At 50.5% G+C, this 230,686-nt stretch carries 192 protein-coding genes, 4 tRNA genes, 11 pseudogenes and 1 other annotated feature (2 of these 208 cut by a window edge); of the genes and pseudogenes, 90 read left to right on the top strand and 117 right to left on the bottom strand.

Annotation, left to right across the window (positions count from 1 at the left end; translation table 11 throughout):
* From thrC to yjjY, 6 genes are all read right to left on the bottom strand, one after another.
* Nucleotides 1-849 carry the 5' portion of a threonine synthase gene (gene thrC / locus D9738_RS03905; protein WP_130259599.1) on the bottom strand. It extends 438 nt beyond the left edge of the window, so the window shows 849 of its 1,287 coding nt (coding positions 1-849); its start codon is at nucleotides 847-849; the stop codon falls past the left edge of the window.
* On the bottom strand, nucleotides 850-1,782 hold the full coding sequence (gene thrB / locus D9738_RS03900; RefSeq protein ID WP_130259598.1) for a homoserine kinase: 933 nt from the start codon (nucleotides 1,780-1,782) through the stop codon (nucleotides 850-852).
* A 1-nt stretch (nucleotide 1,783) separates the two neighbouring features.
* Nucleotides 1,784-4,246 (bottom strand): bifunctional aspartate kinase/homoserine dehydrogenase I, encoded by a 2,463-nt coding sequence (gene thrA, locus D9738_RS03895; RefSeq protein WP_130204809.1) that lies wholly within the window; start codon nucleotides 4,244-4,246, stop codon nucleotides 1,784-1,786.
* 25 nt (nucleotides 4,247-4,271) lie between these two features.
* Nucleotides 4,272-4,391 (bottom strand) — a sequence feature (Thr leader region).
* A complete protein-coding gene (gene thrL / locus D9738_RS03890; protein WP_001386572.1) occupies nucleotides 4,327-4,392 on the bottom strand; it encodes a thr operon leader peptide in 66 nt (21 codons plus the stop codon). (Overlaps the previous feature by 65 nt.)
* Nucleotides 4,393-4,605: 213 nt before the next feature.
* Complete coding sequence (locus D9738_RS03885) at nucleotides 4,606-5,292, bottom strand: tRNA/rRNA methyltransferase (protein WP_130204806.1); 687 nt, start codon at nucleotides 5,290-5,292, stop codon at nucleotides 4,606-4,608.
* A gap of 399 nt (nucleotides 5,293-5,691) precedes the next feature.
* Entirely contained in the window at nucleotides 5,692-5,832 is a 141-nt protein-coding gene (gene yjjY / locus D9738_RS03880) for a protein YjjY (RefSeq protein WP_057696375.1), read from the bottom strand.
* A 95-nt stretch (nucleotides 5,833-5,927) separates the two neighbouring features.
* On the opposite strand from yjjY, the gene arcA reads away from it, so the two are divergent.
* Nucleotides 5,928-6,644: a two-component system response regulator ArcA gene (gene arcA, locus D9738_RS03875; RefSeq protein ID WP_001194358.1), complete on the top strand. Its 717-nt coding sequence runs from the start codon at nucleotides 5,928-5,930 to the stop codon at nucleotides 6,642-6,644.
* Nucleotides 6,645-6,692: 48 nt separating this feature from the next.
* Here the strand turns inward: arcA and creD are convergent, their stop codons facing one another.
* The 4 genes from creD to creA are packed head-to-tail and all read right to left on the bottom strand — an operon-like array spanning nucleotide 6,693 to nucleotide 10,702.
* Nucleotides 6,693-8,045, bottom strand: coding sequence for a cell envelope integrity protein CreD (creD, locus tag D9738_RS03870; RefSeq protein ID WP_130259597.1), 1,353 nt, complete (start codon nucleotides 8,043-8,045; stop codon nucleotides 6,693-6,695).
* A 57-nt stretch (nucleotides 8,046-8,102) separates the two neighbouring features.
* Nucleotides 8,103-9,527: a two-component system sensor histidine kinase CreC gene (creC, locus tag D9738_RS03865; protein ID WP_130259596.1), complete on the bottom strand. Its 1,425-nt coding sequence runs from the start codon at nucleotides 9,525-9,527 to the stop codon at nucleotides 8,103-8,105.
* Entirely contained in the window at nucleotides 9,527-10,216 is a 690-nt protein-coding gene (gene creB, locus D9738_RS03860; RefSeq protein ID WP_130259595.1) for a two-component system response regulator CreB, read from the bottom strand. Before creB ends, creC begins: the two co-directional genes overlap by 1 nt.
* 12 nt (nucleotides 10,217-10,228) lie before the next feature.
* On the bottom strand, nucleotides 10,229-10,702 hold the full coding sequence (gene creA, locus D9738_RS03855; RefSeq protein ID WP_000875488.1) for a protein CreA: 474 nt from the start codon (nucleotides 10,700-10,702) through the stop codon (nucleotides 10,229-10,231).
* 210 nt (nucleotides 10,703-10,912) lie between these two features.
* Between creA and robA the strand changes: the two genes are divergently transcribed.
* Complete coding sequence (gene robA, locus D9738_RS03850; RefSeq protein WP_130204798.1) at nucleotides 10,913-11,782, top strand: MDR efflux pump AcrAB transcriptional activator RobA; 870 nt, start codon at nucleotides 10,913-10,915, stop codon at nucleotides 11,780-11,782.
* Here robA and gpmB read toward each other — a convergent pair.
* The gene (gene gpmB / locus D9738_RS03845) at nucleotides 11,779-12,426 is read right to left on the bottom strand and encodes a 2,3-diphosphoglycerate-dependent phosphoglycerate mutase GpmB (protein WP_130259594.1); all 648 of its coding nucleotides are present in this window, start codon (nucleotides 12,424-12,426) and stop codon (nucleotides 11,779-11,781) included. The genes robA and gpmB overlap by 4 nt on opposite strands.
* Before the next feature lie 50 nt (nucleotides 12,427-12,476).
* On the opposite strand from gpmB, the gene yjjX reads away from it, so the two are divergent.
* Nucleotides 12,477-12,998 (top strand): inosine/xanthosine triphosphatase, encoded by a 522-nt coding sequence (gene yjjX, locus D9738_RS03840; RefSeq protein ID WP_130204796.1) that lies wholly within the window; start codon nucleotides 12,477-12,479, stop codon nucleotides 12,996-12,998.
* A 194-nt stretch (nucleotides 12,999-13,192) separates the two neighbouring features.
* Here the strand turns inward: yjjX and trpR are convergent, their stop codons facing one another.
* Nucleotides 13,193-13,519, bottom strand: coding sequence for a trp operon repressor (gene trpR, locus D9738_RS03835; RefSeq protein WP_064530383.1), 327 nt, complete (start codon nucleotides 13,517-13,519; stop codon nucleotides 13,193-13,195).
* A gap of 89 nt (nucleotides 13,520-13,608) precedes the next feature.
* Entirely contained in the window at nucleotides 13,609-15,546 is a 1,938-nt protein-coding gene (sltY, locus tag D9738_RS03830) for a murein transglycosylase (protein WP_130259593.1), read from the bottom strand.
* Nucleotides 15,547-15,881: 335 nt separating this feature from the next.
* Here sltY and ettA point away from each other — a divergent pair, with 335 nt between their 5' ends.
* Nucleotides 15,882-17,549 carry an energy-dependent translational throttle protein EttA gene (ettA, locus tag D9738_RS03825; protein WP_130259592.1) on the top strand — a complete coding sequence of 556 codons (1,668 nt, stop codon included), beginning with the start codon at nucleotides 15,882-15,884 and terminating at the stop codon, nucleotides 17,547-17,549.
* A 56-nt stretch (nucleotides 17,550-17,605) separates the two neighbouring features.
* Here the strand turns inward: ettA and nadS are convergent, their stop codons facing one another.
* From nadS to serB, 5 genes are all read right to left on the bottom strand, one after another.
* Entirely contained in the window at nucleotides 17,606-17,890 is a 285-nt protein-coding gene (nadS, locus tag D9738_RS03820) for a NadS family protein (RefSeq protein WP_000007436.1), read from the bottom strand.
* Between the two features lies 1 nt (nucleotide 17,891).
* Nucleotides 17,892-18,224 carry a type II toxin-antitoxin system RelE/ParE family toxin gene (locus tag D9738_RS03815; RefSeq protein ID WP_130259591.1) on the bottom strand — a complete coding sequence of 111 codons (333 nt, stop codon included), beginning with the start codon at nucleotides 18,222-18,224 and terminating at the stop codon, nucleotides 17,892-17,894.
* A gap of 91 nt (nucleotides 18,225-18,315) precedes the next feature.
* A complete protein-coding gene (gene nadR, locus D9738_RS03810) occupies nucleotides 18,316-19,548 on the bottom strand; it encodes a multifunctional transcriptional regulator/nicotinamide-nucleotide adenylyltransferase/ribosylnicotinamide kinase NadR (RefSeq protein ID WP_130221683.1) in 1,233 nt (410 codons plus the stop codon).
* A gap of 20 nt (nucleotides 19,549-19,568) precedes the next feature.
* Entirely contained in the window at nucleotides 19,569-20,951 is a 1,383-nt protein-coding gene (gene radA / locus D9738_RS03805; RefSeq protein ID WP_001029698.1) for a DNA repair protein RadA, read from the bottom strand.
* 48 nt (nucleotides 20,952-20,999) lie between these two features.
* Complete coding sequence (gene serB, locus D9738_RS03800) at nucleotides 21,000-21,968, bottom strand: phosphoserine phosphatase (RefSeq protein ID WP_101981664.1); 969 nt, start codon at nucleotides 21,966-21,968, stop codon at nucleotides 21,000-21,002.
* Between the two features lie 105 nt (nucleotides 21,969-22,073).
* Here serB and D9738_RS03795 point away from each other — a divergent pair, with 105 nt between their 5' ends.
* Genes D9738_RS03795 through D9738_RS03785 form a run of 3 tightly spaced genes read left to right on the top strand, consistent with a single transcriptional unit; the run spans nucleotide 22,074 to nucleotide 24,057 of the window.
* On the top strand, nucleotides 22,074-22,718 hold the full coding sequence (locus D9738_RS03795) for a YtjB family periplasmic protein (RefSeq protein ID WP_130204786.1): 645 nt from the start codon (nucleotides 22,074-22,076) through the stop codon (nucleotides 22,716-22,718).
* A 27-nt stretch (nucleotides 22,719-22,745) separates the two neighbouring features.
* Nucleotides 22,746-23,762 (top strand): lipoate--protein ligase LplA, encoded by a 1,017-nt coding sequence (gene lplA, locus D9738_RS03790; protein WP_130259590.1) that lies wholly within the window; start codon nucleotides 22,746-22,748, stop codon nucleotides 23,760-23,762.
* A gap of 31 nt (nucleotides 23,763-23,793) precedes the next feature.
* The gene (locus D9738_RS03785; protein ID WP_130259589.1) at nucleotides 23,794-24,057 is read left to right on the top strand and encodes a helix-turn-helix transcriptional regulator; all 264 of its coding nucleotides are present in this window, start codon (nucleotides 23,794-23,796) and stop codon (nucleotides 24,055-24,057) included.
* 160 nt (nucleotides 24,058-24,217) lie between these two features.
* On the opposite strand, the gene deoD is transcribed toward D9738_RS03785, so the two are convergent.
* The 4 genes from deoD to deoC form a co-directional block, all read right to left on the bottom strand.
* On the bottom strand, nucleotides 24,218-24,937 hold the full coding sequence (deoD, locus tag D9738_RS03780) for a purine-nucleoside phosphorylase (protein WP_000224878.1): 720 nt from the start codon (nucleotides 24,935-24,937) through the stop codon (nucleotides 24,218-24,220).
* A gap of 56 nt (nucleotides 24,938-24,993) precedes the next feature.
* Nucleotides 24,994-26,217 (bottom strand): phosphopentomutase, encoded by a 1,224-nt coding sequence (gene deoB, locus D9738_RS03775; protein ID WP_000816471.1) that lies wholly within the window; start codon nucleotides 26,215-26,217, stop codon nucleotides 24,994-24,996.
* 51 nt (nucleotides 26,218-26,268) lie between these two features.
* Entirely contained in the window at nucleotides 26,269-27,591 is a 1,323-nt protein-coding gene (gene deoA / locus D9738_RS03770) for a thymidine phosphorylase (RefSeq protein ID WP_000477811.1), read from the bottom strand.
* A 125-nt stretch (nucleotides 27,592-27,716) separates the two neighbouring features.
* Nucleotides 27,717-28,496, bottom strand: a complete 780-nt coding sequence (gene deoC, locus D9738_RS03765; RefSeq protein WP_088544469.1) for a deoxyribose-phosphate aldolase — start codon at nucleotides 28,494-28,496, stop codon at nucleotides 27,717-27,719.
* Between the two features lie 257 nt (nucleotides 28,497-28,753).
* Here deoC and D9738_RS03760 point away from each other — a divergent pair, with 257 nt between their 5' ends.
* Nucleotides 28,754-30,304, top strand: coding sequence for a YjjI family glycine radical enzyme (locus D9738_RS03760; protein ID WP_130259588.1), 1,551 nt, complete (start codon nucleotides 28,754-28,756; stop codon nucleotides 30,302-30,304).
* Nucleotides 30,276-31,139, top strand: coding sequence for a YjjW family glycine radical enzyme activase (locus D9738_RS03755; protein WP_130259587.1), 864 nt, complete (start codon nucleotides 30,276-30,278; stop codon nucleotides 31,137-31,139). Before D9738_RS03760 ends, D9738_RS03755 begins: the two co-directional genes overlap by 29 nt.
* A gap of 45 nt (nucleotides 31,140-31,184) precedes the next feature.
* Here D9738_RS03755 and D9738_RS03750 read toward each other — a convergent pair whose 3' ends face one another.
* From D9738_RS03750 to holD, 8 genes are all read right to left on the bottom strand, one after another.
* Nucleotides 31,185-31,967 carry a metal-dependent hydrolase gene (locus D9738_RS03750; RefSeq protein WP_130259586.1) on the bottom strand — a complete coding sequence of 261 codons (783 nt, stop codon included), beginning with the start codon at nucleotides 31,965-31,967 and terminating at the stop codon, nucleotides 31,185-31,187.
* Nucleotides 31,964-33,037, bottom strand: a complete 1,074-nt coding sequence (locus D9738_RS03745; RefSeq protein ID WP_130204772.1) for a patatin family protein — start codon at nucleotides 33,035-33,037, stop codon at nucleotides 31,964-31,966. The genes D9738_RS03750 and D9738_RS03745 overlap by 4 nt, the downstream gene beginning before the upstream one ends.
* A gap of 121 nt (nucleotides 33,038-33,158) precedes the next feature.
* Entirely contained in the window at nucleotides 33,159-33,320 is a 162-nt protein-coding gene (locus D9738_RS03740; protein WP_000490275.1) for a DUF1328 family protein, read from the bottom strand.
* A 126-nt stretch (nucleotides 33,321-33,446) separates the two neighbouring features.
* Nucleotides 33,447-34,052, bottom strand: coding sequence for a molecular chaperone OsmY (gene osmY / locus D9738_RS03735; protein WP_112035949.1), 606 nt, complete (start codon nucleotides 34,050-34,052; stop codon nucleotides 33,447-33,449).
* Between the two features lie 401 nt (nucleotides 34,053-34,453).
* Nucleotides 34,454-36,043, bottom strand: coding sequence for a peptide chain release factor 3 (gene prfC, locus D9738_RS03730; RefSeq protein WP_130204770.1), 1,590 nt, complete (start codon nucleotides 36,041-36,043; stop codon nucleotides 34,454-34,456).
* A gap of 90 nt (nucleotides 36,044-36,133) precedes the next feature.
* Nucleotides 36,134-36,811 (bottom strand): pyrimidine 5'-nucleotidase, encoded by a 678-nt coding sequence (gene yjjG / locus D9738_RS03725; RefSeq protein ID WP_000870705.1) that lies wholly within the window; start codon nucleotides 36,809-36,811, stop codon nucleotides 36,134-36,136.
* 14 nt (nucleotides 36,812-36,825) lie between these two features.
* On the bottom strand, nucleotides 36,826-37,272 hold the full coding sequence (rimI, locus tag D9738_RS03720; protein ID WP_001092450.1) for a ribosomal protein S18-alanine N-acetyltransferase: 447 nt from the start codon (nucleotides 37,270-37,272) through the stop codon (nucleotides 36,826-36,828).
* Complete coding sequence (holD, locus tag D9738_RS03715) at nucleotides 37,241-37,654, bottom strand: DNA polymerase III subunit psi (RefSeq protein ID WP_130204768.1); 414 nt, start codon at nucleotides 37,652-37,654, stop codon at nucleotides 37,241-37,243. Before holD ends, rimI begins: the two co-directional genes overlap by 32 nt.
* A 102-nt stretch (nucleotides 37,655-37,756) precedes the next feature.
* Between holD and rsmC the strand changes: the two genes are divergently transcribed.
* The 4 genes from rsmC to D9738_RS03695 all read left to right on the top strand — a co-directional run bounded on the left by rsmC (nucleotide 37,757) and on the right by D9738_RS03695 (nucleotide 39,417).
* Nucleotides 37,757-38,788, top strand: coding sequence for a 16S rRNA (guanine(1207)-N(2))-methyltransferase RsmC (rsmC, locus tag D9738_RS03710; RefSeq protein WP_001272323.1), 1,032 nt, complete (start codon nucleotides 37,757-37,759; stop codon nucleotides 38,786-38,788).
* A 307-nt stretch (nucleotides 38,789-39,095) separates the two neighbouring features.
* Nucleotides 39,096-39,182: transfer RNA gene (locus D9738_RS03705), tRNA-Leu, on the top strand.
* A gap of 28 nt (nucleotides 39,183-39,210) precedes the next feature.
* Nucleotides 39,211-39,297: transfer RNA gene (locus D9738_RS03700), tRNA-Leu, on the top strand.
* Nucleotides 39,298-39,330: 33 nt separating this feature from the next.
* Nucleotides 39,331-39,417, top strand: a tRNA-Leu gene (locus D9738_RS03695).
* Between the two features lie 27 nt (nucleotides 39,418-39,444).
* Here the strand turns inward: D9738_RS03695 and D9738_RS03690 are convergent.
* On the bottom strand, nucleotides 39,445-39,681 hold the full coding sequence (locus D9738_RS03690; protein ID WP_130259585.1) for a DUF1435 domain-containing protein: 237 nt from the start codon (nucleotides 39,679-39,681) through the stop codon (nucleotides 39,445-39,447).
* Nucleotides 39,682-39,821: 140 nt separating this feature from the next.
* Here D9738_RS03690 and fhuF point away from each other — a divergent pair, with 140 nt between their 5' ends.
* On the top strand, nucleotides 39,822-40,610 hold the full coding sequence (fhuF, locus tag D9738_RS03685; RefSeq protein WP_130259584.1) for a siderophore-iron reductase FhuF: 789 nt from the start codon (nucleotides 39,822-39,824) through the stop codon (nucleotides 40,608-40,610).
* 37 nt (nucleotides 40,611-40,647) lie between these two features.
* Here fhuF and bglJ read toward each other — a convergent pair.
* A pseudogene (gene bglJ / locus D9738_RS03680) lies at nucleotides 40,648-41,325 on the bottom strand (DNA-binding transcriptional activator BglJ).
* Nucleotides 41,283-42,008 carry a response regulator transcription factor gene (locus D9738_RS03675; protein WP_130259583.1) on the bottom strand — a complete coding sequence of 242 codons (726 nt, stop codon included), beginning with the start codon at nucleotides 42,006-42,008 and terminating at the stop codon, nucleotides 41,283-41,285. The pseudogene bglJ and the gene D9738_RS03675 overlap by 43 nt, the downstream one beginning before the upstream one ends.
* Before the next feature lie 628 nt (nucleotides 42,009-42,636).
* Between D9738_RS03675 and D9738_RS03670 the strand changes: the two genes are divergently transcribed.
* From D9738_RS03670 to opgB, 6 genes are all read left to right on the top strand, one after another.
* Nucleotides 42,637-43,407 carry a threonine/serine exporter ThrE family protein gene (locus D9738_RS03670; RefSeq protein WP_130204758.1) on the top strand — a complete coding sequence of 257 codons (771 nt, stop codon included), beginning with the start codon at nucleotides 42,637-42,639 and terminating at the stop codon, nucleotides 43,405-43,407.
* Complete coding sequence (locus tag D9738_RS03665; protein ID WP_130204757.1) at nucleotides 43,398-43,871, top strand: threonine/serine exporter; 474 nt, start codon at nucleotides 43,398-43,400, stop codon at nucleotides 43,869-43,871. Before D9738_RS03670 ends, D9738_RS03665 begins: the two co-directional genes overlap by 10 nt.
* A gap of 106 nt (nucleotides 43,872-43,977) precedes the next feature.
* Entirely contained in the window at nucleotides 43,978-44,517 is a 540-nt protein-coding gene (dnaT, locus tag D9738_RS03660; RefSeq protein ID WP_130259582.1) for a primosomal protein DnaT, read from the top strand.
* 2 nt (nucleotides 44,518-44,519) lie between these two features.
* The gene (gene dnaC, locus D9738_RS03655) at nucleotides 44,520-45,257 is read left to right on the top strand and encodes a DNA replication protein DnaC (protein ID WP_130204755.1); all 738 of its coding nucleotides are present in this window, start codon (nucleotides 44,520-44,522) and stop codon (nucleotides 45,255-45,257) included.
* Between the two features lie 48 nt (nucleotides 45,258-45,305).
* Nucleotides 45,306-45,800, top strand: coding sequence for a DUF2501 domain-containing protein YjjA (yjjA, locus tag D9738_RS03650; protein WP_130259581.1), 495 nt, complete (start codon nucleotides 45,306-45,308; stop codon nucleotides 45,798-45,800).
* Nucleotides 45,801-46,054: 254 nt separating this feature from the next.
* Entirely contained in the window at nucleotides 46,055-48,346 is a 2,292-nt protein-coding gene (gene opgB, locus D9738_RS03645; protein WP_130259580.1) for a phosphatidylglycerol--membrane-oligosaccharide glycerophosphotransferase, read from the top strand.
* 136 nt (nucleotides 48,347-48,482) lie between these two features.
* Here opgB and lgoD read toward each other — a convergent pair whose 3' ends face one another.
* Nucleotides 48,483-49,505 (bottom strand): L-galactonate oxidoreductase, encoded by a 1,023-nt coding sequence (lgoD, locus tag D9738_RS03640; protein ID WP_130259579.1) that lies wholly within the window; start codon nucleotides 49,503-49,505, stop codon nucleotides 48,483-48,485.
* Nucleotides 49,506-49,643: 138 nt separating this feature from the next.
* Here lgoD and D9738_RS03635 point away from each other — a divergent pair, with 138 nt between their 5' ends.
* Nucleotides 49,644-50,558: a GntR family transcriptional regulator gene (locus D9738_RS03635; RefSeq protein ID WP_130259578.1), complete on the top strand. Its 915-nt coding sequence runs from the start codon at nucleotides 49,644-49,646 to the stop codon at nucleotides 50,556-50,558.
* Between the two features lie 214 nt (nucleotides 50,559-50,772).
* Nucleotides 50,773-52,134 (top strand): MFS transporter, encoded by a 1,362-nt coding sequence (locus D9738_RS03630; protein ID WP_130259577.1) that lies wholly within the window; start codon nucleotides 50,773-50,775, stop codon nucleotides 52,132-52,134.
* 49 nt (nucleotides 52,135-52,183) lie between these two features.
* Here D9738_RS03630 and tsr read toward each other — a convergent pair whose 3' ends face one another.
* Nucleotides 52,184-53,848, bottom strand: a complete 1,665-nt coding sequence (gene tsr / locus D9738_RS03625) for a methyl-accepting chemotaxis protein (RefSeq protein WP_130259576.1) — start codon at nucleotides 53,846-53,848, stop codon at nucleotides 52,184-52,186.
* A 181-nt stretch (nucleotides 53,849-54,029) separates the two neighbouring features.
* On the opposite strand from tsr, the gene D9738_RS03620 reads away from it, so the two are divergent.
* The gene (locus D9738_RS03620) at nucleotides 54,030-54,893 is read left to right on the top strand and encodes a MurR/RpiR family transcriptional regulator (RefSeq protein WP_064530245.1); all 864 of its coding nucleotides are present in this window, start codon (nucleotides 54,030-54,032) and stop codon (nucleotides 54,891-54,893) included.
* Nucleotides 54,894-54,902: 9 nt separating this feature from the next.
* Here D9738_RS03620 and D9738_RS03615 read toward each other — a convergent pair whose 3' ends face one another.
* The 3 genes from D9738_RS03615 to D9738_RS03605 all read right to left on the bottom strand — a co-directional run bounded on the left by D9738_RS03615 (nucleotide 54,903) and on the right by D9738_RS03605 (nucleotide 58,316).
* Nucleotides 54,903-56,372 carry a sodium:solute symporter family protein gene (locus D9738_RS03615; protein ID WP_130259575.1) on the bottom strand — a complete coding sequence of 490 codons (1,470 nt, stop codon included), beginning with the start codon at nucleotides 56,370-56,372 and terminating at the stop codon, nucleotides 54,903-54,905.
* Nucleotides 56,373-56,474: 102 nt separating this feature from the next.
* A complete protein-coding gene (locus tag D9738_RS03610; RefSeq protein ID WP_000023754.1) occupies nucleotides 56,475-56,864 on the bottom strand; it encodes a RidA family protein in 390 nt (129 codons plus the stop codon).
* 9 nt (nucleotides 56,865-56,873) lie between these two features.
* On the bottom strand, nucleotides 56,874-58,316 hold the full coding sequence (locus tag D9738_RS03605; protein WP_130204746.1) for a D-aminoacylase: 1,443 nt from the start codon (nucleotides 58,314-58,316) through the stop codon (nucleotides 56,874-56,876).
* Nucleotides 58,317-58,516: 200 nt separating this feature from the next.
* Here D9738_RS03605 and D9738_RS03595 point away from each other — a divergent pair, with 200 nt between their 5' ends.
* On the top strand, nucleotides 58,517-59,737 hold the full coding sequence (locus tag D9738_RS03595; protein ID WP_130259574.1) for an amino acid deaminase: 1,221 nt from the start codon (nucleotides 58,517-58,519) through the stop codon (nucleotides 59,735-59,737).
* 58 nt (nucleotides 59,738-59,795) lie between these two features.
* Here D9738_RS03595 and D9738_RS03590 read toward each other — a convergent pair whose 3' ends face one another.
* From D9738_RS03590 to D9738_RS03570, 5 genes are all read right to left on the bottom strand, one after another.
* Complete coding sequence (locus tag D9738_RS03590; RefSeq protein ID WP_130259573.1) at nucleotides 59,796-60,806, bottom strand: Ldh family oxidoreductase; 1,011 nt, start codon at nucleotides 60,804-60,806, stop codon at nucleotides 59,796-59,798.
* Nucleotides 60,807-60,817: 11 nt separating this feature from the next.
* Nucleotides 60,818-62,419, bottom strand: a complete 1,602-nt coding sequence (locus D9738_RS03585) for an APC family permease (RefSeq protein WP_130259572.1) — start codon at nucleotides 62,417-62,419, stop codon at nucleotides 60,818-60,820.
* An 11-nt stretch (nucleotides 62,420-62,430) separates the two neighbouring features.
* The gene (locus D9738_RS03580) at nucleotides 62,431-64,041 is read right to left on the bottom strand and encodes an aldehyde dehydrogenase (NADP(+)) (RefSeq protein ID WP_130259571.1); all 1,611 of its coding nucleotides are present in this window, start codon (nucleotides 64,039-64,041) and stop codon (nucleotides 62,431-62,433) included.
* A gap of 14 nt (nucleotides 64,042-64,055) precedes the next feature.
* Complete coding sequence (locus D9738_RS03575; protein WP_130204736.1) at nucleotides 64,056-64,976, bottom strand: dihydrodipicolinate synthase family protein; 921 nt, start codon at nucleotides 64,974-64,976, stop codon at nucleotides 64,056-64,058.
* Between the two features lie 151 nt (nucleotides 64,977-65,127).
* The gene (locus D9738_RS03570) at nucleotides 65,128-65,955 is read right to left on the bottom strand and encodes an AraC family transcriptional regulator (protein WP_130221703.1); all 828 of its coding nucleotides are present in this window, start codon (nucleotides 65,953-65,955) and stop codon (nucleotides 65,128-65,130) included.
* A gap of 311 nt (nucleotides 65,956-66,266) precedes the next feature.
* On the opposite strand from D9738_RS03570, the gene D9738_RS03565 reads away from it, so the two are divergent.
* The 7 genes from D9738_RS03565 to yjiA all read left to right on the top strand — a co-directional run bounded on the left by D9738_RS03565 (nucleotide 66,267) and on the right by yjiA (nucleotide 73,780).
* On the top strand, nucleotides 66,267-67,214 hold the full coding sequence (locus tag D9738_RS03565) for a 4-hydroxyproline epimerase (protein ID WP_130259570.1): 948 nt from the start codon (nucleotides 66,267-66,269) through the stop codon (nucleotides 67,212-67,214).
* Nucleotides 67,211-68,320, top strand: coding sequence for an FAD-dependent oxidoreductase (locus D9738_RS03560; protein ID WP_130259569.1), 1,110 nt, complete (start codon nucleotides 67,211-67,213; stop codon nucleotides 68,318-68,320). The genes D9738_RS03565 and D9738_RS03560 overlap by 4 nt, the downstream gene beginning before the upstream one ends.
* Nucleotides 68,317-68,580, top strand: coding sequence for a (2Fe-2S)-binding protein (locus D9738_RS03555; protein WP_000017085.1), 264 nt, complete (start codon nucleotides 68,317-68,319; stop codon nucleotides 68,578-68,580). The genes D9738_RS03560 and D9738_RS03555 overlap by 4 nt, the downstream gene beginning before the upstream one ends.
* Nucleotides 68,561-69,826: an FAD/NAD(P)-binding oxidoreductase gene (locus tag D9738_RS03550; RefSeq protein WP_130259568.1), complete on the top strand. Its 1,266-nt coding sequence runs from the start codon at nucleotides 68,561-68,563 to the stop codon at nucleotides 69,824-69,826. The genes D9738_RS03555 and D9738_RS03550 overlap by 20 nt, the downstream gene beginning before the upstream one ends.
* 502 nt (nucleotides 69,827-70,328) lie before the next feature.
* Nucleotides 70,329-72,479, top strand: a complete 2,151-nt coding sequence (btsT, locus tag D9738_RS03545; RefSeq protein ID WP_001309197.1) for a pyruvate/proton symporter BtsT — start codon at nucleotides 70,329-70,331, stop codon at nucleotides 72,477-72,479.
* A gap of 130 nt (nucleotides 72,480-72,609) precedes the next feature.
* Nucleotides 72,610-72,813 (top strand): YbdD/YjiX family protein, encoded by a 204-nt coding sequence (locus tag D9738_RS03540; RefSeq protein WP_000467859.1) that lies wholly within the window; start codon nucleotides 72,610-72,612, stop codon nucleotides 72,811-72,813.
* Between the two features lie 10 nt (nucleotides 72,814-72,823).
* Nucleotides 72,824-73,780, top strand: coding sequence for a GTPase (yjiA, locus tag D9738_RS03535; RefSeq protein ID WP_001314406.1), 957 nt, complete (start codon nucleotides 72,824-72,826; stop codon nucleotides 73,778-73,780).
* Nucleotides 73,781-73,863: 83 nt separating this feature from the next.
* On the opposite strand, the gene D9738_RS03530 is transcribed toward yjiA, so the two are convergent.
* Together D9738_RS03530 and D9738_RS03525 are read right to left on the bottom strand one after the other, a co-directional pair.
* Complete coding sequence (locus tag D9738_RS03530) at nucleotides 73,864-74,055, bottom strand: antitoxin (RefSeq protein ID WP_000063145.1); 192 nt, start codon at nucleotides 74,053-74,055, stop codon at nucleotides 73,864-73,866.
* Between the two features lie 39 nt (nucleotides 74,056-74,094).
* On the bottom strand, nucleotides 74,095-75,063 hold the full coding sequence (locus D9738_RS03525) for a hypothetical protein (protein WP_130259567.1): 969 nt from the start codon (nucleotides 75,061-75,063) through the stop codon (nucleotides 74,095-74,097).
* Nucleotides 75,064-75,204: 141 nt separating this feature from the next.
* Here D9738_RS03525 and D9738_RS03520 point away from each other — a divergent pair, with 141 nt between their 5' ends.
* The 4 genes from D9738_RS03520 to symE all read left to right on the top strand — a co-directional run bounded on the left by D9738_RS03520 (nucleotide 75,205) and on the right by symE (nucleotide 81,483).
* Nucleotides 75,205-77,637, top strand: coding sequence for a DEAD/DEAH box helicase family protein (locus D9738_RS03520; RefSeq protein WP_130259566.1), 2,433 nt, complete (start codon nucleotides 75,205-75,207; stop codon nucleotides 77,635-77,637).
* Between the two features lie 66 nt (nucleotides 77,638-77,703).
* Nucleotides 77,704-79,173: a type I restriction-modification system subunit M gene (locus D9738_RS03515; protein ID WP_001499274.1), complete on the top strand. Its 1,470-nt coding sequence runs from the start codon at nucleotides 77,704-77,706 to the stop codon at nucleotides 79,171-79,173.
* Complete coding sequence (locus tag D9738_RS24710; RefSeq protein ID WP_165383315.1) at nucleotides 79,173-80,921, top strand: restriction endonuclease subunit S; 1,749 nt, start codon at nucleotides 79,173-79,175, stop codon at nucleotides 80,919-80,921. Before D9738_RS03515 ends, D9738_RS24710 begins: the two co-directional genes overlap by 1 nt.
* Before the next feature lie 220 nt (nucleotides 80,922-81,141).
* Nucleotides 81,142-81,483, top strand: a complete 342-nt coding sequence (symE, locus tag D9738_RS03500) for an endoribonuclease SymE (protein WP_130259565.1) — start codon at nucleotides 81,142-81,144, stop codon at nucleotides 81,481-81,483.
* 46 nt (nucleotides 81,484-81,529) lie between these two features.
* On the opposite strand, the gene D9738_RS25015 is transcribed toward symE, so the two are convergent.
* The 3 genes and pseudogenes from D9738_RS25015 to D9738_RS03490 form a co-directional block, all read right to left on the bottom strand.
* Nucleotides 81,530-82,693, bottom strand: coding sequence for a DUF1524 domain-containing protein (locus D9738_RS25015; RefSeq protein WP_135386886.1), 1,164 nt, complete (start codon nucleotides 82,691-82,693; stop codon nucleotides 81,530-81,532).
* A 47-nt stretch (nucleotides 82,694-82,740) separates the two neighbouring features.
* Nucleotides 82,741-83,623, bottom strand: a pseudogene (locus D9738_RS25010) (DUF262 domain-containing protein).
* Between the two features lie 96 nt (nucleotides 83,624-83,719).
* Nucleotides 83,720-83,884 (bottom strand): DUF1127 domain-containing protein, encoded by a 165-nt coding sequence (locus tag D9738_RS03490; RefSeq protein WP_105287040.1) that lies wholly within the window; start codon nucleotides 83,882-83,884, stop codon nucleotides 83,720-83,722.
* Between the two features lie 176 nt (nucleotides 83,885-84,060).
* Here D9738_RS03490 and D9738_RS03485 point away from each other — a divergent pair, with 176 nt between their 5' ends.
* Nucleotides 84,061-85,473 carry a PLP-dependent aminotransferase family protein gene (locus D9738_RS03485; RefSeq protein WP_130259563.1) on the top strand — a complete coding sequence of 471 codons (1,413 nt, stop codon included), beginning with the start codon at nucleotides 84,061-84,063 and terminating at the stop codon, nucleotides 85,471-85,473.
* A 242-nt stretch (nucleotides 85,474-85,715) separates the two neighbouring features.
* Here the strand turns inward: D9738_RS03485 and D9738_RS03480 are convergent, their stop codons facing one another.
* The gene (locus tag D9738_RS03480; protein WP_130259562.1) at nucleotides 85,716-86,672 is read right to left on the bottom strand and encodes an Rpn family recombination-promoting nuclease/putative transposase; all 957 of its coding nucleotides are present in this window, start codon (nucleotides 86,670-86,672) and stop codon (nucleotides 85,716-85,718) included.
* Nucleotides 86,673-86,856: 184 nt separating this feature from the next.
* Here D9738_RS03480 and D9738_RS03475 point away from each other — a divergent pair, with 184 nt between their 5' ends.
* From D9738_RS03475 to D9738_RS03465, 4 genes and pseudogenes are all read left to right on the top strand, one after another.
* Nucleotides 86,857-88,137, top strand: coding sequence for a DUF445 domain-containing protein (locus D9738_RS03475; protein ID WP_130259561.1), 1,281 nt, complete (start codon nucleotides 86,857-86,859; stop codon nucleotides 88,135-88,137).
* A 34-nt stretch (nucleotides 88,138-88,171) separates the two neighbouring features.
* Nucleotides 88,172-88,332, top strand: a pseudogene (locus D9738_RS25005) (2-hydroxyacyl-CoA dehydratase); the annotation flags it as partial.
* A 60-nt stretch (nucleotides 88,333-88,392) separates the two neighbouring features.
* Nucleotides 88,393-89,244, top strand: a complete 852-nt coding sequence (locus tag D9738_RS03470) for a YjiK family protein (RefSeq protein WP_130259560.1) — start codon at nucleotides 88,393-88,395, stop codon at nucleotides 89,242-89,244.
* Between the two features lie 76 nt (nucleotides 89,245-89,320).
* Nucleotides 89,321-90,499: an MFS transporter gene (locus tag D9738_RS03465; protein ID WP_130259559.1), complete on the top strand. Its 1,179-nt coding sequence runs from the start codon at nucleotides 89,321-89,323 to the stop codon at nucleotides 90,497-90,499.
* A gap of 12 nt (nucleotides 90,500-90,511) precedes the next feature.
* Here D9738_RS03465 and kptA read toward each other — a convergent pair whose 3' ends face one another.
* Nucleotides 90,512-91,066, bottom strand: a complete 555-nt coding sequence (kptA, locus tag D9738_RS03460; RefSeq protein WP_130204700.1) for an RNA 2'-phosphotransferase — start codon at nucleotides 91,064-91,066, stop codon at nucleotides 90,512-90,514.
* 177 nt (nucleotides 91,067-91,243) lie between these two features.
* Between kptA and D9738_RS03455 the strand changes: the two are divergent.
* The 3 genes and pseudogenes from D9738_RS03455 to D9738_RS25000 form a co-directional block, all read left to right on the top strand.
* A pseudogene (locus D9738_RS03455) lies at nucleotides 91,244-91,432 on the top strand (hypothetical protein); the annotation flags it as partial.
* A gap of 12 nt (nucleotides 91,433-91,444) precedes the next feature.
* Nucleotides 91,445-92,617: a beta-aspartyl-peptidase gene (gene iadA, locus D9738_RS03450; RefSeq protein ID WP_130204694.1), complete on the top strand. Its 1,173-nt coding sequence runs from the start codon at nucleotides 91,445-91,447 to the stop codon at nucleotides 92,615-92,617.
* A 64-nt stretch (nucleotides 92,618-92,681) separates the two neighbouring features.
* Nucleotides 92,682-92,958 (top strand): annotated as a pseudogene (locus D9738_RS25000) (LysR family transcriptional regulator); the annotation flags it as partial.
* On the opposite strand, the gene iraD reads toward D9738_RS25000, so the two are convergent.
* The 4 genes from iraD to uxuA all read right to left on the bottom strand — a co-directional run bounded on the left by iraD (nucleotide 92,938) and on the right by uxuA (nucleotide 97,523).
* Nucleotides 92,938-93,342: an anti-adapter protein IraD gene (gene iraD / locus D9738_RS03440; protein WP_130259557.1), complete on the bottom strand. Its 405-nt coding sequence runs from the start codon at nucleotides 93,340-93,342 to the stop codon at nucleotides 92,938-92,940. The pseudogene D9738_RS25000 and the gene iraD overlap by 21 nt on opposite strands.
* A gap of 413 nt (nucleotides 93,343-93,755) precedes the next feature.
* Nucleotides 93,756-94,529 (bottom strand): Uxu operon transcriptional regulator, encoded by a 774-nt coding sequence (uxuR, locus tag D9738_RS03435; protein ID WP_130259556.1) that lies wholly within the window; start codon nucleotides 94,527-94,529, stop codon nucleotides 93,756-93,758.
* Between the two features lie 268 nt (nucleotides 94,530-94,797).
* Nucleotides 94,798-96,258, bottom strand: coding sequence for a fructuronate reductase (locus tag D9738_RS03430; protein ID WP_130204660.1), 1,461 nt, complete (start codon nucleotides 96,256-96,258; stop codon nucleotides 94,798-94,800).
* Between the two features lie 80 nt (nucleotides 96,259-96,338).
* On the bottom strand, nucleotides 96,339-97,523 hold the full coding sequence (gene uxuA, locus D9738_RS03425) for a mannonate dehydratase (RefSeq protein WP_000438582.1): 1,185 nt from the start codon (nucleotides 97,521-97,523) through the stop codon (nucleotides 96,339-96,341).
* 871 nt (nucleotides 97,524-98,394) lie between these two features.
* Between uxuA and D9738_RS03420 the strand changes: the two genes are divergently transcribed.
* Nucleotides 98,395-99,660 (top strand): hypothetical protein, encoded by a 1,266-nt coding sequence (locus D9738_RS03420; RefSeq protein WP_130259555.1) that lies wholly within the window; start codon nucleotides 98,395-98,397, stop codon nucleotides 99,658-99,660.
* 109 nt (nucleotides 99,661-99,769) lie between these two features.
* Here D9738_RS03420 and D9738_RS03415 read toward each other — a convergent pair whose 3' ends face one another.
* The 6 genes from D9738_RS03415 to D9738_RS03390 form a co-directional block, all read right to left on the bottom strand.
* Complete coding sequence (locus tag D9738_RS03415; protein ID WP_061352235.1) at nucleotides 99,770-101,884, bottom strand: ATP-dependent helicase; 2,115 nt, start codon at nucleotides 101,882-101,884, stop codon at nucleotides 99,770-99,772.
* Nucleotides 101,881-108,222, bottom strand: coding sequence for a DEAD/DEAH box helicase (locus D9738_RS03410; RefSeq protein WP_130259554.1), 6,342 nt, complete (start codon nucleotides 108,220-108,222; stop codon nucleotides 101,881-101,883). The genes D9738_RS03415 and D9738_RS03410 overlap by 4 nt, the downstream gene beginning before the upstream one ends.
* Nucleotides 108,222-113,132: a class I SAM-dependent DNA methyltransferase gene (locus D9738_RS03405; protein WP_130259553.1), complete on the bottom strand. Its 4,911-nt coding sequence runs from the start codon at nucleotides 113,130-113,132 to the stop codon at nucleotides 108,222-108,224. The genes D9738_RS03410 and D9738_RS03405 overlap by 1 nt, the downstream gene beginning before the upstream one ends.
* Nucleotides 113,133-113,134: 2 nt before the next feature.
* The gene (locus D9738_RS03400) at nucleotides 113,135-115,993 is read right to left on the bottom strand and encodes a DEAD/DEAH box helicase (protein WP_130259552.1); all 2,859 of its coding nucleotides are present in this window, start codon (nucleotides 115,991-115,993) and stop codon (nucleotides 113,135-113,137) included.
* Nucleotides 115,994-116,216: 223 nt separating this feature from the next.
* Nucleotides 116,217-122,531, bottom strand: coding sequence for a DEAD/DEAH box helicase (locus D9738_RS03395; protein ID WP_130259551.1), 6,315 nt, complete (start codon nucleotides 122,529-122,531; stop codon nucleotides 116,217-116,219).
* The gene (locus D9738_RS03390; RefSeq protein WP_130259550.1) at nucleotides 122,531-125,890 is read right to left on the bottom strand and encodes an STY4851/ECs_5259 family protein; all 3,360 of its coding nucleotides are present in this window, start codon (nucleotides 125,888-125,890) and stop codon (nucleotides 122,531-122,533) included. The genes D9738_RS03395 and D9738_RS03390 overlap by 1 nt, the downstream gene beginning before the upstream one ends.
* A gap of 210 nt (nucleotides 125,891-126,100) precedes the next feature.
* On the opposite strand from D9738_RS03390, the gene zorA2 reads away from it, so the two are divergent.
* The 5 genes and pseudogenes from zorA2 to D9738_RS03365 form a co-directional block, all read left to right on the top strand.
* Nucleotides 126,101-127,753, top strand: coding sequence for a type II Zorya anti-phage system protein ZorA2 (gene zorA2, locus D9738_RS03385; protein ID WP_130259549.1), 1,653 nt, complete (start codon nucleotides 126,101-126,103; stop codon nucleotides 127,751-127,753).
* A gap of 6 nt (nucleotides 127,754-127,759) precedes the next feature.
* Nucleotides 127,760-128,467: a type II Zorya anti-phage system protein ZorB2 gene (gene zorB2 / locus D9738_RS03380; protein ID WP_130259548.1), complete on the top strand. Its 708-nt coding sequence runs from the start codon at nucleotides 127,760-127,762 to the stop codon at nucleotides 128,465-128,467.
* 3 nt (nucleotides 128,468-128,470) lie between these two features.
* Entirely contained in the window at nucleotides 128,471-129,574 is a 1,104-nt protein-coding gene (gene zorE, locus D9738_RS03375; RefSeq protein WP_130259547.1) for a type II Zorya anti-phage system protein ZorE, read from the top strand.
* Nucleotides 129,575-129,784: 210 nt separating this feature from the next.
* A complete protein-coding gene (locus D9738_RS03370; RefSeq protein ID WP_130259546.1) occupies nucleotides 129,785-130,891 on the top strand; it encodes an N-acetylneuraminate epimerase in 1,107 nt (368 codons plus the stop codon).
* Nucleotides 130,892-130,995: 104 nt separating this feature from the next.
* Nucleotides 130,996-131,174, top strand: a pseudogene (locus D9738_RS03365) (sialate O-acetylesterase); the annotation flags it as partial.
* A gap of 7 nt (nucleotides 131,175-131,181) precedes the next feature.
* On the opposite strand, the pseudogene D9738_RS24890 reads toward D9738_RS03365, so the two are convergent.
* Nucleotides 131,182-131,286: pseudogene (locus D9738_RS24890) on the bottom strand (HNH endonuclease); the annotation flags it as partial.
* A 99-nt stretch (nucleotides 131,287-131,385) separates the two neighbouring features.
* On the opposite strand from D9738_RS24890, the gene D9738_RS03355 reads away from it, so the two are divergent.
* Nucleotides 131,386-132,258, top strand: a complete 873-nt coding sequence (locus tag D9738_RS03355) for a phosphorothioated DNA-binding restriction endonuclease (protein ID WP_130259545.1) — start codon at nucleotides 131,386-131,388, stop codon at nucleotides 132,256-132,258.
* 310 nt (nucleotides 132,259-132,568) lie between these two features.
* Here D9738_RS03355 and yjhR read toward each other — a convergent pair whose 3' ends face one another.
* On the bottom strand, nucleotides 132,569-136,084 hold the full coding sequence (yjhR, locus tag D9738_RS03350) for a helicase YjhR (protein WP_130259544.1): 3,516 nt from the start codon (nucleotides 136,082-136,084) through the stop codon (nucleotides 132,569-132,571).
* 304 nt (nucleotides 136,085-136,388) lie between these two features.
* Nucleotides 136,389-136,473, bottom strand: a tRNA-Leu gene (locus D9738_RS03345).
* Between the two features lie 193 nt (nucleotides 136,474-136,666).
* Between D9738_RS03345 and D9738_RS24995 the strand changes: the two are divergent.
* Nucleotides 136,667-136,853: pseudogene (locus D9738_RS24995) on the top strand (alcohol dehydrogenase); the annotation flags it as partial.
* 109 nt (nucleotides 136,854-136,962) lie between these two features.
* The gene (locus D9738_RS03335) at nucleotides 136,963-138,465 is read left to right on the top strand and encodes a helicase HerA-like C-terminal domain-containing protein (RefSeq protein WP_130237501.1); all 1,503 of its coding nucleotides are present in this window, start codon (nucleotides 136,963-136,965) and stop codon (nucleotides 138,463-138,465) included.
* A 125-nt stretch (nucleotides 138,466-138,590) separates the two neighbouring features.
* Here D9738_RS03335 and lptG read toward each other — a convergent pair whose 3' ends face one another.
* The 3 genes from lptG to ytgA form a co-directional block, all read right to left on the bottom strand.
* Nucleotides 138,591-139,673 (bottom strand): LPS export ABC transporter permease LptG, encoded by a 1,083-nt coding sequence (lptG, locus tag D9738_RS03330; protein ID WP_105290080.1) that lies wholly within the window; start codon nucleotides 139,671-139,673, stop codon nucleotides 138,591-138,593.
* Nucleotides 139,673-140,773, bottom strand: a complete 1,101-nt coding sequence (lptF, locus tag D9738_RS03325) for an LPS export ABC transporter permease LptF (protein WP_105290081.1) — start codon at nucleotides 140,771-140,773, stop codon at nucleotides 139,673-139,675. The genes lptG and lptF overlap by 1 nt, the downstream gene beginning before the upstream one ends.
* 62 nt (nucleotides 140,774-140,835) lie before the next feature.
* On the bottom strand, nucleotides 140,836-140,886 hold the full coding sequence (ytgA, locus tag D9738_RS24990) for a protein YtgA (protein WP_211180521.1): 51 nt from the start codon (nucleotides 140,884-140,886) through the stop codon (nucleotides 140,836-140,838).
* A gap of 153 nt (nucleotides 140,887-141,039) precedes the next feature.
* On the opposite strand from ytgA, the gene pepA reads away from it, so the two are divergent.
* From pepA to valS, 3 genes are all read left to right on the top strand, one after another.
* A complete protein-coding gene (gene pepA, locus D9738_RS03320; protein WP_000397144.1) occupies nucleotides 141,040-142,551 on the top strand; it encodes a leucyl aminopeptidase in 1,512 nt (503 codons plus the stop codon).
* Nucleotides 142,552-143,005: 454 nt separating this feature from the next.
* Entirely contained in the window at nucleotides 143,006-143,449 is a 444-nt protein-coding gene (gene holC, locus D9738_RS03315) for a DNA polymerase III subunit chi (RefSeq protein WP_130259543.1), read from the top strand.
* Nucleotides 143,449-146,304: a valine--tRNA ligase gene (gene valS, locus D9738_RS03310; protein ID WP_130259542.1), complete on the top strand. Its 2,856-nt coding sequence runs from the start codon at nucleotides 143,449-143,451 to the stop codon at nucleotides 146,302-146,304. The genes holC and valS overlap by 1 nt, the downstream gene beginning before the upstream one ends.
* 49 nt (nucleotides 146,305-146,353) lie before the next feature.
* Here the strand turns inward: valS and D9738_RS03305 are convergent, their stop codons facing one another.
* On the bottom strand, nucleotides 146,354-147,541 hold the full coding sequence (locus tag D9738_RS03305; protein WP_130259541.1) for a DUF898 family protein: 1,188 nt from the start codon (nucleotides 147,539-147,541) through the stop codon (nucleotides 146,354-146,356).
* Between the two features lie 192 nt (nucleotides 147,542-147,733).
* On the opposite strand from D9738_RS03305, the gene D9738_RS03300 reads away from it, so the two are divergent.
* Nucleotides 147,734-148,237: a GNAT family N-acetyltransferase gene (locus tag D9738_RS03300; RefSeq protein ID WP_130206082.1), complete on the top strand. Its 504-nt coding sequence runs from the start codon at nucleotides 147,734-147,736 to the stop codon at nucleotides 148,235-148,237.
* A 45-nt stretch (nucleotides 148,238-148,282) separates the two neighbouring features.
* On the opposite strand, the gene rraB is transcribed toward D9738_RS03300, so the two are convergent.
* Nucleotides 148,283-148,699 carry a ribonuclease E inhibitor RraB gene (gene rraB, locus D9738_RS03295; RefSeq protein WP_130206080.1) on the bottom strand — a complete coding sequence of 139 codons (417 nt, stop codon included), beginning with the start codon at nucleotides 148,697-148,699 and terminating at the stop codon, nucleotides 148,283-148,285.
* 161 nt (nucleotides 148,700-148,860) lie between these two features.
* Between rraB and argF the strand changes: the two genes are divergently transcribed.
* The gene (gene argF / locus D9738_RS03290; protein WP_130257925.1) at nucleotides 148,861-149,865 is read left to right on the top strand and encodes an ornithine carbamoyltransferase; all 1,005 of its coding nucleotides are present in this window, start codon (nucleotides 148,861-148,863) and stop codon (nucleotides 149,863-149,865) included.
* A 46-nt stretch (nucleotides 149,866-149,911) separates the two neighbouring features.
* Here argF and tabA read toward each other — a convergent pair whose 3' ends face one another.
* The gene (gene tabA, locus D9738_RS03285) at nucleotides 149,912-150,364 is read right to left on the bottom strand and encodes a toxin-antitoxin biofilm protein TabA (RefSeq protein WP_130216649.1); all 453 of its coding nucleotides are present in this window, start codon (nucleotides 150,362-150,364) and stop codon (nucleotides 149,912-149,914) included.
* Nucleotides 150,365-150,623: 259 nt separating this feature from the next.
* Between tabA and pyrL the strand changes: the two genes are divergently transcribed.
* The 4 genes from pyrL to D9738_RS03260 all read left to right on the top strand — a co-directional run bounded on the left by pyrL (nucleotide 150,624) and on the right by D9738_RS03260 (nucleotide 152,630).
* A complete protein-coding gene (gene pyrL, locus D9738_RS03275; RefSeq protein ID WP_032341226.1) occupies nucleotides 150,624-150,758 on the top strand; it encodes a pyr operon leader peptide in 135 nt (44 codons plus the stop codon).
* 3 nt (nucleotides 150,759-150,761) lie between these two features.
* Nucleotides 150,762-151,697 (top strand): aspartate carbamoyltransferase, encoded by a 936-nt coding sequence (gene pyrB / locus D9738_RS03270; RefSeq protein ID WP_130259539.1) that lies wholly within the window; start codon nucleotides 150,762-150,764, stop codon nucleotides 151,695-151,697.
* Nucleotides 151,698-151,709: 12 nt separating this feature from the next.
* A complete protein-coding gene (gene pyrI, locus D9738_RS03265) occupies nucleotides 151,710-152,171 on the top strand; it encodes an aspartate carbamoyltransferase regulatory subunit (protein ID WP_000148581.1) in 462 nt (153 codons plus the stop codon).
* Between the two features lie 72 nt (nucleotides 152,172-152,243).
* The gene (locus D9738_RS03260; protein WP_000047542.1) at nucleotides 152,244-152,630 is read left to right on the top strand and encodes an enamine/imine deaminase; all 387 of its coding nucleotides are present in this window, start codon (nucleotides 152,244-152,246) and stop codon (nucleotides 152,628-152,630) included.
* 205 nt (nucleotides 152,631-152,835) lie between these two features.
* Here the strand turns inward: D9738_RS03260 and mgtA are convergent, their stop codons facing one another.
* Both mgtA and mgtL read right to left on the bottom strand, forming a co-directional pair.
* A complete protein-coding gene (mgtA, locus tag D9738_RS03255) occupies nucleotides 152,836-155,532 on the bottom strand; it encodes a magnesium-translocating P-type ATPase (protein ID WP_130259538.1) in 2,697 nt (898 codons plus the stop codon).
* Nucleotides 155,533-155,674: 142 nt separating this feature from the next.
* On the bottom strand, nucleotides 155,675-155,728 hold the full coding sequence (gene mgtL / locus D9738_RS03250; RefSeq protein ID WP_001387276.1) for a mgtA regulatory leader peptide MgtL: 54 nt from the start codon (nucleotides 155,726-155,728) through the stop codon (nucleotides 155,675-155,677).
* Between the two features lie 156 nt (nucleotides 155,729-155,884).
* Between mgtL and treR the strand changes: the two genes are divergently transcribed.
* From treR to nrdG, 4 genes and pseudogenes are all read left to right on the top strand, one after another.
* Complete coding sequence (gene treR, locus D9738_RS03245) at nucleotides 155,885-156,859, top strand: trehalose operon repressor TreR (protein WP_276320292.1); 975 nt, start codon at nucleotides 155,885-155,887, stop codon at nucleotides 156,857-156,859.
* A gap of 46 nt (nucleotides 156,860-156,905) precedes the next feature.
* Nucleotides 156,906-157,001: pseudogene (locus tag D9738_RS24985) on the top strand (hypothetical protein); the annotation flags it as partial.
* 393 nt (nucleotides 157,002-157,394) lie between these two features.
* Nucleotides 157,395-159,533, top strand: coding sequence for an anaerobic ribonucleoside-triphosphate reductase (gene nrdD / locus D9738_RS03240; protein ID WP_130206068.1), 2,139 nt, complete (start codon nucleotides 157,395-157,397; stop codon nucleotides 159,531-159,533).
* Nucleotides 159,534-159,656: 123 nt separating this feature from the next.
* Complete coding sequence (nrdG, locus tag D9738_RS03235; protein ID WP_064530204.1) at nucleotides 159,657-160,121, top strand: anaerobic ribonucleoside-triphosphate reductase-activating protein; 465 nt, start codon at nucleotides 159,657-159,659, stop codon at nucleotides 160,119-160,121.
* A gap of 44 nt (nucleotides 160,122-160,165) precedes the next feature.
* Here the strand turns inward: nrdG and cybC are convergent, their stop codons facing one another.
* Nucleotides 160,166-160,552, bottom strand: coding sequence for a cytochrome b562 (gene cybC / locus D9738_RS03230; protein WP_130206066.1), 387 nt, complete (start codon nucleotides 160,550-160,552; stop codon nucleotides 160,166-160,168).
* Nucleotides 160,553-160,735: 183 nt separating this feature from the next.
* Nucleotides 160,736-162,088, bottom strand: a complete 1,353-nt coding sequence (pmbA, locus tag D9738_RS03225; RefSeq protein ID WP_032230414.1) for a metalloprotease PmbA — start codon at nucleotides 162,086-162,088, stop codon at nucleotides 160,736-160,738.
* Between the two features lie 93 nt (nucleotides 162,089-162,181).
* Here pmbA and yjgA point away from each other — a divergent pair, with 93 nt between their 5' ends.
* Nucleotides 162,182-162,733 (top strand): ribosome biogenesis factor YjgA, encoded by a 552-nt coding sequence (gene yjgA / locus D9738_RS03220; RefSeq protein WP_130259537.1) that lies wholly within the window; start codon nucleotides 162,182-162,184, stop codon nucleotides 162,731-162,733.
* Nucleotides 162,734-162,912: 179 nt separating this feature from the next.
* Here the strand turns inward: yjgA and mpl are convergent, their stop codons facing one another.
* Nucleotides 162,913-164,286: a UDP-N-acetylmuramate:L-alanyl-gamma-D-glutamyl-meso-diaminopimelate ligase gene (gene mpl / locus D9738_RS03215; protein ID WP_130259536.1), complete on the bottom strand. Its 1,374-nt coding sequence runs from the start codon at nucleotides 164,284-164,286 to the stop codon at nucleotides 162,913-162,915.
* A 175-nt stretch (nucleotides 164,287-164,461) separates the two neighbouring features.
* Between mpl and fbp the strand changes: the two genes are divergently transcribed.
* Complete coding sequence (gene fbp / locus D9738_RS03210; RefSeq protein WP_000853753.1) at nucleotides 164,462-165,460, top strand: class 1 fructose-bisphosphatase; 999 nt, start codon at nucleotides 164,462-164,464, stop codon at nucleotides 165,458-165,460.
* Between the two features lie 32 nt (nucleotides 165,461-165,492).
* Here the strand turns inward: fbp and yjfF are convergent, their stop codons facing one another.
* The 4 genes from yjfF to ytfQ all read right to left on the bottom strand — a co-directional run bounded on the left by yjfF (nucleotide 165,493) and on the right by ytfQ (nucleotide 170,115).
* Entirely contained in the window at nucleotides 165,493-166,488 is a 996-nt protein-coding gene (yjfF, locus tag D9738_RS03205) for a galactofuranose ABC transporter, permease protein YjfF (protein ID WP_000596021.1), read from the bottom strand.
* The gene (ytfT, locus tag D9738_RS03200) at nucleotides 166,475-167,497 is read right to left on the bottom strand and encodes a galactofuranose ABC transporter, ATP-binding protein YtfT (protein ID WP_130206106.1); all 1,023 of its coding nucleotides are present in this window, start codon (nucleotides 167,495-167,497) and stop codon (nucleotides 166,475-166,477) included. The genes yjfF and ytfT overlap by 14 nt, the downstream gene beginning before the upstream one ends.
* Before the next feature lie 13 nt (nucleotides 167,498-167,510).
* Nucleotides 167,511-169,013: a galactofuranose ABC transporter, ATP-binding protein YtfR gene (ytfR, locus tag D9738_RS03195; RefSeq protein ID WP_130206059.1), complete on the bottom strand. Its 1,503-nt coding sequence runs from the start codon at nucleotides 169,011-169,013 to the stop codon at nucleotides 167,511-167,513.
* Nucleotides 169,014-169,158: 145 nt separating this feature from the next.
* Entirely contained in the window at nucleotides 169,159-170,115 is a 957-nt protein-coding gene (ytfQ, locus tag D9738_RS03190; RefSeq protein WP_130206057.1) for a galactofuranose ABC transporter substrate-binding protein YtfQ, read from the bottom strand.
* 308 nt (nucleotides 170,116-170,423) lie between these two features.
* Here ytfQ and ppa point away from each other — a divergent pair, with 308 nt between their 5' ends.
* Entirely contained in the window at nucleotides 170,424-170,954 is a 531-nt protein-coding gene (gene ppa / locus D9738_RS03185) for an inorganic diphosphatase (protein WP_000055075.1), read from the top strand.
* 568 nt (nucleotides 170,955-171,522) lie between these two features.
* On the opposite strand, the gene D9738_RS03180 is transcribed toward ppa, so the two are convergent.
* Genes D9738_RS03180 through tamA form a run of 3 tightly spaced genes read right to left on the bottom strand, consistent with a single transcriptional unit; the run spans nucleotide 171,523 to nucleotide 177,379 of the window.
* Nucleotides 171,523-171,867: a gamma-glutamylcyclotransferase gene (locus D9738_RS03180; protein WP_130206055.1), complete on the bottom strand. Its 345-nt coding sequence runs from the start codon at nucleotides 171,865-171,867 to the stop codon at nucleotides 171,523-171,525.
* Nucleotides 171,868-171,869: 2 nt separating this feature from the next.
* On the bottom strand, nucleotides 171,870-175,649 hold the full coding sequence (gene tamB, locus D9738_RS03175) for an autotransporter assembly complex protein TamB (RefSeq protein ID WP_130259535.1): 3,780 nt from the start codon (nucleotides 175,647-175,649) through the stop codon (nucleotides 171,870-171,872).
* The gene (gene tamA / locus D9738_RS03170) at nucleotides 175,646-177,379 is read right to left on the bottom strand and encodes an autotransporter assembly complex protein TamA (RefSeq protein ID WP_130259534.1); all 1,734 of its coding nucleotides are present in this window, start codon (nucleotides 177,377-177,379) and stop codon (nucleotides 175,646-175,648) included. The genes tamB and tamA overlap by 4 nt, the downstream gene beginning before the upstream one ends.
* Before the next feature lie 205 nt (nucleotides 177,380-177,584).
* On the opposite strand from tamA, the gene msrA reads away from it, so the two are divergent.
* Nucleotides 177,585-178,223: a peptide-methionine (S)-S-oxide reductase MsrA gene (gene msrA / locus D9738_RS03165; protein WP_130259533.1), complete on the top strand. Its 639-nt coding sequence runs from the start codon at nucleotides 177,585-177,587 to the stop codon at nucleotides 178,221-178,223.
* A 187-nt stretch (nucleotides 178,224-178,410) separates the two neighbouring features.
* Nucleotides 178,411-179,766, top strand: coding sequence for a hemolysin family protein (locus D9738_RS03160; protein ID WP_130206047.1), 1,356 nt, complete (start codon nucleotides 178,411-178,413; stop codon nucleotides 179,764-179,766).
* Between the two features lie 60 nt (nucleotides 179,767-179,826).
* Here D9738_RS03160 and D9738_RS03155 read toward each other — a convergent pair whose 3' ends face one another.
* Nucleotides 179,827-180,033, bottom strand: coding sequence for a DUF1107 domain-containing protein (locus D9738_RS03155; protein WP_000689228.1), 207 nt, complete (start codon nucleotides 180,031-180,033; stop codon nucleotides 179,827-179,829).
* Between the two features lie 325 nt (nucleotides 180,034-180,358).
* On the opposite strand from D9738_RS03155, the gene D9738_RS03150 reads away from it, so the two are divergent.
* A complete protein-coding gene (locus tag D9738_RS03150) occupies nucleotides 180,359-180,916 on the top strand; it encodes a YtfJ family protein (protein WP_064525852.1) in 558 nt (185 codons plus the stop codon).
* On the opposite strand, the gene cysQ is transcribed toward D9738_RS03150, so the two are convergent.
* Nucleotides 180,906-181,646: a 3'(2'),5'-bisphosphate nucleotidase CysQ gene (gene cysQ, locus D9738_RS03145; protein ID WP_130206045.1), complete on the bottom strand. Its 741-nt coding sequence runs from the start codon at nucleotides 181,644-181,646 to the stop codon at nucleotides 180,906-180,908. The genes D9738_RS03150 and cysQ overlap by 11 nt on opposite strands.
* Nucleotides 181,647-181,817: 171 nt before the next feature.
* Here cysQ and cpdB point away from each other — a divergent pair, with 171 nt between their 5' ends.
* The gene (gene cpdB, locus D9738_RS03140) at nucleotides 181,818-183,761 is read left to right on the top strand and encodes a 2',3'-cyclic-nucleotide 2'-phosphodiesterase (RefSeq protein ID WP_130259532.1); all 1,944 of its coding nucleotides are present in this window, start codon (nucleotides 181,818-181,820) and stop codon (nucleotides 183,759-183,761) included.
* Nucleotides 183,762-183,973: 212 nt separating this feature from the next.
* Here cpdB and D9738_RS03135 read toward each other — a convergent pair whose 3' ends face one another.
* On the bottom strand, nucleotides 183,974-184,354 hold the full coding sequence (locus tag D9738_RS03135) for a helix-turn-helix domain-containing protein (protein ID WP_000084622.1): 381 nt from the start codon (nucleotides 184,352-184,354) through the stop codon (nucleotides 183,974-183,976).
* An 88-nt stretch (nucleotides 184,355-184,442) separates the two neighbouring features.
* Between D9738_RS03135 and D9738_RS03130 the strand changes: the two are divergent.
* The 3 genes and pseudogenes from D9738_RS03130 to ytfE all read left to right on the top strand — a co-directional run bounded on the left by D9738_RS03130 (nucleotide 184,443) and on the right by ytfE (nucleotide 187,154).
* Nucleotides 184,443-185,311 (top strand): annotated as a pseudogene (locus tag D9738_RS03130) (SDR family oxidoreductase).
* 107 nt (nucleotides 185,312-185,418) lie between these two features.
* On the top strand, nucleotides 185,419-186,384 hold the full coding sequence (locus D9738_RS03125; protein ID WP_130259642.1) for a DMT family transporter: 966 nt from the start codon (nucleotides 185,419-185,421) through the stop codon (nucleotides 186,382-186,384).
* Nucleotides 186,385-186,491: 107 nt separating this feature from the next.
* Nucleotides 186,492-187,154, top strand: a complete 663-nt coding sequence (gene ytfE, locus D9738_RS03120; RefSeq protein ID WP_000331451.1) for an iron-sulfur cluster repair protein YtfE — start codon at nucleotides 186,492-186,494, stop codon at nucleotides 187,152-187,154.
* 52 nt (nucleotides 187,155-187,206) lie between these two features.
* Here the strand turns inward: ytfE and D9738_RS03115 are convergent, their stop codons facing one another.
* Together D9738_RS03115 and D9738_RS03110 are read right to left on the bottom strand one after the other, a co-directional pair.
* Nucleotides 187,207-188,700 (bottom strand): hypothetical protein, encoded by a 1,494-nt coding sequence (locus D9738_RS03115; RefSeq protein WP_130259531.1) that lies wholly within the window; start codon nucleotides 188,698-188,700, stop codon nucleotides 187,207-187,209.
* A 32-nt stretch (nucleotides 188,701-188,732) separates the two neighbouring features.
* Entirely contained in the window at nucleotides 188,733-189,890 is a 1,158-nt protein-coding gene (locus D9738_RS03110) for a hypothetical protein (RefSeq protein WP_130259641.1), read from the bottom strand.
* A 126-nt stretch (nucleotides 189,891-190,016) separates the two neighbouring features.
* Here D9738_RS03110 and D9738_RS25380 point away from each other — a divergent pair.
* Nucleotides 190,017-190,115: pseudogene (locus tag D9738_RS25380) on the top strand (hypothetical protein); the annotation flags it as partial.
* A 41-nt stretch (nucleotides 190,116-190,156) separates the two neighbouring features.
* Here D9738_RS25380 and cycA read toward each other — a convergent pair.
* Together cycA and fklB are read right to left on the bottom strand one after the other, a co-directional pair.
* The gene (gene cycA, locus D9738_RS03105) at nucleotides 190,157-191,560 is read right to left on the bottom strand and encodes a D-serine/D-alanine/glycine transporter (protein WP_130259530.1); all 1,404 of its coding nucleotides are present in this window, start codon (nucleotides 191,558-191,560) and stop codon (nucleotides 190,157-190,159) included.
* A 301-nt stretch (nucleotides 191,561-191,861) separates the two neighbouring features.
* The gene (fklB, locus tag D9738_RS03100; RefSeq protein WP_064525832.1) at nucleotides 191,862-192,482 is read right to left on the bottom strand and encodes an FKBP-type peptidyl-prolyl cis-trans isomerase; all 621 of its coding nucleotides are present in this window, start codon (nucleotides 192,480-192,482) and stop codon (nucleotides 191,862-191,864) included.
* A gap of 217 nt (nucleotides 192,483-192,699) precedes the next feature.
* On the opposite strand from fklB, the gene ytfB reads away from it, so the two are divergent.
* A complete protein-coding gene (gene ytfB, locus D9738_RS03095; protein ID WP_130259529.1) occupies nucleotides 192,700-193,335 on the top strand; it encodes a cell division protein YtfB in 636 nt (211 codons plus the stop codon).
* Here the strand turns inward: ytfB and D9738_RS03090 are convergent.
* Nucleotides 193,319-193,966: a TetR/AcrR family transcriptional regulator gene (locus tag D9738_RS03090; protein WP_130206029.1), complete on the bottom strand. Its 648-nt coding sequence runs from the start codon at nucleotides 193,964-193,966 to the stop codon at nucleotides 193,319-193,321. The genes ytfB and D9738_RS03090 overlap by 17 nt on opposite strands.
* A 211-nt stretch (nucleotides 193,967-194,177) precedes the next feature.
* Between D9738_RS03090 and D9738_RS03085 the strand changes: the two genes are divergently transcribed.
* The 8 genes from D9738_RS03085 to D9738_RS03050 are packed head-to-tail and all read left to right on the top strand — an operon-like array spanning nucleotide 194,178 to nucleotide 203,101.
* On the top strand, nucleotides 194,178-194,969 hold the full coding sequence (locus D9738_RS03085) for a 3-ketoacyl-ACP reductase (protein WP_130216695.1): 792 nt from the start codon (nucleotides 194,178-194,180) through the stop codon (nucleotides 194,967-194,969).
* A 9-nt stretch (nucleotides 194,970-194,978) separates the two neighbouring features.
* Nucleotides 194,979-195,821 (top strand): sugar phosphate isomerase/epimerase family protein, encoded by an 843-nt coding sequence (locus D9738_RS03080; protein WP_130206027.1) that lies wholly within the window; start codon nucleotides 194,979-194,981, stop codon nucleotides 195,819-195,821.
* 9 nt (nucleotides 195,822-195,830) lie between these two features.
* Nucleotides 195,831-196,607 carry an enoyl-CoA hydratase/isomerase family protein gene (locus D9738_RS03075; RefSeq protein ID WP_130259528.1) on the top strand — a complete coding sequence of 259 codons (777 nt, stop codon included), beginning with the start codon at nucleotides 195,831-195,833 and terminating at the stop codon, nucleotides 196,605-196,607.
* Nucleotides 196,608-196,616: 9 nt separating this feature from the next.
* Nucleotides 196,617-198,158 (top strand): CoA-transferase, encoded by a 1,542-nt coding sequence (locus tag D9738_RS03070; RefSeq protein WP_130259527.1) that lies wholly within the window; start codon nucleotides 196,617-196,619, stop codon nucleotides 198,156-198,158.
* Nucleotides 198,155-200,236 carry an FAD-binding protein gene (locus tag D9738_RS03065; protein WP_130259526.1) on the top strand — a complete coding sequence of 694 codons (2,082 nt, stop codon included), beginning with the start codon at nucleotides 198,155-198,157 and terminating at the stop codon, nucleotides 200,234-200,236. The genes D9738_RS03070 and D9738_RS03065 overlap by 4 nt, the downstream gene beginning before the upstream one ends.
* A 20-nt stretch (nucleotides 200,237-200,256) precedes the next feature.
* Nucleotides 200,257-200,733 carry a TRAP transporter small permease gene (locus D9738_RS03060; RefSeq protein ID WP_130259525.1) on the top strand — a complete coding sequence of 159 codons (477 nt, stop codon included), beginning with the start codon at nucleotides 200,257-200,259 and terminating at the stop codon, nucleotides 200,731-200,733.
* A gap of 42 nt (nucleotides 200,734-200,775) precedes the next feature.
* Nucleotides 200,776-202,077 (top strand): TRAP transporter large permease, encoded by a 1,302-nt coding sequence (locus tag D9738_RS03055; RefSeq protein ID WP_130206017.1) that lies wholly within the window; start codon nucleotides 200,776-200,778, stop codon nucleotides 202,075-202,077.
* 52 nt (nucleotides 202,078-202,129) lie between these two features.
* A complete protein-coding gene (locus D9738_RS03050; protein WP_130259524.1) occupies nucleotides 202,130-203,101 on the top strand; it encodes a TRAP transporter substrate-binding protein in 972 nt (323 codons plus the stop codon).
* A 56-nt stretch (nucleotides 203,102-203,157) separates the two neighbouring features.
* Here D9738_RS03050 and D9738_RS03045 read toward each other — a convergent pair whose 3' ends face one another.
* From D9738_RS03045 to rpsF, 6 genes are all read right to left on the bottom strand, one after another.
* Complete coding sequence (locus D9738_RS03045; RefSeq protein ID WP_130259523.1) at nucleotides 203,158-204,009, bottom strand: hypothetical protein; 852 nt, start codon at nucleotides 204,007-204,009, stop codon at nucleotides 203,158-203,160.
* A 2-nt stretch (nucleotides 204,010-204,011) separates the two neighbouring features.
* Entirely contained in the window at nucleotides 204,012-204,503 is a 492-nt protein-coding gene (locus tag D9738_RS03040; RefSeq protein ID WP_130259522.1) for a helix-turn-helix transcriptional regulator, read from the bottom strand.
* Between the two features lie 410 nt (nucleotides 204,504-204,913).
* Nucleotides 204,914-205,363, bottom strand: coding sequence for a 50S ribosomal protein L9 (rplI, locus tag D9738_RS03030; protein WP_001196062.1), 450 nt, complete (start codon nucleotides 205,361-205,363; stop codon nucleotides 204,914-204,916).
* A gap of 41 nt (nucleotides 205,364-205,404) precedes the next feature.
* Nucleotides 205,405-205,632 (bottom strand): 30S ribosomal protein S18, encoded by a 228-nt coding sequence (gene rpsR, locus D9738_RS03025; protein WP_000135199.1) that lies wholly within the window; start codon nucleotides 205,630-205,632, stop codon nucleotides 205,405-205,407.
* 4 nt (nucleotides 205,633-205,636) lie between these two features.
* Complete coding sequence (gene priB, locus D9738_RS03020) at nucleotides 205,637-205,951, bottom strand: primosomal replication protein N (RefSeq protein ID WP_001296681.1); 315 nt, start codon at nucleotides 205,949-205,951, stop codon at nucleotides 205,637-205,639.
* A 6-nt stretch (nucleotides 205,952-205,957) separates the two neighbouring features.
* Nucleotides 205,958-206,353 carry a 30S ribosomal protein S6 gene (gene rpsF, locus D9738_RS03015; protein WP_001216676.1) on the bottom strand — a complete coding sequence of 132 codons (396 nt, stop codon included), beginning with the start codon at nucleotides 206,351-206,353 and terminating at the stop codon, nucleotides 205,958-205,960.
* A gap of 326 nt (nucleotides 206,354-206,679) precedes the next feature.
* On the opposite strand from rpsF, the gene yjfY reads away from it, so the two are divergent.
* On the top strand, nucleotides 206,680-206,955 hold the full coding sequence (gene yjfY, locus D9738_RS03010) for a DUF1471 family protein YjfY (RefSeq protein WP_000492914.1): 276 nt from the start codon (nucleotides 206,680-206,682) through the stop codon (nucleotides 206,953-206,955).
* 129 nt (nucleotides 206,956-207,084) lie between these two features.
* Here yjfY and ulaF read toward each other — a convergent pair whose 3' ends face one another.
* From ulaF to ulaA, 6 genes are read right to left on the bottom strand one after another with little or no spacing between them, the layout of a single operon-like run.
* Nucleotides 207,085-207,771: an L-ribulose-5-phosphate 4-epimerase UlaF gene (ulaF, locus tag D9738_RS03005; RefSeq protein ID WP_130259521.1), complete on the bottom strand. Its 687-nt coding sequence runs from the start codon at nucleotides 207,769-207,771 to the stop codon at nucleotides 207,085-207,087.
* A complete protein-coding gene (gene ulaE, locus D9738_RS03000) occupies nucleotides 207,771-208,625 on the bottom strand; it encodes an L-ribulose-5-phosphate 3-epimerase UlaE (protein WP_044697638.1) in 855 nt (284 codons plus the stop codon). Before ulaE ends, ulaF begins: the two co-directional genes overlap by 1 nt.
* A gap of 9 nt (nucleotides 208,626-208,634) precedes the next feature.
* Nucleotides 208,635-209,285: a 3-keto-L-gulonate-6-phosphate decarboxylase UlaD gene (gene ulaD / locus D9738_RS02995; RefSeq protein WP_023216462.1), complete on the bottom strand. Its 651-nt coding sequence runs from the start codon at nucleotides 209,283-209,285 to the stop codon at nucleotides 208,635-208,637.
* Nucleotides 209,286-209,298: 13 nt separating this feature from the next.
* Nucleotides 209,299-209,763: a PTS ascorbate transporter subunit IIA gene (gene ulaC / locus D9738_RS02990; protein WP_000776505.1), complete on the bottom strand. Its 465-nt coding sequence runs from the start codon at nucleotides 209,761-209,763 to the stop codon at nucleotides 209,299-209,301.
* A 9-nt stretch (nucleotides 209,764-209,772) separates the two neighbouring features.
* Nucleotides 209,773-210,078 (bottom strand): PTS ascorbate transporter subunit IIB, encoded by a 306-nt coding sequence (gene ulaB, locus D9738_RS02985; RefSeq protein ID WP_000218362.1) that lies wholly within the window; start codon nucleotides 210,076-210,078, stop codon nucleotides 209,773-209,775.
* A 15-nt stretch (nucleotides 210,079-210,093) separates the two neighbouring features.
* The gene (gene ulaA / locus D9738_RS02980) at nucleotides 210,094-211,491 is read right to left on the bottom strand and encodes a PTS ascorbate transporter subunit IIC (protein ID WP_001355100.1); all 1,398 of its coding nucleotides are present in this window, start codon (nucleotides 211,489-211,491) and stop codon (nucleotides 210,094-210,096) included.
* Nucleotides 211,492-211,844: 353 nt separating this feature from the next.
* On the opposite strand from ulaA, the gene ulaG reads away from it, so the two are divergent.
* Together ulaG and ulaR are read left to right on the top strand one after the other, a co-directional pair.
* Nucleotides 211,845-212,909 (top strand): L-ascorbate 6-phosphate lactonase, encoded by a 1,065-nt coding sequence (ulaG, locus tag D9738_RS02975; RefSeq protein ID WP_001295191.1) that lies wholly within the window; start codon nucleotides 211,845-211,847, stop codon nucleotides 212,907-212,909.
* A 107-nt stretch (nucleotides 212,910-213,016) separates the two neighbouring features.
* Nucleotides 213,017-213,772: an HTH-type transcriptional regulator UlaR gene (gene ulaR / locus D9738_RS02970; RefSeq protein WP_000133631.1), complete on the top strand. Its 756-nt coding sequence runs from the start codon at nucleotides 213,017-213,019 to the stop codon at nucleotides 213,770-213,772.
* Here ulaR and yjfP read toward each other — a convergent pair.
* The gene (gene yjfP / locus D9738_RS02965; RefSeq protein WP_130259520.1) at nucleotides 213,769-214,518 is read right to left on the bottom strand and encodes an esterase; all 750 of its coding nucleotides are present in this window, start codon (nucleotides 214,516-214,518) and stop codon (nucleotides 213,769-213,771) included. The genes ulaR and yjfP overlap by 4 nt on opposite strands.
* A gap of 181 nt (nucleotides 214,519-214,699) precedes the next feature.
* Between yjfP and bsmA the strand changes: the two genes are divergently transcribed.
* Together bsmA and yjfN are read left to right on the top strand one after the other, a co-directional pair.
* On the top strand, nucleotides 214,700-215,029 hold the full coding sequence (gene bsmA, locus D9738_RS02960; protein ID WP_000254636.1) for a biofilm peroxide resistance protein BsmA: 330 nt from the start codon (nucleotides 214,700-214,702) through the stop codon (nucleotides 215,027-215,029).
* Between the two features lie 148 nt (nucleotides 215,030-215,177).
* On the top strand, nucleotides 215,178-215,453 hold the full coding sequence (yjfN, locus tag D9738_RS02955; protein WP_001517630.1) for a DUF1471 family protease activator YjfN: 276 nt from the start codon (nucleotides 215,178-215,180) through the stop codon (nucleotides 215,451-215,453).
* A 116-nt stretch (nucleotides 215,454-215,569) separates the two neighbouring features.
* Here the strand turns inward: yjfN and D9738_RS02950 are convergent, their stop codons facing one another.
* The 15 genes from D9738_RS02950 to hflX form a co-directional block, all read right to left on the bottom strand.
* A complete protein-coding gene (locus D9738_RS02950; RefSeq protein ID WP_130259519.1) occupies nucleotides 215,570-217,195 on the bottom strand; it encodes an isovaleryl-CoA dehydrogenase in 1,626 nt (541 codons plus the stop codon).
* Nucleotides 217,196-217,278: 83 nt separating this feature from the next.
* The gene (locus tag D9738_RS02945; protein ID WP_130206001.1) at nucleotides 217,279-218,442 is read right to left on the bottom strand and encodes a glutathionylspermidine synthase family protein; all 1,164 of its coding nucleotides are present in this window, start codon (nucleotides 218,440-218,442) and stop codon (nucleotides 217,279-217,281) included.
* 2 nt (nucleotides 218,443-218,444) lie between these two features.
* Nucleotides 218,445-219,083, bottom strand: a complete 639-nt coding sequence (locus D9738_RS02940) for a DUF1190 domain-containing protein (RefSeq protein WP_130205999.1) — start codon at nucleotides 219,081-219,083, stop codon at nucleotides 218,445-218,447.
* A gap of 9 nt (nucleotides 219,084-219,092) precedes the next feature.
* Nucleotides 219,093-219,491 carry a DUF350 domain-containing protein gene (locus D9738_RS02935; protein ID WP_000547760.1) on the bottom strand — a complete coding sequence of 133 codons (399 nt, stop codon included), beginning with the start codon at nucleotides 219,489-219,491 and terminating at the stop codon, nucleotides 219,093-219,095.
* 17 nt (nucleotides 219,492-219,508) lie between these two features.
* Nucleotides 219,509-220,168, bottom strand: a complete 660-nt coding sequence (locus D9738_RS02930; RefSeq protein ID WP_130259518.1) for a YjfK family protein — start codon at nucleotides 220,166-220,168, stop codon at nucleotides 219,509-219,511.
* A 49-nt stretch (nucleotides 220,169-220,217) separates the two neighbouring features.
* A complete protein-coding gene (locus tag D9738_RS02925) occupies nucleotides 220,218-220,916 on the bottom strand; it encodes a PspA/IM30 family protein (RefSeq protein ID WP_130259517.1) in 699 nt (232 codons plus the stop codon).
* An 18-nt stretch (nucleotides 220,917-220,934) separates the two neighbouring features.
* A complete protein-coding gene (locus D9738_RS02920; protein ID WP_130205993.1) occupies nucleotides 220,935-221,336 on the bottom strand; it encodes a DUF2170 family protein in 402 nt (133 codons plus the stop codon).
* 126 nt (nucleotides 221,337-221,462) lie between these two features.
* Nucleotides 221,463-222,194 (bottom strand): 23S rRNA (guanosine(2251)-2'-O)-methyltransferase RlmB, encoded by a 732-nt coding sequence (gene rlmB / locus D9738_RS02915; protein WP_001293284.1) that lies wholly within the window; start codon nucleotides 222,192-222,194, stop codon nucleotides 221,463-221,465.
* Nucleotides 222,195-222,374: 180 nt separating this feature from the next.
* Nucleotides 222,375-224,816, bottom strand: coding sequence for a ribonuclease R (rnr, locus tag D9738_RS02910; protein WP_130216725.1), 2,442 nt, complete (start codon nucleotides 224,814-224,816; stop codon nucleotides 222,375-222,377).
* 38 nt (nucleotides 224,817-224,854) lie between these two features.
* Nucleotides 224,855-225,280, bottom strand: a complete 426-nt coding sequence (gene nsrR / locus D9738_RS02905; RefSeq protein WP_001177639.1) for a nitric oxide-sensing transcriptional repressor NsrR — start codon at nucleotides 225,278-225,280, stop codon at nucleotides 224,855-224,857.
* A 206-nt stretch (nucleotides 225,281-225,486) separates the two neighbouring features.
* Nucleotides 225,487-226,785, bottom strand: coding sequence for an adenylosuccinate synthase (gene purA / locus D9738_RS02900; RefSeq protein WP_000527955.1), 1,299 nt, complete (start codon nucleotides 226,783-226,785; stop codon nucleotides 225,487-225,489).
* A gap of 103 nt (nucleotides 226,786-226,888) precedes the next feature.
* Nucleotides 226,889-227,086 (bottom strand): DUF2065 domain-containing protein, encoded by a 198-nt coding sequence (locus D9738_RS02895; protein WP_001089295.1) that lies wholly within the window; start codon nucleotides 227,084-227,086, stop codon nucleotides 226,889-226,891.
* 81 nt (nucleotides 227,087-227,167) lie between these two features.
* The gene (gene hflC / locus D9738_RS02890) at nucleotides 227,168-228,172 is read right to left on the bottom strand and encodes a protease modulator HflC (RefSeq protein WP_001232411.1); all 1,005 of its coding nucleotides are present in this window, start codon (nucleotides 228,170-228,172) and stop codon (nucleotides 227,168-227,170) included.
* A 2-nt stretch (nucleotides 228,173-228,174) separates the two neighbouring features.
* The gene (hflK, locus tag D9738_RS02885; protein ID WP_130205989.1) at nucleotides 228,175-229,434 is read right to left on the bottom strand and encodes an FtsH protease activity modulator HflK; all 1,260 of its coding nucleotides are present in this window, start codon (nucleotides 229,432-229,434) and stop codon (nucleotides 228,175-228,177) included.
* A gap of 85 nt (nucleotides 229,435-229,519) precedes the next feature.
* On the bottom strand, nucleotides 229,520-230,686 hold the 3' portion of the coding sequence (hflX, locus tag D9738_RS02880) for a ribosome rescue GTPase HflX (protein WP_000460360.1). The gene runs 114 nt beyond the window's last position; 1,167 of the gene's 1,281 nt are visible here — the last part of the coding sequence; its start codon lies beyond the right edge, outside the window — the gene reads right to left on this strand; it ends in the stop codon at nucleotides 229,520-229,522.

Raw genomic sequence — 230,686 nt, 5'->3', positions numbered from 1 at the left:
CAGGAAACGCGGCACCGTATCGTTAACGTTAGTGGCAGCAATAAAACGTTTCACCGGCAGACCGAGTGATTTCGCCAGCAATCCTGCCGTCAAATCGCCGAAGTTTCCGCTCGGCACTGAAACAACTAGCTGGTTACGCGCTTCCTGCGGCAACTGCGCCACGGCTTCAAAGTAATAGCAAATCTGCGCCAGCAAACGACTGATGTTAATAGAGTTAGCAGAGTTCAGTCCCAACGCCACTTTTAGTTCTTCATCATCGAATGCCTGTTTAACAAGAGCCTGGCAGGCATCAAAATCGCCGTCGATGGCGACGGTTTCAATATTGCCACCCAGCGTACAGAACAGTTTTTCTTGCAGTGGACTGATTTTGCCGTGCGGGTAAAGGATGACCACTTTAACGTTCGGTAAACCGTAGAAAGCGTGAGCCACTGCCGCTCCGGTGTCGCCGGAAGTCGCCGTCAGAATAGTCACTGGCTTATCACCCGCAATATGGGTCAGCATTTGCGCCATAAAGCGACCGCCGAAATCTTTAAATGCCAGCGTTGGCCCGTGGAACAACTCCAGACAACCGACGTCATTTTCAACTTTGGCAACCGGAGCCGGGAAAGCGAATGCCGCGCGCACGCGCTCTTCCAGAACTTCCTGTGGGATCTCATCACCAATAAACGCCGAGAGGATCTTCGCGCTGCGAGTGACGAAATCCAGTTTCAGCATCTCATCAATTTCGGTCAGGCTGAATTCCGGTAGCTCATGAGGGAAAAACAACCCCTGATTTTTGCCCAATCCCTGCGTTACGGCTTGCGCAAAACTGACCTGCTCGTTGTGATCTTTCAGATTGTAGAGTTTCATTTAGTTTTCCAGTACTCGTGCGCCCGCCGTATCCAGCCGGCAAATATGAACAAAACCTTCCTGATTTTGCAGGTAATTCTTACCTAACCAGTCGGCAACTCGCTGTGCGGTATCCAGTTTATCGCACAAGGCGAACAAGGTCGGCCCGGAGCCGGAGATACCGCTCGCTAGCGCACCGATTTCCGCGACCGCCTGTCGTGCCTGTCTGAAACCTGGCAGTAAACGCTCACGATACGGCTCGGCGATAACATCTTTCATCAGCTTTGCGGCCAGATCAGGCTGGCGGGAATAGCAGGCATGAATGAAGCCCGCCAGGTGTCGCCCGTGAGCAATGCAATCCTGGCGGCGATACTGCGCCGGTAAAATAGCCCGTGCTTCTGCCGTCGAGACTTTAATCCCCGGATACGCTAACACCCATAACCACTCATCAAATCCTGGTACCTGCTGGCTGATGATGCCGTTTTCTTCGATCATCAACTGCATGCCGCCAAGAAAACACGGTGCTACGTTGTCGTAATGAATGCTGCCGGAGATACGCCCTTCCAGTTCGCCCATCAAGGCCAGCAGGCGGGTATCATTGAGCGGCTTACCACAGTGTTCATTCATCGCCACCAGCGCCGCGACCACCGAACAGGCGCTGGAACCTAAGCCAGAACCGATCGGCATATTCTTTTCCAGGGTCATCGCCACCGGAATTTGCTTACCCACTTCCTGGCAAAAACGCTCCCAGCACTGATAAACGATATTTTCCTGCGGTTCTGACGGCAGCTTGCCTGCAAACCGTCCAAGATTGTTGAGACTGAAGCGCTCTGCTGACTCAACCGTCACTACATCTCCCAGCAAGGAACCATCAACAGGCACCACCGCCGCCCCGAGCACATCAAACCCGACGCTCATATTGGCACTGGAAGCCGGAGCATAAACCTTAACCATTTTAGACTCCTAACTTCCATGAGAGGGTGCGCAGCAGATCGGCAAAGACACCGGCAGCTGTAACGTCATTACCCGCACCGTATCCGCGCAGGACCAGCGGCAGTGGCTGATAATAGTGGCTATAGAAGGCCAATGCGTTTTCGCCGTTTTTCACTTTGAACAGCGGATCGTTGCCATCCACTTCAGCAATCTTCACGCGGCAGACGCCATCTTCATCAATATTGCCAACATAGCGCAAAACTTTTCCTTCATCACGGGCCTTCGCTACGCGCGCGGCAAAGAGATCGTCGAGCTGTGACAGATTCGCCATAAAAGTCGCAACATCGCCTTCCGCGTTAAACTCTGCAGGCAGCACAGATTCGATTTCGATATCCGCCAGTTCCAGTGATCGTCCTGTTTCACGAGCGAGAATCAACAGCTTGCGCGCCACATCCATACCAGAAAGATCATCACGCGGGTCCGGTTCGGTATAGCCCATTTCTCTTGCCAGCGTGGTGGCCTCGGAGAAGCTCATCCCTTCGTCTAACTTACCGAAGATGAAAGAAAGCGAACCAGAAAGAATGCCAGAGAACTTCATCAATTCATCACCCGCGTTGAGCAGGTTTTGCAAGTTCTCAATGACCGGCAACCCCGCACCGACGTTGGTGTCATAAAGGAATTTACGCCGTGATTTTTCCGCCGCGTAACGCAGCTGATGGTAGTAATCCATCGACGAGGTGTTGGCCTTTTTGTTCGGGGTCACCACATGGAAACCTTCGCGCAGGAAGTCGGCATATTGATCCGCCACCGCCTGGCTGGAAGTGCAATCGACAATCACCGGATTCAGCAAATGATATTCTTTCACCAGGCGAATTAAGCGCCCAAGGTTGAACGGCTCTTTGGCCTGCGCCAGTTCTTCCTGCCAGTTATCCAGGTTAAGGCCATGCACATTAGTCAGCAGCGCCTTCGAGTTAGCAACGCCGCAAACGCGTAAATCGATGTGTTTGTTCTTCAGCCAGCTTTGCTGACGCTTCAGTTGCTCCAGCAGCGCACCGCCAACGCCACCGACGCCAATCACAAACACTTCGATAACCTGATCGGTATTGAACAGCATCTGGTGGGTAACGCGTACGCCAGTGGTCGCATCATCGTTATTTACCACGACAGAGATTGAGCGTTCAGAAGACCCTTGAGCAATGGCGACAATGTTGATATTGGCGCGGGCCAGCGCAGCAAAGAATTTCGCCGAGATCCCACGTAAGGTGCGCATACCATCGCCCACCACCGAGATAATGGCCAGCCGTTCAGTGACCGCCAGCGGCTCCAGCAAACCTTCTTTCAGTTCCAGGTAGAACTCTTCCTGCATCGCGCGTTCAGCACGCGCACAGTCGCTTTGTGGTACGCAGAAACTGATACTGTATTCGGAAGATGATTGCGTAATCAGCACCACTGAAATGCGGGCGCGTGACATTGCCGCAAAGACGCGCGCCGCCATGCCGACCATTCCTTTCATCCCCGGACCGGAAACGCTGAACATTGCCATGTTATTCAGATTGGAAATGCCCTTGACCGGTAATTCGTCCTCATCACGGCTGGCGCCAATGAGCGTACCTGGTGCTTGAGGATTTCCGGTATTTTTAATCAGGCAAGGGATCTGGAACTGAGCGATAGGGGTAATGGTGCGAGGGTGAAGAACTTTAGCGCCGAAGTAGGAAAGCTCCATCGCTTCCTGGTACGACATCGACTTCAACAGCCTCGCATCGGGCACCTGACGCGGGTCGCAGGTATAGACACCGTCGACATCCGTCCAGATCTCGCAACAATCGGCGCGTAAACAGGCGGCCAGTACCGCGGCGGAGTAGTCAGAACCGTTACGTCCCAGCACCACCAGCTCACCTTTTTCGTTACCCGCAGTGAAACCAGCCATCAGCACCATATGGTCAGCCGGAATGCGGCTTGCCGCAATACGTCGGGTGGACTCAGCAATATCGACCGTAGATTCGAGGTAATGACCGATTGCCAGCAGCTTTTCGACCGGGTCGATAACGGTAACGTTGTGACCACGCGCTTCCAGTACCCCGGCCATAATGGCGATCGACATTTTTTCACCACGGCAAATCAGCGCGGCGTTGATGCTGTCCGGGCATTGCCCCAACAAGCTAATGCCATGCAGGACATGTTTGATTTGGGCAAATTCTTGATCAACGAACGCTTTCAATTGCGCCAGTGGAAATCCCGGTTGGGCGGCGGCGAGTCCCGTCAGAAGTTCGGCAAAAATACGTTCGGCATCGCTGATATTGGGTAAAGCATCCTGACCGCTAATGGTTTTTTCTATCATTGCGACCAGATGGTTGGTAATTTTGGCGGGGGCAGAGAGGACGGTGGCCACCTGCCCCTGCCTGGCATTGCTCTCCAGAATATCGGCAACCCGCAGAAAACGTTCTGCATTTGCCACTGATGTACCGCCGAACTTCAACACTCGCATGGTTGTTACCTCGTTACCTTTGGTCGAAAAAAAAGCCCGCACTGTCAGGTGCGGGCTTTTTTCTGTGTTTCCTGTACGCGTCAGCCCGCACCGTTACCTGTGGTAATGGTGATGGTGGTGGTAATGGTGGTGCTGATGCGTTTCATGGATGTTGTGTACTCTGTAATTTTTATCTGTCTGTGCGCTATGCCTATATTGGTTAAAGTATTTAGTGACCTAAGTCAATAAAATTTTAATTTGCTCACGGCAGGTTACCAGTTCATAGAGTGCTGGTAGATGCTCTTTTTTTAATCCACACAGAGACATATTGCCCATTGCAGTCAGAATAAAAATCTGAAAACACCCTTCCTTGTCGTTTTTTATTTGGTGATATTTTTTTCAATATCATGCAATAAACGATGCAACATGGCCGTATCTCGTTGCTCCAACAGCCCGATGCGTTGTTGTAACCAGTCGACCAGTTTGGTGTCATCTGCCACCGCCAGAGTCGTTAACAATGACATGGCACGTTCACGTAAAGCCTGCAGTTGAAATGGGTCCGCCGTTGCGGCAGATTCCACCGGTTGTTGTATTAATGTTGCTAATTGATAGCAATAGACCATCACCGCCTGTCCCAAATTCAGTGATGGATAATCCGCCACCATTGGCACGCCGGTGAGGACATCAGCAAGCGCCAACTCTTCGTTAGTCAAGCCAGAATCTTCGCGACCAAAGACCAGCGCCGCGTGGTTCATCCATGTCGATTTTTCCTCCAGTAGCGGCACCAGTTCTATCGGCGTGGCGTAGTAATGGTATTTCGCCCGACTGCGCGCAGTGGTGGCAACGGTAAAATCAACGTCGTGTAGCGATTCAGCCAGCGTTGGAAAAACTTTAATATTATCAATAATATCACCAGAACCATGTGCCACCCAGCGGGTAGCTGGTTCCAGGTGTGCCAGGCTATCGACAATGCGCAGCTCGCTAAATCCCATTGTTTTCATCGCCCGGGCCGCTGCACCAATATTTTCAGCTCTGGCAGGTGCTACCAGAATGATCGTTATACGCATGTTGCCACTCTTCTTGATCAAATAACCGCGCACAGGGTGATGAATGTCAACTTATTACGCGGAGAGAATTTACAAATTCGTAACGTAAGTCGCAGAAAAAGCCCTTCACTTAACTTAAAAAAAGCTAAACTATTTCTTGACTATACTAACGGTGCAATTGTTAAAAATTGCTACATATCTTTCTGTTTACTTAGGATAATTTTATAAAAAATAAATCTCGACAATTGGATTCACCACGTTTATTAGTTGTATAAGGCAACTAGTTGTATTATTAAAATAATGTGACGAAAGCTAGCATTTAGATACGATGATTTCATCAAACTGTTAACGTGCTACAATTGAACTTGATATATGTCAACGAAGCGTAGTTTTATTGGGTGTCCGGCACGTCTTAGCCTGTTATGTTGCTGTTAAAATGGTTAGGATGGCAGCCGTTTTTGACACTGTCGGGTCCTGAGGGAAAGTACCCACGACCAAGCTAATGATGTTGTTGACGTTGATGGAAAGTGCATCAAGAACGCAATTACGTACTTTAGTCATGTTACGCCGATCATGTTAATTTGCAGCATGCATCAGGCAGGTCAGGGACTTTTGTACTTCCTGTTTCGATTTAGTTGGCAATTTAGGTAGCAAACATGCAGACCCCGCACATTCTTATCGTTGAAGACGAGTTGGTAACACGCAACACGTTGAAAAGTATTTTCGAAGCGGAAGGCTATGATGTTTTCGAAGCGACAGATGGCGCGGAAATGCATCAGATCCTCTCTGAATATGACATCAACCTGGTGATCATGGATATCAATCTGCCGGGTAAGAACGGTCTTCTGTTAGCGCGTGAACTGCGTGAGCAGGCAAATGTTGCGTTGATGTTCCTGACTGGCCGTGACAACGAAGTCGATAAAATTCTCGGCCTCGAAATTGGCGCAGATGACTACATCACCAAACCGTTCAACCCGCGTGAACTGACTATCCGTGCGCGCAACCTGCTGTCTCGTACCATGAATCTGGGTACTGTCAGCGAAGAACGTCGTAGCGTTGAAAGCTACAAGTTCAATGGTTGGGAACTGGACATCAACAGCCGTTCATTGATCGGCCCTGATGGCGAGCAGTACAAACTGCCGCGTAGCGAGTTCCGCGCCATGCTTCACTTCTGTGAAAACCCAGGCAAAATTCAGTCTCGTGCTGAACTGCTGAAGAAAATGACCGGCCGTGAGCTGAAACCGCACGACCGTACTGTAGACGTGACGATCCGTCGTATTCGTAAACACTTCGAATCTACGCCGGATACGCCGGAAATCATCGCCACCATTCACGGTGAAGGTTATCGCTTCTGCGGTGATCTGGAAGATTAATCGGCTTTACCTCCGTCAAAAAAAACGGCGCTTTTTAGCGCCGTTTTTTTATTTCCAGATACGTAACTCATCGTCCGTTGTGACTTCTTTACTGGTTTTCATTTTTGGCAGTGAAAATGCATACCAGTCGATATTCCGCGTCACAAACATCATGCCTGCCAGCGCCACCACCAGCACACTGGTTCCCAACAACAGTGCGCTATCGGCAGAGTTGAGCAGTCCCCACATCACACCATCCAGCAACAACAGCGCGAGGGTAAACAACATGCTATTGCGCCAACCTTTTAATACCGCCTGCAAGTAAATACCGTTCATTAATGCCCCTATCAAGCTGGCAATTACCCATGCCACGGTAAAACCGGTGTGTTCAGAAAGCGCCAGCAAGAGCAAATAAAACATCACCAATGACAGCCCCACCAGCAAATATTGCATCGGGTGCAAACGTTGCGCGGTGAGCGTTTCAAAAACAAAGAAGGCCATAAAAGTCAGGGCAATCAGCAAAATAGCGTACTTAGTCGCCCGGTCGGTTAATTGATACTGATCGGCAGGCGTAGTGACTGCGACGCTAAACGCCGGGAAGTTTTCCCAGCCGGTATCATTGCCTGAAGCAAAACGCTCACCGAGATTATTGGCAAACCAACTGCTTTGCCATTGCGCCTGAAAACCGGATGCACTTATTTCTCGTTTCGCTGGCAAAAAATCACCTAAAAAACTGGGATGCGGCCAGTTGCTGGTTAAGGTCATTTCGCTATTACGCCCGGCAGGCACCACAGAAAGATCGCCAGTACCGCTTAAATTCAGTGCCATATTCAGCTTCAGGTTCTGCTTCCGCCAGTCCCCTTCAGGTAAAGGGATATGCACGCCCTGCCCGCCTTGCTCCAACCCGGTACCGGGTTCAATGGTCAGCGCTGTTCCGTTAACTTCAGGCGCTTTCACCACGCCAATACCACGCGCATCCCCGACGCTAATCACAATAAATGGCTTGCCTAAGGTGATATTTGGCGCGTCGAGTTCGTTAAGACGCGAAACATCGAAATCGGCTTTTAGCGTTAAATCACTGTGCCAGACCTGACCGGTATAAATACCAATCTTGCGTTCTTCCACATTCTGATTACCATCAACCATCAACGACTCAGGTAACCAGAAATGGATAAAACTTCGTTTCCGCTCCACGGTTTTATCCTCTTCCTGCACCGTATAAAGCTCGGTCACAGGAATAGCGATGAGCGGCCCAACGAGTTTTTGCGGCCCGCTGGTACTTTGGCGAATCGCATCTTCCACATCGCTACGGTAATCGGCACGTTCGACAATCACCTGCCGAATCAGCATTATCGGAATCAACAACAGCAATACTGCACCAAACAGGGTGGTCATTTTCCAGAACAGGGGGGATTTCAACATAGTCTTCTCCTTTGCAATGGCGACAGGATATGAAGGCTATGTGGGAAGAATTTGAAGTTATGTGAAGTGACGGTGAAGTCGAAGCGAGGCCAATACGCCGCCTTCCGGCACGTTGCGCAACGTGACTTCGCCATTAAGCAAACGGGCAACTTCACTGACAAACGCCAGCCCCAGACCACTGCTTTTTTGCCCATTCGCACGCGGCAAAGAGTAGAAACGTTCAAAAATACGTGATAGCGCGTAGTCAGGAATACCGCTACCGGTATCCTGCACGTTAAGCGTAACGTGTTCCTGCTCCACCCCAGCACTAAGCGTTATGCAGCCATTCTCGGGAGTAAAATCGATAGCATTATCCAGTAAATTCCCCAGCGCCTGTTCCAGCAACGCAGGTTCAGCAGCAACGTTAACCTCGGTGGACATAACATGCAGAGTGATATTTTTTTCTGCCAACTGCACGGTGCGCGCTTCGCTGACGCGGCGAAATAAAGCCGCCACAGCAACCGCAGAAAGAACGACCTCCTGGCGATTCTCCAGTCTTGCCTGGCGTAATAGCGTTTCCACCAGCGCCTGCATTCGCGCATTTTGCGTCAGAATGTTGTCAGTAAAACGAGCCACCACTTCCGGCGGCGGACCTTCGCGTAAAATTTCCGCCGCGCCACGAATTGCCGCCAGCGGACTTTTCAACTCATGAGTTAACGCGTAGACATACTGCTCAATATAGTTTTTCCCTTCCAGCTTCACGCGCATACTTTCCAGCGCCTGCGCTAACTTACGCAGCTCGCTACTGCCGAGTTCAGGAAGCGGAACGGGCTTATTGTCGGTAACGGAATCAGCATAACGAGTGAGTCGGGCAATGGAGTGGTTGATCCACCAAACCATTCCTGCGCCGATTACCAGCGCAATTCCCAGCAAAATGGCGCTCGCCCATAAAATTCGCCGCTCGCTGCGTTTAATCACCGGCGCCATCGCCGCGTTCGGTTTGCCTACGCTCAAAACGCCAACCAGCCGCGTGCCGTCCATAATAGGTGCGGCAACATACATCACAGAACTTTCGGGATCGGCAGGATTTTGCAACGTACTGCGCGCACCATACTGACCACGCAACGTTAGCCATACGTCATTCCAGCGCGAATAATCCTGCCCGACGGCTTTATTGGCCGAATCAAACAATACTTTGCCCTGCGCATCAGTCATATAGACATGATATTCATTGCGCACTTTGTTGATGCCGCTGATATTGGCGCGAAACGGGCGATTTTGTAGCTGGTTAAATGCCTGCGCCAACTGCCCATGCGTTGGGTCACCAGAGAGCAAATCGGCACGCGCCAGCTCCGCCAGCAACGTTGCCGTATCGATCAACGTCCCTTCCGTCGCCCTTCGCACGCCCGGTTTAACTTCTTTGACAAAAATAGCCAGTACGAACCAGGCGGCTACCGCCACCAGTAAAAAATACCCCAGCAACAGCCGCATGCCGATACGCATTACAGGCTCCTCAGGCTGTATCCCATGCCGCGATGGGTATTGATCGGCGAAAGCTCGGGATTAATAGCGCGCAGTTTGGCACGCAGCGTTTTAATGTGAGTATCGACAGTGCGATCGTAGGTGTCCTGCGCATCTTCCCAGACGCTATCCATCAGTTGCTGACGGGACCAGACGCGGCCCGGCGACTTGAGTAACGTTTTCAGCAACAAAAACTCATACCGTGTTAGCGTTAACGGCGTGTCAAACCAGCTGATCTGCGCCGCGGGTTCATTCAATTCAAAATGACCAATACGGATGACGGGAGACGGCGTTGAGAACTTCTTCACCCGACGCAGTAAAGTGCGCACTCTGGCGCACACTTCGCGGGGTGAAAACGGTTTAGCCACGTAGTCGTCAGCGCCAATTTCCAGTCCAAGCAGGCGATCCACCTCTTCACTACGGGCTGTCAGGAACAGTACAGGTAGCGCCGGATGGATCACCAGCAACTGACGGCACAATTCAAAGCCGCTGATATCCGGCAGACCTACATCGAGAATAATGACGTCGGGAATCTGCTGGCGTGCTTTATCCAGCACCGGCAAGCCTCGCTCAAAGACCTCGACGGCAAAACCTTCCTGCTGCAACATGTAGACCAGCGTGTCGGCTATCCCTTGCTCGTCTTCCACTAACCAGACCGTTTCCCGTTGCATATATCGCCTCTGTTATTGCCGCCACGGCATGACAGGCACCGCGCTAATCGCGTTTTTCGGTGACCCATCAACAACTTTGTCGGAGTAGGCCAGGTAAGCGAGCGCGTTGCGTTTGGCGTCATAGAAGCGTACGACCTGTAACGACTTAAAGACCAGCGACGTACGTTTTTTGAATACCACTTCGCCCTGAGCTTTGCCGTTTTTAATGCGCTCTGACAGTTCAATTGGCCCGACTTGCTGGCAGGAAATAGCCGCATCGGAAGTATCTTCCGCCAGGCCCAATCCCCCTTTAATACCGCCGGTTTTTGCCCGACTCACATAACAGGTGACATTTTTCACATCGGGATCGTCAAAGGCTTCTACGACAATTTTGTGATCCGGGCCGATCATTTTAAATACGGTATCGACCGAACCAATTTCTTCCGCATGTGCCAATGGCCCCAGCATTATCAGGCTTAAAGACAGGATCAAATGCTTGTATTTCATATTGTTACCATTTTTATAAGTTACACAGAGCAATTAGTTCGTCACGGTAAATAACATATTGATTAAGAACAAAATCTCAACACTTTTATTTCCGTCAAGACCTAAAACATACTCTGCTAAGAAAAAAACACTGAATGCTAAAACAGCAAAAAATGCTATTATCCAATTACCTGATGTCAGGTGCTCGTTGTGAAAGGATGAGGATATTTTATGGATCAGGCCGGCATTATTCGCGACCTTTTAATCTGGTTGGAAGGTCATCTGGATCAGCCACTGTCGCTCGACAATGTAGCGGCGAAAGCAGGTTATTCCAAGTGGCACTTACAGAGAATGTTTAAAGATGTCACTGGCCATGCTATTGGCGCGTATATTCGTGCTCGTCGTTTGTCGAAATCGGCGGTTGCACTACGCCTGACCGCGCGCCCAATTCTGGATATTGCGCTGCAATACCGCTTCGACTCTCAACAGACATTTACTCGTGCATTCAAGAAGCAGTTTGCCCAGACTCCCGCACTTTACCGCCGTTCTCCTGAATGGAGCGCCTTTGGTATTCGCCCACCGCTGCGTCTGGGTGAATTCACCATGCCAGAGCACAAATTTGTCACGCTGGAAGACACGCCGCTGATTGGCGTAACTCAGAGTTACTCCTGTTCACTGGAGCAAATCTCTGATTTCCGCCATGAAATGCGTTATCAGTTCTGGCACGATTTTCTCGGTAATGCGCCGACTATTCCGCCAGTACTTTACGGCCTGAATGAAACGCGTCCAAGCCAGGATAAAGACGACGAGCAAGAGGTGTTCTACACGACTGCGTTGGCTCAGGAGCAAGCAGACGGCTATGTACTGACGGGGCATCCGGTGCTGTTGCAGGGCGGCGAATATGTGATGTTTACCTATGAAGGGCTGGGGACAGGCGTGCAGGAATTTATCCTGACGGTGTACGGAACCTGTATGCCGATGCTGAACCTGACGCGCCGTAAAGGTCAGGATATTGAGCGATACTATCCGGCAGAAGATGCCAAAGCGGGAGATCGCCCAATTAATCTGCGCTGCGAACTGCTGATTCCAGTACGTCGTTAACGCTGCAGCTCGTCTAATGCAGGGGCGTCCAGATGCGAGATATCCCCTGCGGTTTCAACGACCCAACCAGACGCCAGCCACAGGCTTTCCTGATAATCCACGCGCGAAATAGAACAGTTACGCAGACGTAAGCGGCGTTCTGCCCATGCAGGTAGGCCCAGAATAGTACTCACCAGGCATCCCAGCGCGATACCGTGGCTCACCAGTAGCGGTCGACTTCCCTGTGGCAAATCCCGACAAGATTCCAGTGCAGCATGGACGCGCTCGCTCAGTTCCTGCATTGACTCGCCTTCAGGAATACGCCCGTCAACAGTGCCATTTACCAGTTGGCGACGCCAGTTCTCTTCTTCTTCGGTCAGAGAGTCGATATGTCTTTTTTCCAGCACGCCCATATTTAATTCACGCAGGCGGGAATCAAAGATTATGTCACAGCCGCAAGCCTGAGCGATGATTTCCGCCGTGCGCCGGGTGCGACCTAAATCGCTACTGATGATATGTGTGATTCCAAGCTCTTTGGCACGTGCCGCCACCTGCATTGCTTGTTGCTCACCTTTGGCAGTCAGTGGGCTATCAGACTGACCCTGAATACGTCGCTCGGCGTTCCACTGCGTTTCACCGTGGCGGACTAGGTATACCTGTAACATGCTTTTTTTCCGTATACTGCTGTAACGTTAATTTTTGAGTAATCCTGATTATGCACCATGTTGTCTGTGCGACCACCAATCCCGCTAAAATTCAGGCCATTCTGCAGGCATTTCACGAGATCTTCGGCGAAGGATCCTGCCACATTGAGTCCGTTGCCGTCGAGAGCGGCGTACCGGAACAACCCTTTGGCAGTGAGGAAACGCGCGCTGGCGCACGAAATCGGGTAGAAAATGCCCGCCGTTTACATCCAGAGGCCGATTTTTGGGTGGCGATTGAAGCGGGCATTGATGGTGACAGCACCTTCAGTTGGGTGGTCATTGAAAACGCCAGCCAACGTGGCGAGGCGCGTTCGGCTACTTTGCCGTTGCCTGCGGTGATTCTGCAGAAAGTGCGTGAAGGCGAGGCGCTCGGCCCCGTGATGTCGCGTTATACCGGTATTGATGAGATTGGTCGTAAGGAAGGAGCCATCGGCGTGTTTACCGCCGGGAAACTCACTCGCGCCAGCGTTTATCATCAGGCGGTGATTCTGGCGCTAAGTCCGTTTCATAATGCCGTGTATCAGCCATTATAAACCGGATAAGGCGTTCACGCCGCATCCGGCATTCGGTACACAATGCCTGATGCGACGCTGACGCGTCTTATCAGACCTACCAAACATATTGAAATTGCTGGTATTTGTAGGACGGATAAGGCGTTCACGCCGCATCCGGCATTCGGTGCACAATGCCTGATGCGACGCTGCCGCGTCTTATCAGGCCTACAAAATCAATCGCTTTTCAGCAACACGTCTTCCAGCCACTGGCGCAGCTCAACGGGGGCGGCTTTCAGACTGTTAGATCCACGCGTAATGGTCGCGATGCCCGCGCCGAGTTCATTTTTTAACTCGCGCTGGCTCATTTCACCACGCAGCAACTCTTCGACGATACGCACGCGAGTCCCCAATGCTTCGCGCTCATCTGGCGTCAGCATCAGATTTAACAACGGTAAATGGAGATCGTTTTCGTAGGCATTCTTAAGCAGGTCGACAAAACGTAACCACTCCTGGTGACGCTGTTCTGCCATCGCTGCTGAATAGGGTGATTGTTGGGCCATAATATGTCGCCATTGTTAGCGGGGGAAGCAAAATGCCTCCCCCGGTTGTACTCGCTAAAGAGTACGATAGCATATCATAAAGGTTCAAATCAGTAACGGCGTCCCCATTCCGTAGCGCTCAAAAGCGTGGGCTTATCGCCCATGAAATAGCGATAGTACGCGTCATAAGCCAGCACATTTTTCACATAACCGCGCGTCTCGGAGAACGGAATACTCTCGACAAACGCCACTGCGTCGATACGCCCGGCGCTGTTACCAAGCCACGTGCGCACCCGCCCTGGACCGGCGTTATAAGCTGCCGAGGAGAAAATGCGGTTATTGCCAAATTGCTGATAAACATATTGCAGGTAACTGGTGCCAATGTTGATGTTCGTTTCCGGATCCAGCAATTGCCCAGGGCTGCTATAACCAGGAATAGAGAACATCTTCACCGTCTGAGTCGCCGTACCGGGCATAATCTGCATCAGGCCGCTGGCTCCTACCGGTGATTTCACTTTCGGATTCCAGGCGCTCTCCTGACGGGCAATCGCCATTGCATAGCTTTGTGGGATATCTTTGCCGTTGGTGTAACGTTCGAAGAGATCGTTGTAGGCCAGGGGGAATCGTTCTTCCAGATGATCCCACAATTTCCCGGCGATCGTCGCCTGAACACTGAGATCCCACCAGTGATTATTAAAGGCATAGCGTGCCAATTGCGCCTGCTCTGTTTTTGACTTGCTCTTCACCAGATTGGCCCACTCGCTACGTGCGGTGTTATCCATATTCCAGTACATTAACTCGCGCACGCGAGCCATCTCCGGCCCGAGGATCAGGGCGCTGTCAACGTTCTGCGGCGCTTTATCAATCTTTAGTTGATACTCTTCGCCAATACGTTGCGCAGCGACCATCGGGTAAAATCCACGCTGTTGCATGAGTTGATGCAAAATCTCTTTTGCTTCAGCTTCACGCCCGCGTTCCAGCAGTATATCCGCCTGCCAGTAGCGCCATTCATCTTTATCTTTCGCCTCTATTGGCAGACGCGCCAGCCAGGTATTCAGACCACGGCGATCGCCAGTGCCAAGCGCCATCCGCACGCGGCGTTCAATTAACGACGTGGATTGCGAACGCATAATCGCGTCATCACGCCATTTCGCCTGTTCGTCGGTAACATCGTTGCCCATCAGACGCCAGGCGACGATATCACGCAGCTCCTGAATCTGATCTTCATTAAGCTGCTGTGCCTGGGCAAGTGAAGGGATCATCAGTCGTGCGTTTTCAGCATCCTGACGCGCCACGCTGGCAAATGCCACCGCCGCCATCTGACGGGTAAAATCGGTCGCGCCGGTGGATCGCGCGAAGGTCAGCACAGTATTAGGATCATTCGCCAGCGAAATGATTGCCGAAGCAATAGTCTGGTAATCGGCAGGCATTTGCCCTGCCAGCACCGTCACCAGCCCGGTATTGCCTGCTTTCATCGCAAGGCGGATACGCTCTAAATAAGCCAGGGGTTCTTGTTTGCCGGACGCTCGCCAGACGCTAAATAACTTGTCACAAGCGTTAGGCTGGCTCTTTCCGGTTAGCCACAGCTCTTTCGCCCCCTGCCAGGCTTCTTCACTCTGCCCGGTGTTCCATTTTGCATAGTAGTAATTACACTGGGCTTCGGTTGTGCCTGGCTTTTCCGGGCTAAAGGCTAACAAGCCACGCCAGTCTTCACGCCGCGCCAGTTCATTGACGAAACGAGATTGCAGCGTGCGAGCGGGAGGAAGCGTAGGGTTAGCGCGAACAAAATTAGTGACCGTCACCGCCGGTTGATTCATCAGGTCATCGGTGATCTGGCGATATTCCAGGTAGGGGTATAACGGGTAATCCTTCAGGGATGGCATCATTTGTTCGACCACATCCATTTGTCGGTTATCCCAGGCCTGCTTGATTTGCGCGTAACGGCTACGCTGCTCATCCAGTGAGTCGGCTCGCGCCACGCTGCTGACCGTCAGCAGACAGACACCGGCAGCCAACAGCCGCCAGGTAACTTGTTTGGCTTTTTCCACAAGCGCACCCTCTAAGTGTAAATACATCAATGCAGCATCATGCCGCGTAATAGATTTATGCTAACCAGTCATTGCCGTTTACGCCACGTTACGGACACTTTTTTACTTTTATACTCTAAATAATTCGAGTTGCAGGAAGGCGATAAGTGAGTGAGTCCCCAGGAGCTTACAGAAGTAAGTGACTGGGGTGAGCGAGCGTAAGCGCAGCACATGCAACTTGAAGTATGACGAGTATACTGCGAAGGTGATCGACCAACTGGGATTAGGCGGGGAAAAAGGCTACACTTCGCCTTTGAAAACTCATCATCACGATAAACATAGAGGCGAAGTCCAACGTGGCTCAATTCGTTTATACCATGCATCGTGTCGGCAAAGTTGTTCCGCCGAAACGTCATATTTTGAAAAACATCTCTCTGAGTTTCTTCCCTGGGGCAAAAATTGGTGTCCTGGGCCTGAACGGCGCCGGTAAGTCCACCCTGCTGCGCATTATGGCGGGCATTGATAAAGACATCGAAGGTGAAGCGCGTCCGCAGCCAGACATCAAGATTGGTTACCTGCCGCAGGAACCGCAGCTCAACCCGGAACACACCGTACGTGAGTCCATTGAAGAAGCCGTTTCTGAAGTGGTTAACGCCCTGAAACGTCTGGATGAAGTGTATGCGCTGTATGCCGATCCGGATGCCGATTTTGACAAGCTGGCCGCTGAACAGGGCCGTCTGGAAGAGATCATTCAGGCTCACGACGGTCATAACCTGAACGTACAGCTGGAGCGTGCGGTGGATGCGCTGCGTCTGCCGGACTGGGACGCGAAAATCGCTAACCTCTCCGGTGGTGAGCGTCGTCGCGTGGCGTTGTGCCGTCTGCTGCTGGAAAAACCAGACATGCTGCTGCTCGACGAACCGACCAACCACCTGGATGCCGAATCCGTGGCCTGGCTGGAACGCTTCCTGCACGACTTCGAAGGCACCGTTGTGGCGATTACCCACGACCGTTACTTCCTCGATAACGTTGCGGGCTGGATCCTCGAACTTGACCGCGGTGAAGGTATTCCGTGGGAAGGCAACTACTCCTCCTGGCTGGAGCAAAAAGATCAGCGTCTGGCGCAGGAAGCTTCTCAAGAAGCGGCGCGTCGTAAGTCGATCGAGAAAGAGCTGGAGTGGGTACGTCAGGGTACTAAAGGCCGTCAGTCGAAAGGTAAAGCACGTCTGGCACGCTTTGAAGAGCTGAACAGCACCGAATATCAGAAACGTAACGAAACCAACGAACTGTTTATTCCACCTGGACCGCGTCTGGGCGACAAAGTGCTGGAAGTCAGCAACCTGCGTAAATCCTACGGCGATCGCCTGCTGATTGACTCCCTGAGTTTCTCGATCCCGAAAGGGGCAATCGTCGGGATCATCGGTCCGAACGGCGCGGGTAAATCGACCCTGTTCCGTATGATCTCCGGTCAGGAACAGCCGGACAGCGGCACCATCACTTTAGGTGAAACGGTGAAACTGGCGTCTGTTGATCAGTTCCGTGACTCAATGGATAACAGCAAAACCGTTTGGGAAGAAGTTTCCGGCGGGCTGGATATCATGAAGATCGGCAACACCGAGATGCCAAGCCGCGCCTACGTTGGCCGCTTTAACTTTAAAGGGGTTGATCAGGGTAAACGCGTTGGTGAACTTTCCGGTGGTGAGCGCGGTCGTCTGCATCTGGCGAAGCTGCTGCAGGTTGGCGGCAACATGCTGCTGCTCGACGAACCGACCAACGACCTGGATATCGAAACCCTGCGCGCGCTGGAAAACGCCCTGCTGGAGTTCCCGGGCTGCGCGATGGTTATCTCGCACGACCGTTGGTTCCTCGACCGTATCGCAACGCACATTCTGGATTACCAGGATGAAGGTAAAGTTGAGTTCTTCGAAGGTAACTTTACCGAGTACGAAGAGTACAAGAAACGCACGCTGGGCGCAGACGCGCTGGAGCCGAAGCGTATCAAGTACAAGCGTATTGCGAAGTAATGCGTAAAATGCCGGATGCGGGCGCACCAGCATTGCATCCGGTATTAGTTAAATGATTAATGGGAGGCAAGTTCCCGGAAAAAGGCAGGATTTTCTTTAATTGTGGCAAGTACTTTGGCTGCCAATCCCGTTGGATTTCTTCGCTTCGATTCCCAGCTTTTAATGGTGTCCACACTGGTTCCCAGAGCTTTTGCCATCTCACTTTGCGAAACGTTGAGTTGCTCACGAATAGCTTTAACATCCGCAATTTCGTAGCGGGTCACCCGTGCAGGTTCTTTTAAACCTTGTTTAATCTCGACAGCCTCTTCCAGAGAGGTTTTCAACTCATCAAAAAAACTCATTTTATACCTCGCCTTTGAGCAGTTTCGTCAACTTCTTTAGTTGAGCTTTTTCCGTATCTGTCAGACTGTCTTTGGCATTTTTTGGATAGGCCATAATCAAATAAATAATCTCTTCCGTCGCCAGAAAGTAAATTATTCTGACACTGCTACTTTTTCCCTGTGAACCCGCAGCCATTCGGACTTTACGCAATCCACCAGTCTGCTGAATGAGATCACCTTTATCGGGAGTTCCGATGAGTTCTTTTTGTAATTCCTTTAATTCATCATCGGTTGCAATCTGCTTGATCTGACGCGTAAACATTGGCGTCTCTATAAATATTATCGCCTTGCCCATTACCCCTCCCTGGCAGGTACATTGTACACCAAAATGGAGTACTAAGTACACTTTTGAATCAGTAATCACACTCAACATCTTATAAAGATGATTATCCCTGCTCCCCCATCATCTCCCGCACCAGCTCCACGCAGCGCAGGAAACGGCTGTCGTAATCGTCCTCTTCAACCCGCACGAATTCGATATTGTTCTCTTCCAGCATCTCCACCAGCAAGTTCTGGAACTCTTTGCGATCCACCGAACTGCCGAGGCTGCGTAAACCATCCGCCACCCACGGAGTGTTGTTCTCCAGCAGGATCACCAGATCAAAACGGTATTCATCGATCAGCGCCTGCACGAACGGATGCTCGCGTCCTTCGTACTTTTTGCAGAACGCCTGAGTAGTCACAAAATCAGTGTCGATAAACGCCACTTTATTGGCATATTTTACTGCAAAATCAATATATTGTGCGTGTCCCAGCGCGATTTTATCGTAGTCGGAATACTGTAATGCAATCTCATCGCCGCCAAGATGCGAAAAGACATAATCACGACCAAATTCCCACGCACTGGTGGTGTTGAAGATATTGGCGAGTTTGTTTACCAGGGTGGATTTACCGCTCGACTCGCCGCCGAGGATCGCCACGGTGCGCACAAAAAACGGCTTCACTTCGGTAGGAATATATTCCCAGTAGCGGAACGGGTTTTCGCGGATCTGCGCACCGCTGATACTCATAAAGGTGCGTTTCGGGTCGATCAGCACCGTCTCGATCCCCAGATGTTCCATATACTGCGGCGCGTCGGCTTCTTCCGAGGTGTAGATCAGATCCGGCTGGATCCCCTTTTCAGCCATAAACTTTTTGATGCCGTTGCTCCACACATCCCAGCCGTGCGGATACGGCTCCATGCCCTCTTCGTTAAAGGCATGAATACGAATGTTTTTTTGATACTTAAAGGTTTGCAATAACCAGCGCAGACGATCCGGCACGGTCGGCTGCTGCGACATGGCACTGTCTTCGAACAACGCGCGGTCACGGGTATCGTCAAAGCCCATAATGATATGCAGCTCGTCAACCTGGCTACAGGCGCGCTGGATAAGGTAGATATGTCCGGTATGCAGTGGGTAGAACTTACCGAATACAACGCCGATCGTTTTCTTCTGCCGTGGAAACTCAAGCCCCAAAAAACGGTGCAACGCCTCCAGCTTTTGCGCGCTGGGGCTTTTGATTTTGGCATTCAGTAACTGGCTTAAATACCCTTTGGTCATACCGCTGGCATCAGCTACCTGCTGTAGCGTGCAGCCCTGTTGCTTGATGGCAGTTTTCAGGTAATCAAATGACGACATATCTCCCTCCGTATCTCTCATTATAAGTCGTCGAACACGCTAAGCGCGTCGGAGAGTTTTTTAACGCCAAAAATCTGCATCCCTTCCGGCGCTTTTTTCGGTACGTTAGCCGCCGGAACAATCGCCCGCCGAAAACCGTGTTTCGCCGCTTCCGAGATTCGTTCCTGGCCGCTGGGCACCGGGCGGATCTCCCCTGCCAGCCCGACTTCACCAAATACCACCAGATCCTGCGGTAGCGGTCTGTCACGCAGACTGGAAACCATCGCCAGCAGTAACGCTAAGTCGGCACTGGTTTCGGTTACCTTCACGCCGCCGACCACGTTCACAAACACATCCTGATCGGCCATTTGCAGGCCGCCGTGACGGTGCAGCACCGCCAACAGGATCGCCAGACGGTTTTGTTCCAGCCCTACTGCCACGCGGCGTGGATTCGCCATCATCGAGTGATCGACCAGCGCCTGAATCTCCACCAGCAGTGGACGCGTTCCTTCCCATACCACCATCACTGAACTACCAGAGGTCACTTCATCGCCACGGCTTAAAAAGATGGCTGAAGGGTTGCTGACTTCACGCAGCCCCTGTTCGGTCATCGCAAATACGCCCAGCTCATTCACCGCGCCGAAGCGGTTTTTATGGCTGCGCAAGGTGCGAAAACGGGAGTCGGCATCGCCGTCCAGAAGCACCGAACAGTCGATACAGTGTTCCAGCACTTTAGGGCCAGCCAGCGAACCATCTTTGGTTACGTGCCCCACCATGACAATCGCCACACCGCGCGTTTTGGCGAAGCGCGTCAGATAAGCCGCTGTTTCACGCACCTGCGCCACGCTGCCTGGCGATGACTGAACATCCGCCATATGCATCACCTGGATCGAGTCAATTACCATCAGCTTCGGTTGCTCTTCTTCGGCAATCAGGCAGATCTGCTCGATGCTGGTTTCCGACAACATATTGAGATTGTCAGTCGGCAGGCCAAGGCGATGAGCGCGCATTGCCACCTGTTGCAGCGACTCTTCGCCAGTGACATACAGCGTTTTCATCTGCTGCGCCAGTTTGCACAGCGTTTGCAGTAGCAGCGTGGATTTCCCGGCACCTGGGTTACCGCCAATCAGAATGGCGCTTCCCGGCACAACGCCGCCGCCTAATACGCGGTCGAACTCTTTAAATCCGGTGGAAAAACGCGGCAGCTCTTCAAGGCTGATATCGGAGAGTTTCTGGACTTTAGCCACTCCGGCGCTACCGGCATAGCCACTCAGACGCTCGTTACGCGCCACCGTTGGCGACGCAGCAAGACGCACCTCGGTGATGGTGTTCCAGGCATGACAGGCGCTGCACTGCCCCTGCCAGCGCGGATAATCGGCCCCGCATTCATTACAAACAAAGGCGCGTTTTGGAGCTTTTGCCACGGTGTACCTCGTTAATGCTGTGCCGCCCGCAGGATGACGGGCGGGCAATTACTTCTGATTCAGGCTGCCAGAGAGGATGCAGAATACCCCCATCAAGTCAGCGTGACGGATGGTGACTTCCGTCTTTTCATTCACTTTTGGCTTGGCATGGTAGGCAATCCCCAGCCCTGCCGCTTTGATCATCGGCAGGTCATTGGCTCCATCGCCAATCGCCACGGTCTGCGCCAGCGGGATTTCATACTCCTGCGCGAGGCGAGTCAGAGTTTTCGCTTTGTACTGCGCGTCTACGATGTCGCCGATCACATTGCCGGTAAATTTACCGTCCATGATCTCCAGTTCATTGGCTACCACGGCTGTCAGGCGCAGCTTGTCGCGCAGGTATTCAGCAAAGAAAGTAAAGCCGCCGGAGGCAATCGCCACTTTCCAGCCCAGCGTTTCTAGCTTCAGCACCAGTTGCGTTAAGCCTGGCATCAGCGGCAGATTTTCACGCACCTGTTGCAGAATATTGGCGTCAGCGCCTTTCAGCGTCGCCACGCGGCTGCGCAGGCTGGCGGTAAAATCGAGTTCGCCGCGCATCGCCCGTTCGGTTACTTCCGCCACCATCTCGCCCGTTCCAGCCAGTTTGGCAATTTCATCAATACATTCTATCTGGATGGCGGTGGAGTCCATGTCCATCACCAGCAAACCCGGCGCGCGCAGGTGCGGGATTTTCCCCAACGGCGCGACATCCAGTTGAGCTTCATGGGCCAGACGCGTAGCCCGGGCGGTGAGTGAACCTGCCAGACGAATCACCTGATAATCTTCCACGCACCAGGCGGCAACAATCACCATTGCCGCGCCCAGTTTGCTCTGGTATTGGGTCAGACGTTGTTTATCCAGCCCACGACCATACAGCAGCCAGCCGCTACGACCTGCGTGGTAATCCAGTGGCATCACTTCATCACCACTTAATGAAAGAGGCAGACCCGGCCATAAAGAGACATCTTCAGGCAGGTCGCACCAGGTAATGTTAGGCATTAAGGCTCCTGTAAAATCGTTCGAAGCAGGGAAAATAACGCATGAGGCTACCTTGTATCCATTGCTTCTGGCAACATTAAGTCTCAAATTTTCAACGGGTGGAATATGGCTCGCACAAAACTAAAATTCCGGCTGCATCGGGCAGTGATTGTCCTGTTCTGTCTCGCGTTGTTAGTCGCACTAATGCAGGGAGCATCATGGTTTAGTCAAAACCACCAGCGACAGCGTAATCCACAGCTGGAAGAACTGGCCCGTACCCTGGCGCATCAGGTAACCCTGAACGTTGCGCCGCTGATGCGTACCAACTCACCTGATGAAAAACGCATTCGGGCGATCCTCGATCAGTTGACGGACGAAAGTCGCATCCTCGACGCGGGTGTGTATGACGAACAAGGCGATCTTATCGCCCGCGCAGGCGAAAGCGTCGAGGTGCGCGACCGACTGGCGCTCGACGGTAAAAAAGCAGGTGGCTATTTTAACCAGCAGATTGTCGAACCGATTAAGGGGAAAAATGGACCGCTCGGCTATCTGCGCCTCACGCTCGATACCCATACGCTCGCCACCGAAGCCAAACAGGTGGATAACACCACCAATATTCTACGCCTGATGCTGCTGCTCTCGCTGGCAATCGGCGTGGTGCTGACTCGCACACTGTTGCAGGGTAAACGTACCCGCTGGCAGCAATCGCCCTTCCTGTTAACCGCCAGCAAACCGGTACCGGAAGAGGAAGAAAGCGAGAAAAAAGAGTGACCCATTATTACAAGAAAGGAAATCGTTATGTCCACATTACGCCTGCTCATCTCTGACTCTTACGATCCGTGGTTTAACCTGGCGGTGGAAGAGTGTATTTTTCGCCAGATGCCCGCCACGCAGCGCGTTCTGTTTCTCTGGCGCAATGCCGACACGGTAGTGATTGGTCGTGCGCAAAACCCGTGGAAAGAGTGTAATACCCGACGGATGGAAGAAGATAACGTCCGCCTGGCACGGCGCAGCAGCGGTGGCGGCGCGGTGTTCCACGATCTCGGCAATACCTGTTTTACGTTTATGGCTGGCAAGCCGGAGTACGATAAAACCATCTCCACGGAGATTGTGCTTAATGCGCTAAACGCGCTCGGCGTCACCGCCGAAGCTTCTGGGCGCAACGATCTGGTGGTGAAAACCGCCGAAGGCGACCGCAAAGTCTCTGGCTCGGCCTATCGCGAAACCAAGGATCGCGGTTTCCACCACGGCACCTTGCTGCTCAATGCCGACCTCAGCCGCCTGGCAAACTATCTCAATCCGGATAAAAAGAAACTGGCGGCGAAAGGCATTACTTCAGTACGTTCCCGCGTGACCAATCTGACCGAGCTGCTACCGGGAATTACCCATGAGCAGGTTTGCGAGGCCATAACCGAGGCCTTTTTCGCCCATTATGGCGAGCGCATGGAAGCGGAAATCATCTCCCCGGACAAAACGCCAGACTTGCCGAACTTTGTTGAAACCTTTGCCCGCCAGAGTAGCTGGGAATGGAACTTCGGTCAGGCTCCGGCGTTCTCGCATCTGCTGGACGAACGCTTTACCTGGGGCGGCGTAGAACTGCATTTCGACGTTGAAAAAGGCCATATCACCCGCGCCCTGGTGTTTACCGACAGCCTTAACCCCGCGCCGCTGGAAGCTCTCGCCGGACGGCTGCAAGGCTGTCTTTACCGCGCGGATATGCTGCAACAGGAGTGCGAAGCGCTGCTGGTCGACTTCCCTGAACAGGAAAAAGAGCTACGGGAGTTGTCGGCGTGGATAGCGGGGGCGGTACGGTAACTCGCTCATTAAAATATCCAGGGAAGGAAATATGATCGATCTGGAGAACCAGGTACGGGAGATTATCAATTTAATGTTCAGCCAGGGTATATCCTGGCTAGCCGCCGTGCGTATCAGGCATAAATTATCGCTTGCTGAAGTAAGTAAAATGTTAGGTATCTCGATTAATTCTCTAAAACGGATCGAAAAGACGGAACGGCTTAGCTCAAATATCAAAAGCAAAATGGCAGGAATTTATGGTTGTCCGCCAGAGTTGCTGATATGCCCTTACTGGATGACGGTTGAACATAAATGAATAGATTCGTGAATAGATACTTGAATGGATTTTATTTCCTATCCATATGAAAAATAATAGTAAATCTATAAATCAGTTGCTATTGATGAATAGATACTAAAAAGCCGGAGCAGTCTCCCGCTCCGGCTTCACAAGGCAATCGCCTTTCAGCGAAACACAATTACTCTTTATCGCCCAGCAGAACGGATTCCAGTGCGATTTTGATCATGTCGTTGAAGGTGGTCTGACGCTCTTCAGCAGTGGTCTGCTCGTGAGTACGGATGTGGTCAGACACGGTGCAGATAGCCAGTGCTTTGGCACCAAACTCTGCAGCCACGCCGTAGATACCAGCCGCTTCCATTTCCACGCCGAGGATGCCGTATTTTTCCATCACGTCGAACATTTCGCCGTCCGGAGAGTAGAACAGGTCAGCGGAGAACAGGTTACCAACGCGAGCATCAACGCCCAGGGCTTTAGCTGCATCTACTGCGTTACGCACCATGTCGAAGTCAGCGATAGCCGCGAAGTCATGATCTTTAAAACGGATGCGGTTAACTTTGGAATCGGTGCAGGCACCCATACCGATAACGACGTCACGCAGTTTTACGTGCGGCAGAACAGCGCCACAGGAACCTACGCGGATAATTTTCTTCACGCCGAAATCGGTGATCAGTTCTTTGGTGTAGATGGAGCAGGACGGGATACCCATACCGTGACCCATTACGGAAATTTTGCGACCTTTGTAGGTGCCAGTGAAGCCCAGCATACCGCGAACGTTGTTCACTTCACGAGCATCTTCAAGGAAAGTTTCAGCAATATACTTCGCACGCAGCGGGTCGCCTGGCATCAAAACTACGTCAGCGAAATCGCCCATTTCTGCATTAATGTGTGGGGTAGCCATTATTTTATCCTTTTTGTGACATAACAAAGGCGGAGTCAACGCTCCGCCCAAATCCATCAGAACATGGCTTTGCCATATTCCATATCAGAAGTACCAAAATATTTTGCCAGAGTCTGGCCGATATCCGCGAAGGTTTCGCGGTGACCCAGCGAACCCGGTTTTACTTTCGGGCCGTAAACCAGTACCGGAATGTGTTCACGCGTGTGGTCAGTACCGGTCCAGGTCGGATCACAACCGTGATCAGCGGTGAGGATCAGGATGTCGTCATCGCGCAGCAGAGACATCAGTTCCGGCAGACGGCGGTCGAACAGTTCCAGACCCGCAGCATAGCCTGCGACATCGCGACGGTGGCCCCAGGAAGAGTCGAAGTCAACGAAGTTGGTGAAGACGATGGTGTTATCACCCGCTTCCTTCATCTCTTTAATGGTGGCGTCAAACAGCGCGTCCAGGCCGGTCGCTTTCACTTTCTTGGTGATACCGCAGTTAGCGTAGATGTCCGCAATCTTACCGACAGAAACCACCTGACCATGTTTTTCATCAACCAGTTTCTGCAGCACGGTCGGTGCTGGCGGTTCAACGGCCAGGTCGTGACGGTTACCGGTACGCTGGAAGTTACCGGCTTTGTCGCCGATAAACGGACGAGCGATAACACGACCGATGTTGTAGCCGCCGTTGGTCAGCTCTTCACGGGCGATTTCACACAGTTCGTAGAGTTTATCCAGACCGAAAGTTTCTTCATGGCAGGCAATCTGGAACACGGAGTCAGCGGAGGTATAGAAAATCGGCTTGCCGGTTTTCATGTGCTCTTCGCCCAGTTGATCCAGGATGACCGTACCGGAAGAGTGGCAGTTACCGAGGTAACCTGGCAGGTTAGCGCGTTCAACCAGTTTATCCAGCAGCTCTTGCGGGAAGCTGTTTTCGTGATCGGAGAAGTATCCCCACTCAAACAGAACCGGGACACCGGCGATTTCCCAGTGACCGGACGGGGTATCTTTACCGGATGACATTTCGTGCGCCCATGCGTACGCGCCGATAACTTCAGCGTTGCCGTCCATTCCTGCCGGAATGAAACCGGTAGAACCTTCATGTGCTTTCGCCAGCCCCAGACGGGTCAGATTTGGCAGATTCAACGGGCCTTTACGACCGTTATCAGCTTCGCCTTTGGCACAGGCTTCTGCGATATGACCCAGGGTGTCAGCCCCGACGTCACCAAAGCGTTCTGCATCTTCTGTAGCGCCGATGCCGAATGAGTCCAGCACCATAATAAATGCACGTTTCATATGTTCTCCGTACTCAGTGCTTCAAATTTAAATGATCAGATCAGTATACCGTTATTCGCTGATACGACGATAGACAGTTGGTGTGCTTTCCGGTGCTTTATCGGCAAGTTTAATTGCCGCTTTCACCGCTTTCGCCGCTTCCTGCCAGCTGTTTTCGTCTTTCGCGTGGATAACCGCCAGCGGACGCTGACCGTCTACCTGGTCGCCCAGACGCGCCATATCAGTAAAGCCGACGCTGTAATCGATGGTGTCAGATGCCTGACGGCGACCGCCGCCCATCGCAACCACTGCCATTCCCAGCGCACGGGTATCCATTTCACTGACAAAACCTTCGGTATCAGCATAGACTGCTTTCGTCAGCATCGCTGTCGGCAGATACTTCGCGTAGTTCTCAACGAAGTCGGTCGGGCCTTTTTGTGCTGCCACCATACGACCAAAGACTTCTGCCGCTTTACCGTTGTCCAGCACCGCCTGCAATTTTGCGCGCGCTTCGGCGTCATCTTTCGCCAGTTTACCGGAGATAAGCATCTCCACGCACAGCGCCATCGTGACATCAAACAGACGCGGGTTACGATACTCACCCGTCAGGAACTGCACCGCTTCACGTACTTCAACCGCATTACCTGCACTGGAGGCCAGCACCTGATTCATATCGGTGAGCAGCGCGGTGGTGCGCACACCAGCGCCGTTAGCCACGCCAACAATCGCTTCGGCAAGGGCTTCAGAGAGTTCGTAGGTCGGCATAAACGCGCCGCTACCCACTTTCACGTCCATCACCAGCGCGTCCAGACCTTCCGCCAGTTTCTTCGCCAGGATCGAGGCGGTGATCAGCGGGATGGAGTCCACGGTTGCGGTAATATCGCGGGTCGCGTAGAAACGTTTATCTGCCGGAGCCAGTGAGCTGGTCTGACCGATAATCGCCACACCGACGTCTTTAATGATTTCGCGGAAACGGTTGTCATCCGGGAAGATGTCGAAGCCAGGGATGGATTCCAGTTTGTCGAGCGTGCCGCCAGTATGACCGAGGCCGCGACCGGAGATCATCGGAATGTAACCGCCGCAGGCTGCGACCATTGGCCCTAACATCAACGAAGTGACATCGCCGACGCCACCGGTGGAATGTTTATCAACAATCGGGCCATTCAGATGCAGGCTTTTCCAGTCGAGAACGGTTCCTGAATCTCGCATCGCCATGGTCAGCGAGACACGCTCCGGCATCGTCATATCGTGGAAGAAAATGGTCATCGCGAGAGCGGCAATCTGCCCTTCGGAGATAGTGTTGTCGCGAATGCCGTTGATAAAGAAACGAATTTCTTCATCACTCAGCGCATGACCATCACGTTTTTTACGAATAATTTCTTGTGCGAGAAACAAGGTAACCTCCCGTGGAAAAGAGTATGAGGCGGCTTTTGCCGGATGCGTCTACGCCTTATCCGGCCTACGGGTGATACGTCTCGTAGGCCGGATAAGCGCAGCGCATCAGGCGCAAAGCATCTTACTTAGTAGCTGCTGGCGCTCTTACCGTCGCCGTGGCCCAGCGCTTTCAGCAGGCTTGCCAGCAGGCTGGAAGCGCCAAAGCGGTAGTGACGCGCATCTGCCCAGTCAGCACCGAACAGCTCATCTGCGATGGCGAGATATTTCTGCGCATCTTCCGCAGTACGCACGCCACCCGCCGGTTTGAAACCAACGGTTTTCTCTACGCCCATATCACGGATCACTTCCATCATGATGCGCGCGCTTTCCGGCGTCGCATTCACTGCCACTTTACCGGTAGAGGTTTTGATGAAGTCGGCACCCGCTTTGATGGAGATTTCAGACGCTTTGCGGATCAGCGCTTCGTCTTTCAGTTCGCCAGTTTCGATGATCACTTTCAGCAGTACGTTCGCCGCCGCGCAAGCCTCTTTACAGGCTTTCACCAGATCAAAACCAACTTGCTCGTTGCCCGCCATCAGCGCACGGTACGGGAACACCACGTCAACTTCATCAGCACCGTAGGCGATTGCCGCACGGGTTTCTGCCAGCGCAATTTCAATGTCATCATTACCGTGTGGGAAGTTGGTTACCGTAGCAATACGGATTTCCGGGGTGCCCTGCTCTTTCAGCGTTTTGCGAGCAATCGGGATAAAGCGAGGATAGATACAGATAGCAGCGGTATTGCCGACCGGAGTTTTGGCCTGATGACACAGGGCGATCACTTTCTCGTCGGTGTCGTCGTCATTCAGGGTGGTCAGGTCCATCAATTTCAGTGCACGCAGGCTGCTTGTTTTCAGATCAGTCATTTCATTCTCCTGGCTTGTCGCCAATAAAATTCACCTTGCGAGTTTGTTAGTATTCTAACATCGACTCCGCAACACACTTCGATATACATCACAATTAAGAAAATCTACTTACAAATTTGCATTACGGTAATGCGATCTGGTTCAAATAATTCACTTTCAAATGAATGCACCGATGGTGACAAACGCATCAGGATCAAAGTGAACATCACGAAACTTCTTACAATGGCGCATCACCTTTGGCATAAAAGGAAAAGAAGATGCCCACTTCTCACGAGATTGCACTGCAACAACGTTGCCAGCAAATTGTCACAAGCCCGGTGCTTAGTCCGGAGCAGAAACGCCATTTTCTGGCGCTGGAAGCAGAAAACAATCAGCCTTATCCGCAGCTGCCTGCCGAAGCCCGCCGCGCGCTGGATGAAGGCGTAATCTGCGATATGTTTGAAGGTCATGCGCCGTACAAACCGCGCTATGTCTTACCCGATTACGCCCGTTTTCTGGCGAACGGTTCCGAATGGCTGGAGCTGGAAGGCGCGAAAGATCTTGATGACGCGCTCTCTCTGTTGACCATTCTTTATCATCATGTCCCTTCGGTCACATCGATGCCGGTCTACCTGGGGCAGCTGGATGCGTTGTTGCAACCGTATGTTAGAATTCTAACACAAGACGAGATCGACATTCGAATAAAACGTTTCTGGCGTTACCTCGACAGAACCCTGCCAGACGCCTTTATGCACGCCAATATCGGCCCGTCTGACTCGCCTATTACCCGAGCGATTTTACGCGCAGACGCAGAGCTGAAGCAGGTTTCACCGAACCTGACCTTTATCTACGATCCTGAAATTACCCCTGATGACCTGCTGCTGGAAGTGGCGAAAAACATCTGTGAATGTAGCAAACCGCACATCGCCAACGGTCCGGTGCATGATAAAATTTTCACAAAAGGGGGCTACGGGATTGTGAGCTGTTACAACTCACTGCCGCTGGCGGGGGGTGGCAGCACGCTGGTGCGCCTTAACCTGAAAGCCATTGCCGAGCGCAGTGAATCGCTGGAAGACTTCTTTACGCGCACTCTACCGCACTACTGCCAACAGCAGATCGCCATCATCGATGCGCGGTGTGAATTCCTCTATCAACAATCACACTTCTTTGAGAATAGCTTCCTGGTGAAAGAAGGGCTGATTAACCCTGAACGTTTTGTGCCAATGTTTGGCATGTATGGGCTGGCGGAAGCGGTTAACTTGCTGTGCGAGAAAGAAGGGATTGCCGCGCGCTACGGTAAAGAAGCCGCTGCAAATGAAGTGGGTTATCGCATCAGCGCGCAACTGGCGGAGTTTGTCGCCAATACCTCCGTGAAATATGGCTGGCAAAAACGCGCCATGTTGCACGCACAGTCGGGGATCAGTTCTGATATCGGCACCACGCCGGGCGCACGCTTGCCGTATGGCGATGAGCCAGATCCGATCACCCATCTGCAAACTGTCGCCCCGCATCATGCTTATTATTATTCCGGCATCAGCGACATTCTGACGCTCGATGAAACCATCAAACGTAATCCGCAGGCGCTGGTACAGCTTTGCCTCGGTGCCTTTAAAGCCGGAATGCGTGAGTTTACCGCCAATATCAGCGGTAACGATCTGGTTCGCGTTACCGGTTATATGGTGCGTTTGTCGGATTTAGAAAAATATCGCGCCGAAGGTTCACGCACCAACACCACCTGGCTGGGCGAAGAGGCCGCACGTAACACTCGTATTCTGGAACGCCAGCCGCGCGTGATAAGCCATGAACAGCAGATGCGCTTTAGTCAGTAAGATTATCCCCTTCTCCTGCGTTGACGGGCCAGGCAGTCGTCTGGCTCTGTTTTTGCAGGGCTGCAATCTGCGCTGCAAAAATTGTCACAATCCGTGGACGATGGGGCGCTGTAATGATTGCGGAGAGTGCGTGCCACAGTGTCCGCATCAGGCGTTGCAGATTGTTGACGGCAAAGTGCTGTGGAACGCTGTGGTCTGCGAGCAATGTGATACCTGCCTGAAGATGTGTCCGCAACATGCCACGCCAATGGCGCAATCCATGAGCGTGGATGAGGTGCTTAGCCATGTCCGCAAAGCGGTGCTGTTTATTGAAGGGATAACGGTGAGCGGCGGCGAAGCCACGACCCAGCTGCCGTTTGTAGTGGCGCTGTTTACTGCTATCAAAAATGATCCGCAACTGCGCCACCTCACCTGTCTGGTGGACAGTAACGGTATGTTGAGCGAAACCGGCTGGGAAAAATTACTCCCGGTTTGCGACGGCGCGATGCTCGATCTCAAAGCGTGGAGGAGCGCGTGCCATCAACAGCTAACCGGACGCGATAATCAGCAGATTAAGCGCAGCATCTGTTTGCTGGCAGAGCGCGGCAAGCTGGCGGAACTGCGTTTGCTGGTAATCCCTGGCCAGGTGGATTATTTGCAACACATCGATGAGCTGGCGGCGTTTATCAAGGGACTTGGCGATGTTCCGGTTCGCCTGAACGCGTTTCATGCCCACGGCGTCTATGGCGAGGCGCAAAGCTGGGCGAGCGCCACGCCGGAAGACGTTGAGCCGTTGGCTGATGCGTTACGGGAGCGCGGGGTGAGCCGGTTGATATTTCCGGCGCTGTATTTGTGACATGCCGGATGCGGCGTGAACGCCTTATCCGACACGAAAGACAAACTACCCACATACGTTAAACACCGCATACGTGTTATTAAGCAACACTTCGGCAATCTCATCCGCAGGTTCCGGGCGTAACTCGCAAAGCACAGCAAACACACGGGCAGCCTGCTCCGGGCGGTTAGGCTGCCCCTGAAAACCGTTGAGCGGCATATCCGGCGCGTCGGTTTCCAGCAACAACGATGCCAGCGGTAATTTTGCGATGACATCGCGGGTTTTACTGGCGCGTGGATAGGTGATAGTACCGCCTACGCCAATTTTGTAGCCCAGCTGTACAAACCGTTCGGCCTGCTGCAAGCTGCCGGAAAAACCGTGAACCACGCCAGTGCACGGCAAATCGTGACGCTTAAGATGCATCGCCAGTTTGTCGTGCGTGCGCCGTGAATGAAGGATCACCGGCAGAGCGTAGCGTTTCGCCAGTTTCAGTTGTTCGTCGAGCAACCACTGCTGCCTCTCAAATTGCGGATCGTCGCCAAAGAGATCCAGGCCGATCTCCCCCACCGCCACCACCTTCGCCGGACGCCTTTCCAGCGCCTGCTGTAACTGATCCAGCGATGCATCGTTATGTTTTTCCAACATACCCGGATGCAAGCCCAATGCGGCATACAGTGGCTGATAATTTTCCGCCAGTGCCAACACGCGGGCAAAATTTGCCGCCTCGGTTGCCGGAACAATGATCTTGCCTACGCCCGCTTGTGCCGCGCGTTGCAGGCTGGCCTCTTCATCGCCGCTAAACGGCGGGAAATCAAAATGGCAGTGGGTGTCGATAAAACGGCAAATCAAGCCAGATCCTCATTGTTAAATGTCGGGTCGTTCGCCTGCGGAGCGTCGCTCACTTCGGCAACCAGCGTATCGTTGGCGACTGGCGCAGGCGGAATGACTATCGATTCCGGCGTCACCACTGGCACCAGATGGCGGGTAAGCGGCGCTTTTTCAGTTAATAGCTTGCCAACCGTGGCGAGGAAATAACGACCGCATAAACGCCCAAGTTTATAGTCTTCGCGCAGTGCCGGAAGCCGACTACCGAGCGCAATACTATGCAATGGCTTCGGCGGATAAATTTCGAATATCCGCAGCTTGCCCGGTGGTTTCTCAATAAACTGCTGAATGTCACGATAGCTGGTTTCATGATGCTGCACCAGATTGACCAGCGGCTGCAGGCTACTGTCACCCAGCCAGCGTTCCATGCGCTTGAACCACTGCGGCGTGTAGTACATTTGTGACGGCACGGTGCGGATGACGACCAACGTTTTTGCTCCCTGCCTTGCCGCCTCTTTAACCGGAATCGCATCACTGATCCCACCATCCAGGTAGTTAATGCCTTCCAGCGACACTCCGCTACGATAAAAACCAGGTATCGCACTGGAGGCGCGAATCACATCCAGCCAGTTTTGTTTGGTTGGTAAAAAGTAATTCGGCGCGTAGTCATCCTGACGACAGGCACACATATAAAAGGATTTACCGCTGTCAAACAGCCGCGCGGCGGTGTCCATTTGCAACGGCATCTGGCTTGCGGTGGCCTCCACCAGCCAGTCGAGATCGATAAGATTTCCTCCACGTACAAAGCGCACTGGATCGAAAAATTCGCGTTTTGTGGTATAGCGCATGATGACTTTGCGCGCGTAACCGGGCTGATTGCAGATATATGCCGAAAGGTTCTGCGCCCCGGCAGATGTGCCGAGATAAAGATCGAAAGGATTAAACTGCGCGCGCATAAACTCATCCAGCACACCAGCCGTGAAAATTCCACGCTGCCCGCCGCCTTCGCACACCAGAGCAATTCGTCCAGGCTGGAACGGCCTTAGCGACAACGGCGCAATATTACCAAGCGTTACAGGTATTCGCTGCCCCACCTCTGCCTTCCTGTTTTTGTTGTGAAAGACTGACAAAGTAACGCAATTTATTATTCGCTAAAACCGCAAAAGCCAGTCCGCTGGACTGGCCTTGTATAAAATTTTCTTAATAGTTTGAAATCTAGGGTCGTTTTCGGCCCATAAACAAACTCACCAGGAACAGAATAATCCCGACGACAAAGACAATTTTAGCTGCGCCTGCAGCGGTACCGGCCAGACCACCAAACCCAAGTGCGGCGGCGATTAACGCGATAACCAGAAATATGATGCCCCAACGAAACATAAGCGTCTCCTTTACCATAGTTAATGTCACCGCTTGATATGAGCGTGAAAATCACTCAATGCGATATTTTTAGTGTGGTGCACATCGCGCCTCCCGACAAAGTTCGGGAGAACGAATTACGACGAATTACTTAGTTTTCAGATCATTTTTAACGCTTTTCACACCATCTACCGCTTTGGCGATACTTTCAGCACGGTCGCTTTGTGCCTGGGAATCGACGGTACCGGAGAGCTGAACCACACCGTCGGTGGTTTCAACTTTCACATGACGGGAAGGGACGATGTCATCCGCCAGTAGTTTGGCTTTGATTTCACTGGTGGTGGCGGTGTCACCCGCATAGCCCTTCACAGAACCTTCTTTAGCGTCGCGAACGTGCAGTTTGTCGCTGACAGAGGTCACGCCTTCAACGCCTTTCGCCACTTTCACAGCCTCTTCGGCCTGGGCCTGGCTTTCAACGAAACCACTCAGGGTCACCACTTTTTGATCGGTTTTGACAGAGATATCAGTGCTCTTGATGTTGTCATGATCCACCAAGGCCGCCTTCACTTTCGCGGTGATGGCGCTGTCATCCATGAAATTACCGACTTTATTCATAGAGCTATCGACTTTTTGCCCTGCGCTTTCATTGGTTGTCTGCGCGCTGTTTTCTGCGTAGGCAGAGCCGGTCGCGACGGCAGAGGTCAACATTACAGCCAGCAGAGTTTTCGAAATCTTCAGTCTTGTCATAGTCATCGATTTATTCCTGTATGTTTGCTCGTAATTTGAGCCAGGCAACACGAGGTTGCATTGCTGAAAGGGAGAGACTTCACCCTGTACAGAAGTCAATGGTCGCCATCACAAAAGCGATGAGTGATGAATAACGACCATTACAGCCTCTGAATCAGTTATTAATATCAATCGGATGACAGTTAACGGTTTTAAATACTGATATCTACGTATTGATCGGTATTTAAAGCCGTCAAAAATGTCATCACTTTGTTAAATATAGATCACAATTTTGAAACCGCTCGCCGTATCGACTAAAAAACGCGCAAACATAAGCAAAAGCGAATGTTTTAAGAACATTCCGCAAGCGGCTAATAAGGAAGGGAAATTGACAGGGCGCGGCGGTTACCGCGCCCTGGAGGCAAGAATTAATGCTCGCGGGTCTGGTGGAACTGAACGTCCGGGTAACGCTCCTGCGCCAAGCGCAGGTTGACCATGCTGGTAGCGATGTAAGCGAGGTTGTCGCCGCCATCCAGCGCCAGTTGGCTTTCGTTCTTACGCTTGAACTCTTCGAATTTCTTCGCGTCCGCGCATTCTACCCAGCGAGCGGTGGCGACGTTGACTGACTCATACACCGCTTCGACGTTGTATTCGCTCTTCAGGCGCGATACCACCACATCAAACTGCAGCACACCAACCGCACCAACGATCAGATCGTTGTTGGAGATCGGACGGAACACCTGCACCGCGCCCTCTTCGGAAAGCTGTACCAGCCCTTTGAGCAGCTGTTTTTGCTTCAGCGGATCTTTCAGCCGGATACGACGGAACAGTTCTGGCGCGAAGTTCGGAATACCGGTGAACTTCATCATCTCGCCCTGGGTAAAGGTGTCGCCGATCTGAATAGTGCCATGGTTGTGCAGACCAAGGATGTCGCCCGGATACGCTTCTTCAACATGCGAACGGTCGCCCGCCATAAAGGTCAGCGCGTCGGAGATCACCACATCTTTCGCGGTGCGCACCTGGCGCAGTTTCATGCCTTTTTCATATTTACCGGACACCACACGCATAAACGCCACGCGATCGCGGTGTTTCGGGTCCATGTTGGCCTGAATTTTAAATACGAAGCCGGTAAATTTATCTTCGCTCGCTTCTACGGTACGGGTATCGGTCTGACGCGGCATCGGCGCAGGCGCCCACTCCACCAGGCCATCCAGCATATGATCGACACCGAAGTTACCCAGCGCAGTACCGAAGAATACCGGGGTGATTTCGCCCGCAAGGAACAGCTCTTTGTCGAACTCGTTAGACGCGCCTTTAACCAGTTCCAGTTCGTCACGCAGTTGTTGTGCCAGATCTTCACCGACTGCTGCGTCGAGATCCGGGTTATTCAGCCCTTTAACAATGCGGACTTCCTGAATGGTGTGACCTTTACCGCTCTGATAGAGATAGGTTTCATCTTTATAAAGGTGGTACACGCCTTTAAACAGCTTGCCACAGCCGATCGGCCAGGTGATCGGCGCACAGCCGATTTTCAGCTCGTTCTCAACTTCATCGAGCAGTTCCATCGGGTCGCGGATATCACGGTCAAGTTTGTTCATGAAGGTGAGGATCGGTGTATCGCGCAGACGGGTAACTTCCATCAGCTTACGGGTACGATCTTCAACACCTTTTGCGGCGTCGATAACCATCAGGCAGCAGTCCACCGCGGTCAGAGTACGATAGGTATCTTCCGAGAAGTCTTCGTGCCCCGGGGTGTCGAGCAGGTTAACCAGGCAATCCTTATAAGGGAACTGCATCACAGAAGTGGTAATAGAGATACCACGCTGCTTTTCCATTTCCATCCAGTCCGACTTGGCGTGCTGGTTAGAACCACGGCCTTTTACCGTACCGGCGGTCTGAATGGCCTGTCCGAACAGCAGCACCTTCTCGGTGATGGTAGTCTTACCGGCGTCCGGGTGAGAAATAATGGCAAAAGTGCGGCGCTTCGCCACCTCTTGCAAATAAGGAGACAACGTCATAATTCTTTCTTCTTGAGTAAGCGGCATCGCGCCGCGCTTGTTGAAAACGAAAAATTGCGGCTATTTTACCCATCAACGGGGGGGAGGCAATCAGTGTTTACACAGGAGCTGCTCCAGTTCGTGCAACGAAGAGACGGTCCAGGTGGGCGCGATGCCTTCTGGTTGCTCGCGATTGTGCGCATTCAGCCAGCAGGTCGCAAGCCCGGCGTTGATGCCACCGAGAATATCGGACTCGGCAGTGTCGCCAACCATCAGCACGCGTGAACGGTCAGGATTGCCCGCCTGTTCCAGCGCATAATCGAAAATTTTCTTATTCGGTTTGGCAACGCCAACTTCTTCGGAAATCACCAGCAAATCGAAGTAATCACGCAGGCCCGTGCGTTCCAGACGCACTTGCTGCAAGGCGCTAAAACCGTTGGTGATGATGCCGATTTTGGCGTTGCCACGAATGGCGTTAAGCAGGGAAACCGCGCCCGGCAGCGGCGTGCAGATTTCTGCCATCGCATTAATAAAGGCATCGTTGAGTTTACCCGGCTCGACGTTCAGCCGTTCGGCCCAACTTTCAAAACGCCCGTGCTGAAGCTGTAATGAAGTGATCGCGCCGTTTTGATAATCCACCCACAGTGGCTTGTTAACGGCCTGATAGTCCTGAAAATCTTCAGCGGTAAAGGTGACGCTGTAGTCAAGAAACATCCGCTGCAAGCCGGTGAATGAGTCAAAGGTAAACAGCGTTTCATCGGCATCAAAGAAAATCCAGTCCCACTTCATTATTCCACCTTGTCTTACATACTGATTGGCAACGCCATGATGATGGCGTCTTCGCGACCGTCCGTGGTGGGGTAGTAATTGCGGCGAATCGTCGCCTCGTTAAAGCCTAAACTTTCGTACAGGGCAATGGCGGCAGCGTTTGAAGCACGGACTTCCAGCCATAGCGTCGCCACGCCGCGTTTTTCCAGTTCGTCGATCAGATGTTCCAGCAGCGCCCTTCCCAGCCCCTGACGCTGATAGTCGGGATCGACCGCAATATTGAACAATGTAGCTTCATCCAGCACCACTTGCGTAATCGCAAACGCCGCCATTTTGCCGTTTTGCGTTAACTGAAAGTTGAGATAACGCTCGCCCTGATTGCTGGCAAACGTTTTTTCACTCCACGGAAAGGCGTGGGCGCGTTGTTCAATGTGGAAAGCCGCTGGTAAATCAGTCGTTTCGAGGGAAGAAATCGTGTTCATATGTGCAAATTTGTTGCCATAATGCGGCGCGTGCCGTTGGGTTTGCCCGTAATTCGGTGAGCGCCGGTGATGCCACCTGAGCGCCTTCCAGTGATAGCGGTTCGTCAGTACCCAACCGCCAGCTGTTGCAGCGACTGCCTTGCGGCAGCATCGCGATCCTATCTGGCGTCAGTTGCAGCACTTGATCGGGGCTGACGGTTAATGCACGCAGAACGTCGCTCACCAGGGGATCGGTCAGGGCGGGAAGATCGTTTGCCACCATCACCAGACGGACGTGTGCCGGGATCGCAATGGCAATCTCCCCCTGCAACGCGCCAGGGCGACGCAGCGACCACTGGGTAATGCCCAGTTGCTGTAACTGCCAGTCTCGTCGGGATGTCATAGCGAATCGCTCCTGTTGTCAGGGGCGCAAATATAGCAAATTCGTCGATACCGCGCCAACATATGGCTATAATCGCCGCCAGTATCAATTGAGGAGCATTCCATGTCTGCATTTACCCCGGCAAGTGAAGTCTTGCTGCGTCACAGTGATGATTTCGAACAAAGCCGTATTCTGTTTGCCGGAGACTTACAGGATGACCTGCCCGCGCGTTTAGATACCGCGGCCAGCCGTGCTCATACCCAGCAATTCCACCACTGGCAGGTGTTAAGCCGCCAGATGGGGGATAACGCCCGTTTTAGTCTGGTCGCCACAGCGGATGATGTCGCAGATTGCGATACGCTGATTTACTACTGGCCGAAGAATAAACCAGAAGCCCAGTTCCAGTTGATGAATTTACTTTCTCTGCTGCCGGTGGGGACGGATATTTTTGTCGTTGGCGAGAACCGCAGCGGCGTACGCAGCGCCGAGCAGATGCTGGCAGATTATGCGCCGTTGAATAAAGTCGACAGCGCCCGTCGCTGTGGCCTCTATTTTGGTCGTCTGGAAAAACAGCCGGTGTTTGATGCCGATAAATTCTGGGGCGAATACAGCGTCGATGGCCTGACGGTCAAAACGCTGCCTGGCGTGTTTAGCCGCGACGGTCTGGATGTCGGTAGCCAGTTGCTGCTCTCGACGTTAACTCCGCACACCAAAGGTAAAGTGCTGGATGTCGGCTGTGGCGCGGGCGTGCTTTCGGTTGCCTTTGCGCGCCACTCACCGAAGATTCGTCTCACTCTGTGCGATGTCTCTGCGCCAGCGGTAGAAGCCAGCCGTGCGACGCTTGCTGCCAACGGTGTTGAAGGTGAAGTCTTTGCCAGCAACGTCTTTTCCGAAGTGAAAGGTCGTTTTGATATGATCATCTCCAACCCGCCGTTCCACGATGGGATGCAAACCAGCCTGGATGCGGCGCAAACGCTGATTCGCGGCGCGGTGCGTCATCTTAACAGCGGCGGCGAGTTACGAATTGTAGCGAACGCCTTCCTGCCTTATCCGGATGTGCTGGATGAGACATTTGGCTTCCATGAAGTTATCGCGCAAACCGGGCGCTTCAAGGTGTATCGCGCTATTATGACCCGCCAGGCGAAGAAAGGTTAAGTATCTGATATCTGTCGCCGCATACCGTGTCGGATGCGGCGTGAACGCCTTATCCAACCAATGTACGTTACCCGTAGGCCAGATAAGACGCGTCAGCGTCGCATCTGGCATCTGGCATCTGCGCCCGTATGCCGTGCTGGATGCGGCGTGAACGCTTTATCCGACCGACAAACGAATTATCCACAATCCGCTGATGGCCATTTTTCCAGCAATTACACATCAGGCGATAATTAACTATTGACGAAAAGCTGAAAACCACTAGAATGCGCCTCCGTGGTAGCAATTCTTTTTTAAGAATTGATGGTATGCGAAGGTGGCGGAATTGGTAGACGCGCTAGCTTCAGGTGTTAGTGTCCTTTCGGACGTGGGGGTTCAAGTCCCCCCCCTCGCACCAAAAACCACGTTGATATTGCTCGCACTGGGCGAAGGTGGCGGAATTGGTAGACGCGCTAGCTTCAGGTGTTAGTGTCCTTACGGACGTGGGGGTTCAAGTCCCCCCCCTCGCACCAAACGAGGCGATATCAAAAAAGTAAGATGACTGTGCGAAGGTGGCGGAATTGGTAGACGCGCTAGCTTCAGGTGTTAGTGTCCTTACGGACGTGGGGGTTCAAGTCCCCCCCCTCGCACCAATTATCTTTACTTCCTTCCCTGTTTTATCATCCCTGATTCCCGTTCATTATCATCAGCATGACGCCAGAAATAAGCGCCAGGCACGATGGTAACAAAACGTAGTGCCGTAATTGTTTGTGATACAGCATCACCGGCGTCAATACTAATCCCATCAGAATCACAATCCGCCACTGATCCGGCGATAAATCAGCATACATCAGCCCTGCAATCAGCAATCCTGGCAGCAACACTCCCCAGCCACTGCCCAGCATACGTTGCAACATGGTTTGATCTCTTTTATTGATAATGATAACCAATATCATATGATAATTTTTATCATTTGCAAGCCAGAGAAATCCCTTGCTATCGGGTAAACCTATCGCTAGGATTAGCAATCATTATCATTTAGATTACTATCACGATTATGGCCTATCGTTCCGCACCGCTCTATGAAGATGTTATCTGGCGAACGCATCTCAAGCCGCAAGATCCCACGCTTGCACAAGCGGTTCGCGCGACGATCGCCGAACATCGTGAACATTTGCTGGAGTTTATCCGTCTGGATGAACCCGCCCCGCTTAGTGCCATGACGCTGGCGCAATGGTCCTCTCCCAATGCGCTAAGTTCTCTACTGGCGGTCTACTCCGATCATATTTACCGCAATCAACCAATGATGATCCGCGAGAACAAACCGCTAATCTCACTGTGGGCGCAATGGTATATCGGCCTGATGGTGCCGCCATTAATGCTGGCGCTGCTGACGCAGGATAAAGCGTTAGATGTGTCGGCGGAACATTTCCACGTTGAGTTTCACGAAACCGGTCGTGCTGCCTGTTTCTGGGTCGATGTGTGTGAAGATAAAAACGCAACATCACATTCGCCACAGCAGCGAATGGAAACGTTAATCAGCCAGGCGCTGGTTCCGGTTGTGCAGGCATTAGAAGCGACAGGTGAAATTAACGGCAAACTTATCTGGAGTAATACCGGTTATTTGATTAACTGGTATCTGACCGAGATGAAGCAGTTGCTTGGCGAGGCGTTAGTTGAATCGCTCCGCCATGCCCTGTTCTTTGAGAAAACGCTCTCCAGCGGCGAAGATAATCCATTGTGGCGCACAGTCGTGCTGCGCGACGGCCTGCTGGTACGCCGCACCTGTTGCCAGCGTTATCGCTTACCGGATGTGCAACAGTGTGGGGATTGCACGCTGAAATAAGCACACTGCCGGGAGGATAAACCCGGCATTAAGTAGATTAATATGGATGCAACACATTACTTGTTTCTGAAATCCGCATACATAACAGAATATCTGCCGCCTCAAGCAATCCGGCATCAGAACTGACACCCAGTTTCGACATCACATTAAATTTATGCGCGCGGATCGTTTTTATATTGCGTTTAAGCTGTTCAGCAATTTGCGTCATTGAGTAGCCACGCGACATAAACCGTAATATTTCCCTCTCCGTCGGGCTCAGCGTCCGGCTTTGATTAATATACCACTGGTTGTTCAGTCGATCGGTCGCCTGACGTACGCCATTTAATGACAGAAACAGCTCCTGGTGAAAAACATCCAGCGTTGATGCTTTACTTAACACACCATCCAAAGGAGAAGGCTATAATGAGCCAATCAACCGCGCTTCAATATCATCATCCGCAATAACCAAACGCCGGGTACGTGGAAATTTGATTGCCAGCTCAGTCAGACAAGATAATCCCTCCCTGCGCTCAGTTCTCATGGCAGAAAAAGAAAAAATGACCGCCGCAAATGAAACCCGCGACATAGCATCCTGAAAAGCCTCCTGGCTGGTGTACGTATAGAGTTTATAAGGATTACCCGCAAACTTTCTGAATAAACTCTCAATACCGATACTGCTCATGACGCACTTTTCTATGAGTGCGACATTTCTCTTCTTAATTCGATTGTGTTCCATTCCGCGGCATCTCCATAAACAGAAGGCAAGTTAAGTTCCCTTGCCCCCTGTGCGCTATTAATCCATGCATACATCTCAGCGTTACTGTGAATTGCCAGCCGACGCATCGCACTGTTTTTTTGTGCGCTGATGGTTTTATTGCTTTTCTTAAGCAATGAAGCTATTTGGTTGATGCCCCATCCTTTACCTAACAGCCGCAGTACCTTGCGTTCAGAAAGGGTAAGAATCACGGTGCGATAACCAACTTCCTGAATTTCCGGCATTGCAGGCGAAGTCAGCATGGCGCTGATGCGATCTGCATGGACATTGCCGGAACGAACGGTCTTGACCAGATTCTCAATAGGCTCGATATCGGACAGTAACGTCGCAGTTGGACACATAAGCAGCTCCACCGCCTGAGAGTACCAGGCTCGCGAAACCATGAAAACCCAATGAATTTCCCGGTATTGTGAGATCAATGAATAGTAATGTTCACAAACAGAACGCGGATCTTCTGTTTGTCCGGCTAAATCGGCAATAACTAACCCAGCACGACGTAATTGTAATATGGTCAGCTCCTCCGCAGAGGTGCTACTCGTTATATCGTATTCAGGGAGATGGGTCCTCATGACCTCTTTTAACCCTGCCTGCATAACGGGTATTTTACTGATAACAATTCCATTTTTGCAGCATCCTGGCAACATATATCCTCCATATCCACTGTCTATAAATTATGATGGTTTATTCAGGACATTCACCCTTCAAATGACTCCAACAAATTAATAGATTGAGCGAATAATTTATCCTTAGCATTCACTTCATATCAGTTTACCCCAGCCACACAAAAAATCCTTTGTATGTTTCAGGAGACTAGCATCAAATAATAACCTGGAAAAATACCTCTGACACATTTAAAATATCTAAATTATGTTGTTAGAAATACTTAATCAAACCAGTCAAAACCAATCAGTTTAAGATATCATTTAAAATAACGAATAAAAGTTAAATGAAAATCCTTTAGCCAGAATATCAAGAAAAAAACCAATAAAAACTGAAGGATATTTCTTACCCGGTTCCGAAAAAAATGATTTCATCAGTCATTACTCAAACGCGTAAAAATAAAACGATAAATTCATTTTAATGATAATATTCATGAAATTATTTATTCCACTCAAAACTTGCATCGATTCCCTTCAGCGAACTCATCACCGCAACCAGGATTAATCAGCGCAATTTTGATCTTAACCAACGTCAAAACAGCCATGCTTCGTGATACAAAAGGGTTCTCATTTTTTGAAAAATACGCAACGCGTCTATGACAAAGGGCGAGTTATGCAAACAGAGCAACAGCGAGCCGTTACACGGCTATGTATCCAGTGCGGATTATTTCTTTTACAACATGGTGCGGAAAGTGCGTTGGTTGATGAGCTTTCCTCACGACTGGGTCGGGCGTTAGGGATGGACTGCGTCGAAAGTTCTATCTCTTCGAACGCCATAGTGCTGACCACCATTAAAGATGGTCAATGTCTGACATCTACGCGCAAAAACCACGATCGCGGCATTAATATGCATGTGGTTACTGAGGTACAACACATTGTGATTCTGGCGGAACATAAGCTGCTGGATTACAAAGGTGTTGAGAAACGTTTTAGCCAAATACATCCCCTGCGCTATCCGCGTTGGCTGGTCGCTTTGATGGTGGGACTCTCTTGCGCCTGTTTCTGTAAACTGAATAACGGTGGTTGGGATGGTGCGTTGATTACATTCTTCGCCAGTATGATCGCCATGTATATCCGCCAGCTACTGGCACAACGCCACCTCCATCCACAAATAAACTTTTGCATCACTGCCTTCGCCGCCACCACAATTTCTGGCCTTCTTCTACAACTTCCGACATTCAGTCATACGCCTACTGTGGCAATGGCGGCCAGTGTTCTTTTACTGGTGCCGGGTTTTCCGTTGATAAATGCTGTAGCCGATATGTTTAAAGGTCATATAAATACCGGACTGGCACGCTGGGCGATTGCCAGCCTGCTGACACTGGCAACCTGCGTTGGCGTGGTGATGGCACTCACAATTTGGGGGCTACGCGGATGGGTGTAATCGAATTTCTATTAGCATTAGCGCAGGATATGATTCTCGCGGCAATCCCAGCAGTCGGCTTTGCGATGGTGTTCAACGTGCCAATCCGGGCATTACGCTGGTGTGCGCTGCTTGGCGCGATGGGTCATGGTTCGCGAATGATTTTAATGACTACTGGACTCAATATTGAGTGGTCGACGTTTATGGCTTCGCTACTGGTCGGCACCATTGGTATTCAGTGGTCGCGCTGGTATCTGGCGCACCCGAAAGTCTTTACCGTGGCGGCCGTCATTCCGATGTTCCCGGGCATCCCGGCGTACACTGCAATGATTTCAGCGGTAAAAATCAGTCAGTTAGGTTACAGCGAGCCGTTAATGATTACCCTGTTAACTAACTTTCTTACCGCTTCATCAATTGTTGGCGCGTTATCCATCGGTCTTTCCGTTCCTGGATTGTGGTTGTACCGCAAGCGCCCCCGCGTATAAAATTGCCTCGCTTAAAGCACATGGATGAGAGGCTGCCTGGCCTCATCCGTGTGTTACTATAAAAGTAATCTCCCTTCTCGTTCATCGTTCCATATTGAGAAACAGTATGTCCTCCAGAGTTTTGACCCCGGACGTCGTTGGTATTGACGCCCTGGTACACGATCACCAAACCGTTCTGGCAAAAGCAGAAGGCGGCATGGTTGCCGTATTTGCCAACAATGCCCCGGCGTTTTATGCCGTTACGCCCGCGCGTCTTGCTGAACTGCTGGCGTTGGAAGAAAAACTGACGCGTCCGGGAAGTGACGTGGCCCTGGACGATCAACTCTATCAGGAACCGCAAGCCGCCCCCGTTGCCGTACCCATGGGTAAATTCGCCATGTACCCAGACTGGCAACCCGATACCGACTTTATCCGTCAGGCGGCATTATGGGGCGTGGCGCTAAAAGAGCCGGTAACCGCCGAAGAACTGGCGTCATTTATTTCTTATTGGCAGGCGGAAGGCAAAGTCTTCCATCATGTGCAGTGGCAACAAAAACTGGCGCGCAGCCTGCAAATAGGTCGTGCCAGCAATGGCGGATTAACGAAACGAGATGTGAACACAGTCAGTGAACCTGACAGCCAAATTCCACCGGGATTCAGAGGGTAACGATGAAAAACGTTGGCGACCTGATGCAACGTCTGCAAAAAATGATGCCAGCCCATATCAAACCCGCCTTCAAAACGGGTGAAGAACTTCTGGCGTGGCAGAAAGAACAAGGGGCACTCCGCGCCGCCGCTCTTGAGCGCGAGAATCGGGCGATGAAAATGCAGCGTACCTTTAACCGCTCTGGCATTCGTCCACTGCATCAAAACTGCTCCTTTGAGAACTATCGTGTTGAGTGCGAAGGGCAGATGAATGCGTTGAGCAAAGCGCGCCAGTATGTCGAAGAGTTCGACGGCAACATCGCCAGCTTTATCTTTTCTGGCAAGCCTGGAACTGGCAAAAACCATCTGGCGGCGGCAATCTGCAACGAACTGCTGCTACGCGGTAAATCCGTATTGATCATCACCGTGGCCGATATTATGTCGGCGATGAAAGATACCTTCAGAAATAGCGGTACCAGCGAAGAACAACTGCTTAATGATCTGAGCAACGTTGATCTGCTGGTGATCGATGAGATCGGCGTGCAGACCGAATCGAAATACGAAAAAGTGATCATCAACCAGATCGTCGATCGCCGCTCTTCTTCCAAACGCCCGACCGGGATGCTGACCAACAGCAATATGGACGAGATGACCAAGTTACTGGGCGAACGCGTTATGGATCGTATGCGCCTGGGTAACAGTCTGTGGGTTATTTTTAACTGGGAAAGCTATCGTAGCCGGGTAACGGGTAAAGAGTATTAATCCTCCTTTCCGACGCTATACTGCGACACAATTCCACCTTGAGTAATGATGATGAAAACTATTAAACACCTTCTGTGCTGTGCAATTGCCACCAGCGCATTAATTTCCACCGGGGTGCATGCCGCGTCCTGGAAAGATGCGCTTTCCAGCGCCGCCAGCGAGTTAAGCAACCAAAACAGCACCACACAGGAAGGCGGTTGGTCGCTCGCCTCATTAACTAACCTGCTTGGTAGTGGCAACCAGGCGTTAAGCGCAGACAACATGAACAATGCCGCAGGCATTTTGCAATACTGCGCGAAGCAAAAGCTGGCTTCAGTTACCGATGCGGAAAACATCAAAAATCAGGTCCTGGAGAAGCTGGGCCTGAACAGCGAAGAACAGAAAGAAGATACCAACTATCTGGATGGCATTCAGGGTTTGCTAAAAACCAAAGATGGTCAGCAGCTTAATCTGGACAACATCGGTACGACGCCTCTGGCTGAAAAGGTAAAAACCAAAGCCTGCGATCTGGTGTTAAAGCAAGGTCTGAACTTTATTTCCTGATCCGCATAACGCCGCGTTTTAGCTATTAACAAACTAACGCGGCCCTTCCCCGCTCTTTTCCCTGTTTCTGGACGTCTTTTCCTCTGTTACACGGGAAGCTTTCTTGCGCAAAAAAGTCTGTTTATAAACTAATTCCTAACAACATCGCATTTTTTTGACACTAGAATTGCAGCTATATGGCAGCACCATTACATTGTGTTTCTCAAAAAATCTTAAACATCGGCTAACCGGCCTGTTTTAGTGAGGATCGCCCGTTGTCAGAACTATTCTCTTTCGCCCTATTTCTCGCCTCTGTGCTGATCTACGCATGGAAAGCGGGACGTAACACCTGGTGGTTTGCCGCCACGTTAACGGTACTGGGGTTATTTGTCGTTTTAAACATTACCCTGTTTGCCAGTGACTATTTTACTGGCGACGGCATTAACGACGCGGTGCTCTATACCTTAACTAACAGCCTGACCGGTGCTGGCGTCAGCAAGTATATCCTGCCGGGAGTGGGTATCGTGCTGGCACTGGCGGTAGTTTTCGGCGCGCTGGGCTGGATCCTACGCCGACGCCGTCATCATCCTCACCATTTTGGCTACAGCCTGCTGGCACTCTTACTGGCGCTGGGTTCTGTGGACGCCAGCCCGGCGTTTCGCCAGATAACGGAGCTGGTAAAATCCCAGTCACGCGACGGCGATCCTGACTTTGCTGCTTATTATAAAGAACCGTCGAAAACCATCCCTGCCCCCAAACTTAACCTGGTTTATATCTATGGTGAGAGTCTGGAGCGGACCTATTTTGATAACGACGCTTTTCCGGACCTCACTCCCGAACTGGGCGCACTGAAAAATGAAGGGCTGGATTTCAGCCATACTCAGCAACTGCCAGGAACGGATTACACTATCGCGGGCATGGTGGCGTCTCAGTGCGGGATTCCACTGTTTGCCCCGTTTGAAGGTAACGCCTCTGCCTCGGTTTCCAGCTTCTTCCCGCAGAACATCTGTCTTGGCGATATCCTGAAAAACTCAGGTTATCAGAACTATTTTGTGCAAGGGGCTAACCTGCGTTTTGCGGGTAAAGATGTGTTCCTGAAATCACACGGCTTCGACCATTTGTATGGTGCAGAAGAGCTGAAAAGTGTGGTGGCGGATCCGCATTATCGCAACGACTGGGGATTCTACGACGATACCGTACTGGATGAAGCGTGGAAAAAGTTTGAAGAGCTTTCCCGCTCTGGTCAGCGATTCTCACTGTTTACTCTGACGGTCGATACCCATCACCCGGATGGTTTTATCTCTCGCACCTGCAACCGCAAAAAATATGATTTTGACGGTAAGCCGAATCAGTCATTCAGCGCGGTAAGTTGCAGCCAGGAGAACATCGCGACGTTTATCAATAAAATCAAAGCGTCACCGTGGTTTAAAGATACCGTCATCGTCGTCTCATCTGACCATTTAGCGATGAACAACACGGCGTGGAAATACCTTAATAAACAGGATCGTAACAACCTGTTTTTCGTCATTCGTGGCGACAAGCCACAGCAAGAGACGCTGGCGGTGAAGCGCAACACCATGGACAACGGCGCTACAGTGCTGGATATTCTTGGTGGCGATAACTTTATCGGCCTTGGGCGTAGTAGCCTCTCTGGTCAATCCATGTCGGAAGTGTTCCTCAACATTAAAGAGAAAGTGCTGGCGTGGAAGCCCGATATCATTCGTCTGTGGAAATTCCCCACCGAGATGAAAGAGTTCACCATCGATCAGAATAAAAACATGATCGCCTTCTCGGGTACCCATTTCCGTCTGCCGCTGCTGTTACGCGTGTCGGATAAACGTGTGGAACCACTGCCAGAAAGTGAATATTCTGCACCACTTCGTTTCCAGTTGGCCGATTTCGCTCCGCGCGACAATTTCGTCTGGGTTGATCGCTGCTACAAGATGGCGCAGCTATGGGCGCCAGAGTTGGCTCTCTCCACTGACTGGTGTGTTTCCCAGGGGCAGCTTGGTGGTCAGCAAATTGTTCAACATGTTGATAAAACGACGTGGAAGGGCAAAACCGCATTTAAAGATACCGTCATCGATATGGAACGCTACAAAGGCAATGTCGATACGCTGAAGATTGTCGATAACGATATTCGCTACAAAGCCGACAGTTTCATTTTTAACGTCGCAGGTGCACCGGAAGAAGTGAAACAGTTTAGCGGGATTTCCCGTCCGGAGTCGTGGGGACGCTGGTCCAACGCGCAGCTGGGCGATGAAGTGAAAATCGAGTACAAACATCCTCTGCCGAAGAAATTTGACCTGGTGATCACCGCCAAAGCATACGGTAATAACGCCAGCCGTCCCATTCCGGTACGCGTAGGCAACGAAGAACAAACCATCGTGCTGGACAATGAAGTGACCACCACCACGCTGCATTTCGAGAACCCAACCGATGCCGACACGCTGGTAATTATTCCGCCAGAACCTGTCTCAACCAACGAAGGGAATATCCTCGGACACTCGCCGCGTAAGCTCGGGATCGGCATGGTAGAAATTAAAGTGGTAGAACGTGAAGGATAATTCCTGACTGATGTGTAGGTCGCATAAGGTGCGACCTACACGCCTTCTACGGCTTACAACACATTATTAAGAAACAAAAAAACAGCGCCCAACACTTCCCCGGACGCTGCATAGCAACTTTAATAATCTCGCCTTATCAGAAAGTAATTACACCCTTAATCAACTCACGATTGTTAATCACATCGCGCTCGTAGGTTTCTGCCAGCGTGGCGAACGGATAGCGATGGGTTAACATCATGTCGGCAGTGATTTTCCCTTCCGCCATCAGTCGACCGACTTTAGCGAAATCTTCCGGCGTGGCGTTGCGGCTGCCCATCATCGTCGTTTCTTTTTTATGGAATTCCGGATCGGAGAACTGCAACTCACCTTTAAACAGACCGACAAAGACCACCGTGCCGCCGTGACGAATCAGATTCACGGTGTTATTCATCGCATGTTGATTACCTGTCGCGTCGATCACTTTCTGCGCCAGCGAACCACCAAACTGCGCCCGCAGCTGCGCGTCAAAATCTTCGGCTGATGGGTCCAGCACGGGCAACTCCAGACGCCTTGCCACATGTTCACGGCGCGCCGGACTGGTATCCGCCACCACCACCTGTGCGCCATCGGCTTTAGCGATTGCCGCCGCGCCCAGACCGATTGGCCCCGCCCCGACCACCAGCACCTGCTCGCCGGGAGCAATGGCTGCGCGACGCACCGCATGAGCGCTAATAGCGAAAGGTTCAATCAATGCTGCCGCCTGCGGGTCAATACCGTCTGCGGGCAAAATGTTCGCCACCGGCACGCTCAAATACTCACTAAAACCGCCATCCTGATGCACGCCAATGACTGAAATTTTTTCACAGCAATTGGTACGACCGCTTTTACACGCCGGGCATTGCTGACAGGCAACATAAGGGATCACAGCAACTTGCTGACCATTTTTAAGATCAGCAATATTTTTACCCAGCCCAACAATCTCCCCACATATTTCATGGCCTAAAACGCGTGGATAACTAAAAAATGGTTGATTTCCACCCCAGGCATGAATATCGGTACCACAAATCCCGACAGACTTAATTTTTATTAATGCTTCATTGTCACCTGGAATAGGTATCTCGCGTTGTTTCCAGACTAATTCTTTCGGCTGCTGGCAAATTAAAACATTCATCGTAGACATGATTCGGCTCTCCATCTTTTGTTGCCTTAGATATCAATGAAAATGAAAAATGGCAGCGGAACGGAAAATCTGTTTTGTGAAAACACACGCATAAAAATGTTTTAAATCGGGTTTTAATGGACTCACAAAGAGGAAAATATGAGTCGTTCACAAAATTTACGCCACAATGTGATTAACCAGGTCATTGATGATATGGCGCGGGGTCATATCCCTTCCCCACTTCCATCGCAAAGTGCGCTGGCGGAAATGTACAACATCAGCCGCACTACAGTGCGTCATATTCTCAGCCACTTACGCGAATGCGGCGTCTTAACGCAGGTTGGAAACGACTATGTTATTGCGCGTAAACCTGACCATGATGACGGTTTCGCCTGTGCTACCGCTTCAATGAGTGAACAAAACAAAGTGTTTGAGCAGGCTTTTTTCACGATGATAAACCAGCGTCAGTTACGCCCTGGGGAAACTTTTTCTGAACTGCAACTGGCACGGGCCGCGGGTGTCAGCCCGGTGGTTGTAAGAGAATATCTTTTAAAATTCGGCCGTTATAATCTTATTCAAAGCGAAAAGCGCGGCCAGTGGAGCATGAAGCAATTCGATCAATCCTACGCCGAGCAGCTGTTTGAGCTACGCGAAATGCTCGAAACACATTCACTTGAGCACTTTCTCAACCTGCCTGATCACGATCCCCGCTGGCTGCAGGCGAAAACCATGCTCGAACGTCATCGGCTACTGCGTGACAACATCGGCAATAGCTTTCGCATGTTCTCGCAACTTGACAGAGATTTTCACTCCTTACTGCTTTCAGCTGCCGACAATATCTTTTTTGATCAATCGCTTGAGATCATCTCAGTCATCTTTCATTTTCACTATCAATGGGACGAAAGCGATCTTAAACAGCGCAATATCATTGCCGTCGATGAGCATATGACCATTCTCAGCGCTCTGATTTGCCACAGTGACCTGGATGCCACCCTTGCGCTCCGTAACCATTTGAATTCAGCTAAACAATCAATGATTCGATCCATTAATGAGAACACGCGTTATGCTCATTAAGTACGGATTAAAAACAGCAAACTATTAGCGGGTGCACGGTTTTATCAAAAGATAAATACTGGGAAATTCCCGCTTACCTATGCTCACAATCAGTCGACTAAAAATGTTTTTGTGAGCGGTAGTAAAGTCCTAAAACTTTAACCTGCCGTTAATGTCAACCTTGCGTAATGCACAATTACGTAAACAATTAAAATTATAAATACAGGAGTCCGGCGTGGAAAAAGAAAATATCACCCTCGATCCGCGTTCTTCATTTACTCCATCTTCGTCGGCAGATATTCCCGTGCCACCAGATGGATTAGTTCAACGCAGTACCCGAATTAAACGCATTCAAACCACCGCCATGTTGTTATTATTTTTTGCGGCGGTAATCAATTATCTCGACCGCAGTTCGCTGTCGGTAGCAAATTTAACGATTCGTGAAGAATTGGGATTAAGTGCCACCGAAATTGGCGCTTTGCTCTCCGTGTTTTCACTCGCTTACGGGATTGCGCAACTTCCTTGCGGCCCACTATTGGATCGTAAAGGCCCGCGCCTGATGCTGGGACTGGGGATGTTCTTCTGGTCACTGTTCCAGGCAATGTCTGGCATGGTGCACAGCTTTACGCAGTTCGTGTTGGTGCGTATCGGTATGGGGATTGGTGAAGCGCCGATGAACCCATGCGGTGTAAAAGTCATTAACGACTGGTTCAACATCAAAGAGCGCGGACGCCCGATGGGCTTCTTCAACGCAGCTTCTACCATTGGCGTTGCCGTAAGCCCACCGATTCTGGCGGCGATGATGCTGGTGATGGGCTGGCGTGGGATGTTTATTACCATTGGTGTGCTGGGGATTTTTCTCGCCATTGGCTGGTATATGCTCTATCGCAACCGCGAGCACGTAGAACTGACTGCCGTTGAACAAGCTTACCTCAATGCTGGTAGCGTCAATGCCCGCCGAGATCCGCTCAGTTTTGCCGAATGGCGCAGCCTGTTCCGTAACCGCACAATGTGGGGAATGATGATCGGATTCAGTGGCATCAACTACACTGCGTGGCTGTATCTGGCCTGGCTTCCTGGTTACCTGCAAACAGCCTATAACCTGGATTTAAAAAGCACAGGGTTGATGGCGGCTATCCCTTTCCTGTTTGGGGCTGCCGGGATGCTGGTCAACGGTTACGTTACTGACTGGCTGGTCAAAGGGGGAATGGCTCCGATTAAAAGCCGTAAGATCTGCATTATTGCCGGGATGTTCTGTTCTGCCGCCTTTACGCTGGTCGTACCGCAAGCGACAACAGCCATGACGGCGGTTCTGCTGATTGGTATGGCACTGTTTTGTATTCACTTTGCCGGAACATCCTGCTGGGGATTGATCCACGTCGCAGTAGCTTCTCGCATGACTGCGTCGGTGGGCAGTATCCAGAACTTTGCCAGCTTCATCTGCGCCTCTTTTGCGCCGATCATTACTGGTTTTATTGTTGATACCACCCACTCATTCCGTCTGGCGTTAATCATCTGCGGTTGCGTTACCGCAGCGGGGGCACTGGCGTACATCTTCCTGGTTCGTCAGCCGATCAACGACCCACGTAAAGATTAATCTCCCTATGCCCGATAACATTTTGCTTATCGGGCATTTTTCATGGCGATTAAAACGTTTCCCAGTTATCCCCGCTATCAGCGACGGCAATTTTGCGCGACACAACCGGCAACGCTGCGTTTACCACTGGCAAAGCTTCATACTGATGCTGTTGCGTTTGCTGTATACGGAACACCGCTACGGCTTCGGTCAGACGGCTGGCCTGCTCTTCCAGCGCGGCGGCAGCGGCAGCAGACTCTTCCACTAACGCGGCGTTCTGTTGCGTTACCCTATCCATTTCGACAACCGCTAAACCAACCTGATCAATGCCACGGCTTTGCTCATCAGAGGCTGAAGCGATTTCTCCCATAATGTCAGTAACGCGTGTTACGGCGCTGACAATCTCTGTCATGGTTTCCCCGGCACTTTCGACCTGCGTAGATCCGACATCCACTTTACTTACGGAGTCTTCAATCAAGCTTTTAATTTCACGGGCCGCCTGGGCGCTACGCTGCGCCAGGTTACGCACTTCCCCCGCAACTACCGCAAAACCACGCCCTTGCTCGCCCGCGCGCGCCGCTTCAACCGCCGCGTTCAAAGCCAGAATATTGGTCTGGAAGGCAATACCATCGATAACGCTGATAATATCGGCAATCTTCTGCGAACTGGTGGAGATATCGCGCATCGTCTGTACCACGTTATCCACTACCTTGCCACCACGTTGCGCGGTTTCAGAAGCACTTAACGCCAGATGACTGGCCTGACGCGCGTTCTCGGCGTTCTGTTTCACCGTTGCAGTCAGTTGCTCCATGCTGGCCGCCGTCTCTTCCAGTGAAGCCGCTTGCTGCTCAGTACGTGATGAGAGATCGTTATTACCCGTGGCAATTTCGCTGACACCGCTATAAATGGCATTAGCACCGTTACGTACATCTCCGACAGTACGCATCAGTTCACTTTGCATATGGCGCAAACTCTGAGCCAGTTGTCCTACTTCGTTAGAACCATCCACCTCAATGGGTTTTACCAAATCCCCGCCAGCAATATGACAAATGCTTTCGATCAGGCGATTCATTGGCGCTACCAGCGAGGCTTTAATACCAAACCAGACGGCCACAATGACGGCTAACACGACGATCAACACGCCCACCAGCACCCACATCGCCTGGTTGTAAGAAGCATTATTATCGCTGACGGCAATATCGTAGAGACGATCGTTTTGCTCCATATAAGCCATATACAGCTTTTCGAAACCGTCCTGATATCCCTGAGTTGGCTGATCAAAGAACTCATTGATTTTGCCTGCGCCTAACAGCTGGATCAGCTCCGCCAGCGCATTGTGGTAAATATCGTAATTACGTTTGATTTCCGCCGCTGCGGCTGTGCTCTGACGCGGGTCACGCGGCAACGCTTCGTAGTCCGCCCAGTTTTTTTCCGCTTGCTTCAGCGAAATACTGGCACTCTGCATCAGCTCGGCGACGGTTGAACCGCTGCCAATATTGTTCTGATCCATCATGTAGCGGATACCCGCGCGGTTGAGAGTGTTACGTGTCTGCAACAACGCGACCCAGCTGCCATTCAGCGTGGATTGCTGCTGACGAATGGTTTGTAAAACGGAGAAATTTTCTTTGTCATTTTTTAAGGCATTAAAGAACAAACCGCCTGATGTCAGTTGTAAAAGGCCAAAAACGGCCAAAACCAGCAATAAGCTGGTCACGATCTTAATACGTTTAAACATGGTTTCTCTTCCCTCCAGACCTGATACTCAGGTTGTCGGCCTGGTGGTAGAAAACTTTATGATCTGGAGCGGTGTTGAGCGTTTTTTTGTCGCTGCGTACTTACATTTTTTATGAGGGTCACACTCTGGAGCAATTTTTATGGTACAAAGTACCAGTTTTTACTGAATCAGTGATACTCCCATGGCTTATAGCATCGATATCATCTCCTGCATTACCGAACGGTTTATGGCGTTAACCGCCACTGAAAAGCGTATCGCACAATTTATTCTTGATGACGTCTCCGCAGCCGTGGAACTGCCAATTGCCGAGCTGGCGCGGTTAACACAAACCAGCCAGGCGTCGGTTACGCGTTTTGCCCGTGCATTGGGTTGCAAAGATGTCCGCGAACTGAAAGTCAAACTGGCGCAGTCACTGGCTATCGGGCAGCGGTTTATTCTCGATGTACCGGATCTTGACGGTGTTCAGGGGATCTACGAATCAATTATCAGCGTGCTGGAAACGCATCGTCGCTCACTGGATATGAACGCCATCAGCCAGGCGGTCAGTTGGTTAAGCCAGGCGCGGCAAATTCTTGCATTGGGAACGGGCGGCGGTTCTACCATCTGCTCGCAGGAGATCCAGTACCGTCTGTTCCGCCTGGGATTGCCAGTGGTCAGTCAGAACGACTCACTCATGATGAGAATGATGTGCTCGGCAGTGATGCCGCAGGATGTGGTGATTGTACTGTCGCTGGGCGGTTATACACCGGAAATCATCGAAAGTGCCGCAATCGCCCGTCAGTATGGCGCGCGTGTTATTGCCATTACGCCAGCACAAACACCGCTGGCAGAACAGGTGGATCTGGTATTGCCGTTGCTGGTTCAGGAAAGTGATTACATTTTTAAGCCCACCCCTTCCCGTTACGCCATGCTCGCGATGATCGATGTGCTGGCAACAGAACTGGCTATGGCAAATAAAGCGCAGGCGAAAGATCGCCTGCGGCGGATAAAACTGGCACTAGACAGCCACCGGGGTGGCGCTAACCGCCAGCCACTTGGCGATTAGCACTATTGGTTATGCCTCTTCAGGTTTGGTGATCACGACACTCTGGTTTTCACGCTCATTGGTGATAATAGCCAGAGCTTCTTCCCGGCTGATCTCGCTTGCTGGCGTTACCAGCGTCACCAGTACGCCAGCGACCAGGCTTCCCAGCACTGACGGAATACACGGGTTACCCCAGTAAGCCAGCCAGTCGGCATTCATCAGCACCACAATGGACATCACCATACCGCTCACTAACGCCGCCAGCGCGCCCTGCCAGTTAAAACGTAGCCAGAAGCGACCGAGAATCGAGCAGATAAACAGCCCGGACATCAGCATCGAAATCATTTTGGTAATGTAGCTGATGATGTCATTAGAGGTCAGAGCAAAGACCAGCGCCAGGCCAATAACAAAGGTCAGCATCCAGCGTGAGTAAGTGATTGCCTTGTTCTCCGGCGGCATTCTGCCGGTAACCATGGTGTAGACGTCGCGCATCATAATCGCCACCGCAGCGATGGCATCAGAGCTGGCGGAAGACATGGTGGCTGAAAGCCCGGCAATCAGTACCACCAGGCCAAGCAATGGCGGCAGAAAACTGGTGGCGAACAAGAAGGCATAGTTACTGTTTTCCAGATTCGGGTTCATGGTGAACGCCGCCATGCCGATAATGGCAGGCAGAATCGAGAAGAACAGATACAACACGCCAGTAATAACAAACGAACGGCGTACAGAGGGAACATCTTTACCCGAGTAAATACGCTGGCGATAAGACGGTGTTGCCAGCACACCTACGCCAATAACCAGCGCCAGCGAAAGCGCAGGTAACACGCCCATTTTATCAATCGCAAACAGGCTCATCGCTTTTGGGTCCATCGCCTGTTCAATCGCACTCCAGCCGCCAACGTGAACAACGGCGAGAATAGCCATCAAAATAAAACCAAAGAACAAAATTAAGGCCTGAATGGTGTCTGTCCACACTACCGCCGAATAACCGCCGATAATAACGTAAATCGCAAAAGCTAAGGCGATAATTAATTTTGCTACAGTAAGATCAATACCTGTTGCCCAGGCAAGATACATACTGCCACCTAAAATATGCGCGCCCAGCCAGCCAATAGAGGCAATAAATATCATTAGACCGACAATGTTTTTAATTAAATGACTCCCGCCAGTATAATAAGAGAGTTCTTCACTCATGGTCATAAAACGTAATTTACGTACAGGAGCAAACAGCCACGCCACCAGCAATATACCTACGGCTCCACCGACGCCATAAAGCATTCCGGCCCAGCCATTACTGTAGCCAAAGCCCACTGCGCCCATACTGGAACCCGTGCCAACCATCGTGGCAACGGTTGAACCCAGCGTCAGAAACAGCGGCAGCGAACGCCCGCCCAGCAGAAAATCTTCTCCGCTTTTCTGATTACGAGAAACAAACCAACCAAGCCAAATCATGGCGATGGCATAAATAATAAAGCCGACTAAAAAGATATGACTGTTCATAATTCACATCCTGCCAGTAGAGAGAAAATAATGTAAGAGTTCCCGGAGTGCTGAATGTATTCAGCACTCAATTGCGGTCTGTTTTTTTAATTCTTAAATTTATTAGCGGGTCGCGTTATAACAGGTCACATCGACTTCGACTTTACAATCGACAACCAGATCAGCCACACAACAAATACGTGCAGGCGGATTCTCGCCAAAAAATTCTCTGAATACTTTATTAAAGGACTGGAAATAGCGGGCGTCAGTCAGGATCACTTTCACGTGAACCACATCCGCCAGGCTATAACCGGCTTCAGTCATGATGTCGACACAGTTTTGGATCGCCAGTCGTGACTGTTCAACGATACCGCCTTCTACCACTTCACCGTTTTTCATGGGTGTTTGCCCGGAGACGTACAGCCAGCCGCCCGCCTCAACCGCCCTGGCAAACGGCAAATGCTGCCCACCAGTGCCTGTTCCACCTTCCGTACCGTAACGTTTAATGCTCATATTCACTCCTTAATGTGAGGTCTGGCGGCGCAGGAAACGTCCCGCACGGCCTGTAATGTGTTTATCGCGACCATAGCTCATAACGCCATTTACCATCACCGCTTCAATGCCCTCTGCCGGGCGTTTGGGATCAGAAAAACTGGCAACATCACGAATGGTTTGCGGATCGAACAACACCAGGTCCGCAAAATAGCCGACTTTCACCAGTCCACGCTGGGGCAGACAAAAACGGCTGGCAGAAAGCCCGGTCATTTTGTGGATAGCCGTGGTCAGCGGGAATAAGCCTTCATCACGACAATAGTGACCCAGCACACGAGGGAAAGCGCCCCATAAACGCGGATGCGGCATGGGATCATTAGGCAGGCCGTCAGAGCCAATCATACTGACCGGATAACTCAACACTCGGCGGACGTCGCGCTCGTCCATGTTGTAGTAGATAGCCCCGGCAGGCATTAGCAGCTTCGCGGCCTCCAGCATACTCATCTGCCAGTCGGTGGCGATTTGCGCCAGTGTTTTCCCGGCCTGCTGCGGATGTGTTTGTGACCAGGTGATCACAATATCGAATTCGTCGGTGACTTGTTTGAGATCCAGCGTTGAAGAGCTGGCTGAGTAAGGGTAGACATCGCAGCCAATTTCCTGGTGTTGACGCATTTGGTCAAAAAAAGCCAACGTTTCTTTTGTCCGCCCCCAGTTTTTCGCCCCGGCGCATTTATGGTGGGAAACCACAACAGGCACTTTGCCATGACGCCCAATACGAAACGCCTCATCCAGCGCATCCAGAATCGGTTCGAATTCAGAACGCAGATGAGTGGTATAAACCCCCTTCTCACCGGCTAATTCTTCCGCCAGCGCCATTACCTCTTCGGTAGTCGCCTGAAATGCCGTGGCATAAGCCAGTCCGGAACTTAACCCCAGCGCTCCCTGACTCAACGCCAGACGTAAGTCGGCACGCATAGCGGCAATTTCATCCGCCGTCGCCGGGCGAAACAGGTCGTCCATATGATTATTACGCAGCGCCGTATGACCAATCAGCGTGCCTACGTTCAGTGACGGTCTGGCTGCTTCCACTGCCTGGGCATAGCTTTCAACGGTGGGATAAATAAAGTGCTCCGCTTCCCCCAACAGATTCATCGGGTCAGGGACTTCGCCTTTCATTTTCGCCGACGCTGCACTGATCCCGCAGTTGCCGACAATCACGGTGGTGATCCCCTGGCTGATTTTTGGCAGATATTCCGGGATGCGAATAACGTTGATATCGTCATGGGTATGAACGTCGATAAACCCTGGTGCCAGCACCCGTCCTTCACCGTCAATGACCTGCTGCGCCGTAACGTTAAGCGCAGGGGCTATATCGACAATCCGATCACCTGTTATTGCCACGTCACCGCGAAATTCAGGGCCGCCGCTGCCGTCGATAACCGTCACATTTTTGAATAACCAGTCAACCTGCATGTTCGTCACTCCATTTCTGCAATGGTGATAAGTTAACCATTTACAAGGATGAAAAACAGTGGAAAACTACGCAAAACCCAGATGATTTTCTGATACTTTTATTCACAAATCATAAGATAAATAAACTAAATACCTATATTTCATTTAGTTACAAATGATACTCGCATCCGATACGGTGAAAAACTCAAAAGGTAAATGTTATGAAATACCACTCAGAACCTCTGGTTCCCCATAAATCTGCTCTGATGCAAATGCCCGCAAATATCCTTGCCGAAGATGTTTGTTTACCTGCCGCGATCATTAAAAAGCAGGCCCTGGAGAACAACATTATGTGGATGCAACGCTATGCTGACGCGCGCGGCGTTTCGCTGGCACCGCACGGTAAAACCACCATGACGCCGTGGATTTTTCAGGCGCAGCAGGCGGCTGGCGCCTGGGCAATTGGTGTCGGTAGCGCGTGGCAGGCTGGTGCGGCAATGGCGAGCGGTATTCAGCGTGTGCTGATGGTTAACCAGTTGGTCGGCAAGGCGAATATGCAGTTGATTGCCCAGTTGCAACGGCATTACCCGAAAGTCGATTTTATCTGCTGTATCGACAGCATTGAGAACGCCCGCGCTTTGTCTGTCTTTTTTGCCAGCCAGCAACAGACGCTGAACGTGATGATTGAGCTGGGGGTTCCCGGCGGGCGCTGTGGTTGCCGCTCAACGGATGCCGCACTGGCACTGGCTAAACAAGCGGCCCAATTACCAGGATTACGTCTGCGAGGGCTTGAGTTATATGAAGGTGTTTTACACGGTGACGATCCACAGCCGCAGGTAGAAGCGCTGCTGCGGGATGCCGCACAACTGGCTTGTGATATGGCAAGTCTGGTTGATGGCGAGTTTATTCTCACCGGAGCAGGCACGGTCTGGTATGACGTGGTGTGCAATATCTGGCTGGCGGCAGAAAAACCGACTAACTGCCGAATCGTCATTCGCCCAGGCTGCTACATCACCCATGACGCAGGGATCTACGACATCGCGCAACAGCAATTGATCGCCCGTGATCCCGTGGCTTGCGATCTGGCAGGCGATCTCACATCTGCGCTGGAGCTGGTCGCCATGGTGCAATCGGTGCCAGAGGCCGATCGTGCGGTGGTTAATTTTGGTAAGCGTGATTGCGCCTTCGACGCCGGACTGCCGCAACCAGTCGCCCACTATCGCAACGGCAAATCACTGGCATTTGATCCACAGGCGATTCGCAGTACAGGCATTATGGATCAGCACTGCATGTTACAACTGGCTGCCAACAGCGACGTGCAAGTGGGGGACATTCTGGTGTTTGGCACATCGCATCCGTGCCTGACCTTCGACAAATGGAAAACGTTGTTATTGACTGATGACGACTACAACGTACTGGCAGAGCTGGATACGTTGTTTTGATAGCGCAGATGGCGGGATCCTTCCCGCCATTAATTGTATGTATATCCTTTAGTATCTATCAGCTACTTAAGGATCGAATATCGTCATAGAGTGATTGGCTGATCTCTACACCCTGTTGCTCACTGCGCAATCGTGCCAGGTAGCGACGTTCTCCCGGCAGGCGCGCGCCCTGTGCCTGCATCTGACTAAACAGTGTTTCCGCCCTTGCCAGATGCCTCCCGGCATCCTCACCAAGAAAACGCTGCGGATCGAGTGCCAGGATCAACTCTCCACCATATGGCAAACCACCTGCACCATTATCCCACGCAAGAGACTCAGCACTGGTCATATCGCCAATCAGTGGCCCCGCAATCAACTCCACCATCGCTGCCAGTGCCGAACCTTTATGACCGCCGAAGGTTAACATTGCTCCGTCCAGCACAGCTTGTGGATCGGTGGTGGCATTGCCATTGCTGTCGATCCCCCAACCTTCAGGAAGTGATTTCCCGGCTCGCTGATGTAACTGAATCTCCCCGCGTGCCGCCGCACTGGTCGCCATATCAAAAATAAATGGCGGCTGCTTGTCGCGCGGCCAACCAAACGCGATTGGGTTAGTACCAAAAAGAGGTTTGCGCCCCCCTTTCGGCGCAACCCAGGCATGGCTTGGCGTGGTCGCCAGCGCCACCAGTCCGGCTTCAGTCAGCGGTTCAACATCCGCAAATAAGGCGGAGTAGTGAACACAATGATTAATCGCCAGTGCTGCAATCCCGCACTGACGCGTTTTCTCGATCAGTAACGGTAGTGCCTGCTGATAAGCCAACAGCGAATAGCCACCTTTGGCATCGGCCTTAACGATTGCCGGAGCCTGAGATTCCACTGTCGGCAGAGCATCGGCAGAGACTTTCCCTTTTCGCAGCGTGTCAACAATCCCCAGCAGTCGCCATAAACCGTGCGAGGCACAACCGTCGCGCTCCCCGGCGGTAACGTTTTTCGCAATCACCACCGCATGTTGCTCACTAAATCCGTTACTGATGAGCGCATGATAGGCTAGTGCGTAAGCCTCTGATAATGAGAGGATTACTCTATCCATTTTCTACTCCTTTATTCTTCTTCATCCCCGTTAAAGTTCGCCCGAGGAAGACAGGTGTATGCGCCCCAGTAATAAATTCCCAACGACATCAGCGCGACAACGATAGTATCCCACGGGTGACCTATAATGCCGCTACCGCCAAAACTACCCAACCAGGAAAACAGCATAATCAGGGCATAGAAGGCAATAAGCCACAATGAAGATTTAATCTGCTGCGCCAGGCTGACATGCTGAACAGGCACTTTCGACTTACAAACCACGTAAACCACAAACATTACGATTTGTAGCCCCAGCAGCCAGGAAAGCGTTCCCCAACCAGACCAAAAAACAATCAGCGCGGAAATCATAAAAGAGAGTGGGCCGAGCACCGCAAAACCACGAACGCGGAACGGGCGCGGCATATCTGGTGCATTACGACGCAGCCCGGCAGCTGTAACTGGCGCGATGGCGTAGCTCAGTACCAGAGCCGCAGAAACCACGCTAATCAATTGCTCCCACGACGGGAACGGCAGCGTCCAGAAGATAGATAAACCAAACGTCAGCCACAGTGCCGGACGTGGAATACCTGACTCCTTATCGATATGAGTAAAGGTTTTAAAGAATGTCCCCGCCTTCGCCCAGCCATAGATCACGCGCGGTGTCGCATTCATGTAAATATTGCCAGTGCCGCTGGGAGACACAATAGCATCACATACCACCATAAATGCCAGCCAGCCCATCCCAAGGGTAATGGCGATATCACGATACGGCAGCGAATAGTTCTTACTGATCTCCGCCCAACCCCCACTTAGCGATTCAGTTGGAATGCTGCCCAAAAAGGCGACCTGCAACAGAACGTAGATAATGGTCGAGAGAATTACCGAGAGGATCAGCGCAAATGGGATGGTACGTTGCGGATTTTGCGCCTCGCTGGCAACGGAAATAATCGGTGTCAGCCCAAGGTAAGCGAAGATAATCCCACCCGCGCTAATTGCCGCTTCCACTCCTGACATACCAAATGGAGCCATACCCTGTATATGCAGATTCTCCGGTTTGAAGAAGGCAAATAACGTTATTACCACCAGCAACGGCACCAGAAACTTCAGCACACTAATAAAATTGTTCGAGCGGGCGAACGTTTTGACACTGTAGTAGTTCAGGGCAAAAAAGAAGCACAACAGTAAGAACTGCACCACCCAGCCTAACAGCGTCGGGTCACTGCTCCCCGTCTGCGTCAGCGCTGGAAACCAGGCGGCAGCATATTGCCGTGCGGCTACAATCTCAATGGAGATCAGGCTGGAGAAGGCAATCAGGGTAATAAAGCCCAGCAGATAGCCCATCAATTCGCCGTGCGAAAATACCGGGTAACGAATAATACCGCCCGCGCGGGGAAGCGCCGCCCCCAGTTCGCAGTAAATAATCCCCAGTAGCAACACCGCAAAACCGCCAATAACCCAGGAAGCAATCCCGGCTGGGCCAGCGATCGAAGCGACATGGCTGGCAGCAAACAGCCAGCCAGAACCAAAAATCGCCCCCAGACCAATAAAGGTCAAGTCGGTGAGCGTTAACTGCTTTTTAAACTTCCCCGACTCAACAACGACGGTTTGCGTGCTTTGGGTAGAAGGAATTGTCATAGTGATGCCCTTCAATGAGTCAACAAGGAGGAAATGGCTTCCCGGGTCCACTGGCCGTTAACCAGGCGCAGCAGGTTTAATGGATTACTGTCCTGCAACGCAGGCGGTAATAGCGCAGCGGGTGCATTTTGCAGGCATACCGGGCGCAGAAAACGAGTAATGGACAGCGTGCCTACGGACGTGCCGCGCGCGTCGGTGGTTGCCGGGAACGGACCACCGTGTACCATGGCATCGCAAACCTCGACGCCGGTGGGATAGCCGTTGAACAATACGCGTCCGGCTTTATCAGCCAACAACGGCAATAAACGACCAGCCAGTTGCCGGTCATCCTCATCCGCCTGAAGTGTGGCAGTAAGTTGCCCTTGCAGAGCGTTAATCACCTGCAACAACTCCGCTTCATCAGCGGCTTCAACCACAATCGCGAGCGGCCCGAACACTTCCTCCTGCAACAGAGGATCTTTTTCAAGTACGCTTGCCACCTGAGCCTGATAGAGACGAGCCTCTGCACGTCCGGTCTGATGATTATCGTCCCCCGCCAAACACTGAATTGTCGGATGTCCTGCCAGTTTCTCTACGCTGTGGCGATAGTGCTCAAGCGTGGAGGCGTTAAGCATGAGTTGCGGTGAGGCGGCATTCACTTTCTCAACCAGTTGCTGCAAAAAGCCTGCGTTTTTCTCCCCCTTCAGCAACACAATCAGACCTGGTTTAGTGCAGAACTGTCCACATCCCAGCGTGAACGACGCGACTAAATCGCGGGCCAGCGTATCGGCACGTACTGATAGCGCCTGCGGCAGAATGAAAAAGGGATTGAGAGCCGACATTTCGGCAAAAACTGGTATTGGCTGTGGACGCTGTTGGGCCAAACGAAAGAGCGCCATGCCACCACGTAATGAGCCGGTAAAACCCACCGCCTGAATTGCGGGATGTTTCACCAGTTCAGCACCGATATCAGTACCGAAAATCATATTGAATACGCCTGCGGGCATGGCGCATTTAGTCACGGCACGAGCGATCGCTGACGCGATAATTTCTGCCGTTGCCATATGCCCAGGATGCGCTTTCACAACTACCGGGCATCCTGCAGCCAGTGCCGCTGCTGTATCACCACCGGCGGTAGAAAAAGCGAGTGGAAAGTTGCTGGCACCAAATACCGCCACCGGCCCGAGAGCCGTTTTATACTGGCGCAAATCCGGTCGAGGCAGAGGCTGACGCTCCAGCAACGCAGTATCAATTCTTACCTCAAACAGATCGCCCCGACGTAATAACCCGGCAAACATGCGCATCTGCCCGCTGGTTCTTGCCCGCTCTCCCTGTAAACGCGCCAGGGGTAACGCTGTCTCCTGATGTGCCGTAGCGAACAGTTCGTCGCCTGCCGCATCAAGTTCATCGGCGATGGTTTCTAAAAAATCGGCACGTTGCCCGACGCTGGTCTGTGAATAGCGCACAAAAGCCTGCTGCGCCGCAATAGCCGCCTGCGCGGCCTCCTCCGCGGAGGCCGGGTAAAAACGTTGCCCGGTAGGTTCGCCATCCTGCGCTCGCAGGCTGACCAGCGACGGTTCACCGCTGGCAACACGTTGCCCGGCGATGAACTGTTGCCCGGTGAAAGGGAAAGTTTCAGTCATAGTCTCTCCCCACCTCAAAGGCCCACGTCCGGCAGCGCAGGGCGAGTCGCCAGCGCTTTCTCAACTATCGCCACAACCTGGGCACGCGTTTCACCTTCCAGCGCCAGACGCGGCGGGCGAGTAACCTCACTGCCACGCCCCAACAGGGCTTCGCACAGCTTGATACACTGCACCAGGTCAGGGCGCGCATCGAGATGCAGCAGCGGCATAAACCAGCGATACAGCGCCATAGCCTCGTCAAAACGCTGTTGTTTTGCCAAACGGAACAACGTCTCACCTTCGCGTGGGAAGGCGTTTGACATCCCGGAAATCCAGCCTTCAGCGCCCACCGCAATGCTCTCAACCACGACATCATCCAGCCCTGCAAACAGCACAAAGCGATCTCCTACCGCATTGCGAAGATCGATAAAGCGACGAGTATCACCAGAGGAATCTTTAAAGCAGACAATATTTTCGCAATCAGCGAGTGTTTCCAGGATATCAGGGGTGACATCGTTTTTATAAATCGGTGGGTTGTTATAGACCATGATCGGCAGGTCGGTCGCCATTGCCACACTGCGGAAGTGCGCTGCAGTTTCATGAGGCTTAGACGAGTAAACCAAAGCAGGCATCACCATAACGCCATCAACACCGACCTTCTCGGCCTCTTTTGCCATCGTCCGGGCAAAGGCGGTGGTGAACTCAGCAACCCCGGCAATCACCGGAATTTTTCCGCCAGCAGCATCTTTCGCGACTTCGATGATTTGCAGTTTTTCCTGAGTGGTAAGTGACGTGTTTTCTCCTACGCTACCGCACACTACCAGGCCAGAAACCCCGTCTTTAACCAGGTTTTTCATCACCGCATGGGTGGCATCCAAATCAAGTGAGTAATCACTACGGAACTGAGTGCTAACCGCCGGAAAAACGCCACTCCAGTTAATCGCTTTATTGCTCATCTTTGGTTTCCTTATTGTCAACCTGTTGTGTTAATGTGAATTAAAAGTGAATTCCCATTAACAGATTGACCTCTCCTTGCGCTGGCGGCTTGTCGATTTTCTTTCCCCAGGATGACGAAATTAGCACAATGCCCGGTTGCGATTTGTCGTGCTACCCGACCAACGTCATCCGAAAATCACGCGGTGTTGAGCCAGTCATCGCCTTAAATTGACGGCTGAACGCACTGTGGTCGGTATAACCGCACTGCAAAGCGATATCGGTAATCGGCGTAGTTCCGGCAAGCAACTCCGTGGCCTTTTCCAGTCGAACTTTGTGGATCATCTGGCGAGGAGTCAGGTGAAAAATCCGCTTACAGTAGCGTTCAATTTGCGCCACAGACATTCCGCTCATTTCAGTCAACTCTTCCATAGAGATCGCGCGGTGGTAGTGATTGCGAATGTGCTCATCGATGATCGCCAGACGTTGCCAGGCAGGATGACGTGCATGTGCTTCCTGGAGATCATGTGAGATCCCCGCCATTCCAATCACACGCCCCTGCATATCGCGCAGTGCCAGTTTCTGCGTCAGGCACCAGCCGCGTTCGCGCCCGTTATAGAGATGCATCTCCAGTTGATCACGTAACGCAACCCCTTCGCGTAGCACACGCAGATCCTGTTCGGTATATCCTCGTCCCAGTGCAGAAGGGAAAACATCTGCCGATGTCTTCCCCAGTAGCGATGTCACGTTTTTAAACCCGCAGCGTCGCGCCAACGTCATATTGACTAACAGATAACGGGCCTGCACATCCTTAATAAAAAACACCACATTAGGAATGGCGTTAAGAAGTGGCGCAATCAGTGCCAGTGCATTTAACAATGCCTGAATATTTTGTGGACGCTGCCGCGCCAGCCCCTCGCAAATTTGACTAAGTTCATCAACGGCCAGCGCAGTTTCTTCACAAGGGGAAAACTCAATAGTCTGATGACATATGCTGGACATAGCTGTTCCTCATAGCGATTGAGGATGAATGTTTATTAACCTTTAGTTAACATGACAAGTACTGAAAGCGCATTTTGCGATCCTTCCGTGTATTTCCACTTTCCGTTGCTCTCACTACTGACGAACGCTTGTTCTTGGTCTAACACATCACTAACAAGATGATTAATATTAAAAAAGTATGACCGCTCCTGGTGTCGCGAAATAATTCACTGTGCTGATTTCGTCATTTCCCTTGCAGAAACCCTTCAAGCGATAAAGTTGCAATTACGCCAGCATTTAGAAACATTTCGTTAACCACATGGAGCCAAAGCATGCATGTTCCTCACCAAATCACTGAACTCAGGGCTATCGACTCCCATACCGGAGGCGAGCCGACCCGGTTGATTATTGATGGCTTTCCCGATCTCGGTAGCGGCAGCATGGCCGAACGGCGCGAACGTTTTGCCCGGGAATTTGACAGTTGGCGCAAAGCCATAATTCTTGAGCCACGCGGTAACGACGTGCTGGTCGGCGCGCTACTGTGTGAGCCGGTTTCCCCTCATGCCACGGCGGGTGTCATCTTTTTCAATAATGCTGGATACCTGAATATGTGTGGGCACGGCACTATCGGGCTTGTTGCTTCACTGGCCTGGTTAGATCGTATTAAACCAGGCGTTCATCGCATTGAAACCCCTGTTGGAGATGTAAACGCCACATTGCATGACGATGGCAGTGTGTCAGTTGAAAACGTTCCGGCCTGGCGCTGGCAAAAACAGGTAAGTGTGGAAACGGCGGTGGGTACAGTTACAGGTGATATCGCCTGGGGTGGCAACTGGTTTTTTCTTATTAATGATCATCCATTTGATATTGTGCCGGAACAAATCCCGCAGTTAACTGAATACGCCTGGGCGGTACGGGAAGGACTCGATAATGCGGGTATCGTCGGTGAAAATGGTGGCATTATCGATCATATCGAACTTTTTGCCGATGACGATCAGGCGGATAGCCGTAGCTTCGTCCTTTGCCCTGGCAAAGCGTGGGATCGTTCTCCCTGTGGCACAGGTACCAGCGCCAAGTTGGCCTGTCTGGCAGAGGACGGAAAACTCGCCCCCGGCGATATCTGGCGCCAGGCCAGTATTATTGGTAGCCAGTTTACGGCTCACTATACCCGCCATGGCGAGAAGATTATCCCCACCATTCGTGGAGAAGCCTGGGTATGCGGCGACAATCGCCTGCTCCTTAATCCGGACGATCCCTTCTGCTGGGGGATTAGCCTGTGAACAGCACGGAGGTCATTGTCATCGGCGCAGGCATCATCGGGGCCGCCTGCGCATGGCAACTGGCAAAACGAGGGGTGAGAGTCACGTTAATTGACGACGGCCGAGCCGGAGCTACAGCTGCAGGAATGGGGCATCTGGTCTGTATGGATGATGATCCCGCAGAACTGACGCTCTCTGCCTGGTCGCTGGAACTGTGGCGCACGTTGACGCCTCAGTTACCACAAAGCTGTGCCTGGCGCGGCTGTGGCACATTGTGGCTGGCGGAAACACCAGAAGAACTGGAAATTGCCCGAGAGAAGCAGCGACGTCTGGCATCGCAGAAAGTAAACAGCGAAATGCAAAGCACCGCACAATTGGCCGAGCGAGAAGTTATGCTACGCCCGGGGCTATCCGGCGGGTTATGGGTGCCGGGCGATGGCATCGTCTATGCCCCAAACGTTGCCCGTTGGTTTATTGCCAATGCGGGCGATAAGCTGACACATCTGGTTGATCCCGCCATTCGTCTGGAAGAACCAACAGTGACATTACAGAGCGGTCGCCAATTACGCGCCGACGCGATCGTCATCGCCAGTGGTCTGGGGGCCAATACGTTACTGGGGGAGCCATGGCTGCGCGCGAAGAAAGGCCAACTGGCGATTACTGATCGCTATGGCCCACTGGTCAATCACCAACTGGTTGAACTTGGCTACGGCGCCAGTGCTCACGGCGGCGGCACGTCAGTGGCCTTTAATGTGCAGCCTCGTCCCACCGGCCAACTGCTGGTTGGCTCTTCACGTCAGTTCGATAACCTGGATCGAGAACTGGACCTTCCACTCCTGGCCGCGATGCTGTCCAGAGCGCAACACTTTCTGCCGTCTCTGGCAACGCTCAATATTATTCGTTGCTGGAGCGGTTTTCGCGCCGCCTCGCAGGATGGTAATCCCCTTCTCGGCCCGCATCCTTCCCGTGCTGGCGTCTGGCTGGCTCTTGGTCATGAAGGGCTTGGCGTGACCACTGCCCCCGCCAGCGCATCGCTGTTAGCCGCACAGTTGCTGGGTGAACGCAGCCTCGTATCTCCTGCCCCCTGGCTACCCGCCAGACTTATCTCCCTGGAGGCCAGCGCATGAGTGGCACCATTCGAATTTTTATTGCCGGACAGCCCTGGTTTGTCCCGACGGGTATTAGCGTAGCGGCGGCACTGGCCTTAACTGATAACCCCATTACGCGCCTTTCGGTGAGCGGGCAACCACGTACGCCCTTCTGCGGCATGGGCGTTTGCCAGGAGTGTCGGGTGAGCGTTAATGGTCGTCGGGTACCAGGTTGTCAGACCCTTTGCCAGCCAGACATGCAGATTGAAAGGAGCGGATATGCAGACCTTACAGTGTGACATTTTAATTCTCGGTGCAGGCCCGGCGGGGCTATCAGCTGCTCTGGCCGCAGCAAAGTGCGATAAGCAGGTCATCATTCTTGATGATAATCCGCGTCCTGGCGGTCAAATCTGGCGCGATGGCCCACAAAGTCAGCTTCCTCCACTGGCCCGCCATTACCGCGATGCCGTTGCCAACGAATCGCGGATTCGTGTGCTCAACGGAGCGAGGTTAATCGCCCGCCGCAGCGAAAATTGTGTACTGTTCGAAACTGCAGAAGACTACGGCACAGTAAGCTGGAATAAGCTGATTCTCTGCTGCGGTGCTCGTGAACTTGCATTACCGTTTCCAGGCTGGACGCTGCCCGGTGTCAGTGGCGCGGGTGGGTTACAGGCACAAGTGAAACAGGGGCTGCACATGGCGAATCAAAAAGTGGTTATTGCCGGAAGCGGGCCACTATTACTGGCCGTTGCTGACAACGTTCGCCGTGCCGGAGGCGAAGTGGTGGCGATTGTGGAACAAGCCCCACGCGCAGCGCTATTGCGCTTTGGCCTCGGGCTATGGCGTTGGCCGGGTAAGCTGCGCCAACTGGCGACACTATTTCCTCGTCGTTATCTCAGTGCAAGCCAGGTTATCGCTGCTCACGGCGACGCCACATTGCGTGCTGTCACCCTCCGACACAATGGTAGGGAAATCACACTGCCATGCGACAAATTGGCTATTGGCTATGGTCTGGTGCCTAATCTTGAACCAGGGTTGTTCTTCAATTGTGTCATCAGCAATGATGCCGTGCAGGTGGATGAACTTCAGCGAACCTCGGTTAAAAACATCTATGCAGCCGGTGAATGTACTGGATTTGGTGGCAGTGAACTGGCGCTGATAGAAGGTGAGATAGCCGGACTTTGTGCGGCCGATCGCGCCCATGAAACCAGGTTTCTGCAACAAAAACGTGCCGGGTGGCAGCGCTTCGCCCTTGCACTTCATAAAACCTTTGCCCTGCCCGAAAGTCTCAAGCGCGTTGCGACACCAGAAACGCTGCTTTGCCGCTGCGAAGACATTCGCTGTAGCGATGTAGAGCAAGCACAAAGCTGGCTGCAGGCCAAATTAACGACCCGCTGCGGCATGGGAGCCTGCCAGGGGAGAACCTGCGCCGCTACCGCTCGATGGTTGTACGGCTGGCCATTACCGCAACCGCGAGAACCCCTTTCCCCCTCTCGCAGCGAAACGTTAATTGCCCTGGCGCACCAGCCACCTTCACCACATTAAATCCCTGATAAGGATTTGACGTTAATGGCTTATCCGGTCTGGTAAATCTTACAAATTCAATACATTGCAGAATCTATCCAGGCCAGATAAGCGTGGCGCATCTGGCAATTATTGAGGCGCAAACGAGAAATCTATCCAGGCAAAAAAAATTCGTGATCTCAATCACATATTCACCTAATGAATAATTCTTGCCCAACCGCTCACCGCCATTCCTGACCGCTTACGTCCCTAATATAACCACTCAGTTATTTACCTTACTTTACGCGCGCGTAACTCTGGCAACATCACTGCAGGATAGCGGTCAATTTACCTCCTCAAACGCAACGCAAACCTAGAACGGCTTCGGCCTATGATTAACAAATTACTCTATGGATTTTGGTTTGCAGGAAGGCAGCAAGTGAGTGAATCCCCTGTCACTTACAAAAGTAAGTGACAGGGGTGAACGAACGCAGCTGCCGCACCCGTAAGCCAAAAGACGACGAGTAAAATGCCAGGTTTTACTATGGATACGAAAAAACTATTCAAGCACATACCCTGGGTGATTCTCGGAATCATCGGTGCATTCTGCCTCGCGGTAGTTGCATTACGTCGGGGGGAGCACGTCAGCGCCCTTTGGATCGTGGTCGCCTCTGTGTCGGTGTATCTGGTGGCGTATCGCTACTACAGTCTGTACATCGCCCAGAAGGTGATGAAACTCGACCCCACGCGCGCGACGCCTGCGGTTATTAACAACGACGGTCTGAACTACGTTCCGACCAACCGTTACGTGTTGTTTGGTCACCACTTCGCCGCTATCGCCGGTGCTGGTCCGCTGGTCGGTCCGGTTCTCGCCGCGCAGATGGGCTACCTTCCTGGCACGCTGTGGCTGCTGGCGGGGGTAGTGCTGGCCGGTGCGGTACAGGACTTTATGGTGCTGTTTATCTCCTCTCGCCGTAACGGCGCATCTCTTGGTGAGATGATCAAAGAAGAGATGGGGCCAGTACCGGGAACTATCGCGCTGTTTGGCTGTTTCTTAATCATGATCATCATCCTTGCCGTCCTGGCGCTGATTGTGGTTAAAGCCCTGGCCGAAAGTCCGTGGGGTGTCTTCACCGTTTGCTCAACCGTACCGATTGCGCTGTTTATGGGTATCTACATGCGCTTTATTCGTCCGGGGCGTGTGGGTGAAGTCTCTGTCATTGGTATCGTGCTGCTGGTTGCCTCTATCTACTTCGGTGGCGTGATTGCTCACGATCCGTACTGGGGTCCGGCACTGACCTTTAAAGACACCACCATTACCTTCGCGCTGATTGGCTATGCGTTTGTTTCCGCACTGCTGCCGGTGTGGCTGATCCTCGCACCGCGCGACTATCTGGCAACCTTCCTGAAAATCGGCGTTATCGTCGGCCTGGCGCTGGGTATCGTGGTGCTGAACCCGGAACTGAAAATGCCTGCGATGACCCAGTATATTGACGGTACTGGCCCGCTGTGGAAAGGCGCTCTGTTCCCGTTCCTGTTCATCACCATCGCCTGTGGTGCGGTATCTGGCTTCCACGCGCTGATCTCTTCCGGCACGACGCCGAAACTGCTGGCTAACGAAACCGACGCGCGTTTTATTGGCTACGGCGCAATGCTGATGGAGTCCTTCGTGGCGATTATGGCGCTGGTTGCTGCGTCCATCATCGAACCGGGTCTTTACTTCGCGATGAACACACCGCCTGCAGGCCTTGGCATCACCATGCCTAACCTGCATGAAATGGGTGGCGAGAACGCGCCGATCATCATGGCGCAGCTGAAAGACGTTACCGCACACGCGGCAGCGACTGTCAGCTCCTGGGGCTTCGTGATTTCGCCAGAGCAGATCCTGCAAACCGCGAAAGACATTGGTGAGCCTTCTGTCCTGAACCGTGCAGGTGGTGCGCCGACGCTGGCGGTAGGTATCGCTCACGTGTTCCACAAAGTGCTGCCGATGGCTGACATGGGCTTCTGGTATCACTTCGGTATTCTGTTCGAAGCCCTGTTCATCCTGACCGCGCTGGATGCGGGTACCCGTTCTGGCCGCTTTATGCTGCAAGACCTGCTGGGTAACTTCATCCCGTTCCTGAAAAAAACCGACTCTCTGGTTGCCGGTATCATCGGTACTGCGGGCTGTGTGGGTCTGTGGGGCTACCTGCTGTATCAGGGCGTGGTCGATCCGCTGGGCGGCGTTAAGAGCCTGTGGCCGCTGTTCGGTATCTCCAACCAGATGCTGGCAGCCGTGGCGCTGGTACTGGGCACCGTTGTGCTGATTAAGATGAAGCGCACCCAATACATCTGGGTAACTGTTGTTCCGGCTGTATGGCTGCTTATCTGCACCACCTGGGCGCTGGGTCTGAAACTGTTCAGCACCAACCCGCAGATGGAAGGCTTCTTCTACATGGCGAGCCAGTACAAAGAGAAGATTGCTAACGGTACTGACCTGACGGCGCAGCAGATTGCCAACATGAACCACATCGTTGTGAACAACTACACCAACGCAGGCCTGAGTATTCTGTTCCTGATTGTGGTGTACAGCATCATCTTCTACGGTTTCAAAACCTGGCTGAAGGTGCGTAACAGCGACAAACGTACTGACAAAGAAACACCGTACGTTCCAATCCCGGAAGGCGGCGTGAAGATCTCTTCGCACCACTAATCGGTTGCCGGATGCGCTGCGCGTATCCGGCCTACAAAGTGTCTATCGTAGGCCGGATAAGGCGTTTACGCCGCATCCGGCAAATCCCCAGCCCGGACCTTCCGGGCTTTACGCATATCTGGAAGGCAAAATGTTTGGTAACTTAGGACAGGCAAAAAAATATCTCGGCCAGGCGGCGAAGATGTTGATTGGCATTCCAGACTACGACAACTACGTCGAGCATATGAAGACCAACCATCCCGACAAGCCGTACATGAGCTATGAAGAATTCTTCCGCGAACGCCAGAACGCGCGCTACGGCGGCGATGGTAAAGGCGGTATGCGCTGTTGTTAATGGAGAGAGAATGAACCCGATTGCAGTTACCCTACTCACCGGTTTTTTAGGCGCAGGAAAAACCACCCTGCTGCGCCATATTCTTAACGAACAACACGGCTACAAGATTGCCGTGATTGAAAACGAATTCGGCGAAGTCTCCGTTGATGATCAACTGATTGGCGACCGCGCCACGCAAATAAAAACGCTGACCAACGGCTGCATCTGCTGTTCGCGCTCCAACGAGCTGGAAGACGCCCTACTCGACCTGCTGGATAATCTCGACAAGGGCAATATTCAGTTCGACCGTCTGGTCATTGAATGCACCGGCATGGCCGATCCCGGCCCGATTATTCAGACCTTTTTCTCCCATGAAGTTTTATGCCAGCGTTACCTGCTGGACGGAGTGATTGCGCTGGTGGATGCGGTACATGCCGATGAGCAGATGAACCAGTTCACCATCGCCCAGTCACAGGTTGGCTACGCCGACCGTATTCTGCTGACTAAAACCGACGTCGCAGGCGAAGCAGAAAAACTGCGTGAACGCCTGGCGCGCATCAACGCCCGTGCACCGGTCTACACCGTCACCCACGGCGACATCGACCTGGGCCTGCTGTTCAACACCAACGGTTTTATGCTGGAAGAAAACGTCGTCAGCACCAAGCCACGTTTTCACTTTATCGCGGACAAACAAAACGATATTTCGTCGATTGTGGTGGAACTGGATTACCCGGTAGATATCAGCGAAGTTTCCCGGGTGATGGAAAACCTGCTGCTGGAATCGGCAGATAAACTGCTGCGTTACAAAGGGATGCTGTGGATTGACGGCGAACCTAACCGCCTGCTGTTCCAGGGCGTCCAACGCCTCTACAGCGCCGACTGGGACCGCCCGTGGGGCGATGAAAAACCGCATAGCACGATGGTGTTTATCGGGATTCAGCTGCCGGAGGATGAGATTCGGGCGGCGTTTGCGGGGTTGAGGAAGTAATCGTGAAAGGTTGAGTGTAAAGCAACCCAATGCCCTATTTAGCGGCGGGGGAAACAGAACGACGTGCTCCCCTCCGCTAAGTTTTATTGCGCGTGAATACCTGGATCTGGCAAAAAATTGCCGCGTTTGGCGTCAGACCATGCTTCGCTACCAGAAGCAGGAATGTCGCTGTAATCAATGTCTTCATCGGATTTATTAACCAAAGCCATGAGTTCAGCTTCTTGCTGCACATCAAGTGTGTAGAGTGTGCCCCGTTTATGTTTAACCATGCTCATTTATGACCAGAACCTTTACGATTTAATTATAAAGATGACTTATTTCAGCCATCCAGGCACGTTATATTCTGAGACATTCTCAATGGAATATGCATCTCTCCTGTCAGAACCTTTCTTACATTTCAACTCATCAAAACCCCATTTACCCTCTCTATTGGAATAAAATACAGTATATTTATCGGTATTAAACCCGAAATATCTTTCATCCGGACGTGAAATATTCAACTCTCCACATTTAACCTGACTGCGCCATTCAAAATCTATGGTGCTTTTTAAAACGTAGTACGAAATACCTTCTACATTTTTTGAAGCAAAAACTACTAAAATAGTAGATACTATAAATGCTCCGGCAAGTATAAATAACCTATACACGCTTAATTTAGTCCCCAGAGTTAAAAAAGCAAAATAGATAATAAGTTGCATTAACATGAAGAAGAGCAACATAAAAACCATCCCTTTCCAGAAATACTCAACCCATGGAGTTAGCGTAATGTTTAGATTACTCAAACTTAAAAATAAACTGGAAGCATAACTACTTGTGAATAAATATATAATTGGCATGACTGCTATAGTCACAGACCTAATAATCATTAATTTTTTATTTTCTTTAAACTCTAACTCTAATATAATAAAAATACCTCCCAGAAAAACAAATAATGAAAAAGCACTAAAAATATATACAGAGGCACTGACTGGAAAAATATTAATTGAAAGCACAAAAAACAAAAATATAAACCATGCAATAAGTGAACACCAGGCAGCACAACTATTCAACCTGTTTTTATTACTGAACTTAACAAAATACCCCATATATTCTGTAATGCGATTTTCTTCCACTAATGCATAAAGAAGAATACCAACAAAGTACAGAGATAAAATAATATCTTTCCACAGATATTTATAAGGGAGAAGTATAAAACCAAGGAGTAGATAAATTAGCAGAATGACATCTAATGCCTTAGTACAAAAATATTGTTTCACTCCTTGCAAGAACCGAACATTCCCCATATGAATCCTTATCCTACTATTGATGAAACTCAAGAATACCTTTAAAACAGTGACTTAACGCTGATAATACTCTTTGAACAGATGAATTCATCTATTTTTCTGTGTAGAATTTGCGCATCGCATTTAGATGAGAACACCCCCATGGCGGAACTGAACCTAAGTAACCTGACGGAAGCAGACATCATTACCAAATGCGTTATGCCAGCCATTCTCAATGCAGGCTGGGACAACACAGCGCAAATCAGACAGGAGGTCAAACTCCGGGACGGTAAAGTCATCGTACGTGGTAAAGTTGCGGCACGCAGAACGGTAAAATCTGCTGACATCGTGCTGTACCACAAGCCAGGCATTCCCTTAGCCGTGATTGAAGCAAAAGCCAACAAACATGAAATTGGCAAAGGGATGCAACAGGGCATTGAATATGCGCGCCTGCTGGACGTTCCTTTTGTTTTTGCCACCAACGGTGATGGCTTTATCTTCCGCGATGCCACCGCAGCCGAAGGTGAATGCCTTGAAAAGCAAATAACGCTGGATGACTTCCCCTCCCCCGCTGAACTCTGGCAAAAATTCTGCCTCTGGAAAGGATACACACAAGCTCAGCTTCCGGTGATTACTCAGGACTATTACGACGATGGCAGCGGTAAATCGCCACGTTATTACCAGCTTCAGGCAATCAACAAAACCATTGAAGCCGTCTCCAACGGGCAAAACCGCGTTCTGCTGGTCATGGCGACCGGAACAGGGAAAACCTATACCGCATTCCAGATCATCTGGCGCCTGTGGAAATCAAAAAATAAAAAACGCATTCTGTTCCTTGCCGATCGCAACATTCTGGTCGACCAAACCAAAAATAATGATTTCCAGCCATTTGGTACGGCAATGACCAAAGTCAGCGGACGCACCATTGATCCCGCTTATGAAATTCACCTCGCGCTCTATCAGGCTATAACTGGCCCGGAGGAAGACCAAAAAGCGTTTAAACAAGTCGCACCAGATTTCTTCGATCTGATCGTGATCGACGAATGCCATCGCGGCAGCGCATCCGAAGACAGCGCCTGGCGAGAGATCCTTGATTATTTCAGTTCCGCCACCCAAATTGGCTTAACCGCCACGCCAAAAGAGACGCATGAAGTCTCCAGCACGGATTACTTCGGCGATCCGGTTTACGTCTACTCGCTAAAAGAAGGGATCGAAGACGGCTTCCTCGCCCCTTATAAAGTTGTCCGTGTTGATATTGATGTCGACCTGCAAGGCTGGCGCCCAACCAAAGGGCAAACTGACTTAAACGGCGAAGTGATCGACGATCGTATCTATAACCAGAAAGATTTCGATCGCACGATGGTAATCGACGAACGCACAGAACTGGTTGCCAGAACCATTACCGACTACCTCAAGCGCACCAATCCGATGGATAAAACCATCGTCTTCTGTAACGACATCGATCATGCAGAACGTATGCGCCGCGCCCTGGTTAATCTCAACCCGGAGCAGGTGAAAAAGAATGACAAATACGTCATGAAAATCACCGGCGATGATGAGATTGGCAAAGCTCAGTTGGATAACTTCATCAACCCGAAAAAACCGTACCCGGTTATCGCGACCACTTCAGAGCTGATGACCACCGGTGTGGATGCTAAAACCTGCAAACTGGTAGTACTGGACCAGAACATCCAGTCGATGACCAAATTCAAGCAGATTATCGGTCGTGGTACACGCATCGACGAACGTTACGGCAAACTCTGGTTTACCATCCTCGACTTTAAAAAAGCCACCGAACTGTTTGCCGATGAGCGTTTCGATGGCATTCCCGAAAAAGTCATGGATACCACACCAGAGGATATCGCCGATCCAGAATCTGATTTTGAAGAGAAACTCGAAGAAATCAGCGAACATGACGACGAACAGGTAACAGGCGTTGATGAACCGCCTGCGCCACCATACCAGGTTACCGATACCGATGATGTCGGCCCACTTCCGGAAGAAGACGAGAAGAAAATCCGCAAGTTTCACGTCAACGGTGTCGCGGTGGGCGTTATTGCGCAGCGTGTTCAGTATTACGATGCCGACGGTAAACTGGTTACCGAATCTTTTAAAGATTACACCCGCAAAACACTGCTCAAAGAATATGCCTCGCTGGATCACTTTACCCGCAAGTGGCAGGACGCCGATCGCAAAGAAGCGATCATTCACGAGCTGGAGCAACAGGGGATCATCTGGGAAGTACTGGCAGAAGAAGTCGGTAAAGATCTCGACCCATTCGACATGCTTTGCCACGTAGTGTATGGTCAGCCGCCGTTAACCCGCAAAGAGCGCGCCGAGAACGTGCGCAAGCGGAACTACTTCACAAAATACTCTGAAGCAGCGCAAGCCGTGCTCGATAATCTGCTGGATAAATACGCCGATGCGGGCGTACAGGAGATCGAAAGTATTCAGGTGCTGAAACTTAAACCATTCGACAGCATGGGCACCTTACCGGAGATTATTAAAACCGGATTTGGCGACCGTAACGGGTATAATCAGGCGCTCAGCGAGCTGGAAAACGAAATCTACCAATTACCGCCCCGCTCTGCTTAACAACTCTCTTTTGCGCCTTCTGCAACCATCATGTTGCAGAAGGCCTTGTTTTTCATGGAATACAACATGTCTATCAGTTCAGTAATCAAATCATTACAAGATATTATGCGCAAAGATGCCGGTGTGGACGGCGATGCGCAGCGTCTCGGTCAGCTCTCCTGGCTGCTGTTTTTGAAAATCTTCGATGCCCAGGAAGAGGCGCTGGAACTGGAGCAGGATAACTATCAATATCCGATCCCACAGCGTTATTTGTGGCGCAGTTGGGCCGCAAACGCGCAGGGCATTACCGGTGATTCCCTGCTGGAATTCGTTAATGATGATCTGTTCCCGGCGTTGAAAAACCTCACTGCGCCTATCGATAAAAACCCACGCGGCTACGTGGTAAAGCAGGCGTTCAGCGATGCCTATAACTATATGAAAAACGGTACGCTACTGCGTCAGGTGATCAACAAGCTGAACGAAATTGACTTTACCAGCGCCAGCGAACGCCATCTGTTTGGTGATATTTACGAACAGATCCTTAAAGATCTGCAATCTGCGGGCAATGCTGGCGAATTCTATACTCCACGCGCCGTCACTCGCTTTATGGTGGATCGCGTTGATCCGAAACTCGGCGAATCCATTATGGACCCGGCTTGCGGTACGGGGGGTTTTCTTGCCTGCGCGTTCGATCATGTAAAGAACAAATACGTGAAGAGCGTCGCCGATCATCAGACGCTGCAACAACAGATCCACGGTGTTGAGAAAAAACAGCTTCCACACCTGCTGGCGACCACCAATATGCTGCTGCACGGCATTGAAGTACCGGTACAAATTCGTCACGACAACACCCTGAATAAACCGCTTTCCTCCTGGGATGAGCAACTGGATGTCATTGTTACCAACCCGCCATTTGGTGGCACGGAAGAAGACGGTATTGAGAAGAACTTTCCGGCAGAGATGCAAACCCGCGAAACGGCGGATCTGTTCCTGCAACTGATTGTGGAAGTGCTGGCGAAAAACGGTCGTGCGGCGGTGGTATTGCCGGATGGCACGCTATTTGGTGAAGGCGTTAAAACCAAAATCAAAAAGCTGCTTACCGAAGAGTGCAACCTGCATACCATCGTGCGTTTACCGAATGGTGTGTTTAACCCTTATACCGGCATTAAAACCAACCTGTTGTTCTTTACCAAAGGTCAGCCAACCAAAGAGATTTGGTTCTATGAGCATCCGTATCCGGCGGGCGTGAAAAATTACAGTAAAACCAAGCCGATGAAGTTTGAAGAGTTTCAGGCGGAAATCGACTGGTGGGGGAACGAGGCCGATGGTTTTGCCAGCCGCGTCGAGAATGAGCAGGCGTGGAAAGTCAGCATTGATGACGTGATTGCGCGTAACTTCAATCTGGATATTAAAAACCCACATCAGGCGGAAACCGTCAGCCATGATCCAGACGAACTGTTAGTGCAGTATGCAAAACAGCAGGCGGAGATCCAGACGCTGCGTAATCAACTGCGCGATATTCTTGGCGCTGCGCTGTCTGGCAAGGAGGTTAACTAATGAGTGTGGAAAAGCTGATCGTTGATCATATGGAAACCTGGACCTCGGCGTTGCAAACCCGTTCCACCGCCGGGCGCGGCAGTTCCGGAAAAATTGATTTATATGGCATTAAGAAATTACGTGAGCTGATTCTGGAACTGGCTGTGCGCGGTAAACTGGTGCCGCAGGATCCGAATGATGAACCAGCGTCGGAGCTGCTTAGAGGAATGAAAAAGCAGCAAGAAGACTTAATTAAAGAAAGAAAGATTAAAAAACCGAAAAAGCTTCCGTCAATAGATGGAACTTTAGAATCAATTTCCGTGCCGCAAGGATGGGAGTTGTGTTATCTGAATGATATTGGCGATTGGGGGGCTGGAGCCACACCAAATCGTACAAATTCTGGATACTACGGTGGAGATATTCCATGGTTTAAATCTGGTGAATTATCTGAAGATTACATAACCGATTCAGAAGAACATATTACAGCATTGGCATTAAAAGAATGTTCCTTACGCGACAACCAGCCTGGGGATGTATTGATTGCAATGTATGGGGCTACAATAGGCAAAACATCAATACTCAACTCTCGTTCAACAACTAATCAAGCCGTCTGCGCTTGTACCCCTTTCGATGGTTTATCAAATCAGTATCTGTTGATCTTCCTTAAGGCTAGTAAGAAAGTATTTACAGCCATGGGAGCAGGTGGAGCGCAACCTAATATTTCTAAGGAAAAAATCGTTGCCACCCTGTTTGCATTACCACCTCTCAATGAACAATTGAGAATTGTAAAAAAGGTCGAGCAACTCATGTCCCTATGCGACCAACTGGAACAGCAATCCCTGACCAGTCTGGACGCACATCAGCAACTGGTTGAAACCCTGTTGGGAACGCTGACTGACAGCCAAAACGCCGAGGAACTGGCTGAAAACTGGACGCGTATTAGCGAGCATTTCGACACCCTATTTACCACCGAAGCCAGCGTGGATGCGTTAAAACAGACCATTCTGCAACTGGCCGTAATGGGTAAACTTGTGCCGCAGGATCCGAATGACGAACCAGCCTCTGAACTGCTCAAACGAATTGCGCAGGAAAAAGCTCAACTGGTGAAAGAAGGAAAAATAAAAAAACAAAAACCGTTGCCGCCAATTAGCGATGAGGAAAAACCGTTTGAACTGCCGGAAGGGTGGGAGTGGTGCAGAATATCTGATGTTGCAATGTTTGCGACCTCAGGTTCACGTGACTGGGCAAAATATTACGCCCAAAGTGGAGCTCTATTCATTACGATGGGCAATTTATCGAAAGACACATATAATTTGAGAATGGATAATCTACGTTATGTAAATCCTCCTGAAGATGGAGAGGGAGTAAGAACAAAACTTGAAGCATTTGATTTACTTATTTCTATAACAGGTGATGTTGGTAACCTTGGGCTAATTCCAGATAATTTTGGATTAGCCTATATTAATCAACATACTTGTCTCTTAAGATTTTTGCCCTCATGTAGAAATTTTTACTTCCCAGAGCTAATGCGTTCACATCTTGCAAGATATCAATTCAATGCACCTCAGAGAGGAATAAAAAACAGCTTCCGCTTAAGTGATGTGGAGAAAATGATCATTTCTCTGCCACCATATAATCAACAATTTATTATTGCTGAAAAAATAAAAGAACTGATGAATATTTGCGATGATTTGACATCTCAAATAAAAACCGCCAAACAAACCCAACTGCACCTTGCAGATGCACTCACTGACGCGGCGATAAACTAATTTTCTCGCCCTCATAAAACCAATAAAGCGGCTAAATAGCCGCTTTATTCACATCACCAAAAATTATATTTTACGCTAATTTTCATCTTATTTTCATTAATTTTTAGCTGGACTTTCCCCATATTTACTGATGATATATCCAGGTATTTAGCGCGGTACGGATGTGCGCCAACACACCCGCACCGCTAATCACAATCACTATTTTCAAGGAATAGCAGTTATGACTGACACGCATTCTATTGCACAACCGTTCGAAGCAGAAGTCTCCCCGGCAAATAACCGTCAATTAACCGTGAGTTATGCGAGCCGCTACCCGGATTACAGCCGTATTCCCGCCATCACCCTGAAAGGTCAGTGGCTGGAAGCCGCCGGTTTTACCACCGGTACGGCGGTAGATGTCAAAGTGATGGAAGGCTGTATTGTCCTCACCGCCCAACCACCCGCCGCCGAAGAGAGCGAACTGATGCAGTCGCTGCGCCAGGTGTGCAAACTGTCGGCGCGTAAACAAAAGCAGGTGCGGGAATTTATTGGGGTGATTGCGGGTAAACAGAAAGTCGCCTGATACATTGACCCGGTAGCGCCAGTGCTACCGGGTATTATTCGCCGCGTTAGACCAACGCGCTCTCCATTTGTTTTTCAAATGCCTGACGAATTAATCCCATAATGTAAGGAAGTTGTGCGAGGTCGCTGAAACCAATTTCCACATCGCCATTACCCCAGCGCCCAACATTTGTCACATCTTTGGCAATACCTTTCGGATCGACCAGTTCATGAAACTGCATATTAAGCGACAATCGAAGTCGGCTTTTTTGCGGCACAACATCAACAAAATTCGTTTCAGCTTTAAACGCAATATACAGTTTTAAAACTTCCTGCGTGATCCCTGCGTCCAGGCGCATAACTTCATCGCGAAGATGATCGAATAACACCCGGCTATGCGAACCATCAGCAAGAAAAGGAAAATCATTCAGGCTGTAATTGGTTTTGTTCTCCGGCTGACCTCGATAAACAGCTAAAACCTCTTCAGGAAGAGAAGGCGCTTGCCAGACCTGAACCGCGAGATTGGCCAGACGATCGGCACGGGCGCGAATGGCGGCTTCATCCCATTTTTCGCACTGTCCAAGACCGATATTCAAATAGAGCGGGCTATGTTTAAAGCCGTCTTCAATATCGCGTTTTTCCGCGAAAGGTCTGTCACTGTAGCGGGAGTTATAGCGCGTTAAAGTGAGATTCCCCAACGTATGTAACAGTTCTTTATGCACACGCTGCCAGTCGCTTCCCAGCTCTTCACGCCATTTAGCCGACAAATTTTCGTTCTGCGGCATAATATGTTCAATCGTAAACTCTTCCACGCGCTCTCTGCGTTTATCGTTTTCCAGTCGTCGTAACCAGTAGCTGCGACTGCGGAAGTTATAGAGATCGCGAACTTTTAATTCCCGTTTAAATTCATCATCGTTGGGGAAACGACGATATGAAGGCAGATTCAGAAAATGTACCTGAATACTTTCCAGATATTTTTCTTTATTAATGACCTTATAAAAAGTAGCAAACGTCTTGTTAAGAGAATTTGTCGGAATCGCACATACTGCACGGCGGAAAACATAAGATTCAATTAAACGAATTATGCTCAGGAAATCTTCGTGAAACAAAACGCCATTTTTATAGTCATGATAAAGCGCCAGTAAGAAAGGATACGCCACATCGACCTTTAACTCGCGCAAATCCTGAAAAGCCGTAGCAAGCGATTTGTCACTTTCTTTTCCCAATGCCATTGCACAGTAATACTCCGCGTAGATGTGAATATCTTCAACCAGCCGATCTACGCCTTTTTCGGCAATACGCTGGCTGCGGGCATGGAGTTTAAATGCCTCATAGACTTCATCTGTCCGAGGGATCTCCCCCGTTTTTACCGTCAGATAATGACGCATAAAACTGTCAAAATATTCGCTGTAACCTTGCTGACCAAAGGCGACTTCCATGGGTCGCCAGTGATCTTCATACAACTGGGTTTGATGCTCTGGTTCGAGGCCCATCAGAATAAAATTGCGCACCAGATCGGCCTGACTTAACGCCTTACCGGTGGAGTTCATACTTTCAAAAATCAGTTGCGGATTATCCTGATCACGATTAAGCGCCACATCGACAATTAATAACTTTGCTAACCCTCGACATAAGGGGATCAAGTCATCACCGAGTTTGGCAATTTGCTCATCAAAGAAAGTAAAATTTTCCATTATTCGATGGGAATAGTTTTCTGGCATTGGTCTTTGTTTTATTAACGCCAGCAAACTGTCTTTATCAGTCTCGGTCAGCAGTAATTTAAATCCTTTCTCGCCGGACTCATAAGGATTGAGCAAATAATAATTACGCAATTTCATTGCTGAAAAGCCATCAAAAACTTCGTCTTCGCCAAGATGGCGCGATAAAGCCTCAATCAGCAACATTGCGGTCGTCAGCCGTTGTTGACCATCAATGACCAGTAACGGAGAAATACCAGAAACCTGATACAACCCCTGCTCAATATAAACAACCGAACCGATAAAATGCGCTGATATATCGTCACGCTTTCCAGCACGAATAATGTCGTCCCAAAGTTGCCGACATTGTTGCCCGGTCCATGAATAGGTGCGTTGATAAATGGGAATAACAAACTGCTGCGAACGTTTTAAAAAATCGAGTAAGCGGGCTTCTGTTGCTTTCATTCTGACGTCTTTCCGTGAAGCGATGATTTCGCAATAATAACCACTTCCTTGTGGAGGTTATAGAGAAATCCAGTTTATCCGCGACGAATTGCCCCCTCACTCCACATCCTCCCTGCGTAGCCCAATATCCCTCAACCGTTCATCACTCATCTGCTGTAACACCCGCCGAGTCTGCTTTTTCAGCCACCAACTCCTCACCGCCTGCCAGAGTTGCACAAGTCCGATAAACGGCGCTTTAGCTTTGTTTTCGTGAAATTCCATCAGCTGCCTCCTCATCTTTCAGAGGCTTCATCATCCGCCTTCTGGCAGCTCACAATACAGATGCAAATATTACTTTTATTTAACATACAGACAGGTTAAAACAGCATCTGCATCCGGTTTTTTAGCCTCATCTGTACCGGTTTTTCTCTCTGTATGGTCCAAAGAAGGAATACAGCATGACGCGTTACCAACATCTGGCGACTCTGCTTGCCGGGCGGATTGAGCAAGGGCTGTATCGTCACGGGGAGAAATTGCCGTCGGTGCGCAGCTTAAGTCAGGAGCACGGCGTCAGCATCAGCACCGTGCAGCAGGCGTATCAGACGCTGGAGACGATGAAGCTTATCACTCCGCAACCACGTTCGGGTTATTTTGTCACGCAACATAAAGCCCAGCCGCCAGTGCCGCCAATGACACGTCCGGTGCAGCGCCCGGTGGAAATTACCCAGTGGGATCAGGTGCTGGATATGTTGAAAGCGCATAGCGACAGTTCTATTGTTCCGTTCAGTAAAAGCACGCCGGATGTCGAAGCGCCCAGCCTGAAACCGCTCTGGCGGGAGCTAAGTCGGGTGGTGCAGCATAATCTACAAACCGTTCTCAGCTATGATTCATTAACCGGTCAACGGGTATTGCGCGAGCAGATTGCCCGACTGATGCTCGACAGCGGCTCGGTGGTCACCGCTGATGACATTGTCATCACCAGCGGCTGCCATAACTCGATGGCGCTGGCGTTAATGGCAGTGTGTAAACCAGGCGATATCGTCGCGGTCGAATCGCCCTGTTATTACGGTTCGATGCAGATGCTGCGTGGCATTGGCGTGAACGTGATTGAAATCCCGACCGATCCAGAAACTGGCATCAGCGTTGAAGCGCTGGAACTGGCGCTGGAACAGTGGCCGATTAAAGGCATCATTCTTGTGCCAAACTGTAATAATCCGCTGGGATTTATTATGCCGGACGCGCGCAAACGGGCCGTTCTCTCTCTCGCTCAGCGTCATGATATTGTGATTTTTGAAGATGATGTCTACGGCGAGCTGGCAACGGAGTATCCGCGCCCGCGGACCATTCACTCATGGGATATCGACGGTCGGGTGCTGCTGTGCAGCTCGTTCAGTAAAAGCATTGCGCCCGGCCTGCGCGTGGGCTGGGTCGCGCCGGGACGTTATCACGATAAACTGCTACATATGAAATACGCCACCAGCAGCTTTAACGTACCGTCCACGCAAATGGCGGCAGCAACGTTTGTACTGGAAGGTCACTATCATCGCCATATCCGGCGTATGCGGCAGAACTATCAGCGCAATATGGCGCTTTATACCTGCTGGATACGGGAATATTTTCCCTGCAAAATCTGTATTACGCGCCCGAAAGGCGGATTTTTACTGTGGATAGAATTGCCTGAACAGGTCGATATGGTCTGCGTCGCGCGGCAGCTGTATCGCATGAAAATCCAGGTGGCGGCAGGCTCGATTTTCTCAGCTTCCGGCAAATACCGTAATTGTCTGCGCATCAACTGCGCTTTGCCGCTCAGAGAAACCTATCGCGAAGCACTGAAGCAAATTGGCGAGGCCGTGTATCGGGCAATGGAATAATTTCGAAATAGTGGCGAAACACCTGATTTACTCTCACGAATCACCTGTAACTCGTTTTATCTCTGCTGGGCCATCGCCACGTTCCAGCATGGCTTAGGCAAATTGCGCTTCGTTCATGCCGGATGCCATGTGAACGCCTTACCAGGTCTACAAAATCTTTAAAGTTCAATATATTGAATGGGTTATGTAGACCTGATAAGCGTAGCACATCAGGCAGCTTTGCGTTTGTCATCGGCCTCTGATTAGTACTCGATCCATGGATCGCGCTTGCTTTCAGGCAAGGGCTGATCTAATGCCTGCATTTGCTCTGCCGAAAGTCCGGTAATCTTTTGTATCCATTCAGGATCCGCCCCATTCTGCAACAACAATCGGAGGAGGCTCTGTTCCCCTTCTTCTTTCCCTTCTTTCCTCCCCCTCTCCCTTCCCAACAGCCATCCATCATTATGAATTCGCTCTGCAATGGTCATTATTCGCTCCCTGTGTTGTGGCATTCGACTGGTTAGTTCGCTGATAAACTCTTTAAAACTCGCTTCATCGCCAGCCAGTAAAATGTAATTTAACAGCGCGGTTATCTGGCTGTCATTAGCGCACTCTGTAACCAGTAATACTACCAGTTGGTCGATAAGCCCCATTAGATCGCGCTGGCGAATATGCTTTTGGATCAACTCCAACAGGGCGACTCTGCGATGCTGCACAATCTCGTCGTCTGGCACGACAGTGATATCCACCAGCGGGAACGCGGCGTTATAAAGCTTCCGTGCGGTAGTTGGGTCGGCAAATTCGTCCAGCCAGCACAGGGACCAGGGATAAGGACTACGGCTACCGTGATAAAACAGCATCGGGATGACCAGCGGTAGCGACCGGCGTTTATCATGCTCGATATGGCGCTGCATCACCGCCATGGAATAGCGCATCAGGCGAAACGCCATATGAATGTCCTCGCGGCTCTGATGTTCAATCACCACATAGATATAGCCATCGCCTTCGCGGGTCTTTACCGACCATAAAATATCGGAGTGTAGCGCCCGCAATTTTTCATCGACAAAGCTGGCAGATTCCAGTTTTAAGGTGTCGAGATCGCACAGTTCACGTAAATCTTTGGGTAAGTGGATCTCCATAAAATCCCGTGCGGTATCAGGATGTGTGAGAAAAGATTTAAATAATGCGTCATGCGGCGTGCTGGTCGTGAAGTTTGTCATGGCGATCCGTCACCTGTTGATAAGATGGCCCGACTTTAGCGACTAACAAAACCATTCTCACCTGGCAATTTCCCATTCCCCGAGGCACTTTCCAGGCTATTTTTGTTCTCCTGCAAGCGATACATTTTTATGGAAGATATCTCGCTTTTTGCGTTTTCTTACCGTCAGGCTCTATTCTTACGATATGAATAAAATCATTGAACTCCGACGCGCCAAAATGCTGGCGCTCTCTTTGCTGCTCGTTGCTGCCGCGACTTTTATCGTTACGCTGTTTTTGCCGCCCAACTTTTGGGTGAGCGGCGTGAAGGCGATTGCCGAAGCGGCGATGGTCGGCGCGCTGGCGGACTGGTTTGCGGTGGTGGCGCTGTTTCGCCGCGTGCCGATTCCGATTATTTCTCGCCATACGGCGATTATTCCGCGTAATAAAGACCGGATTGGCGAAAATCTCGGCCAGTTCGTGCAGGAAAAATTTCTCGATACTCAATCGCTGGTAGCGCTAATCCGGCGTCATGAACCGGCGTTGTTAATCGGCAACTGGTTTAGTCAGCCGGAAAATGCCCGTCGCGTTGGACAGCATCTGTTGCAGATCATGAGTGGTTTTCTCGAACTGACCGATGATGCGCGTATTCAACGTCTGCTTAAGCGCGCGGTGCACAAGGCGATCGATAAAGTGGATCTTTCCGGCACCAGTGCATTGATGCTGGAGAGCATGACCAAAAACGATCGTCATCAGGTACTGCTGGATACGTTGATCGCACAACTGATCGCCCTGCTTCAGCGCGATAAATCGCGCAAGTTTATTGCCCAGCAAATTGTTCGCTGGCTGGAGAGCGAGCATCCGCTGAAAGCCAAAATTTTGCCCACTGAATGGCTGGGCGAACACAGTGCGGAGTTGGTTTCTGACGCCGTGAATTCTTTGCTTGATGATATCAGCCGCGATCGCGCACATCAGATCCGCCATGCGTTTGATCGCGCTACCTTCGCGCTGATCGAGAAACTGAAAAACGATCCGGAAATGGCGGCGCGGGCCGATGCCGTGAAAAGTTATCTGAAAGAAGATGAAGCATTTAACCGCTATATTGGTGAATTGTGGGGAGATTTGCGGGAGTGGTTGAAAGCGGATATCAACAGCGAAGATTCTCGCGTGAAAGAACGCATCGCGCGAGCGGGGCAGTGGTTTGGCGAGACGTTAATTGCCGATGATGCCCTGCGCGCCTCGTTAAATGGTCATCTGGAACAGGCCGCGCACCGCGTCGCGCCAGAGTTTTCAGCATTCCTGACTCGCCACATTAGCGATACGGTAAAAAGTTGGGATGCGCGGGATATGTCCCGGCAAATCGAGTTAAATATCGGCAAAGATCTCCAGTTTATCCGCGTTAACGGCACGCTGGTCGGCGGTTGTATTGGGCTGATATTGTATTTGTTGTCGCAGATCCCGGCCTTGCTACCCTTCAGCAATTTTTAGGAAGCGATAAAAATTATGCCAGGGGCGAACTGAGAAAAGCAGCTACAGTTTCAGCAAAACCGATAATGCCCCTACTTCTATTTTTCTGATCTGGTGGTCAGTGAAGCTATCTGCGACAGCAAAAAGAAAATGTACGAATACATGGCGGCGTTTAAACCTGTTCATGTAATGCAACAGCCGAACGGCGTTAAGGATTCATTAAGATCGCTACGTATACTTCTCGATATCTTATTGATTTGCCTTAAAGGGATTACCGTGACAAAAAGTATTTCGTTAAGTAAACGCATCTCCGTTATTGTGATTCTTTTTGCCATTGTGGCAGTGTGTACTTTCTTCGTGCAATCTTGCGCCCGTAAAAGCAATCATGCAGCATCATTTCAGAATTACCACGCCACCATTGACGGCAAAGAAATTGCAGGCGTAACGAATAATATCTCCTCGCTGACCTGGTCGGCACAGAGCAATACCCTGTTTAGCACTATCAACAAACCTGCCGCCATTGTTGAAATGACCACCAATGGCGATTTGATCCGCACTATTCCTCTGGATTTTGTTAAGGATCTCGAGACGATCGAATACATTGGCGATAATCAGTTTGTCATTAGCGATGAGCGCGATTATGCCATTTATGTGATTTCACTTGATGCCAACTCGGAAGTAAAAATCCTCAAAAAAATAAAAATCCCGCTGCAGGAAACCCCGACCAATTGTGGTTTTGAAGGGCTGGCCTATTCTCCTGCCGATCAAACTTTCTGGTTTTTTAAAGAGAAAAATCCGATCGAGGTCTACAAAGTGAGCGGGCTGTTGCGTAACGATGAATTACACATCAGCAAAGACCAGACATTACAGCAGCAGTTTAATTTAGATGATGTTTCTGGCGCAGATTTTAACCCACAAAAAAATAGCTTGTTGGTGTTGTCTCATGAATCACGCGCACTCCAGGAAGTAACCGTAACAGGAGACGTGATCGGCGAAATGTCGTTAACCAAAGGCAAGTATGGCCTTTCACATAACATCAAACAGGCCGAAGGGGTTGCGATGGATGCCTCTGGTAATATTTATATCGTTAGCGAACCAAATCATTTTTATCGCTTTACCCCTAAATAATCACATTAACAGGCTGGCATGTTTCACTTTTTTGTTATTAACTTGTTAATTGAAAAAAATACAAACAAGGTTAAACATGCCCCCGTCCTCGCATCCCGTAGAACGCTTTTCTTTCAGCACCGCGCTTTTCGGGATGCTGGTTCTGACCTTAGGTATGGGATTAGGTCGCTTCCTTTATACACCTATGTTGCCCGTCATGATGGCGGAAGGGGCGTTTTCATTTAGCCAGCTCTCGTGGATTGCCAGCGGCAACTATGCGGGGTATCTGGCTGGCAGTCTGCTATTTTCGTTTGGCGCATTTCACCAGCCGTCGCGTCTGCACCCATTTCTGTTGGCTTCTGCCCTGGCGAGCGGATTGTTGATCCTCGCAATGGCATGGTTGCCGTCATTTATCCTGGTGTTATTGATTCGCTTCCTGGCGGGTGTCGCCAGCGCTGGAATGCTGATTTTTGGTTCGACGCTGATTATGCAGCACACGCGCCATCCTTTTGTGCTGGCAGCTTTGTTTTCTGGCGTTGGCATTGGCATCGCGCTGGGCAATGAATATGTTCTGGCAGGCCTGCATTTTGCCCTCTCCTCGCAAACGTTATGGCAAGGCGCCGGGGCGCTTTCTGGCATGATGCTGATTGCACTTACGCTTTTAATGCCCTCGAAAAAACACACCGTCGCGCCAACGCCATTGGCAAAAACGGAGCAACAGATAATGAGCTGGTGGTTACTGGCTATTCTGTACGGCCTGGCGGGATTTGGTTATATCATCGTCGCGACTTACCTGCCGCTCATGGCGAAAGATGCAGGCTCACCATTGTTAACCGCCCATCTCTGGACGTTAGTCGGCTTATCAATTGTGCCTGGTTGCTTTGGCTGGCTATGGGCAGCAAAACGTTGGGGAGCATTACCCTGCCTGACGGCGAATTTACTGGTGCAGGCTGTCTGTGTGCTGCTTACTCTCGCCAGCGACTCGCCTCTCTTGCTTATCATCAGTAGTATCGGTTTTGGCGGTACCTTTATGGGCACGACATCTCTGGTGATGACTATCGCCCGCCAACTGAGCGTACCGGGAAATCTCAATCTTTTAGGCTTTGTGACGCTCATTTACGGCATTGGGCAAATCCTCGGCCCGGCGCTGACCAGTATGCTCGGCAATGGAACATCGGCGCTTGCCAGCGCCACTCTCTGCGGCGCGGCGGCGTTGTTTATTGCTGCGCTTATCAGCACAGTGCAATTATTTAAGCTACAAGTGGTCGCTTCATAAGGGCTGTTTCCCTTACCACTCAAGAAACTCAACCTCAACCATTGATGTCAGCCAGACCCCGTTTTCCGCTTGCCAGAAAGGGATCCCTCGTTTCGCCATTTCCTGTGCTTTGACGGTTAAGATAACCGGCGAACCGTGTCTTGCCCCAACTTTGCGGGCCGTTGCTTCATCAGCAGAGAGATGCACATGATGACGCTCCCCTGCAATCAGCCCCTGTTTTTTTATCGCCTCAAGAAAACGGCTTGCCGTACCGTGGTAGAGAAATTGTGGCGGTGTTTTTTCGATGAAGGCAATGGCGACCTGCGAAGTCGAATGCCCCTGAACGGCGCGAATACACGTACCATCACTGGAATAACTAAAGCGCTTCTTATCGCTGGTGGCGACCACAGTATCCAGTAATGCGCGGGTTAACCGCTTGCCAGCTTTTTGTGCACAGAGTATGAGCTTATCGATATCCGCCCATCCTTCACGGTCCAGCACGATGCCAATCGCCTCCGGTTTATGTCGGAGGACAAAACTTAAAAACTTGCTCGTCTCTGCCAGCTCTTTGTCGTTGTATTTTGCCATTTTGCATTCGTCCTTGTATTCGCCGCCTTTACTCACCAGCCGTTATTGTCACCGTGTTTATGAATTTTCTGCAACTCAATCCTTACAGGAAGGTTCTCCGCGCAGCGTAATTTTTCCACGTAGCCGCCACAAGCATACATAATGGGGATTGTTATGGCACAACAAGGGGATGCTGTAGCTGGCGTGTTAACCGACCATGATGTCACCGTTTTACTGCCCGCGATGTATTTAATGGGCAACCCGGTGCAAAATGTCGGTCTCTGCCTGGGGACAGCCGAAGTAAATGCCAAATATTACCCGCATATCATTACGGTCTGCGTGATTAACGCGTTGCTGTCAAACCTGGTTATGCAGCTTATTATTTAACAAGGAGTTACCATGATTGATTATTCCGCAGCCGGTTTTACCCTGCTGCAAGGAGCGCATTTATATGCGCCGGAAGATCGAGGAATTTGCGATGTCCTCGTCGCTAACGGCAAGATTATCGCCGTTGCCAGCAACATCCCTTCTGACATCGTACCGGACTGCACGGTTGTCGATCTCAGCGGGCAGATCCTCTGCCCCGGTTTTATTGATCAACACGTCCATTTGATTGGCGGCGGCGGCGAAGCAGGCCCCACTACACGCACGCCGGAAGTCGCGCTTAGTCGTCTGACAGAAGCGGGCGTCACGTCAGTGGTTGGTCTGCTCGGCACCGACTCTATCTCTCGCCACCCGGAATCCTTACTCGCCAAGACTCGTGCGCTCAATGAAGAAGGCATTAGCGCCTGGATGCTGACCGGTGCTTATCATGTTCCTTCCCGTACCATTACAGGCTCGGTGGAAAAAGATGTGGCGATTATCGATCGCGTGATTGGCGTGAAATGTGCCATCTCAGACCACCGCTCGGCCGCGCCGGATGTTTATCATCTGGCCAATATGGCGGCGGAATCCCGCGTTGGAGGTTTGCTCGGCGGTAAACCTGGCGTCACCGTGTTCCACATGGGCGACAGCAAAAAGGCGTTACAGCCCATCTATGACCTTCTTGAGAACTGCGACGTCCCCATCAGCAAGTTGCTGCCGACCCACGTTAACCGCAACGTTCCGTTGTTTGAGCAGGCGCTGGAGTTCGCGCGCAAAGGCGGCACCATCGATATCACCAGCAGCATTGACGAACCGGTCGCCCCTGCCGAAGGTATTGCCCGCGCCGTTCAGGCGGGTATTCCGCTGGCTCGCGTTACCCTTAGCTCCGACGGCAACGGCAGTCAGCCGTTCTTTGACGATGAAGGGAATTTAACGCATATCGGTGTTGCGGGTTTTGAGACGTTGCTGGAAACCGTGCAAGTGTTGGTTAAAGACTATGGCTTTAGTATCAGCGATGCTCTGCGTCCACTCACCAGTAGCGTCGCTGGTTTCCTCAACCTGACCGGTAAAGGCGAAATTCTGCCGGGCAATGACGCGGATCTGTTAGTGATGACACCGCAGTTGCGTATTGAGCAGGTATACGCTCGCGGCAAACTGATGGTCAAAGACGGCAAAGCGTGTGTGAAAGGGACGTTTGAAACTGCATAAGCAGTTCCGAACGCTTGAACAGGCGACTGGCGTTGAGCTGTTTAATCGCCAAAGGCAACGCTACAACTCCTGTGTGGGGCGATTTATTAACCGCCCCCTGACATGCCACTGCGAGTTACGTTTCAGCACTTTTTGGCTCTTCATGGGCCAATTATTCAAGCAAGTTGCCTTCGGCAGCTGTGGAATATCTGGCTACCGGAGTACGCCATACAACAAGAAATTCGCAGCGGGCAGCTCATTGTCCTGAATCGGGACGAATTAGTTATCCCGCATTCAGGATGAATCCCGTTGCAGAGCGTTTCTGGCGTGAACTGCGTGGGCTAAAGATTGAACCTGGCTGAAAGTCCCGGTATTGAACTATGCCAGCTCCCCTTCTGCCAGACCAGGTCAAACGTTAGCGGCTCATCATCGTGGTACAGCATCATCTCCAGACTAATGACCAACTCGTGGCAATAGACTGCTTTCAGATTGACCTGCAATGCCGCAATCCGTGGCTCATGAAATAAAAGCGCGGAACGTAACTGGCGGCAATACCAACTCTGGAGAAGCTTGTCGCTCTGATTATGCCCTTGCCACTCAGGCATGCCTGAAACAAGTAATATTGGTAGCGGTGAATGGGGAGAACTAAAAAGTTGAAAGAGATCCCGACATACGGAATCACGCAGCGATAACGTATTGTTCCCTGTACTTTCAGGTAATACCGTCTGAACCGATTGGCGCATCATTTTGCGCACTCCTGACGTTTAGTGGCATCTGTATCCTGCCCTGGCTGCTGGACACCACTGGGTTGATGCTCATATTCCATAATCATTCCTTTATGCTCATTGCGTCCCTGGCACTTTCATAAGGGATTTATAAGATCCGCCAAAGATAAAACACTGTACAGAAAAGAATATCCACTGACTTTTTATTTAAAAAGGTATCATTTGACAAAAGTCATTAAACATAACGGAAATACGTTAACATATTCTGATTATTCCGAATAATTTCTCAGCGTTAAACTGATATATAATTATTCCAAAACAATATATCGGACGTAATGATTAAATTACGCATAATATATTCTGCAGAACATAATTAATTATTCAGGGAACATACATAGTGCAAAGCGGTTCAACTTTGCACCAGAAATGAGGGATCAGGCGTCCACTTTATCCAACGGCCACGAATCAAACAGATAACCATCGAAATAGATGTCATCAACATTAGAGAACTCCAGCAAGCGCTGCTTCACATTCTCCAGATGCTGCCACATCGCCAGTTTTGCCGCGCGGGCATCTTTTTTGATTAACGCAGCCAGGATCTGTTTGTGATCGTCTAACCACTCTTTGCGGTATAAGCTGTCATCGAGATGGCTATGTAACTGGATCCACATCGGGTTGTTTTCACGCCACTCCCAGGACTGACGGAACAGTTCCACCAGCATGCTGTTATGCGTGGCTTCAGCAATAGCAAGGTGGAACTGCATGTCGCCGCTTTCGCTACTGCCCGGCGCACTGGAGGCCAGTTCACGCTCTTCCAGTTGCAATGCCTGACGCATTTTAACGATGTCTTCGCGGGTAGCCTGCAAAGCGGCAAACTCGGCGATGTTACTTTCCAGCAACTGGCGCGCCTGTAACAGTTCAAAAGGACCGGCGTCATTGCAGACGTTGGCCTCTGTGCTCTCTGCATTGTGGCTGGGTAAACTGTCGAGCACATAAATACCGGCACCACGTCGTACTTCTACCAGCCCTTTGATCTCCAGCATGATCAGTGCCTCACGCACCACCGTGCGGGTGACATCCAGCATTTCTGCGATTTCACGCTCCGGCGGTAGCCGTTCGCCAGGATTGTACGGCGTCTTAAGGATCAGATCGCGGATCATCGCCCCAACTTCCTGGTAAGGTCTTTGCGCAGAGGTGGCAGATTTCATGATGTTGTGTCCGTTAGATGCGATTAATCAAATTATTGCCGGATGCGGCGTGAACGCCTTATTCGGCCTACAAAGAGTGCGTATTCAATAAATTGCGATTGATCCGTAGGCCCGCCAGGCTTACTTACCGGGCAATTTTACGTTGACCGTTAATTTCAAACTATACCATTAGCACTGGAAGTTGGCACGTACAGGTGGGCAAAAAACGAAAACTGGTCAACCAAATATGTTTTTGATTGACCAGTGAGTCTGTAGGGTAATCAGTCAGTTACAGTGCAGCCACACACTCACGCGCGCCGCGCTCGCACAGCTGCTGATATGCCGCAGTCACCGCGCCAACAAAGTCTGCATTTTGCGGCAGATCATCGGCAAAGATACCGCTCAGGCCCAGCAACGCTTTCACGCGGTCTGCGCCCTGATACTGCGCATTGATCTTCTGGAACTCGGCCAGCATCGGGTCTACCACGTCGATAGCATTACCCTGCTCATCCACGCCCTGGGTGTAACGCATCCAGCCCGCTACGCCAAGCGCCAGGTGACGCCAGCTACCGCCGTTTTGCAGGTGTAAACGCACCGGGTCCAGCAAACGCTGCGGTAACTTCTGGCTGCCGTCCATCGCAATCTGCCAGGTACGGTGACGCAGAGACGGGTTGCTGAAACGCTCGATCAGCAGCGTCGCATAGGCGTTCAGATCAGTCCCTTCCGGCATCGACAGCGTTGGTGCTTGTTCCTGCATCATCAGGGCAAAGGCCGCTTTGCGGTAATCCGGGTTAGTCATGGTGTCGGCAATGGTTTCATAACCGCCGAGGTAACCGAGGTATGCCAGGAAAGAGTGGCTGCCGTTAAGCATACGCAGTTTCATCATTTCGAACGGTACAACATCCGCAACAAACTGCGCGCCGACTTTATCCCAGTCCGGACGACCATTAACGAAGTTATCTTCAATGACCCACTGACGGAATGGTTCGCAGGCAATGGCGCACGGATCATAAACGCCCAGCTGGTCAGCAATTTCCTGCAACGTTTCAGGGGTAGCTGCCGGAACGATACGGTCAACCATGGTGCACGGGAAGGTGACGTTCTCTTCAATCCATTCTGCCAGTTGCGGGTCACGCGCCTGAGCCAGCCCCAGAACGGCAACTTTCGCCACATGACCATTTTCACGCACGTTGTCACAGGACATCACCGTAAACGCTTTCAGCCCTTTTTCACGACGCAGACGCAGGGCTTCTACGATGTAACCAATTGCGGACTTCGGCGCAGTCGGGTTTTCCAGATCGTGCTTGATCAGCGGGTTATTGAGATCCAGCTGACCGCTCGCCGCATCGGCACAGTAGCCTTTTTCCGTGACCGTCAGGGAGACAATCGCCGTCTGCGGACGCGCCATCGCGTTGAGAATACCTTCGCAACCGTCGATTTCCGGATGCAGGGCTTCTTTCATCGAACCGATAATTTTCAGTTCGGTGCTTTCCGCGCCTTTTTCCGCCACGGTGTACAGCAGCTGCTGTTTTTTCAGGTTTTCGATCAGCACGCGGTCGTTGCCTGGCATCAGGTTAACTTCGCAGATACCCCAGTCGCTATCGGTGCTTTCCAGCAGGTGATGGGTATACAGCGCCTGGTGCGCGCGGTGAAACGCCCCGCAACCGAGATGCACAATGCGTGATTCCAGACGAGAATGATCCCATGACGGGCGGGCAACCGGCAGATTGCTGTCAACAATAGTAGTCATCGTAAACTCCAGAATCCGTCTTCAGAGAGTGACGGCAAGGAAGAAGGAACCGGCACGGCGCGCAGCCATGCCGGTGGGTATTAACGGCTAAAGAAAGCGCGCTGGATCGCCAGTTCGACACCGCGAACTTCGGCCAGGCCTTTCAGACGACCAATCGCGGAGTAACCTGGGTTGGTTTTCTTCTTCAGGTCGTCCAGCATCTGGTGACCGTGGTCCGGACGCATCGGGATCAGGTCTTCTTTGCCTTCCGCTTTACGACGGTGTTCTTCTTCAACAATCGCTTTCACCACTTCGTACATATCAACGTCACCGTTCAGGTGCGCCGCTTCGTGGAAGGTTTTCGGGTTATCTTCACGCATGGTGGAGCGCAGATGGGTGAAGTAAATACGCGGACCGAACTGCTTGATCATATCAACCAGATCGTTGTCAGCACGCACGCCGTAGGAACCGGTGCACATGGTGAAACCGTTCGCCATGCTGTTTACGGTATCAACCATCCACTGCATATCTTCAATGGTGGAAACAATGCGCGGCAGGCCGAGGATCGGGCGCGGCGGATCGTCAGGGTGAACAGCCATACGCACGCCAACTTCTTCGGCAACTGGAATAATCGCTTTCAGGAAGACGGCAAAGTTTTCGCGCAGCTTCGCTTTATCGATATCTTTGTACAGCTCCAGGTGCTTACGGAACTGGTCGAGGGTATACCCTTCTTCCGCGCCCGGCAGACCGGCGATGATGTTACGGGTCAGACGCGCTTTGTCTTCGTCGCTCATGGTAGCGAAGCGTTCAGCTGCCTGAGCAATTTCTTCTTCGGTGTAATCCGCTTCCGCGCCTGGACGTTTCAGGATATGCATTTCGAATGCAGCGAATTCGATCTGGTCGAAGCGCAGAGCTTTGGAGCCGTCTGGCAGCACGTATTCAAGGTCAGTACGGGTCCAGTCGAGCACCGGCATGAAGTTATAGCACACGGTGCGGATACCGCACTGCGCTAGGTTGCGCAGGGTCTGCTGATAGTTAGCGATCCACTGCTCATAGTTGCCAGTGTGGGTTTTGATATCTTCGTGAATTGGCACGCTTTCTACGACAGACCACACCAGGCCTGCGTCTTCAACGATCGCCTTGCGTTTGAGGATCTCTTCAACGGACCATACTTCGCCGTTCGGGATATGGTGCAGCGCGGTAACCACGCCAGTTGCGCCCGCCTGACGGACATCAGCTAAAGAAACCGGATCGTTAGGGCCGTACCAGCGCCAGGTCTGTTCCATGTTTATTCCTCTTTCACGTAGTGGGTTCAACAGCGAAGAGACGCGGAACCCCGGAGTTGTTTAGGTATCCGAATGAACGACCAGACCGCAGCCGTGGCGTTGCATCGGATGAGATGGCGTATAAGTTCTACCTTTTGGTAATACATGTCAACCTGAAATCTAAAATTGGTTAACCACATCACAAGAAATCTACTCTCCTGCCGGTTGACGCAAATGACAACAAAGGAAGAACGGCAGTCAGTGAGCGGGGGATGTGACATTCATCGCAATAATGGTTGACCAATTTACATAACGTGTCGTCCAACATAACAATGGATTAACCTGGAGAGGTAAAATGTTATTGGTTTCTCGGCAATTGTAGTGGTGGGGCGCTCGTGCTGTTCTACACCGCGCGGTCTCGATTGGTTAGATCGTGACCGAAACACCGCAAGAAGATTTTTACATACCAGAGTCTGATTATTTAACGATAGCCGCCCAGCGGGTTAACCCAGGCGGGGTTATACGCAAGTAGTGGTGACGCCCTACTCCACCACGCTGCCTAACTGACCAGCGCCCTGAAGCAGCCCAAAACACAATCCCCCTGCGGAGATCATCCTCTGGTCGCCTATTTATAAATAAATGTTGAACAATTACGAAAAAGAAATGTGATTTATTACCATAACAACGGTGACTACTCTAATAATATGGCTTGTGAATGGAACTGAATAATTAATGGCAATTTACTACAGATAAAATGTCTGACGAGATTCAATCATTACATGTTTAACTTGCCAGACATTTATTTTATCATAAAGAATATTGCAGATTCGTCGATTAATATTCAACGCGTAGACGTCATATCAGATATGTTATTTCAAAGGGATTAACTCTAATGGCACACAGTATAAAGCAATGTTTCCATGCGGTAGGTAAAGGTACTCTTTATACCGGACAGATAAAAAATATGTCTGGTAACAGCACATTTAATATAGTGTATGATTGTGGTTCCACCAGCAGAACGACAATCATAAATAAGATCCATAGCTTACCAAAATGGTTTAAAAACACTCACGGCTCAAGGGTGATTGATATGTTAGTCATTTCTCATTTTGATGATGACCACGTAAATGGGCTAGAGGAGCTTTTAAGGCTTTATCGGGTTAAAAAACTCGTTCTCCCTTATACGGAATGGACACAAAGTGTACGTGAAATCGCAGTATCAGGAAAAAAAGGCGTTTCTCCCAGTGTTGCACTTTTTCAGTTGAACCCACTCAGGTGGCTACAGATGAATAATCTAAATGGCAGTGTGGAGCAATTAACTCTGGTGCAAGGAAATTACCCTCCAGATGATAATAATGAGAAGCCAAACAGCCCTCCGCGTTATCCACTCAATGTAGATTCTAACAATCTTAACTTGCAAAATAACGAAAGAGAGGCAATACGGCAGGTTGATCTCTTTGGGGAGGAAGGACCTTTTTTGAAATTTAAAAGTTCAGGAAATCAAACTGGTCCTGTTATCAGAACAATAGACCACGCAGTTACATTATACAGTACAGACAGCGTTTACGAATTTATGTTCTATAACGTTGTGAAACCTTTTAAAGGATTAGGGCTGGTCCGTGTTCAATCAGGTGAAATTTGCGCAGTAAAATCAGGAGTCCCGTTAAAAGATGTAAAAGCGGAGATTGAGCTTCTTATTGATTCCTTAGGGCTTACAAATGACATTAGTTCTCTTCCACCTGATTGGAGAAAAAAACTCAAAGTCTGTTATCAAAAGCATTTCGGTCACACTGCTAAAGCAAAAAATAATATTTCGTTATGTATGTATGTTGGACGAAGAATTAACTCTATCATTGATTTGATGGCTCAACACGCTACTCTTCTTACCGGTGATATTAATCTGACCAGGGATGTTGCTTGCGATATGCTTGACCATTTTGGCACCAGACGCAAGAAATCAATAAGCGTCGTACAAGTTCCTCATCATGGTTCCAGAGACTATTGGTCAGCTGGAAATGCCAGCCTTTTTGTGCCAGCTATATTTGTCCAGTGTGTCACCCCATCCAAAAATCATCCACATCCTGATGTTACGTTAGATATAGATAAAACAGGTTGTACTGTGCAATATGCAAACCGCATAAGCGAATATAATTTCTAAGTTGATATTGTCTGGCTGTTGGGAGCTAAGCAATATAAATATCGCCAGTTGCCAGAACGGTTATATAGACCAGGAGCGTTTCGGCTCCTGGTCTGTTTTGGACATATTATCAGTCAGCCACTAATAGCGGGCTAGGGATACCAGATGATGAAACAAACAGCCCTTTTACGGCACGGGTTGCAGCCACATGCAGTAACGCGCGCTCATTAAATAATGCATCACGCTGTTCAACGGGATCATCGGATGCTAATGCTTTTATTTCCGGCACAACGCCTTCGTTAATCCCCACCAGGAACACATACTGGAACTCAAGCCCTTTAATACGGTGCATCGTTGCAACCCGCACGCCAGGGCGTGCATCGCTGTCACCGCTATCATTGCCTAAATTAAATGTCTCAATTCCGGCGTCATTCAGTGCTGATGCGTAGCGGTCACAAGCATGTTTAGTACGCGCAGTAATGCAGATATCCTGAGAACGAACCTGATTCGCCAGCAATGCCTGAATTTGCTTGACGAGCGTTGCAGCCTCTTCTTTGAAATCTGCCGCATGCGTAATCATGGGCTTTTCCCCGTGCAGTAATGACAAATAATCATTACTGGTATCCGCTTCGCCATCGAGGTTATCAACCTTCACACCAGTTAACAGCCCAACAGCAAATTGACGCGTCTCTTCTGTGGTCCGATAGTTAATCTTCAATTTTTTACTGCGACGACCACGGACGTTAATACCACACTGACCAAGAACAACCTTATTGCGATAAATACGCTGATGCCCATCCCCGACAATAAACAGATCGTTGGGCGACTCGGGAACCAGGCTGCGAATAAGAGTAAATGCCGGGGCACCGATATCTTGAGCTTCATCGACCACAATACTGCTATAAGGTAGTTGAACCTGTTTTTCTTTAAACAGAACAATAGCCTCATGCATGGCATCGCCCATTTCGCGCAGTTTGGCACGCGCCATTTGTGCTCTGAATTCTTCAAAGACTGGCCAGATTTTCGCCCGTTGAATACGGGATAACGCTGTACCACGTCCAACCCGGCTGACTTTGAGGTATTCCTCCCGGGTGTAAACCGCATTTGGCTGGACAACGCGTTGCCACTCTTCAGCATAGAAATTGTCAGGTAGCCCCAGTTCGGCAGGTGCCTGCTGCAAGGCATAGTTCCAGCATTTGCGTCGCCCTTCATCGCTGTCGTATACCACGCGGAAATCATAACCGTGGCGTTTTAGTTGGTCGCTCATCCAGGCATCAATGTTAACGACGTCAATACGCGCCATCTCTTCTCGCGTACACAACCGCTGGAGATTAGCGCGAATATCTGCCGCCAGGTTACGCGTAAAGGTCGTGAAAAGTACCTTCTTACCGGGTTTATCTGCCAGACGCTGAGATAACCACCGCGCACGGTGCATCGCAACAACCGTTTTCCCTGTACCTGCACCGCCCAGTACTCGTACCGGACCATTAGCGGGCGACTCCACCAGTTTTCGCTGGCTCGGATGCAGAAATACACGCCATTTTTCTAAAGGCGCATTAAGCATCTGCAACAGCTCCTGTTCATTTTCAACGACATGGAAGCGACGTTTACTTCGTTCAATCGCCTCCATAAAGTCGTTGGTATCAACAGGCTCATCACGATGATCGTTAAACTCTTCCAGCACTTCCTGGTAATCCAGCCCTTCTGCCAGCCAGTGCAGAGGTTCCCAGGCTTCTGCTGGCATTATGCTTTCAAGTTGATTAAGCCCGGCTTCATCGGTAAGCGCCATCACCTGATCAATAAAGACAGGCGGCACGCCCAGGGCCAGAATCTGTTCCGCGCTGTAAGCCGCGAAGAGTTTCGGTTTATCAACCACCGCTTCCGGTGCCGGTTTGATATAGCTAATATCAATGACCTGAATCGCGCCGGTAACCGGGTGAATCGAACAATCATGCCGCCGCGCCCAGTCGTATGCTTCGTCGTGTTTATCCACCCACATCAGCATATACAGGGCACCCTGTTCAGGTTTCAGAACAATGCCGCGATAAGTTTGATCGATTCGCACCGAATGGACATTTTTACTGCGCGCATCGTGGATCTTTTCATAGTTAAGTCCATTACTGGTCGGGTCCTGACGGAATTTTGAAATGAATTCCTGCACCTTTTTTTGCTGTGCTTTTGGGATCCGCGCGAATGCGCCCAGAAAACCATCAGAAAGTGCCACCTTGGGCGTTTGCACCGTCATTTGTCACCTCCGGACAGATGTTGCAATGTATTTTCGTCAATTGGCCCGAATGCAACGTGCCAACCCCTGGTTGTGAATAATGGAATAAATTCTTGATTATCAATAATCAATGCCCATTTTTGTGATGGCCAGGCGAGATCGGCTTCCGCAATAATTTCACCCTCATCATTTTGCAATTCGTAGCCGAGAGTCGGCGCAGAGAGAGAATGAGACTGAAGCAACGCGATCTCTTCTGCGCTTAATAAGCCAAACTCAATAATCTCAGCCCAACTCTCATCAGTCTCTGGTACTGCCTCTGGCGTTGCCGAAACTTTAGTGTCAACGCTTTCCTGCGGTAAATGCACGGCTTTACGGCTGGTAAAGGTCATATCCGGCAGGAACTGTAACAGGTTTACCAGTCGCCAGAAGCCATTGAGTCCCGCTTCATAACCGTCATCCTGCGTATAGCGATCGTCAAAACAGATATGCAAACGCAGCCAGCTGCGCATTTGTGCGACGCTGGTCGTCGGTTTAATGGCTTGTTGTGGTAACACCGAAGCCAGCTCAATAAATTGCTGCGATGAGTTACAGCTATCGAGTAAACCACCAAAGACAAACGGTTCGTCTGGCAAAAGCTCTGCTAGCCGCCAGGCTGGCGCGTTTTCCTGCATTTCATAGGCATACTTTTGTTTCGTTCCCGCGTCCTGTGACTTCTTCACATCCAACCACACCCAGGCATGTGCAGCAGCCATTCTCTGCCATAACTGCGTTCTTCCGCCCGGATCGGCGAAATAATCCAGCAGCAGTGCAAAACTGTTGCGTTCCCGGAACGACGCTTCAAGGGCCGCAAAGTTGGTATCGTGAAACAGGTTATAAAACTTAGGCTGTTTCATATCCGGGTTATGCCCAAGTCCCAGGACATCCTGGACATGTTTAAGCCCAGGCTCTTTGAGATCGGCCCACGTGACTGTCCACACCCAGAAATTACCGCTATCCCGAATCGCCTGGCGTTTTTGCACATCCTCTGCGACGCTATTTTTGTGGAACGCAAAGCCATCAAGGAAAATAGCCACAGGTTTAATGGCATCAGACTGCATAAGCGGATATAGCACGTAATCCGGGCGACAAGGGATCCCCACCGCCTCTTTAGCGCCTAAATCCACCTGCGCTTTAAGATGCCAGCTCATCATCGGTTCGCTGCGGGTGTTAATAATCCACCCAGCGCCCTGATGCGCGTAACTGCGACTGACAATCAGGTTTTTATTTTCTTGCAGGCAGCTAATAAACCGTTTTTCCAGCTCACTGCCCATCATGGCTTCGAGGGAAATGTTTTTGATGGAATCAATTACCCGTATCGAATCTCTTGCCTGCAAAATTTTCGCCAGCAAGAGACGCGCCTGATCGCGGGAGACATACTTCATGCGCCCACGGTCACGGTAAGCGTAAACGCAACGATAACAACCATCTTTATGCGTATCATTGTTGCAACTGCATTCCACTATTGCCTGATAGGCCAGTTCAAGTAATTTCAGCAAATTGTCGGGAGTGCGCATCAGCTCTTTAAGAGAACCAGTTCCCCCCGGGACGGTATCGTAAATCACCAGATACTGCCGCCAGGATTCGCCTTCATTTTCCGGCTCGCGGTACACAACGCCTTTCAGGTGATCGACATTCCCCTTGAAGTAATGTTTAAGGCCGAGCTGGATCGCCGCCCCAAGAGAAGCCTCCACGACACGGTCATTACTGTAACTGCTTACCGGGAGCAGAATACGCAACGCTTCTGACTCCAGCTGGCGATAGAGATAGAGATAATCTTCGAACTTCGCCTTTTCCGGTTCCGTGCGATATTTGCAGCTCAAATCATGACGTGGTTCATGATCGCGAGGACGCTGCACCATGCCGCACCCGAGGCAAACTTTAAACCCGGTTCGCTTCTTCGCTTCTCCGGCAATCATCAACTCATTGGCATCATCCGCCATTTTGCCGAAGTTGATATCCCGCAGGGTGACTTTGCTTAAAAATTCAAAACCAAACGGAACTTCGCCTTCCTCAATCGCGTATGCCGCCGATACATCTTCTTTTTCGAAACTAACCAATAGCTGACGCTGGAAGAAAGCAGGTTCACGGCTGTCGCTCTCGTCGCTGATCTGGCTATCACGTGCGCTGGCGCGGGCATAAACCTGGCGAAGTTTCAGCAGCGTGGTTTTTTGTCCGGCGTCGGCCCACCCCGGTGTGCCACATTTCGGGCAATATTTATGCTGGTCGCCCGTCTGGTCGATATTTTCGCTGTAGTTACAGTGGCTACAGATACGCCAGTTCTCCGGCTCAGAGACCTTCAGGTCTATCTGCTCAATTTCAACTTTATGCCCACCAGCATAGAAATTATTCAGCGGAGCCAGCTCAGCCAGCGCCGTTGATGCCGGACGTTCATATTCGAAAGTGGTGTTTTGATATTCACGTGCTTCTCCGCCTTCTTTACGCCGCCAGAGCACAGAACGTAACGTAATACCGGCTTCCGGGAAGGCGTAGTTAGGCAGCAGACCTTCATCCGTAAGGAAATTCAGCGTTTGCTTATTGTTGATTTGATTGACCAGCGCCATCAGCGCCTGCCGTTCCGAAGTCAGCTCGCGCATATCGCTGTCAAAGTTTTGATCGCGCGGTGCGTTCTCCAGCTTATCGATACTGCGCTTGAGTTTATCGATGCGTGAACGCAGAGATTTGCGATCTTCCACCAGCAGTTTTAACGCCTCTTCGATACGCTGCACCAGAGAGCGTTGTCCTGGCGCGCCCTGAAGATAAGACAACAGCTGTTGGCGAGTTTCTGCGGCAAGATCGGGGAAGATCGCCGTAAATTGTGCAGCAATCTCCGCATGATGCTGTTCGATATATCGCAGTAAGTTATACGGAAAACCCGATTTACGCCCGAACTCCAGCTCATCCAGCATCTGTTTGACGTTTTTACAGATAGCGGATTCTGGTACACCGGTTTTCACCCAGTTATCCATACAAAAAGCCGCCAGCTGGCGTTCGAGAATAGCCGTTGCATTGAGGAAGACGCCAGGAGCCTGCACTTGGCCCTGCATCATCTCCAGTGGTTCTTCAAAGAAAAACTGATCGTGCGGGTTCCCTTCTGCCACGGTAATGTTTAACGCGTTACCATCTTTACGACCGGCGCGACCAATACGCTGCAAGTAGTTGGCCTGAGCAGGAGGGACAGAACAGAGTAAAACGGTGGAAAGATCCCCAACGTCAATACCCATCTCCAGCGTCGGTGTTGCCGACAACAGGTTGATATTCCACGGTTGGTTGCCCCGGTAGAACGATTTTTCGGTGGCTTCGCGATCTTCACGGCTAAGCAGCCCCGTGTGTTCTGCGCCCTGCACGCGCGCGATGTCCATGTTCTCCCAACGCCAGGTCGCCGTATTGTCCACTTCCTGGTAACGACCTTCACAACGTAAAGAGAGACAAGGCGCATTACGCCACTGCCAGCCTTGATCGGCCGGAGCCCGGACAACCTCACGGCAACATGAGCAATTAAGCTGAACGACGTCACGGCTCACCACCAGCGCCGAAGGCACCAGTCCCCAGGCTTCACGCCCTTTGGTGTCAAAATCTTTTACTACTCCGGCTATTTTCAACGCCGTAAACAGGCGTCGTAACACTGTTTCCGCAACGCTACTGATAAACAGATTATTGCCGTTACTCAGCGTGCGATTGATCCAATGCTGATACCAACTGGGGTTATACTTCGCGCCAATCAGGCGATGGAAACCATTAATTTTTTCAAACGACGCATAAGCCGGTTTACGCGTTTTCGGACCGATAGAAGGCATATAGCGCGAGGTACGCTCTTTTTGCGTCATCATAAAGGTCGTGCCATCACGGCGATAACTTTCGAACGCCGGATGCATAACGGCCCCGGCCTGGCGTTGATACCAGATAACCCCCAGCGCCAGGTGCGCTACCTGCTCGACGCTCACACCGGACATCTCATCACCCAGCTCTTCACAAAGCTGTTGATGCAGGGCGGTAATTGCCGGATTAAAGCGTTCTTTATCCACTCCGGCAACGGCATAACCGGTGGCTTCCAGCGTACGTCCGATACGCGCGCGCAGGGTAAATTCGCTGTACACCTCCCAGTCGAGGCGCAGGGAAACCAGCTCCGGCAGATCGGAGTTCTCCGCCAGTTTGCCTTCATTTTTCAGCGTCTGATAATCATTCAGCCACTGCATATTTGGTGCGATGAAGTTCGCTGCAAAATGAGCATCGTCCGGTGAACGTTCACGCGTTTGTTGGCAAACACGCGCCGCGAACGCATCCAGCGGTAATGTCTCTTTTTCGCCAAGAACCCTGGCGATTTGCCCACGAATCATCAGCGGCCAGGTTCGGGCAGTAAAGAAGCTGGCACGATGCGCGGCGTCTTGTACCGAGTCAGAAAACGTAATCAGCTTTTTATGTTCGTTGAACTGGCTGCCATAAAGCTGGTGAATCATCACCGCCGACAGACTGGCAGCCCGTGACCCCAGGATCGAAATCCCCTGTTTGCTGTTGCAGTACGGGCATTCATTAGCAAACTCCAGCTCGTCCTTACGCTCTTTGAGCATATCCGGGATCAGTACCTGCAACAGTTCCGTATGACCGCAATGTCCACACTGGGCGCTGGACTGTCGGTTCAGTTTCAGACAGGTAGGACACAGTTTCTGGTGTGCGCCACTGACCGCTTTTTCGTTGTTATCCGGGAAAGCAAGGACGATGGAGCGTCCTTTTTCAAAGAACTGGCGATAAATGCCGTCGAGGTCTGTTTCCAACTGAACGCTTTGCCCATGACGCAGGCTGGCCCAGCCAGTTGCGTGGCAGTCACGGCAGTGGATAACCGGCAAATAGTGTTCGCGATCTTCCACCGCCACATCATCGGCAAACACCAGTCGGGGCGTTTTCGCCACGCTGGCGACCAGACGACGCATCTCACGAAGCCACAACTGGGAGCGCAGTTGCACAAACGGCAGCACCGGACGCGCTTTCTTCGCCTGGAGACGTTTTTGCCGATCGTGTTCCGTTTCCGGTACTTCGAGACGTGCCTGCGCGATCAGTGCCAGAATGCTTTGCAGCACGCGTCGGGCATGGTCGGCGCTTTCTGCCAGCATGACCTGGAGATTTTCCAGACACTCTCGTTCAGAGAGGATCCCGCCTTGCAGATCATGGAGTAAGACATGCATCACGCTGTGGCGGCGTAACAGTGACCCCAGCGCAATACGCTTTTCACGCCCGTCGTCGCTCTCCAGATCGTCCGGGAGTTGCAAGTCGCTGTCGGGGAACCACAAAGGGATTTGCCCGTTAAGATACGCCACCGGGGTGGCGTAACTCTGCGGGTCCAGGGCCGAAGCGACCTCCGGCCCCGGATACTGACTGTACGCAATGGCGTAATCCTGCAAGTACTCCGCTGCCGTGTAGCGATCTTCGCGAATAACGGCGTCATCGGTAAACGGCTGGTCAAAGATTGTTTTTGCGTAATCGAGCAGTTGCCCCAGTTCGTCGCCGACGGTAGCTGATGTCCCGACGCAGGCGAATCGTTGGTTATCTACACCTATGTGATGCTTCAGACGTCGCACCAGACAGGCCAGATCCGACCCTTGCGCGCCATCAAACGTATGCAATTCATCCACGACCAGGTAGCGCAATGAACCGGGCTGGTTGTAACGCCAGAGCGGCTGATCGCCAGGGCGCATCAGCAGGTAGTCGAGCATTTTGTAGTTGGTCAACAGGATGTCCGGCGGGCTTTCGCGCAGCGTGTGCTTGCAGGTAATGACCTTTTCTGCCGACATTTTTTTGCTGGGTTCGATTTCGCTGTCGCCGACAAACAGGCCGACGGTCACCTTGCCATGCAGTTGTGGATCGCTGGCGATGGTTTTGGCGAAACGGCTGGCCTGATCGGTTGCCAGGGCGTTCATCGGGTAGATGATAATCGCTTTAACCCCGGCTTGTGACGCGCCCGCGCAGTGGTTGAGCAGCGGGAACATAAAACATTCTGTTTTACCGGAGCCGGTACCGGTTGCGACCAGCGTCGGCTGTGGCGCGTCGCTTCCCAGACGCTGAAATGCCCGGGCCTGATGCGCGTGCGGCGGGAACGGCAGCGTCAGATTAGGGAAGAAATTCAGCGGTAAGTCACTTTTACGAAACGGCAACTGGGCGGAAAGGTATGGTCCTTTCAGCAGCGTTTCGGGCTGGGCCAGAAATTGCTCCAGCATTGAGACATTATCGTTATTCTCACCGTTAAACAGCGGGCTGTTTAACGGGAACGCCGCCCGTAAAAAGGCGGCAACGCTGTCGGCGACCTGCCGACTGACAACGGATGGCAGCATCAGGCGCTCTCCTTATCTTGTGCAAAGAACGCCCAGGCCACTTTGTAGTCGTCTTCGCGATCTGGCTTGATAAACGGAGCCTGCCAGGTGACGGTACGGCGCTCGCCTTCGTCGCTGCGGGTATAGTCATCAAAGGTGACGCTGACGGTACCGGTTTGCAAATGTTTGACATCATCCCAACCGATGGCTTGATCGGTGCAGTCACCGCCGGTCCACTCCGGGCTGTCGACGTTAAAGACAAAGCCGTTTTTCAGGTCAGCTTTACGCGCGGTACGAGGCAAGCCAACGCCCACCAACCCTTTGCTTGGGGTAAAGATGATGCGGCCGTTTTGGTCGTACCAGGTGTCCGCTTCGTACTGACGCATCACTGGGAACTGAACGCGATAAATGGTAAGCAGTTCTTCGAGGGTTAACCCCAGCGCCTGCGCCACCAGTACGTCGATTTCCACCAGCGCCTGACGACGACTGTAGTCGGAGCGTAAGGCACAGTTACGCTGCCACTCTGGGGTCAGATTGGCGAAGAAATCCTGGGAGAGCTGCGGGAGATCGCGGCTCCAACGCTGGGTGTTGAAGTCTGGGGTGTAGCAGGATTGCCATAGCTCGGAGTAAACAGTACCAATCCCCATCAATACCAAACCACGTGTAGCTAATTTCGTCTCACCTTCGCAGACCATTGGCATAAGCTTTAGTAATTCCTCTCTAAAGTTTGATTTGCCAGTACTCTTAACCCAAAAATCATATGCAATGGATAGTGATGCTGTTGTAAATGATATTAGACGATGGGTATTCCTGAAAACCGCAGAGAAACAACCATCTATGTGTCCTACCGTAGGTGGCAGAAGCGATGGAATTAAAGTTCTTTCTCCTGACTGGTTTATCATTTTTCGGGCAACAAAACGATAATAATCCGTCACCTTCCTCGGCTCGTCTTCATCCTGTTCTTTCCACGAAACCCGTGGGGTGCGCTTTGCATACTCCTGTGCATCACATGCCGGAATATAGTTAGTGCGCGGCAGATAGTCGTCGGGCAGAGTTAGCAAGTCCAGGCAGTCATAATGTCCTTTCTCTGTGCAAATTTCTCTCGGCGTTTTATAAAGCGGTGTTCCGACATAGAAGTGCGGACCAGACAAAATCCATTGAGATGCGTCTTCCGGGAATTGGGTATGCCGTTTAGTTGTTCCGTCAGCTTGAGCATATGTTTCATCAAACATGACGGTGGAGAAATATTCCCCCTGCATGTCCCCCAGCCGTTTAGGTTGCTTAGCGAATTTTTCAAGTACAGAAACAAGAGGTTCAGCATGAAGCGCTGGGAGTCGAGCTTCAAGAGCCGGCGTTCCCTCTTCATCATAAAGAGTGGCAAATAGTGCAAGCCGTTCCATTCCAACGGTCAAAATACGGCTTTGATGCCCCGCTTCATTCCAGGAACCTGTTTCGTCATCTTTAATGCCGCCAACTTCACCGGAACCATCATGCGCAAGACAAAGCTCGATCGTTTTGGCTGAGAAAAGGTTTGCAATATTGATAAAGCCGACAGATTGATTCGGTGAAGCCGTATAAATATTAATGCTGAATTTAACCCTGTGACCAATTGGGAAAAGCATATGCTGATTCTGAAACTGAAAATGCGCCCTCAGTCTCGGATACACTGCCGCACGCAGCTGCCCACCTTTTGGATCGTCATAAATCCCTTCCGGGTGCAGGAACCCTGCCACGCCTTTCTCTGCCCCTAAGCGCCAGGCCTGCGGCAGGAAGCATTTATACAAGTTGGTCTGCACCCCGCGCAGTACCGGGTAGTTCTGCTGCGCATTCAGGAAGTTTTGCATCCCTTCACAGCCTTCATACTCGCTGCGCCAGGCCGCTTCCAGTGCCGGGATCTGGTTAAAGGTATCAACACGCAACGTTGCCAGCTTCGAGGCGCTCAGCTTACGCAGCACAAATTCCGGCTCGTAATCACCCAGCACGCCCGCTTCCTGCCATTCCACTTTCAGCCACGGCGGGTTTCCGAGCATCAGGTCAAAACCGCCGCGCTCGGCAAACAGGTCGCAGAACTCCAGATCCCAGTGGAAGAAACGGTGCTGCTTTCTCAGGGCATCGACAATCGCCAGACGCGGCAAATGACGGAACAACACCTCGGTTTTCAGACGACCAGCAACGGAAAACAGCGAAGACTCTTCTCGCAGCAGGCCTTCTTCGGCAAACAGATCGCCGGTGGTGTGCTCCGCAACTTCAGTGACTTTTTCCGTGATTACAATCCCGTCGAGCAGGGTTTCAATCTCAAACAACCAGGTGCCGCGATCCGGTAGCTCATCGGCTTTGTCGATCGGCCAGAACCACAGCGCGCACCAGTAGTCCATTACCCAACGCAGCTTCTGGTAGGCGCTGTTATCTTCAAGACGACCGCTAAAGGTTTCATCTTTACTGCTCAGCGAAGAACGCGTCTGCTCGCTGTTTTCTGCCGGCCACACCGGGTAGCTGTCGGCGGTTTTCAGACGTTCTGCTTTAAGTTGCTGGCGATAAGTGTTCCACAGAGCTTCCACCTTTTCGCTGATACGCTGCACATCAGCAATCTCATGCCCGGCAAAGCTTTTAATAAACTCTTTGCGCCAGCTGTCCAGGGCTTTGAAGTCATCCGGATAACGCTGCTTAACAGTTTTATCGCTGTAGTTAGCCATACCGCCGTCGGGCAGCAGGAAGTGGAAAATCTGCGTCTCTTCACGCGGCGTGTTCATCGCCAGTTCGACCGGCTCGCTGTTAAGCCAGCTCGGATCTTTGGCTTTTTTGTAGGTCAGTTCGCTCTTGTTGAACACCTGACGGCGCGCGCCCACCAGCGAGTTACCGCAGTGCAGCTGGTAACCAAACCACGGTACAAAGGCATCGCCACTGATGGCGTTCAGCCACAGCGACACTTCCGCCAGTTCCACCGCCACCGGGTTTAAGTCCACGCCGAAAACGTTGTTGTCGGCAATGTACATTTTCACCCGCTGTAGCTCCTGGGTGTAACGATCCTGCGGAATACGGCGACCTTCCGCCTGCTGCTTGTGGAACAGATACGCTTCCGCCAGCTGGTTGATGGCTTCGTTAAGGAACGCCGCGCTGCCCATCGCCGGTTCGCACACGGTGAGGTTTAAGATGGCATCGGCTTTGGCGTGCGGATCGCTAATGGGATCAATCTGCTCCTTAAACAGTTCTTTCAGGGCATATTTAACCAGTGAGCGGGTCAGCACTTCCGGGGTGTAATAAGAGGCAGATTTCTCACGGTCGCGCCCGGCCATACGGTAGATAAAGCTGCCTTTGCGGTGAATGCGCAGACTGCCGTCTTTCTCGTAGACCTTCTCGTCTTCGTGGTATTTGCCAATCTCATCCTTACTGACGAAGTAACCCGTCTCCAGCTCGTTAAACTCTTCCCCGGCTTTCTTCACCTCGTAGAGATCTTCGCTGGCGAAGAATCCGCGATAGGAGAGCAGCGCCTCATACACCGCACCCAACTGGTTGATACCCAACTGGCGATAAGAAATACGTCCGCGGCGGTTAAAGCGCCCTTTGGCCGGGCGGCTTAACGACATCGCCTGGATAATCTGTTGCAGGGTTTCGTTACGGAATACCACGCGGTTAAGAATGCGCGTGTTGTTGGCATCAAACAGATGACTTTCCAGACGCGGGACGCTGAACTGATGACTATGGATGGTGATCCGGTCGCCGCTCTCCAGGTCACTCTGCATTTTCACGCCGCCGTTGTAGCCTTCGCGCACCAGTTTAAACAGCATATTCAGGCTGTCGTGGAAGTAGCGCCCGTTGCGATCTTCTTCGCTGGTCAGCGGGATCATCTCCAGATCGCGCAACGTTTCCAGGCTGTAACCTTGCAGATAGGTTTTGGCGGTCATTGGCGCATAACCCAGCTCCGGGCGCGCTTCAATGTAGAACAGGAACAGCAGGCGGTACATGTAACGCAGACATTCGCGGCTCAGTTCATCCGGGTCCACCGCACGGTTACCGGTATAGTTTGCCAGGCCACGGTCGATCAGATAATGCATCGCTTCGTTGCCCAGCAACTCAATGCTTTCGCGCAGGGCATATTTCAGATCTTCCGAAACACCAAACGCATGTTTGTGCGACTTATCATCCAGCGAGTCAAGATAAGGTGCCCCGCTACCCGGCAGCAGCGAATCTTTATGTAGCAACACCGCCGTCGCTTTCAGCGTATCCGTTTCACGACGACTTAAAATCTCTTCAAAATCAAAACGCAGCAGACGGTTTTGCGCCCACTTAGTACGGTCCAGCAGCAATAGCTGACGGTTACCGAGCAACAGCACAAAACGCGGCGGTTCATTCTGGGTGAAGACCGCCGTAGAGAGCAGATCCTGCCAGCTGCGATATTCACCGTTGGCTTTTTTGCGCAGGCTGTCGCGCTTATGTTTGTCGGTATCCGCCGGGAATTGCGCGGTCAGTAAAGAGAGCGCCAGCGGATCCAGCGTTCCTTCTTCCTGATCGTGTGCTTCAACAATCCACAGCCACGGGCTACCGTCAGTGCTGTTGTAACGCGCCAGTACCGGCAGTGGTGTATCGTCATCCAGCATTTGGATCTGCGGCGTAATTTCGTAGCCCAGCGCCTTTAGCAATGGCTGCCAGCGATTACGTTGATCGGCCAGACGCTGCGGGATCTGACGCTGTTTTTCGTGCTCGGCAAGTTTGCGGAAAAACTCAGTCGCCAGACTGTTAAACTGGTTCCACGGAGCGCGGTATCCCGGCTCCACGTCTTTGCCCTGTTCACGAGCGGCACGCTCCGCTTCACGCGCTGCATTTTCCTGGGCTATCCAGGGTTCCAGCACATCGCGGATATCACTGGTGAAAACCTCACCCAAATAATGGTTAGAGTAAAATTCGTTTTCGTTATTAATACCGACCAGCGCCATGATTAACCCTCCGCTCCGGTGATAACAGCAATTACCTGAATGTAGGGTTCTTTTTCAGTCGTCATGGTGTCCTCAATCCATTCGATATAGCTGTCAAAATTGTGTTCGATTTCGCGTTGTCTCTGCTCTTTACGGCTCTGCTTGACTGACAATTGCTGTTTGTTATCGGCAAAATCCAGCTCAAGTTGGCTCAACTGACGCCCACGCAAAACGTCCAGCTTTTGCAGATGCTCATTCAGTTGCTGGTTAATGTGCGTTTCAAACGCATTCCGATCATGGATGAATACCTCCCGGGCATGAGCAATAGCCGCTTCCAGTAAATCCTGCTGGCGTTGGTGATTACGATCTTTACCGCCGCTGTTAGTCAGCTTGTTACTCAACTGCGGATGACGTTGTAAAAACTCAGCAAATGGCTGACTACCGATTAGCGATTCACGGTTAAAGCTCACCACTATCCACGGGTTCACCATCGGATGTGATTTACGGTTCGGGAATAACCCGGAAAGAATGAAGTGATCTTCATCGGGTTCAAGCAGGTATGGCAGCCGGATAACCGGAGCCTGATGACGACCAAAAGCCGAAGAGATTTTATCGTCCAGCCACTGCACTACCGGGTTGATTTGCCAGAGATACTGCACATCGGGCCAGGCATGTTGCTCACCGCGAGCGCGCGCAATCGCATCGGTGATGACGGCTTTATCCTGACTTAAATAGAGCTGCCAGTTCTCCGGGGCGATTTCAGGCGGTAGCTGATTGAAGCGGCGGCGTAACTCCTCCGGTGCCACCAGCGACAAGGTATTATCAGGCAAGGTTTCATACTGGATAGTTTGACCACTGGCTTTCAGGTAACCCAATGCTCTTTCACAGTACGCCTGTTCGCTGGCAAACAAGCTGGTGTCTGTTTCGGTGACCATTGAGGCATCGCTGGAAACCGCACTGCATATTTCGCCAAACAGATCGTGTTCGGCGCTTTCCGAGACGTTGCTGTTCAGCAGTTGATCAAACAGGCTGGCACCATCATCCTGCATCATGAACTCTGCAACCTGCTCTTCTTCCTCTTCCTGGGTAAATTTGCCGGTAAACTCCGAACTGTCCCCAATGTTCTTCTGCGCCTGTTCGTCTTTGTTGATCAACACTTCCAGTACGCGCATATCGCCATTGATCTGCGGTTCGCTGGCCTCGGTAAGCAGATAGCGGATTTGGGGCTGATGTTTTTGCCCATAGCGGTCAATACGCCCGTTACGTTGCTGGAATACCATCAACGACCACGGAATATCAAAGTGAATCATTTTGTGGCTAAGGTGATGCAGGTTGATCCCTTCAGATGCCACATCCGAACAAACCAGAAGACGCAACGGCGACTGCGTTTTACCAAAGGCTTCTACGGTTTCCATCAACACCGTATCGCCCTGATCGCCGCGCAGCGTGGCGATCTGGTCATCTTTCAATTTCAGATCCGCTCGCAGTTGCTGTTCGAGGAACTCCAGCGTTTTAATGCTTTCAGTGAAGATCACCAGGCGATCTTCCGTGTTATTGGCTTTCCAGGCGAGGTCTTTACGGATGGTGTCGAGCAGCAACTGGTATTTGCTGAACTGGCTGGCATCAATGTTATTCAGCGCCAACAGCAATGACTCCAGTTCGTTGATCTGGCTCTGACTATTATGATCTTTACGGCTCTCAAGACGCTTCAGACGATTAGCCACTACGCTGGCACACGCCATCGGGCTGGAAAATAGCGCTTTTTCGAGGGTTATCTTGAACAGACGACCTTTGTTAGACTGGGCTTGTTCATCGTCATCATCACGGAACTGACTCTCAACCAGGCGACGGTATGCTTCTTCTTCGGCACCGGATGCCAGGCGAGTCAGTTTAACGATATTGCGCTCGGGGAACTCGCCGGACATCTGATCTTTCACGTCTTTTTTGAAGCGACGGACAACCAGATTTTTATCGGCAAAGTCGGCGTATTCATACTCTTTCGGGTTGGCGATCGCCGTCGGGTCAAGCATGTTCATCAGGCTGGCAAAACTTTCAGCTTTACCATCATGGGGCGTTGCTGAAAGCATAATCAGCGTATCGCTGCGCCCGGCGAGCAGTTTTGCCAGTTTACTGCGTAACGAACTGGTTCCACGTTCTGCGACGTTATGGGCCTCATCAATGACAATAATATCCCACCAGGCATTTTCCAGATGGTGACGATATTCAATGTCTTGTTTCAGCGTATCGATGGAGATAATGGTCTTGTCAAAATAGTGGAAAGGGTTGTGGTTGGTTGGGATGCGGTTACGCACCTTTTGTAAACCAGCAGAATCCAGGCGGGTCAATGGGATCGCAAAACGGCTCCAGAACTCCTTCTGGAATTGTGTCAGCATCGATTTAACCGCCAGAACCAGAATACGTTTTCCGCGCCCACGACGGATCAGCTCCGAAACCAGAATACCTGCTTCCAGCGTTTTACCCAGACCGACAGCGTCGGCAATGAGTATCCGCTGGCGCGGCTGTGCCAGCGCCATCCGCGTAGGATCGAGCTGAAACGGCATGGAATCCATCGCCGCCAGATGACCAAAATGGACTTTACTGTCTGTCGGTACGCGTTGGCGTAACTGACTTTCGATATACAACTGCGCCGCCTGATAATTGGCGGATTCATCTTCCACCAAATGCGTTTTTGCGGGATCCAGGATCTCTACTTTTTGTTCCAGTTTGGTCAGAAATAACCCTTCTTTACCGCGCACCAGCTCTGAAATACCATCGCAGGTCAGCAAATACCCACCATCACCACTGTCATCCGCCCGGCGAATACGCCATTCGGCATCACGAATAACCACCCGCATACCAGGTGCATAATTTTGCTTATTCATCGGTTTTTCTGTCTATTTGGGGCAGTGGCGGTAACGTCATCCTGAAAAATGTGGCGCGGCACACTGCGATAAAAAAGAGGGCCTTAAAGATATCATGAAGGCCCCCGGCAAAGTGACAAAATGGGAGGGAATGCGCATAAATTGCGCATGATTTTCAAACAAAAATTATTAAAAAGTGAGCTGGGTCAACTCCCCTGGAGGATATCCCCAGGGGAGCAATTATTTATCCAGCGATAATATAACTCCTAAGGTCATTACCCGGAGCAACAGCTCGCGCTCGCGTGTTTGCCAGTCGTTCAACTTGCTGCTGTACTCGCAGGGCAAAATCAAAGAAGGTATCTTCAGTACAGCGCCAGTAGCTAAGCCCCATGTCAAGCAGGACATAATGCTGACTGCCATCGCTGAAGGTGACTGTCAGTTCTCGTCCATGCTCCGTACTCTGGTTATCCCCCGTTAACCAGCTAATTGCTCCCGGCCACGCAGGCCCCAGATATCCTTCTTCAAGTAAAGTGGTCACAACCTGCTGACGATCTTCCTCATTAAGCCACGCGTTATAGAGAGCGTCGTGTTGGCGAGAGTTGTAATCCAATTTTTTGACGCAAACAGTGAGGCTGGCGCATTCCGCCATTCCCTGTTCAACCAGCTCGGTTAAGATTTCACCTAACAAACGCGCCGTGAATGGGCTATTAAGATAACGATCGCTATACTCAACATGTGTTATCTCTTTGTGGCGGGTAAATGCCTGCTTCCAGCCAGCGTGCTGTTGCGTGACTAACGACCAGAAACGCGAACCAAAACCTTCCAGCGGCCCGTCCAGTTGTTCGCAGAGATTGATGCGCACCGCCCCGGTGGGTAAGGCGGGCAGTAAATCTTCTGCACTTAAGGTCTGACCCGAGAAGGTTTTTCCGGACGTTCCTTTAAGTGTCACTACTGGTGAGGACGCACTTTGTCCCCATAATTCACCAGGTGCAACGGTAGCGCTGTCGTCTGCGGCCCACTGTTGGCTTTGCCCTTCGCGAGTCACCTGTGCAAGCCAGCGCCCCTTTCCTTGCATGAGTTGCGCAGTGGCAATGGATTTCACTTGTAAGCGCCCTCCCGGCATCGCCGCCAACGCGGAAAGCTGATGTCTGGAGCTATCAGTTAAGTTTGCCAACGGCGTGGCCACCAGCAACTCAACATGCCCACCGGAGGAAGCAAACTGGAGCAACTCTTTCAATAATGGCCATTGGGCAAAGTCCCACTGTTCCTGCGGCCCCGCAAGAACCAGCGAGCAGGAGTCATAAATCTCGCTGTTCAGGCATTGCGCAATACGTAAACTCAGAGGGTTAGTTTCAACCCGGCTACCATCGCCGAAGTACTGATATTCTGGCGCGAGGTTAAGTCGCTGCAACCGTACATTGGTAAGCAGGGTTAATGCATGGTGACGATCTAATCTGTTGACATAATGCTGACTGTCATAGCTGAGCAAGCAGTGGTGACAGAATTTATCGCAACTGCAATCGAGCAATTTTCTGGCGTAATTAAAGACATCAGCCCAATGGTCGATCAATTGCACTGCATAACCTGCACCACCCGCATTATTGTCGTAAATGAAGATGGAATATCCGGTATAGCCATTGATATCGCGCGCTTGCTGCGTCGTCACGCCCAGCTCAGTATTTTCGATACCCAATTTATGCGCTAACCCTTCACGCAAAGCGACCGCAAGGGATCGCGCAGCAACCTCATCACGGATCAACAGGCCATTATCATCATTGAGTTGCAGCTCAACCATATCTGTACGACTGCTATACCCCAACCACAGATCTTTATGCACATGACCGTGGCACAATTTATTGCTCCCCTGACGATCGTTACTGCCCCCTCGCAACAGGTAATGCGTATTTTCCCTCTCTGGGTTCTTTAGATTTTCAGGGGTACGCTGGGGTTGAGTTTGAGATTCCGCCCGACCACATGAGAGGCAAATTGCGTAGCCGTGCCCAAATTCCCCTTCACTGAAGTGGAACAATTCCCCACTATGGCTAAAACGGTAACGTCCGAGCACAGCATCGGGTAAAGAAACCCACACCGAAGACGGTACAAGAACACGTGGATCTTTCCAGGGAAGTTGTGCAGGCATGGATACATCATTATGTGCCTGATAACGGATATCTGTCGCAAAACCAACAGGCTGTAAATAACGCTTCACATCGAGTTGCTGTATATCCGCTTTGCAGTGACTACATTCGACAGGACGGGTAGTACTGGTTGCCCCCGCACCACATTTACGACAATGCCAGAACCACGGAATATGATGATCGCCTGACAGCTCCTGCCCGCTGGCAAGCACCTTGCCAAGCATAATGCCCGAGGAACGATATACTTTTCCGCCCAATACCACATCTGCACCAGGCGCATACTCGCGTAATGCTGTAGGCAAATCACGGCTGGGCAATTTTTCAATACGACGAGAAAAGCTTTCTCCCCCTTCATTAGGGTCAGCCTGAGTGGCTTTTATTGCGCGACGTTTTTCCAGCTCATCTGCCGTCAGATAATTGAAATTGACTACGCCAACCGGGAAACCATGCCCCGGCAGGAACGCTTCACTAATGAGTTTAGAAAACAGATATGCACCGCGATAATCACGAAGCTGATAAGCGATGGCTTTACCTGCTGGTGTTTCTTCCCACGCGCTGTTATCCGCCTTCAACGCTTCGATATTTTCCAACAGTATCGCAAGTTGGCTTCTCCAGCGGATATCAACCTGCTGCATCATTGCTTGTGTGCGGGTCAAGAGCTGGGTTGCCGTCAATGACATCAGGACGGTTCCCTGAGTAAGGCGTTTAAGTTTATCCGCCAGCTCATCGGCCTGGTGATTTAACCAATGGAGAAAACGAAGACACTGGCTCTCATCACCTTCAAAGAACCATTTGCAACTCAGTTTTGTCGCATCAGGAACTTCAGCTCGTAAAAACAGACCTAAAACCAGGGCATTAACATGTCGTTGAACAATACTACTGCTCCCAAAACGAACCCGTGGCGCACTGGCAGTAGTGTTGAACGCCCAGAGGGGGTCTTTGAATACCTCCATTCCATGCGCCGTGTTTTTACATAACGTAATGGCAGCAGATGCACTCTCTCCACGACGCCCCGCGCGACCTGCACGCTGCAAATAATTTGCCGGAGCTGGAGGAACGTTGTTCATTGCCACCAAACTCATACCACCAATATCCACCCCCATCTCCATGGTCGTGGAACAGTTCAGCACATTAACTTTGCCTGACTTAAATTGTTTTTCATTAAACTGGTTCTGCTCAGGCGTTCTCTGCGCAGAGTGTTCCTCCAGACGATACCAGCTATCTTTCAGGGCCAGTCGGTCGCTGCGAGTAGACCATAATCCTTCCTCGCGGGCATGTTGAATCAGCGCATTACTTTCCAGCCACTCCAGACGTTCTTCTCGGGCGATTTCTCCACCACCAGACAAACGCCAGTGACGAACAGGAAGCTCAGGCATTTCAATCAACACTGCTTTTTCAGGTGCAATTTCTTTGCTACCCGGCAAATACGGAGAGTATCCCAGCAACGTGACGTCTAACGCACGTCGAGTATAGGGGCAACGCCACACTTGCTTTGGACTGTAAAATTCAGCCTGTTGTTTAATATCCAGCTGATAGCCCGACTCAAACTGACGTAAGCAAGGTCGAATTGCATCCCAGACCTCAATCATTAAGTGGTTAACTAACGATTTCCAGTGAGCCTGCTCAGGTTGTATTGCCGGAAAGACTGCGATTAATAGCTTAATGACCCGGTTATAATGGCGATCGCGTATTTGTGGCCAAAGTTGATCACGTTTCTGCCCTTTGTTTTTTTTATCTGGCCCCTGGAGCATTTTTACCGGGAAACGTGCCCCCATCCAGCGAGGGTATTGCTCGTTTTCGTAAAAAACGGCACTGTTTTCACGGATAAAGAAATCAAGAGTAATCTTCAATAAATTACGCCATTCCGCTAATTGCTTATCGGGATCGGGTAATAATGTCTTCCAGTCCTGCGGGCAGGTTGTAACTTTATCAATGAATGGATAGTGAATAGCTACCAGACCCAGACTTTCGAGGGTCCAGGCATTTTTAGGGCGGCGACCAAACTCGCTGTATAAACAAAAATCTGCAAACTGTTGTTTAGTAAGATCAAGCCCAGACAATTCTTTAAAACTGCCTCTCATTCTATCGGCAAGGTCCACACTGCCAACCAGCTGTTCAGACAGCGTTTGCCATGACATGGTTTTCTTCTGCTGATTGCCAGAGTTAGCCTGAAGTATTTGCATCGCTTCAGCATGCTCCGGGCTTAAGGAACTCACCATCGGCTCAATAATTTTAAGTGCCTGAATGTCCGCCGGGTTAAGCTCCTCATTCGCAGCCATCGCTTTTTTCAGCGCGTCGATGGAATTTTTTAAAGGAAGGATAGAAAACTGGCTAATAAAACTCTCTAACAATGCACAGTGTGCCGGGCTGAGTTTTGCTGAAGGCTCTGTAATATTTGCCAGCTCCTGGTAACAAAGAGCTCGCAACGTCGCTTTATCGGCATCCTGCTGTAAGCGGGCTGAAATGCGAGCGGTACCCTGACGCGAATCCGTAAAGGTGAGCAAGCGTCGACCATTAAACGGTCCTAACTGCTCTTCTCTTGTTTGCGGTAATGGTGAAAACTCCAACAGAGTAGGAATAATTTCATTTAAAAAAAAGGGTGCGCCAAGTCGAAGCGGACGGAATAAAGGATTGTTTTTCCGTTGAGTGTCACCGCAGCAAACACAAGCAAAGGAATTATTGCGTCCCTCACCTCGAGATTCCGGTCTTAACAGGTTTATTTCATAGTGCTTTTGCGCTTCACTATCAATTTTCCCCGCCGTCGTTTCTTCCAGTGAAATGATATATTTTTCACCATCGCTCGCAATCAGACGATCAAATTGAGAGTTATTGTCTAATTCGTCGTTGTCTTCATCTTCAGAATAAACATCTACATCAAGAGCAAATTCATCCACTTCGGCAGCGGCTGGTTGCGCTACCAACCAGTTCGTTCCATCACCGCGCATCTCCTCTTTGGCAGACAAATAAGCTGAACCACACCCGGAGCAACGTAAAACTTCAAATACCGGCGCACCACAGTCACAATATTGGCGCTGCTCAAACCATACCTGACCAAATGGCCAGTCACTCTGATTTAATTCATGCGCTTTATGTGAGCATTGTTTGTTTGAACATGCCCATAGACCCGCCAGTGTTCTGATAAACCCATGCATACGTAATGGCGTAAAAGCCAGTTCACCTTCTCGCGATCTTGCCATTAGATCGAGGAGTTGCAGTAGCTCACGGTGATTAATATCTGGCCAGGTTCTTCTGGCAACATTGAGCAACTCACTCAAACGTACTGCCTGCCGTCCTGGATGAGTTAACGCCTGACGCAATTGCTGGGCCACACGGTACTGACAAAGCTGTTGGTAAAGATCCTGAGGGCTCAGAGATTTAAGAGACGTTAAATATGTGGGGTATTCATGACGAATCAGCGACTCCGATACCCGCGGTATTTGTCGATAGCCGCGAACCACTTCGACATCACGTTCTGTAACGCCCGCGAGATCAGCGACAAATTTAGCAAGCTCCTTATTACCTTCAGGAGAGTCTTCACCAATAGTGGCAGAGGTCGCGATAATCTGCACAGGTTTATCTGTGCCGGGTCCAACATTGAAAGCCTGCATAACACGACGTAAAAGCAGCGCTAACTCAGCAGCCTGAGAACCAATATAACTATGGGCTTCATCCAGGACGATATACTTTAACATCCCCTGAGACTTTTCGATGATTGGGGCATCTTTACGACGAATCAGCATATATTCCAGCATGGTGGTATTCGTCACCATGATGGAAGGTGGTGCTTCGTAAATGGCTTCCCGACTCAAAGCTTGTTCAGGTACTTTCAACTGATCTTCCTGAACTTCGTATTTGGTATGCCGGGTTTCGCCATTATATAGCGCGAAGCGTATTTTCCCCTTAAATCCGCGCGTCCATTCGCGAAGCCGCTCCTGCTGACTGTTAATTAATGCATTTAACGGATACAAGAAAATAGCTTGTGTCCCTGTTAGTGACTGGCGGGTCGATTTTTGCTGACGAATAAGATCTTCCAGAACCGGTACCATAAAGCATTCTGTTTTCCCGGATCCCGTACCGCTGCTCACTAACAAGGATTTTTTGTCTTCCAGAATCGTTCGCCACGCAGTAAGTTGATGACGAAATGGCACTGGCGCTTTGCTCAATGCATCAACCAGCGGGCTGGAGATCAGCTTGTCCCGCAAATCCTCCATTGTTTCATCCGCAGGCATCCAGCCGAATGTACTTTCGAATACCGGGTCTGCAAGCAGTGACCCCTCCTGACCGGGAGGCTGAAAATATTGTGATTCCAGATAATGAGTCAACGACTTGCTCCGCAATGCCAACTGACTTACCACCGACCTCACCGCACGCTGATGAAGCTGATTTAGAAGTGGCGCATAATGCAGTTGCTGAACGTCCATCAATGACATACTCCTGCTTGTTCAAAATAATATTGATAGATTACCCCCAATTGCTGCGGGGCTTGCTGATAGTGGAATTCAAAAAGCGCAGACAGTTGATGTATCAGGTTATTATCTTTTTGGGTTAACAGCGCTGCGACTAACATCAAATTAAAACGTTTTTCAAGCCGTGAGTGATATTTATCTTCAATCCAAAGCTTATTAAAAACAGATTTTAACTCTGGCGTTATAGCACTAGCCCAAAGTTCTTTAGGGAAGATACTGATACGCCCAAAGCTGTCGGGGTTCCTTAATAGCATCTGTTTAGCTTCATTAAACTGCTCACGACTAATAGTTGGCAATACATCACAACCGATTGGTAGGCCCTCACTATATGTAAGTAAAATATTAGCAATGGGAGCCAGCCGACGATCGATATGTGCACGATGGTTCATAAAAGTAATAAAGGGTTGCAATATATGTAATGCTAATTTTTTATCGTTAATCTGTTTTTCCAGATAAGTCCAACACTTTTGAAAAACATCTTTCCAGATTGAAACGGGAATCCATCCCCATGAAAAGGGTAATTCTTCCTGTATATCATAAATCGTATCGCTATCACCAGAAAGACATGATGATATTAACAATTGAACAACCACGCGGTAATTACTCGAAATACCTCTGAACAAGTCCAGATCCAGCAAGAATAAGCCATTATTCATTTTGTATTTCTTAATATACTCTGTTAATAAACAGCAATAATTTTGCAATGGGTTGTTATCTATTTCAAAAATTAGCTCATTAAAATTTTTTTTGCGCTGTTCTGGGTCTGCTTCGCATAGAGCATTTAGTAATAAATCATTTGTCTGCAATACAGGTAGCATCCATTTAATTACTGGTGCAATGCGAGCTGTACCATCAAGTTTTCCCACAATTAACCATGGACTATCCTGAACATTCAGAGCTGAAAGATCATAAGCAAACTCATCTTTTTTTAACAATGATATGTGTAAGCCAGGATTCTTAAGAGAAATAGCATCAACAACCAGTTCGTCTATTCTATTTGCAGGAAAAACAACAGAATTTTTTATATCAACCAGTAACCCTTGATCGTGTTCAATAAAACTACCATCGTAGCGTTTAATATTGAGTGTTGCTTTATCCTTTCCAAATCTGTCAGAGTAAAAATCAACACATAATGTACTATTGCTGTTCCATGCACATGCCAGCATAGCATTTAGCAAATTATAGTTCTCATAAAGTGAAATTTGTTGTAATTTGTCATTGCATCCTGATAAAAGAGGAAGGTCGGCATGTAAATAACGGAATTTTTCAGCTACTGGATTTTCATCCAATAACTCGATATTAAGATATCCTCTTCCAGCACATGATATGGTTAATAACTCAGCATCTATTCCATGCAAATGTGCTATAGATGCCACACCATCAAAATGAACAGAACCATCATTAGTTACAAATCGGCCACCGCTAACCGGCTTAGGTAATAATAGTTTAAGATTAGAACCATCTTTCCAGGAGACCCGTAAATCAACGGTATTTTCCAGCATCTGCGATGAATTATAATAAATAGCACACTCGTTTTGTGAATAATCGGACTTGAGTGTTACTTTTTCATTGTTTGAATATTTATCAATTCTAGTATCCGTTATACCAGAAAGCATAATGATGCCTTGCTGAGCACTCTCAGGTATAATATTAATATCGAAGTCTGCTGGTAAAACTACAACTTTACCACTAAATAAAACCTCATCATTAACTATTCGTCTGACTTCTATCTGTCCTTTTGGCATTTCTGATGCGACAGAATACCAGGCATTGTTACCTGAACGAATGGAACGCCAAAAAAGTTCTTTCTCCGGTACAATGCCATATTGCAGATCCTTTTTCCAACCGATCTTCGGCCAGGCTCGATGGACAGGATAATCCGATTTAACCAGTTCAACTTCTGTCGATTTAATATAATATTCAATCGCAGAATCATAAAGTTGCTGGGTGCGAATTGTACAAACTGCACCATCATGTAAAACAACGCTAAATACTCCACTTATTTTAGTTAAGCTGCGTTCACTGTTTTTCAGCAACCTTGGAATATCAAACTCACCTTCTCCACTAATATCTAAATGGCTATTTTTCGGTAGCGAAATAAACAGAGCATTTAGCCTGGAACTCACAGACCCCATACCAACAAGTTTTAGCTGCGATTCACTCTCATTCATCGCTTCAAAAACCCAGGGAAGTTCTTCAGTAAGTTCATAACCGCCTTTTGGAATTGTGTGGCCTAACAGAATTGGACCTTCATGAAGCGACAATGAGATTTCGGCCATTGCATCTGCACCAGAGAGTTTTTGCATCGCAATAGGTAATAACTCGACTCGCCAATCTTGCTGCTCATAACGGCTTAGCATTGCCAACCTTGCCCCACCATTTTTCCATTTTCCTGAAATGATGAGTCGGGTCTGCTCCGGCTGAATATTGCATTCAAACAAAGAGGTTAACTGTTCTGTACGCATTGTGGCCGGGAATCGGAACCGGGCATCGCAATACCAACTGTCATCAACATCGACCCAGATTCTTTCAACCTGAAGACTACTTGCACTGCGTATTTCAGAAGATTGAGAAAGCAATCGCCTTACAATCTCTGCAGCATTCGCTTCGGGGAGAACGAGCGGAAGTTGAAGATGCCAGTCTGGAGAGAGCTGACGTAATGCAGAAACGGGATCACTGCTTTGAGGAGGATGCTCACTAAGTAATCGACAGAGAGTCTCGCAGAATTCACCGGCTATTTCATAGACCAGTTCGTTTTGCATTGTGACAGGGATTGTATCGCCTAATTCTTGTGCAATTTTAGCGGCAGGATATCGAGATGATTGCCCACGAAGCGCCTGATATATCCTTCTGAAATAGGTAATCAAATAACCGCTCTCATTTTCAATCATGCGGATAGGTAAACCACCTTCACAAGCCAGTGTATGCAGATAACCCGAAGCTTGCCCCAGGTTTCTTATCTTTCTTTTCCAGTAGCGAATGCCATCATTAACCAGCTTCTGTCGATGAACATACGGAACTTTCCAGTCAATAGAATCTAAAATTGTGTCCCATTTAGGGTGTCCGACCGTATGAGTCCGGCGGATAAATTCTGCAGCATATATGCTAAATAGAACATCGCTATAGGAAATGAATATCGTTCTGGGATAACTCCGGGGGGCATAAGTACGCAGTAGTTCTGCCAAACTTTCGTACTCTGTATCAGTACAACGGTAAGCATATAACGCCCTTCCATCAGCTCCGGATAATGAACGGCGACTAAAAAACATGTTAAGCCATTGCAAAAGTGGGTTAACTGGAGTTTTCACAAGCAACCTGCCTTCCTTTGATACAATTCGTAACAGGTTACTATCATCATAAAAAAGCTCAACCCGATGAACTCGCTAAAAATGAGACAAATCATTTATATCTCGAAAAAACTTGTTACAATCATGAGCACTACACCGGACTTAACCATATAAATTATGCGTGTTTTGTTTGTTTTTTAAACAATTACACTATCCATTATTTACACAGGTATCAAAATGTTAGCGCAGCTTTTTGAGCAGTTGTTTCAATCGATAGACTCTACACTGATCACCAATATTTTTATCTGGGCTGTTATATGCGTATTTTTATCAGCGTGGTGGTGTGACAAAAAAAATATACATAGTAAGTTTAGAGAATATGCTCCAACCTTAATGGGGGCATTAGGTATTCTGGGTACTTTCATTGGTATTATTATTGGGTTACTCAATTTTAATACCGAAAGTATTGATACCAGCATCCCCGTATTATTAGGTGGCCTAAAAACAGCATTCATTACAAGCATTGTAGGTATGTTTTTTGCCATTTTATTTAATGGAATGGATGCTTTCTTTTTTGCCAATAAACGAAGCGCGTTAGCAGAAAATAACCCTGAATCTGTTACACCTGAACATATCTATCATGAATTAAAAGAGCAGAACCAGACTCTGACTAAATTAGTCTCGGGTATTAACGGTGATAGTGAAGGTTCTCTTATTGCTCAAATAAAATTACTACGTACTGAGATTAGCGATTCCTCGCAAGTACAATTAGCTAATCATACTCATTTCAGTAATAAGCTTTGGGAACAACTTGAACAATTTGCAGAGCTGATGGCAAAAGGTGCTACAGAACAAATTATTGATGCTTTGCGGCAAGTCATTATTGATTTTAATGAAAATTTAACTGAACAGTTTGGTGAAAACTTTAAAGCACTTGATGCCTCTGTAAAAAAACTTGTTGAGTGGCAGGAAAATTATAAAACGCAAGTTGAGCAGATGTCAGAACAATATCAACAAAGTGTCGAGTCCCTGGTTGAAACAAAAACTGCGGTTGCCGGGATTTGGGAAGAATGTAAAGAAATTCCACTGGCTATGTCTGAACTGCGTGAAGTGCTTCAGGTGAACCAACATCAAATCAGCGAACTCTCCCGCCATTTAGAAACCTTTGTCGCCATCCGCGATAAAGCTACAACCGTATTACCTGAAATACAAAACAAAATGGCTGAAGTGGGTGAACTGCTGAAATCCGGAGCTGCAAATGTTAGTGCATCTCTTGAGCAAACCAGCCAGCAAATACTTCTTAATGCAGATTCAATGCGCGTGGCCCTGGATGAAGGTACCGAAGGATTCAGACAATCGGTTACCCAAACACAACAAGCATTTGCTTCGATGGCACATGATGTCAGCAATTCCTCCGAAACCCTAACCAGCACGTTAGGTGAAACAATTACTGAAATGAAACAAAGTGGTGAAGAATTCCTGAAATCACTAGAGTCGCACTCGAAAGAATTGCATAGAAATATGGAACAAAATACGACTAATGTGATTGATATGTTCAGTAAGACTGGTGAAAAGATTAACCATCAACTATCCAGTAATGCCGATAATATGTTTGATTCAATCCAGACATCATTTGATAAGGCAAGTGCAGGGCTGACTTCTCAAGTCAGAGAATCAATTGAAAAATTTGCTCTATCCATCAACGAGCAGTTACATGCTTTTGAGCAAGCAACTGAACGTGAAATGAACCGTGAAATGCAATCATTAGGTAATGCTCTGCTTTCAATCAGCAAAGGTTTTGTCGGTAACTATGAAAAACTTATTAAAGATTACCAAATAGTTATGGGGCAGTTACAAGCATTAATTTCTGCTAATAAACATCGCGGGTAATCGATCATGGATAAGATTATAGGGAAACAATTACCTAAAAAAGATCAAGATAATGAACACTGGGTATCCATGTCAGACTTAATGGCAGGGCTGATGATGGTTTTCATGTTCATATCTATTGCGTATATGCACTACGTACGTATTGAAAAAGAAAAAATTAAAGAAGTTGCCGTAGCCTACGAGAATGCTCAGTTACAGCTTTATAATGCTCTGGATATTGAGTTTGCAAAGGATTTACAAGACTGGGATGCAGAGATCGATAAACAGACTCTGGAGGTTCGATTTAAATCACCGGATGTTTTATTTGGCTTAGGAAGCACAGAGCTTAAACCAAAGTTTAAACTCATTCTTGACGACTTCTTTCCTCGCTACCTAAAAGTTCTTGATAATTATCAGGAACATATTACTGAAGTCCGCATTGAAGGTCACACAAGTACTGACTGGACAGGAACAACGAATCCTGATATTGCTTATTTTAATAATATGGCACTATCACAAGGTCGTACACGTGCAGTACTACAATACGTTTATGATATAAAAAATATTGCGACACACCAACAATGGGTTAAAAATAAATTTGCCGCAGTAGGTTATTCATCTGCACATCCAATTCTTGATAAGAGCGGCAAGGAGGATCCTAATCGCTCTCGTCGTGTCACCTTCAAAGTTGTGACAAATGCCGAGTTGCAGATTAGAAAGATTATTCAGGAGTAAGAGATGAAATTATCTATCGACATTTCAGAACTTATTCAATTAGGGAAGAAAATGTTACCAGAAGGAGTCGATTTTTTTCTGGATGAATCCCCTATTGACTTTGATCCTATAGATATTGAGTTATCCACGGGTAAAGAAGTTAGTATCGAAGATCTTGACCCTAGTAGCGGGCTTATCTCTTATCATGGCCGCCAGGTTCTTTTATATATTCGAGACCATTCAGGGCGTTATGATGCGGCTATCATCGATGGCGAAAAAGGAAAACGTTTTCATATTGCCTGGTGCAGAACTCTTGATGAAATGCGGCATAAAAATCGATTTGAAAGGTATCATGCAACTAACCGCATAGATGGTTTATTCGAAATTGATGATGGCTCAGGTCGGAGCCAGGATGTTGATTTACGGGTATGTATGAATTGCCTCGAACGACTTAATTATAAAGGAAGTATTGATAAACAACGAAAAAGAGAGATTTTTAAATCATTCTCATTAAATGAGTTTTTTTCAGATTATAGTACCTGTTTTCGTCATATGCCTAAGGGTATCTATGACAAAACAAATAGTGGGTATGTCGAAAACTGGAAAGATATATCTAAATCAATACGAGAAAAAGCCAAGTATACCTGTATTGATTGTGGCGTGAATTTATCAACCGCCAAAAACTTGTGCCATGTCCATCATAAAAATGGCATCAAATATGATAATCGCCATGAAAATCTGCTTGTCCTGTGTAAGGATTGCCATCGTAAACAGCCCCTCCACGAAGGTATATTCGTTACCCAAGCTGAGATGGCTATCATTCAACGTTTACGTTCCCAACAAGGGTTATTAAAAGCAGAATCCTGGAATGAAATATATGACCTGACTGATCCGTCAGTGCATGGTGATATTAATATGATGCAACATAAAGGCTTTCAACCTCCTGTTCCTGGGTTAGATCTTCAAAACTCAGAACATGAAATTATTGCAACCGTAGAAGCAGCATGGCCAGGCCTTAAAATTGCAGTTAACCTTACTCCCGCCGAAGTCGAAGGATGGAGAATATATACCGTGGGTGAGCTGGTTAAAGAAATACAAACCGGAGCCTTTACGCCAGCAACTTTGTAAATTCTAACACTCCGTGAAAGTTAGGGCTTTCGCGGAGGATAAATAAAATTTTCCTGATTTGTGACTCAAATTACAAAAGTAGTTTATGGCATAACTTGTCTGGTTTTTATGGTGTAATAGGTATAAAGGTTTATGCTATGGTTAGCTTCATACTTAAAACTTCCCTCATATGGGTGAAGATTAAATCTTGGTAGGCAGGAGACAGTCACAATGAATAAAACAATAACGGCGCTTGCTATCATGATGGCATCATTTGCCGCGAACGCGTCTGTATTACCGGAAATTCCAGTACCATTTAAAAGTGGTACTGGTGCAATTGATAACAACACTGTCTACATCGGTTTAGGTAGTGCAGGAACAGCATGGTATAAGCTGGACACACAGGCCAAAGATAAAAAATGGACAGCTCTGGCTGAATTCCCCGGCGGCGCGAGAGATCAAGCAACGTCCGCATTTATTGATGGTGATTTGTATGTATTTGGCGGTATTGGCAAAAACCAACAAGGTTTAACCAGGGTGTTCAGCGATGTGTACAAATATAGCCCAGCAACTAATACCTGGATTAAATTGATGTCACACGCGCCAATGGGCATGGCGGGCCATGTGACTTTTGTACACAACGGCAAGGCTTATGTTACTGGCGGTGTTAACCAAAATATCTTCAATGGCTATTTTGAAGATCTCAACGAGGCCGGAAAAGATTCAAAAACTATAGATAAAATCAACGCCCGCTATTTCGATAAAAAAGCAGAAGATTATTTCTTCAATAAGTTTCTTTTGTCTTTTGATCCCTTTACACAGCAATGGAGTTACGCTGGCGAATCGCCCTGGCACGGTACGGCTGGTGCGACGGTTGTGAATAAAGGTGATAAAACCTGGCTTATTAATGGTGAAGTAAAGCCTGGACTGCGAACGGATGCCGTATTTGAACTTGATTTCACCGGCAATAACATAAAATGGAATAAGCTTCCTCCCGTCTCATCACCAGATGGCGTCGCTGGCGGTTTTGCGGGGATAAGCAATGCTTCTCTGATATTTGCCGGAGGGGCCGGATTTAAAGGCTCGCGCGAAAATTACCAGAACGGTAAGAACTATGCGCATGAAGGCCTGAATAAATCGTATAGTGCTGATATTTATCTGTGGCATAACGGGAAATGGGAGAAATCTGGCGAACTGACGCAAGGTCGGGCCTACGGAGTATCATTGCCCTGGAATAATAGTCTATTGATTATTGGCGGTGAAATTGCGGGTGGTAAAGCTGTTGCGGATTCAGTGTTGCTCTCAGTGAGAGATAATAAAGTTACTGTGCAAAACTAACTTTTCTGGGTTTCCATTGCCTGAAAATAAAGATGTTGTTCATCCCGGAATAAAATAACTGGCGCGGTTTGCGCAGATACATCCTGCGCCCGCCATATCACTTTAAAAGAGAACTGACAAACGCGCCTGATGAAAATCCAAATAATTTGAGCAAGGGATATAACGGTTCAGCGTACCGAATGCCTGAGAACAAGACGACGGCGCTACGAAGCCGTCATTTCAGTCGGGGGATGATTGTAGACAAATTTGTTGACGCTATTTGCGGTTTTGGCGTGAAAGGTGAGCGTTCATTAATTTGATTTATTTGCATCCATCAACGCTTTTAACTCCTCCGGTGTAAATGGTGGTTTGCGTCAGTGCAGCATCGCATGGCAATTAGGGCAAACAGGCAGCAAAAAAACAAATGAGATCAAGGTAATATATCTTCGCTTGCAGGCTTGAACAGCAGAAAATTTGCGAGCATGATCGCAATTATTTCACTGCCAGGGATATCAATGGCTTCCAGTAAATCGCTACAGCAGGCAATTGCCAACATAAAAATCTGGCACAAGGGTGAACAGCGCGCGCCTCATAAGCCATTGTTACTGCTATACGTATTAGCGGGATACCTGAATGGACATCCGCGCCTTTTCGATTATGGCTCGGAAATCTACGAACCTCTGCACAGTTTACTGGAACGTTTTGGGCCACAGCGTTCACAGTACCGACCTGATATGCCGTTCTGGCGATTACAAGGCGACGGATTCTGGCAATTACACAATGCCGGGCTTTGCTCAACAGCAGGGAGCAGCCGACAACCGCCAGTGAAGGAACTGACTGAATACCACGTTGCAGGCGGTTTCGATGAACAGCACTACGCCCTGGTAACCGGCAATAAAAAACTCATCAACACTCTGGCGCAACAGATACTCGAAGCGCACTTCACCGAGAGTATTCAGGAAGAAATCGCTGACGAGCTGGGTTTTGATCTCCAGCAAATCCGTAAACAGCGCGACCCGTTATTTCGCAAACTTGTATTGCGCGCTTATAACTACCAGTGCGCGATATGTGGCTTTAATATGCGCCACGATGACACCACCGTCGCGCTGGAAGCAGCGCATATAAAATGGAAACAGCACGGCGGCCCTTGTGAAATCCCTAATGGCCTGGCGCTTTGCGCTATTCACCATAAAGCCTTTGATAAAGGATCGATTGGCCTGGATGAAAATATGCGAGTGCTGGTATCGGATGCGGTAAATGGCGGAGGGATCGTTGAGAAACTATTCTGGGATTTTGACGGGAAAACTATTGCGTTGCCGCAGGTACGTAAAAATTACCCTTATGAGGGGTTTGTGGAGTGGCATCGGAAAGAGGTTTTTAGGGGGTGAGGTAATACTTATTTTGCTGATTTAACGTCTCTATCTGATTCAATTCGGCATCATGAACAGCCATGATATGCTTAATACGGGGCGAAGAAATTAGACCGTTATGATCGGTTTAGATTTCCGTTATTACTTGCATTCGCTTTCATTCCTAATAGCCCCTGCCGTTAATGCCAGGCGCATTACGCAAAGGAGAATGATTAGTAAACAATAAGAGTGAAAATCAGGAAGGCGACTCGCAATAAATCTGAAAGTCGCTTTCACATTGTTAAAATATATCCTTTACCACGCCTTTGTTGTGAACTGTTCATCACACTTATAGCTGACGTTGATCCAGACTGCTATATATCGCCTTTATTTCATTTTTTACGCCTTCGCCACGGTACACCAAAGACGTATCGTATCGTTGATATTTATCTTCTCGCGCAGCACTGAACCAGTTAAAAGATCCAACGCACAGCAACTCCTCATCTCTAATCACAATTTTGCTGTGAACGCGATTCACCAATTTTGTAGCAATGCCCATATTATTGAGCTTTTCGACTGCACCATTTAGAAGATGCAGTTTCTCCTGGCGCTTATCATCATCGATATGCGCAATATTGCAGTTTTTATCCGTTACCACGGTAATATCAATACCTCGGGAGCGGGCCAGAGCCATTGACGTCAGAAACCCCGTTTGCTCCACTTTTTGCCAGGATAACCAGGGGGAAATAATCGTGATCTTCTGTTGAGCTGCGGCCAGAGCATTATTCAAGAATTCATCATGCTGCTCCACACCATGCAACGTTGAAATTTGTGTCTGTGCGGAAATTAAATCCTGTCGTTTCTGAAACTCAAATTGCAACGCATTATTATCTGAAGCAAACAGAAATTTTGCCAATAACCCTCGCGGCGAAGATGCGGGCTGCATCTCAATAAGGTCCATATCGCCAAAGACCAGAAAACTATCCTTAGCGCGTGAGACAGCAACATTGAGGATACTGCTGTTGCTATCAAGAAACCTGCCATCTTCATGTTTTGAGTAGACTGGGGAAAAGAGAACAATCGCCCTTTCTGCACCCTGCAAGGAGTGCACAGTCCCCACTGTTAGTGAGCCCTCTTCGTCTTTGTCATTAATCTCCAGCTTACGCAATGACGTTTTGATGGCATTAACCTGCGCCGAAAATGGCGTCACAACACCAACAACTTTGTACAGAGGTTCCCCGTAATGGCGCTCTATATCATCCTTATGTGTCGCCAGCCATGCTGCTATTGTTTCAGCTTCAAGAGGGTTATAACGGCTCCCCCCATTTGGCTTCATGCCTCGGCCATCAATATGCAGATATCCCATTGCGGGAAAAATCGTCCCTTTTTCCATCCCTCTTGTAGGCTGCAACTTACCGTTATAGCAAAGTGAGTTACAGTAGCCGATGATGTTATTGAAACAGCGACGATGCTCATACAGATACATTCCGCGCTCGAACTTGGGATCATACTGGTAGCGGGAGTTGAACTGGGCAACCTGCATTACGCTGCCAGATGCTGCACTTTTTCCAGACCCACACACATGGGAATATGTATTTATTAACTCTTCCTGAGTGCCACCAGAAAGAATATTCTCCTCAAGCATATTGCCCATATCAGTAACGGGTAGACAATTCCAGATTGGAGCTATTTGCTCCGTATCGCCAATCACCAGTGCTTTCTTCGCCAATGCAAAAGAGGCCGCAGCAACCTCCGGGAGTACCTGCCCTGCTTCATCGACAATCAGTAAATCGGCAAAGTTATATAAATAATTATTATCCGATGTTCTGTCCCCACCAAAAGATTTTCTCCTGTTCATATGGTAAGGCAACATGTAGCAGGTCATTACCACACAAGGAGTAAGTTTCATTCTTCTTAGCCAACGAGCCTCGGCGATAGTTGTCCCGGTAATTCCTTTTTCTTTTTGCAGGTTATCGATTGCCGCCATATCCATCAGCCAGCGACCTTCCCAATAATGAGTCGCTAACAAGAACGCTGGAAAACGAATCTGAGTATCGGCAAGCTCGTCCGCTCCGGCGAGGTTCAGCTCATCGTCTCCCCTGTAGCCCAGAGCATAAGTCAACCCGCGCCATTGTTTTGCTGCTTCCATTTCGCTTCGGGCTATGTCCTGCGCAAAGTTGATATTCTGTTGGCACACCGCCTGCTCTTGTTGTGCTTTAGCGATCAAACTATCGATAAATTTATCAATATCTTCGGGACAATTTCCCTGGAACGCTGTCATTCTTGTGCCGAACGTAGAGTCCAGGAAGAGGTTAATCTGGTAATGGCGTTTAGCACGAACAGCAGGGAGCCATGACAAAAATGCATACATAAGCGACTCATCGGCACGGTATTGCTGCCACTGCTTTTTACCTCTGGCCAAAAGTGAAATTTCATTACCAATATTGAGAAGAAGTGTGTTTTTGTCCTGAAGATACTGGTCGAGATTCTCACTGATGACTCGCTGTTCATGGCGGATATCATTGAGTCTGCGCCATGCGGGTTCGATTTGCTGAAGTTGCATAAACTGTGAAGTTAAACGTTCATGCAAAAGCGTCACTACATGCTCTGGCGAATTGCACTCTCCAGCTCCAAACGCCGCCTCCGCTTTTTCAAGGTAAAAGGCCCGGGCTTTTTCCAGATATTCCTGGGATTCAACGCGGTTAAAAAAATCTTCAGTCTGGTATTTCTTCGCTGCCTCAACCTGACGGCTTTTAGACGGAAAATAAGCGCCATAGCTTATTACCTCCGGCAACCAACGCCCAGACATTACGCCAAAACCAGTAGAGAAATCTTTTCCAAAGGCTTCAATAATATTGGTGACGGCCTGATTGTTAGTCGATGTGGCAATAATTACAGGAGGTTCAGTTTGATTAAGTGCGGCTCTTGTCCATTCGGTGGCAATAATAGAAAGCACCAGCGTAGTTTTACCCGTTCCCGGAGGACCGTTGACAGCGAGCATATCACCCTGCTGTTGAGTCAGATAATGGCTCAGGGCATCGCGCTGCGCCACTGCCAGCGGAAACTTATCGCCGGAATGCCCCAGACGTTCGCAGAACATCGCATTCTTAGCGAGAAGTGGCTCCACTGGAGCCATTTCGTTTGAGGCAAAACGCGTTAATAGCGGAACCTTAACCTGACTCATCAGAAGATGGTCATACATAGGCAGGATATGAACGCTGGCCCCTACATGCTGGCTAGCTTTAACAATATAACCGTATCCAGCCCGTTCGTATGGCTCAGATGTAGCGACCCAATTTCCAGCGACGTTGCTTAAAAGGTTATCTGACTGTTGAAGATAATTTTGCCAATGCTGACGATACCTGGCATGGCGTTCCGCTTTCTCTTCGTCAGTTTCTTCGTAATGTTCTGGTTCATCTTCATTAATGGTGGCTGTGCTATGCGTGGTTTTGTATTTGTCATATTGCGCCAACTCACCAATAGAAAAATGACCGGAAGGGAGAGGTTCAAGCAGATCGCGGGGAATAGTGGCTGAAGCAGCAGGAAACAAAAAACCTTCCCTATTCAGAAGAGCGGAGGTAACCAGTGGCGTGATAATTGCGGGGGCACCTGCCATTTGCTCTTTGCCATGCTTTACTATGCGGTTCCACACCTGGGGCCGTAACACGACTTCAACGGTTTTTACCGACTCCCCTTCACCGTCAAAAAATGCCCGAATAGTCTCGTCATCCAACTGCCCTGCAGTGATATTTATCCATCGAATGAATGAATCTATATCTTTACGTGAAAACGTTCCTTTACCAGATTCGGCGTCAGCTAAGGAGTTGCGCCAGTATGAAGTGAATCCCAATGTATTGCTGTCCATTTTCCATTCCGTGACATAATAGAAATCATTGATTTCATTGATGTAAATATTACTTATGATTAAACATTGTCCACGATGCGAGCACGATCGCAATAAATATTGTGCCTGGAGGATGGATTAGATTTTCTGAAAGAGCCGAATCCTTAATAGATAAGCGCAAACATACTTGGTTCGGTATTCTTAAGGGATTTAATATGGATTGAACCAGGTTGACGTTAGTTGGAAAAAAACAGCGGAAAAGATTTGTGTGGCGTGAATTTCAGGTATAAAAAAAGACCTCAGTTGAGGTCTATTTACATACTTTTGGTGCCGAAGGCCGGACTCGAACCGGCACGTATTTCTACGGTTGATTTTGAATCAACTGCGTCTACCGATTTCGCCACTTCGGCACTGAAGAGGTATGCGGAAAACGTTGTGGATTATACCTGTCACGCGCCACCATGCAAGCGCCAGCTTGTGCCTGCCTCGCTAAGTGCTGAAATTTTCAGCATTACACTCAGCGATATGTAACCTTTGTCACACTCCGGGCCCCGCTCAGCCATTCTCTACACTTCCCGGGCAACACCAGAGGACGACAAAAGCATGTCGATAATCAATAACGAATAGGGATTTTCGCAATATCCGCTACTTGCCGAACATAAGGTGATTCGCCGCGTGGTTGCCCAGGGTAGCGCCACGTAGCAGTAGTCACTGCGGCGCCTGTATTCGCGATAATCAGACCAACTTCTGGCAAGGTGCGGTGCCTACAATTATGAATTGCGGAGACTTTGTTGGGTCGCTTCTGCCAGGCCTTTAAGATATCTCGCAATCGGCTGAATTTAGTGGTGAAAACTTTTTAACCGTGCCTATACTCCAGACAGGGAACTGGAGGAAATCTCATGAGCGAACCACGTTTAATTGCCCGCACGCCGGACACAGAACTGTTTTTATTACCCGCTATGGCTAACCGTCACGGACTGATTACTGGCGCAACGGGGACAGGTAAAACTGTCACGCTGCAAAAACTGGCGGAATCTCTGTCAGAAATCGGCGTTCCGGTGTTTATGGCCGATGTAAAAGGTGATTTGACCGGGGTTGCGGCTGAAGGTACCACCTCGGAAAAACTGCTCGCTCGGTTGAAAAATATCGGCGTCAACGACTGGCAACCACATGCGAATCCAGTGGTGGTATGGGATATTTTTGGTGAGAAAGGTCATCCAGTGCGGGCAACGGTATCGGATCTCGGGCCGTTGTTGCTGGCGCGTTTGTTGAATCTCAACGATGTGCAATCTGGCGTCCTGAATATCATTTTCCGTATTGCTGACGATCAGGGATTGTTGCTTCTCGACTTTAAAGATTTGCGGGCGATTACCCAATACATCGGTGATAACGCCAAATCATTCCAGAATCAGTACGGTAATATCAGTAGCGCATCGGTTGGTGCCATCCAGCGCGGATTACTGACGCTGGAACAGCAAGGGGCGACGCATTTCTTTGGCGAGCCGATGCTGGATATCAAAGACTGGATGCGTACCGATGCCAACGGGAAGGGTGTTATCAATATCCTTAGCGCCGAAAAACTCTACCAGATGCCAAAACTGTACGCCGCCAGCCTGTTGTGGATGCTTTCAGAGTTGTATGAACAATTACCGGAAGCGGGCGATTTGGAAAAACCGAAACTGGTGTTTTTCTTCGACGAAGCGCATCTGTTGTTTAACGATGCGCCGCAGGTGCTGCTGGATAAGATTGAACAGGTAATAAGGCTTATCCGTTCAAAAGGCGTGGGCGTCTGGTTTGTTTCGCAAAACCCTTCTGATATTCCGGACAACGTGCTTGGGCAGTTGGGTAATCGCGTTCAGCACGCTCTGCGCGCCTTTACACCGAAAGACCAGAAAGCGGTGAAGACGGCAGCGCAAACCATGCGACCTAATCCTGCATTTGATACGGAAAAGGCGATTCAGGAACTAGGAACTGGCGAAGCGTTGATCTCTTTTCTGGATGCGAAAGGAAGCCCTTCTGTGGTAGAGCGTGCGATGGTGATCGCGCCTTGTTCACGGATGGGGCCGGTGACAGAAGATGAGCGTAATGGCTTGATTAATCACTCCCCGGTGTACGGCAAGTATGAAGATGACGTGGACCGGGAATCCGCCTATGAGATGTTGCAAAAAGGCGTACAGGCAAGTACCGAGCAGCAAAATACCCCTCCGGCCAAAGGGAAAGAGATAAGTGAAGATGACGGTATTCTGGGTGGGTTGAAGGATATTTTGTTTGGCACTACCGGACCACGCGGCGGGAAGAAAGATGGCGTGGTGCAAACAATGGCGAAAAGCGCCGCCCGCCAGGTGACGAATCAGATTGTACGCGGTGTGCTGGGGAGTTTGCTTGGGGGGAGAAAAAGGTAAGTCAGGCGCTGTTTGTGTTCTCTCACACCAGCTTGCCTTTGCCTGATGCACTACACTTATCAGGCCTACGCCACTTTGCTAACAATAATAAAGGGAGCTTTAGCTCCCTTTATTCATTCATCAAGTTACGATTTTCTCATTAACAGCCACAGACTGATTAAGAAGAAGCTGGCGCTTGGCAACAGTGCGCCGATAATCGGCGGGATGCCGTAAACCAACGTCAGCGGGCCGAAGATCTGGTCCAGTACGTAGAACACAAAACCGAAGCTAATACCGGTGACCACGCGAACGCCCATCGGTACGCTACGCAGTGGGCCAAAGATGAACGACAGCGCCATCAGCATCATTACCGCCACGGATAGCGGCTGGAAGATTTTGCTCCACATATTAAGCTGGTAGCGCCCGGCGTCCTGACCGCTCGACTTTAGATACTTCACGTAGTTGTGCAAACCACTGATGGAGAGCGCATCCGGATCCAGCGCTACCACGCCCAGTTTGTCCGGCGTGAGGTTGGTTTTCCAGGTGCCGCTCACCGTCTGCGAACCGGTTATCTGTTTTGGATTGGTCAGGTCAGATTCATCAACCTGCGACAGACGCCAGACTTTATGTTCAGGGTCAAACTTCGCGGAAGCGGCATAGCGAACGGATTGCAGACGACGATTCTCGTTAAAGGCATAAATACTGATACCACCTAACTCTTCATCACCTTTTACTCGCTCAATATAGACAAAGTTGTCACCATCTTTAGCCCATAAACCTTGCTGAGTAGAGAGCAACGAACCACCGTACATCGCCTGCGCGCGGTAATTACGCGCCATCTGTTCGCCCTGCGGCGCGACCCATTCGCCAATCGCCATCGTCAGCAAAACCAGTGGAATGGCGGTTTTCATTACTGACAACGCGACTTGCATGCGGGTAAAACCAGAAGCCTGCATCACCACCAGTTCGCTGCGCTGCGCCAGCATCCCTAGCCCGAGCAACGCGCCCAGCAGGGCCGCCATCGGGAAGAAGATTTGCACATCTTTCGGCACGCTCAACAGGGTATACATTCCCGCGCCTACCGCGTCGTAACTCCCCTGCCCGGCTTTTTTCAGCTGATCGACAAACTTGATAATGCCGGAAAGCGACACCAGCATGAACAGCGTCATCATGATGGTGGTGAAAATGGTTTTACCGATATAGCGGTCAAGAACACCAAAAGGTTGCATCACACCGCTCCTTTACGCGAAAAACTGGCGCGCAGGCGGCGGACCGGCACTGTGTCCCAAAGGTTGAGAACAATCGCCAAAGCCAGATAAATCAGGTTAACGGTCCACATCCACAGCGTCGGGTCCAGCTTACCTTTACCGCCGTTAGATTTAAGGGAGGTCTGGATCAGGAAGAAAAGCAGATATAGCAGCATGGCTGGCAGCATCGACAGGACACGTCCCTGACGCGGGTTAACCACACTCAGAGGTACGACCATAAGCGCCATCATAAATACAGTGAATACCAGCGTGATACGCCAGTTCAGTTCTGCGCGGGCACGATCGGTGTCGGTGTTCCACAATGTGCGCATATCCATCTGGTCGGTATCGTTCGGGTCGAGCGCCACCGCCTGGTGACCAATGATCGCCTGATAATCCTGGAAGTCCGTAATGCGGAAATCACGTAACAGTGCGGTGCCTTCGAAGCGCGTTCCCTGGTTGAGGCTGACGACCTGGGATCCGTCGCGAAGTTGCGTTAAATGTCCGGAATCGGCCACCACCACGGAAGGACGCGCGTTACCTTTTGGTCGAATTTGCGCGAGGAACACATCTTTGAAATCGCTGCCGTCAACGCTTTCGATGAACAGCACTGAGCTGCCATTAGTCGCTTGCTGGAATTGCCCTTGCGCCAGCGCCGCCATGCCTGGGTTAGCTTTCGCTTCTGCCAGCACTTCATCCTGATGGCGCGATGACCACGGCCCCGCCCACATAACGTTAACCGCCGCGACAATCGCCGTGAACACCGCGAGAACCATCGCCGCTTTCACCAGCACCGCTTTGCTCAGGCCGCAGGCATGCATTACCGTAATTTCACTTTCGGTATACAGTTTGCCCAGCGTCATCAGCAGCCCGAGGAACAGGCTTAATGGCAGGATAAGCTGCGCCATTTCCGGCACGCCCAGCCCCAACAGGGAGAGCACCAGATTCGCCGGAATATCGCCGTCAACCGCTGCGCCGAGGATCCTCACTAACTTTTGACAGAAGAAGATCAAAAGCAAGATGAAGAGTATCGCCAGCTGGCTTTTGAGCGTCTCCCGCACCAGATATCTTATGATTATCACTTTAAATACGCCCGTAAAAACTCGTCTTTTGCAGGATTTTAGCTTGTTTCATGGCTTAAACGTCATTTATTCTCTTGAGTCGTCGAAATCGTCGCTAAGATAATTATACTCAACGGATTCACCTCTCAGATTTTGTTCTGACGTGCCAATGCCGTAATAACGTTAAGATTAACACGAAGTCATCGCAACAGCGGACATGAGTTACGAAAGCTTGCAATTCTATCTGTAGCCACCGCCGTTGTCTTTAAGATTCAGGAGCGTAGTGCATGGAGTTTAGTGTAAAAAGCGGTAGCCCGGAGAAACAGCGGAGTGCCTGCATCGTCGTGGGCGTCTTCGAACCACGTCGCCTTTCTCCGATTGCAGAACAGCTCGATAAAATCAGCGATGGGTATATCAGTGCCCTGCTGCGCCGAGGCGAACTGGAAGGAAAACCGGGGCAGACGCTGTTGCTGCACCATGTGCCGAACGTGCTTTCTGAGCGCATTCTCCTTATTGGTTGCGGTAAAGAACGTGAGCTGGATGAGCGCCAGTACAAGCAGGTGATTCAGAAAACCATTAATACGCTGAATGATACTGGCTCGATGGAAGCGGTCTGCTTCCTGACTGAACTGCACGTTAAAGGCCGTAACAACTACTGGAAAGTGCGCCAGGCTGTCGAGACGGCAAAAGAGACACTCTACAGTTTTGATCAGCTGAAAACGAACAAGAGCGAACCGCGTCGTCCGCTGCGTAAAATGGTGTTCAACGTGCCGACCCGCCGTGAACTGACCAGCGGGGAGCGCGCGATCCAGCACGGTCTGGCGATTGCCGCCGGGATTAAAGCTGCGAAAGATCTCGGCAATATGCCGCCGAATATCTGTAACGCCGCTTACCTCGCCTCTCAGGCGCGCCAGCTGGCTGACAGCTACAGCAAGAATGTTATTACCCGCGTTATCGGCGAACAGCAGATGAAAGAGCTGGGGATGCATTCCTATCTGGCAGTCGGTCAGGGTTCGCAAAACGAATCGCTGATGTCGGTGATTGAGTACAAAGGCAACGCGTCGGAAGATGCACGCCCTATCGTGCTGGTCGGTAAAGGTTTAACCTTCGACTCCGGCGGTATCTCCATCAAGCCTTCAGAAGGCATGGATGAGATGAAGTACGATATGTGCGGTGCGGCGGCGGTTTATGGCGTGATGAGGATGGTCGCGGAACTGCAACTGCCGATTAACGTTATCGGCGTGCTGGCAGGCTGCGAAAACATGCCTGGCGGGCGTGCCTATCGTCCGGGCGATGTGTTAACCACCATGTCCGGTCAAACCGTAGAAGTGCTGAATACCGACGCCGAAGGCCGCCTGGTACTGTGCGACGTGTTAACTTACGTTGAGCGTTTTGAGCCGGAAGCGGTGATTGACGTGGCGACGCTGACCGGTGCTTGCGTTATCGCGCTGGGTCATCACATTACCGGTCTGATGGCGAACCATAACCCGCTGGCCCATGAGCTGATTGCTGCATCTGAACAATCCGGTGACCGCGCATGGCGTTTACCGCTAGGTGACGAGTACCAGGAACAACTGGAGTCCAATTTTGCCGATATGGCGAACATTGGCGGTCGTCCTGGCGGGGCAATTACCGCAGGTTGCTTCCTGTCGCGCTTTACCCGCAAGTACAACTGGGCGCACCTGGATATTGCAGGAACAGCCTGGCGTTCTGGTAAAGCAAAAGGCGCAACCGGTCGTCCGGTGGCGTTGCTGGCACAGTTCCTGTTGAATCGCGCCGGGTTTAACGGCGAAGAGTAATTGCATCAGGCAAAGTTGTTATTGTCGGATGCGGCGTGAACGCCTTATCCGACCGACCCACAGCACTGAACTTGTAGGCCTGATAAGACGTGGCAGCGTCGCATCAGGCAAAGTTGTTATTGTCGGATGCGGTGTGAACGCCTTATCCGACCGACACACAGCACTGAACTCGTAGGCCTGATAAGACGCGGCAGCGTCGCATCAGGCAATGCTGTTATTGTAGGATGCGGCGTGAACGCTTTATCCGACCTACACAGCACTGAACTCGCAGGCCTGATAAGACGCGGCTGCGTCGCATCAGGCAACGCTGTTATTGTCGGATGCGGCGTGAACGCCTTATCCGACCGACACACAGCACTGAACTTGTAGGCCTGATAAGACGTGGCAGCGTCGCATCAGGCAATGCTGTGTATTACCAGATGCATATTTAAATCCACCACAAGAAGCCCCATATATGAAAAACGCGACGTTCTACCTTCTGGACAATGACTCCACCGTCGATGGCTTAAGCGCCGTTGAGCAGTTGGTGTGTGAAATTGCCGCAGAACGTTGGCGCAGTGGTAAGCGCGTGCTCATCGCCTGTGAAGATGAAAAGCAGGCTTACCGGCTGGATGAAGCCCTGTGGGCACGTCCGGCAGAAAGCTTTGTTCCGCATAATTTAGCGGGAGAAGGACCGCGCGGCGGTGCGCCGGTGGAGATCGCCTGGCCGCAAAAACGCAGCAGCAGCCCGCGCGATATATTGATTAGTCTGCGAACAAGCTTTGCAGATTTTGCCACCGCTTTCACAGAAGTGGTAGACTTCGTCCCTTATGAAGATTCTCTGAAACAACTGGCGCGCGAACGCTATAAAGCCTACCGCGTGGCTGGTTTCAACCTGAATACGGCAACCTGGAAATAATGGAAAAGACATATAACCCACAAGATATCGAACAGCCGCTTTACGAGCACTGGGAAAAGCAGGGCTACTTTAAGCCTAATGGCGATGAAAGCCAGGAAAGTTTCTGCATCATGATCCCGCCGCCGAACGTCACCGGCAGTTTGCATATGGGTCACGCCTTCCAGCAAACCATCATGGATACCATGATCCGCTATCAGCGCATGCAGGGCAAAAACACCCTGTGGCAGGTCGGTACTGACCACGCCGGGATCGCTACCCAGATGGTCGTTGAGCGCAAGATTGCCGCAGAAGAAGGTAAAACCCGTCACGATTACGGCCGCGAAGCTTTCATCGACAAAATCTGGGAATGGAAAGCGGAATCCGGCGGCACCATTACCCGTCAGATGCGCCGTCTCGGCAACTCCGTCGACTGGGAGCGTGAACGCTTCACCATGGACGAAGGCTTGTCCAATGCGGTGAAAGAAGTTTTCGTCCGTCTGTATAAAGAAGACCTGATTTACCGTGGCAAACGCCTGGTAAACTGGGACCCGAAACTGCGTACCGCTATCTCTGACCTGGAAGTAGAAAACCGCGAATCGAAAGGTTCGATGTGGCACATCCGCTATCCGCTGGCTGATGGCGCGAAAACCGCAGACGGTAAAGATTATCTGGTGGTTGCGACTACCCGTCCGGAAACCTTGCTGGGCGACACCGGCGTGGCCGTTAACCCGGAAGACCCGCGTTACAAAGATCTGATTGGCAAATATGTCATTCTGCCGCTGGTTAACCGTCGTATTCCGATCGTGGGCGACGAACACGCCGATATGGAAAAAGGCACCGGCTGCGTGAAGATCACTCCGGCGCACGACTTTAACGACTATGAAGTCGGTAAACGTCACGCCCTGCCGATGATCAACATCCTGACCTTTGACGGTGATATCCGTGAAAGCGCTCAAGTGTTCGATACCAAAGGTAACGAATCTGATGTTTATTCCAGCGAGATCCCGGCAGAGTTCCAGAAACTGGAGCGTTTTGCTGCGCGTAAAGCCATCGTTGCTGCGGTTGACGCGCTTGGCCTGCTGGAAGAAATTAAACCGCACGACCTGACCGTTCCTTACGGCGACCGTGGCGGCGTAGTTATCGAACCGATGCTGACCGACCAGTGGTACGTGCGTGCCGATGTACTGGCGAAACCGGCGGTTGAAGCGGTTGAGAACGGCGACATTCAGTTCGTACCGAAGCAGTACGAAAACATGTACTTCTCCTGGATGCGCGATATTCAGGACTGGTGTATCTCTCGTCAGCTGTGGTGGGGTCACCGTATCCCTGCATGGTATGACGAAGCGGGTAACGTTTATGTTGGCCGCAACGAAGACGAAGTGCGTAAAGAAAATAACCTCGGTGCTGATGTTGCCCTGCGTCAGGACGAAGACGTTCTCGACACCTGGTTCTCTTCTGCACTGTGGACATTCTCTACCCTTGGCTGGCCGGAAAACACCGACGCCCTGCGTCAGTTCCACCCAACCAGCGTAATGGTGTCTGGTTTCGACATCATCTTCTTCTGGATTGCCCGCATGATCATGATGACCATGCACTTCATCAAAGATGAAAATGGCAAACCGCAGGTGCCGTTCCACACCGTTTACATGACCGGTCTGATTCGTGATGACGAAGGCCAGAAGATGTCTAAATCCAAGGGTAACGTTATCGACCCGCTGGATATGGTTGACGGTATTTCGCTGCCAGAACTGCTGGAAAAACGTACCGGCAATATGATGCAGCCACAGCTGGCGGATAAAATCCGTAAGCGCACCGAGAAGCAGTTCCCGAACGGCATTGAGCCGCACGGTACTGACGCGCTGCGCTTCACCCTGGCGGCGCTGGCTTCTACCGGTCGTGACATCAACTGGGATATGAAGCGTCTGGAAGGCTACCGTAACTTCTGTAACAAGCTGTGGAACGCCAGCCGCTTTGTGCTGATGAACACGGAAGGTCAGGATTGCGGCTTCAACGGCGGCGAAATGACGCTGTCACTGGCGGACCGCTGGATTCTGGCGGAGTTCAACCAGACCATCAAAGCGTACCGCGAAGCGCTGGACAGCTTCCGCTTCGATATCGCCGCAGGCATTCTGTATGAATTCACCTGGAACCAGTTCTGCGACTGGTATCTGGAGCTGACCAAGCCGGTAATGAACGGTGGCACCGAAGCCGAACTGCGCGGTACTCGCCATACGCTGGTGACCGTGCTGGAAGGTCTGCTGCGCCTCGCGCATCCGATCATTCCGTTCATCACCGAAACCATCTGGCAGCGTGTGAAAGTACTTTGCGGCATCACTGCCGACACCATCATGCTGCAGCCGTTCCCGCAGTACGATGCGTCTCAGGTCGATGAAGCGGCGCTGGCCGACACCGAGTGGCTGAAGCAGGCGATCGTTGCTGTACGTAATATCCGCGCGGAAATGAACATCGCGCCGGGCAAACCGCTGGAGCTGCTGCTGCGTGGTTGCAGTGCAGATGCAGAACGTCGCGTGAACGAAAACCGTGGCTTCCTGCAAACGCTGGCGCGTCTGGAAAGCATCACCGTACTGCCTGCGGATGACAAAGGCCCGGTTTCCGTTACTAAGATCGTCGACGGTGCAGAGCTGCTGATCCCGATGGCGGGCCTCATTAACAAAGAAGATGAGCTGGCGCGTCTGGCAAAAGAAGTGGCAAAGATTGAAGGTGAAATCAGCCGCATCGAGAACAAGCTGGCGAACGAAGGCTTTGTAGCGCGCGCACCGGAAGCGGTCATCGCGAAAGAGCGTGAAAAGCTGGAAGGTTATGCGGAAGCGAAAGCGAAGCTGATTGAACAGCAGGCAGTTATCGCCGCGCTGTAATCAACACTGTGAAGAAAACGAAGGCCGGAGCATGCTCCGGCCTTTTTATTTAGATAAACGGAACATACGGCATAATACCGCGAGATATCCACATTAACGGACCGCTATCCTGCGGTTTGTCATCATTGGTTAACTCCAGCGAATCAAGGTCGCCCTGGACATGGGTATTGTTAGCAACCCAGCTAACCATCCACATTTTCAGCCAGGGATAAGCCAGACCACAGGTAATTGAGGACCCCATTAATACCGCCAACATGCGCAAAAGCATACCGATCGCGGTAACAGATGAATGAAAACGAATAGTGCCATTTGCCAGTGTCAGATTATTCAAAAACAGATTGCGTAACGTGACATAGAGATAACTGGCAAAAACAAGAATCGCGACAAAATACAGGAAATAAGAAGCCGTAATCTGCGGGTAATATTGCAATACTAGCTCCCTGCCCGCATCAGACCTACCCAACATGGTCATCATCATTAACTGCTGAAATACTGGCGCAATCATAATACCAATCACAATGATGAAAGGAACCATGGTTAATATTGCGAGCATACAGCCTTTAATGCATTCTTTTACGTTGACCTTAATGGAAAATTGATGGACACCAAAAGTCGCGTTATTACCCAGTAATGGCATCCACTTGCTATAGGTAATACCATTGATAACACCCAGTCCGATGACGGAAAGCAAACTTAAGACCACTAAGTTAAAGATTAACCCACCTATCGATGTCGTCACTTGCGCAATAAGGTGCAGTGCGAGCCAAAAAGCTAACGCCAACAGAACAGGCAGACCTAACATAACCCACCATGCACGAAGCATTGAGCAGTTAAAGCCAAAGCGAATGTCATTCAGCGAGGTCATGTTCGCCTGATACTGCAGACTCTTCACTGCCATGCAAGGAATACCGCAGATAAAGAGAGCAAACAGGAATAAACCGAGCGCAAAGTGTTGGCCTGCAAAACAAGAAATACTGAGAAGATAAACCGCCACAATAAGTAACATGCTAACAAAAATGGCACCACCTGTTCCCTTATAACTAAATGGTTGCCCCTTGAGTGTCACATGTTGATAAATATAACGACGGCATTTTATCAATGCCCACGGCCCATATATCCCCAGAGTAATAATTGTCAGTAAAAAATTCACAAGACAAATAAGAAAATACTCACTACCCTTGCCTGTAAAAACAAATGCGTGACGAGGATTATCTTTCCCGACGTTTACACCATTCATGAACTATATCCCTAAAATAAATTCCATTCATATAGATAATAATTCCAGTCAATTGATACTGGACCACCTAGAATACGCTTTATCTAAGCGATATATGCTTAATATTTTCTGATTTATCTTCTTCTTGCACCACATAAGCGAGGGTGGTATTAAAGGGAGCTATAAATCATACATTTGAAATTGAGCTATGCTATGAATGTTGTCGTTTCGCCCGCGCTCCGTTTGCGCAAACTTACCGCCGCCGATAATCCCGCCATCGCCAGCGTCATCCGCCAGGTGTCCGCAGAGTACGGTCTTACCGCTGATAAAGGCTATACCGTCGCCGATCCCAATCTCGACGAATTGTATCAAGTGTATAGTCAGCCCGGTCATGCCTATTGGGTAGTTGAGCACAATGGCGAAGTGGTGGGCGGCGGCGGGATTGCGCCATTAGCAGGTAGTGAATCGGACATTTGCGAACTGCAGAAAATGTATTTTCTTCCCGCCATTCGCGGCAAAGGGCTGGCGAAAAAACTGGCCTTAATGGCGATGGAGCAGGCACGAGAAATGGGCTTCAAACGCTGCTATCTGGAAACGACCGCTTTTTTGAAAGAAGCGATTGGTTTGTATGAACATTTAGGTTTTCAACATATCGACTATGCACTTGGCTGCACGGGCCATGTTGATTGTGAAGTGCGGATGTTGCGCGAACTCTAAAAAAATGCCCGCTAGTGTGTGCTATCGGGCATTTTAATCAATTAATTAATGGCGAACACCGTCATCGTCTTCGTCGACATAATCTTCATCGTCGCCATCTTCGCCGTTAGGATCTTCAAAATAAGTCCCCCAACCGTCGTATTCAACGTCGAATTTCTCTGCCAGGTTCATCAATTGCTCAACCTGGGCATCGATCAGATCGGCATTCAACGCGCATTCGCTGACGATGTCACAGCAAATTACGATATCGCCATCTTCCACTTCCAGCTCTTCCGGATCGGTCACTTCGTAACCGAGTTTAAACGCTTCAACCGCTGCTTTTTCCAGGGTTTCCAGATCGTCTGCGGAAAGGTGATGTTCGATGGTGTACAGCGCGTCCGGATCGCTGCCATCTTCCAGTAATTCTTCAATAATCAAACGTGTTTCTTCACGCTGTTCTTCGAGTTGTTCCGGGTTTGCCATGACTTATTCCTCTTAATGTCCTGCTGATACTCTTATTGTCACACACCACTGACATTGCCTCCACCTTTGTGACAAAGTTTTATGCTTTAGGCTTGCAAATGAATATTCATACATATAAATTGAATTTTAATTCATTATGGCGTAAGCCACAGGAGGGATCTATGTCCGGGTTTTATCATAAGCATTTCCTGAAATTACTTGATTTCACGCCAGCTGAACTCAACACCTTGCTCCAGCTAGCCGCTAAACTAAAAGCAGATAAAAAAAGCGGTAAAGAAGAAGCCAGACTCACCGGTAAAAACATCGCGCTCATCTTCGAAAAAGACTCAACCCGTACCCGATGCTCTTTCGAAGTTGCCGCATATGACCAGGGCGCTCGCGTTACTTATCTCGGCCCGAGCGGCAGCCAGATTGGCCATAAAGAGTCAATTAAAGATACCGCCCGCGTGCTTGGCCGCATGTATGACGGTATTCAGTATCGCGGCTATGGTCAGGAGATTGTCGAAACACTGGCGGAATACGCTGGCGTCCCGGTATGGAATGGGCTGACCAATGAGTTCCACCCCACGCAACTGCTGGCAGATCTGCTGACCATGCAAGAACATTTACCGGGTAAAGCGTTTAATGAGATGACGCTGGTCTACGCCGGAGATGCCCGCAATAACATGGGGAACTCGATGCTGGAAGCGGCCGCGCTGACCGGTCTGGATTTGCGTCTGGTGGCGCCACAGGCATGCTGGCCAGAATCTTCGCTGGTTACGGAATGCCGCGCCCTGGCACAACAAAATGGCGGGAATATTACCCTGACAGAAGATGTCGCGACTGGCGTTAAAGGTGCTGACTTTATCTATACCGATGTGTGGGTATCAATGGGTGAAGCAAAAGAGAAATGGGCTGAACGGATTGCATTGCTGCGTGATTATCAGGTGAATAGCAAGATGATGCAGTTAACTGGTAACCCGGAGGTCAAATTCCTCCACTGCCTGCCCGCGTTTCATGATGACCAAACAACGCTTGGCAAAAAGATGGCTGAAGAATTTGGCCTACATGGTGGGATGGAAGTAACGGACGAGGTTTTCGAATCTCCCGCCAGCATTGTTTTTGATCAGGCGGAAAACCGTATGCATACTATCAAAGCGGTAATGGTCGCGACGCTTGCCAAATAATTTCAGTACCGGAGGCGGCTTCACGTCGCCACCGGCAGGTACTCGCTTAAGCCATCAGCATCTTAACAACCGCTTTGCGAACCTGAGCAGGCTCACCCACTGCGCACAGCGGTTTGTGCACTTCACCCGGATAAAACACAACAAAATCGCCTTCATTAAGGATAACTGTTTTCTCTTCAATACCTTCAGGCAAAAAGGCGATGTCTTTATCAGCTAACCAGTCAGTATCCGGCGTACCCGCAGGTTGTGTGCTAAAAGTCATTCCTTCCTGCCCTTTTAACACAATCTGGATGTCGAGATAGCGGGCATGATACTCCGCGCGACGCGCTTCATACGGCTCAGTCATATCTTCAGAGATAAGATAAAACAGACGGTTGCCTTCGATATCGTGCTTACCTTTTGGCGTTTCTGCCGTAACGTGCATTTTGATATGTTCAATGGCCTGGCGTAACTCTTCTGGCAACCACGGCTGGAGATTATGAATATTTCCGATGATCATCTTTTTCATTCCTCAATTAAAACAATGTTTCATTTCTCTCGTTATACGTAATTCCTTACTGCCATACCAGCATTTTTTGCTGTCCGATTGCGCCAAAGCATGTTTTTCTGCCCGCTTGCCACAAAAAAAATATTGTTAAAAACTCAATTTTAAAGCATATAAATTCACTACAATCGTTTACCTGGGTAATTTTTTGCATTGATTGCTTGATCCCACTTTCTGGCTGAGTATAATGCCGGACAATTTGCCGGGAGGATGTATGGTTCAGTGTGTTCGACATTTTGTCTTACCGCGTCTGAAAAAAGACGCTGGCCTGCCGTTTTTCTTCCCGTTGTTCACCTATTCCCAGCCCCTCAATCGAGGGGCTTTTTTTTGCCCTGGCGTCAGGAGATAAAAGATGGCTAATCCGCTATATCAAAAACATATCATTTCCATAAACGACCTTAGTCGCGATGACCTTAATCTGGTGCTGGCGACAGCGGCGAAACTGAAAGCGAACCCGCAACCAGAACTGTTGAAACATAAAGTGATTGCCAGTTGCTTCTTCGAAGCATCAACCCGCACCCGCCTCTCTTTCGAAACCTCGATGCACCGCCTGGGCGCTAGTGTGGTGGGATTCTCTGACAGCGCAAACACCTCACTGGGAAAAAAAGGGGAAACGCTGGCTGATACCATCTCGGTTATCAGCACTTACGTCGATGCGATTGTGATGCGCCATCCACAGGAAGGTGCGGCACGCCTGGCAACCGAATTTTCCGGCAATGTACCGGTACTGAATGCCGGTGATGGCTCCAACCAACATCCGACGCAAACCTTGCTGGATCTGTTCACCATTCAGGAAACCCAGGGACGTCTCGACAATCTTCGCGTCGCAATGGTCGGCGACCTGAAATATGGTCGCACCGTTCACTCCCTGACCCAGGCGCTGGCGAAGTTCGACGGCAACCGTTTTTACTTCATCGCGCCGGACGCGCTGGCAATGCCGCAATACATTCTGGATATGCTCGATGAAAAAGGTATCGCCTGGAGTCTGCATAGTTCCATTGAAGAAGTGATGGCGGAAGTGGACATTCTGTATATGACTCGCGTGCAAAAAGAGCGTCTGGACCCGTCCGAATACGCCAACGTAAAAGCACAGTTTGTCCTGCGCGCCAGCGATCTCCACAACGCCAAAGCCAATATGAAAGTGCTGCATCCGCTGCCGCGTATTGATGAAATTGCGACGGATGTCGATAACACGCCGCACGCCTGGTACTTCCAGCAAGCAGGCAATGGGATTTTCGCTCGCCAAGCGTTACTGGCACTGGTTCTGAATCGCGATCTGGTACTGTAAGGGGAAATAGAGATGACACACGATAATAAATTGCAAGTTGAAGCTATTAAACGCGGCACGGTAATTGACCATATCCCCGCCCAGATCGGATTTAAGCTGTTGAGCTTGTTCAAGTTAACCGAAACCGATCAGCGCATCACCATCGGTCTGAACCTACCTTCCGGCGAGATGGGCCGCAAGGATCTGATCAAAATCGAAAATACCTTTTTAAGTGAAGATCAAGTAGACCAACTGGCACTGTATGCGCCGCAAGCCACGGTAAACCGTATCGACAACTATGAAGTGGTCGGCAAATCACGCCCCAGCCTGCCGGAACGTATTGATAATGTGCTGGTCTGCCCGAACAGCAACTGTATCAGCCATGCAGAACCGGTTTCTTCCAGCTTTGCCGTGAGAAAACGCGCCAATGATATTGCGCTCAAATGCAAATATTGTGAAAAAGAGTTTTCGCATAATGTGGTGCTGGCCAATTAATTGCGGTTGGTAATAAATGTCAGGCTCCCTATAATGAGCCAGACTTTTTACCGCTGTAATAAAGGAGAAATCATGAGCAAAACTATCGCGACGGAAAATGCACCCGCAGCTATCGGTCCGTATGTTCAGGGCGTTGATCTGGGCAGTATGATCATCACTTCCGGTCAGATCCCGGTAAACCCGAAAACTGGCGAAGTACCGGCAGACGTCGCTGCACAGGCGCGTCAGTCGCTGGATAACGTAAAAGCGATCGTGGAAGCGGCAGGTCTGAAAGTGGGCGATATCGTTAAAACCACCGTGTTTGTGAAAGATTTGAACGATTTCGCAACCGTAAACGCCACTTACGAAGCGTTCTTCACCGAGCACAATGCCACCTTCCCGGCACGTTCTTGCGTTGAAGTTGCACGTCTGCCGAAAGACGTGAAGATTGAGATCGAAGCGATCGCTGTTCGTCGCTAATCTTGATGGAAATCCGGGCTATCATGCCCGGATTAAGTCTGATGACAAAAGCAAAATCGCCTGATGCGCTACGCTTATCAGGCCTACGTGATTCCTGCAATTAATTGAATTTGTAGGCCGGATAAGGCGTTTACGCCGCATCCGGCATGAACTAAGCTCACTTTGTCTGCAATCTGAATCCGGGCCACCATGCCCAGTTAATTCTTTACTGCCAGCCGTAACGACGACTATAAATCCCTTTAACCAACTGCGTTAACACCATATACCCTGCCAGAATCGCAATCAGCCACGGGAAGTAACTTAACGGCAGTGCCTGCAGTTGCAGATAACCAGCCAGCGGTGAAAACGGCAACGCGATCCCCACGACTATCACGATCGCGGTCATCGCCATCAATGGCCACGACGCACAACTCTGAATAAACGGCACACGGCGGGTGCGGATCATATGCACAACCAGCGTTTGCGACAGTAATCCCACCACAAACCAGCCCGACTGGAACAGCGTTTGCGTTTCCGGCGTATTGGCATGAAATACCCACCACATCAGGCAAAACGTCAGAATATCGAAGATCGAGCTGATCGGTCCGAAGAAGATCATAAAGCGCCCCAAATCCGCCGGATTCCAACGCTGCGGCTTTTGAATTTGCTCGTCATCAACGTTATCAAACGGAATCGCCACCTGTGACACATCGTACAGCAGGTTTTGAATAAGCAAGTGTAACGGCAACATCGGCAGGAAGGGCAAGAAAGCACTCGCCACCAGCACGCTGAACACATTACCGAAGTTCGAACTCGCCGTCATTTTGATGTATTTCAACATGTTGGCAAAAGTTCGGCGTCCTTCAATAACCCCCTCTTCCAGTACCATCAGGCTTTTTTCCAGCAGAATGATATCAGCCGCTTCACGGGCAATATCTACCGCACCGTCCACAGAAATGCCGATATCCGCAGCGCGTAAGGCGGGCGCATCATTAATACCATCGCCCATAAAGCCAACCACATGCCCTTCGCGCTTTAGCAAGGTCACGATGCGTTCTTTATGCATCGGCGTCAGGCGGGCAAACAGTGTGGTACGTTGCGCCAAGCTTGACAGTTCATCGTCATTTAGCGTTTCAATATCACTACCAATTACCACCTCTCCCGCATCTAGTCCCACTTCATGGCACACTTTCGCCGCCACTAACTCACTGTCGCCAGTAAGGATTTTGACGGTAATTCCACTCGCTTTTAATGCCTTCAGTGCCGGAGCGGTTGTCTCTTTTGGCGGATCAAGGAAAGCAATATATCCTTCGAGGATCAGGTCGGATTCATCCGCCCGCTGATAATCCCCTTCACGCGCGGGCAGATATTTCGTCGCCACCGCCACCACACGCAACCCCTGACGATTAAGCGTATTTGTAACCCGCTTAATCTTACGCAGCATGGTGTCATCGAGCGGAACAATCGCGCCATTGTGACGCACCTGCGAACATACATTAAGGATTTCCTGCAATGCGCCTTTGCACACCAGTTGATGGTGTTCGGCATTTTCTGCCACTACCACCGACATCCGGCGACGCTCGAAATCAAAAGGAATTTCATCCACTTTCTGCCAACGACTGGCCAGCGAGCGCGCTGACTTTTCATCTATACCTTCCAGCACCGCCGTATCAAGTAGGTTTTTAAGTCCGGTCTGGTAATGACTGTTCAACCACGCGCTATGCAGCACGCGCTCACTGGTTTTACCGGAGATATCGGTATGATTCTCCAGCACAATTTTATCTTGCGTCAGGGTGCCTGTTTTATCAGTGCACAGAATATCCATTGCACCAAAGTTCTGAATCGCGTCCAGATGTTTGACAATCACTTTCTGTTTCGACAGTTTTACTGCTCCACGCGCCAGCGTCGAGGTGACAATCATCGGCAACATTTCCGGCGTTAAGCCTACTGCTACCGAAAGCGCGAAAAGTGCCGCTTCCCACCAGTCGCCTTTGGTGTACCCGTTGATCAACAGCACCACAGGCGCCATCACCAGCATAAAGCGAATCAGCAGCATACTGACGCGGCTGATCCCTTGCTGAAAAGCATTCGGCTCGCTTTCCTGCTCGCTGACACGCCCCGCCAGTTGACCAAACCAAGTGTTGGCACCTGTGGCAATCACCATTGCTTGTGCCGTACCGCTCACCACGGTGGTGCCCATAAAACACAGGGTATCGCACTCCAGCGGATTGCTGTGCTCTGGCTGGCGAGTGGTTGCGGCTTTTTCCACGGGCAGAGACTCACCGGTTAACGATGCCTGGGCGACGAACAGATCCCGCGCCTGCAAAATACGTAAATCTGCCGGGATCATATCTCCCGCCGCCAGTTTAATAATATCGCCAGGCACCAGCTGATCGATCGGGATCTCCAGCCAGCCATTTTCGCCTTTATCGTTAATTACGCGCAGCACCGTCGCAGTATTACTGACCATCGCTTTCAGGGCATCTGCTGCTTTGGTGGAGCGCGCTTCCTGAATAAAGTTCAGCAACGTAGAAATAGCTACCATTAACGCAATAACGCCCGCGGCAAATAAATCTTCCGTGGCGTAAGAAATGCCGCCGAGGATCGTGAGCAAAATATTAAAGGGGTTGCGATAACAGACCCACAAATGTACCCACCACGGCGACGGTTGTTGCGCGGGTAGTTTATTTTCACCGTGTTGTTCGCAGGCTAATTCCACTTCCGCCTGATTTAACCCTTCTGGATGCGTGCCGAAGGTTTTCCATAATTCCTTTTCTGGCATCACCGCCATTTTCAGGCAATGCGCGCTTAAGGAAGGCGGGATCGGAATATTCGCTGTCTGTTGCGCACCAGGCAACGGATCGCGATGGACCAGACGAGAAGGTAAATGGCGAATGAGCCGGGTAAAAATTTCTTTAAACATAGGAAGTCCCTCCGCACCCTGTAAGCATGGTGCAGAAAATATCTTCAGGCGTCGCAAAGCCTTACCTGAAGGTAATAAACATGAGCTGGGACGTTAAAACGTCACGGCCTTACACATCCGGTAATGCCGTGAAAAGACGGGCTTACCGGAAAAGTTTTAATCTCCGTCGAGGGAGAGGCGTGGGATCAGGTTCCATATAACCTCCGGTAAGTGAAAAAAGCGCCGCAAATAATAAGGAGAATCCAATAATATTCGTAGCATTTATGCCGATATAATATCTGCAAGCAACTAAACCAACGATAAACCAGACTTTACCCATTGCTGAATGCGTGGGTAAAGTTAGGCTCAAATAATTAAACGCAAATTACGGGACAACAGGATGCAAAATCGGCTGACCATCAAAGACATTGCTCGTTTAAGCGGCGTGGGGAAATCCACGGTTTCCCGAGTGCTGAATAACGAAAGTGGCGTGAGTCAGCACACGCGCGAGCGCGTGGAAGCAGTGATGAATCAGCATAGATTTTCCCCTTCCCGATCCGCGCGTGCTATGCGTGGGCAAAGCGATAAAGTGGTTGCTATTATCGTCACCCGTCTGGATTCGTTATCAGAAAATCTCGCCGTTCAGACGATGCTGCCGGCATTCTATGAACAGGGTTACGATCCGATCATGATGGAAAGCCAGTTTTCGCCACAGCTGGTTACTGAACATTTAGGCGTTCTGAAACGTCGCAATATTGACGGAGTGGTGCTGTTCGGTTTTACCGGCATAACGGAAGAAATGTTAGCTCACTGGCAATCATCTCTGGTACTGCTGGCGCATGACGCAAAAGGTTTTGCTTCGGTCTGTTATGACGACGAAGGGGCGATTAAGATTCTGATGCAATGCCTCTACGATCGGGGGCATCGCAATATCAGTTATCTTGGCGTACCACACAGCGACATTACCACTGGTAAGCGGCGTCATGAGGCTTATCTGGCATTTTGCAAAGCACATAAACTACATCCCGTCGCCGCCCTGCCCGGCCTGGCCATGAAGCAAGGTTACGAGAACGTGGCAAAAGTGATTACGCCAGAAACCACTGCGTTGCTGTGCGCAACCGACACGCTGGCGCTCGGGGCATGTAAGTACCTGCAAGAGCAACACATCGACACACTGCAACTGGCGAGCGTCGGTAATACGCCGTTAATGAAGTTTCTCCATCCGGAGATCGTCACCGTTGATCCAGGCTACGCCGAAGCCGGACGTCAGGCTGCCAGCCAGTTGATCGAACAGGTAACCGGACGCAGCGAACCTCAACAAATCGTCATCCCAGCAGCCCTTTCCTGAGAGTTACCTTCTACCAGATTTATCCAAAGAGTGTTCAGAACACTACTGGCAGCTTCTGATGTATAGCTTTGAAGAAACCTCACCACAACTCTGTGCCACGACATTACGGTCTTTTGAGGCTGTCTGGTGGTTTCAGAGATAATCCCTCTCCAGACCATGCTAAAGCGAGTATTTCCGGGGACTTACCGGGTAGTATATTGTTTTTGTTGATTTTATAACCAGAAAATCATCAAAAAATTTACACATCGCTCTAGCGCCCGCCATCCGTACTCTCTGCTTTTTACTTTGAGCTAAATCAAAAAAAACGCAAACATCCTTAATGCAAAGCACTATATATAGACTTTAAAATGCATCTAAACCCAATATGTTGTATCCATCGTCTAAACTTGCAACAAGATACACATCAACGAAGCCGACACAATTGTGGATAAAGCGAATTGGGATTGCAGTAAATCCCCGTAACAAGAGCTGAATAAACCGGGGCGCACTTCCCAACTTTCTGTGGATAACCTGTTCTTAAAAATATGGAGCGATCATGACACCGCATGTGATGAAACGAGACGGCTGCAAAGTGCCGTTTAAATCAGAGCGCATCAAAGAAGCTATTCTGCGTGCAGCTAAAGCAGCGGAAGTCGATGATGCAGATTATTGTGCCACTGTTGCCGCTATCGTCAGCGAGCAAATGCAGGGGCGTAACCAGGTAGATATCAACGAAATCCAGACCGCTGTTGAAAACCAACTGATGTCTGGCCCGTACAAACAACTGGCCCGTGCATATATTGAGTACCGTCACGATCGCGACATTGAACGTGAAAAACGCGGTCGTCTGAACCAGGAGATCCGTGGTCTGGTCGAGCAGACTAATTCCTCGCTGCTCAATGAAAACGCGAATAAAGACAGTAAAGTCATTCCGACCCAGCGTGACCTGCTGGCCGGGATTGTTGCTAAACACTATGCACGTCAGCACCTGCTGCCGCGTGACGTGGTGCAGGCGCATGAACGTGGTGATATCCACTACCACGATCTCGATTACTCGCCGTTCTTCCCAATGTTCAACTGCATGTTGATCGACCTGAAAGGCATGCTGACGCAAGGCTTTAAGATGGGGAATGCCGAGATTGAACCGCCGAAGTCGATCTCTACAGCTACCGCAGTAACTGCGCAAATTATTGCTCAGGTCGCCAGCCATATTTATGGTGGCACCACCATTAACCGTATCGACGAAGTTCTGGCGCCGTTTGTCACCGCCAGCTACAACAAACACCGTAAAACCGCGGAAGAGTGGAGCATTCCTGACGTCGAAGGTTACGCTAACTCTCGTACCATCAAAGAGTGCTACGACGCATTCCAGTCGCTGGAATATGAAGTAAATACCCTGCACACCGCCAACGGTCAGACGCCGTTTGTGACCTTTGGCTTTGGTCTGGGTACCAGCTGGGAATCGCGCCTGATTCAGGAATCTATCCTGCGTAACCGTATCGCGGGCCTGGGTAAAAACCGTAAAACCGCCGTGTTCCCGAAACTGGTGTTCGCAATTCGCGATGGTCTGAACCATAAAGTGGGCGATCCGAACTACGACATCAAACAACTGGCGCTGGAGTGCGCGAGCAAGCGCATGTATCCGGATATCCTGAACTACGATCAGGTAGTGAAAGTCACCGGTTCGTTTAAAACCCCGATGGGCTGCCGCAGCTTCCTCGGCGTGTGGGAAGACGAAAACGGTGAGCAGATCCACGATGGTCGTAACAACCTCGGCGTGATCAGCCTGAACCTGCCGCGTATTGCTCTGGAAGCAAAAGGCGATGAAGCCACCTTCTGGAAGCTGCTGGATGAACGTCTGGTGCTGGCACGTAAGGCGCTGATGACCCGTATCGCTCGTCTGGAAGGCGTGAAAGCGCGCGTAGCCCCGATCCTCTATATGGAAGGTGCTTGTGGCGTGCGTCTGAATGCAGACGACGACGTGTCTGAAATCTTCAAAAACGGTCGAGCGTCTATCTCGCTGGGTTACATCGGTATCCACGAAACCATTAACGCGCTGTTCGGCGGCGAGCATGTTTACGACAACGAGCAGCTGCGTGCGAAAGGTATTGCGATTGTTGAACGTCTGCGTCAGGCGGTGGATCAGTGGAAAGAAGAAACCGGCTACGGTTTCAGCCTCTACAGTACGCCGAGTGAGAACCTGTGCGACCGCTTCTGCCGTCTCGATACCGCTGAGTTTGGCGTGGTGCCGGGCGTGACCGATAAAGGTTACTACACCAACAGTTTCCACCTCGATGTGGAGAAGAAGGTGAACCCGTACGACAAGATCGACTTTGAAGCGCCTTACCCGCCGCTGGCGAACGGTGGTTTCATTTGCTACGGCGAGTATCCAAACATTCAGCACAACCTGAAGGCGCTGGAAGATGTCTGGGATTACAGCTATCAGCATGTGCCGTATTACGGCACCAACACGCCGATCGATGAATGCTACGAATGTGGCTTTACCGGCGAGTTTGAGTGCACCAGCAAAGGCTTCACTTGTCCGAAATGTGGTAACCATGACACCTCCCGTGTGTCGGTAACTCGCCGCGTGTGCGGATATTTAGGTAGTCCGGATGCGCGTCCGTTTAACGCCGGCAAGCAGGAAGAAGTTAAGCGCCGCGTTAAACATTTGGGAAATGGGCAGATCGGTTGATCTCCACGCTGCGTTAAGCAAATGCCGGATGTGATGTGAAAGCGTCGCATCCGGCGTTGATTGCAGGATGTGGCGTAAACCGCCTTATCCGGCCTACACGCGGACTGATAAGCCAGGCGAAATATGAACTTCCATCAATACTATCCTGTCGACATCGTCAACGGCCCCGGCACTCGTTGCACCCTGTTTGTCTCCGGGTGTGTTCATGAATGCCCCGGTTGCTATAACAAAAGCACCTGGCGGGTAAATTCCGGTCAGCCATTTACCAAAGAAATGGAAGACCAGATCATCAACGATCTGAACGACACTCGCATCAAACGCCAGGGCATTTCCCTCTCCGGCGGCGATCCGCTGCATCCGCAAAACGTGCCGGATATTCTGAAACTGGTACAACGCATCCGTGCCGAATGCCCGGGTAAAGACATTTGGGTGTGGACAGGGTATAAACTCGACGAACTCAACGCTGCACAAATGCAGGTTGTTGATTTGATTAACGTGCTGGTTGATGGCAAGTTTATGCAGGATTTAAAAGACCCTTCCTTGATCTGGCGCGGCAGCAGCAACCAGGTGGTACACCATTTACGTTGATAAGCTCCCTGTTACCTGAGTGCAGGCAACAGGGAAATAAGGAATTAACGATACTTCTTGTGATATGAATTGCGGGTCGTTTTCAGTTGCTCTGCGGCGGCCTGCGCTTCTTTTACTTTACCTTCATTAGCCAGCTTCAGCGCGTCGTCAATCTGGCCAACCAGAATGTCGAAACCGTGGCGGAAGTCTTTCATTTCCGGGCTGTCTGGCGATTTTCCTTCCAGCTTCGGCGGCGTTGCTTTTTGCGCATCCAGCGCCGCGGCACGCATTTTGGTTAACGCGTCTTTGACTTGCGCCGCGTTATCCGCTTTTTCGACCACTTTTAAATTGTCGTTGAGGGTTTCCATATTGTCTTCCAGCTCAGCGGCAAACGACACCGAACTGAATACCAACGAGGAGACTGCAAGAATAGCTAACAGGCTTTTACGCATTGCTCACTTCCTTTTTTATTTACACTTCATCCTTCACACTGCCTCATCGACGGCTACGCTCATTCGCCCGAGTCACGTACTACGAGTACGCTCCCCGGCCCTCATTCACTTTCCGTCTCGATGCAGTGCGAATGATTTTGTGTAATTTTTTAGTTTATAGCGCGGCAGGTCGCGCCAGTTTTTTTACTGTCCGGCGATTTTCATCTCCGGCAACAGCACAGAACCACACTGTATATTACTGCGTGTTTCAATATCGTTACCGACGGTGACAATATTGCGCCACATATCTTTTAAATTACCTGCGATGGTGATTTCGCTAACCGGATACTGAATTTCGCCGTTTTCTACCCAGAAGCCCGCCGCACCACGGGAATAATCACCGGTAATTGCACTCACGCCCTGGCCCATCAATTCCGTCACCACCAGCCCAGTGCCCATCTCTTTGAGCATCTGCTCGAAGCTTAGACCTTGTCCGGCAATGCGCCAGTTGTGAATACCGCCCGCGTGTCCGGTGCTTTTCAGCCCCAATTTGCGCGCCGAGTAGCTGGTCAGCAGCCACTGAGTCAGGATGCCATCTTTAATAATGTCGCGACGTTCGGTGCGAACACCTTCGCTGTCGAATGGCGTAGATGCCAGCCCTTTCAGCAGATGCGGATGCTCTTCAATGGTCAGCCAGTCCGGCAGAATTTGTTTACCCAGCGAATCCAGCAGGAAGGTGGATTTACGGTAAACCGATCCACCCGCTATCGCCCCAACCAGATGCCCAAAAAGCCCGGTTGCCACTTCATTGGCAAAAATGACCGGCGCTTTCATGGTGGAGAGTTTACGCGGTGACAGACGCGATAAGGTACGGCGAGCGCAGTCGGCCCCGACCCACTCTGGCGTTTGTAGATCGCTCATCGCGCGGCCAATGGTGTAGGCATAATCACGCTCCATATCGCCATTTTCTTCGGCAATCACGCAACTGGAGAGCGAATGACGCGTTGAGCAGTAGCCTTGCAACATACCGTGGCTATTACCGAAAACTTTGACGCCGTAATGGCTGTTAAAACTGCCGCCTTCGGTGTTGGTAATGCGTTTATCCGCCTGTAATGCCGCCTGTTCAGCACGGGCCGCCAGTTCAATGGCTTCGTCTGGAGAGACTTCTGCGGGGTGGAACAAGTCAAGATCCGGCGCGTCGAAAGCCAGCAGTTCTTTATCTGCCACGCCTGCATACGGATCTGGCGAAGTGTAACGCGCAATATCCAGCGCCGCCTGTACGGTGCGTGCAATGGCCTGCGGGCTTAAATCGGTGGATGATGCGCTACCTTTGCGGTTCTGGTGATAAACGGTTATCCCCAGCGCGCCATCACTATTGAATTCGACATTCTCCACTTCACCATAGCGCGTACTAACGCTAATGCCGGTGGTCTTGCTGACGGCAACTTCCGCACCGTCCGATTTGCCTGAGGCCAACTCCAGCGCAGTCGAAACTGCTTCTTCCAGAATCTTGCGCTGCGCTTCAACTTGAGAGATTACTTTCATTGCAAGTGCCATAATGTAGAGAGTTTCTCTGAAGTCTAACAGAGAACCGTTTTTCAGTGCGCATCTTAACTGGTAACATTAGCCTCTTTTTTTAAGGAGCCTGACATGACTAAGCAGCCCGAAGACTGGCTCGACGACGTTCCCGGTGATGACATCGAAGACGAAGACGATGAAATTATCTGGGTCAGTAAAAGTGAAATTAAACGTGACGCCGAGGAGCTAAAACGCCTGGGCGCAGAAATTGTTGATCTGGGGAAAAACGCGCTGGATAAGATCCCGTTAGATGCGGATCTGCGTGCGGCTATTGAGTTAGCCCAGCGTATTAAGATGGAAGGTCGCCGCCGCCAGTTGCAGCTCATTGGTAAGATGCTGCGCCAACGCGATGTAGAGCCTATCCGTCAGGCGCTGGATAAGCTGAAAAACCGCCACAACCAGCAGGTGGTGTTGTTCCATAAACTGGAAAACCTGCGCGATCGTCTGATCGATCAAGGGGATGATGCTATCGCTGAAGTATTGAATCTGTGGCCAGATGCCGATCGTCAGCAACTGCGTGCTCTGATCCGCAACGCGAAGAAAGAGAAAGAAGGGAATAAGCCGCCGAAATCCGCACGCCAGATTTTCCAGTATCTGCGCGAGCTGGCAGAGAACGAAGGGTAATTTTCGTTGTTGATGTGAGTATGGTTTGCCGGATGCAGTGCACCGCCAGATCTGTAGGCCTGATAAGACGCGTCAAGCGTCGCATCAGGCGCTATGCTCAAATGCCGGGTGCGGCGTCAACGCCTTATCCGGCCTACAAAAGCACGTTGCCCCTGTAGGCCTGATAAAACGTCTCAGGATTACTGCACAGCTTCCGCTTTCTTCGCCAGACCATCCAGCAGTTTCTGATGGATCCCACCAAAACCGCCGTTGCTCATCACCAGAATATGGTCGCCAGGCTGAGCGGTTTTCACCACCATTTCTGCCAGCGCATCAACATCTCCACTCCAGTGCGCAGGCTGAATACATGCTTCTGCCACTTCAGCTACCTGCCACGGAATATGTGACGGTTGCAGCAGGAAGACTTCATCGGCACGACCTAATGACGGTGCCAAATCATCTTTGCAGACGCCCATCTTCATGGTGTTGGAACGCGGCTCAAGCACGGCAATAATACGCGCCGTACCGCCAACTTTGCCGCGCAGCGCCGCCAGCGTTGCCAGAATTGCCGTTGGGTGATGGGCAAAATCGTCATACACCGTCACGCCATTAGCTTCGCCACGCAGTTCCAGGCGGCGACGGGCATTGATAAACAATCCCAGCGCGTTAGCAGCATCAGCCGGTGCGATGCCAACATGACGGGCCGCAGCAATCGCCATCAAACCATTGTGCATATTATGTTCGCCCACCAGCGACCATTTCACTTCGCCCACTTTTTCGCCATCCAGCAAGACTTCCCATTCGGAAGCGTCAGTGGTCAGCTTTTTCGCCTGCCAGTGACCTTGCTCGCCCACCAGCTCCTGTTCACTCCAGCAGCCCATCGCCAGGGTTTGTTTCAGGTTGATGTCGTTTTCCGGCCAGATAATACGCCCCTGACCAGGAACAATACGCACCAGATGGTGGAATTGTTTCTGAATCGCTTTCAGGTCGTCGAAGATATCGGCGTGGTCGAACTCAAGGTTGTTGAGGATCAGCGTTCGCGGGCAGTAATGAACAAACTTAGAGCGTTTGTCGAAGAAGGCGCAGTCATACTCGTCTGCTTCGATAACAAAGAAGTCGCTTTCGCCCAGGCGTGCAGAAACGTCAAAGTTCCCCGGTACTCCACCGATCACAAAACCTGGTTTATAGCCGCACTGTTCCAGAATCCAGGTCGCCATTCCCGCGGTGGTGGTTTTACCGTGTGTACCGGCAACGGCCAGCACCCAGCGGTCGCGCAGCACAAAATCGTGCAACCACTGCGGACCTGACATATATGGAATGTTTTTTTCCAGTACCGCTTCCACACACGGATTTCCACGGGTCATGGCGTTGCCAATAATCACCAGATCCGGCTGAGGATCGAGCTGGCTGGCATCATAACCCTGAATCAGTTCAATGCCTTGCTTCTCAAGTAAGGTGCTCATCGGCGGATACACATTGGCGTCCGAACCCGTTACTTCATGGCCCAACTGGCGCGCCAGAATCGCCAGACCGCCCATAAACGTGCCACAAATTCCTAATATATGAATGCGCATACGTCACTATCCTTTTTTAATCTACCGTTCATTTTACGCATATGTCGGGCAACAGAGAAACGCATTTCAGGATAATCCGTAATTTGCTGGCGCGATTCACCTGAGCGCAACATTGAGATTATTTGTTAAGATTATTGCGGTCGCTTTACTCCATAAACATTGCAGGGAAAGTTTTATGAAAACGTTAGGTGAATTTATTGTCGAAAAGCAGCACGAGTTTTCTCATGCTACCGGTGAGCTCACTGCTTTGCTATCGGCAATAAAACTGGGCGCCAAGATTATTCATCGCGATATCAACAAAGCTGGACTGGTTGATATCCTGGGTGCCAGCGGTGCTGAGAATGTGCAGGGCGAGGTTCAACAAAAACTCGACTTGTTCGCTAATGAAAAACTGAAAGCCGCACTGAAAGCACGCGATATTGTTGCGGGCATTGCATCCGAAGAAGAAGATGAGATTGTCGTCTTTGAAGGTTGTGAACACGCAAAATACGTTGTGCTGATGGATCCGCTGGATGGCTCGTCCAACATCGATGTTAACGTCTCTGTCGGTACCATTTTCTCCATTTACCGCCGCGTTACACCGGTCGGCACGCCGGTAACGGAAGAAGATTTCCTCCAGCCTGGTAACAAACAGGTTGCTGCAGGTTACGTGGTATACGGCTCCTCTACCATGCTGGTTTACACCACCGGATGCGGTGTTCACGCCTTTACTTACGATCCTTCGCTCGGCGTTTTCTGCCTGTGCCAGGAACGGATGCGCTTCCCGGAGAAAGGAAAAACCTACTCTATCAACGAAGGGAACTACATTAAGTTTCCGAACGGGGTGAAGAAGTACATTAAATTCTGCCAGGAAGAAGATAAATCTACCAACCGTCCGTATACCTCACGTTATATCGGCTCGCTGGTCGCGGATTTCCACCGTAATCTGCTGAAAGGCGGTATTTATCTCTACCCAAGCACTGCCAGCCACCCGGACGGCAAACTGCGTTTGCTGTATGAGTGCAACCCGATGGCATTCCTGGCGGAACAAGCGGGCGGTAAAGCGAGCGATGGCAAAGAGCGTATTCTGGATATCATCCCGGAAACCCTGCACCAGCGTCGTTCGTTCTTCGTCGGCAACGACCATATGGTTGAAGATGTCGAACGCTTTATCCGTGAGTTCCCGGACGCGTAATCTCCTGCGCCTCTCCACACGGAGAGGCCTTTTTATCGCTGCGCAATGTTGACTCTTGTCACTGGCGAACTCTGACGATTCTCCCACAACACCGTTAACCCACGCTGTAAGGCAATAAAAATGAATAACAAAATGCCGATGGCGATTTTCGTCCACCATGAGCTCAGCGTGCCGTCAAAGTTTATGTAAGTCTGGATCAGTCCCTGAATCGCCACACCAAATAGTGTTCCCAGCACCGTTCCCACCCCACCACTTAACAACGTACCGCCAATCACCACCGACGCGATAGCGTCCAGTTCCACACCTACGCCCGCCAGCGCATATCCGGCCTGGGTATAAATCGAGAAGACAATTCCTGCCAGCGTTGCCAGTCCGGTAGAGAGCATATAAATGCGAATAGTGGTGCTGCGAGTGGAAATCCCCATCAGGTTTGCCGACGTCGCGTTGCCGCCAATGGCGTATACCTGATTACCAAAACGGGTACGATGCGCGAGGAATATGCCGATAACCACCACCGCCAGCATCAGCAGTCCCATCGCACTTAAGCGACCGCCGCCAGGGATTTTCCACGCAAGGCTTGAGAGCGTGTCATAAACAGGATGATTTATCGGGATCGACTCTTCCGAAACGAGATAGCTGACGCCACGCAAAAAGAACATTCCCGCCAGAGTAATGATAAACGCCGGGATCTTCAGGGCGTCGATCAGAAGCCCCATAAATGCGCCGAAGGCACAGCCCATCACCAACACCAGCGGAAACGCCAGCAGCGGTGAGAGACCGAAATCGCCAATCACTTTCGCCAGAAACACGCCGGTAAAGGCGATCACCGAACCGACAGAGAGATCGATCCCACCGGAGAGGATCACAAAGGTCATGCCAACGGCAATGATCCCAAGAAAGGCGTTATCGGTCAGGATATTGCAGATCACGCGCGTGGAAGCAAAACCGGGAAACTGGGTCAGGCAGTAGAGATAGCCCAGCACAAAGACGCCGATGGTGATCATAAGCGGCAGGTTACGTTTTATCACGGCTACGCACTCCTTTAATCAGACTGATAAAGCGTTGCGACTGGACAATCAGCACGCAAAGCACCACCACCGCTTTCACCACCTGGTTCATCTCTGGCGGAAAGCCCGAAAGCAAAATTCCGGTATTCATCCCCTGAATAATCAGCGCCCCCACCACCGAAAGCAGCAGGTTAAAGCGCCCGCCCATCAGCGATCCGCCGCCAATTACCACCGCGAGAATGGCGTCCAGCTCCAGCCATAACCCAGCGTTATTGGCATCGGCACCGCGAATATCCGCCGCCACGATAATGCCCGCGATTGCCGCACACAGCCCGCTCAATACGTAGGTGAGCATGACGATGATTCGTGTGTTGACTCCGGCATTTTTTGCCGCCCGAATGTTGATGCCAACGGCTTCAATAAACATCCCCAGCGCCGTTTTGCGGGTCAACAGCCAGAAGAAGAGGAGCGTCAGCACAGCGATAATGACTGGCGTTGGCAGGAACAATAGCGATCCGCTGCCGAACCATGAGAGATCCGGCGAGTTGAACGTGACGATCTGCCCGGAGGTGATCAGTTGAGCCACACCGCGCCCGGCAACCATCAGGATCAGGGTGGCAACAAACGGCTGAATTTTGAGGATCGCCACCAGTATGCCGTTCCACAATCCAGCCAGAATTCCGGTACCCAGGGCGCTTAACAAAACAATTGGCAGGCTGAACCCCGCGACCGTCATCGCAGCCGTTGTGGCTCCGGCGATGGCCATCACCGCCCCTACGGAGAGATCAATCCCCCCCGTAGCGATCACCAGCGTCATGCCAATCGCCAGTAACGCAACCGGGGCGGCGCGATTAAGAATGTCGATAGGACTACCGAACAAACGCCCATCCTGAAGCACCACCTGCCAGAAATGCGGGGCCACCAGGCTATCGACCACCAGCACCAACAATAGCGCCACCAACTGCGGCATCCCCGTCGGCCAGCGAAAGCGCTTTTTCGACGACGCGGTGTCAGGGAGAGATTGAGGCATCACACTGTTCTCCTTACGCCGCAATGGCGTTCATGATCGCCGGAACGGAAAGCTCTGCCAGCGGGATCTCCGCCACCTGTTTGCGATCGCGCATGATAATCACCCGATCGGCATAGCCCACCAGTTCTTCCAGTTCGGAGGAGATCACCAGCAGCGCCAGACCGTCAGCGCACAGCGTTTCAATCAGGCGAATGATCTCGGCATGGGCGCCAACGTCAATGCCACGCGTTGGCTCATCGAGGATCAGAAATTGCGGACGAGTCAGCAGCCAGCGTGAGAGCAACACTTTTTGCTGATTGCCGCCGGAGAGAAATTCAATCGGTTGTTCGCTGGAAGGAGTACGAATGCCCAGCTGACGGATAAAGCGTTCGGCAATCTCTTGCTGTTCTTTACGGGAAATCGGCCGTAGCCAGCCGCGCTGGGCCTGGAGAGCGAGGATGATATTTTCCCGCACCGAGGCGGCGGCGATGATGCCATCGGTTTTCCTGTCTTCCGGGCAAAAGCCGATGCCCAGTACCGAAGCCTGATGTGGCGATCGCAGGGTTTGCTGTTTGCCTTTGATCAGCGCCGTGCCGCTATCGGCTGGTTTGATGCCGAAGATCACTTCAGCGGTTTCGGTACGTCCTGATCCCAGCAAGCCTGCCAGACCGACGATCTCGCCGGGGCGTACTTCCAGATCAAACGGCGCGATCGTTCCTTTCTTGCCGTAATCTTTAAACGCTGCAACAGGATTGTCACTAAGCAATGTTCTTCCGGCACGCTGTAGCGCATGAGTATCCAGCTCACGCCCCAGCATCATTTTCACCAGTTCGATCTGCGGTAGCTCGCGGGTTTCCCGACAGCCAACAAAACTGCCGTTGCGTAAGACGGTGATCCGATCGCTGACCTGATAGACCTGATCGAGAAAGTGAGTAACGAAGATCAGGCTGACGCCGCGATCGCGCAACTGGCGCATCAGGCCAAATAATAACTCCACTTCCTGAGTGTCGAGACTGGCGGTGGGTTCATCGAGGATTAGCACTTTGGCGGAGAGATCGATGGCCCGACAAATGGCGACGATTTGCTGCATCGCAACTGAAAAGCGGTTGAGCGGTTCACGCACGTCGAGGGAGAAACCGTAAGATGCCATCAGTTCGGTGGCGCGCTTTTCCATCTCTTTACGTCGTAGCAGGCCGAAACGCTTAGGTTCGCGACCTATGAATAGATTATCAGCGACCGACATATTGGGTAGCAGGTTAACTTCCTGATAGACAGTGCCGATGCCGAGCTGCTGTGCGTGGGCGGTGTTTTTCGGTGAAATAACCTGACCTTCCAGCCAGATGGTGCCGCGATCGGCATGGTAAACGCCGGTAAGTGCTTTGATTAACGTTGATTTACCCGCCCCGTTTTCACCGAGTAGCGCCATAATTTCACCACGGCGCAGGCTGAAATCAACGTTATCTAACGCTTTGACGCCAGGGAAAAATTTGCTTAATCCTTCGGTACGGAGGATTTCCTGGTGTTGGTCGGTCGTCATGGTTTCCCCCGAAGTAAAGCGTGCTCCCGCCAGGCCTGTAAGACGCGCCAGCGTCGCATCAGGCACCAGTGCACAACTGCCGGATGCGGCGTAAACGCCTTATCCGGCCTACGAGTCGGTATCAGGCATTAATGCCTGATACGTCTCAATACCCCATGTTTTTCTTCTTCTCTAACTCTTCTTTTGCGGTATCAGGCAGGTAAAGGGTGGACTTGGTCAGCGTCAGTTTTTCAGGCATGGTGCCGTCCTTTTTATATTTCTCCAGCGCGTCAAAGGCGGGTCCCGCCATGTTTGGCGTCAGTTCAACGCTGGCGTTCGCTTCGCCATCAATCATCGCTTTGTAGATGTCCGGCACGCCGTCGATAGAGCCTGTCAGGATATCTTTGCCCGGTTTCAGGCCCGCTTCTTTAATTGCCTGAATTGCGCCAATCACCATGTCGTCGTTATGGGCGTAAACCATGCAGATGTTTTTGCCGTTGTTTTCCGCTTTGATAAAGCTCTCCATCACTTCTTTACCTTTACTACGGGTGAAGTCACCGGACTGCGAGCGGATGATTTTAATATTTGGCGCATTCTTAATGGCTTCGGCAAAGCCTTTCTTACGGTCAATGGCGACGCTGGCCCCAACGGTGCCCTGTAACTCAACCACGTTACACGGTTTACCATTGATCTCTTTGACCAGCCAGTCACCGATCAACTTGCCTTCAAGAATGTTGTCGGCGGTGACGGTGGTCATATAGAGAGATTTGTCTTTCACGTCGATGGAACGGTCAAGCAAAAAGACCGGAATTTCGGCTTCCTTTGCTTCTTTCAAAACAGGTTCCCAACCCGTTGCAACCACCGGGGCGATAAAGATGGCATCTACCCCTTGCGCGACAAAGGAACGCACTGCTTTAATCTGGTTTTCCTGCTTTTGCTGACCATCGGCAATTTTCAGTGTGATACCGCGTTTCTCGGCCTCACTTTTCGCCACATTAGTTTCTGCTGCGCGCCAGCCGGATTCGGATCCAACCTGCGAAAATCCTACGGTTAACGGAGCTGCCAACGCCATAGACGACATGGCTGCCGAGACTGCAGAGACTACAAGTAAGCGTTTCCACATAGGGTTGTCCTCGTCGGGGTGATTATTATTGGTGAAAAGATGTTCGCGAAAAAACTATAGACAATTGGTTCTGTAACAGATTGCGTTACATCACACTTCAAAAAAGTAAATACATCGTTAATCACAAGTTTGTAATCGCTTTCATATCACTATGAAAAATGCGGCTACGGTTATGGATTTTCCAGCTCTGCGAACCGTCTTAAAACTGGCGAAAAAGGAAAATGAGAGCGAAAACAAGCGAAGACATTCGGCGCGAGTTGGCTATAATACTCGGCACTTGTTTGCCACATATTTTAAAGGAAACAGACATGAGCTTACTCAACGTCCCTGCGGGTAAAGATCTGCCGGAAGACATCTACGTTGTTATCGAAATCCCGGCTAACGCTGATCCGATCAAATACGAAATCGACAAAGAGAGCGGCGCACTGTTCGTTGACCGCTTCATGTCCACCGCGATGTTCTATCCGTGCAACTACGGCTATATCAACCACACTCTGTCTCTGGACGGTGACCCGGTTGACGTTCTGGTCCCGACTCCGTACCCGCTGCAGCCGGGTTCTGTGATCCGTTGCCGTCCGGTTGGCGTTCTGAAAATGACCGACGAAGCTGGTGAAGATGCGAAACTGGTTGCTGTTCCGCACAGCAAACTGAGCAAAGAATACGATCACATCAAAGACGTTAACGATCTGCCGGAGCTGCTGAAAGCTCAGATCGCTCACTTCTTCGAGCACTACAAAGACCTCGAAAAAGGCAAGTGGGTGAAAGTTGAAGGTTGGGAAAACGCTGAAGCCGCTAAAGCTGAAATCGTTGCTTCCTTCGAGCGCGCAAAGAATAAATAAGTTCTTAGATACTCTAAATAATTCAACTTGCAGGACAAAACGCCAGCGGCGTTTTGAACAACGCTTGCGTTGGCCCTGAAAGGGCGAGGCCTAAGGCCGAGTAACGCGACAAGTGAGTGAATCCCCTGGAGCTTACAGAAGTAAGTGACTGGGGTGAATGAACGCAGTCGCAGCACATGCAACTTGAAGTATGACGAGTATAGCGCAATAACCCTGAACGCCGGCCTTCGGTTAGTAAGGGTTTTTTTATGCCCGCAATTTATAAACTATCTACTCCACTATTATTATTTTCAGCAGTTGAAAGGCTTGAACGGTAAGAACAAGCTAAACTCGACCACCATTTTGCTGTTCATAGCCACTTGCTGGAAGTTAGCCGACCTCACTCATACTCACCGTTCAAAGCGTGCCCCCGTTTTACCCCTGCACATTTGTGAACGCCAGCAGAGTTTTTTATGCGATTGCAGATATGGAAAGCGGCTCGGAGAGAAAAGCAAAAGATGTGAAAGTTACAAAAAAATCGCGAGATACATCGCAAAAAACAACGCCACCCGAAGGTGGCGTGTTTATATTATGACTGATCCCTGTCTAACCAGTCACCGCTTTCAATCAGCGTTAATCCATCGACGGGTCGTTGATAAACGTACATCCATGCACTCCCGTACGGCGTCTGAATCAACTGGCGCGCGTATTCACCGCCCCTGGTGCGCAAGGCATCAAGTTCGGCCAGCGTGGCGTTGTCAATACGATAAACTTCACCATGTACCGTTCCGTTTCCCGGAACTGCGCCTGGATAGTGGCCCAGGCTATACAACTGGTAGTTATCGATACTGAAATCGCCCAGCAACTGGGCATTTGTCATCCAGTGGCTGTTGCCTTGTTTGTGACGTAAACTGCCGTAGACAAATATTCGCATAGCTAAAACTCGAACTGATAGAGCAAATCCAGTGCCTGATCTACACCAGACACGGCTTCCAGATATAGCTTCGGCATCAGGCGATAACGTAACGTGAGTGTTGCTATAGAGTCAAATATCCCCACGCCGTATTTCACTTGTAAGCCTGGTAATACATAGCCGCTGACCACCACCTGGGAAGAATCACCTACCCCCTCGGTGTCGAGCGCTAAATTACTTACACCAAATGTCTCGCCGATTTTACCCACAATCTGACCACTTTGCGCAACCCCCAGACCAATCAGCATCGAAGTCATCGCCGCGCTGTCGCTCTGATCGCTCTCCAGCCCTTGTCCACGCAATAAGTAAGACAATGCAGCCTGTTGTGACATCGCCGGGTCAGAGAAGATCTCCGCTTTCGGCTCATCCGCCAGCCCGGTGACACGAACACCAGCGATTACGTCATCTTCTGTAGCATCCGGGTTACGAATGGCTTCGATATTGAGATACGGTTGATCCGGTGGACCAGAGAACAGCAGCTCGCCTTTGCGCACAATCAGATCCTGGCCATATGCATGGAAGCGCCCTTCAGGGATGTTAATTTGCCCGTTCAGACCCAGACCTTGTTTGTCCTGTACGACGTTGAGATCGCCCGTCAGCCGCGCCTTCAGGCCAAAGGCATCAATGCGCACGTTATTGCCGACGTGGACAATCAGGTTGCTGTTGATCGGAATTGACGCGGTTTTCGTCTCCTCCGGTTGCAGGTTATCGTTGAGCATCACCACATCGCTTGAGACACCCACCGCACTTTCCGGCAGATCGTGCACCACAATGCGCGCCCACGGTACATCCACGCGACCATCAAGGGTAAACAGGCTTGGTGTCGCTTCGAATACGATGTCAGGCGACACATCCATCCGCACCATCGGTGGTACGGTGATCCGTACCTTACTGCCTTTCGCCGTTACCCGCGCCCGCCAGTTTTCAATCTGGCTCCAGTCAGCATCACCGTTCAGGTAGATGTCACCCTGCTGAGTCCTCACGGTCCCCGCAAGCGTCGAGCGCATACCGTTAAAATTGACCGCAAGCTGGCTCGGCTGCATATCAAATGGCATAAAGTTGCCGTCGATATCCACGCCTGTGACCTGTAGCTGACCAAACAGCTGCGGGCTTTGCACATCACCGCCCAGACGTAGGCTGGCGCTCACCATCCCCGCGGCTTTTTCACCACGCGTAAAGATGGGGTTCACCATTGCGAGGTTAAAATTGCGGATGTTGACGTTGCCGCCAAGATTCCGACGGCCTTGCGGATCGGTCACCTGCACCTGACCATCAAACTGGCCGTTATTGCTCAGACGGATGGTCCAGCCCAGCTCAGCGCGATTATTCCGCAGCTCTGCCGATAGGTTCAGCGTCTGAAACGCCACCGGTAGCTCCGCATCGTTGACGGTTTGCGTCACCTGCACGTTACGCCCCGAAAGAGTGATACTACCCTGTGGCAGCCCCTCTTTGGTGGTGTCCCAGGCAACGTCCGCTTTACCCGTGAAGATACCGCTTGCCTGAGTAGTTTCCGGCATAAACGGTTTCAGCATTGCCAGGTCGAAGCGGTTGAGATTCACAACCGCACGCCCTTCAGCCCCGGCATCAATGGTTTGCGGCACGCACAGTTCCGCATTCGGGTTAAGCCAGCAGTGTGGCCCAATGCTGATTTTTTGCTCCTGATTGCGATAGTCCAGCGCGATATCACGCGTCAGCGACCACGGTCCGACCGGCGTCTGGAAGCGCGTATTGCTAAGTGTTCCCTTCCAACGTTCTTCTTTGCGATCAAAGCTACCTGCCAGATTAAGCTGCCCGGAAACCGGCTCGCCCTGAATCCTCAGTTGTAACTCGTGCTGCTTTTCGCTGCCTTTCGCATTCAGAGTAACAAGGCTGATATTCACATCCGGCTGCGAGATTTGCTCAACGCGCACGTCGAGTTTACCCGCAATCTGATCGGTGGATTTGATGTCGCCTTCCACGCGAACCTGCGACACAGAAAGTTCCTGCCAGCGCAAGCCGCGCGCGGTGATATCCGCCAGCAACTGCGGCGCTTCCACCGTACCGCGAACTTTCACCAGCCCTTTCGCTGTACCGCCAAGTCCTGGCAGCGCGTTATCCAGCCCCGGCGCATTGATGGTGGCGTCAAGATTGAGATCTTTTACCCCCAGCTCGCCTTTCACTTCGGCACTGTTTGGCCCCAGTTCCAGATGCAGACCTGGAATCATCCACTGCATATAACTGTTGCCTTTCAGCGTTCCCTCAACGTTCACTTTGTTATGTTTGACGTTGCCGGTCAGCTTCAACTCCGGCACGTCCATCTGCCAGGTGCCGCCGTACAGGCTACCGCGCGTTTTGATCAAACCATTGAGTTTCGATGGCCAGTCCGGGAACTCTTTCGCCGTATTAATGCCGTTGAACGTCAATTCGCCGCGCCAACTAATGGCCTGCTGCCAGTCGAGCAGCGCCTTCAGCTCGGTTTTTCCTTCCAGCGCCGCAACGGTGAGTTTATCGAGATTGACCTGCTGTTCATTCCCTTTCGCATCAAGGGTAATGGTCGCTGGCGGGATCTCCTGCCCTTTCACCGCCGTACGCATAGACAGCGTGTAATCGGTCATTTTGCCGGTGAGTTTCAGTTTCAGGTCATCCGCCTGATATTGCTTCTCACCAGTGAACGGCCAGTAAAGTTGTTTGCTGTTCACTTCCACGTTGAGCGGTAATCCAGCTTCCGCCAGCCGCGTCTGGGCGCGTAAATCCATATCCACCGGGCCGGAAAGGTTAACGCCTATCTCCAGCTGTTCGCGCAGCGCGCCACCCACTTTTAGCTTCACCTTTTCACCTTTCAACGGCTCCACATTCAAAGTGCTGTTGAGGGTGATATCTACTGGCCAGTTGTTGGACAATTGTGCCGTACCGCTGGCATTGACAATCCCCTGGTTAGAGTCAATATCCAGCGCATCCAGTTTGGTATTGCCGTCGATGCTGCTCACTTTCAGCAGCATGGTGCTCACGGTGATATCCGTGTCGCCTGTCACGCGCAGTTGCTCGCCTTTAAACTCTTCAATGTTCAGGTTAAGCGGCAAATGCACGTCGGTCATTTCCGGCAATACCGGGCGAGAAAAGAGATCTTTCAGCGTTTCGCCGAGCGGCTTTTCCTCCGGCTGCGGATTTTCAATTTTCGGTTCGACCACTTCTTCCTGCGCCACGTCCGCCACTTTCGGCAAAGCAATCAACAGGCCTTTCAGCGACGTCGGTTTCAGGGTCAGGGTTTTCTCCTGCCAGTTCAGGCCGGAGGTGAAGTCCATCACCGACACCGTAGTGTCATCAATCTTGATGTTGACGTTATCCAGCGCCACGCGTGTCAGTGTGATGGGATACGGAGTGGAGAGATCCAGCGGTCCACTATCCTCCTCTTCTTCAACCTGCTCAGAAGGAGGCATTTTTTTGCTGTCGATGTTGACCTGAATATCTTTCAGCGCCAGATCGTTAACACAAACGCTGCTGTTCCACAGACAATCCAGCCCAACGGCCAGGTGCAGATTGCCCGCTTTTACCGCCACGCCTGGCTGCTCATAACGAACGTCAGACAGGGTAAGGTCGCGCCAGCCGCCAGTGACCTTGCCGATGTCCAGCCCAGGCACCCAGCGGTCCGCCGCTTTAAATACCAGATGCAGGCCGCTAGTGGTGCCAACCAGAAATGCCACCGAGCCCAGCAGTAGTAAGATGACGATAACCGCGCCGAGGCTGATTTTTTTCCATAAACTCATAATTCTGGCCCCAGACCGATGTAAAACTGTAACCCGTGCTCGTCTTTATCCGCGACCGGTACGGCGAAATCGAGCTTGATCGGCCCGACCGGCGATTCCCAGCGCACGCCAACCCCGGTGCCGGTTTTGAAGTCGCTGCGGCGGATATCACTCACCGCTTCACCGCTATCGACAAACACCGCGCCCCACCATTTTCCGGTCACGTTGTACTGGTACTCCAGTGATCCGGTAATTAGCTTTGATGCCCCTTTCAGGTCACCATTGTCATATTTCGGCGCAATAGATTTGTATTTATAGCCGCGAATACTGCGGTCGCCCCCGGCGAAGAAACGCAGATCCGGCGGTACTTTGTCGAAGTCACCGGTTTCAATCCAGCCCAACGTGCCGCGCGTAACAAAGCGATGGCGATCGTACAGTGTGCGGATCCAGACGTTCTGTGCCTGGAAAACGGAGAAATCGACATCCGATCCCCAGGCTGTGTTGGAATAGTCGATAGAGTAGCGTTGCGAGTCGCCCCAGGTCGGCATCAGGCCGCCGCGTGATCGCGTCCGGCTAATCATCACCCCTGGATAAAACAGCATTGTGGTGTTAGTAATTTCACCCTGAGTAAAGTGGTCGAGACTCCAGCGTAGGTTAATGGCGCGCTGCCAGCCGCTGGAGAGATCCCAGTAGCGAGAAGCCACCAGCGTAGTGGAATCGGATTCGGTATCGTTCAGGTCAGTGCGCTTAAAACCGCCCTGCACCAAATAATATTGTTCCAGTGGATTCTTCAGCAGCGGCATTTTATAGCTGAAGTCGAGGGTCTGTTCCGGCGCGGAAATACTGGTACTGGTGGTCAGACTGTGACCGTATGAGTTCATCCACGGCTTTTTCCACGTCGCTTTCACGCGCGGTCCCACGTCCGTAGAGTAACCGACCCCGGTTTCGATGGTGTTTTCTGTTCGCGGCGAAACCACGCCCGTCAACGGTAATACTTTCGTTTCGCGCGCTTTATCAAATTGCGGTGCCACTACCACCGAATTAAACCAGCCAGTCGCGGAAAGGCGACGGTTCAGTTCCGCCAGATCTTTTGACTCGTATTCATCGCCTTCTTTGAACTGTACCAGGTTTTGCAGGTACTCGTCGCGAATTTGCGAACCTTCAAAAGTGACATGCCCAAAGCGGTAACGTTCGCCACTGTTGTAATCAATATCCCAGTACGCTTTATGCAGGCCAAGCGCTATGCCTAACTGAGCTTTGGTAAATTCGCTATCGAAATAGCCTTTACGCAGCGCAATACTGGTTAAGGACTTTTTGAAATTTTCATAATCGCCCTGGTTTAGCACCGTACCTATAGCCGGGCGAGTATCCAGCAACTTCAAATAGTCTTTATCGGTTCGCGCACCACCGCGCAAGACAACATCGGTGCCGCCAATCAATACGGGTACACCCGGTGTAACTTTAGCAACCAGCACCTGCCGTCCTTTCTTTGGCGGTGGCTGGAGATCAAATTCAATTGTTGGCTGGTAATAGCCCAGTGCTTTTAGACCTTCCCGAATGGCATCATCAACACGTGCGCGAAAGCGCCGGTCTGGCGTCACTTCATCACTTTGAATCGTAGAAAGCTGTGCACGAACGTTTTTTTCCAGCTGTCCCGATAACCCTTCCACCTGTAGACGGACATTCGCGGCGATGGCAGAACCACTAAAGCAGAGTAAGCTTACACAGCATAACTGTCGGATATAGCGCACATTTTCTCCTGAATATCCTTTATTCCTGCCCCTGGAACTCCGTTAAACGGCTTAACAATAATCCAGCAATATGGATTAAAAAGCAGACTAAACCCAAAATATTACTTATGTTTTACTTTAGACCCATTCACGGGGGTTATTGTGTGCAAATACGTCCCTTGTTACAACCTAAACCCCTATGACCGACTTTCGGGAGAACGACACCATGAGTTTATTTGATAAAAAGCATCTGGTTTCCCCCACCGATGCCCTTCCTGGACGGAATACCCCGATGCCCGTAGCTACGCTGCATGCGGTCAACGGTCACTCAATGACAAATGTGCCTGACGGAATGGAGATCGCCATTTTTGCGATGGGCTGTTTCTGGGGCGTTGAACGCCTTTTCTGGCAACTTCCCGGTGTTTACAGTACTGCCGCAGGCTACACTGACGGTTACACGCCAAACCCGACTTATCGGGAAGTGTGTTCCGGTGAGACCGGCCACGCCGAAGCGGTGCGAGTGGTTTATGATCCGTCGGTAATCAGCTATGAACAACTGTTGCAGGTTTTCTGGGAGAACCACGATCCTGCACAAGGGATGCGTCAAGGTAATGATCACGGCACGCAGTACCGTTCCGCGATTTACCCGCTGACACCAGAACAGGATGCCGCCGCCCGCGCCAGTCTGGAACGTTTTCAGGCCGCAATGCTCACCGCCGATGACAATCGCCAGATAACCACCGAGATTGCTAACGCCACACCGTTCTATTATGCCGAAGATGACCACCAACAGTATCTACATAAAAACCCTTATGGCTATTGCGGAATTGGTGGAATAGGCGTTTGTCTGCCGCCTGAAGTGTAGTATTAAAAGGTGGCCCCAAAGTGAAATGAGACAAAAATTTAACCCTCTGGCGACTTTACAGTACCTTACGCTATACTAGCCTCTGAAAATGCCGGTTCACTCTCTTCGAATCGGCTTTCAATGTGTATTTCACACAAATTAATCAACTTCCCCTTCCGAGGATCTGACCTGAACGGTTAGATAAGATATGTTAAACAGTATTTTAGTCATACTCTGCTTGATCGCCGTAAGTGCGTTCTTCTCGATGTCCGAGATCTCGCTTGCCGCCTCACGCAAAATCAAACTTAAACTGCTGGCTGATGAAGGCAATATAAATGCCCAACGCGTTATGAATATGCAGGAAAATCCCGGCATGTTCTTTACCGTGGTACAAATCGGTCTGAACGCAGTGGCGATTCTCGGCGGTATCGTCGGTGATGCAGCGTTCTCCCCGGCTTTTAACAGCCTGTTCTCCCGCTATATGTCGGCAGAGCTCTCTGAGCAACTGAGCTTTATTCTCTCTTTCTCGTTAGTGACTGGCATGTTTATCCTGTTTGCGGATTTAACCCCGAAACGCATCGGTATGATTGCGCCAGAAGCTGTGGCTTTGCGTATCATCAACCCGATGCGCTTCTGCCTGTACGTCTGCACCCCGCTGGTGTGGTTCTTCAACGGCCTGGCGAACATGATCTTCCGTATCTTTAAACTGCCGATGGTGCGCAAGGATGACATCACTTCCGATGATATTTACGCGGTAGTAGAAGCGGGGGCGCTGGCGGGGGTATTACGTAAACAAGAGCATGAACTGATTGAAAACGTGTTCGAGCTTGAATCCCGTACTGTCCCGTCGTCTATGACTCCGCGTGAGAACGTCATCTGGTTCGATCTCCACGAAGACGAGCAAAGTCTGAAGAATAAAGTGGCGGAACATCCGCACTCAAAATTCCTCGTCTGTACTGAAGATATCGACCACATCATCGGCTATGTGGATTCGAAAGATCTGCTTAACCGCGTGCTGGCCAATCAAAGCCTGGCGCTGAACAGTGGCGTACAAATTCGCAACACGCTGATCGTGCCAGACACGCTGACCCTTTCTGAGGCGCTGGAAAGTTTTAAAACTGCGGGCGAAGACTTTGCAGTAATCATGAATGAATACGCGCTGGTTGTGGGGATAATCACCCTCAACGACGTGATGACCACACTGATGGGCGATCTGGTTGGTCAGGGTCTGGAAGAGCAGATTGTGGCGCGTGATGAGAACTCATGGCTAATCGATGGTGGAACACCGATTGATGACGTGATGCGTGTACTGGATATTGACGAGTTCCCGCAGTCAGGCAATTACGAAACCATTGGCGGCTTTATGATGTTTATGCTGCGTAAGATCCCCAAACGCACTGATTCGGTGAAATTCGCCGGCTACAAATTTGAAGTGGTGGATATCGATAACTACCGCATCGACCAGCTGCTGGTAACGCGGATCGACAGCAAAGCCACCGTCCTTTCGCCAAAACTGACTGACGCAAAAGATAAAGACAAAGATAAAGAAGAAAACGTCGCATAACCTCAGAAACATCAACGGCTCCTGAATCAGGAGCCGTCTTATTACTGCATAGCACTTTGGTTAAGCCATCTCTGTTTGCAGACGCATAACCTGACGGTTTACCTCGGACATCACTGATAAATGCAGTTTATCCTTCACTTTTGGGATAAGAATTTTACCCTTATCAAATTCAAAAGCGCCAACATCCTTGATGTATAACCGTCCACGAAACAGGATCTTCACGTACTTCGCCACTTGCAGTGGGTTGTACCGTTGGAAAATTTTCATTGTTGTCTCCTGCTGAGTATTACGCCTTTGCGGTACCACAATCGGTCCAACTATTATGAGGCGCAAATTTTAATGCCTAATGACTATAGACTACTGCGGTAATGTTTCCAGCCTGTATGAGTTTTTTTTACCGTAACGTTACAATTATTCAGAATTATCTTTTCGCCTAATCAGAATCTTTAGTATAAGCATTCATTTTTCATATGATTTGTGCGCTTGTCCGCAAACTGGCATCACACTTGCGGGATTTTCGATAAATAGCACATATGATTAAAAGTCAGACCCAAGTGGTCGGATCACCTGCATATCATAAGAAGGAAACACCATGACTCTACGCAAGATTCTGGCCCTCACCTGCCTGCTGCTGCCGATGATGGCCTCTGCACATCAGTTCGAAACCGGCCAGCGAGTACCGCCGATTGGCATTACCGATCGTGGCGAGTTGGTGCTTGATAAAGATCAGTTTAGCTACAAAACCTGGAACAGCGCGCAGTTAGCGGGAAAAGTGCGAGTGCTACAACATATAGCTGGTCGTACGTCAGCCAAAGAGAAAAACGCGACGCTGATAGAAGCGATTAAATCGGCGAAGTTGCCGCACGATCGCTACCAGACCACCACCATTGTCAACACAGATGACGCAATTCCGGGTTCCGGCATGTTTGTGCGCAGCAGTCTGGAAAGTAATAAAAAGCTTTATCCGTGGTCGCAGTTTATTGTCGATAGCAACGGCGTCGCGCGCGGCGCCTGGCAGTTGGATGAAGAGAGTTCTGCCATTGCCGTGCTCGATAAAGACGGCCGTGTGCAATGGGCGAAGGACGGAGCGCTCACCCAGGAAGAGGTGCAGCAAGTGATGGACTTGCTGCATAAGTTGCTCAATAAATAGAAACTCTGAATCCTGGGTTCAGGAACGATTCACGCGGGGTATAATCCAGCGGTTTACCCTGCCAATCGTGTACGTGCGCTCCGGCTGCAGCAGCAACAGCGTGGCCGGCGGCAGTGTCCCAAATATTGGTTGGTCCGAAACGTGGGTAGAGCTGCGCCTGCCCTTCCGCCACCAGACAGAATTTCAGCGAAGAGCCAATGGACGTCGTCTGATGTTCGCCAAGCTGTTGCAGATACTCTTTCAGCTCTGCATCCGCATGGGATCGGCTGATGACCACCAGCGGCGGCCGCGCATCGCGTACCTGAATCTGCTTGCGCACGCCGCACTCTTCTTTCCAGGCTTTGCCTTCTGCCGCACTGTACATTACGTTCATTACTGGCGCATACACCACACCTAAAATCGGTTTTCCGTGGTCGATGAGCGCAATATTAACGGTGAATTCGCCGTTACGTTTAATAAACTCTTTAGTGCCATCCAGCGGGTCCACCAGCCAGTAACGCTGCCAGTGCTGACGGACTTCCCAGCCGGGAGGATCTTCTTCAGACAGAACCGGAATATCCGGCGTCAGCGTACGTAAACCGTCCATGATTACGGTATGCGCGGCAATGTCCGCCGCTGTCACCGGTGAGTTATCCGCTTTGCTGACGACGTCCATCGGTTTCGTCCCGTCGTACACCTGCATAATGGCATCGCCCGCAATCCGTGCGAGTTGACATACTTGTTCTAACATTCTCCACCTCTTTTGTTTCAGTGGTGTTAACTCGTTGTTTTACTTATACCCTATCGTTAAAGAATCCGCCAACTGTGATGGCGTCATCGTTTCCTGATTTATTATTTATGGCATCCTTCAACGCTCTGTATGAAAGACGTTTCATCTACTCATTCATAAAAGGATGCCCAGATGGTTAAGTTTAGTGCAACGCTCCTTGCTACGCTGATTGCCGCCAGTGTGAATGCGGCAACAGTCGATCTCCGTATAATGGAAACCTCTGATTTGCATAGCAATATGATGGATTTCGATTATTACAAAGACTCCGCCACAGAAAAATTCGGACTGGTTCGTACTGCGAGTCTGATTAATGGCGCGCGTAATGAAGTGAAAAACAGCGTGCTGGTCGATAACGGCGATTTGATTCAGGGGAGTCCGCTGGCAGATTACATGTCGGCGAAAGGATTAAAAGCAGGTGATGTTCATCCGGTTTATAAGGCGCTGAATACGCTGGATTATACGGTCGGCACACTCGGCAATCATGAATTTAACTACGGTCTGGATTACCTGAAAAATGCGCTGGCAGGGGCGAAATTCCCTTATATAAACGCCAACGTCATTGACGCTAAGACCAAACAGCCGATGTTTACGCCGTATTTAATTAAAGACACCGAAGTGGTCGATAAAGACGGGAAAAAACAGACGCTGAAAATTGGCTACATTGGCGTCGTGCCACCGCAGATTATGAGCTGGGATAAAGCCAATTTATCCGGCAAAGTCACCGTTAACGATATTACTGAAACAGTGCGCAAGTACGTACCAGAAATGCGCGAGAAAGGGGCCGATGTTGTTGTCGTCCTGGCGCATTCTGGTTTGTCTGCCGATCCGTATAAAGTGATGGCGGAAAACTCAGTTTATTATCTCAGTGAAATTCCGGGCGTTGACGCCATTATGTTTGGCCATGCTCACGCCGTCTTCCCGAGTAAAGATTTTGCCGATATTAAAGGCGCGGATATTGCCAAAGGTACGCTGAACGGCGTTCCGGCGGTAATGCCTGGCATGTGGGGCGATCATCTGGGCGTGGTTGATCTGCAACTCAATAATGACAGCGGGAAATGGCAGGTGACGCAGGCCAAAGCCGAAGCACGGCCTATTTACGATATCACCAATAAAAAATCTCTCGCCGCAGAAGACAGTCAACTGGTAGAAACGCTAAAGGTCGATCACGACGCCACACGCCAGTTTGTCAGCAAACCGATCGGTAAATCTGCCGACAATATGTATAGCTATCTGGCGCTGGTGCAGGATGATCCGACCGTGCAGGTAGTGAACAACGCGCAAAAAGCGTATGTCGAACATTACATTCAGGGCGATCCTGACCTGGCAAAACTGCCGGTGCTCTCTGCTGCCGCGCCGTTTAAAGTCGGTGGGCGTAAGAACGACCCTGCCAGTTATGTCGAAGTGGAAAAAGGCCAGTTGACCTTCCGTAATGCCGCCGATCTCTATCTCTATCCCAATACGCTTATCGTGGTGAAAGCCAGCGGTAAAGAGGTGAAAGAGTGGCTGGAGTGCTCCGCCGGGCAGTTTAATCAGATAGACCCCAACAGCACTCAACCACAGTCACTCATCAACTGGGATGGTTTCCGTACCTATAACTTTGATGTGATTGATGGCGTGAATTATCAGATTGATGTTACCCAGCCCGCCCGCTATGACGGCGAATGTCAGGTGGTTAATGCCAATGCAGAGCGGATTAAGAACCTGACCTTTAACGGTAAACCCATTGATCCGAACGCCATGTTCCTCGTTGCCACCAATAACTATCGTGCTTACGGCGGCAAATTTGCCGGAACAGGTGATAGCCATATTGCCTTTGCTTCACCGGATGAGAACCGTTCGGTACTGGCAGCGTGGATTGCTGAAGAGTCTAAACGTGCGGGAGAAATCCACCCGGCGGCAGATAACAACTGGCGTCTAGCGCCGATTGCTGGCGATAAGAAACTGGATATCCGTTTCGAAACTTCCCCGTCAGATAAAGCCGCAGCATTTATTAAAGAGAAAGGGCAGTATCCGATGAATAAAGTCGCGACCGATGATATCGGCTTTGCGATTTATCAGGTGGATTTGAGTAAGTAAAACACTTCATTTTCGGCCTACAAATCATCAACCGCATCCGGCATTTATTGGCGGATGCGATGCTGGCGCATCTTATCCGCCCTACAAGCCATGAACCGTAGACCGGATAAGCGCAGCTCATCCGGCTCTTCCTGGCGGATGCGATACTGACGCACCTTATCCGCCTTACAAGCTATGAACCGTAGGCCGTAGAAGCGCAGCGCATCCGGCTGTTATGCCGCACGTTCATCCCGCACCGCCAACACCTCGGGCAAATTCAACTCAATCCAGTCCGCCAGTGCAGCAACCTTTTCGCTCACCTGCTCGCCCAGCGGCGTGAGGCTATATTCCACATGCGGCGGCACCACCGGATACGCGATACGGTTAAGAAAACCATCCTGCTCTAACGCCTGTAACGACTGCGCAAGCATCTTTTCACTCACCCCGCCGATTTTGCGCCGCAGGTCGCTAAAGCGATGAGTACCTTCGCGTAGCGCCACCAGAATCAATACCCCCCAACGGCTGGTGACGTGTTTCAACACCTCGCGCGACGGGCACTGTTCAGCAAAGAGATTTCCCTCTTTCAGTTGTTGCGACAGGCTAACCTGACTCATCTCATACTTACCTTTTTGTACGTACTTACTAAAAGTAAGTTTAGGTGTTAGCGTATTTAAACACAAGACAAACAGATGGAGACTTCCCATGATCGCTATTACTGGCGCAACTGGCCAACTTGGTCACTATGTTATTGAATCCTTGATGAAATCGGTTTCTGCCAGCCAAATAGTGGCTATTGTCCGCAATCCGGAAAAAGCCCATGCATTGAACGCACAAGGCATTGCCGTGCGTCAGGCTGACTACGGAAATGAAGCCGCACTGACATCTGCGCTACAGGGCGTGGAAAAACTGCTGCTGATCTCTTCCAGCGAAGTGGGTCAACGTGCCCCGCAGCATCGTAATGTTATTAATGCCGCAAAGGCGGCTGGCGTGAAATTTATCGCTTATACCAGCCTGCTACATGCAGATACCTCACCGCTCGGCCTCGCCGATGAGCACATCGAAACCGAGAAAATGCTGGCTGATTCTGGCATCGCTTATACCCTGCTGCGTAACGGCTGGTACACCGAAAACTACCTCGCCAGCGCCCCGGCAGCACTGGAGCACGGCGTATTTATCGGTGCCGCGGGCGATGGCAAAATTGCCTCAGCCATGCGCGCAGATTATGCAGAAGCTGCGGCGCGCGTAATGAGCGAAACAGGCCACGAAGGCAAAATTTATGAACTGGCAGGTGATAGTGCCTGGACGCTGACACAGTTAGCGGCAGAGCTGACCAAACAGAGCGGCAAACAGGTTACCTATCAAAACCTGAGCGAAGCCGATTTCGCCGCGGCACTGAAAAGCGTCGGACTGCCTGGCGGACTGGCGGACTGGCGGATATGCTGGCGGATTCTGACGTTGGCGCATCGAAAGGCGGTCTGTTTGATGACAGCAAAACGCTTAGCAAATTAATTGGCCGCCCAACGACAACGCTAGCCGAAAGCGTAAGTCATCTTTTTAATGTTAATAACTAGTTAATTAAAGTGGCATCCTCCCGCATCCTCTCTGATAATGACGGGATGCCGGGAGCAATCACGTCTGCTTCCTGAACTTTCTTCTGACAGACCAATGGATGCCAGTAATGATTAGCGGCGTGCTGTACGCCCTGTTAGCAGGGTTGATGTGGGGGCTTATTTTTGTCGGGCCGTTGATCGTGCCAGAATACCCGGCGATGTTGCAGTCGATGGGGCGTTATCTGGCGTTAGGGTTAATTGCGCTGCCCATTGCCTGGCTGGGACGCGTGCGTCTGCGTCAGTTGGCGCGTCGCGACTGGCTTACCGCACTAATGCTCACCATGATGGGCAACCTCATCTATTACTTCTGTCTCGCCAGTGCCATTCAACGTACCGGCGCGCCTGTTTCCACGATGATTATTGGCACCCTGCCGGTGGTTATTCCTGTCTTCGCCAATCTGCTTTACAGCCAGCGCGACGGCAAACTCGCATGGGGGAAACTCGCCCCGGCGCTGGTTTGTATTGGCATCGGCCTGGCGTGTGTGAATATTGCTGAGTTAAACCACGGACTCCCCGATTTTGACTGGGCTCGTTATACCTCAGGCATCGTGCTGGCGTCAGTCTCTGTAGTCTGTTGGGCGTGGTATGCCCTGCGCAACGCCCGCTGGCTGCGGGAAAACCCAGACAAACATCCAATGATGTGGGCGACGGCGCAGGCGCTGGTCACGCTGCCGGTTTCTCTCATCGGCTATCTCGTCGCTTGTTACTGGCTGAATACCCAAACGCCGGACTTCTCCCTACCCTTTGGCCCCCGTCCGCTGGTGTTTATCAGCCTGATGATTGCCATTGCCGTGCTTTGCTCATGGGTCGGCGCGCTTTGCTGGAACGTCGCCAGCCAGCGATTACCGACAGTGATTCTCGGGCCGCTGATTGTTTTCGAAACGCTGGCAGGTTTGCTGTACACCTTTTTGCTACGCCAACAAATTCCACCGCTGATGACGCTGAGCGGTATCGCGCTGTTAGTGGTTGGCGTGGTCATTGCAGTCAGAGCAAAACCGGAAAAGCCTTTAACTGAATCTGTCTCAGAAAGTTGACATGCTGGCAGTGAGTTAAATAAGCCTCTGCTACGTAAGGGTTATAGCTTTTGCCTTAAAGATGCATTTAAAATACATCTTATCTTGTTAAGAATGAGGTATCAGCTATGGCTTATCGCGACCAACCTTTAGGTGAACTGGCGCTCTCTATTCCTCGCGCTTCGGCTCTGTTTCGTAAATATGATATGGATTACTGCTGTGGCGGTAAGCAGACGCTGGCTCGTGCGGCGGCACGTAAAGAGCTGGATGTTGACGTCATTGAGGCCGAGCTGGCAAAGCTTGCTGAACAACCGATTGAGAAAGACTGGCGTAGCGCGCCGCTGGCGGAAATCATCGACCATATCATCGTGCGCTACCACGATCGTCACCGCGAGCAGCTGCCGGAGCTGATCCTGCAAGCAACCAAAGTCGAGCGCGTTCACGCTGACAAACCGAGCGTGCCAAAAGGGCTGACAAAATACCTGACTATGCTGCATGAAGAGCTTTCCAGCCACATGATGAAAGAAGAGCAGATCCTCTTCCCGATGATCAAACAAGGCATGGGCAGCCAGGCAATGGGGCCAATCAGCGTGATGGAAAGCGAGCACGATGAAGCGGGTGAACTGCTGGAAGTGATTAAACACACCACCAATAACGTCACACCGCCGCCGGAAGCCTGCACCACCTGGAAAGCGATGTATAACGGCATTAATGAACTGATTGATGACCTGATGGAGCACATCAGTCTGGAAAACAATGTACTGTTCCCGCGCGCGCTGGCGGGTGAGTGATTTGTTCGATCAACGATCCCGACATGAGCAGGATCGTTGATTATTAAGTGATTCAGTCATTCAATGGAAGTAATTCATTGTTGTAACTGGTGTATCTGCCTTCAACGGTAAGCAGACTGCCATTTTTATCAAGATGCGCCGCATTGAGTTGTCGAGTCTCATTACGCCGCTTCGTATCACGAACCAGCCCATCGCCTACGTAATAAATATAATGGTCATCATGAGCAAAGGTATCTGATAATCGACCATTAGCGTCTTTAAACCAGGTCCATTGGCCTTTCAGTTCAAAATGCTCAACCGTGTCTCCATTAATAAAATACGTATAGCGATCGTCATGTGCTAAATAATTTAATGGTGTGCCATCGGAGCTTTTATACCACTGCCATTGCCCATTGATATCAAAAATAGTCACATCATCGCTCGCAATGAAATAAACTTTGTTCCCTACAACATTAGCACCTTCCTGTAATTCTTGTTGTGGGCCTGGTAAATGTATGACCGACAGCGTTTTTTCGACCCCAGAAACATACTTCACCAGATAGAGCGAATCTTTATATTGCGCCACATTCTCCGTCAGCGGGCGAAAATATTCCGGATCAACATCAGGAATAGTCGCAACCCGGCAATCATTAGCGTGCCGGGAAGCATCACGCGTCAACCATGTTACTTTATCCCGCTGCAGGTCAAACGTACTCCGGCAATTTTTACCGAACGCATAACGTTTCTCCCCGTCTTTATCGCGATAAATCAGCAGTGAACCGGCTATCCAGCGCACAATATGAAAGGTATCCGGATCGGCGTTGATGGCATCTCCATTCACAAAGACCTGCGATTTAGTCCGCCAGATTGTATCCCAGGGTCCCGGATTACTTTTGCTTTCGCAGCTATTAGGTGAATAAATAATGGGACGACGTGTCCAGGGTTTAATGTCAAGAATAGAATACCCTTGCGCACTACCTAACCAGCGCCCCTGAAAGTAAAGATTGCGACGATCTTTCAGCACATCCGCGGAATCAATTGAATTCATCCTCCCTCCCACCTGTTGCAGCGAATCCATATCGACCTGCTTTTCGCCGTGATTATCATCCGTGCGTTCGCCATCAAAATAGAGGCTGTCTTTATCGGCAGCAAAACGCCCCCATGCGCGGAATGTTGCGGCATCGACTTTCGGTATTCCCGGCGGGTTCTGAACTATTTTCCCTGCCCATAAAATATGGCGGCCATCAGTCAACCAGTCGAAACGCCAACCACCGTTGGTTCTGATATAAGCGCCACCATCCACCCGCACAAAATCATTATTGATATCATCAGGAGAATCATATTCATCATCAGTGCCGTCAGATACACGGCGCAGTTGTTTGAACTTCACCTGTGGTATATGAATATCCGGGAAATAGAGTCCGTAACCGTCGCTATCTTCAACGATATATTTTGTGCCTTGCCCCCACGGCTGGTAATAAAACACAGCAGTAGGCACACCGGAGCAGGCTAGTGAGGAGGTTGAAAATAAAGCCAGTGCGAGACAAAAGGGTTTAATTGGCAACATAGCGTCATCCTGAAGCTGTTAGCGTGAAGAGGTTATTTAAATAAGGGTTTAAGACCGCTCGGGGGTTGCTTCACCGATGACCAACCTCCCTTACCTAAGTTATAACGCAGCCATTCACCTTGTTGGGCGTGCTCTTTCCCAATTCCAGTCGCTTGTTGAGTGTAAAGCTGCCCGTCTGTTGATATAAACGTGTTAGTTAATCCCCAACTACCACCTGCTTCAAGTGAGTCGGAGAGATCCTCTGGCTTGAGATTAATCAACTCCCCTTCGCCCAGGGCGTTGGTTGTGACTTTATAAATTTGGTTCTTATATAAACCGGTATTCCGAACAAATAGATAAAAATATTCCGGATCAACTCCCGCCAGCGTTTCATAAATACACTCACTGCCCGCTGGAGTGGCTTTATGTTTGAGCCAGGACACGTTATTCAGACCAATATTAAAAGGTGCACAGCGATAGCTGGTATCCTCCAGCTCATAGTCATGCTCACCGCTTTTATCGCGATAAACCAACCGTTCGCCAGGCATCCAACGTTTAATCTGAAAGGTTTTGCGATCGGCGGGCAGCGGCTTGCCATTAACAATCACCTGCGAATTTGTCAGCACAACAAATTGCAGGGATGAATCATGCCGCACGATTTGAAACCCGTCAGCGCTTCCCAACCAGCGCCCCTTATGCCAGAGACTATTTTTATCACGCAGTAAATTCCAGATGTCCGTCTCTTCCAGAGTTGACATATCTACCTGCTTATCACCGCTATTATCATCGGTACGCTGGCCGTCAAAATAGACGCTGCGTTTATCGGCAGCGAAAGCGCCGAATGCCTGAAAACTGGCGGCATCGACTTTAGGTTTACCGGGTGGATTTTTCAGGACTTTGCCAGACCAAAGAACAGAGCGTCCATCGGTGAGCCAGGTATGCTGGCAATCCCCCTCATCATCGCAATCGAACTTATCGGGATTAAAATCGGACAGTAAACGGGTTTCTTGTTTATTGGCTAAATTGGCAATGCGCCAGAGGCGGGAAAAATTAACGTCCGGCAATTTGGAGAGGATCTCATCTTTTTCTCCCTTCTGTTCGGCGACATAAACAGTGCTTTTCTCCTGCTGGCGGTAATAAAAATCTGCGCCCCAGGAAGGTGAAATGGAGAGAGGTAATGCGGCGATTAATAACCAACTGTGCTTAGCCATAGTGAACTCTGCAATGAGTGGCAAAGATCCACGGTAAGCCCGCGCCTGAGAGCTGTCGATGACAGGAAGTATTTTTAGGAATGTATAAAGACAAAGGAGATTGCTGACAAAGTGTGCTTTGTTCATGCCGGATGCGGCGTAAACGCCTTATCCGGCCTACAAAAGCACGCAAATTCAATATATTGCAGAGGTTCTGTAGGCCTGATAAGCGTAGCGCATCAGGCAATTTTGCAGCCTGAAAGACACCCGCAGGTGCCTTAGCGGCATTACTTCGCCATGCGTTTTTTACCAATAAACAGCCAGCCCAGCCCCAGCGCGATAAACCACAGTGGGGTAACCAGCAGCGCCTGGCGGGTGTCATCTTCCAGCGTCAGCAGCACGATGACGAACACAAAGAACGCCATACATACCCAGCACATCAGCTTGCCGAGCGGCATCTTGTAGATTGACTTCTCATGCAGGTGCGGACGCTGTTTGCGATACACAAGGTATGAGCAAAGGATAATCGTCCAGACAAACATAAACAGAATCGCGGAAACCGTCGTGATCATCGTGAACGCGCCAATCACGCTTGGATTCACGTACAACATCACCACACCGCCGAGCAGACAGATACAAGAGAAGGTAAGCCCTTTCGCTGGTACTGCACGTTTAGAGAGTTTAGCGAACGCTTTCGGCGCCACACCTTCCTGCGCCAGACCAAACAGCATGCGACTAGTAGAGAAGACGCCACTGTTAGCGGAAGAAGCCGCAGACGTCAGCACCACAAAGTTGATCACGCTGGCAGCAGCAGGCAGCCCCACCAACACGAACAGTTCAACAAACGGGCTTTTATCCGGGACTACCGAACTCCACGGCGTCACGGACATAATCACAATCAGCGCGAAGACGTAGAACATAATGATGCGGATCGGAATAGAGTTAATTGCGCGCGGCAGTGATTTCTCTGGATCTTTGGTTTCCGCAGCAGTAGTACCTACCAGCTCAATCCCCACGAAAGCGAAAACCGCTATCTGGAATCCGGCAAAGAAGCCGCTTGAGCCTTTCGGGAACCAGCCGCCGTCATTCCACAAATGCGCAAATGACGCTTCCACACCGGTCGGAGACTGGAAGTGCATCATCACCATGACCAGGCCGACGATAATCAACGACACGATGGCGACGATTTTGATCATCGCAAACCAGAACTCCATCTCACCGAACATTTTCACGGTGGCGAGGTTCAGGGTCAGCAACAGCACAATAACCGCCAGCGAGGCGACCCAGTCAGATAGCCCCGGAAACCAGAACTGCGCATAAGCCGTTATGGCAACCACGTCCGCCATACCGGTAACCACCCAGCAGAACCAATAAGTCCAGCCAGTGAAATATCCTGCCCACGGCCCTAATAAATCGGAAGCGAAGTCACTAAAAGATTTGTATTCCAGATTCGAAAGCAGCAATTCCCCCATTGCCCGCATCACGAAAAAGAGCATAAAACCGATGATCATATAAACGAAAATGATCGACGGCCCGGCAAGACTGATTGTTTTACCGGATCCCATAAACAACCCCGTACCAATGGCGCCGCCAATGGCAATAAGCTGAATATGCCGGTTTGTGAGATTGCGCCGTAGCGACTGTTCAGCCGGAGCCTGATCATCGGCAACGACTTTTACCTGATCTACCATGTTTTTTCTTCCTGTCTGTGTTGTTCAGGCTCTGCGGCCTTTAGTCAGTCTATGATACGACGAATCTGTATCGGGACTCATCGATATTAGGAAACAATACGTGGGATGAATACTAAGATTTAGATCTAATGTTAATTTTATGTTTAAAGTGAGTGTCATATCACGGTGATAACGCGAAACAGCTCACAAAAATACACGCTTACGGAGTGTTTGCAACACAAAATATCGCCTATTGGCAAACTGAAGGGTTTATTGCTAAATGCCTGCTCCCCTCTGGCTCGAGGGGAACAGAATACGCTGTTTAGAGGATTTCCAGCAGCTCGACTTCAAACACCAGGGTGCTGAACGGAGGGATGGACGCGCCAGCGCCGCGCTCGCCATAGGCCAGTTCCTGCGGGATAGTCAGTTCCCACTTAGAACCTACTGGCATCAGAGTCAGTGCTTCAATCCAGCCAGGGATCACGCCGTTCACCGGAAATTCAGCCGGTTCGCCACGGGCAACAGAGCTGTCAAATACAGTGCCGTCGATCAATTTACCGGTGTAATGAACGCGGACGCGGTCGGTACGGGCAGGAATTGCGCCTTCGCCCTGGTTGATCACGCGGAATTGCAGGCCGGATTCAGTGCTGTTCACGCCTTCTTTTTTAGCGTTTTCTTCAAGATATTTCACACCTTCAGCAGCCATCGACTGGAAACGCTGACGACGAACAGCATCGGCACGTTCATGGATTTCACGCAGCGCGCGGTGCACCACATCAACCGGAACAGCCGGATGTTTGCCTTCCAGCGCGTCGGCAATACCTGCAACCAGCGCTTCTGGCAGCAGCCCTTCCAGACCAGATTCACTCAGTTGTTGCCCTACCTGCAAACCAATGCCGTAGCTTGCTTGCGCTTCGATGGTGTCAAAAGTTGGGGTGGTCATCGTATTTCCTTCCTCAGGGTATAAAGTAACGGGCAGCATATCAGCCACACTTCCTTGGGTAAAACTTTGTCGCGAGAGTGATGACAAATCCCGGGGAAAAAGAAACAATAGCAATATCCCGTATGAATATAATAGAGGCGGGTTTACCACGGACATCATAGCGTTAGCTTATTCATAGGCTATGATTGAGGAACAAGACGCGGAGCAGGAGGAAACCATGCCCGGGCGCTTTGAACTAAAACCAACCCTGGAGAAGGTCTGGCACGCGCCAGACAACTTTCGCTTCATGGATCCGCTACCACCGATGCATCGTCGGGGGATTATTATTGCCGCCATTATTTTGGTGGTCGGTTTTCTGCTTCCGTCTGAGGATGCGCCCGACTCCCCCGTCGTGACGCGTGAAGCGCAGCTGGATATTCAGTCGCAATCTCAGCCGCCGACAGAAGAACAACTTCGGGCGCAGCTAGTTACGCCGCAAAACGATCCGGATCAAGTTGCCCCGGTCGCTCCAGAACCAATACAGGAAGGTCAACCGGAAGAGCAGCAAACTACGCAAGCGCAACCTTTCCAGCCAGATAGCGGTATTGACAATCAATGGCGCTCTTATCGTGTTGAAGCCGGTAAAACGATGGCACAACTGTTCCGCGACCACGGTCTGCCTCCTACCGATGTATACGCAATGGCACAGGTAGAAGGCGCAGGTAAACCATTAAGTAATTTGCAAAACGGGCAGATAGTGAAAATCCGCCAGAACGCCAGCGGCGTGGTGACGGGCTTAACCATTGATACGGGGAATAATCAACAAGTCTTGTTTACCCGCCAGCCGGATGGCAGTTTTATTCGCGCTCGATAGCTGAAGGGTCAATCAGAAGCCAGCTAAGGACAGTTTCTTTGATGACCTTACGTCTGGCTTCCAGCGCCTGCGGTGAAACCATACTGATGTGATAAACCAGGCCAAGTGTATGCTGGTTTATCAAATAATATCCCCCGAGTGCAGCAATATTAATATTCACCTGCAGCGGGTCGATATCTGGCTTAAAAATATTACGTTTCTTCCCTTCAGCCAATAATGACTCCATTAACTGCAAGTGCGCGTGGTTAATATCCTGGAGGCGCTGTGATTTCGCATAATGCACACCTTTACTTTGGTTTTCGCTATGCACGATCTTTAGAAACCAGGGATTAGATATATAATAATCCCAGGTGAAATCGATAATTTCCTCTATGGCTTTTTGTGGCGGAAGGCCAGAAACATCAAGGGATCTTTCTTTTTGCCGAATATCATTCCAGGTATATTCCAGAACTTCAATAAATAAATTTTCTTTGTTCCCGAAGTGGTGATAAACCGTCTGTTTACTGCACCCTGCGGCCTTCACAATATTATCGACTCTGGCCCCTTCGTAGCCATATTCGGCAAATTCATTGACTGCGCATAACAACAATTTTTCCTTCAGGTTTTGCGCGTGACTGGTATCAAGATACATTCCGCTTCCCCACGTCTTCTTCGTGATGGCTATCATAACCGTATTTGATCTCAGCGACAGCAAAAAGGCAAAACATTGTCTTTCATCGAGTTATCAAATGTCCTGTGATCATTATCGCAGATCAACCAACCAGATGGTTGATCTTTTTACTAACTAGTTGCAAGCTAACCATCACTTAAGGAAACAATATTCAAAAAAAGAGGATTAACCTATGAAATCCACTCGTCCTGTTGCTGTCATCACTGGCGCTGCACGTGGTATTGGAAAGGGTTGTGCGCTGGAACTTGCTCGTGGCGGGTTTAACCTGCTGATTAACGATCGCCCTGATGCCGACAGCGTAGAAAAACTGCATATCACACAACAAGAATGTATGGCAGAAGGCGTGGAAGTCATTTGCTTCCCTGCCGATGTCGGCGATCTCTCCCTACATGAAGAGATGCTCGATGCGGCGCAAAACCAGTGGGGGCGTCTGGACTGTCTGCTCAACAACGCAGGGATTTCAGTGAAAAAGCGCGGTGACCTCCTCGATCTCGAACCAGACAGTTTCGACCAAAACATTGCCATCAATACCCGCGCACCGTTCTTCCTCGCTCAGGCATTCAGTAAACGTCTGCTCGCACAGCCGAAGCCGGAAGCGGAGCTGCCGCACCGTTCGATTATTTTTGTCAGTTCCATAAACGCCATCATGCTGGCGATGAATCGCGGCGAATACACCATTGCCAAAACCGCCGTTTCTGCCGCTGCTCGTCTGTTTGCCGCTCGCCTTTGTAACGAACAAATTGGCGTCTATGAAGTGCGCCCTGGCCTAATAAAAACCGATATGACCATTCCGGCAACCGCCTATTACGACGAATTGATTGCCAAAGGTCTGGTGCCGTGGGGACGTTGGGGTTATCCGGCTGATATCGCCTCCACTGTCCGCGCGATGGCGGAAGGCAAACTGATTTACACCTGTGGTCAGGCGGTCGCCATCGACGGCGGCTTAAGTATGCCGCGCTTCTGAGGCTGAATCATGAGAGATCTGTTACAACGCCCTGATTTATTCAGCATTAATACCGCGACGCTGGGTTATAAAACGCCGCTGCCCGCCATTATTGACGCTTGCGCCGCGCGCGGTATTGGCGCAATAGCCCCCTGGCGCAGAGAATTGCAGGGCGAAGATCTCCAGCAGATCGCCCGCCAACTCGCCGCCAGTAACATGAGCGTCTCCGGTTTGTGCCGTAGCACTTACTACACCGCACCGACGCTGGCGGAACGCAAACTAGCGATTGATGATAACCGCCGGGCGCTGGACGACGCCGCCGTGCTTAACGCCGCCTGTTATATGCAGGTGGTTGGTGGACTGCCAACGGGTACAAAAGATCTGTATGAGGCGCGGGAACAGGTGAAACAAGGGATTCGCCAGTTACTACCGCATTCGAAAGAGGTCGGCGTGCCGATTGCGCTGGAACCGCTGCACCCGATGACCGCAGCCGATCGTTCCTGTTTGTGCACGTTACGCCAGGCGCTGGACTGGTGTGATGAACTCGATCCCGATGGCGAATTTGGCCTCGGCGTCGCGGTAGATGTCTACCACGTTTGGTGGGATCCGGAGCTCGCCAGCCAAATCCTGCGTGCCGGAAAACGCATTCTCGCGTTTCATGTTTCCGACTGGTTAGTACCAACCACCGATCTGGTCAATGATCGGGGAATGCCGGGAGATGGCGTCATCAATATTCCGTCAATCCGTCGGCTGGTTGAAAACGCCGGATTTAATGGCGCTATTGAACTGGAAATATTCTCGCCGTACTGGTGGCAGAAAGATATTAACAGCACGCTGGATATTAGCGTCGATCGCATCGCGCATTATTGTTAAGGAATGAACATGAGTGACCAACCCGTTCTGTTCAGCAGAGCGGCGGCTACCTGCCGCCTGACATTGAACCGTGAAGATAAATGTCATGCTATTAATGAAGAAATGATCGAATCTCTCGATCATTATTTAAATGAAATTGAAAACGACACCACATTACGATTAGTCGAATTAACTGCTACCGGCGATAAATTCTTTTGTGCAGGCGGCGATATTAAATCGTGGTCAGCCTATTCGCCATTAGATATGGGCAGAAAATGGATTAAACGCGGTAATGAGGTTTTTAATCGCCTGCGCAATTTACCCCAATTAACCGTTGCGAATCTCAACGGTCATACCATCGGCGGTGGGATTGAACTTGCTTTGTGCTGTGATATTCGTATCGCTCGCCCCCACGCGAAATTCTCTAATCCTGAAGTGATCCTCGGCATGGTGCCAGGCTGGATGGGCATTGAGCGCGTGCTTAATCAGGTTGGCCCGGTGGTTGGTCGCCAGATGCTGATGCTGGGTAAACGTCTGACGGCACATGAAGCCCAGGCGGCGAATTTAATTGATGAAGTGGTGGAAAAAGAACAGGTAGAAAGCTGGATGGCGAATCAGTTAGCGCAGCTGGAAAAATGTGGTCCGGTGGCACTGGCGCATATTAAGCAACTGATTCTGGCGCTGGAAAATAAACACGCCGATTACTCGCACCAGTTACTGGCAGGGTTAATGTCCGCCACTCAGGATTGCCAGCAGGCGACGCGCGCGTTTGCCGAAAAAAGTAGCGTGAGCTTCCACAATCAATAAGGAAATTGTATGCGTAAGATAACAACCGCCGAGGCACTGGCGGCGCAAATTCAGGACGGCGCAACCATTGCCATTAGCGGTAACGGCGGCGGCATGGTGGAAGCTGACCATATTCTGGCAGCCATTGAAGCTCGTTTCCTGCAAACCGGACACCCGCGCGATCTGACATTAATCCACTCGCTGGGTATTGGCGATCGCGACAGCAAAGGTACCAATCGCTTCGCTCATGCCGAAATGCTCAAACGCATAATTGCCGGACACTTTACCTGGTCACCCAAAATGCAGGAACTGGTGAAAAACAATGCCATTGAAGCCTACTGCTTCCCGGGCGGCGTAATTCAGGCTCTGCTGCGGGAGATCGGCGCCGGACGTCCGGGACTTTTTACCCACGTAGGGTTGGGATCGTTTGTTGATCCGCGTAATGGCGGCGGGAAGTCAAACGCTTGCACCACCGATGATCTGGTAGAACTGATTGAAATTGATGGTGAAACCAAACTCCGCTACCGCCCTTTCAAAGTGGACTATGCCATTTTGCGCGGCACTTATGCCGATCCGCGTGGCAACGTCAGCCTCGAAGAAGAAGCGATTGATATGGATAGCTATTCGATGGCGCTGGCAGCACACAACAGCGGCGGCAAAGTGTTCGTACAGGTGCGCGATGTACTGGAAGCAGGCGCGCTTGAACCACGTAGAGTCAAGCTTCCGGGGATTCTGGTCGATGGCATCGTTGAACACCGCGAACAACCGCAAACCTATCTTGGTGGTTACGACCTGACAATTAGTGGTCAACATCGCCGTCTGAGTTCTAACGACGCTATTGAACTGGTTAGTCATCCGGTACGTCGTCTGATTGCCCGTCGGGCAGCACGTGAACTGGTAGCTGGTGCTTCAACCAACTTTGGCTTTGGTATTCCGGGCGGTATTCCTGGCGTTGCGCTGCGTGAAGGCGTGCCTTATCAAAGTTTGTGGCTAAGTGTTGAGCAAGGCGTACATAACGGCATGATGCTGGATGACGCGTTTTTTGGCTGCGCCCGTAACGCCGACGCCATTATCCCTTCGCTGGATCAATTCGAATTCTACAGCGGCGGCGGTATCGATATCACTTTCCTCGGCATGGGCGAGATGGATCAGCACGGCAACGTCAACGTTTCGCATCTCAACGGCAATCTGATCGGCCCCGGCGGCTTCCTCGAAATTGCACAAAACGCCCGAAAAGTGGTGTTCTGCGGCACGTTTGACGCCAAAGGCAGCAAAATCGATGTAACGCCAGATGGCCTGCATATAGCTCAGTCAGGTCAGATCCCCAAACTGGTTACTCAGGTGGAAAAAATTACCTTTAGCGCCGCCTACGCACAGCAAAGTGATCAAGAAGTGTTGTATATCACTGAACGCGCGGTATTCCAGTTAACGGCAGAAGGCGTTGAATTAATTGAGATCGCGCCGGGTGTGGAGATTGAGCGCGACATTCTGCCGTTTATGGCCTTCCGCCCGATTATCAGGCAACCACGTCTGATGGAAAGCAGCCTGTTTACGCCAATGGAGGATGCATGAGCCAGCTTGATGACGCCATCCTCGATTCGCTGACGCACGTCACTTTTCCAAAGGGGTTTGTGTCAGCAGAACCAACGTCAATTGTCACCGTTGAGGATATTGATTACCCGATCTGGCAAGTTGATGCGCTGGTCGTTGGTAGCGGCGCAGCAGGATTACGTGCGGCGGTTGAGCTGAAACGTCGCCTGCAAAATGTACTGATCGCGACCGCCGGGTTATACATGGGAACGTCAGCGTGTTCCGGTTCTGATAAACAAACACTGTTTACCGCCGCTACTGCGGGCAACGGAGACAATTTTGCCAAACTGGCCGAGGCACTGGTGAGCGGTGGCGCAATGGATCACGACACCGCTTATGTCGAGGCGGTCGGTTCTCTGCATACCCTCGGCGGTCTGCAATATCTTGGTCTGGAATTACCGGAAGATCGCTATGGCGCAATTCTCCGTTATCAAACCGACCATGACGAAGCCGGACGCGCAACCTCCTGTGGACCGCGGACATCTCGCCTGATGGTAAAAGTATTGCTGGAGGAAGTGCAGCGCCTCGCCATCCCAATGTTGACCAGTGCAACGGTGATTAAGCTCCTGCATCAGTGCGGAGAGAATGGCGAAGATCGCGTTGCGGGGGCTATTCTCGCAACCGGTTCCCGCGCTCATAACCCCTGGGGGCTGGCCATTGTGACTACGCCCAATGTGGTACTGGCAACGGGCGGACCGGGCGAGCTTTATCGCGACAGTGTTTATCCACATAAATGCTTCGGCTCGCTGGGACTGGCCCTGGAAGAAGGTCTGACGCTAACCAATCTGACAGAAAGCCAGTTTGGTATAGGCACGCCACGCAGCACGTTTCCGTGGAATTTATCCGGCACCTATGTGCAGGTGATCCCGTATATCTATTCTGTGGATGCTGAGGGCAACGAGTATAACTTCCTTGCAGATTACTATCGCACCACCCAGGAACTGGCTTCAAACATCTTCCGTAAAGGTTATCAGTGGCCGTTTCACGCCACGCGGGTAATGGATTTTGGCTCCAGCTTGTTAGATATGGCGGTGGCGCAAGAGCAGCAATCAGGTCGCCAGGTATTTATGGATTTCAATCGCAATCCTGAAGCGGTGCCTGGTGATTTGCCGTTCTCATTGGATCGATTGGACGACGACGTTCGCGCATATCTTGAAAACAACGGCGCCCTGGCGCAATCGCCCATCGAACGCCTGCAACGAATGAATCCGCTGTCTATCTCGCTGTACAAGATGCACGGCTACGATCTCACCGCGCAGCCTCTGCAGTTCGCCATGAACAATCAACATATGAATGGCGGTATAGAAGTGGATATCTGGGGGCAAACCTCCCTGCCTGGTTGCTTCGCGGTGGGAGAAGTTGCCGGAACTCACGGCGTTACCCGGCCTGGCGGCGCGGCACTGAATGCTGGACAGGTTTTTGCAGTGCGCCTGGCGCGTTTTATTGGTTGCACGCAGAAGCAGTCTGTTGATGGGGATATTGCACAACTGACCGCTCCGGCCCTGGCGTCCATAAGAGAGATCATTACTCAGGCGCACGATAACGGGACCGGGATGCCATTGTCATTGGTTAAGGAAAAAATTCAGGCACGAATGTCTGATCATGCGGGGTTTATTTGCCATGCCGATAAAGTCCGACGTGCCACTCGTGATGCCCTGCTATTGAACGAATTTGTCCAACAGCATGGATTGGCTATCAAACATGTGGGCGAAGTTGCCGAGCTGTTTATGTGGCGGCATATGGCGCTGACCTCTGCTGCCGTATTGACACAGTTGACGCATTATATTGATGCCGATGGTGGTAGCCGTGGGGCTCGTATTATTCTCGACGGAGATGGAAATTCGATTCCGCAAACACGAAATGGTTTTTGTGATGCTTGGCGCTTTCGTTCAGAGCGTACTGAGGATAAAAAAGATAAGCTACTTATTCATTATTGCAATGGTATCTTTCACGTCAGAAAAGCACCTGTTCGTGAGTTTCCCATTATCCGCGGCATTTGGTTTGAAAAAAACTGGCCTGGTTTTCTTAATGGGACAATTTACCAGCCACAGGATGAATGATATTGCAAAGGTTAATCACTATGCGAAATATAATTAGATCTATTAATGCTCTGCTTGCAACATTGAATATTACCATTTTGGCGATCATTGTGGCATGTGTGACATGGCAGGTGGTAGCACGATTTATATTTAAAAGCCCCAGTATATTTACGGATGAGCTCAGTCGTTTGCTTTTTATTTGTCTTGGCCTTTTTGGTGGTGCCTATACCGCGGGGCAGAACCGGCACCTGGCGATTGACCTGCTTCCTATGATGCTGAAAGGAAAAGCACGGCGTCATTTATTTTTGTGTATTCAGACTATCGTTATTATCTTCGCCACCATCATTATGGTATATGGTGGTGGGCTATTAACTATGGACACATTCGATTCAGGTCAAACCTCACCCGCTTTAGGTTGGCAGATGGGATATATCTATATGAGCATCCCGATTAGTGGTGTACTTATTATTATATACACCATAGATATGGTTTTAACAGAACTTAAACAACCACGCTAAAGATAATAAACAACAACCAACCATAGTAGGAATGGAGAAATTATGGATTACTGGTTACCGATTATTGTGTTATTTGGTGCCTTCTTTTTTATGTTGGCATTAGGTGTACCTATTGTTTATGCCATTGGTTTATCGACACTGGCATCAATTTCCACACAACTCGATTTCAACTCAGCATTGAGTGTGGTTTCCCAAAAGTTAGCCTCCGGGTTAGATAGTTTTACGTTGTTGGCAATCCCATTTTTTATCTTGTCTGGCAACATTATGAATCATGGAGGAATAGCACGAAGGCTAATTAACTTTGCGCGAATTCTTGGCGGTCGTCTGCCAGGCTCACTTGCTCACTGTAATATTCTTGCCAATATGCTGTTCGGGGCAATTTCTGGTTCAGCCGTTGCTTCGGCGGCGGCGATGGGCGGTGTCATGCATCCGCAACAGGTTAAAGAAGGCTACGACCCGGCATTCAGCACTGCGGTTAACGTTGCTTCTGCTCCTACTGGTTTACTTATTCCACCAAGCAATACGTTGATCGTCTATTCACTGGTCAGCGGCGGTACGTCTATTGCTGCACTGTTCCTGGCAGGGTATGTTCCGGGAATTTTACTGGGCCTGGCGCTGATGGTCGTCGCCGGTATTATCGCGGTACGTCGCGGATACCCCAAACCAGAACGCCCAACTTTACGCCAGGCTGGAGTGGCTATATGGATGGCGATCCCCAGTATTTTCCTGATTGTGTTAATTATGGGCGGTGTACTAAGCGGTGTTTTTACCCCGACAGAGGCTTCGGCAATTGCGGTAATTTATACCCTTTTCCTTGCGCTGGTTCTTTATCGTGAAATCTCAGTTAAAGATTTGCCTAAAATATTTCTGGAATCCGTCATTACCACCGCAATTGTTTTGTTATTGATCGGTTCTTCAATGGGCATGTCATGGGCTATGTCCAACGCTGACGTCCCCTTCCTGATCCTCGATTTGCTCAATACCATTTCTGATAATCCAATAGTAATCCTGCTTATTATCAATATTATCTTGTTGATCATTGGCACATTTATGGATATGACGCCAGCGGTACTGATTTTTACGCCGATATTTTTACCGGTTGTCACCGAACTGGGCATGGACCCGATTCACTTTGGTATTGTCATGGTACTGAACATGTGTATCGGTATTTGTACTCCGCCTGTAGGCAGTGTGTTATTTGTCGGTTGTAGTGTATCTAAATTACCGATTAATAAAATTATCAAACCTATGCTGCCATTCTATGCCGTGATGGTATTGGTGCTGGCAATGGTGACTTATATTCCGCAAATCAGTATGGCATTGCCAAGAGCACTGGGCTACTGATATGCATTCACTGGCGGCACCTGCCGCCATATTTATTAGAAAAGGAACATCTATGAAAATAAAAGTATCCGCTGGCATTATCGGTGCTGTTCTTATGTTATCCGCAAGCCAGTCCTGGGCAGTGACATTAAAACTGAGTCATAATCAGGATAAGTCTCATCCTGTTCATAAAGCGATGGAGTTCTTTGCGAAAAAGAGCAAAGAGTACTCTAACGGTGATATTACTATTCGTATTTATCCAAATGGAACATTGGGTACTCAACGAGAAACAATGGAGCTGATTCGTTCTGGCGCTATTCCGCTGGTAAAAACCAATGCGGCAGAAATGGAAGCATTTGAAAATTCTTATAAATTATTTAGCCTGCCTTATTTGTTCCGCGATCGTGATCATTATTATCAGGTGATGCAGGGCGATATCGGGAGAAAAATCCTCGACTCAACGAAAAGCAAAGGTTATTTCGGGCTGACTTTTTATGATGGAGGCGCCCGCAGCTTCTACGGCAATAAACCGGTACTGAAACCAGACGATCTGAAAGGCATGAAAGTCCGTGTCCAGCCAAGTCCTAGCGCAGTTGAAATGATCAAAGTCATGGGCGGTAACCCGACGCCACTGGATTACGGCGAGCTGTATACAGCCTTACAGCAGGGCGTCGTCGATATGGCGGAAAACAGTGTGATGGCGCTGACCACCATGCGTCACGGTGAAGTGGCAAAATCTTTCAGCCTTGACGAACACACTATGGTTCCCGATGTGGTTCTGATGAGCAATGCTGCGTTTGATAAACTTAGCCCGGAAAATCAGGCTGCTATATTAAAAGCATCTAAAGAATCAATGAGCTACATGAAAGACTTGTGGAGCGAAGAAGAGAAACAAGAATTTGCGAAACTGGATAAAATGGGCGTGAAAGTCTACCAGGTTGATAAAGCTCCGTTTATCGAGAAAGTACAGCCAATGTACGCAAACTTCGCTAAGGATAACCCTGCCCTTGCCCCAATGCTGGCCGACATTCAGGCGACGAAGTAATTATCTTAATAGGGCTGCTTATTGCGGCCCTCATCGAATATATCGAAATAACTATTCTAAATTGACGCCCTGAACGCCTCTGCCATTAACTCTTGTTCACGACCAGGTAATCTAAGACGCTCGGCAATGGTTCGCCACTGACTGACAATTCCTCTAAAATTAGCAATAATGTCATCTGCTTCTGTCAAACCAAGTCGAAAATACTCCGCAACTTCTCGAGCTAATTCCAAATCAAGTGCATTAACGACCATTTCCCATCCACCAACATCATACTCATCTTTTACACTGGGAAATTTAGCGATGTAGAGATGTCCTGCTTCATCAACAACACTGGCTTTCGGACGTGCCCCTCCTAATGATCCCCCCGGAGCGATTAGCATTCTTAACCATTTTTGCCCCATGAGTTCTTTATTATCAGGATCTTCTTCAATTGCCCGGCTAGCTCTTTCCAGACTCGCTATTTCGGTAAATGGTGGGGCTGCAACATCAATGCGGTTATCAAGAAACTCTCCAGTGTCTTCAAGTTTATATCGAAGAGCCCCAACCCGATAAAGATCATGTACACCTAATAAATAATCAGACTCATAAAGGTGGGAGTCTTTATCAAATAATCCGTCTCGGATATCCCTCTCAATACGCCGCTTCATTAGCATGCGTCCCCAACGATCCGGGCAGGAATCACTAAATGCACCAAATTTATCCTTAGGAGGAATTGGGTACTGTGCTCCCTCATACAACATTATTTCAGGATCTAACTGAATAAAATTAAGTGCAGGATCTGCAAGCGCCTTTTTATCGTACTCAAACTCAAATATCTCACGCGCCCGGGTGCGACGACTGTGCAAATAACCAATACGCGCAGGACCATCCAGGCCTTCCCAATCCGCATACACTCCGATTAATGCCATAATTAATTTCCTTTTATCGGTTTTTTTATCGGTTGTAATAGTGCAGCAAGAGAGGTGGACGTTTCCCCTGGATTAGTTGGCGTTGAGTCTTTTGCCAGCGCTGTTAAATCCGTGGTGAGATGACCTTCTTTCTCGCGTTTCGTCTGAAATGAGGCTGTCTGAATCCCTTCGCCATTCTTACCGGATGAACGAGCAAGCCCTCTTTTTTTAATCAAACGGGAATCCTGGAGCTGACGCCCTAAGTCGTCTTCAGCTGCAAGCTTATTTAAATCCGTTTCCAGACCCAAAACCTGCATCACAGACAAATATGCCCCTATCGTGACCCCTGCACTTCCTGACTCCAGAGAACGCAATGTTATTGGCGACATCCCGGCACGTTCAGCAACTTGCTTTGCGGTAAGCCTGCGTCGTAAACGAGCAAGTTTCAGCCGCTCACCAAATTCACTAAGCATCTGATTCGTATAAGGGAGTAACGGTGCTGTTTTTTTACCCATAGTGATAATATTTTATCTTTTTACGACCATAATAACCATAATATTAGCATTTTTTTGGTTAAACGATCTTTTACTTTGCACATCAAGCAATCAGCCCCATAGAAGCGATAATATTTTATCTTTTTATCTAAAAAAACAATAAAATAACAGCGCATTTGCACCTAACTTATTGTTTTTATTATCTTACAAGGGAGACGCTGTATTGATGCTTTTGTCATGTTTTCCGCGTAAAAAAACATGACACGAGCTACCAGCGGCGAGGCTGGGGGCCAGGTATGGGTCCTGAGAATTTTTTATAAAAGGAATAGTAAGAGAACTTTATGAAGGGAACAGCTGTTTCTGAGGTTTTTATCACTAAAAGCAAAACGCCGACACAAGGTCGGCGTTTTTACGTCTCGTTGAATAACGAATTATTCAGCTACTACGTTTACGATCACTTTCGCGAATACTTCGCTGTGAACCTGGAAGCTCACTTCGTGTTCGCCAGTGGTACGCAGAACGCCGTTCGGCAGACGAACTTCGCTCTTAGCCACTTCAACGCCAGCTGCAGTTACAGCGTCAGCGATGTCGCGAGTACCGATGGAACCGAACAGTTTACCTTCGTCGCCAGCTTTAGACGCGATGGTAACAGTTTCCAGTGCATTGATTTTCTCAGCGCGAGCATTAGCTGCTGCCAGAACTTCAGCCAGTTTAGCTTCCAGTTCAGCGCGACGTGCTTCGAAGAATTCAATGTTTTTCTTGGTAGCTGGAACAGCTTTACCCTGCGGTACCAGGAAGTTACGAGCATAGCCCGCTTTAACGTTTACCTGATCACCCAGGCTACCCAGGTTTGCTACTTTATCAAGCAGAATAACTTGCATTACCTTATCCTCTCAAAGTCGTATTAATGGACCGTGACCGATTACTGATGGCGATCAGTGTACGGCAGCAGGGACAGGTAGCGAGCGCGTTTGATAGCGCGAGCCAGCTGACGCTGGTATTTTGCACGGGTACCGGTGATACGGCTTGGGACAATCTTACCGCTTTCGGTGATGTAGTTTTTCAGCGTAGCGATATCTTTATAGTCGATCTCTTGAACGCCTTCCGCGGTGAAACGGCAGAACTTGCGACGACGGAAATAACGTGCCATATGGCTAGTCTCCAGAATCTATCAATTCAATCTGCTCAGCATGCAAAACCATTTTGCTCAGACCGTTCTTTGCCTTGTGGCATGAAATGAACCCCTGAACGGTTATGCGACTGCCGACCGTTATACTGTGAGTAATGGCTTGGTTTTCGTGTCCGCTAACAATAACGGGCATTTGGCACCACGCCTGCCGGTGAAAACCGGCTTCCTCCTGCACAGAACGATGCTCAAGCACGAACTGGCAGTGAGGAATTCCTGATGGACTGACCTTGCGAAGGGGAGTCCTGCACACGGTGCCGGACAACACCAGACGGTTGGTCATCAGAAATTACTCTTCAGAATCCCCAGCTTCAGCATCATCTGCGGTTTCGTTTGCGAAATCATCGCGACGCTCACGGCGCTCGTCTTTCGCTTTAACCATCGGAGATGCTTCGGTAACAGCGTGCTTGGTACGCATAACCATGCTGCGGATAACGGCATCGTTGAAGCGGAAGGTAGTTTCCAGCTCATCGATCACTTCCTGCGGAGCTTCAACGTTCATCAGAACGTAGTGTGCTTTGTGCAGTTTGTTGATCGGGTAAGCCAGCTGACGGCGGCCCCAGTCTTCCAGACGGTGGATCTTGCCTTCTGCACCAGTGATGGCAGCAGTGTAGCGCTCGATCATGCCCGGAACCTGTTCGCTCTGGTCAGGATGGACCATAAAAACGATTTCGTAATGACGCATCGAATTGCTCCTTACGGATTATTCAGCCTCCTGTCTGGGTCAGCCGAATCCCGGGGAGGCAAGGAACGTGTTAAAGGTCGGCTGAAAAATGACGCGTTATAGTACTTGTATGCCCCGCTAAACTCAAGGCCAGCCAACAAATAAATCTCATCTTTCGCCAAATCGTACTAACCCGCTGATTTGAAGTTCATCACATCCCATCAGGGCGTTTTTTTGAACAACTGCATCAGAAATGGTCACCATCAACTTCTTTATCATTGATTAAAATTAAATCAGAAGATCATCACAGAGGAGCGCGCACAAAGTCAGCCGTTGAGGAGGTATCTATGTTCAGCCGTGTTTTAGCCCTTCTGGCTGTGCTTTTGCTAAGTGCAAATACATGGGCAGCCATTGAAATTAATAACCACCAGGCCAGAAATATGGACGACGTGCAGAGCTTAGGCGTGATTTATATCAACCATAACTTCGCCACTGAAAGTGAAGCTCGCCAGGCACTGAATGAAGAGACAGATGCGCAAGGCGCAACGTACTACCACGTGATTCTGATGCGGGAACCGGGGAGTAACGGCAATATGCACGCCAGCGCGGATATTTATCGCTAGCACCAGGTATAACCAACGAAACATTGCCATAGTTTGCTTTGCCCCCTTCTCCGGGGGCATTTTTTTGAAAAACGGCTGCGGAATCAGACCAGTTATCTCCCGAAGAAGGAAATTTCCGCAGCACGTATTTTACTTCTGCCCGTAATAGGCGTTGGGACCGTGCTTACGCATGAAGTGTTTATTCATCAGGAAGCTGTCGATGTGATTCAGTTGTGGGTTAATACTGCGGGCAATCCACGCCATTTTCGCCACTTCTTCCATCACCACCGCGTTATGCACCGCATCGTGGGCATCTTTCCCCCAGGCAAACGGTCCGTGCTGATACACCACAATTCCCGGCGTATGCAGTGGCTCGGCGTCACCCAGCGTTTCGATAATCACTTTGCCAGTGTTCTGTTCGTACTCGCCCTGCACCTCTTCTTCGCTTAACCCGCGCGTACACGGGATATCGCCCAAAAAGTAGTCAGCGTGCGTGGTGCCTAACGCCGGGATCGCCAGCCCTGCCTGCGCCCATGCGGTGGCATGAGTGGAGTGGGTATGGACAATGCCGCCGAGCGACGGATAACGGCGGTAGAGTTCGAGATGCGTCGCGGTGTCGGAAGACGGGCGATACTTCCCGTCCACCACCTGGCCGCTCATATCGACCACCACCATATCGTCCGCTTTCATGGTTTCGTAGGCGACACCGCTGGGCTTGATCACCACCAGCCCGCGTTCGCGGTCAATGGCGCTGACGTTGCCCCAAGTAAAGGTCACCAGCCCGTAACGCGGCAGATCCATGTTGGCTTCAAACACCTGCTGTTTCAGCTTTTGCATTATGCCGCCTCCACCATGCCCGCTTTGACCATGCGCGCTTTTACCCAGTCACGCGCTTTCGCCACTTCTGCCGCCGGGTCTTCCGCCGTTTCGCTCCACATCTCAATCAGGTACGGCCCGCAATAGCCACTCTGTTTGAGCGTTTCAAAGCAACGTTCGAAATCCACTACGCCTTCGCCAAACGGCACGTTTTTGAAGACACCCGGTTTGGTGTCTTTCACATGCACCGCGACGATATGCCCGATTCCGGCCTGCAATTCCATCTGCACATCGTTGTCCCACGCCGACAGGTTGCCGATATCCGGGTAGAGCTGGAACCACGGATTGTTGAGATAGTGCGCGTAGCCCAGCGCCTTGCTGATAGAGTTCATCAATGGGTAATCCATGATCTCCATTGCCAGCGTGACCTGCGCACGGCTCGCCATCTCGACGCTCTCTTTCAGGCCGTCACGGAAACGACGACGCGTTTCGTTATTGGCCTCCTGATAGTAAACGTCATAGCCCGCCAACTGGATCACGCGAATGCCGACGTCCTGGGCGAACTGGATAGCTTTACGCATAATCTCCAGCCCCTGCGCCCGCACCGCATCATCTTCGCTACCCAGCGGGAAACGACGATGGGCGGAAAGGCACATGGACGGCACACGCACGCCGGTTTCAACAATCGCGTTCACCAGCGCCAGACGCTGTTCGCGGCTCCAGTCGAGGCGCGACAAGCGCTCGTCAGTTTCATCTACCGACATCTCGACAAAATCGAAGCCCAGCGTTTTTGCCAGTTGCAGCCGTTCCAGCCAGCACTCCCCGGCGGGGAGCGCTTTTTCATAGATGCCAAGCGGGATTTGTTTGGACAACATATCCGCTCCTTAGCCCCACAGCTGGGCGATGGAACGTTTGAACTGACGCGCAGCTTCAACCGGAGAAGCGGCATCACGGATGCTGCGACCTGCGATAAACACATGAATCGGAATGCCTTTGAACAACGGCAGATCTTCCAGCGCCAGACCACCGGTGACGGTTACTTTGAAGCCCATATCGGAAAGACGTTTGATCGCGGTAATGTCCGCTTCGCCCCATGCCACGCCTGCGGCCTGCGCGTCACGGCTGCGGTGATAAACCACCTGCTGAATGCCTGCGTCACGCCACTGCTGCGCCTGTTCCCAGGTCCAATAACCGGTCAGTTCGATCTGCACGTCGCCGTTAAACTCTTTTGCTACGTCCAGCGCACCTTTGGCGGTGTTGATATCCGCACAGCAAATTACGGTCACCCAGTCAGCGTTGGCTTCGAAGCACATACGAGAAAGGATTTTGCCCGCATCGGCAATTTTGGCATCTGCCAGCACGATTTTGTGCGGGTAGAGCGCTTTCAGGTCACGAACCGCACGCACGCCTTCGCCCACGCATAGAATGGTGCCCACTTCGATAATGTCGACTTCTTCGGCAATCAAGCGAGTGGTTTCGTAGGCGCTATCCATAGTCTGGTTGTCCAGCGCGACTTGCAACATCGGTAATGACATGTTCAATTCCTTCTTAAGCTGCCGCGTTGGTGCGGTCAATGAGATCCAGTACTTCCTGCTCGGTACGGCAGGCACGTAAACGGTCGAAATTCTCTTCATCTTCAAACAGGTTGACGATCTGCATGATGCCCACTTCCTGGTGAGTGTTGGCATCAACCGCCGCCATAGTGATGAGGATATCCACCGGGTCGTTATCTTCGTGGTTGAACTCCAGCGGCTTTTTCAGCGTCACCAGCGCAAAACCGGTTTTCTTAACGCCCTCTTCCGGGCGACCGTGCGGCATTGCCAGGCCTGGTGCGAGCACAAAGTACGGGCCGTGCTGTTCAACCGCATCCAGAATCGCCTGGTAGTAACGCGGCTCGACAACATCCGCCGCCACCAGCAGGTCAACGCCGATTTTCACTGCGTCCTGCCATGTCTCAGCTTCAGCCTGCAGACGGATAGATTTATTCTCCGCCAGCGAATCACGTAATTTCATGGCGCGTCCTTACTTCACATCCTGCGGGAAATGCTCTTTGATCACTTCCAGCAGTTTCGGGCCAAAATCAGCAGGAGAGAGCATGTTGCGTACGCCAACCACGTATTTGTTGCCGGTCACGGTGATTTCGCCCGCAATGTGCGTAGAAGCGATGATGATATCCGCGCCGCTCAACTCGCTTTTGTATTCGCCAACCGCGCAGCTATTTACCGTGTGGTCAATGTTTGATTGGGTTAAAAACTGGTCCACTTTCATCTTCATGATCATGGAACTGCCTTGTCCGTTGCCACACACAGCCAGAATACGTACGGTCATAATCAAAACTCCTTATTAAGCAGACTGTTCTGCCAGTTGTTTTTCTGCATCTTCTTCTGCGCGCAGTGCGCGGCCTGCGAAGAACATATAAGCCAGTGCAATTACAATGATGACGGCCATAAAGGCGATACCGATGGAGAAGAAGCCCTGCATCATCGGCGGTGCCAGAATTGACCAGTCCGCCATACCCATCCAGGCACTCATACCGGTGAGTTTCACCGCCCAGACGCAACCAAAGATTTCAATCATCCCCATCACCAGACAAATTTTCAGCGCCGCACGCCAGCCGCCGAAGTGGTTAGCAAACACGCCGATGGTGGCGTTGGAGAAGAACATCGGGATAAAGCCAGGAATAATCAGAATGGAGGAACCGCAGGCGACCAGGATGCCAACCGCAATCAGCTGACCGATGGTGCCCCACATAAAGCCCCAGACCACGGCGTTCGGCGCGAAGCTATAGATAGCCGCACAGTCAATCGCCAGAACCGCACCTGGGATCAGACGCTGGGAGATACCGTTAAATGCTTCAGAGAGTTCCGCCACAAACATGCGCACGCCCTGAGTGATGATGAAGATCGCCACCGCAAAGGAGAAACCGGTTTGCAGGATGTAGACCGTCCAGTGCACTTTGCCTGCCATCGCCTGCACGGTATCGATACCGAAGGAGAGCAGAATGGCGCCAAAGAAGATGGTCATGACAATCGCCGTGGAGACGATGTTGTCGTGGAAAATATTCAGCCAGCCAGGCAGTTTGAGGTCTTCAACGCTCTCCTCTTTTTTGCCCAGGAACGGCGCGACTTTATAAGCAATCCATGATGCAAACTGCTGCTGGTGACCGATGGAGAAACCGCAGCCGTCGGTGACTTCCTGAGTCGGCTTGTACATCATGTTGGAGGTGATACCCCAGTAGAGCGAAACCAGAATCGCGGTGCAGATAATGGTCGTCCACATGGAATAACCGAAAATAAACAGCGTAACGGCAATCAGCCCCGCCTGCTGGAACATGATGTGACCAGTCAGCATGATGGTGCGAATACCGGTAATACGACGCAGCAGCACGTAACAGATGTTCAGCGCCAGAGCCAGCAACACCGCGTAACCCACCCAGCTATAGGCATCGCCCATGCGCTCGATAGTGGCCATCATCGAAGCGTAAGTATCTGAAATCGCACCGTTGATACCGTATACTTCCGACATTTTCGCCACCACCGGTTTGAAGGTGCTGGTCAGGATGCCGGACCCTGCCTGCAACAACATGAAACCAATAATGGTTTTAATCGTCCCTTTAATAATAACGCTGACACTTTTGCGCAGTAGGATGTAGCCCAGACAGGTCACAATACCCAGCAACAACGGGGCATTGGTCATGACCTGGTTAAAAAACACGGTAAAGATGTTGTAGAGGATCTCCATAACGATCTCCTGAAGAAGAGGTAACCGGGTATTCCGCACACCCGGAATGTTGTGCATTCACTCTAATTTTCAAAAGTAATCACAACAAGATTATTTATGATTAAATGTGACGCGGCACGCAAATAATTCCACATGGATAGAGTGGGATTCATGCAGCGAAACAATTACTCATTTAAATTCATTTATTTAAATGGATTACACATTCCGTTAAATCTTTCCACACTCAAAATCCACAACAACTCCCCTGGCAAAAAGTCAAAAAATGGTCATTGCCTTCCTGAAAAAATAGTGTCAGGATTAATCAAAACCAATCACATATTGATTAAAACTGAACATCATGAAGGTAAATGGCGATGAGTAAAGTGAAAAGTATCACCCGTGAATCCTGGATCCTGAGCACTTTCCCGGAGTGGGGTAGCTGGCTGAATGAAGAAATTGAACAAGAGCAGGTAGCTCCTGGTACATTCGCGATGTGGTGGCTCGGTTGTACTGGGATCTGGCTGAAATCGGAAGGTGGCACCAACGTTTGTGTTGATTTCTGGTGCGGTACTGGCAAACAAAGTCACGGTAACCCGCTGATGAAACAGGGTCACCAGATGCAGCGCATGGCTGGCGTGAAAAAACTGCAGCCAAACCTGCGTACTACCCCGTTTGTTCTTGATCCGTTTGCGATTCGCCAGATCGACGCGGTACTGGCAACTCACGATCACAACGATCATATCGACGTCAACGTCGCTGCTGCCGTGATGCAGAACTGTGCTGATGACGTACCGTTTATCGGACCGAAAACCTGCGTGGATTTATGGATTGGCTGGGGAGTACCAAAAGAGCGCTGCATCGTGGTCAAACCAGGCGATGTGGTAAAAGTGAAAGACATTGAAATTCATGCCCTTGACGCGTTCGACCGTACTGCACTGATCACCCTACCAGCGGATCAAAAAGCGGCTGGCGTGCTGCCAGACGGCATGGACGATCGCGCAGTAAACTATCTGTTCAAAACACCGGGCGGTTCCCTGTATCACAGCGGCGATTCCCACTACTCTAACTACTATGCAAAACATGGCAACGAGCATCAGATCGACGTGGCGTTAGGATCGTACGGTGAGAACCCACGCGGTATTACCGACAAAATGACCAGCGCCGATATGCTGCGTATGGGCGAAGCGTTGAATGCGAAAGTTGTTATCCCGTTCCACCATGATATCTGGTCAAACTTCCAGGCCGATCCGCAGGAAATCCGCGTACTGTGGGAGATGAAAAAAGATCGTCTGAAGTATGGCTTTAAGCCATTTATCTGGCAGGTCGGTGGCAAGTTTACCTGGCCGTTGGATAAAGATAACTTCGAGTATCACTATCCGCGCGGTTTTGACGATTGCTTCACCATTGAACCGGATCTGCCGTTCAAATCGTTCCTGTAATCTGTCGTTGATACCGGGTAGCGTGGATCTGTTCGCGCTATCCGGCGTAGTATTTCCTGGCTATTTCAAATATCATCTAAAAAAATCAAATTTTATCGGAATAGCTCATGACTGAAGCACAAAGACATCAAATCCTCCTGGAAATGCTCGCACAATTGGGCTTTGTGACCGTGGAGAAAGTCGTTGAGCGTCTGGGAATTTCGCCTGCCACTGCGCGACGCGATATCAATAAACTCGACGAAAGCGGCAAACTGAAGAAAGTGCGCAACGGCGCCGAAGCGATTACCCAGCAGCGCCCGCGATGGACGCCGATGAATCTGCACCAGGCGCAGAATCACGATGAAAAAGTACGTATCGCTAAAGCGGCCTCGCAGTTGGTCAACCCGGGCGAAAGCGTGGTCATCAACTGCGGCTCTACCGCGTTTCTGCTCGGCCGGGAAATGTGTGGCAAACCGGTGCAAATCATCACTAATTATCTCCCGCTGGCAAACTATCTGATCGATCAGGAACATGACAGCGTGATCATCATGGGCGGGCAGTACAACAAAAGTCAGTCCATCACCTTAAGCCCACAGGGCAGCGAAAACAGTCTCTATGCCGGGCACTGGATGTTTACCAGCGGCAAAGGGCTGACCGCAGAAGGGTTATATAAAACCGATATGCTGACAGCGATGGCAGAGCAGAAGATGCTGAGCGTGGTAGGGAAACTAGTAGTGCTGGTCGATAGCAGTAAGATTGGTGAACGCGCGGGGATGCTCTTTAGCCGCGCCGATCAAATCGATATGCTGATCACCGGCAAAAATGCTAACCCAGAGATCCTGCAACAGCTGGAAGCGCAAGGGGTCAGCATTCTGCGTGTTTAAAGATGCTGGTGGAAAAATGTCACCGCAGCATCTAACGCCTCGGGTGTAATACGGTGGCGCACGCCAGGCTGCCATAAACAGGTTAACTGTTTATCTCGTCCCGTTTCTCTTAATGCCTGCTGCAAACGTAGTGATTCCTCGGCAGGCACAACATCATCGTCAAGGCCATGCCACAACAGCAGTGGCCTGCTTCCCAGTTCGTCCAGGTGGTTTGTCGCTTCCCACTCTGCCAGTGGAGCAATAATGTTATTAAATTCGTTTTGCTGTGCTGGCGTTTCAGGCTTCAACGGTGGAAACAGTGAACGGGCAAGCGATGTGAAATAGCCAGACCCCATCATGCTGGCGGTACATTTCACCGTGGGGTGGCGAGCGGTAATCCCCAACGCGGTCATTGCGCCCATCGACGCGCCACCAACCGCCAGGCGTTCATCACGCAGCCAGTTTTCTTCGGCTATTGCCGCACGTAAAGTAGTGAATTCCTGCATACTTTGTAGCAAGATTTGCCAGAATTGATTTAAACGCCTCGCTGCGTCGCCACTAAAACGGCTACCGTGATTGGGCGCATCCGGCATGATCACCCGGAAACCAGCCTGCGCCAGCGCGACGGCAAAATAGCTATAAACCAGGCTGGATGAAGTAAATCCGTGATAAAAAATCACACACGGTAACGGGGTTTCTTTTTGCCCTATGGGATAAGCGTGAAGAACGGGAATATCAGCCAGCACGCGTGATTCTAATTCAATCATCTTTTTCTCCTTTGAGTCTGGTATGACATGAAGAAATCCTTAGCACAAGTTTCTGCTGACCGTATTAGTTCATAATGTTGAGATGTGGATTACGCTTTCACAACGTTTTCATTCGAAAATCGCGTACCAGGTAACAATTCGGGAACATTCCCCTCAAGTTAAATAAATAAGGCACTACACTATGGTTAGCAGGAAACGTAATAGCGTTATTTATCGGTTTGCCAGTTTATTATTGGTGTTGATGCTAAGCGCCTGTAGCGCACTGCAAGGTACGCCACAGCCAGCACCGCCAGTAACGGACCATCCGCAAGAGATTCGCCGTGACCAGACACAAGGGTTACAGCGAATAGGTAGCGTAAGCACGATGGTACGGGGCTCTCCGGATGACGCATTAGCAGAAATCAGAGCGAAAGCTGTCGCTGCAAAAGCTGATTATTACGTTGTCGTAATGGTGGATGAAACCATCGTGACAGGACAGTGGTATTCACAAGCCATTTTGTACCGTAAATAAATCAGACAACTTACATAGCCAGCTTTACATTGCTTTGCGTCCCTATGCGTTTACCTGTGCACAATAAATTACCGGCTGGAAGCTCGGGCGTTTATTACCGCGATGGAATGCCCTGCCACATGTGGGGAAACGAAAAATGGAGCTGACGATGAAACAATTACTTGCCTCACCCTCGCTGCAATTAGTGACTTGCCCTGCGAGCGCCACGGCACAGTCTGCAGAATTCGCCAGTGCTGACTGCGTGACGGGCCTGAATGAAATAGGTCAGATCTCGGTTAGCAATATTTCAGGGGATCCGCAGGACGTGGAACGTATCGTGGCGTTAAAGGCCGATGAACAAGGGGCATCATGGTATCGCATTATTACCATGTATGAAGACCAGCAGCCCGATAACTGGCGTGTACAGGCGATACTGTATGCGTGAGTGTCATCTACAGCAAATGAACAATGCCGGATGCGGCGCGAGCGCCTTGTCCGGCCTACAATTTTCACATATTTCATTTAGTTAATCGAAACCAGCGTCGCATCCGTCGTATACGCTTACAAACACACTCCCCCCGTCGCCCGCAGCAATAAATCATTCTGGATCTGCTCTGACAACCGCACGCCACCGCGCGTATTTAACATCACCTGACACCACGCCTGCGCCATTGGCGGAGAAGCATATTTCAACATTTGCGCGCCGCAGCCCAGCAAAAATAATTGATGTGTTATCTCCCGTCCCAATTCCTCAGCCGGTTTGCGCAGTTGCTGTTGTAAGCGACGAACCGCGCGATCAAAATAACGATCTTGCCCTTTCACTTCCATAAACGCTTCCGACAGCAAGTCGTATACACCCGCTTGCTTATTAAGAACGCGCAGCACATCGAGGCACATAATATTGCCAGAGCCTTCCCAGATACTGTTCACTGGCATCTCTCGATAAAGTCGCGGTAGTTCGCTCTCTTCGCAATAGCCAATACCGCCCAGTACCTCCATCGCTTCAGCCACAAACGGAATGCCACGTTTGCAGATCACAAATTTCGCCGCAGGCGTAAATAAGCGCGCCCATAGGGCTTCTTTAGCATCGGCACGTCGCTCCCAGGCCCGCGCCAGACGAAACAACAATGCTGTTTGCCCTTCAAGCTGAAGCGCCATGCGACTTAAGACATGGCGCATCAGAGACTGTTCTATTAACGGATTACCAAATACATGGCGCTGATGTGCGTGATAAATCGCCAGCGAGAACGCACGGCGCATCATGGCGTGGCTGCCCAGTGCACAATCAAAACGCGTTATCCCGCCCATTTTCAAGATCAGGCGAATCCCTTCCCCTTCCTGACCCAACAACCAGCCAATGGCATCCTGAAACTCCACTTCGCAACTGGCATTGGAACAATTACCCAACTTATCTTTCAGACGCTCCAGCCGAATCGCGTTGCGTTGCCCGTCAGGCAAAAATCGCGGCACAAAAAAGCAGGACAAACCGCCCGCGGTCTGCGCCAGCACCAGATGCGCGTCGCTTTGTGGCACCGAGAAAAACCATTTATGCCCCACCAGCCGATAAGAGCCATCTTCCAGACGCTCTGCACGGGTGGTGTTGCTCATGACATCGGAACCGCCCTGCTTTTCCGTCATTCCCATGCCAATCAACAAACCGCGTTTTTGCCCGCCTGGCAATAAGTGGGAATCGTAGCGATCGCTCAACAGCGGCGTGGTCCAGTCCTGAAACGGCGCGGGTAGCATCTGTAACAGCAATGGCGTAGCGGCAAAGGTCATCGTTATCGGGCATAACGACCCGGCCTCAACCTGCGCGTGCAACATAAAACGTGCCGCCCGCGCCACAAATGCGCCAGAACGAGCATCTTCTTCCCAGGCCAGGTTGTGTACCCGATTGGTACATAACGCCTGCATCAGCAGGTGCCATGCGGGATGGAAACGGACATCGTCCAGACGTCGCCCCTGGGCATCGTAGCGCAACAGTTCAGGTGGGTTTACATTCGCCAGCCGCCCCAGTTCAAGGGATTCTGCCGTTCCGAGTTGCTGACCAATACTGGCGAGAAAATCGCTATCCCAGCCAGCGCCTTCGCGCGTTACCGCTTCGCAGAGCGCGCCATCAGACAGGTATAAATTGCTGTTATTTAAGGGTATAGGTTGATTAAAAACAGTGTGAGTTTGCCAGTGCACGGTGTCTCCCTCCATCAATGGCAGTCACCATTAGTATGGTCACTGCCACGGATTCCTGACAGAAAGAGATTGCTAAAACATTCTTAACCCGCAATGTAGTGCGGAACAAAACGCGAAGTGTCTTTAGTGATCAGCGTGTTATCTTCGCGGATACCCATACCGCACGCTTCATCATCGACAATCCAGCTACCAATCAGCGTGTAACTATCGCCAAATCGCGGTAGCGGTTGAAACGCCTGATAGATCATCGGTTCATCGGCGTAATCACCATCAGCGTGGTCAACGACGTTATTCTGGCCGTCGAAAATGGTGACGTTACCGCCCTCGCGTGAGTAGATCGGTTTACGCACATAGCTTTCGCCAGCGGCGATCTGCGGTTTTTCGCCCTCAAACCAGGACGCCAGAAGATTAGGATGACCAGGAAAGAAGCGCCAAAGCAGCGGCATTAGCCCTTTGTTACTCAAGATACTTTTCCATAACGGCTCCACCCACTGCTCACGACGCTTGCGCAGCAGCGGACCGTTATCGTCACGCATCATCCACTCCAGCGGATACAGCTTAAATGCACGCTGGACGACATTATCATCAAGATCGGTCAGTACACCGCCGACGCCCAAACCGAGATCTTCAATGTAGATAAACCGCGACTCCTGTCCTGCCTGCTGAGCGCAGTCCTGCAAGTACAGCACGGTACTCCTGTCTTCGTCGGTGTCCTGACAGCAGCAAAAATAAAATGGCTCCCGGCTATAAAGCTCGCTAAAGCGTGAAATCAGGCGCTCCTGAATGGCATTGTACTGATCGGCATCGCGCGGAATAACGCCGCTGCGCCGAGCATCTTCCAGCCACAACCACTGGAAATAAGCCGACTCGTACAATGAAGTTGGCGTATCGGCGTTGTACTCCAGCAACTTAACCGGCGCATTACCACACCAGGCAAAATCCATACGGCCATACAGCGAAGGATCGCGTGCGCGCCAGCTTTCGGCGATCACATCCCAGTACAACGGCGGGATCGCCAGTTGCGTCAGGATCTCTTCATCTTTAACCGCACGATCCACCACCTCCAGGCACATCTGATGCAGTTCCGCAGTCGGTTTTTCGATCTGCTCTTCAATCTGGCGCAGAGTAAAGCGGTAAGCCCGACTCTCATCCCAATAGATTTCATTGTCGATGATATGAAAGTCAAATCCGTTATCGGCGGCAATCCGGTCCAGATCCCGCCGCACAGGAACATTGTGTCTCAGCATGATTAGCCTCCCCAATGCCCGCGGGCGCTGGACGAGCGACCATAGCCGCCGCGAGAAACGGTAGACGCTTTTTTGGTGGTAAAGCCGCCCGTGGAGTAAGACTCTTTTTTGCCAGAACCGGAGCGCCAGGAGTAATAACCGGAAGTGTTGCGCCAGACGGGACGGGAAGCAAATGAGGATCCGCCGCTGTTATAAACAAACGGCTCATCGCGATCTTTACGAATAACCCGGCTTAACAAAAATCCAGAAATGACCGGGATCCAACTCTGTTCAACATTGTCGTAATAGCAATTTTCATACTTAAAATGGCAATTTTGCTGAGTCATATTCTTCGGAACATCGGCATAAAATGCCGCTTTGGCATTGTTCCAGCCATGAGCACAGATGTCTGAATTATTACCGTCATCAATGCAATCCTGCACTGTCGCGTAAAACGTTCCGTCGCCGTCGTTATCGACATCGCTACTTTCACTCCATCCTTTGACTATTAAAAAAGCGGCGCCGCCCATTAACACCAACGTTAAGTATTTTTGTGCGTAGCGATTGCGGCGTGGCTCAAAAGGATTATTCGGTCTACCAATGCGACTGATCGCTCCGTGACCAATTTTACTGTTATTTCTTGATTTGCGTTTTCTGGCCATGATCGTCCATTACCATGTCATACAAGCTGCGTTAAAAATACCGCCAGCCAGCGCGGCGGTTCCCATAAACATTCCTGCGGCGGTATTGTGATTAATAATTTTTTCGCTTAATGCGGGCATATAAAGTCTGACACCAGCAAAAACGAGTAACTGAATCACCAGTGCAATCCCGCCCCAGGCGAAATAATCCGGAATGCTCACCGCATTGATTGCCGCACTGGATAACGGGATCACGTAACCCAACAATGTACCGCTGAACGCCAGTGACGCCGCGGTATTATTGTTTTTGATTAACTGCCATTCGTTGTGTGGTGTAATTTTAGAATAGATAAACAGGAAAATAATTACCATCGCCACGCCAATAAAAAAATAGGCGCTAAAAGCAAGAAGTGAATCCAGTATATGCATCGTAAACGTCCCTGTAATTAACCAATAATATTAAGTGATGTCAGCGGGATATCGACGCCCAGCGCGCGCGAAAATAACCACTCCGGCTCGCCGAGATCGTTAAAAGATTCCTCACCATTTAACAGCAAATATTCGTAAGTATCTTCGGTCACTTGCCGTTGGTAGCCCATGGTAAAATTATGGACCTCCCATTTGGCATGGTTTTGATTTTCTACTTTTTCCAGCATGTAGACGGGTTCGATATTTCCCGGTTCTTCGCTGTTAAAAAATCGCTGCCAGCGTTTTTCCTGCCAGTTTAAGGTCATTGCCCCCATCGCTTTGGCGTTGATCGCCTCGCGCCAGTGACTCTCTTTACTGATACCGTAGCTCTCTTCATAGACAAAGAGCTTGATATCATCAATGTCATCAATATCTTCGCCGCCGGTGGTATTGATTTGCAGAAATTCATCGCCCGAAGTGTAGTAGCGGAAAATCTGGCTACCGCCGCCCAGATCGATGTGGCTGACAGCTGCTACCGTGTATTCTTCACCCGGCAGCGCAATCAGCAATTCATCTTCCAGCAAACGAAACGTTAACGAGTCGAGCGTAAAGCCACTATTGAGATGAAGTCCCAGCGGACCGCGAACGATAACAGGCTTATCATCCTGACCAAACAGGCGCTGGAAAAAACCAGACATATTTTATCCTTAAATTAGCAGCCAGCCTTTTAGTGAGGCTGGCAAAAAATTACTCACCCTGTTGGCGTTGCAGCCTTGCCAGCACATCCTGGGCATTGCTTTTGTTAACACCACCAATCCCCACTTCCGCCAGTTTTTCGTCGAGATCGCGACCGTCTGCCACTTTTTCCAGCTGCGCGGCGGCATCCAGCCGGGCCTGGCGCTCAGCCTGACGCGTTTGCAGGCGTTTTAATGACTCTGCAGCTGTCGAAACGCTGGAAGAGGCACCAACAGTCGAGGTCGTTACGGCCTGCTGCGCACGCTGCATGGCTTCAGTAGCTTTAACGACTTCCATTTGTTGCTCAAACTGGGAAATACGCTGTGCCGTTGCCGTAACGGCTTTTTCCACACCATCGCGGGAGACTTCCAGATTCGACAACACCTGTTCTTCAGCGGTAATAAGATTCTCAAGGCGCGCAATTTCTTCGGCGACTTCGTTAATTAACGATGGGTTAACGTTCTTGCTTAATGCTTCCAGCGCACGGGCTTCCAGACTGGTTTTACGCTCGCGTAAATCTTTCAGCTTATCGTTACTTAATTTCACCCGCGCCAGCAGATCGACGCGAGATTTTCCGGCTTTATCCAGTTCAGCTTTGGCGTCCCGAATATGTTGTTCCAGCATGCGCACGCCCTGGGTTTCTTCAATGGATTCTTCCGCCTGGGAGATAAACGATTTCCCCAGCGTAAATAAACTTTTTAAAATTCCCATAAATACCCGTCCTTGTAATTAGTGTGAATATTCTTCTGTAATTTCAGCCAGATCCAATGCATTATCTACCAGCGAGGTTATTTCAAGCAGGATATCTTCAAGAGAAGATTTAAGCGATAATGCCCCGAAAACAATGTAATACTCTTCCTGTTGCACGCTGGAGATCCCCACCGATGACAGCGGCATAATTTTCTGATTTCTTAAAAGGAATGTATTAAATTCATTTGGATTATTGATATAGCTTACCGGACAAATAAATGTTTCGATAATCATCTGGCGAGAAGTAAAAAGAACATTGATTTGCAAATCGCCGTAATCATTCATTTTAATAATTAATGCATTTTCACTATTTGTTACATCAATATTTTGTTTAGGTACAGCTTGTAACGCTGTCGCCAGCGCCAACGGATTCCATATCATATATTATTCCATATATATTAAATTTAATTATTAATAAGGTGAATATTTATAGAGCGTAATTATCTTACCAGCTATAGATAAAAAAAAACCATCCAAATCTGGATGGTTTTTCTTAAATCAGAGGGATTAGCTGCGCTGGCGAACCGCTTCAAATAAGCAAATTCCGGTCGCAACCGAAACGTTCAGCGAAGAAACACTTCCTGCCATTGGGATGCTGATCAACTCATCGCAATGTTCACGGGTCAGACGACGCATACCTTCACCTTCCGCGCCCATCACCAGCGCCAGTCGTCCGGTCATTTTGCTCTGATAGAGCGTATGATCCGCCTCGCCTGCCGTACCGACGATCCAGATGTTCTCTTCCTGCAACATACGCATGGTGCGCGCAAGGTTAGTCACCCGAATCAGCGGAACGCTTTCTGCCGCGCCGCAGGCTACTTTTTTCGCCGTGGCGTTGAGCTGTGCGGAGCGATCTTTCGGCACAATCACCGCATGAACGCCAGCGGCGTCCGCGCTACGCAGGCACGCACCGAGGTTGTGCGGATCGGTTACACCGTCGAGGATCAGCAGGAACGGTTGTTCGAGCGAAGCGATCAGATCCGGCAGATCGTTTTCCTGATACTGCCGTCCTGGTTTCACACGGGCGATAATGCCCTGATGCACGGCACCGTCGCTTTTCTCATCGAGATATTGGCGGTTTGCCAACTGGATAACCACGCCCTGAGACTCAAGGGCGTGAATCAGCGGTAACAGACGTTTATCTTCACGGCCTTTTAAAATAAAGACTTCCTGAAAACGTTCAGGGGCGCGCTCCAGCAGGGCCTGCACTGCGTGGATGCCGTAAATCATTTCGCTCATTAATGTACTCGTTGTTTACGTTTTGCCTGATGCACTACGTTTATCCGGCCTACATGATCTCTGCAATATATTGAATTTGCGTGATTATGTAGGCCGGATAAGGCGTTCACACCGCATCCGGCATGAACAAAGCGCATTTTGTCAGCAATCTAACCCTCTTCTGTTTGAAGAGGGTAATGATCACTCTGCCACTTTTTTCTTCGCCGCACGCTTCGCTTTGGTCGCTGCGGCTATTTTCTGCGTTTTAGCCGATGGCTTTTTCGCTTTTCTCGCATCTTTCTTCGCCGCTTTCGGCTTCGGTTTTTTCTCGCCACGGAAGGCACTGTCTGGCTCAAAGTTTACCTTTTTACCGACCTGACGACGCTTGCCGCCTTTTTTGCCTGCATCGCCTTTTTTCGCTTTCTCGCGCGCCGTTTTACCGACGTTGCGCGGTGCGCGTTCGCTGGAGATCAGGCTAAAGTCGATTTTGCGCTCGTCCATATTAACCGCTTCGACGCGAACTTCCACGCGATCGCCCAGGCGATAAGTCTGGCCGCTGGATTCGCCCATCAGGCGTTGCCCTACCTGGTCAAAGCGATAGTAGTCATTGTCCAGCGAAGAGACGTGGACCAGACCATCAATGAACAGGTCGTCGAGACGAACAAAGAAGCCAAAACCAGTGACGCTGGCAATAACGCCTTTAAAGACGTTGCCCACCTGGTCGAGCATGAAGTCACACTTCAGCCAGTCAGCCACATCGCGCGTTGCTTCGTCGGCACGACGTTCCGCCATGGAACAGTGCTGACCCAGTTGCAACATCTCTTCCATCGAATAATGGTAGCCGCCGGTTTCAGTGGTGTTGCCCTGATGCCCCTGCTCTTTCGCCAGCAGATACTTAATGGCGCGGTGCAGCGTCAGGTCAGGATAACGACGAATCGGCGAAGTAAAGTGCGCATAGGACTGCAATGCCAGACCGAAGTGACCACGGTTTTCCGGATCGTAAATCGCCTGTTTCATCGAGCGCAGCAGCATGGTTTGCAGCATTTCTGCATCAGGACGATCGGCAACCGACTCCAGCAGCTCCGCGTAGTCACGCGGTTCCGGCTTGTTGCCGCCCGGCAGTTCCAGCCCCAGCTCCGCCAGCACTGAACGGAAAGAGGTAATAGCCTCGGTGCTCGGCTTGTCGTGAATACGGAACAGTGCCGGTTCTTTGGCTTTCTCAACGAAACGCGCCGCCGAGATATTCGCCAGAATCATACACTCTTCAATTAACTTGTGTGCGTCGTTACGCTGGGTCTGTTCGATACGCTCAATACGGCGTTCAGCGTTGAAAATAAACTTCGCTTCTTCGCTCTCAAACGAGATCCCACCGCGTTCTTCACGGGCTTTATCCAGCACTTTATAGAGGTTATGCAACTCTTCGAGATGCTTAACCAGCGGGGCGTACTGCTCGCGCAGATCCTGATCGCCCTGCAGAATATGCCAGACTTTGGTGTAGGTCAGACGCGCGTGAGAGCTCATCACCGCTTCATAGAATTTGTAGCCAGTCAGGCGGCCTTTCGACGAAATTGTCATCTCGCACACCATACACAGGCGGTCTACCTGCGGGTTGAGCGAGCACAGGCCGTTAGAGAGCACTTCCGGCAGCATCGGGATAACCTGCGAAGGGAAATACACCGACGTACCACGGTTACGCGCTTCGCTGTCCAGCGGTGTTGGCGGACGCACATAGTAGCTGACGTCGGCAATCGCGACCCATAAACGCCAACCGCCGCCGCGTTTTTTCTCGCAGTAAACTGCATCGTCAAAGTCACGGGCGTCTTCGCCATCAATGGTGACCAGCGGTAAATCGCGCAGATCGACACGGCCCGCTTTTGCTTCTTCCGGCACTTCTTCTTTCAGCCCGGCAACCTGCTGCTCAACAGCCTGCGGCCAGATGTACGGAATTTCATGGGTACGCAGAGCGATATCAACCGCCATGCCGGTGCCCATATTGTCGCCCAGCACTTCGACGATTTTACCCACCGCTTTGGTACGGCGAGTCGGGCGTTGGGTCAGTTCAACAACCACCACAAAGCCCATCCGCGCGCCCATGATCTGATCGGGCGGGATTAAAATATCGAAGCTCAGACGGCTGTCGTCAGGAACCACAAAGCCGACGCCCGCTTCGGTAAAGTAGCGACCAACAATCTGGCTGGTTTTTGGCACCAGTACGCGAACAATACGCGCTTCACGACGACCTTTACGGTCAGCGCCCAGCGGCTGCGCCAGCACCTGATCGCCATGAATGCAGGTTTTCATCTGCTCGCTAGAGAGATACAAATCATCTTTACGTCCTTCAACCCGCAGAAAGCCGTAGCCATCACGGTGGCCAATAACGGTACCTTTCACCAGGTCGAGGCGTTCCGGCAGCGCATAGCACTGACGGCGAGTGAAGACCAGTTGACCATCGCGCTCCATCGCGCGCAGGCGGCGACGCAGGCCTTCAAGCTGCTCTTCGCCTTCAATGTGCAATTCTACCGCCAGCTCATCACGGCTGGCCGGTTTTTCACGTTTGGTTAAATGTTCGAGGATAAATTCCCGACTAGGGATGGGATTCGCGTATTTTTCAGCTTCGCGTTCCTGGAAAGGATCTTGTGACATCTCGGTTCCTCCGTTGTCATCTCTGATGAAGATTTTCGTCACTCCACCAGCAATAATTTATAAAGCGGTTGATTCTCTTCAACCAAATCGGCAAGCGTGTAGTTATCCAGTTCCGTAAGAAAACTTTGCACGGCCTTAGAAAGCGCCTGTTTCAACCGACAGGCAGGTGTAATGTGGCAAAACTCACTGCTGCAATTCACCAGCGATAAGGGCTCCAGCTCGCGCACCACATCACCAATACGTATCGCACTCGCCGGTTTACCCAGGCGAATGCCGCCATTTTTTCCACGAACAGCAGTCACGTAGCCGGCACGACTAAGTTGATTGATTATTTTGACCATATGATTACGGGAGACGCCGTAGACGTCAGTCACTTCAGAAATACTGGTCATCCGCCCTTCTGGCAATGATGCCATATAGATCAGCGCACGTAATCCGTAATCAGTGAAACTCGTTAACTGCACATCAACCTCAAAAAAGGGAAATCGGGAAAAAATACATTTATATTGATGATAAACCAGCCACAAGCTGTGTCGCTAATTTATTTCAGTTTGGGGAAGGAAAAAAGCGAGGATTTAACACTGTGTCGGATAGCGTAATGGCTTACCCGACACAGCAATGTATCACACTGTTAGCCCAGCAGGCAAAATATCTGCCGGGCGTCCCAGAATTACGCGTCGAACGGGTCGCGCAGAATCATGGTTTCAGTACGATCCGGGCCGGTAGAGATGATATCGATCGGTACACCGGTCAGCTCTTCAATGCGCTTGATGTAGTTCAGCGCCGCCTGCGGCAGGCCGCTACGATCTTTCACGCCGAAGGTGGATTCAGACCAGCCAGGCATGGTTTCGTAAATCGGCTCAACACCTTTCCAGTCGTCAGCTGCCAGCGGAGTGGTAGTCACTTCGCGACCATCCGGCATACGGTAAGCCACGCAGAGTTTCACCTCTTTCAGGCCATCCAGAACGTCCAGTTTGGTCAGGCAGAAGCCAGACAGAGAGTTCAGTTGCACCGCACGACGAACGGCAACGGTATCCAGCCAGCCGGTACGACGACGACGACCTGTAGTTGCGCCGAATTCGTTACCCTGCTTGCAGAGGAACTCGCCAGTTTCATCAAACAGTTCGGTCGGGAACGGACCTGCACCTACACGAGTGGAGTAAGCTTTGAGGATACCCAGAACGTAATCAACATAACGCGGGCCCAGGCCGGAACCGGTCGCCACGCCACCAGCAGTGGTGTTGGAAGAAGTTACGTACGGATAAGTACCGTGGTCGATATCCAGCAGCGTACCCTGCGCACCTTCGAACATGACGAAATCGCCACGCTGACGCGCCTGGTCGAGCAGGTCAGAAACGTCAACCACCATAGAAGTCAGGATGTCGGCAACTGCCATCGTATCATCCAGAACCTTCTGGTAATCAACCGCTTCAGCTTTGTAGTAGTTAACCAACTGGAAGTTGTGATATTCCATCACTTCTTTCAGTTTTTCAGCGAAGGTTTCTTTGTCGAAAAGGTCGCCAACACGCAGACCACGACGAGCCACTTTATCTTCATAAGCAGGCCCGATACCACGACCGGTGGTGCCGATCGCTTTCGCGCCACGTGCTTTCTCACGCGCGTTATCCAGCGCAACGTGATAATCAAGGATCAGCGGACATGCTTCAGACAGCAGTAGACGCTCACGAACGGGGATGCCACGGTCTTCCAGTTCTTTCATCTCTTTCATCAGCGCGGCCGGAGACAGCACAACACCGTTACCGATGATGCTGGTTACATTCTCGCGGAGAATACCTGATGGAATAAGATGGAGAACGGTTTTTTCACCGTTGATTACGAGAGTATGGCCTGCGTTGTGACCGCCCTGGTAGCGTACAACATATTTAGCCCGTTCAGTCAGAAGATCGACGATCTTACCTTTACCTTCGTCACCCCATTGGGTGCCCAGTACGACGACGTTGTTACCCATTTTTCAAAATCACCGTTTGCTTAAAAATGGATTCTACCATCGCTTTTTCAGAGTTACAGCACTTTTTGCATCCAAAAATGACCTTAGTCAGCCTATTTTTTGCTCAGCCAATCGTTTTCCTCAACATGTAGTAGACCACAACGCCCGCAACCACAAGTCCACCGCCAAAACGACGTAAAATATTATCGGGTAAATTAGTCATTGCGGAGATCATCTTCTTCCATGCCTTCGGGTAAAGCATCGGCCCTAAACCTTCCAAGACTAAAACCAGGGCAAGCGCCAGCCAGATTGTCGAATTCATTCATTATCCTTATAGAAAAAGAAAACCACCGACATCCCTGAGGATGCGGTGGCTTTATTGACCTGTACCGCGGTCGTTATCTTAACGCGTCGCGGAACTCGGCGTCTTCATGTAGCGGAAGAAATCGCTGTCCGGGCTCATGACCATCACGTCCTGATTGCCAGAGAAGCTGTTCTCATAAGCACGCAGGCTACGGATGAATGCGTAGAAGTCCGGATCCTTGCTGAATGCGTCTGCAAACAGCTTGGCAGCTTCGGCATCACCTTCACCGCGCATGATACGGCCCTGACGCTCAGCTTCTGCCAGCGTTCTGGTCACTTCATAGTCGGCAGTCGCACGCAGTTTTTCTGCTTCTTCCTGACCTTGTGAACGATGACGACGCGCTACCGCTTCACGCTCGGCGCGCATACGGTTGTAGATCGCTTCAGACACTTCGGTCGGCAGGTTGATCTGCTTGATACGCACATCGACAACTTCAATACCCAGCGCCGCCATACTGTTCGGGTTGATGACCGGAACTTTGCCCTTCGTCTCAGCCGTTACGCGCTCTGCCGCTTCGGCAATGGCGTTATCTGCTGCCGGGGTAGTAACTTCATCTTCTGTACCCGCAGAACCAGAGTTCAGCGCGTCACGCACTTCCAGGGTTAGACGACCACGGGAATCGGTGACGATGTCTTTCACGTCCAGGCGACCAATTTCAGAACGCAGACGGTCCGAGAACTTACGTTTCAACAGCACTTCCGCTTGCGAAATGTCGCCCCCCCCCGTTGCCAGGTAGTAACGGCTGAAATCGCTGATGCGCCATTTGATGTAAGAGTCGACGATCAGGTCTTTCTTCTCTTTGGTCACAAAGCGGTCTGCCTGGTTGTCCATGGTCTGAATACGCGCGTCGAGCATTTTCACCGTTTCAATGAACGGTATCTTGAAATGCAGACCCGGCTCATAAACCAGAGGTTTGTTGTCATCGTCACGCAGTACCTTACCAAAACGCAGCGTAATACCGCGCTCACCTTCTTTGACGACAAAGACAGACATGTAAAGCACTACCAGCACGATGATGATAATCGCGATAACTGACTTACGCATCGTTATTCCCCCTGACGCTGGTAGTCGTTACGCTGCGCGTTGGCGCGGCGTTGGTCCATAATATCGCCCTGACTGGTGGACGACGTGTTGCTTACTCCACTGGTTGTGGAGGAAGAGGCTGGCGGCAGACGCAGCAGATTGCTGGCACCGTTATCGCTCTTCGCCGCAGGCGCGTTACCACCTTTCAGCATCTGGTCTAACGGCAGAACCATCAGGTTGCCACCTTTATCGTTAACCAGCACTTTGCGGGTGTTGCCCAACACTTTTTCCATCGTCTCGATATACAGACGCTCGCGAGTAATTTCCGGCGCAGCTTTATATTCCGGCAGAAGTTTAGCAAAGCGCGCCACTTCACCCTGAGCTTCCAGGATGGTCTGGGCCTTGTACGCACGCGCCTCTTCGAGGATACGTTGCGCCTGACCGTTCGCACGCGGCTGAACTTCGTTGGTATACGCTTCTGCTTCACGAATGTATTGCTGTTCGTTTTCACGCGCGGCAATCGCATCATCAAACGCCGCTTTTACTTCTTCCGGCGGACGAGCAGCCTGGAAGTTGACGTCCAGCAGAGTGATACCCATGTCATACGGGCGGATAGTCTCTTCCAGTTCGCGCTGAGTATCGCTACGAATCACGGTACGACCTTCCGTCAGAATGCGGTCCATGGTGTATTTACCGATAACCCCACGCAGGGCGCTGTCGGTAGCCTGACGCAGGCTGTCATCCGGGCTGGTCACGCTATACAGATATTTTTCCGGATTGGTGACGCGGTACTGCACGTTCATCTCAACGCGCACTACGTTTTCATCGGACGTCAGCATCACACCGGAAGCGGCCAATTCACGCACGGCTTCCACGTTCACCGGTTTGACTTCGTCGATAAACGTCGGTTTCCAGTTCAGACCCGGCTCAACCAGATGGCTGAATTTGCCAAAGCGTGTTACCACGCCGCGTTCGGCTTCTTTAATGGTGTAGAAACCACTGGCCGCCCAGATAATGACAATCGCTGCCGCTGCGATGGTAACGACACGACCGCCAAGCTGCGGGCGCGGGCCTTGCGATGAACTGCCACCGCCAGAACCAGTGCCTTTACCGCCGCCCAGACCACCGAGCTTTTTGCTCAGTTTGCGGAAGATATCATCTAAATCAGGTGGCCCTTGATCGCGACCGCCTTTGTTTCCATTTCCCTCAGAGTTGCCGCCAGGTTTGCTGCTTCCCCACGGGTCGCGGTCTTGTCCGTTATTACCGGGCTGATTCCACGCCATGTTTGTGCTCCATATTTGTTATGCGGTGATCCCTGTTGTCTTTCGACGCCAGAGGATATGACTCCACGCTTCAGACGCTACGCCGTTAGATCAGGTAATCGATCAACGCCGGTTCTTGTTTACAGAGGCGACGCCAGTCAACGATCGGCATACGAACTTGCAGACTTACGCTGCCGTCCTCCTCCATCCACTCTTTTTCTATTGCCTGAAGCTGATAAAAACGACTTCTCAGACGCCCTTCCTGCGGCGGCAAACGCAATGTATGCTGCGCCACCTCGCCGGAAAGCCGCTCCGTCAAAGCCTGAAAAAGCTGTGGTATCCCCGCTCCGGTCTGTGCGGAAAGCCAGACACGGATCGGTTTGTTCTCTTCGTCCCGATCAATACGCGGTTCGAAATCTTCCAGCATATCGATCTTGTTCATCACCAGCAGAGTTGGGATCTCGTGAGCATCGATCTCTTCAAGAACCGTATTCACCGCTTCGATGTTTTCTTGTACACGCACATCTGCCGCATCAATGACGTGCAGCAGCAATGTGGCTTGCCGCGTCTCTTGTAACGTGGCTTTAAATGCCGCCACCAGATCGTGCGGCAAATGGCGAATAAACCCTACGGTATCTGCCAGCACGGTTTCACCGACATCTGCGACGTCAATACGCCGCAACGTCGGGTCGAGGGTGGCAAACAACTGGTCTGCCGCGTAGACCCGCGCTTCGGTGATGCGATTGAAAAGGGTAGATTTACCGGCGTTGGTATATCCCACCAGCGAAACAGTAGGGACGTCGGCTTTGATACGTGATTGCCGCCCCTGCTCACGCTGCTTTTCAACTCTTTCCAGGCGCGACTGTATCTGTACGATGCGATTACGCAACAAACGACGGTCGGTTTCGAGCTGGGTTTCACCCGGCCCCCGCAAACCTATCCCGCCTTTCTGTCTTTCAAGGTGGGTCCAGCCACGCACCAGGCGCGTAGCCAGATGGCGCAGCTGCGCCAGCTCAACCTGCAACTTACCCTCATGGGTACGCGCACGTTGGGCGAAAATATCTAAAATAAGGCCAGTGCGGTCGATAACACGACACTCGCACAAACGCTCCAGGTTACGCTCCTGCGCCGGGCTCAGGGCATGGTCAAAAAGAACGACCGAAGCTCCCGTCGCTTTTACGGCTTCCGCAATTTCAACTGCTTTACCTTCACCTACAAAATACTTTGGGTGCGGCGCTTTACGGCTACCGGTAATCACCTGCAATGCTTCGAC

It is taken from the genome of Escherichia sp. E10V5 (assembly GCF_004212315.1).
GTDB lineage: Bacteria > Pseudomonadota > Gammaproteobacteria > Enterobacterales > Enterobacteriaceae > Escherichia.
The sequence above is the reverse complement of the archived record's forward strand: the minus strand, read 5'-3'. Positions and strand labels throughout refer to the sequence as shown.

Excerpts from the sequence above, each read along its gene's own strand:
- D9738_RS02930 (WP_130259518.1), bottom strand. The coding sequence starts at position 220,168 with ATGTCTGGTTTTTTCCAGCGCCTGTTTGGTCAGGATGATAAGCCTGTT.
- arcA (WP_001194358.1), top strand. The coding sequence starts at position 5,928 with ATGCAGACCCCGCACATTCTTATCGTTGAAGACGAGTTGGTAACACGC.
- D9738_RS03410 (WP_130259554.1), bottom strand. The coding sequence starts at position 108,222 with ATGCTGCCATCCGTTGTCAGTCGGCAGGTCGCCGACAGCGTTGCCGCC.
- D9738_RS03610 (WP_000023754.1), bottom strand. The coding sequence starts at position 56,864 with ATGAGCATTAAACGTTACGGTACGGAAGGTGGAACAGGCACTGGTGGG.
- D9738_RS03085 (WP_130216695.1), top strand. The coding sequence starts at position 194,178 with ATGAAATCCACTCGTCCTGTTGCTGTCATCACTGGCGCTGCACGTGGT.
- creD (WP_130259597.1), bottom strand. The coding sequence starts at position 8,045 with ATGTTGAAATCCCCCCTGTTCTGGAAAATGACCACCCTGTTTGGTGCA.
- deoD (WP_000224878.1), bottom strand. The coding sequence starts at position 24,937 with ATGGCTACCCCACACATTAATGCAGAAATGGGCGATTTCGCTGACGTA.
- D9738_RS03475 (WP_130259561.1), top strand. The coding sequence starts at position 86,857 with ATGAATAAAATCATTGAACTCCGACGCGCCAAAATGCTGGCGCTCTCT.
- D9738_RS03550 (WP_130259568.1), top strand. The coding sequence starts at position 68,561 with ATGCAGACCTTACAGTGTGACATTTTAATTCTCGGTGCAGGCCCGGCG.
- D9738_RS03605 (WP_130204746.1), bottom strand. The coding sequence starts at position 58,316 with ATGCAGGTTGACTGGTTATTCAAAAATGTGACGGTTATCGACGGCAGC.
- D9738_RS03590 (WP_130259573.1), bottom strand. The coding sequence starts at position 60,806 with ATGGATAGAGTAATCCTCTCATTATCAGAGGCTTACGCACTAGCCTAT.
- yjfP (WP_130259520.1), bottom strand. The coding sequence starts at position 214,518 with ATGATTGAATTAGAATCACGCGTGCTGGCTGATATTCCCGTTCTTCAC.
- cycA (WP_130259530.1), bottom strand. The coding sequence starts at position 191,560 with ATGGTAGATCAGGTAAAAGTCGTTGCCGATGATCAGGCTCCGGCTGAA.
- D9738_RS03415 (WP_061352235.1), bottom strand. The coding sequence starts at position 101,884 with ATGACGGTGCAAACGCCCAAGGTGGCACTTTCTGATGGTTTTCTGGGC.
- fklB (WP_064525832.1), bottom strand. The coding sequence starts at position 192,482 with ATGACCACCCCAACTTTTGACACCATCGAAGCGCAAGCAAGCTACGGC.
- D9738_RS03760 (WP_130259588.1), top strand. The coding sequence starts at position 28,754 with ATGCCCACTTCTCACGAGATTGCACTGCAACAACGTTGCCAGCAAATT.
- nrdD (WP_130206068.1), top strand. The coding sequence starts at position 157,395 with ATGACACCGCATGTGATGAAACGAGACGGCTGCAAAGTGCCGTTTAAA.
- D9738_RS03065 (WP_130259526.1), top strand. The coding sequence starts at position 198,155 with ATGAGCCAGCTTGATGACGCCATCCTCGATTCGCTGACGCACGTCACT.
- D9738_RS03395 (WP_130259551.1), bottom strand. The coding sequence starts at position 122,531 with ATGGACGTTCAGCAACTGCATTATGCGCCACTTCTAAATCAGCTTCAT.
- mpl (WP_130259536.1), bottom strand. The coding sequence starts at position 164,286 with ATGCGCATTCATATATTAGGAATTTGTGGCACGTTTATGGGCGGTCTG.
- D9738_RS03555 (WP_000017085.1), top strand. The coding sequence starts at position 68,317 with ATGAGTGGCACCATTCGAATTTTTATTGCCGGACAGCCCTGGTTTGTC.
- D9738_RS03755 (WP_130259587.1), top strand. The coding sequence starts at position 30,276 with ATGAACAGCAGATGCGCTTTAGTCAGTAAGATTATCCCCTTCTCCTGC.
- fbp (WP_000853753.1), top strand. The coding sequence starts at position 164,462 with ATGAAAACGTTAGGTGAATTTATTGTCGAAAAGCAGCACGAGTTTTCT.
- pepA (WP_000397144.1), top strand. The coding sequence starts at position 141,040 with ATGGAGTTTAGTGTAAAAAGCGGTAGCCCGGAGAAACAGCGGAGTGCC.
- ulaR (WP_000133631.1), top strand. The coding sequence starts at position 213,017 with ATGACTGAAGCACAAAGACATCAAATCCTCCTGGAAATGCTCGCACAA.
- symE (WP_130259565.1), top strand. The coding sequence starts at position 81,142 with ATGACTGACACGCATTCTATTGCACAACCGTTCGAAGCAGAAGTCTCC.
- D9738_RS03585 (WP_130259572.1), bottom strand. The coding sequence starts at position 62,419 with ATGACAATTCCTTCTACCCAAAGCACGCAAACCGTCGTTGTTGAGTCG.
- D9738_RS03050 (WP_130259524.1), top strand. The coding sequence starts at position 202,130 with ATGAAAATAAAAGTATCCGCTGGCATTATCGGTGCTGTTCTTATGTTA.
- D9738_RS03675 (WP_130259583.1), bottom strand. The coding sequence starts at position 42,008 with ATGTTGCCAGGATGCTGCAAAAATGGAATTGTTATCAGTAAAATACCC.
- D9738_RS03155 (WP_000689228.1), bottom strand. The coding sequence starts at position 180,033 with ATGAAAATTTTCCAACGGTACAACCCACTGCAAGTGGCGAAGTACGTG.
- cpdB (WP_130259532.1), top strand. The coding sequence starts at position 181,818 with ATGGTTAAGTTTAGTGCAACGCTCCTTGCTACGCTGATTGCCGCCAGT.
- tsr (WP_130259576.1), bottom strand. The coding sequence starts at position 53,848 with ATGTTTAAACGTATTAAGATCGTGACCAGCTTATTGCTGGTTTTGGCC.
- D9738_RS03335 (WP_130237501.1), top strand. The coding sequence starts at position 136,963 with ATGAGCGAACCACGTTTAATTGCCCGCACGCCGGACACAGAACTGTTT.
- yjgA (WP_130259537.1), top strand. The coding sequence starts at position 162,182 with ATGACTAAGCAGCCCGAAGACTGGCTCGACGACGTTCCCGGTGATGAC.
- D9738_RS03530 (WP_000063145.1), bottom strand. The coding sequence starts at position 74,055 with ATGAGCATGGTTAAACATAAACGGGGCACACTCTACACACTTGATGTG.
- yjjX (WP_130204796.1), top strand. The coding sequence starts at position 12,477 with ATGCACCATGTTGTCTGTGCGACCACCAATCCCGCTAAAATTCAGGCC.
- D9738_RS03300 (WP_130206082.1), top strand. The coding sequence starts at position 147,734 with ATGAATGTTGTCGTTTCGCCCGCGCTCCGTTTGCGCAAACTTACCGCC.
- cysQ (WP_130206045.1), bottom strand. The coding sequence starts at position 181,646 with ATGTTAGAACAAGTATGTCAACTCGCACGGATTGCGGGCGATGCCATT.
- priB (WP_001296681.1), bottom strand. The coding sequence starts at position 205,951 with ATGACCAACCGTCTGGTGTTGTCCGGCACCGTGTGCAGGACTCCCCTT.
- D9738_RS03400 (WP_130259552.1), bottom strand. The coding sequence starts at position 115,993 with ATGAATAAGCAAAATTATGCACCTGGTATGCGGGTGGTTATTCGTGAT.
- D9738_RS02920 (WP_130205993.1), bottom strand. The coding sequence starts at position 221,336 with ATGATATGGAATCCGTTGGCGCTGGCGACAGCGTTACAAGCTGTACCT.
- ulaG (WP_001295191.1), top strand. The coding sequence starts at position 211,845 with ATGAGTAAAGTGAAAAGTATCACCCGTGAATCCTGGATCCTGAGCACT.
- D9738_RS03740 (WP_000490275.1), bottom strand. The coding sequence starts at position 33,320 with ATGTTTCGTTGGGGCATCATATTTCTGGTTATCGCGTTAATCGCCGCC.
- D9738_RS03260 (WP_000047542.1), top strand. The coding sequence starts at position 152,244 with ATGAGCAAAACTATCGCGACGGAAAATGCACCCGCAGCTATCGGTCCG.
- yjjA (WP_130259581.1), top strand. The coding sequence starts at position 45,306 with ATGATGAAAACTATTAAACACCTTCTGTGCTGTGCAATTGCCACCAGC.
- bsmA (WP_000254636.1), top strand. The coding sequence starts at position 214,700 with ATGGTTAGCAGGAAACGTAATAGCGTTATTTATCGGTTTGCCAGTTTA.
- ulaA (WP_001355100.1), bottom strand. The coding sequence starts at position 211,491 with ATGGAGATCCTCTACAACATCTTTACCGTGTTTTTTAACCAGGTCATG.
- D9738_RS03690 (WP_130259585.1), bottom strand. The coding sequence starts at position 39,681 with ATGTTGCAACGTATGCTGGGCAGTGGCTGGGGAGTGTTGCTGCCAGGA.
- D9738_RS03480 (WP_130259562.1), bottom strand. The coding sequence starts at position 86,672 with ATGACAAACTTCACGACCAGCACGCCGCATGACGCATTATTTAAATCT.
- D9738_RS03070 (WP_130259527.1), top strand. The coding sequence starts at position 196,617 with ATGCGTAAGATAACAACCGCCGAGGCACTGGCGGCGCAAATTCAGGAC.
- robA (WP_130204798.1), top strand. The coding sequence starts at position 10,913 with ATGGATCAGGCCGGCATTATTCGCGACCTTTTAATCTGGTTGGAAGGT.
- valS (WP_130259542.1), top strand. The coding sequence starts at position 143,449 with ATGGAAAAGACATATAACCCACAAGATATCGAACAGCCGCTTTACGAG.
- ytfR (WP_130206059.1), bottom strand. The coding sequence starts at position 169,013 with ATGACGACCGACCAACACCAGGAAATCCTCCGTACCGAAGGATTAAGC.
- D9738_RS03490 (WP_105287040.1), bottom strand. The coding sequence starts at position 83,884 with ATGGAATTTCACGAAAACAAAGCTAAAGCGCCGTTTATCGGACTTGTG.
- lplA (WP_130259590.1), top strand. The coding sequence starts at position 22,746 with ATGTCCACATTACGCCTGCTCATCTCTGACTCTTACGATCCGTGGTTT.
- mgtA (WP_130259538.1), bottom strand. The coding sequence starts at position 155,532 with ATGTTTAAAGAAATTTTTACCCGGCTCATTCGCCATTTACCTTCTCGT.
- ytfQ (WP_130206057.1), bottom strand. The coding sequence starts at position 170,115 with ATGTGGAAACGCTTACTTGTAGTCTCTGCAGTCTCGGCAGCCATGTCG.
- D9738_RS03370 (WP_130259546.1), top strand. The coding sequence starts at position 129,785 with ATGAATAAAACAATAACGGCGCTTGCTATCATGATGGCATCATTTGCC.
- D9738_RS03430 (WP_130204660.1), bottom strand. The coding sequence starts at position 96,258 with ATGACTACTATTGTTGACAGCAATCTGCCGGTTGCCCGCCCGTCATGG.
- pmbA (WP_032230414.1), bottom strand. The coding sequence starts at position 162,088 with ATGGCACTTGCAATGAAAGTAATCTCTCAAGTTGAAGCGCAGCGCAAG.
- kptA (WP_130204700.1), bottom strand. The coding sequence starts at position 91,066 with ATGGCAAAATACAACGACAAAGAGCTGGCAGAGACGAGCAAGTTTTTA.
- hflK (WP_130205989.1), bottom strand. The coding sequence starts at position 229,434 with ATGGCGTGGAATCAGCCCGGTAATAACGGACAAGACCGCGACCCGTGG.
- dnaC (WP_130204755.1), top strand. The coding sequence starts at position 44,520 with ATGAAAAACGTTGGCGACCTGATGCAACGTCTGCAAAAAATGATGCCA.
- D9738_RS03090 (WP_130206029.1), bottom strand. The coding sequence starts at position 193,966 with ATGTATCTTGATACCAGTCACGCGCAAAACCTGAAGGAAAAATTGTTG.
- D9738_RS03485 (WP_130259563.1), top strand. The coding sequence starts at position 84,061 with ATGACGCGTTACCAACATCTGGCGACTCTGCTTGCCGGGCGGATTGAG.
- D9738_RS03040 (WP_130259522.1), bottom strand. The coding sequence starts at position 204,503 with ATGGGTAAAAAAACAGCACCGTTACTCCCTTATACGAATCAGATGCTT.
- rlmB (WP_001293284.1), bottom strand. The coding sequence starts at position 222,194 with ATGAGCGAAATGATTTACGGCATCCACGCAGTGCAGGCCCTGCTGGAG.
- creA (WP_000875488.1), bottom strand. The coding sequence starts at position 10,702 with ATGAAATACAAGCATTTGATCCTGTCTTTAAGCCTGATAATGCTGGGG.
- ytfT (WP_130206106.1), bottom strand. The coding sequence starts at position 167,497 with ATGCCTCAATCTCTCCCTGACACCGCGTCGTCGAAAAAGCGCTTTCGC.
- holC (WP_130259543.1), top strand. The coding sequence starts at position 143,006 with ATGAAAAACGCGACGTTCTACCTTCTGGACAATGACTCCACCGTCGAT.
- nadR (WP_130221683.1), bottom strand. The coding sequence starts at position 19,548 with ATGTCGTCATTTGATTACCTGAAAACTGCCATCAAGCAACAGGGCTGC.
- purA (WP_000527955.1), bottom strand. The coding sequence starts at position 226,785 with ATGGGTAACAACGTCGTCGTACTGGGCACCCAATGGGGTGACGAAGGT.
- cybC (WP_130206066.1), bottom strand. The coding sequence starts at position 160,552 with ATGCGTAAAAGCCTGTTAGCTATTCTTGCAGTCTCCTCGTTGGTATTC.
- D9738_RS03045 (WP_130259523.1), bottom strand. The coding sequence starts at position 204,009 with ATGGCATTAATCGGAGTGTATGCGGATTGGGAAGGCCTGGATGGTCCT.
- ulaF (WP_130259521.1), bottom strand. The coding sequence starts at position 207,771 with ATGCAAAAGCTGAAACAGCAGGTGTTTGAAGCCAACATGGATCTGCCG.
- iadA (WP_130204694.1), top strand. The coding sequence starts at position 91,445 with ATGATTGATTATTCCGCAGCCGGTTTTACCCTGCTGCAAGGAGCGCAT.
- dnaT (WP_130259582.1), top strand. The coding sequence starts at position 43,978 with ATGTCCTCCAGAGTTTTGACCCCGGACGTCGTTGGTATTGACGCCCTG.
- uxuA (WP_000438582.1), bottom strand. The coding sequence starts at position 97,523 with ATGGAACAGACCTGGCGCTGGTACGGCCCTAACGATCCGGTTTCTTTA.
- rimI (WP_001092450.1), bottom strand. The coding sequence starts at position 37,272 with ATGAACACGATTTCTTCCCTCGAAACGACTGATTTACCAGCGGCTTTC.
- deoB (WP_000816471.1), bottom strand. The coding sequence starts at position 26,217 with ATGAAACGTGCATTTATTATGGTGCTGGACTCATTCGGCATCGGCGCT.
- D9738_RS03795 (WP_130204786.1), top strand. The coding sequence starts at position 22,074 with ATGGCTCGCACAAAACTAAAATTCCGGCTGCATCGGGCAGTGATTGTC.
- tabA (WP_130216649.1), bottom strand. The coding sequence starts at position 150,364 with ATGATCATCGGAAATATTCATAATCTCCAGCCGTGGTTGCCAGAAGAG.
- D9738_RS03885 (WP_130204806.1), bottom strand. The coding sequence starts at position 5,292 with ATGCGTATAACGATCATTCTGGTAGCACCTGCCAGAGCTGAAAATATT.
- D9738_RS03540 (WP_000467859.1), top strand. The coding sequence starts at position 72,610 with ATGTTTGGTAACTTAGGACAGGCAAAAAAATATCTCGGCCAGGCGGCG.
- D9738_RS25015 (WP_135386886.1), bottom strand. The coding sequence starts at position 82,693 with ATGGCATTGGGAAAAGAAAGTGACAAATCGCTTGCTACGGCTTTTCAG.
- ytfE (WP_000331451.1), top strand. The coding sequence starts at position 186,492 with ATGGCTTATCGCGACCAACCTTTAGGTGAACTGGCGCTCTCTATTCCT.
- tamB (WP_130259535.1), bottom strand. The coding sequence starts at position 175,649 with ATGAGTTTATGGAAAAAAATCAGCCTCGGCGCGGTTATCGTCATCTTA.
- D9738_RS03570 (WP_130221703.1), bottom strand. The coding sequence starts at position 65,955 with ATGTCCAGCATATGTCATCAGACTATTGAGTTTTCCCCTTGTGAAGAA.
- zorA2 (WP_130259549.1), top strand. The coding sequence starts at position 126,101 with ATGTTAGCGCAGCTTTTTGAGCAGTTGTTTCAATCGATAGACTCTACA.
- rpsF (WP_001216676.1), bottom strand. The coding sequence starts at position 206,353 with ATGCGTCATTACGAAATCGTTTTTATGGTCCATCCTGACCAGAGCGAA.
- yjiA (WP_001314406.1), top strand. The coding sequence starts at position 72,824 with ATGAACCCGATTGCAGTTACCCTACTCACCGGTTTTTTAGGCGCAGGA.
- trpR (WP_064530383.1), bottom strand. The coding sequence starts at position 13,519 with ATGGCCCAACAATCACCCTATTCAGCAGCGATGGCAGAACAGCGTCAC.
- yjjG (WP_000870705.1), bottom strand. The coding sequence starts at position 36,811 with ATGAAGTGGGACTGGATTTTCTTTGATGCCGATGAAACGCTGTTTACC.
- pyrL (WP_032341226.1), top strand. The coding sequence starts at position 150,624 with ATGGTTCAGTGTGTTCGACATTTTGTCTTACCGCGTCTGAAAAAAGAC.
- lgoD (WP_130259579.1), bottom strand. The coding sequence starts at position 49,505 with ATGTCTACGATGAATGTTTTAATTTGCCAGCAGCCGAAAGAATTAGTC.
- thrA (WP_130204809.1), bottom strand. The coding sequence starts at position 4,246 with ATGCGAGTGTTGAAGTTCGGCGGTACATCAGTGGCAAATGCAGAACGT.
- D9738_RS03520 (WP_130259566.1), top strand. The coding sequence starts at position 75,205 with ATGGCGGAACTGAACCTAAGTAACCTGACGGAAGCAGACATCATTACC.
- argF (WP_130257925.1), top strand. The coding sequence starts at position 148,861 with ATGTCCGGGTTTTATCATAAGCATTTCCTGAAATTACTTGATTTCACG.
- D9738_RS03160 (WP_130206047.1), top strand. The coding sequence starts at position 178,411 with ATGTTAAACAGTATTTTAGTCATACTCTGCTTGATCGCCGTAAGTGCG.
- D9738_RS03355 (WP_130259545.1), top strand. The coding sequence starts at position 131,386 with ATGGCTTCCAGTAAATCGCTACAGCAGGCAATTGCCAACATAAAAATC.
- D9738_RS02935 (WP_000547760.1), bottom strand. The coding sequence starts at position 219,491 with ATGCATATACTGGATTCACTTCTTGCTTTTAGCGCCTATTTTTTTATT.
- yjjY (WP_057696375.1), bottom strand. The coding sequence starts at position 5,832 with ATGACTAAAGTACGTAATTGCGTTCTTGATGCACTTTCCATCAACGTC.
- yjfN (WP_001517630.1), top strand. The coding sequence starts at position 215,178 with ATGAAACAATTACTTGCCTCACCCTCGCTGCAATTAGTGACTTGCCCT.
- yjhR (WP_130259544.1), bottom strand. The coding sequence starts at position 136,084 with ATGGACAGCAATACATTGGGATTCACTTCATACTGGCGCAACTCCTTA.
- hflC (WP_001232411.1), bottom strand. The coding sequence starts at position 228,172 with ATGCGTAAGTCAGTTATCGCGATTATCATCATCGTGCTGGTAGTGCTT.
- D9738_RS03615 (WP_130259575.1), bottom strand. The coding sequence starts at position 56,372 with ATGAACAGTCATATCTTTTTAGTCGGCTTTATTATTTATGCCATCGCC.
- uxuR (WP_130259556.1), bottom strand. The coding sequence starts at position 94,529 with ATGAAATCTGCCACCTCTGCGCAAAGACCTTACCAGGAAGTTGGGGCG.
- ulaE (WP_044697638.1), bottom strand. The coding sequence starts at position 208,625 with ATGTTGTCCAAACAAATCCCGCTTGGCATCTATGAAAAAGCGCTCCCC.
- D9738_RS03580 (WP_130259571.1), bottom strand. The coding sequence starts at position 64,041 with ATGACTGAAACTTTCCCTTTCACCGGGCAACAGTTCATCGCCGGGCAA.
- rpsR (WP_000135199.1), bottom strand. The coding sequence starts at position 205,632 with ATGGCACGTTATTTCCGTCGTCGCAAGTTCTGCCGTTTCACCGCGGAA.
- creB (WP_130259595.1), bottom strand. The coding sequence starts at position 10,216 with ATGCAACGGGAAACGGTCTGGTTAGTGGAAGACGAGCAAGGGATAGCC.
- D9738_RS03080 (WP_130206027.1), top strand. The coding sequence starts at position 194,979 with ATGAGAGATCTGTTACAACGCCCTGATTTATTCAGCATTAATACCGCG.
- D9738_RS03815 (WP_130259591.1), bottom strand. The coding sequence starts at position 18,224 with ATGGGCAAGGCGATAATATTTATAGAGACGCCAATGTTTACGCGTCAG.
- D9738_RS03125 (WP_130259642.1), top strand. The coding sequence starts at position 185,419 with ATGATTAGCGGCGTGCTGTACGCCCTGTTAGCAGGGTTGATGTGGGGG.
- D9738_RS03060 (WP_130259525.1), top strand. The coding sequence starts at position 200,257 with ATGCGAAATATAATTAGATCTATTAATGCTCTGCTTGCAACATTGAAT.
- zorB2 (WP_130259548.1), top strand. The coding sequence starts at position 127,760 with ATGGATAAGATTATAGGGAAACAATTACCTAAAAAAGATCAAGATAAT.
- D9738_RS03565 (WP_130259570.1), top strand. The coding sequence starts at position 66,267 with ATGCATGTTCCTCACCAAATCACTGAACTCAGGGCTATCGACTCCCAT.
- rnr (WP_130216725.1), bottom strand. The coding sequence starts at position 224,816 with ATGTCACAAGATCCTTTCCAGGAACGCGAAGCTGAAAAATACGCGAAT.
- btsT (WP_001309197.1), top strand. The coding sequence starts at position 70,329 with ATGGATACGAAAAAACTATTCAAGCACATACCCTGGGTGATTCTCGGA.
- deoC (WP_088544469.1), bottom strand. The coding sequence starts at position 28,496 with ATGACTGATCTGAAAACAAGCAGCCTGCGTGCACTGAAATTGATGGAC.
- ytfB (WP_130259529.1), top strand. The coding sequence starts at position 192,700 with ATGCCCGGGCGCTTTGAACTAAAACCAACCCTGGAGAAGGTCTGGCAC.
- lptG (WP_105290080.1), bottom strand. The coding sequence starts at position 139,673 with ATGCAACCTTTTGGTGTTCTTGACCGCTATATCGGTAAAACCATTTTC.
- D9738_RS03305 (WP_130259541.1), bottom strand. The coding sequence starts at position 147,541 with ATGAATGGTGTAAACGTCGGGAAAGATAATCCTCGTCACGCATTTGTT.
- pyrI (WP_000148581.1), top strand. The coding sequence starts at position 151,710 with ATGACACACGATAATAAATTGCAAGTTGAAGCTATTAAACGCGGCACG.
- ulaD (WP_023216462.1), bottom strand. The coding sequence starts at position 209,285 with ATGTCATTACCGATGTTGCAAGTCGCGCTGGACAACCAGACTATGGAT.
- D9738_RS02940 (WP_130205999.1), bottom strand. The coding sequence starts at position 219,083 with ATGGCCAGAAAACGCAAATCAAGAAATAACAGTAAAATTGGTCACGGA.
- rplI (WP_001196062.1), bottom strand. The coding sequence starts at position 205,363 with ATGCAAGTTATTCTGCTTGATAAAGTAGCAAACCTGGGTAGCCTGGGT.
- D9738_RS03635 (WP_130259578.1), top strand. The coding sequence starts at position 49,644 with ATGAGTCGTTCACAAAATTTACGCCACAATGTGATTAACCAGGTCATT.
- prfC (WP_130204770.1), bottom strand. The coding sequence starts at position 36,043 with ATGACGTTGTCTCCTTATTTGCAAGAGGTGGCGAAGCGCCGCACTTTT.
- serB (WP_101981664.1), bottom strand. The coding sequence starts at position 21,968 with ATGCCTAACATTACCTGGTGCGACCTGCCTGAAGATGTCTCTTTATGG.
- nrdG (WP_064530204.1), top strand. The coding sequence starts at position 159,657 with ATGAACTTCCATCAATACTATCCTGTCGACATCGTCAACGGCCCCGGC.
- rraB (WP_130206080.1), bottom strand. The coding sequence starts at position 148,699 with ATGGCAAACCCGGAACAACTCGAAGAACAGCGTGAAGAAACACGTTTG.
- D9738_RS03670 (WP_130204758.1), top strand. The coding sequence starts at position 42,637 with ATGCAAACAGAGCAACAGCGAGCCGTTACACGGCTATGTATCCAGTGC.
- D9738_RS03595 (WP_130259574.1), top strand. The coding sequence starts at position 58,517 with ATGAAATACCACTCAGAACCTCTGGTTCCCCATAAATCTGCTCTGATG.
- D9738_RS03515 (WP_001499274.1), top strand. The coding sequence starts at position 77,704 with ATGTCTATCAGTTCAGTAATCAAATCATTACAAGATATTATGCGCAAA.
- msrA (WP_130259533.1), top strand. The coding sequence starts at position 177,585 with ATGAGTTTATTTGATAAAAAGCATCTGGTTTCCCCCACCGATGCCCTT.
- D9738_RS03620 (WP_064530245.1), top strand. The coding sequence starts at position 54,030 with ATGGCTTATAGCATCGATATCATCTCCTGCATTACCGAACGGTTTATG.
- D9738_RS02895 (WP_001089295.1), bottom strand. The coding sequence starts at position 227,086 with ATGAATTCGACAATCTGGCTGGCGCTTGCCCTGGTTTTAGTCTTGGAA.
- D9738_RS02945 (WP_130206001.1), bottom strand. The coding sequence starts at position 218,442 with ATGCTGAGACACAATGTTCCTGTGCGGCGGGATCTGGACCGGATTGCC.
- D9738_RS24710 (WP_165383315.1), top strand. The coding sequence starts at position 79,173 with ATGAGTGTGGAAAAGCTGATCGTTGATCATATGGAAACCTGGACCTCG.
- osmY (WP_112035949.1), bottom strand. The coding sequence starts at position 34,052 with ATGACTATGACAAGACTGAAGATTTCGAAAACTCTGCTGGCTGTAATG.
- D9738_RS03055 (WP_130206017.1), top strand. The coding sequence starts at position 200,776 with ATGGATTACTGGTTACCGATTATTGTGTTATTTGGTGCCTTCTTTTTT.
- D9738_RS03075 (WP_130259528.1), top strand. The coding sequence starts at position 195,831 with ATGAGTGACCAACCCGTTCTGTTCAGCAGAGCGGCGGCTACCTGCCGC.
- D9738_RS03420 (WP_130259555.1), top strand. The coding sequence starts at position 98,395 with ATGGCACACAGTATAAAGCAATGTTTCCATGCGGTAGGTAAAGGTACT.
- pyrB (WP_130259539.1), top strand. The coding sequence starts at position 150,762 with ATGGCTAATCCGCTATATCAAAAACATATCATTTCCATAAACGACCTT.
- iraD (WP_130259557.1), bottom strand. The coding sequence starts at position 93,342 with ATGATGCGCCAATCGGTTCAGACGGTATTACCTGAAAGTACAGGGAAC.
- D9738_RS02925 (WP_130259517.1), bottom strand. The coding sequence starts at position 220,916 with ATGGGAATTTTAAAAAGTTTATTTACGCTGGGGAAATCGTTTATCTCC.
- gpmB (WP_130259594.1), bottom strand. The coding sequence starts at position 12,426 with ATGTTACAGGTATACCTAGTCCGCCACGGTGAAACGCAGTGGAACGCC.
- ppa (WP_000055075.1), top strand. The coding sequence starts at position 170,424 with ATGAGCTTACTCAACGTCCCTGCGGGTAAAGATCTGCCGGAAGACATC.
- D9738_RS03180 (WP_130206055.1), bottom strand. The coding sequence starts at position 171,867 with ATGCGAATATTTGTCTACGGCAGTTTACGTCACAAACAAGGCAACAGC.
- ulaB (WP_000218362.1), bottom strand. The coding sequence starts at position 210,078 with ATGACCGTACGTATTCTGGCTGTGTGTGGCAACGGACAAGGCAGTTCC.
- creC (WP_130259596.1), bottom strand. The coding sequence starts at position 9,527 with ATGCGTATCGGCATGCGGCTGTTGCTGGGGTATTTTTTACTGGTGGCG.
- D9738_RS03135 (WP_000084622.1), bottom strand. The coding sequence starts at position 184,354 with ATGAGTCAGGTTAGCCTGTCGCAACAACTGAAAGAGGGAAATCTCTTT.
- yjfY (WP_000492914.1), top strand. The coding sequence starts at position 206,680 with ATGTTCAGCCGTGTTTTAGCCCTTCTGGCTGTGCTTTTGCTAAGTGCA.
- fhuF (WP_130259584.1), top strand. The coding sequence starts at position 39,822 with ATGGCCTATCGTTCCGCACCGCTCTATGAAGATGTTATCTGGCGAACG.
- D9738_RS03405 (WP_130259553.1), bottom strand. The coding sequence starts at position 113,132 with ATGGCGCTGGTCGGTATTAATAACGAAAACGAATTTTACTCTAACCAT.
- thrB (WP_130259598.1), bottom strand. The coding sequence starts at position 1,782 with ATGGTTAAGGTTTATGCTCCGGCTTCCAGTGCCAATATGAGCGTCGGG.
- D9738_RS03150 (WP_064525852.1), top strand. The coding sequence starts at position 180,359 with ATGACTCTACGCAAGATTCTGGCCCTCACCTGCCTGCTGCTGCCGATG.
- D9738_RS03110 (WP_130259641.1), bottom strand. The coding sequence starts at position 189,890 with ATGGCTAAGCACAGTTGGTTATTAATCGCCGCATTACCTCTCTCCATT.
- D9738_RS03115 (WP_130259531.1), bottom strand. The coding sequence starts at position 188,700 with ATGTTGCCAATTAAACCCTTTTGTCTCGCACTGGCTTTATTTTCAACC.
- zorE (WP_130259547.1), top strand. The coding sequence starts at position 128,471 with ATGAAATTATCTATCGACATTTCAGAACTTATTCAATTAGGGAAGAAA.
- D9738_RS03665 (WP_130204757.1), top strand. The coding sequence starts at position 43,398 with ATGGGTGTAATCGAATTTCTATTAGCATTAGCGCAGGATATGATTCTC.
- D9738_RS03785 (WP_130259589.1), top strand. The coding sequence starts at position 23,794 with ATGATCGATCTGGAGAACCAGGTACGGGAGATTATCAATTTAATGTTC.
- nadS (WP_000007436.1), bottom strand. The coding sequence starts at position 17,890 with ATGAGTTTTTTTGATGAGTTGAAAACCTCTCTGGAAGAGGCTGTCGAG.
- holD (WP_130204768.1), bottom strand. The coding sequence starts at position 37,654 with ATGACATCCCGACGAGACTGGCAGTTACAGCAACTGGGCATTACCCAG.
- D9738_RS03525 (WP_130259567.1), bottom strand. The coding sequence starts at position 75,063 with ATGGGGAATGTTCGGTTCTTGCAAGGAGTGAAACAATATTTTTGTACT.
- rsmC (WP_001272323.1), top strand. The coding sequence starts at position 37,757 with ATGTCTGCATTTACCCCGGCAAGTGAAGTCTTGCTGCGTCACAGTGAT.
- ulaC (WP_000776505.1), bottom strand. The coding sequence starts at position 209,763 with ATGAAATTACGTGATTCGCTGGCGGAGAATAAATCTATCCGTCTGCAG.
- D9738_RS03575 (WP_130204736.1), bottom strand. The coding sequence starts at position 64,976 with ATGAGCAATAAAGCGATTAACTGGAGTGGCGTTTTTCCGGCGGTTAGC.
- D9738_RS03465 (WP_130259559.1), top strand. The coding sequence starts at position 89,321 with ATGCCCCCGTCCTCGCATCCCGTAGAACGCTTTTCTTTCAGCACCGCG.